The 230686-nt window shown below is 71.5% G+C and carries 191 protein-coding genes, 1 tRNA gene and 3 pseudogenes (1 of these 195 cut by a window edge); 103 read left to right on the top strand and 92 right to left on the bottom strand.

Translation table 11 applies throughout. The annotated features are described in order from the left end of the window. A protein-coding gene (locus BMY97_RS18485) for a serine hydrolase (RefSeq protein WP_091618104.1) crosses the window boundary here: on the top strand, positions 1–2231 show its 3' portion. It extends 1084 nt beyond the left edge of the window; only the last 2231 of its 3315 coding nucleotides appear in the window; the start codon falls outside the window, past its left edge; it ends in the stop codon at positions 2229–2231. Here the strand turns inward: BMY97_RS18485 and BMY97_RS18480 are convergent. The 3 genes from BMY97_RS18480 to BMY97_RS18470 all read right to left on the bottom strand — a co-directional run bounded on the left by BMY97_RS18480 (position 2198) and on the right by BMY97_RS18470 (position 3923). Further along, complete coding sequence (locus tag BMY97_RS18480) at positions 2198–2782, bottom strand: DNA glycosylase AlkZ-like family protein (protein WP_091618103.1); 585 nt, start codon at positions 2780–2782, stop codon at positions 2198–2200. The genes BMY97_RS18485 and BMY97_RS18480 overlap by 34 nt on opposite strands. Then, positions 2773–2988: a hypothetical protein gene (locus tag BMY97_RS18475; RefSeq protein ID WP_091618102.1), complete on the bottom strand. Its 216-nt coding sequence runs from the start codon at positions 2986–2988 to the stop codon at positions 2773–2775. The genes BMY97_RS18480 and BMY97_RS18475 overlap by 10 nt, the downstream gene beginning before the upstream one ends. Positions 2989–3071: 83 nt before the next feature. Further along, the gene (locus BMY97_RS18470) at positions 3072–3923 is read right to left on the bottom strand and encodes an SAM-dependent methyltransferase (RefSeq protein ID WP_425425297.1); all 852 of its coding nucleotides are present in this window, start codon (positions 3921–3923) and stop codon (positions 3072–3074) included. Positions 3924–4017: 94 nt separating this feature from the next. On the opposite strand from BMY97_RS18470, the gene BMY97_RS18465 reads away from it, so the two are divergent. Genes BMY97_RS18465 through BMY97_RS18455 form a run of 3 tightly spaced genes read left to right on the top strand, consistent with a single transcriptional unit; the run spans position 4018 to position 7755 of the window. After that, on the top strand, positions 4018–4773 hold the full coding sequence (locus tag BMY97_RS18465) for a response regulator transcription factor (protein ID WP_091618101.1): 756 nt from the start codon (positions 4018–4020) through the stop codon (positions 4771–4773). After that, a complete protein-coding gene (locus BMY97_RS18460) occupies positions 4763–6274 on the top strand; it encodes a sensor histidine kinase (RefSeq protein ID WP_091618100.1) in 1512 nt (503 codons plus the stop codon). The genes BMY97_RS18465 and BMY97_RS18460 overlap by 11 nt, the downstream gene beginning before the upstream one ends. 23 nt (positions 6275–6297) lie before the next feature. Next, a complete protein-coding gene (locus BMY97_RS18455; RefSeq protein WP_143086226.1) occupies positions 6298–7755 on the top strand; it encodes a glycosyltransferase family 39 protein in 1458 nt (485 codons plus the stop codon). A gap of 6 nt (positions 7756–7761) precedes the next feature. Here BMY97_RS18455 and pqqB read toward each other — a convergent pair whose 3' ends face one another. From pqqB to pqqA, 5 genes are all read right to left on the bottom strand, one after another. Beyond that, positions 7762–8625, bottom strand: a complete 864-nt coding sequence (pqqB, locus tag BMY97_RS18450; protein ID WP_091618098.1) for a pyrroloquinoline quinone biosynthesis protein PqqB — start codon at positions 8623–8625, stop codon at positions 7762–7764. Then, positions 8622–9707 carry a pyrroloquinoline quinone biosynthesis protein PqqE gene (gene pqqE / locus BMY97_RS18445; RefSeq protein WP_091618097.1) on the bottom strand — a complete coding sequence of 362 codons (1086 nt, stop codon included), beginning with the start codon at positions 9705–9707 and terminating at the stop codon, positions 8622–8624. The genes pqqB and pqqE overlap by 4 nt, the downstream gene beginning before the upstream one ends. After that, entirely contained in the window at positions 9698–9970 is a 273-nt protein-coding gene (pqqD, locus tag BMY97_RS18440; protein ID WP_091618096.1) for a pyrroloquinoline quinone biosynthesis peptide chaperone PqqD, read from the bottom strand. Before pqqD ends, pqqE begins: the two co-directional genes overlap by 10 nt. 4 nt (positions 9971–9974) lie before the next feature. Next, positions 9975–10676, bottom strand: a complete 702-nt coding sequence (gene pqqC / locus BMY97_RS18435) for a pyrroloquinoline-quinone synthase PqqC (protein ID WP_091618095.1) — start codon at positions 10674–10676, stop codon at positions 9975–9977. Positions 10677–10754: 78 nt separating this feature from the next. Then, on the bottom strand, positions 10755–10847 hold the full coding sequence (gene pqqA, locus BMY97_RS18430) for a pyrroloquinoline quinone precursor peptide PqqA (RefSeq protein ID WP_091618094.1): 93 nt from the start codon (positions 10845–10847) through the stop codon (positions 10755–10757). 356 nt (positions 10848–11203) lie between these two features. On the opposite strand from pqqA, the gene BMY97_RS18425 reads away from it, so the two are divergent. After that, positions 11204–12430: a glycoside hydrolase family 88/105 protein gene (locus BMY97_RS18425; protein ID WP_091618093.1), complete on the top strand. Its 1227-nt coding sequence runs from the start codon at positions 11204–11206 to the stop codon at positions 12428–12430. Positions 12431–12484: 54 nt separating this feature from the next. Here the strand turns inward: BMY97_RS18425 and BMY97_RS18420 are convergent, their stop codons facing one another. Genes BMY97_RS18420 through BMY97_RS18405 form a run of 4 tightly spaced genes read right to left on the bottom strand, consistent with a single transcriptional unit; the run spans position 12485 to position 17815 of the window. Next, positions 12485–13981 (bottom strand): glycoside hydrolase family 28 protein, encoded by a 1497-nt coding sequence (locus BMY97_RS18420; protein WP_245787375.1) that lies wholly within the window; start codon positions 13979–13981, stop codon positions 12485–12487. 56 nt (positions 13982–14037) lie between these two features. Next, the gene (locus BMY97_RS18415; RefSeq protein ID WP_091618092.1) at positions 14038–16323 is read right to left on the bottom strand and encodes a xanthine dehydrogenase family protein molybdopterin-binding subunit; all 2286 of its coding nucleotides are present in this window, start codon (positions 16321–16323) and stop codon (positions 14038–14040) included. Further along, a complete protein-coding gene (locus tag BMY97_RS18410; RefSeq protein ID WP_091618091.1) occupies positions 16320–17300 on the bottom strand; it encodes an FAD binding domain-containing protein in 981 nt (326 codons plus the stop codon). Before BMY97_RS18410 ends, BMY97_RS18415 begins: the two co-directional genes overlap by 4 nt. Continuing rightward, positions 17297–17815, bottom strand: coding sequence for a 2Fe-2S iron-sulfur cluster-binding protein (locus BMY97_RS18405; RefSeq protein WP_218156807.1), 519 nt, complete (start codon positions 17813–17815; stop codon positions 17297–17299). Before BMY97_RS18405 ends, BMY97_RS18410 begins: the two co-directional genes overlap by 4 nt. A gap of 175 nt (positions 17816–17990) precedes the next feature. On the opposite strand from BMY97_RS18405, the gene BMY97_RS18400 reads away from it, so the two are divergent. The 5 genes from BMY97_RS18400 to BMY97_RS18380 all read left to right on the top strand — a co-directional run bounded on the left by BMY97_RS18400 (position 17991) and on the right by BMY97_RS18380 (position 23706). Beyond that, on the top strand, positions 17991–19142 hold the full coding sequence (locus BMY97_RS18400; RefSeq protein ID WP_091618089.1) for an amidohydrolase family protein: 1152 nt from the start codon (positions 17991–17993) through the stop codon (positions 19140–19142). Further along, positions 19135–20085, top strand: coding sequence for an amidohydrolase family protein (locus BMY97_RS18395; RefSeq protein WP_091618088.1), 951 nt, complete (start codon positions 19135–19137; stop codon positions 20083–20085). Before BMY97_RS18400 ends, BMY97_RS18395 begins: the two co-directional genes overlap by 8 nt. A gap of 68 nt (positions 20086–20153) precedes the next feature. Further along, complete coding sequence (locus tag BMY97_RS18390; protein WP_091618087.1) at positions 20154–20678, top strand: PadR family transcriptional regulator; 525 nt, start codon at positions 20154–20156, stop codon at positions 20676–20678. 26 nt (positions 20679–20704) lie between these two features. After that, the gene (locus BMY97_RS18385) at positions 20705–21418 is read left to right on the top strand and encodes an ABC transporter ATP-binding protein (RefSeq protein WP_091618214.1); all 714 of its coding nucleotides are present in this window, start codon (positions 20705–20707) and stop codon (positions 21416–21418) included. After that, positions 21415–23706: an FtsX-like permease family protein gene (locus BMY97_RS18380; RefSeq protein ID WP_091618086.1), complete on the top strand. Its 2292-nt coding sequence runs from the start codon at positions 21415–21417 to the stop codon at positions 23704–23706. The genes BMY97_RS18385 and BMY97_RS18380 overlap by 4 nt, the downstream gene beginning before the upstream one ends. 12 nt (positions 23707–23718) lie before the next feature. Here BMY97_RS18380 and BMY97_RS18375 read toward each other — a convergent pair whose 3' ends face one another. Next, positions 23719–24849, bottom strand: coding sequence for a DUF3089 domain-containing protein (locus BMY97_RS18375; protein ID WP_177231415.1), 1131 nt, complete (start codon positions 24847–24849; stop codon positions 23719–23721). A gap of 305 nt (positions 24850–25154) precedes the next feature. Here BMY97_RS18375 and BMY97_RS18370 point away from each other — a divergent pair, with 305 nt between their 5' ends. Then, the gene (locus BMY97_RS18370; protein WP_143086225.1) at positions 25155–29555 is read left to right on the top strand and encodes a DUF6531 domain-containing protein; all 4401 of its coding nucleotides are present in this window, start codon (positions 25155–25157) and stop codon (positions 29553–29555) included. Further along, positions 29545–30072, top strand: a complete 528-nt coding sequence (locus BMY97_RS18365; RefSeq protein WP_091618084.1) for a hypothetical protein — start codon at positions 29545–29547, stop codon at positions 30070–30072. The genes BMY97_RS18370 and BMY97_RS18365 overlap by 11 nt, the downstream gene beginning before the upstream one ends. A 529-nt stretch (positions 30073–30601) precedes the next feature. On the opposite strand, the gene BMY97_RS18355 is transcribed toward BMY97_RS18365, so the two are convergent. The 5 genes from BMY97_RS18355 to BMY97_RS18335 form a co-directional block, all read right to left on the bottom strand. Further along, entirely contained in the window at positions 30602–31105 is a 504-nt protein-coding gene (locus BMY97_RS18355) for a hypothetical protein (protein ID WP_143086224.1), read from the bottom strand. Positions 31106–31164: 59 nt separating this feature from the next. Further along, on the bottom strand, positions 31165–34299 hold the full coding sequence (locus tag BMY97_RS18350; protein ID WP_091618082.1) for a GH92 family glycosyl hydrolase: 3135 nt from the start codon (positions 34297–34299) through the stop codon (positions 31165–31167). Continuing rightward, the gene (locus tag BMY97_RS18345; protein WP_091618081.1) at positions 34296–35435 is read right to left on the bottom strand and encodes a Gfo/Idh/MocA family protein; all 1140 of its coding nucleotides are present in this window, start codon (positions 35433–35435) and stop codon (positions 34296–34298) included. Before BMY97_RS18345 ends, BMY97_RS18350 begins: the two co-directional genes overlap by 4 nt. Next, positions 35432–36268: a sugar phosphate isomerase/epimerase family protein gene (locus BMY97_RS18340; protein ID WP_091618080.1), complete on the bottom strand. Its 837-nt coding sequence runs from the start codon at positions 36266–36268 to the stop codon at positions 35432–35434. Before BMY97_RS18340 ends, BMY97_RS18345 begins: the two co-directional genes overlap by 4 nt. Positions 36269–36396: 128 nt before the next feature. Continuing rightward, on the bottom strand, positions 36397–36822 hold the full coding sequence (locus BMY97_RS18335) for an MmcQ/YjbR family DNA-binding protein (protein ID WP_091618079.1): 426 nt from the start codon (positions 36820–36822) through the stop codon (positions 36397–36399). Between the two features lie 291 nt (positions 36823–37113). Between BMY97_RS18335 and BMY97_RS18330 the strand changes: the two genes are divergently transcribed. The 3 genes from BMY97_RS18330 (at position 37114) to BMY97_RS18325 (ending at position 40744) form a co-directional block, all read left to right on the top strand. Next, positions 37114–37605, top strand: coding sequence for a transglycosylase SLT domain-containing protein (locus BMY97_RS18330; protein ID WP_091618078.1), 492 nt, complete (start codon positions 37114–37116; stop codon positions 37603–37605). A 494-nt stretch (positions 37606–38099) separates the two neighbouring features. Then, positions 38100–38222, top strand: coding sequence for a hypothetical protein (locus BMY97_RS49150; protein ID WP_281246907.1), 123 nt, complete (start codon positions 38100–38102; stop codon positions 38220–38222). Between the two features lie 137 nt (positions 38223–38359). Beyond that, complete coding sequence (locus BMY97_RS18325; protein WP_091618077.1) at positions 38360–40744, top strand: hypothetical protein; 2385 nt, start codon at positions 38360–38362, stop codon at positions 40742–40744. A gap of 58 nt (positions 40745–40802) precedes the next feature. Here the strand turns inward: BMY97_RS18325 and BMY97_RS18320 are convergent, their stop codons facing one another. The 3 genes from BMY97_RS18320 to BMY97_RS18310 form a co-directional block, all read right to left on the bottom strand. Then, positions 40803–42563: a choline/carnitine O-acyltransferase gene (locus BMY97_RS18320; protein ID WP_091618076.1), complete on the bottom strand. Its 1761-nt coding sequence runs from the start codon at positions 42561–42563 to the stop codon at positions 40803–40805. A 40-nt stretch (positions 42564–42603) separates the two neighbouring features. Further along, complete coding sequence (locus tag BMY97_RS18315; RefSeq protein WP_091618075.1) at positions 42604–43461, bottom strand: HalD/BesD family halogenase; 858 nt, start codon at positions 43459–43461, stop codon at positions 42604–42606. 134 nt (positions 43462–43595) lie between these two features. Further along, the gene (locus tag BMY97_RS18310; protein ID WP_091618074.1) at positions 43596–44567 is read right to left on the bottom strand and encodes a M64 family metallopeptidase; all 972 of its coding nucleotides are present in this window, start codon (positions 44565–44567) and stop codon (positions 43596–43598) included. A gap of 93 nt (positions 44568–44660) precedes the next feature. Here BMY97_RS18310 and BMY97_RS18305 point away from each other — a divergent pair, with 93 nt between their 5' ends. Then, on the top strand, positions 44661–45602 hold the full coding sequence (locus BMY97_RS18305) for a LysR family transcriptional regulator (protein WP_091618073.1): 942 nt from the start codon (positions 44661–44663) through the stop codon (positions 45600–45602). Between the two features lie 78 nt (positions 45603–45680). After that, positions 45681–46901: a cytochrome P450 gene (locus BMY97_RS18300; RefSeq protein WP_177231414.1), complete on the top strand. Its 1221-nt coding sequence runs from the start codon at positions 45681–45683 to the stop codon at positions 46899–46901. A 93-nt stretch (positions 46902–46994) separates the two neighbouring features. Here BMY97_RS18300 and BMY97_RS18295 read toward each other — a convergent pair whose 3' ends face one another. Continuing rightward, positions 46995–47210 (bottom strand): DUF2255 family protein, encoded by a 216-nt coding sequence (locus tag BMY97_RS18295; RefSeq protein WP_177231413.1) that lies wholly within the window; start codon positions 47208–47210, stop codon positions 46995–46997. Positions 47211–47436: 226 nt separating this feature from the next. Then, the gene (locus BMY97_RS18290) at positions 47437–48027 is read right to left on the bottom strand and encodes a DivIVA domain-containing protein (RefSeq protein ID WP_143086223.1); all 591 of its coding nucleotides are present in this window, start codon (positions 48025–48027) and stop codon (positions 47437–47439) included. A 134-nt stretch (positions 48028–48161) separates the two neighbouring features. Here BMY97_RS18290 and BMY97_RS18285 point away from each other — a divergent pair, with 134 nt between their 5' ends. Beyond that, positions 48162–48629, top strand: coding sequence for a GbsR/MarR family transcriptional regulator (locus BMY97_RS18285; RefSeq protein WP_218156806.1), 468 nt, complete (start codon positions 48162–48164; stop codon positions 48627–48629). After that, complete coding sequence (locus tag BMY97_RS18280; RefSeq protein WP_091618071.1) at positions 48626–49447, top strand: class I SAM-dependent methyltransferase; 822 nt, start codon at positions 48626–48628, stop codon at positions 49445–49447. Before BMY97_RS18285 ends, BMY97_RS18280 begins: the two co-directional genes overlap by 4 nt. Positions 49448–49690: 243 nt before the next feature. Here the strand turns inward: BMY97_RS18280 and BMY97_RS18275 are convergent, their stop codons facing one another. Next, positions 49691–52387 carry an NPCBM/NEW2 domain-containing protein gene (locus BMY97_RS18275; RefSeq protein ID WP_281246906.1) on the bottom strand — a complete coding sequence of 899 codons (2697 nt, stop codon included), beginning with the start codon at positions 52385–52387 and terminating at the stop codon, positions 49691–49693. 138 nt (positions 52388–52525) lie between these two features. Here BMY97_RS18275 and BMY97_RS18270 point away from each other — a divergent pair, with 138 nt between their 5' ends. From BMY97_RS18270 to BMY97_RS18260, 4 genes are all read left to right on the top strand, one after another. After that, positions 52526–53209, top strand: coding sequence for a TetR/AcrR family transcriptional regulator (locus BMY97_RS18270; protein ID WP_091618069.1), 684 nt, complete (start codon positions 52526–52528; stop codon positions 53207–53209). Between the two features lie 189 nt (positions 53210–53398). Next, positions 53399–54592, top strand: a complete 1194-nt coding sequence (locus tag BMY97_RS18265) for a glycoside hydrolase family 64 protein (RefSeq protein WP_091618068.1) — start codon at positions 53399–53401, stop codon at positions 54590–54592. Positions 54593–54663: 71 nt separating this feature from the next. Beyond that, complete coding sequence (locus BMY97_RS47770; protein WP_218156804.1) at positions 54664–54867, top strand: hypothetical protein; 204 nt, start codon at positions 54664–54666, stop codon at positions 54865–54867. Positions 54868–54885: 18 nt separating this feature from the next. Next, entirely contained in the window at positions 54886–55644 is a 759-nt protein-coding gene (locus BMY97_RS18260; RefSeq protein ID WP_218156803.1) for a hypothetical protein, read from the top strand. Between the two features lie 93 nt (positions 55645–55737). Here the strand turns inward: BMY97_RS18260 and BMY97_RS18255 are convergent, their stop codons facing one another. Next, positions 55738–56328, bottom strand: a complete 591-nt coding sequence (locus tag BMY97_RS18255; protein ID WP_091618067.1) for a TetR/AcrR family transcriptional regulator — start codon at positions 56326–56328, stop codon at positions 55738–55740. Positions 56329–56397: 69 nt separating this feature from the next. Here BMY97_RS18255 and BMY97_RS18250 point away from each other — a divergent pair, with 69 nt between their 5' ends. From BMY97_RS18250 to BMY97_RS18195, 12 genes are all read left to right on the top strand, one after another. Continuing rightward, a complete protein-coding gene (locus BMY97_RS18250; protein WP_091618066.1) occupies positions 56398–57624 on the top strand; it encodes an MFS transporter in 1227 nt (408 codons plus the stop codon). 13 nt (positions 57625–57637) lie between these two features. Beyond that, positions 57638–60199 carry a glycoside hydrolase family 2 protein gene (locus tag BMY97_RS18245; protein WP_091618065.1) on the top strand — a complete coding sequence of 854 codons (2562 nt, stop codon included), beginning with the start codon at positions 57638–57640 and terminating at the stop codon, positions 60197–60199. A gap of 19 nt (positions 60200–60218) precedes the next feature. Continuing rightward, entirely contained in the window at positions 60219–60809 is a 591-nt protein-coding gene (locus BMY97_RS18240) for a GDSL-type esterase/lipase family protein (RefSeq protein ID WP_091618064.1), read from the top strand. Between the two features lie 57 nt (positions 60810–60866). Beyond that, on the top strand, positions 60867–62036 hold the full coding sequence (locus BMY97_RS18235) for an FAD-dependent monooxygenase (RefSeq protein ID WP_218156802.1): 1170 nt from the start codon (positions 60867–60869) through the stop codon (positions 62034–62036). Between the two features lie 13 nt (positions 62037–62049). Next, positions 62050–62400: a nuclear transport factor 2 family protein gene (locus BMY97_RS18230; RefSeq protein WP_091618063.1), complete on the top strand. Its 351-nt coding sequence runs from the start codon at positions 62050–62052 to the stop codon at positions 62398–62400. Positions 62401–62570: 170 nt separating this feature from the next. Continuing rightward, positions 62571–63065 (top strand): hypothetical protein, encoded by a 495-nt coding sequence (locus BMY97_RS18225; RefSeq protein WP_091618062.1) that lies wholly within the window; start codon positions 62571–62573, stop codon positions 63063–63065. Continuing rightward, complete coding sequence (locus tag BMY97_RS18220; RefSeq protein WP_091618061.1) at positions 63062–64210, top strand: PPE domain-containing protein; 1149 nt, start codon at positions 63062–63064, stop codon at positions 64208–64210. The genes BMY97_RS18225 and BMY97_RS18220 overlap by 4 nt, the downstream gene beginning before the upstream one ends. A 6-nt stretch (positions 64211–64216) precedes the next feature. Next, positions 64217–65044 (top strand): ESX secretion-associated protein EspG, encoded by an 828-nt coding sequence (locus BMY97_RS18215; protein WP_091618060.1) that lies wholly within the window; start codon positions 64217–64219, stop codon positions 65042–65044. 29 nt (positions 65045–65073) lie between these two features. Beyond that, positions 65074–65844, top strand: coding sequence for a transglycosylase SLT domain-containing protein (locus BMY97_RS18210; RefSeq protein ID WP_091618059.1), 771 nt, complete (start codon positions 65074–65076; stop codon positions 65842–65844). A gap of 15 nt (positions 65845–65859) precedes the next feature. Continuing rightward, entirely contained in the window at positions 65860–66984 is a 1125-nt protein-coding gene (locus BMY97_RS18205; RefSeq protein ID WP_091618058.1) for a CHAP domain-containing protein, read from the top strand. Next, the gene (locus BMY97_RS18200) at positions 66981–67280 is read left to right on the top strand and encodes a YbaB/EbfC family nucleoid-associated protein (protein WP_091618057.1); all 300 of its coding nucleotides are present in this window, start codon (positions 66981–66983) and stop codon (positions 67278–67280) included. The genes BMY97_RS18205 and BMY97_RS18200 overlap by 4 nt, the downstream gene beginning before the upstream one ends. Continuing rightward, positions 67280–67711, top strand: coding sequence for a hypothetical protein (locus tag BMY97_RS18195; protein ID WP_177231412.1), 432 nt, complete (start codon positions 67280–67282; stop codon positions 67709–67711). Before BMY97_RS18200 ends, BMY97_RS18195 begins: the two co-directional genes overlap by 1 nt. A gap of 62 nt (positions 67712–67773) precedes the next feature. On the opposite strand, the gene BMY97_RS18190 is transcribed toward BMY97_RS18195, so the two are convergent. Both BMY97_RS18190 and BMY97_RS18185 read right to left on the bottom strand, forming a co-directional pair. Next, positions 67774–68961 carry an FG-GAP-like repeat-containing protein gene (locus BMY97_RS18190; protein WP_091618056.1) on the bottom strand — a complete coding sequence of 396 codons (1188 nt, stop codon included), beginning with the start codon at positions 68959–68961 and terminating at the stop codon, positions 67774–67776. Between the two features lie 15 nt (positions 68962–68976). Next, positions 68977–70272, bottom strand: coding sequence for a VCBS repeat domain-containing M23 family metallopeptidase (locus BMY97_RS18185; RefSeq protein ID WP_091618055.1), 1296 nt, complete (start codon positions 70270–70272; stop codon positions 68977–68979). Positions 70273–70441: 169 nt separating this feature from the next. On the opposite strand from BMY97_RS18185, the gene BMY97_RS18180 reads away from it, so the two are divergent. Next, positions 70442–73204: an AfsR/SARP family transcriptional regulator gene (locus tag BMY97_RS18180; protein WP_091618054.1), complete on the top strand. Its 2763-nt coding sequence runs from the start codon at positions 70442–70444 to the stop codon at positions 73202–73204. 425 nt (positions 73205–73629) lie between these two features. Next, positions 73630–74451: a DUF72 domain-containing protein gene (locus BMY97_RS18175; RefSeq protein ID WP_091618053.1), complete on the top strand. Its 822-nt coding sequence runs from the start codon at positions 73630–73632 to the stop codon at positions 74449–74451. 6 nt (positions 74452–74457) lie between these two features. On the opposite strand, the gene BMY97_RS18170 is transcribed toward BMY97_RS18175, so the two are convergent. After that, entirely contained in the window at positions 74458–77577 is a 3120-nt protein-coding gene (locus BMY97_RS18170) for an amidohydrolase family protein (RefSeq protein WP_091618052.1), read from the bottom strand. Positions 77578–77676: 99 nt separating this feature from the next. Here BMY97_RS18170 and BMY97_RS47085 point away from each other — a divergent pair, with 99 nt between their 5' ends. After that, positions 77677–78930, top strand: a complete 1254-nt coding sequence (locus BMY97_RS47085; RefSeq protein ID WP_091618051.1) for a coiled-coil domain-containing protein — start codon at positions 77677–77679, stop codon at positions 78928–78930. Between the two features lie 244 nt (positions 78931–79174). Continuing rightward, on the top strand, positions 79175–82441 hold the full coding sequence (locus tag BMY97_RS18160; RefSeq protein WP_245787374.1) for a GH92 family glycosyl hydrolase: 3267 nt from the start codon (positions 79175–79177) through the stop codon (positions 82439–82441). 255 nt (positions 82442–82696) lie between these two features. On the opposite strand, the gene BMY97_RS18155 is transcribed toward BMY97_RS18160, so the two are convergent. Next, entirely contained in the window at positions 82697–83323 is a 627-nt protein-coding gene (locus tag BMY97_RS18155) for a response regulator (RefSeq protein WP_091618049.1), read from the bottom strand. Positions 83324–83369: 46 nt separating this feature from the next. Further along, positions 83370–83567: a hypothetical protein gene (locus BMY97_RS46005; RefSeq protein WP_143086222.1), complete on the bottom strand. Its 198-nt coding sequence runs from the start codon at positions 83565–83567 to the stop codon at positions 83370–83372. 57 nt (positions 83568–83624) lie between these two features. Here BMY97_RS46005 and BMY97_RS18150 point away from each other — a divergent pair, with 57 nt between their 5' ends. Both BMY97_RS18150 and BMY97_RS18145 read left to right on the top strand, forming a co-directional pair. Continuing rightward, on the top strand, positions 83625–83894 hold the full coding sequence (locus tag BMY97_RS18150) for an MDR/zinc-dependent alcohol dehydrogenase-like family protein (RefSeq protein WP_091618048.1): 270 nt from the start codon (positions 83625–83627) through the stop codon (positions 83892–83894). A gap of 200 nt (positions 83895–84094) precedes the next feature. Next, positions 84095–85318, top strand: coding sequence for an MFS transporter (locus BMY97_RS18145; RefSeq protein WP_218156801.1), 1224 nt, complete (start codon positions 84095–84097; stop codon positions 85316–85318). A 33-nt stretch (positions 85319–85351) separates the two neighbouring features. Here the strand turns inward: BMY97_RS18145 and BMY97_RS18140 are convergent, their stop codons facing one another. From BMY97_RS18140 to BMY97_RS18120, 5 genes are all read right to left on the bottom strand, one after another. Continuing rightward, the gene (locus BMY97_RS18140; RefSeq protein ID WP_091618209.1) at positions 85352–86095 is read right to left on the bottom strand and encodes a BPL-N domain-containing protein; all 744 of its coding nucleotides are present in this window, start codon (positions 86093–86095) and stop codon (positions 85352–85354) included. Beyond that, positions 86095–87309, bottom strand: a complete 1215-nt coding sequence (locus tag BMY97_RS18135; RefSeq protein WP_245787373.1) for a heparan-alpha-glucosaminide N-acetyltransferase domain-containing protein — start codon at positions 87307–87309, stop codon at positions 86095–86097. The genes BMY97_RS18140 and BMY97_RS18135 overlap by 1 nt, the downstream gene beginning before the upstream one ends. Next, the gene (locus BMY97_RS18130) at positions 87306–87974 is read right to left on the bottom strand and encodes a BPL-N domain-containing protein (RefSeq protein WP_091618047.1); all 669 of its coding nucleotides are present in this window, start codon (positions 87972–87974) and stop codon (positions 87306–87308) included. The genes BMY97_RS18135 and BMY97_RS18130 overlap by 4 nt, the downstream gene beginning before the upstream one ends. Then, positions 87971–92002, bottom strand: coding sequence for a Pls/PosA family non-ribosomal peptide synthetase (locus BMY97_RS18125; protein WP_245787372.1), 4032 nt, complete (start codon positions 92000–92002; stop codon positions 87971–87973). Before BMY97_RS18125 ends, BMY97_RS18130 begins: the two co-directional genes overlap by 4 nt. Positions 92003–92536: 534 nt before the next feature. After that, a complete protein-coding gene (locus BMY97_RS18120) occupies positions 92537–93208 on the bottom strand; it encodes a VOC family protein (RefSeq protein ID WP_091618046.1) in 672 nt (223 codons plus the stop codon). A 100-nt stretch (positions 93209–93308) separates the two neighbouring features. On the opposite strand from BMY97_RS18120, the gene BMY97_RS18115 reads away from it, so the two are divergent. The 5 genes from BMY97_RS18115 (at position 93309) to BMY97_RS18095 (ending at position 99842) form a co-directional block, all read left to right on the top strand. Further along, positions 93309–96335, top strand: coding sequence for a DEAD/DEAH box helicase (locus BMY97_RS18115; protein ID WP_091618045.1), 3027 nt, complete (start codon positions 93309–93311; stop codon positions 96333–96335). Further along, positions 96328–97059, top strand: coding sequence for an SWIM zinc finger family protein (locus BMY97_RS18110; protein ID WP_091618044.1), 732 nt, complete (start codon positions 96328–96330; stop codon positions 97057–97059). Before BMY97_RS18115 ends, BMY97_RS18110 begins: the two co-directional genes overlap by 8 nt. A 320-nt stretch (positions 97060–97379) precedes the next feature. After that, entirely contained in the window at positions 97380–97919 is a 540-nt protein-coding gene (locus BMY97_RS18105; RefSeq protein WP_091618043.1) for a hypothetical protein, read from the top strand. Between the two features lie 164 nt (positions 97920–98083). After that, positions 98084–98632, top strand: a complete 549-nt coding sequence (locus BMY97_RS18100; RefSeq protein WP_091618042.1) for a Chromate resistance protein ChrB — start codon at positions 98084–98086, stop codon at positions 98630–98632. Positions 98633–98663: 31 nt separating this feature from the next. Next, positions 98664–99842, top strand: a complete 1179-nt coding sequence (locus tag BMY97_RS18095) for an MFS transporter (RefSeq protein WP_091618041.1) — start codon at positions 98664–98666, stop codon at positions 99840–99842. A gap of 268 nt (positions 99843–100110) precedes the next feature. Here BMY97_RS18095 and BMY97_RS18090 read toward each other — a convergent pair. The 3 genes and pseudogenes from BMY97_RS18090 to BMY97_RS18080 all read right to left on the bottom strand — a co-directional run. Then, a pseudogene (locus BMY97_RS18090) lies at positions 100111–100518 on the bottom strand (helix-turn-helix domain-containing protein); the annotation flags it as partial. Between the two features lie 21 nt (positions 100519–100539). Then, a complete protein-coding gene (locus tag BMY97_RS18085; RefSeq protein ID WP_091618040.1) occupies positions 100540–101073 on the bottom strand; it encodes a DUF3558 family protein in 534 nt (177 codons plus the stop codon). A gap of 33 nt (positions 101074–101106) precedes the next feature. Continuing rightward, complete coding sequence (locus BMY97_RS18080; protein ID WP_143086221.1) at positions 101107–102441, bottom strand: outer membrane protein assembly factor BamB family protein; 1335 nt, start codon at positions 102439–102441, stop codon at positions 101107–101109. 102 nt (positions 102442–102543) lie between these two features. Between BMY97_RS18080 and BMY97_RS18075 the strand changes: the two are divergent. Beyond that, positions 102544–105186 (top strand): annotated as a pseudogene (locus tag BMY97_RS18075) (AfsR/SARP family transcriptional regulator); the annotation flags it as partial. A 181-nt stretch (positions 105187–105367) separates the two neighbouring features. On the opposite strand, the gene BMY97_RS48445 reads toward BMY97_RS18075, so the two are convergent. The 18 genes from BMY97_RS48445 to BMY97_RS17985 form a co-directional block, all read right to left on the bottom strand. Further along, entirely contained in the window at positions 105368–106477 is a 1110-nt protein-coding gene (locus BMY97_RS48445) for an amidohydrolase family protein (protein ID WP_091618037.1), read from the bottom strand. An 11-nt stretch (positions 106478–106488) separates the two neighbouring features. Then, a complete protein-coding gene (locus BMY97_RS18065) occupies positions 106489–107271 on the bottom strand; it encodes a PaaX family transcriptional regulator (RefSeq protein ID WP_091618036.1) in 783 nt (260 codons plus the stop codon). A 56-nt stretch (positions 107272–107327) separates the two neighbouring features. Beyond that, complete coding sequence (locus tag BMY97_RS18060) at positions 107328–108689, bottom strand: MmgE/PrpD family protein (RefSeq protein WP_091618035.1); 1362 nt, start codon at positions 108687–108689, stop codon at positions 107328–107330. Next, positions 108673–110415 (bottom strand): hydantoinase B/oxoprolinase family protein, encoded by a 1743-nt coding sequence (locus tag BMY97_RS18055; RefSeq protein ID WP_091618034.1) that lies wholly within the window; start codon positions 110413–110415, stop codon positions 108673–108675. Before BMY97_RS18055 ends, BMY97_RS18060 begins: the two co-directional genes overlap by 17 nt. Next, entirely contained in the window at positions 110412–112475 is a 2064-nt protein-coding gene (locus BMY97_RS18050) for a hydantoinase/oxoprolinase family protein (RefSeq protein ID WP_091618033.1), read from the bottom strand. Before BMY97_RS18050 ends, BMY97_RS18055 begins: the two co-directional genes overlap by 4 nt. Positions 112476–112500: 25 nt before the next feature. Continuing rightward, complete coding sequence (locus tag BMY97_RS18045) at positions 112501–113295, bottom strand: ABC transporter permease (protein WP_091618032.1); 795 nt, start codon at positions 113293–113295, stop codon at positions 112501–112503. A gap of 4 nt (positions 113296–113299) precedes the next feature. Next, positions 113300–114127 (bottom strand): ABC transporter permease, encoded by an 828-nt coding sequence (locus BMY97_RS18040; protein ID WP_091618031.1) that lies wholly within the window; start codon positions 114125–114127, stop codon positions 113300–113302. Continuing rightward, on the bottom strand, positions 114124–114903 hold the full coding sequence (locus BMY97_RS18035) for an ABC transporter ATP-binding protein (RefSeq protein ID WP_091618030.1): 780 nt from the start codon (positions 114901–114903) through the stop codon (positions 114124–114126). Before BMY97_RS18035 ends, BMY97_RS18040 begins: the two co-directional genes overlap by 4 nt. Before the next feature lie 12 nt (positions 114904–114915). Further along, positions 114916–115902, bottom strand: a complete 987-nt coding sequence (locus BMY97_RS18030; protein WP_177231411.1) for an ABC transporter substrate-binding protein — start codon at positions 115900–115902, stop codon at positions 114916–114918. Positions 115903–116173: 271 nt separating this feature from the next. Beyond that, positions 116174–116671, bottom strand: coding sequence for a LeuD/DmdB family oxidoreductase small subunit (locus BMY97_RS18025; protein WP_091618028.1), 498 nt, complete (start codon positions 116669–116671; stop codon positions 116174–116176). Then, entirely contained in the window at positions 116668–117924 is a 1257-nt protein-coding gene (locus tag BMY97_RS18020; protein ID WP_091618027.1) for a 3-isopropylmalate dehydratase large subunit, read from the bottom strand. Before BMY97_RS18020 ends, BMY97_RS18025 begins: the two co-directional genes overlap by 4 nt. After that, positions 117921–119201, bottom strand: coding sequence for an aconitase/3-isopropylmalate dehydratase large subunit family protein (locus BMY97_RS18015; protein ID WP_091618026.1), 1281 nt, complete (start codon positions 119199–119201; stop codon positions 117921–117923). The genes BMY97_RS18020 and BMY97_RS18015 overlap by 4 nt, the downstream gene beginning before the upstream one ends. Then, positions 119198–119707: a LeuD/DmdB family oxidoreductase small subunit gene (locus BMY97_RS18010; RefSeq protein ID WP_091618025.1), complete on the bottom strand. Its 510-nt coding sequence runs from the start codon at positions 119705–119707 to the stop codon at positions 119198–119200. The genes BMY97_RS18015 and BMY97_RS18010 overlap by 4 nt, the downstream gene beginning before the upstream one ends. 45 nt (positions 119708–119752) lie before the next feature. Next, the gene (locus BMY97_RS18005) at positions 119753–120832 is read right to left on the bottom strand and encodes an ornithine cyclodeaminase family protein (protein WP_143086219.1); all 1080 of its coding nucleotides are present in this window, start codon (positions 120830–120832) and stop codon (positions 119753–119755) included. After that, positions 120829–121875: an aminopeptidase P family N-terminal domain-containing protein gene (locus BMY97_RS47080; protein WP_091618023.1), complete on the bottom strand. Its 1047-nt coding sequence runs from the start codon at positions 121873–121875 to the stop codon at positions 120829–120831. The genes BMY97_RS18005 and BMY97_RS47080 overlap by 4 nt, the downstream gene beginning before the upstream one ends. Then, positions 121872–123044, bottom strand: a complete 1173-nt coding sequence (locus tag BMY97_RS17995; protein WP_091618022.1) for a M24 family metallopeptidase — start codon at positions 123042–123044, stop codon at positions 121872–121874. Before BMY97_RS17995 ends, BMY97_RS47080 begins: the two co-directional genes overlap by 4 nt. Positions 123045–123082: 38 nt before the next feature. Continuing rightward, the gene (locus BMY97_RS17990) at positions 123083–124480 is read right to left on the bottom strand and encodes an MFS transporter (protein WP_091618021.1); all 1398 of its coding nucleotides are present in this window, start codon (positions 124478–124480) and stop codon (positions 123083–123085) included. Positions 124481–124617: 137 nt separating this feature from the next. Next, complete coding sequence (locus BMY97_RS17985) at positions 124618–125091, bottom strand: MarR family winged helix-turn-helix transcriptional regulator (RefSeq protein ID WP_091618020.1); 474 nt, start codon at positions 125089–125091, stop codon at positions 124618–124620. 191 nt (positions 125092–125282) lie between these two features. Between BMY97_RS17985 and BMY97_RS17980 the strand changes: the two genes are divergently transcribed. From BMY97_RS17980 to BMY97_RS17955, 7 genes are all read left to right on the top strand, one after another. Then, positions 125283–126332, top strand: a complete 1050-nt coding sequence (locus tag BMY97_RS17980) for an aromatic ring-hydroxylating dioxygenase subunit alpha (RefSeq protein ID WP_091618019.1) — start codon at positions 125283–125285, stop codon at positions 126330–126332. Next, positions 126329–126505 carry a hypothetical protein gene (locus tag BMY97_RS47075; RefSeq protein WP_177231410.1) on the top strand — a complete coding sequence of 59 codons (177 nt, stop codon included), beginning with the start codon at positions 126329–126331 and terminating at the stop codon, positions 126503–126505. Before BMY97_RS17980 ends, BMY97_RS47075 begins: the two co-directional genes overlap by 4 nt. Then, on the top strand, positions 126502–127455 hold the full coding sequence (locus BMY97_RS17975; RefSeq protein ID WP_091618018.1) for a PDR/VanB family oxidoreductase: 954 nt from the start codon (positions 126502–126504) through the stop codon (positions 127453–127455). Before BMY97_RS47075 ends, BMY97_RS17975 begins: the two co-directional genes overlap by 4 nt. A gap of 21 nt (positions 127456–127476) precedes the next feature. Further along, positions 127477–128265, top strand: a complete 789-nt coding sequence (locus BMY97_RS17970) for an IclR family transcriptional regulator (protein ID WP_091618017.1) — start codon at positions 127477–127479, stop codon at positions 128263–128265. Positions 128266–128351: 86 nt separating this feature from the next. Beyond that, a complete protein-coding gene (locus tag BMY97_RS17965; protein WP_091618016.1) occupies positions 128352–128942 on the top strand; it encodes a TetR/AcrR family transcriptional regulator in 591 nt (196 codons plus the stop codon). Next, positions 128939–130366: an amidase gene (locus BMY97_RS17960; protein ID WP_177231409.1), complete on the top strand. Its 1428-nt coding sequence runs from the start codon at positions 128939–128941 to the stop codon at positions 130364–130366. The genes BMY97_RS17965 and BMY97_RS17960 overlap by 4 nt, the downstream gene beginning before the upstream one ends. A gap of 10 nt (positions 130367–130376) precedes the next feature. Beyond that, positions 130377–131270 carry an alpha/beta fold hydrolase gene (locus BMY97_RS17955; RefSeq protein ID WP_177231408.1) on the top strand — a complete coding sequence of 298 codons (894 nt, stop codon included), beginning with the start codon at positions 130377–130379 and terminating at the stop codon, positions 131268–131270. Positions 131271–131450: 180 nt separating this feature from the next. On the opposite strand, the gene BMY97_RS17950 is transcribed toward BMY97_RS17955, so the two are convergent. The 4 genes from BMY97_RS17950 to BMY97_RS17940 all read right to left on the bottom strand — a co-directional run bounded on the left by BMY97_RS17950 (position 131451) and on the right by BMY97_RS17940 (position 135730). Beyond that, positions 131451–133355, bottom strand: a complete 1905-nt coding sequence (locus BMY97_RS17950) for a DNA/RNA helicase domain-containing protein (protein WP_218156800.1) — start codon at positions 133353–133355, stop codon at positions 131451–131453. Between the two features lie 746 nt (positions 133356–134101). Further along, on the bottom strand, positions 134102–134257 hold the full coding sequence (locus BMY97_RS47070) for a hypothetical protein (protein WP_177231407.1): 156 nt from the start codon (positions 134255–134257) through the stop codon (positions 134102–134104). Positions 134258–134335: 78 nt separating this feature from the next. After that, positions 134336–134614 carry a hypothetical protein gene (locus tag BMY97_RS17945; RefSeq protein WP_143086218.1) on the bottom strand — a complete coding sequence of 93 codons (279 nt, stop codon included), beginning with the start codon at positions 134612–134614 and terminating at the stop codon, positions 134336–134338. A gap of 291 nt (positions 134615–134905) precedes the next feature. Next, positions 134906–135730, bottom strand: coding sequence for a hypothetical protein (locus BMY97_RS17940; RefSeq protein WP_091618011.1), 825 nt, complete (start codon positions 135728–135730; stop codon positions 134906–134908). A gap of 20 nt (positions 135731–135750) precedes the next feature. Here BMY97_RS17940 and BMY97_RS17935 point away from each other — a divergent pair, with 20 nt between their 5' ends. Continuing rightward, a complete protein-coding gene (locus tag BMY97_RS17935) occupies positions 135751–136047 on the top strand; it encodes a hypothetical protein (RefSeq protein ID WP_143086217.1) in 297 nt (98 codons plus the stop codon). Between the two features lie 10 nt (positions 136048–136057). Here the strand turns inward: BMY97_RS17935 and BMY97_RS17930 are convergent, their stop codons facing one another. Then, complete coding sequence (locus tag BMY97_RS17930) at positions 136058–137290, bottom strand: DUF3500 domain-containing protein (protein ID WP_091618009.1); 1233 nt, start codon at positions 137288–137290, stop codon at positions 136058–136060. Positions 137291–137438: 148 nt separating this feature from the next. On the opposite strand from BMY97_RS17930, the gene BMY97_RS17925 reads away from it, so the two are divergent. From BMY97_RS17925 to BMY97_RS17905, 5 genes are all read left to right on the top strand, one after another. Next, a complete protein-coding gene (locus BMY97_RS17925; RefSeq protein ID WP_091618008.1) occupies positions 137439–138977 on the top strand; it encodes a PucR family transcriptional regulator in 1539 nt (512 codons plus the stop codon). 109 nt (positions 138978–139086) lie between these two features. Next, positions 139087–140349, top strand: a complete 1263-nt coding sequence (locus BMY97_RS17920; RefSeq protein ID WP_091618007.1) for an NAD(P)/FAD-dependent oxidoreductase — start codon at positions 139087–139089, stop codon at positions 140347–140349. A gap of 16 nt (positions 140350–140365) precedes the next feature. Continuing rightward, positions 140366–140545: a hypothetical protein gene (locus BMY97_RS17915; RefSeq protein ID WP_091618006.1), complete on the top strand. Its 180-nt coding sequence runs from the start codon at positions 140366–140368 to the stop codon at positions 140543–140545. A 166-nt stretch (positions 140546–140711) separates the two neighbouring features. Next, the gene (locus BMY97_RS17910) at positions 140712–141062 is read left to right on the top strand and encodes a GreA/GreB family elongation factor (RefSeq protein WP_091618005.1); all 351 of its coding nucleotides are present in this window, start codon (positions 140712–140714) and stop codon (positions 141060–141062) included. Between the two features lie 155 nt (positions 141063–141217). Then, positions 141218–141604: a helix-turn-helix domain-containing protein gene (locus BMY97_RS17905; protein ID WP_218156799.1), complete on the top strand. Its 387-nt coding sequence runs from the start codon at positions 141218–141220 to the stop codon at positions 141602–141604. A gap of 76 nt (positions 141605–141680) precedes the next feature. Here the strand turns inward: BMY97_RS17905 and BMY97_RS17900 are convergent, their stop codons facing one another. Beyond that, the gene (locus tag BMY97_RS17900) at positions 141681–142601 is read right to left on the bottom strand and encodes a LysR family transcriptional regulator (RefSeq protein WP_091618004.1); all 921 of its coding nucleotides are present in this window, start codon (positions 142599–142601) and stop codon (positions 141681–141683) included. Between the two features lie 249 nt (positions 142602–142850). Between BMY97_RS17900 and BMY97_RS17895 the strand changes: the two genes are divergently transcribed. Genes BMY97_RS17895 through BMY97_RS17860 form a run of 8 tightly spaced genes read left to right on the top strand, consistent with a single transcriptional unit; the run spans position 142851 to position 151464 of the window. Continuing rightward, on the top strand, positions 142851–144032 hold the full coding sequence (locus tag BMY97_RS17895) for an amino acid ABC transporter substrate-binding protein (protein ID WP_218156798.1): 1182 nt from the start codon (positions 142851–142853) through the stop codon (positions 144030–144032). Continuing rightward, complete coding sequence (locus BMY97_RS17890; RefSeq protein WP_177231406.1) at positions 144032–144913, top strand: branched-chain amino acid ABC transporter permease; 882 nt, start codon at positions 144032–144034, stop codon at positions 144911–144913. The genes BMY97_RS17895 and BMY97_RS17890 overlap by 1 nt, the downstream gene beginning before the upstream one ends. Then, the gene (locus tag BMY97_RS17885; RefSeq protein WP_091618001.1) at positions 144910–146712 is read left to right on the top strand and encodes a branched-chain amino acid ABC transporter ATP-binding protein/permease; all 1803 of its coding nucleotides are present in this window, start codon (positions 144910–144912) and stop codon (positions 146710–146712) included. The genes BMY97_RS17890 and BMY97_RS17885 overlap by 4 nt, the downstream gene beginning before the upstream one ends. After that, positions 146709–147446, top strand: a complete 738-nt coding sequence (locus BMY97_RS17880; RefSeq protein ID WP_091618000.1) for an ABC transporter ATP-binding protein — start codon at positions 146709–146711, stop codon at positions 147444–147446. Before BMY97_RS17885 ends, BMY97_RS17880 begins: the two co-directional genes overlap by 4 nt. A 24-nt stretch (positions 147447–147470) precedes the next feature. Continuing rightward, positions 147471–148577 (top strand): hypothetical protein, encoded by a 1107-nt coding sequence (locus BMY97_RS17875; RefSeq protein WP_091617999.1) that lies wholly within the window; start codon positions 147471–147473, stop codon positions 148575–148577. A 9-nt stretch (positions 148578–148586) separates the two neighbouring features. Continuing rightward, complete coding sequence (locus BMY97_RS17870; RefSeq protein ID WP_091617998.1) at positions 148587–149762, top strand: DUF5624 domain-containing protein; 1176 nt, start codon at positions 148587–148589, stop codon at positions 149760–149762. A gap of 11 nt (positions 149763–149773) precedes the next feature. Beyond that, a complete protein-coding gene (locus BMY97_RS17865) occupies positions 149774–150586 on the top strand; it encodes an HpcH/HpaI aldolase family protein (RefSeq protein WP_177231405.1) in 813 nt (270 codons plus the stop codon). Positions 150587–150588: 2 nt separating this feature from the next. Then, positions 150589–151464: an amidohydrolase family protein gene (locus BMY97_RS17860; protein WP_091617996.1), complete on the top strand. Its 876-nt coding sequence runs from the start codon at positions 150589–150591 to the stop codon at positions 151462–151464. Between the two features lie 70 nt (positions 151465–151534). Here the strand turns inward: BMY97_RS17860 and BMY97_RS17855 are convergent, their stop codons facing one another. Then, the gene (locus BMY97_RS17855) at positions 151535–152239 is read right to left on the bottom strand and encodes a TetR/AcrR family transcriptional regulator C-terminal domain-containing protein (protein WP_091617995.1); all 705 of its coding nucleotides are present in this window, start codon (positions 152237–152239) and stop codon (positions 151535–151537) included. A gap of 106 nt (positions 152240–152345) precedes the next feature. Here BMY97_RS17855 and BMY97_RS17850 point away from each other — a divergent pair, with 106 nt between their 5' ends. Beyond that, positions 152346–153134, top strand: coding sequence for an SDR family NAD(P)-dependent oxidoreductase (locus BMY97_RS17850; RefSeq protein ID WP_091617994.1), 789 nt, complete (start codon positions 152346–152348; stop codon positions 153132–153134). A 65-nt stretch (positions 153135–153199) separates the two neighbouring features. On the opposite strand, the gene BMY97_RS17845 is transcribed toward BMY97_RS17850, so the two are convergent. The 6 genes from BMY97_RS17845 to BMY97_RS17820 all read right to left on the bottom strand — a co-directional run bounded on the left by BMY97_RS17845 (position 153200) and on the right by BMY97_RS17820 (position 160016). Then, on the bottom strand, positions 153200–154315 hold the full coding sequence (locus tag BMY97_RS17845) for an ABC transporter substrate-binding protein (RefSeq protein ID WP_091617993.1): 1116 nt from the start codon (positions 154313–154315) through the stop codon (positions 153200–153202). 138 nt (positions 154316–154453) lie between these two features. Further along, positions 154454–154648, bottom strand: coding sequence for a ferredoxin (locus BMY97_RS17840; protein ID WP_091617992.1), 195 nt, complete (start codon positions 154646–154648; stop codon positions 154454–154456). 32 nt (positions 154649–154680) lie between these two features. After that, positions 154681–154902 (bottom strand): biotin/lipoyl-binding carrier protein, encoded by a 222-nt coding sequence (locus BMY97_RS47065; protein WP_091617991.1) that lies wholly within the window; start codon positions 154900–154902, stop codon positions 154681–154683. Between the two features lie 4 nt (positions 154903–154906). Continuing rightward, a complete protein-coding gene (locus tag BMY97_RS17830; RefSeq protein ID WP_091617990.1) occupies positions 154907–156280 on the bottom strand; it encodes an acetyl-CoA carboxylase biotin carboxylase subunit in 1374 nt (457 codons plus the stop codon). 9 nt (positions 156281–156289) lie between these two features. Then, on the bottom strand, positions 156290–157819 hold the full coding sequence (locus BMY97_RS17825) for an acyl-CoA carboxylase subunit beta (RefSeq protein ID WP_091617989.1): 1530 nt from the start codon (positions 157817–157819) through the stop codon (positions 156290–156292). Between the two features lie 19 nt (positions 157820–157838). Next, the gene (locus tag BMY97_RS17820; RefSeq protein ID WP_177231404.1) at positions 157839–160016 is read right to left on the bottom strand and encodes an acetate--CoA ligase family protein; all 2178 of its coding nucleotides are present in this window, start codon (positions 160014–160016) and stop codon (positions 157839–157841) included. Between the two features lie 236 nt (positions 160017–160252). Between BMY97_RS17820 and BMY97_RS17815 the strand changes: the two genes are divergently transcribed. Then, positions 160253–161506, top strand: coding sequence for a cytochrome P450 (locus BMY97_RS17815; protein WP_143086215.1), 1254 nt, complete (start codon positions 160253–160255; stop codon positions 161504–161506). A gap of 54 nt (positions 161507–161560) precedes the next feature. Here the strand turns inward: BMY97_RS17815 and BMY97_RS45985 are convergent, their stop codons facing one another. From BMY97_RS45985 to BMY97_RS17805, 3 genes are read right to left on the bottom strand one after another with little or no spacing between them, the layout of a single operon-like run. Further along, entirely contained in the window at positions 161561–162244 is a 684-nt protein-coding gene (locus BMY97_RS45985) for an SDR family NAD(P)-dependent oxidoreductase (protein ID WP_143086214.1), read from the bottom strand. Further along, complete coding sequence (locus BMY97_RS45980; RefSeq protein WP_143086213.1) at positions 162241–163080, bottom strand: ABC transporter permease; 840 nt, start codon at positions 163078–163080, stop codon at positions 162241–162243. The genes BMY97_RS45985 and BMY97_RS45980 overlap by 4 nt, the downstream gene beginning before the upstream one ends. 31 nt (positions 163081–163111) lie before the next feature. Next, entirely contained in the window at positions 163112–163933 is an 822-nt protein-coding gene (locus BMY97_RS17805) for an SDR family NAD(P)-dependent oxidoreductase (protein ID WP_091617986.1), read from the bottom strand. A gap of 168 nt (positions 163934–164101) precedes the next feature. On the opposite strand from BMY97_RS17805, the gene BMY97_RS17800 reads away from it, so the two are divergent. From BMY97_RS17800 to BMY97_RS17770, 7 genes are all read left to right on the top strand, one after another. Continuing rightward, positions 164102–164965, top strand: a complete 864-nt coding sequence (locus BMY97_RS17800) for an ABC transporter ATP-binding protein (RefSeq protein ID WP_091617985.1) — start codon at positions 164102–164104, stop codon at positions 164963–164965. Then, positions 164962–165750 carry an alpha/beta fold hydrolase gene (locus tag BMY97_RS17795; RefSeq protein WP_091617984.1) on the top strand — a complete coding sequence of 263 codons (789 nt, stop codon included), beginning with the start codon at positions 164962–164964 and terminating at the stop codon, positions 165748–165750. Before BMY97_RS17800 ends, BMY97_RS17795 begins: the two co-directional genes overlap by 4 nt. Further along, entirely contained in the window at positions 165743–167635 is a 1893-nt protein-coding gene (locus BMY97_RS17790) for a flavin-containing monooxygenase (RefSeq protein ID WP_143086212.1), read from the top strand. Before BMY97_RS17795 ends, BMY97_RS17790 begins: the two co-directional genes overlap by 8 nt. A gap of 36 nt (positions 167636–167671) precedes the next feature. After that, positions 167672–168499, top strand: coding sequence for an alpha/beta fold hydrolase (locus BMY97_RS17785; RefSeq protein ID WP_091617982.1), 828 nt, complete (start codon positions 167672–167674; stop codon positions 168497–168499). A 3-nt stretch (positions 168500–168502) separates the two neighbouring features. After that, the gene (locus BMY97_RS17780) at positions 168503–169315 is read left to right on the top strand and encodes an SDR family NAD(P)-dependent oxidoreductase (protein ID WP_091617981.1); all 813 of its coding nucleotides are present in this window, start codon (positions 168503–168505) and stop codon (positions 169313–169315) included. A gap of 82 nt (positions 169316–169397) precedes the next feature. Next, positions 169398–170315, top strand: a complete 918-nt coding sequence (locus tag BMY97_RS17775; RefSeq protein WP_091617980.1) for a LysR family transcriptional regulator — start codon at positions 169398–169400, stop codon at positions 170313–170315. Positions 170316–170363: 48 nt separating this feature from the next. Continuing rightward, positions 170364–171338 (top strand): NADPH:quinone oxidoreductase family protein, encoded by a 975-nt coding sequence (locus BMY97_RS17770; RefSeq protein WP_091617979.1) that lies wholly within the window; start codon positions 170364–170366, stop codon positions 171336–171338. Between the two features lie 35 nt (positions 171339–171373). Here BMY97_RS17770 and BMY97_RS17765 read toward each other — a convergent pair whose 3' ends face one another. After that, positions 171374–172699, bottom strand: a complete 1326-nt coding sequence (locus BMY97_RS17765) for an MFS transporter (protein ID WP_091617978.1) — start codon at positions 172697–172699, stop codon at positions 171374–171376. Beyond that, on the bottom strand, positions 172696–173913 hold the full coding sequence (locus BMY97_RS17760; RefSeq protein ID WP_091617977.1) for a M20 metallopeptidase family protein: 1218 nt from the start codon (positions 173911–173913) through the stop codon (positions 172696–172698). Before BMY97_RS17760 ends, BMY97_RS17765 begins: the two co-directional genes overlap by 4 nt. A 119-nt stretch (positions 173914–174032) precedes the next feature. On the opposite strand from BMY97_RS17760, the gene BMY97_RS17755 reads away from it, so the two are divergent. Beyond that, complete coding sequence (locus tag BMY97_RS17755; protein WP_245787371.1) at positions 174033–175070, top strand: Lrp/AsnC family transcriptional regulator; 1038 nt, start codon at positions 174033–174035, stop codon at positions 175068–175070. An 86-nt stretch (positions 175071–175156) separates the two neighbouring features. On the opposite strand, the gene BMY97_RS17750 is transcribed toward BMY97_RS17755, so the two are convergent. Genes BMY97_RS17750 through BMY97_RS17730 form a run of 5 tightly spaced genes read right to left on the bottom strand, consistent with a single transcriptional unit; the run spans position 175157 to position 183287 of the window. Continuing rightward, positions 175157–175975, bottom strand: a complete 819-nt coding sequence (locus BMY97_RS17750) for an alpha/beta fold hydrolase (protein ID WP_091617975.1) — start codon at positions 175973–175975, stop codon at positions 175157–175159. Next, the gene (locus tag BMY97_RS17745) at positions 175972–177615 is read right to left on the bottom strand and encodes a S8/S53 family peptidase (RefSeq protein ID WP_091617974.1); all 1644 of its coding nucleotides are present in this window, start codon (positions 177613–177615) and stop codon (positions 175972–175974) included. Before BMY97_RS17745 ends, BMY97_RS17750 begins: the two co-directional genes overlap by 4 nt. Before the next feature lie 38 nt (positions 177616–177653). Then, positions 177654–178634, bottom strand: coding sequence for an aldo/keto reductase (locus BMY97_RS17740; protein WP_091617973.1), 981 nt, complete (start codon positions 178632–178634; stop codon positions 177654–177656). Between the two features lie 40 nt (positions 178635–178674). Beyond that, positions 178675–182007, bottom strand: coding sequence for a non-ribosomal peptide synthetase (locus tag BMY97_RS17735; protein ID WP_091617972.1), 3333 nt, complete (start codon positions 182005–182007; stop codon positions 178675–178677). A 41-nt stretch (positions 182008–182048) separates the two neighbouring features. Then, a complete protein-coding gene (locus BMY97_RS17730; RefSeq protein WP_091617971.1) occupies positions 182049–183287 on the bottom strand; it encodes a cytochrome P450 in 1239 nt (412 codons plus the stop codon). A gap of 764 nt (positions 183288–184051) precedes the next feature. Here BMY97_RS17730 and BMY97_RS17725 point away from each other — a divergent pair. The 11 genes from BMY97_RS17725 to BMY97_RS17675 all read left to right on the top strand — a co-directional run bounded on the left by BMY97_RS17725 (position 184052) and on the right by BMY97_RS17675 (position 200161). Continuing rightward, entirely contained in the window at positions 184052–185701 is a 1650-nt protein-coding gene (locus BMY97_RS17725; protein WP_091617970.1) for a condensation domain-containing protein, read from the top strand. A gap of 46 nt (positions 185702–185747) precedes the next feature. Beyond that, positions 185748–189347 carry a type I polyketide synthase gene (locus BMY97_RS49145; protein WP_281246905.1) on the top strand — a complete coding sequence of 1200 codons (3600 nt, stop codon included), beginning with the start codon at positions 185748–185750 and terminating at the stop codon, positions 189345–189347. Positions 189348–189355: 8 nt separating this feature from the next. After that, a complete protein-coding gene (locus BMY97_RS17715; protein WP_091617969.1) occupies positions 189356–190687 on the top strand; it encodes an MFS transporter in 1332 nt (443 codons plus the stop codon). Positions 190688–190712: 25 nt separating this feature from the next. Beyond that, the gene (locus tag BMY97_RS17710) at positions 190713–191960 is read left to right on the top strand and encodes a cytochrome P450 family protein (RefSeq protein WP_091617968.1); all 1248 of its coding nucleotides are present in this window, start codon (positions 190713–190715) and stop codon (positions 191958–191960) included. 32 nt (positions 191961–191992) lie between these two features. Further along, positions 191993–192712, top strand: a complete 720-nt coding sequence (locus BMY97_RS17705; RefSeq protein ID WP_091618204.1) for an SDR family oxidoreductase — start codon at positions 191993–191995, stop codon at positions 192710–192712. A gap of 10 nt (positions 192713–192722) precedes the next feature. Continuing rightward, positions 192723–193415 (top strand): thioesterase II family protein, encoded by a 693-nt coding sequence (locus BMY97_RS17700; protein ID WP_091617967.1) that lies wholly within the window; start codon positions 192723–192725, stop codon positions 193413–193415. A gap of 13 nt (positions 193416–193428) precedes the next feature. Next, positions 193429–194253, top strand: coding sequence for an SDR family oxidoreductase (locus BMY97_RS17695; protein ID WP_091617966.1), 825 nt, complete (start codon positions 193429–193431; stop codon positions 194251–194253). Positions 194254–194265: 12 nt separating this feature from the next. Continuing rightward, positions 194266–196923 carry a non-ribosomal peptide synthetase gene (locus BMY97_RS17690; protein WP_218156797.1) on the top strand — a complete coding sequence of 886 codons (2658 nt, stop codon included), beginning with the start codon at positions 194266–194268 and terminating at the stop codon, positions 196921–196923. Positions 196924–196993: 70 nt separating this feature from the next. After that, positions 196994–198265 (top strand): crotonyl-CoA carboxylase/reductase, encoded by a 1272-nt coding sequence (gene ccrA / locus BMY97_RS17685; protein WP_091617965.1) that lies wholly within the window; start codon positions 196994–196996, stop codon positions 198263–198265. Positions 198266–198276: 11 nt separating this feature from the next. Next, a complete protein-coding gene (locus BMY97_RS17680) occupies positions 198277–199131 on the top strand; it encodes a 3-hydroxybutyryl-CoA dehydrogenase (RefSeq protein ID WP_091617964.1) in 855 nt (284 codons plus the stop codon). Between the two features lie 28 nt (positions 199132–199159). Further along, complete coding sequence (locus BMY97_RS17675; RefSeq protein WP_091617963.1) at positions 199160–200161, top strand: 3-oxoacyl-ACP synthase III family protein; 1002 nt, start codon at positions 199160–199162, stop codon at positions 200159–200161. A gap of 52 nt (positions 200162–200213) precedes the next feature. Here BMY97_RS17675 and BMY97_RS17670 read toward each other — a convergent pair whose 3' ends face one another. Next, on the bottom strand, positions 200214–201203 hold the full coding sequence (locus tag BMY97_RS17670; protein ID WP_091618202.1) for an LLM class F420-dependent oxidoreductase: 990 nt from the start codon (positions 201201–201203) through the stop codon (positions 200214–200216). A 353-nt stretch (positions 201204–201556) separates the two neighbouring features. Between BMY97_RS17670 and BMY97_RS17665 the strand changes: the two genes are divergently transcribed. After that, a complete protein-coding gene (locus BMY97_RS17665) occupies positions 201557–206152 on the top strand; it encodes an RHS repeat-associated core domain-containing protein (protein WP_245787370.1) in 4596 nt (1531 codons plus the stop codon). Between the two features lie 83 nt (positions 206153–206235). On the opposite strand, the gene BMY97_RS17660 is transcribed toward BMY97_RS17665, so the two are convergent. From BMY97_RS17660 to BMY97_RS17645, 4 genes are read right to left on the bottom strand one after another with little or no spacing between them, the layout of a single operon-like run. Next, positions 206236–206928, bottom strand: a complete 693-nt coding sequence (locus BMY97_RS17660) for a glycosyltransferase family 2 protein (protein ID WP_091617962.1) — start codon at positions 206926–206928, stop codon at positions 206236–206238. Beyond that, on the bottom strand, positions 206925–208190 hold the full coding sequence (locus BMY97_RS17655) for a PIG-L family deacetylase (protein WP_091617961.1): 1266 nt from the start codon (positions 208188–208190) through the stop codon (positions 206925–206927). The genes BMY97_RS17660 and BMY97_RS17655 overlap by 4 nt, the downstream gene beginning before the upstream one ends. Next, positions 208187–209146 (bottom strand): acyl-CoA dehydrogenase family protein, encoded by a 960-nt coding sequence (locus BMY97_RS17650; RefSeq protein ID WP_245787369.1) that lies wholly within the window; start codon positions 209144–209146, stop codon positions 208187–208189. The genes BMY97_RS17655 and BMY97_RS17650 overlap by 4 nt, the downstream gene beginning before the upstream one ends. Next, positions 209143–210321: an NAD(P)/FAD-dependent oxidoreductase gene (locus tag BMY97_RS17645; protein ID WP_091617960.1), complete on the bottom strand. Its 1179-nt coding sequence runs from the start codon at positions 210319–210321 to the stop codon at positions 209143–209145. The genes BMY97_RS17650 and BMY97_RS17645 overlap by 4 nt, the downstream gene beginning before the upstream one ends. Positions 210322–210423: 102 nt before the next feature. Here BMY97_RS17645 and BMY97_RS17640 point away from each other — a divergent pair, with 102 nt between their 5' ends. Together BMY97_RS17640 and BMY97_RS17635 are read left to right on the top strand one after the other, a co-directional pair. Then, a complete protein-coding gene (locus tag BMY97_RS17640; protein WP_091617959.1) occupies positions 210424–210984 on the top strand; it encodes a hemerythrin domain-containing protein in 561 nt (186 codons plus the stop codon). 5 nt (positions 210985–210989) lie between these two features. Then, positions 210990–211802, top strand: a complete 813-nt coding sequence (locus BMY97_RS17635; RefSeq protein ID WP_091617958.1) for a family 1 encapsulin nanocompartment shell protein — start codon at positions 210990–210992, stop codon at positions 211800–211802. Positions 211803–211977: 175 nt separating this feature from the next. Here BMY97_RS17635 and selD read toward each other — a convergent pair whose 3' ends face one another. After that, entirely contained in the window at positions 211978–212970 is a 993-nt protein-coding gene (selD, locus tag BMY97_RS17630; RefSeq protein WP_091617957.1) for a selenide, water dikinase SelD, read from the bottom strand. A 63-nt stretch (positions 212971–213033) separates the two neighbouring features. On the opposite strand from selD, the gene BMY97_RS17625 reads away from it, so the two are divergent. The 6 genes from BMY97_RS17625 (at position 213034) to nrfD (ending at position 221203) form a co-directional block, all read left to right on the top strand. Continuing rightward, positions 213034–213128, top strand: a tRNA-Sec gene (locus BMY97_RS17625). A 12-nt stretch (positions 213129–213140) separates the two neighbouring features. Next, complete coding sequence (gene selA, locus BMY97_RS17620) at positions 213141–214430, top strand: L-seryl-tRNA(Sec) selenium transferase (RefSeq protein WP_091617956.1); 1290 nt, start codon at positions 213141–213143, stop codon at positions 214428–214430. Further along, on the top strand, positions 214421–216154 hold the full coding sequence (gene selB / locus BMY97_RS17615; protein ID WP_091617955.1) for a selenocysteine-specific translation elongation factor: 1734 nt from the start codon (positions 214421–214423) through the stop codon (positions 216152–216154). The genes selA and selB overlap by 10 nt, the downstream gene beginning before the upstream one ends. Positions 216155–216202: 48 nt before the next feature. Further along, positions 216203–219436 (top strand): formate dehydrogenase, encoded by a 3234-nt coding sequence (gene fdh, locus BMY97_RS17605; RefSeq protein ID WP_177231403.1) that lies wholly within the window; start codon positions 216203–216205, stop codon positions 219434–219436. Then, positions 219429–220295, top strand: coding sequence for a 4Fe-4S dicluster domain-containing protein (locus BMY97_RS17600; protein ID WP_091617952.1), 867 nt, complete (start codon positions 219429–219431; stop codon positions 220293–220295). The genes fdh and BMY97_RS17600 overlap by 8 nt, the downstream gene beginning before the upstream one ends. Then, complete coding sequence (nrfD, locus tag BMY97_RS17595; protein WP_091618199.1) at positions 220292–221203, top strand: NrfD/PsrC family molybdoenzyme membrane anchor subunit; 912 nt, start codon at positions 220292–220294, stop codon at positions 221201–221203. The genes BMY97_RS17600 and nrfD overlap by 4 nt, the downstream gene beginning before the upstream one ends. A 55-nt stretch (positions 221204–221258) precedes the next feature. On the opposite strand, the gene BMY97_RS17590 is transcribed toward nrfD, so the two are convergent. The 3 genes from BMY97_RS17590 to ku form a co-directional block, all read right to left on the bottom strand. Continuing rightward, entirely contained in the window at positions 221259–222125 is an 867-nt protein-coding gene (locus BMY97_RS17590; RefSeq protein WP_091617951.1) for an alpha/beta fold hydrolase, read from the bottom strand. A gap of 72 nt (positions 222126–222197) precedes the next feature. Then, positions 222198–222470, bottom strand: a complete 273-nt coding sequence (locus tag BMY97_RS17585; protein WP_245787368.1) for a VOC family protein — start codon at positions 222468–222470, stop codon at positions 222198–222200. A gap of 166 nt (positions 222471–222636) precedes the next feature. Then, on the bottom strand, positions 222637–223560 hold the full coding sequence (gene ku / locus BMY97_RS17580; RefSeq protein WP_091618198.1) for a non-homologous end joining protein Ku: 924 nt from the start codon (positions 223558–223560) through the stop codon (positions 222637–222639). A 167-nt stretch (positions 223561–223727) separates the two neighbouring features. On the opposite strand from ku, the gene BMY97_RS17575 reads away from it, so the two are divergent. Together BMY97_RS17575 and BMY97_RS17570 are read left to right on the top strand one after the other, a co-directional pair. Continuing rightward, positions 223728–224165, top strand: coding sequence for an SRPBCC family protein (locus BMY97_RS17575; protein WP_091617950.1), 438 nt, complete (start codon positions 223728–223730; stop codon positions 224163–224165). Positions 224166–224317: 152 nt separating this feature from the next. Beyond that, positions 224318–224740 carry a hypothetical protein gene (locus BMY97_RS17570; protein ID WP_091617949.1) on the top strand — a complete coding sequence of 141 codons (423 nt, stop codon included), beginning with the start codon at positions 224318–224320 and terminating at the stop codon, positions 224738–224740. Positions 224741–224920: 180 nt separating this feature from the next. On the opposite strand, the gene BMY97_RS17565 is transcribed toward BMY97_RS17570, so the two are convergent. Together BMY97_RS17565 and BMY97_RS48420 are read right to left on the bottom strand one after the other, a co-directional pair. Then, the gene (locus tag BMY97_RS17565) at positions 224921–225520 is read right to left on the bottom strand and encodes a flavodoxin family protein (RefSeq protein ID WP_091617948.1); all 600 of its coding nucleotides are present in this window, start codon (positions 225518–225520) and stop codon (positions 224921–224923) included. A 186-nt stretch (positions 225521–225706) separates the two neighbouring features. Further along, entirely contained in the window at positions 225707–225868 is a 162-nt protein-coding gene (locus tag BMY97_RS48420) for a hypothetical protein (RefSeq protein WP_245787367.1), read from the bottom strand. A gap of 526 nt (positions 225869–226394) precedes the next feature. Between BMY97_RS48420 and BMY97_RS17555 the strand changes: the two genes are divergently transcribed. The 3 genes from BMY97_RS17555 (at position 226395) to BMY97_RS45970 (ending at position 228954) form a co-directional block, all read left to right on the top strand. Next, entirely contained in the window at positions 226395–226748 is a 354-nt protein-coding gene (locus BMY97_RS17555; protein ID WP_091617947.1) for an SRPBCC family protein, read from the top strand. 2 nt (positions 226749–226750) lie between these two features. Then, positions 226751–227572, top strand: coding sequence for a DUF1295 domain-containing protein (locus tag BMY97_RS17550; protein ID WP_091617946.1), 822 nt, complete (start codon positions 226751–226753; stop codon positions 227570–227572). A gap of 1139 nt (positions 227573–228711) precedes the next feature. Beyond that, on the top strand, positions 228712–228954 hold the full coding sequence (locus BMY97_RS45970; protein WP_143086210.1) for a hypothetical protein: 243 nt from the start codon (positions 228712–228714) through the stop codon (positions 228952–228954). Positions 228955–229361: 407 nt separating this feature from the next. Here the strand turns inward: BMY97_RS45970 and BMY97_RS17540 are convergent, their stop codons facing one another. Together BMY97_RS17540 and BMY97_RS17535 are read right to left on the bottom strand one after the other, a co-directional pair. After that, positions 229362–229841, bottom strand: coding sequence for an SRPBCC family protein (locus tag BMY97_RS17540; protein WP_091618197.1), 480 nt, complete (start codon positions 229839–229841; stop codon positions 229362–229364). 506 nt (positions 229842–230347) lie between these two features. After that, positions 230348–230686: pseudogene (locus tag BMY97_RS17535) on the bottom strand (cytochrome bc1 complex cytochrome b subunit); the annotation flags it as partial.

The following is a 230686-nucleotide window of genomic DNA, read 5'->3' as shown; positions in this document are numbered from 1 at the left end:
CGGACGGCGGCCCGGCCGGCGTGCGCACCCACCACGGCGCCGCACTGTCCGAAGTGGACCTGTTCGTCCGCGAGGAGCGGGAATTCACCATCGGCGACGGCACGGTCGTCCACGGCTGGCTGGTGCGTGACCCGGAGCGGACCGGCTCGCTGCCGTTGCTGCTCGACATCCACGGCGGCCCGCACAACGCCTGGAACGGCGCGGCCGACTCGGCCCACCTCTACCACCAGGTGCTGGCCGCCCGCGGCTGGGCGGTGCTGACGCTCAACCCGAGGGGCAGCGACGGCTACGGCGAGGCGTTCTACACCGCCGCGGTCGGCGCGTGGGGCGTGGCCGACGCCGCCGACTTCCTCGAACCCCTCGACCAGCTGGTGGCCGAGGGCCTCGCCGACCCGGACCGGCTCGCCGTCACCGGCTACAGCTACGGCGGGTTCATGACCTGTTACCTGACCAGCCGGGACCAGCGGTTCGCCGCCGCCGTCGCCGGTGGGGTGGTCGCCGACCTGACCAGCATGGCGGGCACGTCGGACGCCGGGCACTACCTCGGCGTCAGCGAGGTGGGCACGCATTCGTGGGAGAACGAGTACGCCCCGTTCTCGCCGCTGACCGAGGTCTCGAAGGTGCGCACGCCGACGCTGATCGTGCACGGCGGGGCCGACGAGCGCTGCCCGGTCGGGCAGGCCGAGCAGTGGTTCACCGCCCTGCGCGAGCGCGGCGTGCCGTCCCGACTGGTGCTCTACCCCGGTGGCGCGCACCTGTTCATCCTCGACGGCCCGCCCTCGCACCGCGCCGATTTCAACCGGCGCATCGTCGAATGGGTGGAGCAGTACGCGCCCGCGGCGGACGGTGTTTCGCGGGTGCCGATCGACGCCGCGCACTGGCGCCGCCGCCTGGCGGAGCTTTCGCGCAAGTACCGCGTTCCCGGTGCGGTGCTGGGGATCCTGCGGGCCGGCACCGGCGAGGAGGTGCACGCGAGCCACGGGGTGCTGAACAAGGCGACCGGGGTCGAGGTCACCGAAGACTCGCTGTTCCAGATCGGCTCGATCTCCAAGGTGTGGACCTCGACCGTGGTGCTGCGGCTGGTCGACGAGGGCTTGCTGGACCTGGACGCGCCGATCGCCGAGGTGCTGCCGGAACTGCGGCTGGCCGACGCGGACGTGGCCAAGCAGGTCACCATGCGGCACCTGCTGACCCACACCAGCGGGATCGACGGTGACGTCTTCACCGACACCGGCCGCGGGGACGACTGCGTCGAGCGTTACGTGGAGCAGCTCGGCGAGACCGCGCAGAACCATCCGCTCGGCGCGACTTTCTCCTACTGCAACTCGGGCTTCGTGCTCATGGGCCGCGTGGTCGAGAAGCTCACCGGGCTGAGCTGGGACGCCGCGATGCGGGAGAAGCTGTTCACCCCGCTCGGGCTGACGCACACCGTCACGCTCCCGGAGGAGGCCCTGCTCTTCCGCGCGGCGGTCGGCCACGCCGCGGTGGGCGACACCGAGCCGGAGCCGGTGCCGACCTGGCAGCTGCCCCGGTCGGTCGGCCCGGCCGGGCTGATCTCCGCCCGGGCCGCGGACGTGCTCGCGTTCGCGCGGCTGCACCTGACCGGCGGCCTCACCGCGGACGGCGAGCGGATCCTCACCGCGGAATCCGCCGCCGCCATGACCGAAAAGCAGGTCGAGCTGCCCGACCGGCACACGATCGGCGACTCGTGGGGCCTCGGCTGGATCCGGGACGACTGGCACGGACGGCGGATCATCGGCCACGACGGCAACACCATCGGGCAGTCGGCGTTCCTGCGGCTGCTGCCGGACCAGGGGCTCGCGGTCACGCTGCTCACCAACGGTGGCAACGCGCACGACCTGTACGTGGAGCTGTACCGGGAGATCTTCGCGGAGCTGGCCGGCGTGACCATGCCGCACCCGCTCGAACCGCCCTCGGCCCCCGTCACCGTCGACGGGACGCGTCACCTCGGCGTCTACGAACGGGCCGGCTCGCTGACCGAAGTGCTGGCGGGGGAGAGCGGGCTGCGCCTGCGGAACACGGTCACCGGGCCGCTGGCGGACCTGATGCCGGAGAAGACCCAGGAATTCGACCTCGTGCCGGTCACCGACTCGCTGTTCGTCTTCCGCGCGCCGGGCGCGGAGAACTGGACACCGGTCGTTTTCTACACCTTGCCGACCGGCGAGCCGTACGTGCACTACGGCGTCCGCGCGACGCCGAAGGTGTCCTGACCGGGACTGCTACCGGCCGGTGCGAGTCCAAAATGGACATCCGGACGTCGCCGAGCTGTTCTCGGACAAGGGTTTCGGTGCGGGCGACGGCTTCCTTGAGGGCCGTGTCCGGTTGGCCGAAGGCCAGCCAGGCGATCCCGCCCGCGGCCGGGTCGTACTCCCACAGCCCGGCGATCCGGCGGCGGGTCGAGGAGGCGGCCCAGCTCCCGGTGCAGCAGGTGGATTCCGTCGATCCCGGCGACCAGCGCGTACGCGGCTTCGCGGGGCACGGTGAACTCCTCGAAGGCGTCGGCCAGATCGGGCGGCAGCAGCAGCCCGGTCTCGCCGACCGAGAGCAGGCCGAGGGGCTCGACGGCCTTCTTGGCGGCCGCCGCAGTCAGCCCGGAGAACCAGCGGAAGTGCTTCAGGGACGCCGACGCGGCCCAGCCGAAGTACCGTTTCGCCAGTTCCGTGCGAGCCGCGTCCGGGCCGGGCGCACCCTGGGCGAGCGGCGAAGGCGACCAAGGGAGATAGCCGAAGCGCTGCTGGTCCAGCCGGCCGTTCACGGGCACCCGGCGGATCCGGCCCCGGGTCTGAGGACGGCGTCGTTCAGCCGGTCGATTTCCCCGGTGGTGACGCCGAGGTGCTTGGCCGCCGCCCCGGCTCCCACGGCCAGCCCGAGCGCGAAGTCCGCTTTCGGCAGGATGTAGGTCCAGCCGCGGGCGGAGGGCAGCTCGTGCACCTCCTGGCCCGCGACGGCCCGGGCCAGCACCTCCACCGCGTGGTAATCGAGGCCCCACGTCGGCGCGGGTCCACAGTGGACGGAGCGGCTACATGCCCGGCGGCGAAGGGGTTTGCGGCTCAGGGTTTGCGGCCGACCCCGCCGACCATGATGCGCTGGGCGACGTTCGGCGCGTGCAGGAGCGGGCCGTCCGGCCACCAGTCCATCAGCGGCACGACTTCCGGTGCGCGGCCGGGCCCGGGCGGGATCAGCTCGGTGGTGTGGAACAGCTCGCGGATCTCGTCCTGGGTGCGGGAGATGACGCCGCGCAGCGAGCCCGTGCGCACGATCTCCCGCAGCTCGGCGATGGCCGCGTCGTCGCTGGAGCCGTCGTGGGGGTCGACGAGGTGGGAGATCACCAGGTACGAGCCCGACGGCAGGCGGTCGAGGAACTCGGCCGTGACCTCGGCGGGACGGCCGCGGTCGCCCTTGTGGTGGTGCAGCGTGGCGACGAACAGCACCGCGATCGGCTCGTTCCAGTTCAGGTGCGAGCGTACGGTGTCGTCGTCGAGGATGCTGCCGGTGTCGAAGATGTCGGCCTCGATGTAGCGCGTGCGGCTGGTGTCTTCGAGCAGGGCGCGGCCGTTCGCGGCGACGATGGGGTCGTAGTCGCTGTAGACGACCTTCGCGTCGGCGTTGATCCGCTGGGCCACCTGGTGCACGTTCTCCGCCGTGGGCAGCCCGGACCCGCAGTCGAGGAACTGGGTGATGCCGGCGTTCGTGGCCAGGAACCGGATCGCCCGGATCAGGAAGGCCCGGTTCTCCCGGGTGGCGTCGGCCAGCTCGGGCATCTTCGCGATGATGCGCGCGGCCTCCTCGCGGTCGACCGCGTAATTGTCCTTGCCGCCGAGGAGGTAGTCGTAGATCCGGGCGACACTGGCCCGATAGGGATCGACCCCGGGAGGAGCGTTCAGCTCGTCCGACAACAACACCAGCCTCCTCGACCGCGGTGGTCACAGTGGCACACACTGTAGTCGCCGGTGGCGTTCGGCGACTACCGGAGGCGGGACGAACGAGGAGTGGACGATGGAACCGGTGAGCAGGCGGCCCGCGGACGGGGCCGGGGAGGAGGGCGAGGCCCGGCTGCTGGTCGTCGACGACGAGCCGTTCCTGCGGGACGCGGTCGCCGCCTCGCTGCGGTTCCTCGGTTTCGACGTGACCACCGGGGAGACCGGCGCGCAGGTGCTCGGCCTCGTCCGGGACCGGCCGTTCGACCTGGTGGTGCTGGACGTGATGCTGCCGGACACCGACGGCTTCGAGGTGGTGCGGCGGCTGCGCCGGGACGGGCACCGGGTGCCGGTGATCTTCCTGACCGCCAAGGACACCCAGGCCGACAAGGTCACCGGGCTGACCATCGGCGGTGACGACTACCTGACCAAGCCGTTCGGACTGGAGGAGCTGGCCGCGCGCATCCGGTCGGTGCTGCGCCGCTCGCGCCCGGCCGGGACCGGTCCGGTGCTCACGTTCGCCGACCTGGAACTGGACCAGGACACCTACGAGGTGCGCCGCGCCGGCCACCCGCTGGACCTCTCGCCGACCGAGTTCCGGCTGCTGCGGTACCTGATGCTCAACCCGGGCCGGGTGCTCACCCGCGCCCAGCTGCTGGACCACGTGTGGGACTACGACTTCGGCGGCACCAGCACGGTGGTTTCCACCTATATCGCCTATCTGCGACGGAAGCTGGCGCGGTTCGGCGCGGACCTGATCCACACCCAGCGCGGCGTCGGCTACAGCCTCCGGGCGCCCCGCCCCGGCGACGCGGCGGCCGCTGATGAGCCGTGAGCGCCTGAGGTGGCTGGTGCGCGGCCGGCTGCGGCTGCGGGTGCTCGTCCCGGTGGTGTCGGTGACGCTGGTGGCGCTGGTCGCGTTCGACCTCGCCGCGGTCACCGCGCTGCGCAGTTACCTGATGGGCCAGACCGACACCTCGCTGAGCAACGCCGCGCAGGCCGTCCGGCCCCAGCTGAACGAGCTGCCGCCGGGGCCGGAACTGCCGCCCGGGGCGGACGTGATGCACCACCCGGACGCGATCGGCAAGTGGATCGACACCCATCACTTCCTGGTGGGGATGTACAGCATGCTCTACATCCCGCAGATCGACGGCGCCCCGGACTTCCGCGCCGCGATCGCCGACGAGGACGGCCCGCCGACGCCGGCCGTCGACGACCACGCGCCGAACGTGCCGGTGGACCTGGCCGGCCTGGTCGTGGACGGGCGGACGCAGGACACCGTGTCGGCCCTCGGGGACCCGCTGCGCTCGATCGCGCTGCGCGGGCCGAACGGGACACTGGTGATCAGCACCAGCCTGAGCGACGCCGACCGGATCGTCGACCGGATGCGGCTGATCGTGGCCCTGGGCTCGGCCGCCGCCGTGCTGCTCATCGGGCTGGCCGTGTTCTGGTTGCTGCGCCGGGGGTTCCGCCCGATCGAGACGATGGCCGCGCAGGCCGACCGGATCACCGCCGGCGACCTCACCGATCGCGTCACCCCGCAGGACCCGAGCGGCGAGGTGGGCCGGCTCGGCGCGGCGCTGAACGGGATGCTGGCGCGCATCGAGGCGTCCGTGCAGGAGCGGGAGGCCGGGCAGGAGCTGATGCGCCGGTTCTTCGCCGACGCCAGCCACGAGCTGCGCACCCCGCTGGCCTCGCTGCGCGCCAACGCCGAGCTGTACCAGCAGGGCGCGCTGCCCGAGCGCGCCCAGGTCGACGAGGTGATGCGGCGCATCGGGCTGGAGGCCCGGCGGATGAGCGGGCTGGTGGACGACATGCTCCGGCTGGCCCGCCTGGACCAGCACCCGGACCGGCAGCGCGAGCCGGTGGACCTGAGCGGACTCGTCACCGGCCGCGTCGAGGCGGCGCGGGTGGCCGCGCCCGGGCACCGGTGGCGCGCCGAGATCGCCGGCGGAGTGGTCGTGGTCGGCGACGAGGAACTGGTGCGCCGGGCGGTGGACAACCTGCTGGCCAACGTCCGCGCGCACACCCCGGAGGGCACCGCGGCCACGGTCACGCTGAGCGAGCACGGCGACACGGTCGAAATCGAGGTCGCCGACACCGGCCCCGGCGTGTCGGCCGGGCGCCTGCCGCGCATCTTCGATCGGTTCTACCGCGCGGACACCACCGCGCGCGGCCGGGGCTCCGGTCTCGGCCTGGCCATCGTGACCCAGATCGCCACCGTCCACAATGGATCGGTGACGGCCGGGCCGAACGAGCCGCACGGGCTGCGGGTCAAGCTCACCCTGCCGACGGCACTCACACGGGATTCACACGATTCTCCCGCGGAGTTCTGAAGTCCGGTCGACAGGCTGGCGCTGTGCCCGCGCCAACGCCCACCCTTGCGGCGGAATCCGAAGCGACGGCCGCGAGCACGTCGGAATCGGAGCCCGGGCGGCGGCCGGACCCCGTGCTCCTCGTGCCCGCCCTGGTCACGCTGCTGATCGCGGTCTGGGACCTGGCCACACCCTCGTACTACGGCGACGAGGCGGCCACACTCGACGCGGACGCGCGCTCGATCCCGGCGCTGCTGCGGCTGCTGACCCACGTCGATGTCGTGCACGGCGCCTACTACCTGTTCATGTGGCCGATCGTGCACGCCTTCGGGATCGGCGAGGTCGTGCTGCGGCTGCCCTCGGCGCTGGCCATGGCCGCCGCGGCGGTGGGCGTCGCCGCGCTGGGGCGGCGGCTGCATTCGCCGCGCGCCGGCCTGCTCGCCGGCCTTGTGTTCGCGGTCTTGCCACAGGTCAGCCGCTACGGGCAGGAGGGCCGCTCGTACGCGTTGGTGCTCGCCTGCGCGGTGCTCGCGAGTTATCTGCTCGTGCGCGCGGCCGGCGATGCGCGACGCCGATTCTGGGCCGGCTACGGGGGCGCGGTCGCCGGGCTGGGCCTGCTCAACGTGTTCGGCCTGCTGCTGCTCGCCGGTCACGCGGTTTTCCTGCTGGCCCGCCACCGACCGTCGCTGCGCCGCTGGCTGATCGCGGCCGGGCTCGGCTGCCTGCCCGCATTGCCGGTGGCCGTGCTGGCCTGGCGGGAGCGTGACCAGCTCGGCTGGCTGGGCTCGCCGGGCGCGTCCGCCCCGGGCGACCTGGCCGCGTGGCTGGCCGGGTCGACCGGCTCGCTGGTGCTCGTGAGCCTGCTGATCGGGCTCGGGCTGCGTTCGCGGGCCGGGGCCGCGACGGCCTGGCTCGCGCTGCCCTGGCTCGTCGCGCCGCCGGTGCTGCTGCTGTCCGCGGCCTCGGTCGCCCTGCCGGTGTACGTGCCGCGTTACGTCGCGTACTGCCTGCCCGCGCTCGCGCTGCCGGTCGGGGTCGGGCTGGCCGGGATCACCTTGGCGCCTCGCGTGATCGCGCTCGTGCTCGTCGCCGCCCTCGGCCTGCCGACCCAGTTCGCCCAACGCCGGCCGGACGGGCACGGCGACGACGCCCGCGCCGCGGCGACCGTGCTCGCCCGGCACGAGCAGCCCGGCGACGGCGTCCTCTACCACTGCCTGAACTGTCACTATCCGGACATGCCCAGGGAATTCGCGTTCGCCTACCCGTCCGCTTTCGGCCCGCTCGACGACCTCGCACTGGCCGGCTCGCCCAGCGCGACGGGCACGTTGCGCGGCACGAGCACCGACCGGGCCACGCTGGACCGGCGGATCGCCGGGGTGAGCCGCGTGTGGCTGATCGAGACAGGCGGCAAACAGCTGCCCGGACCCTTGGCGGGCCGGGGCTTGCACCTGGCCGCGCTCTACCCCGCGGACAATGTCACCGTCGCGCTCTACGCGCGCTGACGCCGGTCAGAGGGTGAATTCGGTTCCGTCCCCCGGCAGTTCGGCCCCGGCGTCGAGGATCGCCTGGTGCTCCGGACCGGACGGGTCGACGGCGGGGTTGGTGTTGTTGAGGTGGGTGTAGGCCCAGCGTGGGCCCGGTTCGGTGAGGGTGGGCAGCGTGGTGGTGATCGGGAGGTGCCCCATCGCCTGTTGCGCGCTTCGGTCCGGATGCGCGGTGGCCCGGGTGAACTCGGCGGGGCTGTGGAAGGTGCCGTCGAGCAGCACGAGGGAGGCGTCCCGGGTGAAGGCGTCGAAGCCGAGCGGCCAGGTGCGCAGGCACGGCGCGTAGACGAGGGTGCCGCCGGTCGCCGGGTCGTGGACGCGGTAGGCGATGACCCACGGGCCGGGATGGGGGGAGTCCCGGGCGTACTTGGGCTGTTTGCGGCTGACCGGGAGGAAGCTGACCCGGAGTCCGTCGAGCGTGATTTCGGCTGCGGGCAGCCAGTTCCAGGTGTGGTAGCCGTCGATGACGGTGCGGGCGGGGAAATGGTTCGTCAGCGCGTGCAGCGCCGCTTCGGGCGCGTGCACGGTGAGGCCGTCCGCTTCACGGAGCATGAGCAGGCCGAGGGTGTGGTCGAGTTCGGCGTCGGTGAGCAGGACGCTGCGCAACGGCGTTTCCCGGGGCCCGGGTCCGGCGCGCAGCGCGGGGGTGGCCAGGATCTGCGCGCGGATGTCGGGCGAGGCGTTGAGCAGGTGCCAGGCGCGCCCGTCCGCGCTGAAGGCGACGCTGTCCTGGGTCCGGGCCGGGGCCGTCGAAGTGCAGTGGCGGCAGGCGCAGTTCCACTGGGGGAAGCCACCGCCGGCCGCGGTGCCGAGCAGGATCACCTTCATCGGGCGGGACCCCGCATGACCAGTTCGGGCGTGGCGGGCGCGTCGAGGACGAGGTCGACGAGGCCGCGGTGCGGTGAGCGGGAGCAGACCGGGTCGGTATTGGCGGCGTCGCCGGTCAGCTGGAACGCCTGGCACCGGCAGCCGCCGAAGTCGGTGCCGCGCCGGTCGCAGCTACGGCAGGTCTCGCTCATCCACTCTTCGCCGCGGTAGGCGGTGAACGACGGGGAGTGGTACCAGATGTCGGCCAGCGGGGTGTCGCGGACGTTGTCGAGGGTGAGGGTGGTGATCGCGGTGGCCGCCGGGCACGGCAGCACCGTGCCGTCGGGGGCGATGGTGAGCTGACGCGCGCCCCAGCCGTGCATACAAGGCTTCGGGAACGGCTCGTAGTAGTCGGCGACGACGTAGATGATCTCCATCGTGCCGCGGAGCCGTTCGATCGCCGCGCGCACCACCGGCTCGGCCGCGTCGAGCTGTGCACGGGTCGGCATCAGCGCTTCGCGGTTGCGCAGCGCCCAGCCGTAGTACTGGGTATTGGCCAGTTCGAGCCGGTCCGCGCCGAGGGTTTCGGCCAGTTCGATGATCCCGGCCAGCTCGTCGTGATTCTGCCGGTGCAGCACCACGTTCACGGTCAGCGGCAGCCCGGCCGCCTTGACCAGCGCGGCCGCGGCCAGCTTCCGGTCGAACGCCTTCGCCCCGGCCAGCCGGTTCGCGCGCTCGCGGGTCGCGGCCTGGGCCGAAAGCTGCACGTGCGCCAGCCCCCGCCCGGCCAGGTCGCGCAGGCGCGCCTCGGTCAGGCCGAGCCCGGAGGTGACCAGGTTGACGTAACAGCCGAGATCGCTGGCGTGCCCGACCAGCCGCGGCAGATCCGGGCGGGCGAGCGGTTCGCCGCCGGAGAGGTGGACCTGCAGCACGCCGAGCGCTCGCGCCTGAGAAAGCGCTTCCAGCCACTCGGCCGTGGACATCTCCTCGTCCCGGGCTGCCAGCTCCAGCGGATTCGAGCAGTACGCGCAGTGCAGCGGGCACCGGTGGGTCAGCTCGGCCAGCAGTCCCAAGGGCGCCGCCACGTCGTCGGTCAGGTCCATGCCACTACCCGCCTCTGCCCGAACCGGCCCAGTATGTCCACGACGTCCGCCTCTCGTACGCCGAGGAAGCGCTTTCCCAGCTTGGTCACGATCTCCGCCACTGGGCTCGTGCCGTCACACAGCTGGAGTACCGCGGTCGCGGTCGTGTTCGGCACCAGCACGCCTTCGGGGAACAACAGCACGTGGATCCCGCGCACTTCGTCGAAAGCCAGTCGCACGCCGGCGCGCAGGCGCGGCACGGACGCGGCGGTGATGGTCTCCATCGGCTCACTCCTTCGCCGCGGCGCGCTCGACGGCGTCCAGCATCGACCACAGGACGTCGCATTTGAACGACAGCGCGGAAAGCGCTTTCTCCTGCTGCTCCCGGTCCACGCAGTGGCGCACGACGATGTCCAGGGTGTCCCGGCCCTCGCCGGAGACCTTGTCGATCCGGTTGGTGAAGTAGGCCAGGTCGTCGCGGGCGATCCAGGGGTAACCGGCCAGCACGTCGGTCACCCGCCGCTGCATCAGGTGCCCTGCGAACATCTCGGTGAGCCCGGACGCGATCGCCTCCACCCACGGTCTGGTGCGGGCGAAGGTGACGTACGCGTCGACCGCGAACCGGACGCCGGGGGCGACGTGCCGCTCGTCGACGACCTCCTCGCGGGTCAGGCCGACCGCGGCGCACAAATGCAGCCAGCGTTCGATGCCGCCTTCCCCTTCGGCGGGCCCGTCGTGGTAGACGATCCGGTCGAGCCACTGGCGCCGGATTTCCGGCACCGGGCAGTTGCTGATGATGGCCGCGTCCTTCCGCGGCAGCACACACTGGTAGTACCAGCGGTTGGCCGCCCAGAGTTTCAGCTCGTGCTCGTTCAGCTCACCGGCGTGCATCCGCTGGTGGAACGGGTGCGTCCCCCAATAGCGAGGCGAAAGGCCGCGTAACGCGGCGGTGAACTCCGCCGGGCTCATCATCGGGTGCACAGTGGACATTCGCGGCCTCCGGTTCTCGCTGAGCGGTACGGTTTCCGAGGGGACGGGACCCGGCGAGCCGGGCCCCGCCCCGGCGGGTCACTCCATCCGGGCCGCGTAGGCGGTGACCTCCATCGGGGTCTCGTACTCGACGAAGTCGGGCGCTGTCCACGTCTCGACGGGCTCGTTCATGCGGGAACCTCACTAACCTTGCCGGTGATGCACCATGGGGCGGGACATCCGGTCCCGGGCCGGACCGCGCCACCTTAAAAGCCCGCGGCCGCCCTCCGCCAGCCTTCGGCGGGGAATTCCCGCGGTGTTCGTAAAGATTCCTTCCGATGGCGGAACGAGCGAGCAAAAGTATCTCATATATGAGACAAGACATCCGATGACTCTTGACGGGCTGTTCGGCGGGGGAGTAGACCTCTCGGGGGAGGGCGGCGGCCCGCTCCCGGCGCGGGCGCCCCTGATCCGGCCGGGATGCCGACGGACGGCGGATCGGCATCCCGGCCGCCTTTTCCCGTTCACCCACTGGAAAGGACAACCTCATGCCCGAGTTTCCCGGGGCCGTGTCCCGGAGATCGGTACTGGCCGGTGCGGCGGGAGTGGCAGGCGCCCTCGCGCTGCCCGGCGCCGCGGCCTGGGCGGCCGGCGGGTCAGCGCTCGACAAGCCAGTGTCCGACAGGTCAGTGTCCGACAGGCCAGGGGCCGCCCCGAAGGACTGGTCCCGCGCGGTCATCGATTCCACGATGAAGCGCTACACCCCGGCGTCGATCGGCGGCTGGAGTTATCCGCTCGGCCTGTACTTCTACGGACAGTACCTGTTCTACCAGCGCACCCGCGAGCGCAAGTACCTCGACTACGTCATCGCCTGGTACGACCGCTTCATCACCGAAGGCGGCATCTCGAACAGCTTCACCAGCCTGGACTCGATGCGGGCGTGCCAGATGCTCCCGCTGCTGTACACCGAGACCGGCCAGGCCAAGTACCAGAAGGCGGCCGGCCAGCTGCGCAAGCGCTTCGAAAGCTACCCGCGCACGAGCGACGGCGGCATGTGGCACGCGCTCAGCCGCGAGCACCAGCTGTGGGGCGACGGCGTCTACATGGCACAGCCGTTCCTCGCGCTGTACGGCAAGGTCTTCCAGGATCCGCAGTACAGCTTCGACGAGTCGGCGAAAAACCTGGACGTCTACTTCTCCCACCTGAAGGAACCGGCGAAGGGCCTGCTCTACCACGCCTACGACGAGAGCGGCACCCAGCCGTGGGCCACCGGGCCGGGCAAGCATTCGTCCTACCACTGGGCCCGGGCGATCGGCTGGTTCGGCATGGCCGCGATCGACATCCTCGAGGTGCTGCCGGCGAACCACCCGCGCCGCGCCGACCTGATCGGCATCGTCCGGTTCCTGGCCGACGGCTACCGCCGTTACCAGGACCAGCGCACCGGCCGCTGGTACCAGGTCGTGGACCGCGGGAGCGACAGCAAGAACTGGCTGGAGACCTCCGCGTCTTCGATGTACGCCTTCACCCTTTCCCGCGGGGTCCAGCGCGGCTACCTGCCCGCTTCCTACAGCGCGGTCGCGCAGCGCGGTTACGCCGGGGTGCTGCAGAAGATCTCGGTCGGCTCGGACGGGCTCACCGTGCTGTCCGACATCTGCGAGGGCACCAACGTCGGCGACCTCGACTTCTACTACGGGCGCAAGCGGCTCACCAACGACTTCCACGGCCTCGGCGCGTTCCTGATCATGAACGAGCAGTTCACCACGCAGCACCGCTGAGCCACCGGAACGCATCGGGCCCCTTCCCACCGCGGGAAGGGGCCCGATGCGCGTTCAGCAGGTGGCGGAGGAGCCCGTCGCCTGCACCCGGAGGTCGCCGCCCGAGCTGGTCTTGCCCGAGAGGCAGTAGCCCTTCACCGACTGGAAGCCGATGTCGAACGGGCTCTTCGCGCCTTTTTGGACAGTCAGGTCGCGGAAGGTGATGCCCGAGCTGTGGTTGACGATCGCGGCCGGGCGCCCGTCGTCCTTGCCGAACTCGACGGAGCTGCCGGTGAAGGTGATGCCGTCGGTGTAGTGCAGGTACCAGCCGTACGACGGGCGGGTGCCGATGCTGTTCGGGTTGTAGTCGGTGGCGTTGTTGCCCGGCACGCCGGTGGACATGGTGCCGTTGCCGCCGGGCACGGTGAGGTTGACGTCAGTGAAGGTCACGTCGTGCACCTCGTGCGAGGCGTCGGCACCCCAGAGCGTCGGGGAGAACGAGCCGCTTCCGGTGTAGCTGCCGGTGACGTGGTCGAAGGTGATGCCGCTGATCGAGCCGACCCCGGGATTGCCGCCGCAGCGTTTCCGGGTGCCGATCTTCATCATCACCGGGGAATAGGTGCCGGACATGGTGATGTCGCGGTAATGCACGTCGGAGATCTTCGCCCCGTCCATCGAGACGATGCCGATGCCGGATTTGTGCGCCCCGGTGATGGTGATGCCGGAAAATGAATACCCGGTGAAATCACCGCAGGTCTCCGAGCCGAACATCAGCGCGTTGCAGCAATTCGCCTGGAGCTGCCCGCCGGTCACCTTGACGTTTCCGTTCGGCAGCTTCTTGCCCAGTGCGTAGTCGCTCTTGAAGACGAGCGCGTCGTCGTTCGAGCTGATGTGCGGATTGGTGATCGTGACGCCGGTGGTGCTGATGATGTTCCAGCCGTCGCGGTCGCCCGAGGTCGCGATGGTCAGATTGTCCGAGGTCACGCCCGTGCAGCCGTTGATCAGCGCGGCGAAGTGCCCGCCGCGCTTGAGGGTGATGCCGGAAAGCGTGAGCCCGGAGCAGCGGGTGAGCGAGAGGATCTTGTCGGCCTGCCCGGATTTCGGGTTGCCGGTGATCAGGTGCCCGCCGCCGTCGATGGTGCCGGAGCCGGTGAACCCGATCCCGGTGAGCCCGTCGCCGGTGAACATGGCGTCGTGGAAGTGGCTGTGGCCGTAGTCCTGGTACTGGTCGTACGGGTTGGGTTCGGCCTGGTCGTAGGCGTTCCCGGCGGCGCCGGTGACGGTCGAGCCGGCGTCCAGCTGGATGGTCACGTGGCTCTTGAGGTGCACCGTGTGCGCGGATTCGTAGGTCCCGGAAGGGACTCCCACGATGCCGCCGCCCGCCGCGGACGCAGCGGTGACCGCTTTGTCGAAGGCCGCGGAATCGTCGGCGGAGCCGTTGCCCTTGGCACCGTAGTCGCGCACGTTGAAGGTGGCGCCCGGACTGGCCGAGGCGGTGGCCCCGGTCGACGCGAGCGCGGTCACCGCGAGGACGACCAGCCCTGCCCGTAACAGTTTCTTCGAAACATTCACTCGAGACCGCCTTATCCGTCCATTATCGGGGATTGTCGGACGGCGGTGCAGTCAGATTACGGGAGTCCCCAGACCTTGTCCAGGGTGATCGGCAAATCGCGAATGCGCTTTCCGGTGGCGTTGCAGACGGCGTTGGCCACCGCCGCGCCGACTCCGGTGATGCCGATCTCGCCGACGCCGTGCGCGCCCATCGGCGCGTGCGGGTCGGGCAGCTCGCTCCACATCACTTCGATTTCCGGGACGTCCGCGTGCACTGGCAGGTGGTACTCGGACAGGCTCGGGTTCATGATGCGGCCGGTGCGCTCGTCGAACTGCGTCTGCTCCGTCAGGGCGAGGCCGAGTCCCATGATCATCCCGCCGCGGAACTGGCTCGCCGCGGTCTTGGCGTTCAGGATCCGGCCGCAGTCGAAGGAGCCGAGGAGCCGGCTGACCCGGGGCTCGCCCGTGACGGCGTTGACCCGCGCTTCGCAGAACACCGCGCCGTAGGAGTGCATGGACCAGTGCGCGAGTTCGAGCGACGGCGGCGCGGACGCCTCCACCGAGAGCTGGGGGAGGCCGGCCTTGTCCAAAATGGACGCGTAGCTCTCGAACCGGCTCGGCTCGTCGAGCCGGCCGAGCCCGCCGTCGAAGCCGCCGACCTGCTCGGGTCCCAGCCCGGCGAGCGGGGAATCGTGGCCGGCCAGCTTGAGCAGCCCGGCCACCAGCTCGCGCTGGGCGGCGGCGATCGACGCGCCGATCACGGCCGTCTGCTGGGCGCCGCCGGCCATGATGGACCCCGGCAGCCGCGAGTCGCCGTAGCGGACCCGCACCTGGTCCAGTCCGAGGCCGAGCCGTTCGGCGGCGACCATCGCGGTGGTGGTCTCGGTGCCCATGCCCATCTCGTGCGCCGCCACGTCGACGGTCGCCCGCCCGGCCGCGGTCAGCGTGATCCGCGCCGAGCCGCCCGGCAGCCGGACGTACGGGTGACATGCGGCGGCCACGCCGAGACCGACCAGCCATTCGCCCTCACGCCGGGTTCCGGGCCGCGCGTCGCGCCGGGCCCACCCGAATCGCTCGGCCCCGGCGCGGAAGGCCTCCACCAGGTGCCGGGACGAGAAGGGGAGGCCGGAGGTCGGATCCGTCTCCGGCTCGTTGCGGATCCTGAGCTCGATCGGGTCCAGGCCGAGGCGCCCGGCCAGCTCGTCGACCGCGCACTCGAGCGCGAACGAGCCGACGGCGGCACCAGGCGCCCGCATGAAGGTGGGCGCGAGCATGTCCAGGTGGGCCGCCTCGACCGTAAGCTTGAAGCTCCCGGCGGCGTAGAGGTGGCCCGTCGAGGCGATGAAACCCTCGGAAACGGGACTGTGATGAGTCATGGAGACGACTCCGGTGTGGACGATGGCGTCGAACCCGCCGTCCGGCCGGGCGCCGATCGCCACCCGCTGCTCGGTGTTCGTGCGCCCGCCGACCACGCGGTAGACCCCCTCCCGTGACAGCGAGAGGCGGACCGGCCGTCCGGCCAGCTTCGCCGCCGCGGCCGCGAGGATGTGGTGCGACCACACGCATTTGGCCCCGAACCCGCCGCCGACGTGGGGAGAGCTGACATGCACCTGCTCCGGCCGCAGCCCGAACGCGTGTGCGAGCGACCAGGCGGTGTGGACCACCGCTTGGCTCGCGTCGTGGACGATCAGCTCGTCGCCGTCCCAGGCGAGGGTGACCGCGTGCGGCTCGATCGCGTTGTGGCTCTGGAACGGCGTCCGGTAGGTCTCGTCGACCCGGACCGGCGCGGCCGCGAGCGCCGCTTCCGCGTCCCCGATCTCGGTCCGCAGCGGCTGTCCATAGTGGAGCGCCGGGCTGAGTCCGGCGGCCTTGGCCTGTGCGAAGGAGGTGACCGGCGGCTCGGCCCGGTAGCCGGCGCGGATCAGGGAGGCGGCGTGGTCGGCCTGCTCCGGCGTCTCGGCGAGCACCAGGGCGACGGGCTGGCCGTTCCAGTGGACCCGGTCGTCCTGCATGACCGGCAGGGTGTCACCGGCCACGGCCTTGCCTTCGGTGTACCACTCGGGCAGCGGCGTGATCCTCGGCGCGTTCCGGTGGGTCATCACCAGGGCGACGCCGGGCGCTGCCTCGGCCGCGGCGGTGTCGAGTTCCGCGATACGCCCTTTGGCGATGGTGCTGAAGGCCAAGGCGGCGTACACCATGCCGGGGAACCGGAACTCGGCCGCGAAGGCGGCCTCGCCCCGGACCTTGAGCGGTCCGTCCACCCGGGACACCGCGGTGCCGAGCAACCGGGATTCACGCTGGATCAACGGGTCCGGCCTGCTTCCCGGGCCCCAGCCGTCCGGGGCCAGTCCTGCCGCCGTCATCGGGGGTCGCCCATGAGACCGGTCAGGACGGCCGTCATCGTCCGCCGGGCGAGTTCGATTTTGAAGGCGTTGTCCCGCAGTGCGACGGCGGCCGCCAGCTCCGCCTCGGCGGCCGCACGGAAGTGCCCCGCCGTGGCCGGACCGCCGCGGAGCGCGGCTTCGGCCGTCCAGGCGCGCCAGGGCTTGGGAGCCACTCCGCCGAGGGCGATCCGCACGTCGCCCACCACGCCGTCCTCCACCCTGAGCGCCGCCGCGACCGAGACGAGCGCGAACGCGTAGCTGGACCGGTCGCGGACCTTCCGGTAGGTCGAGCGCGCGGCGAGGGCGGGCACCTCGACGGCGGTGATGAGTTCTCCGGGCTTCAGCACGGTGTCGGCTTCCGGCCGGTCACCCGGGAGGCGGTGCAGTTCGGTGAGCGGCAGCGTCCGCCCGCCGTCCGCGCTCCGGAGGTGCACGGTCGCGTCGAAGGCCGCCAATGCCACGCACAGGTCCGACGGATGGGTGGCGGCACAGGCCGCCGAGGCGCCGAGGATGGCGTGCATCCGGTTGAAGCCGCCGATGGCGTCGCAGCCCTGTCCTGGTCGGCGCTTGTTGCAGCGCGAGCCGCTCTCGTCGTAGAAATAGGCGCAGCGGGTGCGTTGCAGGATGTTGCCTCCGACCGTCGCCATATTGCGGATCTGGGCCGAGGCCCCGGCGACGATCGCCCGGGTCAGCGCCGGGAATCGCGTCCGCACCGCGCGGTGCTCGGCCACGGCGGTGTTGCGCGCCGCGGCGCCGATCAGCAGGCCGCCGTCCGCGGTCACCTCGATGGTGTCGGACAGGCCGGTCACGTCGACCAGCGCCGCCGGTTGCTCGATGGTCTCCCGCATCAGGTCGACGAGATTGGTGCCGCCGCCGAGGTATCGGGCGCAGCCCGCGCCGGCCAGCCGGATCGCCTCGTCGGCGTCCGCGGCCCTGGCGTAAGTGAAGGGCTTCACGACGCCTCCTCGCCGTAGGTCGCCGCGATGGCGTCGATGATGCCGTTGTGCGCGCCGCAGCGGCACAGGTTGCCGCTCATCCGCTCGCGGATCTCGTCGGCGGTGAGCACGACCTCTTCGTCCGCGACGCCGGCGGTGACGTGGGAGGGCACCCCGCGTTCCGCCTCCGCCACCATGCCGATCGCCGAGCAGAGCTGGCCGGGTGTGCAGTAGCCGCACTGGAATCCGTCGTGCTCGATGAACGCCCGCTGGAGCGGGTGGAGCGTGCCCCCGTCGGCCAGGCCTTCGACCGTGGTGATCCGGCGCCCGTCGTACTGCGCCGCGAGTGCCAGGCAGGACAGGATGCGCACGCCGTCCGCCAGCACCGTGCAGGCGCCGCAGCCGCCCTGGTTGCAGCCCTTCTTGGTGCCGGTCAGCGCGAGGCGCTCCCGGAGGAAGTCCAGCAACGAGACGCGCGGATCGGGCGGAAGGCCGGCGGCGACCCCATTGATCGTGACGGACACGGCCGACTCCATTCTCCGCGGGTTGCCGGATAACCTCTCCGTTACCACGGTAGCAAGTGGCGGATAGGCTGTCCACCAATTCTGCCCCGGCGAGCCTGCGGGCTGACGCGGCCGTTGGCGGCGAGCGTCCCGCTCTGCTAGTTTGACTACGAACCGGTATATATGGATCGGTATACGGGAGCGCGTCATGGGCAAGCAGGTGCTGGCCGACGTCCGGGTGTTCGACGGAAGCGGGCGTCCCGAGGATGCCGAGATCGTCGACGGGGCAGGTGCGACGCTGCTGCCCGGGCTGATCGACGCGCACACCCACGCCGACGAAGCGGGCCTGCGGCAGGCGCTGACGTTCGGCGTCACCACCGAGCTCGACCTGGCTTCCACGCCCGGCACCATGATCCCGCTCCGCGCCGAGGTCGCGGCCGCGGCCGATCTCGCCGATGTGCGCAGCTCGTCGTTCGGGCTCACCACTCCCGGCGGGCATCCGCACCAGCTCCGCGACCGGCAGCGCGACCCGGACTGGCCGACGGTCGCCGGCCCCGGCGAGGCCCAGGCGTTCGTCGACGGCCGTATCGCCGAGGGTGCGGACTACCTCAAGGTCCTCATCGAAGACGGCCGCACCCTGGGCACCTCCCTGCCCGCCCTCACCCCGGACCTCGTCGACGCGGTCGTGCGCGCCGGCCACGCGCGCGGGAAACTGGTGCTCGCGCACGCGCTGACCGTCGCCGCCACCGAGATCGCGCTGGACGCCGGGGCCGACGGTCTCACGCACCTGTTCGTGGACCGGCCGCACACCCCCGGGCTGATCACCCGCATCGCCGACTCCGGGATGTTCGTCATCCCGACGCTGAGCACGCTCGCGTCGATCACCGGCCGGCGCGACGGGGCGGACCTGGCCGCCGATGCCCGCGTCCGTCCCCAGCTGTCGCCGGAATGGCTCGACAACCTCTCGCGGAGCTGGGCTTTCCAGCAGCCGCACCATTTCCGCTACGCGCTGGACACGGTGGCCGCGCTGCACGCCGCGGGAGTCGACGTGCTCGCCGGCACCGACGCGTCCCACCTCGGCGCCTTCGGGATGGCACACGGCGCGAGCCTGCACGACGAGCTGCGCCTGCTCGTGCTCGCCGGTTTCAGCCCGGTGGCCGCCCTCAACGCGGCGACCTCGGTGCCCGCGGCCCGGTTCGGGCTGGCCGACCGGGGCGGCATCCGGCCCGGCGCCCGCGCCGACCTCGTCCTGGTCGACGGCGACCCGACGACGGACATCGGCGCCACGCTGTCACTGCGCGCTGTCTGGCGGGGCGGGGTCCGCCTGGAAACTCTGCGAAGGGAGCACCACCATGGTTGACCGGCACGAGCTCGCGGGCGGCCTCGTCGACGTGCACGCGCATTTCACCACCGGCCGCTACATCGAGGCCGCGAGCGCGGCCGGGCACCGCGAACCGGACGGCATGCCCGGGGACTACTGGCCCCGGTGGAACGCGGGGGAGCACCTGGACCTCATGGACCAGGCGGGCATCGCGACCGCGATGCTGTCGATCTCCTCGCCCGGGGTGCACTTCGGCGATGCCGCGGCGGCCCGCGAGCTGGCCCGCGAGGTCAACGACGCGGGCGCGGAGATCGTGCGGGCCCACCCCGGCCGGTTCGGCCTGTTCGCCAGCCTGCCGGCGCCCGACACCGACGCCGCGCTGGCCGAGGCCGCCCGCGCGTTCGACGAACTCGGCGCCGCGGGCGTGATCCTGATGACCAACAGCCGCGGCGCCTACCTCGGCGACGACCGGCTGACCCCGGTGCTGGCCGAGCTGGACCGCCGTCGCGCCGTGCTGTTCCTGCACCCCACCTCGACCGAAGGGCACGAGCACGTCGACGGCGGGCGCCCGCGGCCGATGATCGAGTTCCTGTTCGACACCGCGCGCACCATCGTCGACTTCATCCTTTCCGGCGCCGCCCGGCGCTTTCCCGGCCTCCGGGTGATCGTGCCGCACATGGGCGGCGTCCTCCCGCTGGTCGCCGACCGCGTCGAGCTGCTGCGCTCGGTCACCGGCGGCGCCGATCCGATCGTGTTCGAGAGCCTCCGGCGCCTGTATTACGACCTCGCCGGAGCGCCGAACGCCGCGCAGCTGACCGCGCTGCGTTCCATCGCGGCGCCCGATCGGCTGGTCTACGGCAGCGACCACGCCTGGACTCCCCGGGAGGTCGTCCTCAGCACGCTCGCGCGGCTCGACGCACTGGAGCCGGCGGGCTGGCGGGCGCAGACCACCCGCAACGCAGGAGCACTCCTGCGCCCCTGACCAGGCTCAACCTCGCTATGCACGGGGTGTATAGACCCGAGGTATACACCCCGTGTAGTCTGCTCCGCATGTCCATCGCGAACACGTTGCTCGGCCTGCTGGAGAGCGGGCCGAAGTACGGCTACGACCTCAAGCGGCTCTACGACGAGAGCTTCCGCCAAGATCGCCCGCTGCACTACGGGCAGGTGTACTCGACGCTGTCACGGCTGCTGCGCAACGGGCTCGTCGAGGAGAAGGGGATCGAACCGGGGGACGGCCCGGACCGGAAGCGGTACGCCATCACCGATGCCGGCGTGACCAACGTCGCCGAGTGGCTCGGCACCCCGGAAAACCCGTCGCTGTACTTGCAGAACACCTTGTACACCAAGGTTGTCCTCGCCCTGCTCTCCGGGCGGAGCGCCACCGAGGTGCTGGACGCGCAACGCGCCGAGCACCTGCGCGCGATGCGGCGGCTGACCACCCGCAAGACCGACGGGGACCTCGCCGACCAGCTCATCTGCGACCACGCCCTGTTCCACCTCGAGGCGGACCTGCGCTGGCTCGAGCTCACCGCGGCCCGGCTGGACGAGCTGGCGGGACAGCTGAAGCCGTGACCACCACCACCGATCGAGGGAAGCTCATGGAACCGACCGGGGGCGCGCTGCTCAGCGCCGTCGATCTGCGCAAATCGTTCGGGCCCACCCAGGCGCTCGACGGCGCCGGGATGGACCTGCACGCCGGTGAGGTCGTCGCCGTGATGGGCCCGTCGGGCTCGGGGAAGTCGACCCTGCTCCACTGCCTGGCCGGGATCGTCCAGCCGGACGGCGGCGAGGTCCGCTACGCCGGCCGCGTGCTCTCGGCGATGCCGGACCGCGAGCGCAGTGCGTTGCGGCGCACCGATTTCGGCTTCGTCTTCCAGTTCGGGCAGCTCGTGCCGGAGCTGACCTGCCTGGAGAACGTCGCGCTGCCGATGCGGCTCGACGGGCTCCGGCGCGGGCCGGCCGAGAAGCTCGCCCGGGAATGGCTGGACCGGCTGGAGGTCGGCGACACCGCGGACAAGCGGCCGGGGGAGGTGTCCGGCGGCCAGGGCCAGCGGGCCGCCGTGGCGCGGGCGCTGGTGACCGAGCCGCGGGTGGTGTTCGCGGACGAGCCGACCGGCGCGCTCGACTCGCTCAACGGCGAGCGCGTGATGCGGCTGCTCGTCGCCGCGGCCAAGGAGAGCGGCGCGGCCGTGCTGCTGGTCACCCACGAGCCGCGGGTGGCCGCCTACTCCGACCGCGAAATCGTGGTGCGGGACGGGAAATCGCGTCAGGTCGGGCTCGCGGCCGCCGAGCCGGCCCGGTCGCCGCGATGAGCGCGCCGATCCGGCGCCGCGGGCGCTTCGCCGCCTGGACCGGCGATCTGGCCCTGGGGATCCGGCTGGCCGTCGGGGGCGGCCGGGCCTCGGGGACCGCGATCGCCCGGCTGCTGCTCGGCACGATCGGCGTCGGGGTCGCCGTCACCGTGCTGCTGTTCGCGGCCTCGGCCGACCACGCGATCTCCCAGCGCGACGGCCGCCAGCTCGCCGGCGTCGGGGTCGCCACGCCGGTGGCCGGGGTGACGCCGTTGTCCCTGCGCGACGACCAGACGTCCTTCCGGGGCCAGTACATTTCGGTCCGCTACGTCCATGCGAGCGGCCCCGCGTCGCCGGTGCCGCCGGGACTGGAGCGGATTCCCGCGCCCGGCGAGACGATCCTGTCCCCGGCGCTCGCCGAGCTGCTGCGCTCCGACGCCGGAACAATGCTGCGCCCGCGGTTCACCGGGCCGGTGACCGGGACCATCAGCCAGCCGGGCCTCGCCAACCCGGACGACCTGCGCGCGTACGTCGGCGCGGATGCTTCCTTGCCGGGCAAGCAGGTCTACTCCTTCGGCGCCCCCACCGAGTCGGCCGGGCTCGACCCCGGATTGCTGGCCCTGCTGATCATCGGCATCGTCTCCCTGCTGGCGCCGGTGTTCGTGTTCGTGGCGACGTCCGCGCGCATCGCCGGCGCCGAGCGGGACCGGCGGCTCGCCGCGCTCCGGCTGGTCGGCTCGGACCTGCCGCAGGTACGCCGGATCGCAGCCGCCGAATCGCTGGTCACCGCGGCGGCCGGGCTGGTGCTCGGCGCCGGGGCGTTCCTCGCCCTGCGGCAGCTGGCGCCGTCGGTCCAGGTGCGCCAAGGCGGCCTGTTCGTCGACGACGTGGCGCCGCCGTGGCCGCTGGTGGTCTTGATCGTGCTGGCGGTGCCCGCGCTCTCGGTGCTGAGCACGCTGGCCGCGTTGCGGGGCACGGCGATCGAGCCGCTGGGCGTCGTCCGGCGCACGAAGCCGATCAAGCGTCGGCTGTGGTGGCGGCTGATCCCGATCCTCGCCGGCATCGCCGTGCTGTGCACGCTGACGGTGCGAGACAGCTCCACGCTGACGACGATCGCCGTCGTGGGCGGGGTGGCGTGCCTGCTCGTCGGTGTTCCCGCGCTGCTGCCGTGGCTGCTGGAGCGCGCGGTGGCGCGCCTTTCCGTCGGACGGCCGGCGTTCCAGCTCGCGGTCCGCCGCCTGCAGCTCGACAGCGGCACCCCGGCCCGGGTGGTCGCCGGGCTCGCGGTGGTGCTCGCCGGCGCGATCGCGCTGCAGTCGTTGCTGACCGGGCAGGCCCAGGCATTCGACCCCGGTCCGCGGCCGCAGCGCGACGACACGCAGATGTCGGTGGACGCGGACCCCTCGGCCGGCGGCGCGGTGACGGCCGCGCTGGCGAAACTGCCGGGCGTGAGTCCCCTGCACCTCGCGCAATCGGTCGAGCTGCTGGGCCCGGATCCGGCCCAGTCGTACGGGATCAAGGTCGCCGGCTGCGCGACCTGGCGGGAGCTGGCCGCGCTCCGGGACTGCCGCGACGGCGCCGTCTACGTGGATCGGCGCGCCACGGATTCCGTCCACTCGGGACAGTCCTATGCGGCCACCTACTACGACGAGCAACAGCGCTCGCTGGGCACCTGGACGGTGCCGGACCTCATCCCGGTGACCGTGCCGGAGAGCGCCGGCACTGCCGAGCTGATGGTCACCCCGGGCGCGATGGCCGGGCTCGACCTGAGCCGGGTCTGGGCGACCGGCACCGTGAAGGCCGGCTCGAGCAATCCGGACTTCGCCGAGGCCGCCCGCAACGCGCTCGCGCCCTTCGCCTGGCATGCCTCGCTGTACGTGCCGGACCCGTTCCCGTTGAGCAGCAGCCAGCGGGCGTACCTGGCGATCCGGGCCGGGCTGCTCGCGGCGTCGGTGTTCACGCTGCTGCTGGCCGGGGTCAGCCTGCTGGTGCTCGGCCTGGAACAGCTGCGGGAACGGCGGCGCACCATCGCGATGCTCGCCGCGACCGGGGTCCCGGTGCGGGTGCTGGCCCGGTCGGTGGTGTGGCAGAACGCGATCCCGCTGGTGCTCGGGATCGTGACCGCGGTGGTGGCCGGGATCGGCGTGGCGGCGCTCGGCGCCCGCCTGACCCGCTCGAGCCTCGTCGTCGACTGGCTCGCGGTCGGGGTGCTGAGCGCGGCCGCGGCCGCACTGGTGCTGCTGGTGACCGTGGTGACGCTCCCGTCACTGCGCGGCGCGGCCCGGCTGGCCTCGATGCGCACCGAGTGACGCCGGGAGTCCTCAGTGGTGGGCGGCCGTCCACGTCGATTCGGCGGCCGCCACGTCCGAGACCAGGTTTCCCAGGGCGAGGTTCGCGTCGTTCAGGTGGTACCCGTAATCGGCACCGGGCCAGACGGGGGCGACTCGGCGCTTGTCCTTGGCGCCGGCGGACTTCGTCACTTCGAGCCAGGCCGCGCCTTCCGCGCCGGTCTTGCAGCGCGCGGAGTAGAGCCCCGGATAGGTGACCCACGGGGTGCTGACCGCGTTGGCCCGGGTGGCGAGGAAAAACGGTTCGAGGGCGGCCTTTCCGCCATGGGGCGCCGCCGGGTTGACGCAGGCGACCTGAACGCCGGTTTTGGCGGTCTGCCCCGATTGCAGCGCGACGCCCTGCCCCGGGCGGCCGAACAAGGCCGAAGCCCCCGGCGTGCCGGGGAAGCTGGAATAGGCGATCACGCAGCCGGCCTCCCCGGCACGGGTGCAGACCGGCAGGTGCCGGAAGCTGCCCCCGGTCGTCGACCTCGGCTTGACCTCGACGTCCCCGCCGAGGACGACGGCGAGGGCGACGCGATCGCGCAGCTTCGCGTCGTGGTCGACGACCCCGGACAGCAGCTTGATCAGCATCGCCGCGCCCTGGGAGTGGCCGAGGAACACGATCGGCCGGCCGTGGTTGTGGTGCTCGAGGTAGTCCTCGAAGCCGGCTTTCAGGCTGCTGTACGCGGTGCTGATCGACTCGGCGGGCAGATTCAGGTCCGGGTACGCGGCGATCGTCGCGCGGGTGGTCTGCCGGTACATCGGGGCCCAGACCCGGCAGACCTGGGAGAACCGCGAGGCCTGGAACCGGGCCGCGCCGATCTCGGCCGGCTGGATCCGGAGGTCGGCGTTCATCGCCGGTTCGCCGCTGACGGTCGGGTAGACGTAGAAGCAGTCGAACGGCGAGGCGGCCGCGGGCCTGGCGGGCACCAGGGTCTTCGCGCCGTTCGCGGCCACCGCGGTCGCGTCGAGCCCGATCGAGCAAGGGTCGTGGGGCTGGCCGGGGCGGCACAGCCACACGGTCCCGGGCGCGTCGGAGCCCTGGGCGCGAGGAGCGGCGGCGGCCGTGACGCCGATCGCGGTGACCAGCAGCGCGCCGACCAGCGTCAACGCTTGTGCCACACCGCTGCGGTACCAGCGTCTGGCCGAGTGGTTCATCAAATCCTCTTCGTGCCTCGTGGGGCCGGCGCCAGTGGCCGGCCTGTTGTACACGACGCTTCGCCAGCCGCCGGTGATCCGTCAAGACCGAAGCGACAGCAGTCACCACACCGTGCCCGGAATTCCCCGGCCGGACATTCGGATATTCGGTAAAATTCGGACACTCGATTTAGACCATCCGGGTATTTCGCGCCGCTCCCGGCCAGCCGCCGAGAACCCGGTGGTTTCCTCGTCACGTCCGAAGGAGCAGGTGTGAAGGGCGGTGGGGGATGAGCAATCCGCTGGTCGCGGCGAAGCAGGATTCGACGACGTGGCATTCGGGGATCAACATCATCGACGACGCGGCGTCGGCGTGTGACGGGATCTCGTCGGGCTCTTGGGTCGAGGCGGGGCTGGGGGTCCTGGGGGCGGGGCTGGATGCGCTGACGATGGCGATGAACCCGGTGGGGACGTTGATCTCCTACGGGTTGAACTGGCTGATCGAGCACGTCAAGCCGTTGCAGGACGCGTTGAATCAGCTGGCCGGTGACGGGGATCGGATCGCGTCGTTCGCGCAGACGTGGAAGAACATCGCCACCGCGGTGGACCAGGCTGCGAAGGATCTGTCCACCACGGTCACGCAGGACACGGCGCATTGGCGGGGTCCGGCGGCGGACGCGTATCGGGCGAATCTGAAGGAGAAGATCGATCACCTGGGTGCGGCGTCGATGTGCGCGTCGGCGATCGGCACGGTGGTGGAGGTCGTCGGGGTGATCACCGGCGCGGTGCGGATGCTGGTGCGGGACATGGTCACCCAGGCCGTCGGGGACTTCATCCAGGACGCGTTGGAGGAGGTGTGCTCGCTCGGGCTGGGTACGCCGGTGGTGGTCGCGCAGGTCGTGGAGCAGGTGGCCGCGTGGACGGAGAAGATCGGCGCGGTGGTCAAGAAGCTGATCAATTCGGTGGAGAAGCTGCGGCCGTTGATGAGCAAGCTCGAGGAGATCTTCGCCTCGATCAAGAAGGTCATGGCCGAGCTGCACGGCCATGGGGGCGGGGACGGCACGCATCCGTCCTCCGCCGCGGAGGGCACGCACCCCGGCGCGGCGGAGGGCGGCCACGACGCCGGGCCGGCGGGGCACGGCGACGACACCGGCGGCTCGTTGCGTGACGACGCGGCCAATCCGGGCGACCGCGCGCAAGAGCCGACCGGGCGCTGCGGGCAGAAGGAGCCCGTCGACGCGGCCACCGGCGAGATGTTCATGGTGCAGACGGATCTGGAGCTGCCGGGCGTGCTGCCGTTGGTGCTGCGGCGCACGCACGTGTCGTCCTACCGCTCGGGGCGGCTGTTCGGCCCGTCCTGGTCGTCCACTTTGGACCAGCGGCTGGAGTTCGACGGGCAGGGCGTGTGCTTCGCCGGTCCGGACGGCGTGATCCTGGTCTACCCGGCCCCGCCCGCCGACGGCGCGGGGGTCCTGCCCGCGGTGGGTTCGCGGTGGCCGCTGAGCCGGTCCGCGGACGGGGGTCACGTCCTGCGCCAGCCGGAAACGGGGCGCACGCTGATCTTCCCGCCGGCCGGCGGAGGGCGGGCCGCGCTGGCCGCCATCGTCGACCGCCGGGGCAACCGGATCGACTTCGACCGCGACGCCGACGGCGTGCCCACGGCCGTGCGCCACTCGGGTGGCTACCACGTCGCCGTCGAGAGTGAGCACGGCCGGGTCACCGGGCTCCGCCTCGTGCACGGCCCGGACGAAGACGTCGTGCTGGGCCGGTTCGGTTACGACGGTGTGCGGCTGACCGCCGTGACGAACTCTTCCGGCGAGGCACTGCGCTTCCGTTACGACGCCGCCGGGCGGATCGTCCGCTGGGACGACCGCGTCGGCGAGTGGTACGCCTACGCCTTCGACCACGAAGGCCGGTGCGTGCGGACCGAGGGCGCGGGCGACATGCTGACCGGCACGTTCGAGTACGACACCGCGAACCGGATCACCCGCGAGACCGACTCGCTGGGCAACGTCACCACCTACCACTTCGACGCGTTGCACCAGCTGACCCGCGAGGTGGACCCGCTCGGGCACGAGACCCGGTACGAGTGGGACGGCCTGCGCCGGTTGACCTCCCGCACCGATCCGACCGGCCGGACCACCCGGCACGCCTACGACGACGAGGGCAACCTGGTCACCGTCACCCGCCCGGACGGCAGCCAGAGCTTGGCCGAGTACAACGGCTTCCGGCAGCCGGTGACCGTGGTGCAGCCGGACGGCGGGGTCTGGCGGCGCACCTACGACACGGCCGGCAACCTCACCTCCGCCACAGACCCGGCGGGCGCGACGACCCGGTACGCCTACGACGCGAGGGGCTTCCTCGCCACGGTCACCGATCCCGCCGGCGGCACCAAGGCGATCGAGGCCGACGCCGCGGGCCTGCCGGTGCGGGTCACCGGCCCCGGTGGCGAGGTGAGCACGTGCACCCGGGACCGGTTCGGCCGGATCGCCTCCTTCACCGACGCCGGCGGGGGCACCACCCGGCTCGCCTGGACGGTCGAAGGCAGGCTGCTGTCGCGCACGCTGCCGGGCGGCGCCACCGAGCACTGGCGGTACGACGCGGAAGGCCACCAGGTCGAGCGGGTCGACGCGCTGGGCAGCCGCAGCCGGGTCGAGCACACCCACTTCGGCCTGCCGAAGACCTGCACCGAGGCGGACGGATCACGGCTGGAGTACCAGTACGACACCGAACTGCGCATCGTCGGGGTCCGCAACGCGGCCGGTCTGACCTGGCGCTACGAGTACGACGCGGCCGGGCGGCTGGTCACCGAAACCGACTTCGACGGCCGGGTGCTCCGGTACGAGCGGGACGCCGCGGGCCGGCTCGAACGCCGGACGAACGGCGCCGGCGAGTCCACGGTCTTCCTCCGCGACCGGCTCGCCGCGGTGGTGGAGCGCCGGTCCGCGGACAACGTCACCAGGTTCGCCTACGACGAGATGGGCCGGCTGAGCCGGGCGGTCAACCGCGACGCGGAGGTGGTCTTCGAACGGGACGCGCTCGGCCGGGTGCTGGCCGAGACCGTCAACGGCCACACGGTCCGCTCGGAGTTCGACGCCGCGGGCCGGCGGGTCGCCCGCACCACGGCGACCGGGCTGCGCAGCGTCTGGGAGTACGACGCGAGTCACCGGCCGACGGCCCTGCACACCGGCGCGCGGGTGCTGAGCTTCGGGTACGACCAGGCGGGCCACGAGATCGAGCGGCTGGTCGACACCGGCGCGATCCTGGCGCAGGCCTGGGACACCGACCACCGGCTCGTCTCCCAGACACTGTCCACTGTGGCCGGTGGCTCGCCCCGGCCGCGGGCGGTGCAGCGGCGGGACTACCACTACCGGCCCGACGGCCTGCTGACCGGGATCGAAGACCAGGTGGCGGGGCCGAGCCGGTTCGAGCTCGACCCGGCCGGCCGGGTCACCGGGGTGGCGGCCCCCGGCTGGGCGGAGCAGTACGCGTACGGGCCGACCGGCGGCCTCACCGCGTCGGCCGGGCCCGGCGAGGCACCCGCCCGCCGGGAGTTCGCGGGCACCCTGCTGCGCTCGGCGGGCGGGCTGCGGTACCGCCACGACGCACAGGGCCGGGTCGTCCTGCGCCAGCGCAAGCGGCTGTCCGCCAAGCCCGCCACCTGGCACTACCGCTGGGACTCCGAGGACCATCTGGTCGGCGTCACCACGCCCGACGGGGCCCGGTGGCGCTACCGCTACGACCCGCTCGGGCGGCGGATCGCCAAGCAGCGCCTCGGTTCCGACGGCGTTCGCGTGACCGAGCAGGTCGACTTCGTCTGGGACGGCGCCACGCTCGCCGAGCAGGTGCGCAACGGGACCGCCGCGACCACCTGGGACTGGGCGCCCGGCGGGCAGCGGCCGGTCGGCCAGACCCATCGCGACCGCGAGCAGGAGTGGGTCGACCGGCAGTTCTACTCGATCGTCACCGACCTGGTCGGCGCGGCGGCCGAGCTGGTCGACGAGCACGGGGACCTGGCCTGGCGCCGGCAGGGCACGCTGTGGGGCGAGGAGCTCTTCCGGCCGGCGGACCGCGCGAGCACCCCGTTGCGCTTCCCCGGCCAGTACTTCGACGCGGAAACGGGCCTGCATTACAACTACCACCGCTACTACGATCCGGCGGCCGGGCAGTACCTGTCGCACGATCCGCTCGGCCTCGCGCCGTCACCGAACACCCAGGGGTACGTGCCCAACCCGACCGGCTGGATCGACCCGCTGGGCCTGGAGGGCTGCACCTTCGCCAACCAGAAGCCGGAGGACCTCGACGCGGAGCGGGAAGTGATGCGCCGCAACGGGGTCACGCCGACAACGCCCGGCACCCCCGAGTTCGACGCGATGCTCAGCTCGGGTGACGGGCAGCTGAAGTGGGTGGTCACCGACAGCGGGGAGCTGCGGGTCGCCCCGCACACCGTGAACGGCGACGAGATCAGCCACGCCGCCATCGCGGACGGCAGCCGCGTCCGGGCGGCCGGCCAGGCGAACGTCGCGGGCAGTTCCGGCGGTTACTTCGGCCTGGACATCGACAATCACAGCGGTCACTACTTCCACGGCGTGGCGCACAACGGGGACGCGGTGGTCCAGGAGGGCGTGGACGCGTTCGGCCGCTACGGTGTGCCCGACACGTGGGAAAGGAGCACCGTCGGTGGAGGCTGACGAACTCGACGCGCTCAGGTTCGAGGACCCGGCGGCCCGGCGTACCGGCCTGCTGGCGCTGCGGCCGCCGGCGGCCGACACGAACTGGTGGCTCGGCGTGGTCCAGCACGTGACGTTGCGGGCGACCGGGCCCGGAACGCCCGACGGTGAGCGGCGGGCGTGGGCGGAGCTGGCCGTGGCGGCGCTGGAAACCGCGCTCGAGACCGGTGGGCTGGACGGCCGTGAGGTGGCGACGCGGGAGGCCGGGCTGTCCCTCGCGTTGCCCGCCGGTGTCCGCCCGGAGGGCCTCCGGCCGGACCGCGTGGCCCGGCGTTGCCTCGACCTGGCCGGGATGACGCCGGCCGAAGCCGCCGGGACGCGCTGGTCGCTGCGGGCCGAGGACGTCCCGGTGATGCGCAGGCTGCGCCGCGTCCGCATCATGGTGGCGCCCGCGCTCGCCCTGTCGTCACAGCTCGAGGACGAAGAACTCCGCCGCGAACTCGACGAGTGGGAGACCGTTGTGCCCACCCTGCCGTGACCGGGGCCGCGAAACCCCGGCCGTCTCCTTCGCCTTGGGCTTGGCCGGCCAGATCGCGAAGATCGTGATCACCTTGCCCGGCGACCGCGGAAAGACCACGAACCCGCCCGGCGGCGGCCACTTTGGTGGATCGGACCGCTCCGGAAGTTGCGGCGGGCCACGGCGGCAGGCCGGCGCCGGGCGGGCGCCGAACCTGCTAATCCTTTGTGGACAGGCCGGGCGCCGGAAGGAGATGCGCGGGCAGGGCCGGGGCCCCGGCGGGACGAGGCGCTCGGCGCCGGGTGGGAGACGCATCGGCCGGCGGTGTTCGGGGCCCACCGCCTGCTGGGCAGCGTGGCCGACGCCGAGGACGTGCCCCACGACGTGTGGCTGCGGGCGGACGGCCCGGACGCGGTGTACGTGACCGACGGTGGCGGCAAGATCGCCGCGGCGCGCAAGCCCGTGCTGGTGTGCTACCGAGAGGGCCGCGTTTATTCGGTCGGTACGGTGGAGTTCGCCGGCGGCCTGATCACCGCGTACGGCCGGGTGCTTAACCCCGAGAAGCGTGCCCGGGCACGAGCTGTCGGGCGTCGTGGCCGAGCTGGGGTACGGCACCACCGGGGCTGACCGTCGGGCAGCGGGTGTTCGGCCTGGCCGGCTCGCGGTGCAGCTCGCCCGCGAGCTCGGCGCTCGGGTCGTCGGCACCGGCCGGGCCGCCGGCCGGGACCGCGCGCTCGCCCTCGGCGGGCACACCTTCCTGGGCCTGGACAGCGAAAACCCCGAAGACGCCGGTGAGGCCGACCTCGTGATCGGCGGGCCGATCCTCGACCCTGCTGGGGCGCGCCCGCGGCATACTGGTCACCATCGCGGAGCCGCCCCGGATCCAGCCGCGCGGCGGGCGAGCCGTCTTCTTCGTCGTCGAGGCCGACCGCGCCCAGCTCACCGGCATCGCCGCCCGCGTACGCGACGGCCGGTCGAAGCCCTCCGTCCGCCCGCTCGCCGACGCGCGCGCCGCGTTCAGCCCCGGCAAGCGGACTCCGGGCAACACGATCATCCGCGTCACCGAAGACTGACGGGAAGCCCGCTGCAGCAAGGGGCCGCTGCGGCAGCCGTTCACCGCTGGGCGAGCAATTCCAGCTGCACCAACGGTAACGCGCCAGCGGCCACCAGCCGGTACGCCGCGTAGGAGGCCGTCGAGGGCAGCAGGAACGGCCGGGTCTGCCCGTCCCAGCGGAACTCCTCGGCGGCCCGGCGGTCGAGGGCGCGCCACTCGCCGTCGTCGCCGCGGCCCTCGAGGCGCCACGCGAAGACGCCCGCCTCGGCGACGGTCACGGTGTAGAGCGTCGTGGCCTCGGCTTGATCGAAGGTGTAGCCGATCTCGTCACCGGCGCCGAGCCGGGTGGTCGTCTCACCGACGTCGTCGAACGCCGGGTGGGGGCCGGGGCTAGTCAGGTCCAGCCGGATCCGGGGAGCCTCGCCGGGTGGGGTCAGCGAGGCCGGAATGCTTGCGGCAGCCCAGTTCGTCGGCTCGGGCGAGAGCGTGACGACGAGTTCGGCCCCGTCGCTGAGCCGCCGGCGGGGGACCGAGATCTCGTTCCACTCCGCACCGTCGATCGTCACGCCCGCGATGTAGTCGCCGCCCGGGTCGCCGATCGTGCGGACGGTCAGCGTCTTCCCTCCGGGCAGCGCGACGTCCGCCCGAGGGAACAGCGGCGTGGTGAGGACGAACTCGTCGCTCGCGGGCACCAGCGGGTACAGGCCCAGCGCGGCGAACAGGTACCAGGCCGACATCTCGCCGTTGTCCTCGTCGCCGGGGTAGCCCTGGCCGATCTCCGAGCCGAGGAACAGCCGGCGCAGCGCCTCCCGCACGATCCGCTGGGTTTTGTGGTGGGCGCCGGTGAACGCGTACATGAACGGGATGTGGTGGGCGGGCTGGTTGGACAGGCCGAGCATGCCCATCCGGACGTCGCGGGCCTCCGCCATCTCGTGGATGGTGATGGCGTAGGTGCCCTTGAACTCCGCGCGGCCGGTTTCGGGCGTGGCGAAGAACTCGTCGAGCGCCCGTTCCAGCGCTTCCGGGCCGCCGTACAGGGTGGTCAGGCCGGCACCGTCGTGCGGCGCGGTGAACGCCGTGCCCCACCCGTTGGTCTCGGTGTAGTCGCCGCCCCACACCCGCGGGTCGTAGTCGCCCGGTTCGGGGACCCGCCACCCGCCGTCCGGGTTCCGGCCCTGGAAGAACCCGATCCGCCGGTCGAAGACCGTGGCGTACCGCGCGGCGCGGGCGGTGTAGTACTCGGCGTCGGCGGCCAGCTCCGAGTGCCGGGGGTTCTCGGCGGGCAGCCGCGAAGCCAGCAGCCGGGCCATCTTCGCGATCCCGCTGTCGTTGATGGCCGCGTCGAGCGTCCACGACATGCCTTCGGCGACCGTGGTGTCGGTGAACCCGCGGTACGTCTGCGAGCGCACGCCTTTGCGCCCCACCAGCGGGGTGGGGGCGGCCACGGTGGCGTTGCGCAGCGCGGAATCGTAGGCGGCCAGCGGGTCCAGGCCGGGCAGCCCGGCGGCCAGCGCGCCGGCGAAGATGACGTCGGTGGTGGTACCGGTCATGTTGTCGATCGGCCCGGGCGCGCTCCACCGGCTGGTCCAGCCGGCGTCGCGGTAGTGCTGGAGGAAGCCGTCGAGCAGGCGCCCGGCGTCCTCGGGCCGCAGCAGCGTGAGCGCGGGCCAGACGGTCCGGTAGGTGTCCCAGAAGCCGTGGTTGGCGCTCAGCCGCCCGGGCTCGATCCGGCAGCCGGTTTCCGTTGCGGTGTCGGGCTTTGCCGACGGCGGGAACGGGCTGGCGTAACGCGGCCCGTCCGGCGTCTCCTCCTGGGCTTCGTTGGGATAGAGGAAAAGCCGGTACAGATTGGAGTAGAGGGTGGTCAGCTGGTCCTCGGCCGCGCCTTCGACCCGGACCTGACCGAGCCGCCCGGCCCAGGCCTCGTGCGCCCGCGCGGCCACGGCGTCGAAACCGTCCGGGCCGAGGTCTGCCAGCAGGTTCGCCTCGGCCTGCGCGAGGCCCAGGAACGAGGTGCCCAGCCGGACCGTGACCGTGCGGTCCGGCCCGAGGCCGAGGTGGACGGACCCGCGCGGGCCGTCGGCGTGCGCGGCGAGGACCGGCCGGTCGAGCGTGGCGTGCACGAACATCCGGGGACTGTCGTCGGTGCCGTCCGTGAACGCGCGCACCACCGCGCCGGACGGCCCCGGCTCGGGCAGGGTCAGCCCGCCGGGGCCGTCCGCCTGGTCGAAGATCAGCGAGCCGCGCTCTTGCGGGAAGCGGAAGCGCAGCACGAGGGAGAACCGGGCCGCGGTCAGCTCGGCGTGGATGCCGCCGTCGAGCACCACGGCGTACCGGTGCGGCCGGTCCGACTCGCTCGCGCGGTCGAACCCGAGCGCCCGCACCGCCCGGTCCAGCTCCGGGGCCGCCGCGAGCGCCGGGAACACCTGGAAGACGCCGCGGTCGCGGATCCACGGGCTGGGGATGTGGGAGGTGGCGAAGGCCTGCAACGCGGGACGTCCGTCGTCACGGTTGTGGGCCGCGTAGGTGTAGGTCCACTCGACCGAAGCCGCGTCGGTCATCGGCGCGCCGAACACCGCGCCGTGCGGCACCGCGACCAGTGGCACGGTGTTGCCGCGGGAGTACTCGAACGCCGAGTGGCTGCCCCGGGTCGTGCGGACCCGGTCGACCGGGTCGAGCGGCGGCGCCGGGGCCGGGCGGACGGCGACCGCGTTCACGTACCCGGTCAGGGCCGAGCCCCCGGACTGGACCACGATCCGGACCTCGGCCCGCACGACCCGGCGCCCGGCAGCCGCGGCGAGGCGCACCCGTTTGAAGGTCCATTGGTCTGCCGCAACGGTTTTCGAGGCGTACTGCGCCGCCGGATCATGGCGTGCCCCGTGCTGGTCGGACACCGCCAGATCGCTCAGCCGGGTCCCGTCGCCGAAAACGAGGTCGACGATCACCGCGGTCGCCCCGTAACCGTCGCGGATGTCCTCGCGCGAGCGGTCCAGCACCGGGAAGACCGCGTATTCGAGCACGTCGGCCGCCTCGACGACCGCGCGCTCCAGCGGCAGCTCGGCGACGAAGACGGCGCCGGCCGCAGCCCCGTCGATCCGGTACTCGTGGACGGGGGAGACGTCGAGGCCCTGGCCCGCCCGTCCGGCCGGTGCGTGCGCGGGCCCCGCGGCTGTGGTGAGCGTGAAGCGGTTCATGCCGGGCGCACATCCAGGTGAACGTCGGAGTATTCGCCGGCGAGCACGTCGGCGATGGCGATGGGCCGGCCGAGGGCGGCGGACACGTACACGGCTCGGACGAAAGCCAGTGACCGCAGGGCATCCTGGACGGTGACGGCGGGTTCGGTGCCGGTGGCGACGGCGCGCGCGATGTCGTCGTACTGGCGCCGGTGGCCGAGGACGAAGTCGTCTTCACGGCGGGGTCCGGCGGGTGTGTCGTCGAAGCCGACTTCGGCCTCGGCCTGGTTCCCGGTGAGGGCGCCGCCGGTCACACTCCCGGCACCGGCCGGGCCGCTTCCGGTTGTGTGGCTGTGGAAGTACTCGAGGCGGTCGTTGTCGATGACGGCGGATCCGCGGGTGCCGTGGACCTGGATCCGGGTGGTCAGCCCGGGGTAGGCGGCGGTGGTGGCGAGGAGGACGGCGAGGGCGCCGGATTCGAACCGCACGGTCGCGGCCACCGTGTCCTCGACTTCGATGCGGTCGTGGGCGAGCAGCCCCGCGGTCGCCTGCACCTCGACCGGGCGGCCGAGGAACCACAGCAGCAGGTCGGCGGTGTGGACGCCCTGGTTCATCAGCGCGCCGCCGCCGTCGAGCTGCCAGGTGCCGCGCCAGGCGCCGCCGTCGTAGTACGCCTGGTCCCGCCACCACGCGACCGAGGCGACCGCGGAGGTCACCGTGCCGAACCGGCCGTCCTGGACCGCGCGGGCGACCGCGGCACTGGCCGGGTCGAACCGATGCTGGCTGATCACCGTGACGACCCGGCCCGCGGCTTGTTCGGCCAGTGCCGCGAAGTCCGCCGCCCGCGCGACGCTGACGTCGAGGGGTTTCTCGATCACCACGTGCGTCCCCGCCTCGACGGCTTGCCGGGCCAGCTCGAGATGGGTGCCGCTCGGGGTGCAGATCACCACCAGGTCAGGGTTCTGCTCCCGGAGCGCGTCCGCCAGTCCGGTGTAGGCGACCGTCGACGGGTGGTCGGCGATCAGGCGGGCGGTGTTGCCGGTGACCGGGTCGACGGCCGCCACCAAGGTGAACGCGGGGTGCTCGGCGATCACCCGGGCGTGGTTGCGGCCGATGACGCCGCAGCCGGCGAGGGCGACCCGGATCGTGCCGGTCATGCGAGTTCCACCCCGAGCCGGTCGGTGATGCCGCGCAAGGCCCGGGCGGCCCGGCCGAACGCGGCGGGCCCGGAGAACCCGCCGGTGGCGTGGGCTGCGGAGAGGTGGGGTTCGAGGGAGATGAAGCCCTGATAGCCGTCGTCCCGTAGCGCGGTCAGGGTTTCGACCACCTCGCCGTCGCCTTCGCCCGCGGCGACGACCCGGCCGTCGGCGGCGAGGGCGTCTTTGATCTGCAGGTAGTCCAGGTAGGGCCGCAGGCGGGCGTAGGCGTCGGTGAACGGGCGGGCCCCGACCTGCACGAAGTTCGCGGCGTCCCACGCCACCCGCAGGTGCTCGGAGCCGACCGACTCGACCAGGTCCACGACCCGGTCCGGGGTGTCGCCGTAGATGTCCTTCTCGTTCTCGTGCAGCAACACCACGTCCTCCCGCTCGGCGAGGGCGGCCATGGCCCGTAACCGCACCAGGACCTCGTCGCGCATGCCCGCCGGGTCGCGTCCTTCCTGGTAGAAGGAGAACATCCGGATGAAACGGGTCGAGAACACCCGCGCCAGCTCGATCGCGGTGCCCAGGCGGGTCACCTCGGCCTCGACCGGGAGGTCGAGCGAGACCTTCCCCAGGGGCGAGGCGATGGCGGAGACCCTGAACCCGCGTTCGTCCAGCAGCTTCCGCAAGGCGGTCCGCTGCTGCGCGTCCAAAGCCAGCACGCCGGTGCCCCAAGCGCCACGCAACTCCAGATGCCGGGCGCCCAGCGCCTCCAGCACCGCGAGCTGCACCACCGGATCCGCGTCGATCTCGTCACCGAAACCCGACAACACCCACGTCGGAGCGGCCATCACCCGAAACCTCCTGCACTCAAGCCACCGACCGGGTGGCGCCGGGACTGCGAGGTCCCGCCATCCTCGCAGGAACGAGAAGATCGCCGCGACCTGTCCCGGCCACCGGAACTGTCCACAGTGGCCGGTCACTCCAGCGGGTGCTCCTCGAGCCACGTCGCCGCGCGGCGCGCCGAGGCGCGTGACAACCACGCTTCCTGGACCACCTCCGCCACCTCCTGCCGGCTCAGCTCACCGATCCGGCCGGCGCGCAGCAGCACGGACAGGTGCCCGTCGAAGTGCGGGGTGGTGAAGAACGGCGACCCCTCGTCCTGGACCATCGCCTGCTTGTCGGCCTCGGACCCGACCCAGAAGACGATCACGTCCGGGTAGCGCTCGCCGGTGTCCGGATCGACCGCGTCCGGCCGCGGGTTGCGGAAGAAGATGAACGACTTCCCGCCGACCTGGTAGACCGGATTGTCCCCGGAGCCGCGCTCGACGGTGGTGTGCGGCATGGCCAGCGCGAGCTCGTGGACGTCCTCGACCCGGGCGGGGCGGCTCTTCTTGTCCGGCATCGGCCCAGCGTAGGCAGGGCCGGGCGGAATCGTCGACGGCGGCGGGGCGCACTTCGCCCGAACCACCGATGCGCCGGCGAATCCCGAGCGCTCGACGGTGGTGTGGGGATAACGGACCCGGTGGGTTCGCCGGTGCTTGTGCACCGGTCCGCCACGCGGTAAATTTGTCCAGACCAATCCGCCAGCTGGTCGCTTCTCGACCGTTCGGTTTCCACCGGGCCGGTGGCGGGATGGCGTCTCCTGCCGGGCCGGCACGTCGTATCCCCGCTTCGAATGACTGTGAGGTCGGTAATGACGTACTTCCGCCGTGTTTCCGTGCTGTCCGGGCTCGTCCTGGCCGGCGCGCTGATCACCGCCCCGCTGGCCACAGCCGGCACCGAGCCGTCCCAGGTCGTGCAGCCGCTGGACTGCACCCAGCAGAGCATCCTGGCCGGCGACCACCTGAGCGACGTGCAGATCGCGCAGTACGCGCGCAACGCGAACCTGCACGGAAACGGCCTGGTCATCTCCATCGCGGTCGCGCTGGCCGAAAGCCAGGGCTGGACGCAGGCGGTGCTGATCAACACCGACTGCAGCCACGACCGCGGCGTCTGGCAGATCAGCAACCGCTGGCACCCGGAGGTGTCCGACGGCCAGGCGTTCGACCCCGCCGGCTGCGCGCAGGCCGCGTACAACATCTCCTCGGGCGGCACCAACTGGCAGCCGTGGACGACCTACCTCAACGGCGCCTACCAGCAGTACATGTCCCGCGCCCAGACCGCCGCCAACCAGGTCGGCGGCTGAGCACAAGACGCGCAGCGGAGCCCGGCGTGGTCACGAGCCACGCCGGGACCCGCACCTCGGTCGACGTTGCAGAAACCTTGCACCGGCACACGGCAAGGTTTCTGCAGGCTGCTTTCGGCACTGTCGTCCCCGGAGGCCGGGCAGGCCGCCCGGTCGAGGGAACGGAAGGCAATGATCGACAATGATGCGGAAGACCGTGGTTGCGCTACTCGGCGCGCTGCTCCTGGCCGGGCGGCCGGCACCGCGCAGGCGGCACCGCCGGCGGCGAACCCGGCGGTGCCCAGGTTGTAGAACCCGCAGTAGTACAGGTTGAGCTGGGCGCCGGTGTAGTTGTAACCGTCGTTCAGGCAGACGTCGCCGCTCGGGCAGGGCCGCCGCCGGCGCCGCGGCACGGGAAGCGGACCGGTCCGGGACCGTCCATCCACCTGGGCGCCGGGAACTGGAACGACCACACCTCGTCCTACCGCAACAACCAGACCGGCCACGCGACCGCGGTGTTCTCGAACTGGAACGGCAGCGCGTTCGTCACGGTCCGGACCTCGACCGCCGTCGAGAACCAGCCCAACCTGTCCAGCCTGCACATCGACAACATCATCGACGGGGTGCAGGTCTGCTAGTAACCAACCGGAACCCGGTGTGGTGGGAGGGATTCGTCCTTCCCGTGCCGGTTTGCGGGCAACCGTCCGCCTCCTCCGCGCGTGTCGGTATCGGATCGGCCGCAGCGGCGGCCGCCGGCACACAGGGGGTGAGCCTTTTGGGCTCCGGAAGATCGACGCTGCCCGCGAGAGCGGGCGTCCTCGCCGTCACCGCGGCACTGCTCACGGCCGGGACGGCGCTGCTCGCGTCGCCGGCCGACGCGACCGTCATCACGTCGGTCCAGTCGACGTCTTGGTCCTACACCGACTCGGCCCAGCCGAGGAAGAGCTTCGTCGATCCGGCCGGTGACGCGCCGATCGGCGCGAAAGTCACGGCCGATCACCAGAAGCACGTTTCGAAGTCCTACTTCACCTTCGACCTCTCCGGTCTGCGCGGCGCGAAGGTGATTTCCGCGGAGCTGTCCGGAAAAGAGACCGCGGTCGCCGACTGCTCGGCGCCGCGCGGCACCGAGCTGTGGGTGACGGCCCCGGCGAAAAACCCGCCGACGTGGGACAACCAGCCCCGGGAGCTGAGCAAGGTGCCCGGCCCCGGCAGCCTCGACGCCTGCCCGTCGGACTACCTCGACTGGGACGCCGCGCCGGCCCTGCAGCAGGCGATCGACGCCGGCCGCACCTCGCTGACGATGGTCCTGCGCCTGCCGGACGACCAGCAGCACAACCCGCGTTTCGGCCGCGCCTACCGGCCGATGCTGTACCTCAGCATCCAGAAGAACCAGCCGCCGGTGACGCCCAGCGCGCTGAAGACCGGCACGCACGCCTGCGCGGAAGCCCCGCTCGTCCGCCATGGCGAGTCCACGATGTCGGCGGCCGTCAGCGACCCGGACGACCCGGACTTCTCGGCCGAGTTCGCCTGGTGGCCGGTGGACCACCCCGACCAGCGGGCCACCGGCACACGGGGCGTCTACAGCACCACCACCTCGTACGACCCCGATGCGCAGCTGGCGGACGGCGTCACCTACGCGTGGCAGGTCCGCGCGTATGACTCGCTGGCCACGAGCGCGTGGAGCGAGACCTGCCGGTTCACCACCGACTTCACCGCGCCGGCCACGGCCCCGGTGATCACCTCGGCCGACTACACGTACGAGGGGCCCGGAAAGGGTGGCACCGGCATCCCCGGCGACTTCACCCTCGACGCCCGCGGGGACACCCAGATCGCCGGCTTCCAGTGGAATGTCGGCGACCGGGACAGCGGCTACGTCGCGGCCGACCGGCCCGGCGGCAAGGCCACGGTCCGGTTCGCCCCGCGCACCGACGGGCCGATGAGCATGGTCGCGTCCGGAGTGGACGTCGCGGGCAACCGCGGCCCGTCGGGCGAGTACTGGTTCCTCGTGGCCCACAACGGTCCTTCGATGGCGTGCACGCCGGCCCAGGCCTACCTCGGCGAGACCCGGCAGTGCCAGTTCAGCCCCTACGGCGACAACGGCGCCACCGAGTACCTCTACCAGATCGACAACGGGCCCGAGACCACCGTGCCCGCGGGCCCGGACGGCACCGCCACGATCACGGTCACGCCGACGGACGCCGCGAAGCGCTACGACGTCAGCGTGCGGGCGCGGATGACCAACGGAAACCTGTCCAGCGCCGGCTACAGCCAGATCCCGATCGACCGGGGCCTGCCCGTGGTCGACGTGCCCGGTGGCGTCATGACCGCCCACCCCGCCGTCTTCACGCTGCACGCCACGCTGCCGGGCTCGGTCTCCTTCACCTACGACTGGGACTACGGCGACCCGGTGACGATCCCGGTGGGGCCGGACGGCACCGCCCAGGTCACCATCGTCCCGGCTCAGGTGGGCCAGCACTGGCTGCGTGTCCACACGACGACCGGGGCCGGACTGGTGTCGGCGACGAACGAGGTCAACATCGTGGCCGACACGAACGGTCCGACGATCACCAGCGTCGAGTACCCGAAGTGGTCCGTCGGGGCGTACGTCACGACGCCGGGCACGTTCACCTTCTCGTCACCGATCCCGGGCGCGGTGAGCTACACCTACCGTTACCGCGGTGGGGACCCGGTCACCGTGCCCGCCGGCCCGGACGGGACGGCGAGTGCCGTGCTGACCCCGCTCACCGTCGATTCGCAGTACCTGAACGCCACCACCACGTTCGCCGACGGCACGGTGTCGGAAGCCGGGTACTACTCGTTCTCGCCTCGCTCGGCGGCCCCGCCGCTGACCTGTGACGCGACCGGGGACGTCCGGCCCGGCCAGGTGATCCACTGCACGGTCACCCCGGTCCAGCCGGGCCTCGCCTCTTACGGGTACGTCGTGGAGACAGCCAGCGGACCCGGTCCGGACGTGACCGTCCGGCCCGGGGCCGACGGCGCGGGGGCGTTCGAGGTCACGGTGCCGGCGGACCAGACGCAGTACGTGCTTTCCGTCCGGGCTTGGAGCGCCAACGCGGCCGGGCAGCGCACGGACACCTCGTACGCCGGTTTCTGGGTCCCCGCGGGGACTTCCGTCAGCCGCGGCACCGCAGCGATCTGACCGTGACGGCCACCGCGGCAGCCCGCCGCGGTGGCCGTCCGGCCGGGGGAAGTCCTTGTCAGGCCAGGAGTTCCTGCAGTTCGAGGACCGCGCGGGTCAGCTCGTCGGCGAAGCGGCGCATCTCTGCCGAGACGTGTTGCGGGGTGCTGAGGTAGATGTTCCAGCGGTCCGGCAGCAGCACGTACGCGACGCCGATGCACTGCGGGCTGGTCGAGCCGAACCCGAAGTACTGGATGCTGACCGACGGCGCGGAGCTGGTGCTCAGGTAGTCGTCACGCGACTTCAGCCAGCCGGGCGAGGAGTACAGCGCCGGCGTTTCGGTGTCACCGCGGCGTTTCCCGATCAGCTGTAGCTCCCACAGGTGCTGCTCCGGCGCGTCCCCGGCCTGGCATTCCTTCGCGCGGGCGACGTGTTTCGCGGCGGCTGCGCGGAAGGCTTCGCGCTTCTCGTCCGGGGAAGCCGTTTCGTCGGTCATGAGGTCGGCGAAGCGCACGACTTCGGGCGTCACCACCCGCATCGCCTCGGTGCGGCCGTTCTGGAACTGCCGGGTGGCGATCGATTCGTACGTCGCGCCGGTCAGGCCCTTCGCCCGGCGGTGCGCCAGCTGGTACGCCATCTGCGCGAACGCGTCGGGCGACATCTTGAGTTCCTTCGCCCGGTTCGCGCCGAAGTCGAAGGACAACGTCTGCGTCGCCGTCGCGTCCGCGTACGCCTTGAAGGCGGCCCCGGCCGCTTGCGCGTCTTCGCGGAGCGCGTCGGTCAGCTCGAACTGGACCACCTCGTAGCCGGGAACGCCGGAAGCCGGCTCGCGTGTCGCCGGCGATCCGTTCAGCACGGCGTCGGTGAAGCCGAGGATCGTGGTGCCGTCGAGTTCGCAGTGCTCGACGTTGATCCCCGCGGTGCCGTCCGCGAACACGATGAACGACACGGCCTTGTCGAACCAGCGGTTGCCGCTGTCCCCGTGCAGCAGCCGGTCGCCGGCTTCGAGCGCGGTCGACGGCGTGAAGTCGTCCAGGCACAGGCAGAACAGCGCGGTCTCGATGGTTTCCAGCGCTTCGCCGTTCCCCGCCTCGAGAAGGGCGGCCCGCGAGGCCGCCCACTCCGCGCGGGCCTTCGTCGTGAAGTGCCCGGCGGCGATGTCGGTGACGTGGTCGTCCTTGAGGATCGCGCGCAGCCCGTCGGCGAGCTGCCCGGGGGAGTACGGGCGGCCGTCCTCGTCGAGCACGTCCATCCGGTACGGGGTGTTCTGGTGGAACACGACGATGTGCCGTTCGTGCGAAGGCCCTTCCCAGCCTTCGCGGTACGGCGTGCGCGCGGTGTCCAGCTCCACGCCGGGGATCCGCGTGGCCGAGAACAGGAACTTGTGCTGCACCATGGACTGCGGCGCACCCCGCACGAGCACGGGCGGCACCAGTTCGCCGTCGAGCCGCAGCTTGTAGTCGACGGCGGCCGCGGCCAGCTCGGCCGCGCGCTCCGCCTGGCCCAGCGGGGACTCCCGGAACAGGAAGAAGAAGTTGGCGTTGAGCGCGATCCGGTCCCGGCGGCCGAGGTAGCGGTACGGCCAGAACGTGTCGAGCCAGCTGCGCACGCCGGGCGAGCGGTCGTACTCCTCCAGCGCCGCCTGCAGCCCGTGCGCCGGGCTGTCCGGGGCGAGGAACCCGGCGACCGCGGCTTCGGTCTCGGCCAGCTCTGCCGCGGTCAGCAGCGGCGCGCACCACTCGAGGAAGCGGCGGCCGCTGGCCTCCAGGGTGGGGACGGGGACCCGGGGGAGCCGGTCGTCGTTGCCGAAGGTGCGGGTGGACCATTCCGGACTGCTCACGGTTTTCCTTCTCGGTCGAGGGTGAAAAGGGCCCGGTGACCTAATCCAGCAGCTCGTCGCCCCGGCCGGTGCGCCCGCCGAGGTGAACGGGCAGGACCCGGCCGAACAGCTGCCTGGTCCGTTCCGTGCTGCCGACGACCCCCGGGCGCTCGCTGTAGGCGAAGATAGCGGAGTGGCGCGCGACGGCGCCTTCCACCGTGCTGACCCGGTGCAAGGCGAAGCGTCCCTTGAACAGCTGAAGATCGCCCGGGCGGAGCTTGAGGCGGCGCACCGGATGGGTGCCGTCTTCCCGGAGCACCGCCCGGACCGCCGGGAAGTTCTCGTCGGCCGCGGACCGGATGTTGGGGCAGTACTCGAAGGTCCCGCCCTCGGCGGCGGCCTGGGTGAGCAGGCTGACGGTGTGGGTGTTGGTGTCGAAGTGCCACGGGTGCGCCCGGCCGGGGGCGATGACGTTGAGCGTCAGCCCGGAGAGCGGGTCGGCGAGCTCGTGCAGCCGCGGCCGGCCGAAGCAGTCGGCGACGAACCGCTGGAACAGCGGGCTGGTGTAGAGCCGGCTGATCAGCGACGACGCCGGGACGTGGTCCCGCGCCACGAAGGCGTTGCCGCGCTCCATGATCGTCCGGCCCGGGTGGTCTTCGGGCAGGGGCTCGCCGATGGCGGTGTTGTAGGCGTTGACCTTTTCGATCTTGGTGTAGGCGTGGGGCTCGAGCGCGGCGCACTCGGCGCGCAGCACCTCGTGCAGCTCGGGCCGGATGAAGTGCGCCAGGACGCTGCAGCCGACGTCGGCCAGCTCCGCGCGGGTGCGTTCGACGGTCTCCCGCCAGGCCGGGCTGCCCGGCTCGGTGAGCGGGTAGCGGCCGGTGTCGACCATCTCCAGTGAGGCCACGGAGGTGCTCATCGAAGTCCTCTCGGCAGGTGAAGCCTCGGCGCTTGCCCTGGACGTGAGGAAAAGAGGTAGCACAGAACCCCGCTGCTCAACCGTCGGTTTGTGAGCGGTGACACAAAGTCATCAGGAGCCTTTACTGGCGCGGCTCAGGCAGCCCGGCGGTGCGGGGCCAGGCTCGGGGCCTCGCGGTAGAACCCGGCGATCATCGCGTCGGTGCTGGGCGGGTTGAACGGCTGCCCGAGCGTGCGCATGATCGAGTTCTCGCTGGGCCGGTACATCCCGGTCTGGCAGTAGCGGGAGCCCTCGTAGGCGCCGACGGTGCCGCCGTCCGGTGACGGCCGGCCGAGGTACTGGTACCACTTCGCCTGCTGGTCGCGCATCTGGGCCTCGGTCAGCGAGGTCGCGTTCGGCTCGGACGGCTCGCTCGGGTCGCAGGTGCCGTAGTCGTATTCGTCGGCCAGCCCGCCGATGGAATGGCCCAGCTCGTGCTGGACGATCTGGCTCGAGGCGGCGTTGCCGCCCGAGGACGTCGCGACCTCGCCGCCGGAGCCGCCGTACTTGGTGCTGTTGGCCAGCACCAGGATCTGGTCCACGTCCGGTGCGGCCGCGGCGTACTGCTTCGCCTTGGTCTCGTCGACGCAGAGCAGCCGTTCGGTGTTGCCGCACCAGAAGTACGAGCCCAGCGCGGTGTTGCGCTGGATGCCCTGGTCCGGATCGTTGCTGACGCCCGAATCCTGCGAGACGACGTTGACCTGCCAGATGTTGAACTGCTTGCGGTAGCTCTTGTACGGCTCGATCGAGAACAACTGGTCGATGCTGGATTTGACGTGCTCGGAATAGGTGGACATCTCGTCGGCGGTGTAGCCGTCGCCGACCACGACGAGGTCGAAAGTGGTGTCGCTGGGGCCGTTCTGCTCGATCGGGACCACGTCGGCCGGGCGCGCGATCCGGGCGGCGGCCCGGTCCGACGCGGGCCGGGTCACCGTCACCCGGTGAATGCTGCCGCCGGGCTCGAAGACCTCCATCGAGGTGGTGAAGCCGGAAGCCGCCGGCGCGGCGGGGGCGGTACTGAGTGCGAGCGCGCCGCTCAGCGCGACCGCGAGACAGGCTCGTCGCATGGGGACTCCTTGCGGGGACGGGAGGAGAGCCCTTCCACGATCCCGACTTTCGGCGGCTTCCGGGACATCCCAAGCGGCCATAAGGTCGGTGTAATGGAGGTGGAGCTACGGCACCTGCGGATCCTGTGCGCGGTGGCCGAAGCGGGCAGCATTTCCCGCGCCGCGGCCGGAATCGGCAGCAGCCAGCCGGCCTTGACCGCCTCGGTGCAGCGCATCGAACGCGTCTTCGGGGGAAAGCTGTTCGTCCGCGGCATCCGCGGGGTGGTGCCGACCGAATTCGGCGAATGCGTGCTCTCCCGCGCGCGGACCGTGCTGTCCGCGGCGGACACGATGCACCGGGACGCGTCGCGGTGGCTGGTGGACGGCGCCGAACGGCCGGTCGCGCTCGGCGGCATCGGGTCCTCGCTGGTGGTCGAGCTGGCCGACCGGATCGGGCACCCGGCGGTCTCGGTGACCACGGAGTTCTCGCCGCGGCGGCTGCTCGATCTGCTGGCCGCCGGGGAACTCGACGCCGCGGTGGTGGCCGACTACCCCGGCCACGAGCTGCGCCCGGCGCCGGGGGTGACGCTGCGCCCGCTGGGCGTGCAGCCGGTGTTCGTCGCACTCGCCGCCGGCCATCCGGCGGCCGCCGCCGCGGAGGTCGACCTGGCCGGGCTCGGCGGCGAGCGGTGGGTGCTCGGCCCCTCGGACGGCGCCGGCTGGCCGGAATGCTTCGAGGAGGCTTGCGCGTCAGCCGGATTCCGGCCGTTGGTCGCGCACCGGAGCACCGAACTGCGGGCGCTGCAACGGCTGATCGCGGCCGGCCGGGCGATCTCGCCCTGCCAGGTCACTTTCCCCGCGACCCCGGAGATCGCGATCCGGCCGCTGGCCGGGGATCCACTGTGGATGCGTTACCTCATCGCGTGGCGGGCCGGCGGCGTCTTCGGCGGCGAACCGGGCGCGTTGATCGAAGCGGCCGACGCCGCGTACCGCGTCGACACCGACAGCAGCCCCAGCCACCGGGAGTGGTTGCGCGCCCGTCAGGCCTTTCGGTGATTAAAGCAGTCGATTGACTTAACGTCGGTGCGCGGCCATGCTGGGCGGCAGCAGACATTCACCGACAAGGAGTTCGTGATGGCGCAGAGCAACACCGGCCAGTCGCCCCGGTTCCCGTTCATCTCGGACGCCGCGCTCGAGCCGCCCGCCGAGTGGGCCGAGCTGCGCGCCGAGCGCCCGGTGACGCCGGTGACGCTCGCCAGCGGCGACGAGGCCGCCCTGCTCACCCGTTACGACGACGTCAAGAGCCTGCTGTCCGACCCGCGGTTCACGCGGCCGGGCCCCGGCGACAACGCGGCGCGGGTCGCCGACACCGAGTCGGGCGGGGTGTTCAACAGCGAGATGGCGTCGGTCATGCCCCAGTACGGCGCGCCGCACCTGAAGTGGCGGCGGCGGGTCGGCAAGTGGTTCACCGCCAAGCGGATGAACGCCCTGCGGCCCGGCATGGCGGCGATGGCCGAGCAGCTGATCGACGAGATGGTGGCCAAGGGCGCGCCCGGCGACCTCAAGTCCGGCGTCGCGTTCCCGCTGCCGGTCTGGGTCATCTGCGACATGCTCGGCGTCCCGGACACCGATCGTGACCGGTTCGCCCACTGGTCGGACGTGATGCTCAGCATGACGCGCTACACCCAGGAGGAGTTCGACGCGGCGCAGCGGGAGTTCGGCCGGTACATGGGCGGGCACATCGCGGCGAAGCGGGCGGAACCGGGTGAAGACATCCTCAGCGCGCTGATCGTCGACACCGGCAACGACGGCGAGCGCTGGTCCGACGCGCTGCTGTCCGCCACCGGCATCGGCCTGCTGATCGCCGGGCACGAGACCACCGCCAACATGATCGCCAAGATGGTCGCGATGCTGCTCGCGGACCGGAGCCGCTGGGAGCGGCTGCTGGCCGACCCGTCGCTGGTGCGCACGGCGGTCGAGGAGTCCCTGCGGGCGGACGCCAACGCCGGCGTCGGCATGATGCGTTACCTCAGCGAGGACTTCGAGGTCGCCGGGACCGTTTTGCCGGCCGGGACCAGCGCGATGTGCAGCATGGCCGCGGCCAACCGCGACGAGCGCGCGTTCGCGGACGCGTCCGGAATGGACCTGGGCCGCAGCCCGAACCCGCACCTCGCGTTCGGCGCCGGCGCCCACGCCTGCCTCGGCCAGCCCCTGGCCCGCACCGAGCTGCAGGTGGTCCTGGAAGTGCTGCTGCGCAAGCTGCCCGCCCTGGACCTCGCCGTCGCGCCCGCCGAGCTGCGCCGGATCGAAGGCCTGGCCGTCGGCGGGTTGCGGGAGCTGCCCGTGCGCTGGTGACGGCGGTCCGCCGATGTGTCCGTTGTGGACGGTCAGTACTGAGCCTCTACTGCTCCGGGTCGAGCCGCAGGGTGGTCGCCATGGCTGTGTCGGTCACCATGGAGCCCGCGCCCTGCCCGTACTTGGCGCGGTGACCGGCGCGTCGCCGATGTCCTCGATGGTGACGTCGGCTTCCAGTCCCGGCACACGGATGCGGGCCCGCCGTTCGCGCAGGGCCTGGCCGTACCAGCCGGTGTCCCGCCGGACCGCGATGTCCAGCTCCCCGGCCGCCTCGCCCGAGCCGCCGCTCGACCTCCAGGGCCGCGGCAACCACGGCTTCGCGGTCGGTCACGTCCAGCGGCAGAGCCAACGCGATTCCACCGCTTTCGCCGATCCGCTCCGCCAGCCCGTCAAGACGGCCTTCGCGCCGCCCGGCAACGGCAACGCGCCCGGCGAGCGAAGTGGCGGTGATGACCTTCGACAAGGCCAGCGCCGGACCGGCCGGAATCCACGGCGACCGAACAGTCCAGGCCACCGGCGGTGTTCGCGGTGGAATTCAGCCCGGCTGTGTCGAACCGGCCAGCGAAGGTTCGGGGTTTTCAGCTTCCGCTGTGCGCTCGGCTGTTGTCTCCGTCTCGCCGCCGAATCGTTTGCGCAGTTCGCTGAGGATGGCGGCGATCTGGCCGAGTTCGGTGAGCGCGGCCTGGTGGGTGGTGCGGATGATGGTGGCTTCCTCTTCCGCCCGGGAGACGATGAGCTGGGCCTCCTGTTCGGCGGCGCGTTCGGTCTCCGCGCGGGCGGTGTCCGCGTCGGCGGCTGTTTTCTCTGCTGCCGCAAGGATTTTCCCGCTCTCTTCGCGGGCTTGCTCCTTGATCGCATCGGCCTCGGACTTGGCCACTTCGAGGATTTTCTCGATCCGCCGCCCCAGGCCGCGGGCCGGGTCCGCTTCCCCGGCCCGGGGTGTGGGGACCTGCGCTTTGGCCAGCTTGCGCTCGGCCATCCGGCGGGCCTTCTCGTGCCGATCCAGCCGCTTCTCCGCGACCCGCACGTATTCGTCCACCTGCCGGCGATCGTAGCCACGCAGGACGACGGGGAACCGGACGTCGGACTCCGGCGCTGCCTCGGATTCGGAAACCACGTTCTCCATGGGCTGAGTGTCGGCAACCGCGCGAAGACCGGCAAACCGAAACCCGATGGTGGGGCGACAAGCGCACTTTCGGTGGAACCCTGACCCGATTCATGTGTTACAGTCACGACTGTAATCAGTGACTGGAGGGGCACGTGGTCGACGATCAGCGAGCGCGGGACTGGGTGGAGCAGGTTTCGGCCTTCTTCGCGCGCCAGGAGGGGTTGCCGCCGATCACCGGACGCATCCTGGGCTGGCTGATGATCTGCGAGCCGGCCGGGCAGTCCGCGGCGGACATCGCCGCCGGGATCAAGGCGAGCCGGGCGTCGATGACCACGAACATCCGCTCGCTGACGGCGACCGGGCTGGTGCGCCGCTACACGCGGGCCGGTGACCGTACCGCGTACTACCAGCTCGACGACCAGGCCTGGGAAACGGCGATACGCCGGCGCATCGAAGGGATGAGCGCCTTCGAGGACGTGCTCCAGGACGGCTTGGCCCTGATGGGCCCCGACACCGACCGCGCCTCCCGGCTACGCGCCGCGCAGGAGGTCTACCGCTGGGTCGGATCGCTGCTGCGGGACCCGAAACCCGCCCGGCCCGGAAACGGAGGGCCCCGATGACCGAACAGGTCCGCCTGAGCCAGGAGAAGGAAACCCTTCTGATGGCGCTCTACCTGCGGGCGCTGGACAACCGGCGCGAGACCCCGATCCTCGGCGACCCCTACGCCCAGGAGGTCATCGACCGGATCGACTACGACTTCGCCAAGCTGGGCAGCCTCAAGGGGAACACGCCCCTCATCGCGGCCCGGGCCCGCCAGTTCGACGCCTGGACCGAAGAGTTCCTCGCCGCCCACCCTGGCGGGCTGGTGCTGCACCTGGCCTGCGGACTGGACAGCCGGCCGTTGCGGATCGCGCGACCGGCCTCGGCCCAGTGGATCGACGTGGACTATCCCGACGTCATCGAATTGCGCGAACGCCTGTACGGGCCGATCGACGGCGTGCGCAACCTGGGGTCCTCGGTCACCGGATCCGCGTGGTGGGAGGAGGTTCCGACCGGCCGGCCCGCGCTGATTCTCGCCGAAGGACTGCTGATGTACCTCGCCGCCGAGGACGTCGATCGGCTGGTCGATCGGGCGCTGGAGCACTTCACCGCCGGCTCGCTCGTCTTCGACGGCGTCGCCCCGTGGGTGAAGACGATCGCGAGGCTGCAACCGTCGATTCGCCGCGCCGACACCGGATTCCGCTCGGCGACGCCCGCACCCGCCGCCTTCACCGAGGCTCATCCGCCGTTACGGCTGACTGATCAGCGATCGGCGGTCGAGCTGATCGGCCGGTACCAGGCGAACGCCGTGACCCGGTCGATCACCCGGGCGCTCGCCCGCGTGCCCCCGGCCCGCGACGCCATGCGATTCATGCGCTACAGCTTCACCCGGGGTTGAGCCCGCGAGGCGGGTGGCCCGCGCGCGGCCTGCTGGGGGTCAGGGGCGCGCGGGCCCGGCCGTGCCCGGCGCCGGGGGACAAGCGGCCCGGTCCGGGGTCGGGGCCTCGAGATCCAGGAAACCAGAACGGGCCAAGGAAATCCGTAGTGTGCGCGGGAGAGCGCCGCCGAACGGGTGACCGGTCGCCGGCAGCCCTGGCACACTGGTGACGCCAGGGGCGGCGTTGGACGACGCGCCGCCGGATCACCCCTGACAGGTCAGCTCCGGCATGGCCCAGTCACCGTGGTCGAAGGCGGTGCCGTCGCCGCCGTCGCCCAATACCAGGTCGAGTTCCTGGGCGCCGCTGACGTTCGCGGTGAGCTGCGCCGGACCGCCGGCGGAGGTGAGCACCGGGGTGCTGCTCAGAGTTTTACCGTCCCCGAGGACGCTGAAGGTCACCGAGCCCTGCGTCGAAGCGGCGACCTCGTCGTCGATGCCGACGGTGGCGGTGAACGTCGAGCATCTCCCGCCGAGGAAGAGCTTGACGTCGCTGACCGCGTTCGCGCCGAGTCCCCGCGGGTAGACCGTGCCGTGCACCGTGATCGGCTTGCCGTCGCCGGAGCCGGTTTCGCCGTTGGACTGGTCGCGCTCCACCGGCCCCCAGCCGTTGGTCGCGGACTCGAAGGGCAGCGTGCTCACCGCGACGGTCCCGTGCGGGGGCACCTTGACCGAGACGACCTGCTCGACGTGGATCGGCTCGGCCCCCGGCCGGGCGTAGGTCGCGACGACCGGGACCTCCACCACCGCGCCCTGCTGGCCGGCGGGCACGGTGACCGTCCACTGTCCACTCAGGACAGCCCCGGCCGGCAGGGTGCCCGCCGAGACCGTACGGCCGGCCGATTTCCAGCCCGCGGGCAGCCGGGCGGCATCCAGCCCCAGCCGGACGTCGTGCAGGGGAGCGCCTTGGGGCAGCGTGAAACCGGCGCCGACCGACAGGCTGGAACCGGGGTTCACCACCGCGGTCTGCGGCGTGAGGGTCAGCGACGTCGCCGGGGCGGTGACGACCGGCTTGTCGCAGGAGGTGCGCCCCGGAGCCGCCGGGCAGGCGATCGCCGCGAAGCCGCCGTTGACCGGGGACGTGACCGAGAGCGTGTCCGCGGCCGTGTGCGTGCTGACGGTCCGCGTGAGGGTGCCGTTGCTGTCGCTGGTGGTCTCGACCAGCCACCGGCCGCGGCCGAGGAAGCCCAGCGGAGTGGTCATCGTGGCGCCCGGACCGGCCAGGAGACCGCCGACGAACCAGCGGTCGCCGTTGCGCCGGGCCAGCACAACCTGCCGGTTGCCGTTCGCGTCCTGCTCTGGAGAGCCTGCTGCGAGCCGGGTCTCGTCCCAGGTCGTCGGCAGCTGCTCGAAGTAGCGCTCGGCGGCCGGTTGCGTGGCGAACCCGGCCGGATCGTCGCCGAGGTGGGTCCAGCCGGATTCGAACACGACCGCCTGGGCGAGTTCGTGGCCGGCCGAGTCCTGCCGGTTCGGCCGGGAGAACCAGGTCGGCGTGTAGTCCATCGAGCCGACGATGTTGCGGGTGAAGGCCAGGAAGATGTCGCGGTCGGCGTTCTGCCCGTTCTCCTCGCCGCGCACGCCTTCGACGCTCATCACCTGCGGCCACGTCCGCTGCAGGCCGCGCGGGATGGTCGCGCCGTGGAAGTCGATCATCAGGTGCAGCCGCGCGGTGTCGGCGAGGATGGCGCCGTACCACTGGAATTGCGATTGGGCGTCGGAGTCCATGTAGTCGACCTTGACCCCGGCGACGCCCCAGGACTTGATCTTCGGCAGCCAGCTGTCGCGCTGCTGCTGGGTCGCGAGGTCGGTCCAGGCGAACCACAGCACCACGTCCACCCCGCGGGCGCGGGCGTAACGGACCAGGTCCGGGATTTCGCTTTCCTGCCAGCCGTAGTCGACCAGGGTGTACGACAATCCGTGCGCGGCGGCGTAGTCGATGAAGGAGCGCTGGGTGGCCGCGCTGGCGCTGGCGTCGACCCCGCCGGTCAGCCACGACCAGTCCGCGACACCGGGCTTGATCCACGACGTGTCCGCCACCTTCGAGGGCGGGGCGAGGTCGTCGACCAGAGTGGAGCGCACCACGGTGTCCAGGCTGCCGACGATCGCCGTGCGCCAGGGCGTGGCGAGCGGGCCGGGTGCGGTGACGGGCTTGTTGTCGGCCAGCGCGACGGTGTAGGCGGTGCTGCCGTCGACGTGGTCGAGGTGCGTGCCCGAGTACCGTCCGTCCACATCGGACTCGGTGAGCAGCGCGTAGTCGCCCCCCACCTTGAACAGCGTCGGGTAGCCGAACGAGCAGGTGCTGCCGGTGCACGTCCTGGGCTCGGCGGTGTTCGCCGTGGCCGCGGTGGTCTGCGTCCGCTCCGTCTCGTAGGCGCTCTGGTACGGCTGCACCCAAGCCGTCGCGTCGGCGGGAAGTTCGAAGGTGGAGGCTTCCTTTTGCACGGTCACCGGCCCGGAACCGCCGACGACGTACCGGTACGCCACCCCGTCGCGCGCCGCTCGGACCACGACGTCGAAGGACGCGTGGTCGGCGGTCCGGAAGGTGAACGTCGACTCGTTCATGGTTGCCGACCGGTCGAGCTGCTTGCCGGTGACCATGTCGTAGGACTCGCGCACGACCTTGTCCCGGCGGCCGGCGAAGGAGAGCCCGGAGTCGAATTCGTGGGCACTGGTGGTGATTCCGAGCTTCCCCGGCGCCAATACCGGAGACCCGCCGCTGGCCACCGCGAGGTGCAGCGCGCCGGCGCCGTCCAGGTTCAACGCCGCGGTCACGCCGGTGCCGCCCGGACTTCGAACGGTCCAGGCATGGGCATTCGAGGGTGCGGCTGCGGCGGAGGGCGCGGTGACAACGCCTCCGAGCAGCGCGAACGCGATGGCTGTGGTACCCAGCAGTCTCGGTTTCACGGTATCCAAAGAACGCTATTCCTGTTTAGTTCGTCAAGAGTTTTGTTTATTTGTGTCCGGTTCTGTCAAGTTGTCTCGGGACAAGGGAACGACCCGTCGAACTTGTTCGGAACGAACATGTTCCGGTAAGCTGCGCGGATGAGCCCACGGAACCCTGCCCCGCGCAGCCGTCGCGACCGGCCGGCCAAACCGGCCCTGACCTACGAAGGCATTGTCGCCACGGCGGTCCGCTTGATGAAGGCCGAGGGGCTGCACCGGGTCACGATGCGCCGGCTGGCGCAGGAACTCGACACCGGCGCGGCCTCCCTGTACGTCTACGTCGCCAACACCGCCGAGCTGCACGCCGCGATCCTCGAAGACCTTCTCGGTACCGTCGACCTGCGGCCGGTCCGTGGCAAGGGGGCTTGGCAGGACCGGCTGGTGGCGGTGCTGCACTCGTACACGCGGGTCCTGTTCGAGCATCCGGCGCTGGCCGCCTCGGCCATGGTCGCGCGTCCCTCCGGGCCGAACTACCTCGCGCTGGTCGAGGCGATCCTGGCGCTGCTGAACGAGGGCGGCGCACCGGACGCCCAGGCGGCGTGGGGATTGGACGTGCTGCTGCAGGTGGCCACCGCGACCGCCGCGGAACAGTCGGCCCGCCACGAAAACGCCTCGGCCACCGACGAGCACCGGGCTCTGGTCGCCGAGTTGCGCGAGGCCCCGGCGAAGAAATACCCGCGCATCGCCGCGCTGAGCGGCGAGCTGGTGGCCGGACCGCCGCAGGCCCGGCTGGAGTGGGTTTTCCGCGCGGTCGTCAACGGAACTCTCGGCACTCCGCGCTGACCACCGGGCGTGGATGCGGCCGGTGTGCCGCGGAATCGGCGCGGCCCAGCTTGTCTGGACCAATTTCCGGGGAACCGTTGACAACCCGTTGTCCCGGGCTCAACCTGATTACCGCGGTACCGCACCGCCAATACGATCTTCGCCCGGGACTTCCGCCGGTATGAACCAGACGGCCCCAAGGAGACAGCCATGCCCAGAAGACGCATTCGGACCGGCGCGGTGATGCTGGCCGCGCTCGCTTCGGCCCTTTCGGGGCTCATCTTCGTGCCCGCGGCCGACGCCGCCGTGCCCGCGACGATTCCGCTCACGGTGACGAACAATTCCGGCCGCTCCGATCCGGTCTACCTTTACGACCTGGGCACCCTGCTCAGCACCGGGCAGCAGGGCTGGGCGGATTCCGGCGGGAACTTCCACGCGTGGCCGGGCGGCAGTGTGCCGCCGGTCCCGGCCCCCGACGCCTCGATCCCCGGCCCGGCCAACGGCCAGTCGGTGACCATCCGGATCCCGAAGTTCTCCGGCCGGCTCTATTTCTCCTACGGGCAGAAGCTCGACTTCTTCCTGGCCACCGGCGGACTGGTCCAGCCCGCCGTGCAGAACCCGTCCGACCCGAACCACAACATCCTGTTCAACTGGTCCGAGTACACCCTCAACGATTCGGGCCTGTGGCTCAACAGCACCCAGGTCGACATGTTCTCCGCGCCTGATTCGGTCGCCATCACGCCGTCCGGCGGCGGGGTGAAAAGCACCGGCGCGCTGAAGCCCAACGGATTCAGCAACTTCATGAACGCGTTGCGCGGCCAGCCCGGCGGCTGGGCGAACCTGATCCAGACCGACGGCAGCGGAAACGTGCTGCGCGCCCTTTCGGCCGGGCACGGGATCGAATCCGGCGCGCTGCCGGCCTCGGTCATGGACGATTACGTCAACCGGGTGTGGAGCAAGTACAGTTCCGCCACGCTGACCGTGACGCCGTTCGCGGACCAGCCGTCCACTCGGTACTTCGGCCGGGTTTCGGGCAACGCCATGAACTTCACCGATTCCTCCGGCGCCACGGTCACTTCGTTCCAGAAGCCGGACGCGGACAGCATCTTCGGCTGCTACAAGCTGCTCGACGCGCCGAACGACCTGGTGCGCGGCCCGATCTCGCGCACCCTGTGCGCCGGGTTCAACCGCTCCACCCTGCTCACCTCGGCCAGCCAGCCGGACACCAACGCCGCGGACTTCTACCAGGACACCGTCACCAACCAGTACGCGCGCAAGGTGCACGCGCAGATGGCCGACGGCAAGGCCTACGCCTTCGCCTTCGACGACGTGGGCAACTTCGAGTCGCTGGTGAACGACGGCAACCCGCAGAGCGCGTCGATGACGCTGGGGTCGCTTTCCTGATCCGGCCCCGCCGGGGGCGTCCACAGTAGACGCCCCCGGTCCGCGTTTTCCCCTGATCGAGGAGCTGTTCGATGCCGAATAGCGCACGGGCGGTCCTCGCTGCCGTGATCGCCGCGGTGCTCGCGCCGGCGGGGCTGAGCGTGGGGGCCGCACCGGCCCGGGCCGCCGGCGCCCCGTTGCAGATCTACCCGGTGCCCTCGATCTACGCGACGTCCTCGGAATTCGCGCTCACCGTCAACGGCCAGAACGTGCCCGTCACGCACACGCGCGGCTAAGAGACCGCGCAGCTGGCCATGGGCAGCGGCACGGCGTCGGTCAGGGTGCGCAAGCTCGACAACACCACCATCGGCGCGGCCTCTGCGACGGCCCCATTCCAGAACGCCCTGAACGCCGCCGCCTGGGGCAGCGCGAACGGCGGCCAGGGCACCGTGTACGTCCCGTCCGGGGTGTGGACGGTCGGCACGCCGTACCTGCGCAGCAACCTCGCGCCGGACCTCGCGCCCGGCGCGGTCCTGCGCTACACCGGCGAGGACGGGCACTACGACCACCACGACGGGATCGACGTGATGGAGTCGACCGGGGTCTCGGTCGGCAACGCCGTCGGGATCGGCCTGGACGACCCGTTCAGCACCAAGACCTGGGACGCCGCCACGGACCTGTTCCGCACCGTCCCCGGGGATCCTCGGCCGCTGGACGACGTGACGTTCGACGGCCTGCTGTCCTGGACCTACTGCTACGGGCTCAAGGCCGGGCAGGGCTTCCTGCAGCCGCAGAGCAACGTCACCTTCACCAACGCGACGGTCTACCAGGCGGCCGTCGGCATCGGCGATCCGGCGGGCAGCCTGCCGATCAACGGGGTCACCGTGAAGAACGTCCGCGTCCGGGACGCCGGCACCACCCCGGCGCGGATCAACGGCTCACCGACCGGCCCCATCAACGGCGTCTCGCTCGGCCACATCGTGATGCCGGGGACCACGACGGGCGCCACCTCGCTCGCGGCCATGAAGATCACCGGCGACACCCACCACGGCCCGGTGACGATCACGCCCTGAACCAGCCGGATTTCGGCGTGGCGGTGGCGCTGCCATCGATGCGACCGTCCGTCTACTTCGGACGATGTGCGATCCGCGCCGACGCCGGGTTCGTCAGTCCCGGACCGGTAGTGGTGCTCCGGTGCCGTGCAGCGTGGCGAGGATCCGGTCGGCGTAGTCGGCGGGGGTGGTCTCGTCGAGACTCTCGCGATCGTGGTCGAACGTCATCGTGATGACCATGATCGTCAGCTGCGCGGCGGCCGCGTTCCACAGGTCGTCCCGGCCGCTGCGCTCCGCGATCGCGTCCTCCAGCGACACGCGCTGCCGGTGGAGGACATCCCAGAGCCGCGCCCTGGGGCCTGGCGCGAGATCCAGCTGCGCACGCAGCCGGCGTTGCCGGGCCAGGGCGTCCTGGTCGACGTCGGCGACCGAGTGCACGACCTCGCCGAGAGAGGCCACCACGCGCTCGCCCTCGGGACGGGCGCGGAGCAGGTCGGCGAGGCCGCCGATGTTGCGCTCGAACGGGTCGAGCAGGATCGCGTCCTTGTTCGCGTAGTAGCGGTAGAGGGTGGAGATCCCCACTTCCGCCCGCTCGGCCACCTGTTCCAGCGTCGCCGCTTCGTAGCCGCCCTGCTCGACGAGCGTGATCATCGCGTCGTAGATCGCCTCGCGGACCTTCTGCGCCTTCTTCTCCCGAAGTCCCATGAGGGAACCATACCAGATCGGCAATGAACTTCATTTGGCAATCGTGCCCATTTGGTATACGTTGCCAACATGGTGATCGAAGGAGTGCGCATGGCCGCGCCGACGCGCCGATTCGGCCCGGCGATCATGCTCAGCCAGCTCGGCGTCAACATGGCGGTGCTGACCCAGCTCCAGCTGCTGCTCGCCCTGCGCCTGAACACGATCGCGGGCTCGGGCGCGACGTCGGCGTTCGGCGTGGTCACCGGCTTCGGCGCGCTCTGCGCGACGGTGTCCGGCCCGATCGTCGGGCGCATCTCCGACCGCACCCGCACTAGGCTCGGCCGGCGGCGCACCTGGATGCTCACCGGCTCGGTGGCCCTCGCCCTCGCCATGGCCGCGATGACCGTGACCACCGCGGTCTGGCAGGTCGTGCTGCTGTGGTGCCTGGCCCAGGCGGCGGCCAACTTCCAGTACGCCGCGAACAACGCGATCGTGGCCGACCAGATCCCGCCGCAGCGCCGTGGCGGCGTGTCCGGGCTGGTCGGGCTCGCCACCGCGATCGGCCCGATCGCCGGCGTCGTGCTCGCCAACGCCTTCCCGGCCGGCGGCTCAGGGCAGTGGCTGATCGTCGCGGTCACCTCGCTCGTCGCGACCCTCGCCGCCGTGCTGTTGTTCCGCGACCCCCGCGACACGAGCCCCAAGCCACCGCTGGACCTGCGCACGGTGCTCACGACCTTCTGGTTCAACCCGCGGCGGCATCCCGCGCTCGGCTGGGCCTGGCTGGTCCGCTTCCTGATCATGTGCGCCTACTCCGCCACCAGCTACAACGCGTTCTTCCTGATGCAGCGCCTCGGTTTCGGGGCCGCCGAGGTCGGCCCGGTCCTGCTGAAGGCCGGCCTGGTCAGCGTCGGCAGCATCGCCGTGGCCAGCGTCGTGGCCGGCTACCTTTCCGACGCCGTCAAACGGCAGCGGCCGTTCGTGATCTTCGCCGGCGTGCTCGGCGCGCTCTCGCTCGTGCTGATGGCCGGGGCCGGCAGCGTCGCCACCCTGTTCGCCGCGGTGAGCCTGGGCGGGATCGGCACCGGCACCTTCCTGGCCGTCGACCTCGCGCTCTGCGTGCGGGTGCTGCCGGACACCGAGAACGCCGGCCGGAACCTGGCGATCATCACCATCGCCGGCACGCTGCCGCAGTCGCTGGTGCCGTTCGTCGCACCCGTGCTGCTGAGCGCCGGCGGCTTTCCGGCGTTGTACCTGACCTTGGGTGTGCTCGCCCTGCTCGGCGCGGTCGCGATCCTGCGCGTGCCGGAGATGCGGTAAGAAGGAGAAAGCCTTGGAGATCAACGATTTCGAACTGCTCGACACCGAAGTCGGGCTCGACGCCGCCGCACTGCCGGCCGCGGGCTGGCTGCCCGCGGTGGTGCCCGGAGGTGTCCACGAGTCGCTGCTGGCCGCGGGCCGGATCGAGCACCCGTACGCCGACCGCAACGAACACGGCATCCGCTGGATCGAGGAACGCGACTGGTGGTTCCGGGCCTCGTTCGGCGGGCCGGCCGGGGAGGGGCGGGCGCGGCTGGTGTTCCACGGCCTGGACACCGTGGTGGATATCTGGCTGAACGGCGAGCCGCTCGGCCATCACGAGAACATGTTCCGGCCGGCCGAATTCGACCTCACCGGCAAGCTCGGCGAGCGCAACGAGGTGCTGCTGCGGTTTTCCCCGCCGCTGCACGGCCTGGGGATGTCCGTGGCCGGGGCCGCGCTGCAGGAGCGGCTGGACGCGGTGTTCGCCCGCTTCGCCGAGGACCCGGCCTTCGCCTCGCTCAGCGCAGCGGAGGAGACGCCGTCCGAGGGCACCATGCTGTCGGTCATGCCGGTCGCGTCCCAGCGTCGCAAAGCCGCGTTCTCCTGGGGCTGGGATTTCGGCCCGCGAGTGCCGTCGATCGGCATCTGGCGACCGGTCGAGCTGCGCGTCGACCGGACCGCCGTGCTCACCGGGCACCACATCCGCACGCATGCGATCGCCGCGGACGGATCGGCGACGGTGGGCGTGCTGGTCGAGGCCGGACCGTCCGATGTGGACGCCGGTCTCCTCGCGAGGGTGGTGCTCACCGCGCCGTCCGGCCGGAGCACGACCGCGGAGCTGCCGGTGTCGGACGGCCGCGCGCACCGCATGATCACCGTGCCGGACGCGGAGCTGTGGTGGACCCACGACCTCGGCGAACCGGCTCGGTACGAGGTGGCGATCACGTTGCTGGCGGACGGCGAGGCCGTGGACAGCGTGACCGATCGCGTCGGGCTGCGCACCATCGTCTTGGATCGCGGGGCCGATCCCGAGGGCGGGAACCGGTTCCGCTTCATTCTGAACGACGTGCCGATCTTCGCCCGCGGGGCGAACTGGCTGCCCTCGGACATGCTGGTCGGCTCGGTCGCGCCGGAGCGGGTGCGCGCCCTGGTCGGGCTGGCCCGCGACGGCGGCATGACCATGCTGCGGGTCTGGGGCGGCGGCATCTACGAGCAGGACGCCTTCTACGACGCGTGTGACGAGCAGGGCGTGCTGGTGTGGCAGGATTTCCTGTTCGCCTGCACCGACTACCCGGAAAGCGACCGCACGCTCGCGGACGAGGTGGCCCGGGAGGCCGAGTACCAGGTCAAGCGGCTGCGCAACCACCCGAGCCTGGCGTTGTGGTGCGGCAACAACGAAGTGCAGATGCTGCACGGGGTGGCCTACGGGAACCACGAGCCGGGCGACTGGGGGTACGAGTTCTTCCACCGCGTCCTGCCCGATGCCGTGGCCGAGTTCGACGGCCGGACCCCGTACTGGCCGGGCAGCCCGTGGGGGGTGGACGCCGGCGAGGGCGTCGCGGCCGTCAACGGGGCCGGTGACGGCGACCGGCATGCCTGGGAGGTGTGGCACGGCGTCAACTTCGGCGCGGACGCCCGCACGTACGACGACCCGGGCGACGCGCGGCACTACCGCCGTTACGCCGACGACCGGGGCAAGTTCATCAGCGAGTTCGGCATCCACGCCTCGCCCGAGCTCGCCACCCTGCGCCGGTGCCTGCCGGCCGGCCAGCTGTACGTCCACAGTGGATCGTTCGACCACCACAACAAGGACAGCCTGAAGAACAAGCACGACGCGGTGCTGCGGATCGTGACGGGCCTGCCCGAGACGATCGAGCAGTACGTGGACTTCACCATGGTCTCGCAGGCGGAAGGGCTGAAGTTCGGCGTCGAGCACTACCGCCGCCGGCAGCCGCACTGCAACGGCACGCTGGTCTGGCAGTTCAACGACGTCTGGCCCGGCTTCAGCTGGTCGGTGGTCGACCACGACCTGGTGCCGAAGGCGGCCTACCACTACCTGTCCCGGGCGTTCGCGCCGGTGCTGGCGAGTTTCCGCCGGGACGGCGACCGCCTCGAGTTGTGGCTGAGCAACAGCGGCCGCGCCGAGGTCACCACCACCGCGACCGTCACCATCGGCGGCTTCGACGGCACGGAGCACCTCCGCGAGGACGTCACCGTGACCGTCGCACCCGGGGACTCCCGCGTGGTGTGGACCGGCGAAAGCCTGGAGCTGACCGCGGACCGGTACGCCTGGGCCGAGGGCGGGTTCCCGTCGAACCGGCTGTTCTTCGCCGAGATCAAGGACATTCCGTTCGGCGAGCCCGGACTCGACGTCGCCGTCACCCGAACCGGGCCGGGCGCGGCCTCGCTGAAGATCACCGCCGCGGGGTTCGCCTACTTCGTGCACGCGCTCACGCCCGCGCCCGGGACCCGGTTCCACACCAATTACCTCGACCTGCGCGACGGCGAGACCGCCACGATCGAGGTAACCGGCCTGACGGACGAGTTCGATCCGGCGGGCATCGAGGTGCGGGCCTGGCAGGCTCGCGGCTGAACGGAAGGGAAATCCCATCATGCTCGGTCGGTTGTCCGGTCCTCTGCTGCGCCGTCGCGCCAAGACGCCCCCGGACCGGTTCGGGGGGTCGCCCCTGCCCGCGGAACACGTGGTGTTCCTCGGCGACAGCATCACCGAGGCCGGGAGCTGGAACGAATGGTTCCCGCGGTACCCCGTCCTCAACCGCGGCATCAGCGGGGACACCCTCGAGGGCGTCCGCGCCCGGCTGGCGACCGCGATCAACCGCCCGGCGGCCATTTCGCTGCTGATCGGCACCAACGACCTCAACGGGCAGGGCCGGACGCCCGAGGTGGCCGGCATCGCGGCCCAGTTCGCGGACCTGGTGGCCGAGCTCCGCGCGCTGGCGCCGGACGCCCCGCTGATCGTCAACAGCGTGATGCCGCGGACCCGCCGCTGGGCGAGCCGGATCCACGAGCTCAACCGCAGGTACGCGGAGATCGCCGGTGACTCGTACCTCGATCTCTGGCCGGCGCTGGCCGACGGGAAGGCCTTGCGGAAGTCCTGCACCGGCGACGGCCTGCACCTCAACGGGAACGGCTACCGGGCCTGGCTCGAGGTGCTGCGCCCCCGGCTCGAAGCAGTGCTTTAGCGGAACGGTTTTTCATCACTGGCGGCCCTGTGCCGCGAAAAGAATGAGGTGAGCAGCTTGAACACCACGAAACGGGCGCTGATCGTCGGGTCCGGCATCGCCGGCATGGCGGCGGCGCTGAGCCTCCACCGGGCGGGCTGGGCCGCGACGATCGTGGAGAAGTCGCCGCGGCGCCGGACCGGTGGCTACTTCATCGCCCTGTACACGGAGGGGATGGACGCGGCCCGGACCCTCGGCGTCTTCGACCAGCTCCACACCCGCACCCCTCGCGGCACGCGCACCTGGGACGTGGACGCCTTCGGCAACCGCACGCGTTCCGTCGGGCTGGTCGAGGCGCGCCCGAATGCCGCCGCGGTGCTGCGGGGCGACGTGGAGGAGGCGCTGTGGGCGAACCTGGGCGATATCCCCGTGCGTTTCGGCCTGAGCCCGGAATCCGTCGACGAGCGGCCGGACGGCGTGGAGGTCAGGCTGCGCGACGGGCATTCCGGTGCGGAGTCCACGGAGCGGTTCGACCTCGTGGTCGGTGCGGACGGCGTGCGTTCGCGAGTGCGTTCGCTGGTCTTCGGCGGGCACGAGAAGTTCCTGCGGCCGTTGAACGCCATCGCCTGCGCGTTCCAGTTCGACGAGCAGACGCCGTACGTCGCGCCGGCCGACGGCTCGATCTTCGCCGAACCCGGCCGGGCGCTGTGGGTGTTCCCCCTGGACGACCGGCCGCCGACGGCGCTGTTCACCTACCGGACCAAGGACGAAGACGGGCAGTTCACCCGGCCGCCGAAGCAGGTGATCCGGGACGTCTTCCGGGACGTGGCCCACGCGGACCTGGTCCGGCACGCATTGGACCAGCTGGATCGCGCACCGGAGATGTCGTTCGACTCGGTGCACCAGGTGGAGCTGCCGTCGTGGCATACCGATCGGGTCGTGCTGGTCGGCGACGCGGCGTGGTGCATGACCGTCTACGCCGGACTGGGCGCGTCGTCCGCGCTGATGGGCGGGCAGCAGCTCGGCGAGACGATCGAGCGGCACCCCGGTGACGTCGCCGCCGCGCTGGTGGCCTGGGAGGCCTCGATGCGCCCGTTCGTTCGCGAGGGCCAGCGGGCCGGTCGCGTCAAACAGCAGATCTTCGTACCGGCCAACGGCTTTCGCGCGCGGCTCCGCAGGCGCATGATGCAGCGCTCCGGCCGGAAGTTCGCGCTCAGGGACGCGCAGGCCGCGCTTGCGACGGCCTAGGGAGGAACACCGGATGGACGCGAAACACAACCTGGCTCTCGTCCGCGAATGGGAGCGCCTCTACAACACCGACCGGAACCTGCTGTTCGACACCCTCTACGCCGCGGAATGCCGGGTCGTCTACAACGGGGTCTCGGAATTCGACGGGCGCGAGGCGCTGCGTGAGTACCAAGCGCAGGTGGACGAACACGCTCCTCGCCGCAAGCTGGCGGTGGAACGTGTCCACGCGGCCGGTGACATCGTTGTCGTCGAGACCGTTGTGCGCCTCGACCCGGCCGCGGCCGCCCTGGGCGCCTGCGTGGTGCTCACGATCCGCGACGGCAAGATCGTCGAGGACCGTACGTACGCTCCCGCCGGCGCGTAGCTCGAACGGACCGGGTCTTCGGCCTGGCTCCGGCCGGGACGACCGGGGAACCGCGGGCAGACCGGGCGCGTCCCAGTGCCGGACTTACCCGATCCGGGTGCAGCGGGCCCGGGCGGCTGACATACTGGTGCGCGCGCCCGGGGAGGGTGCACACGAGGAGGTGGACTGGGGTGAGTTCACACCGGGTCTCGGACTGGGATGATGCCCGTTCATTGCACAAGCAGTTCGCGAAGTCGGAGCACAAGCCGGCCCGTCGCGTGCAGGACGCGGCGTCGGTGCACGACCCGTCCGGGGCGGGCAACGCCGAGCTGGTCGCCGACGACTCCGGCACGATCGAGCTGGACCCGGCGGAGATCGCGGCGGCCGACGCCGAGCTGGCGCAGCGGCAGGACGAGCTGGCCGGGTACCTGCGGCAGGCCGGTCAGCTGGCCAGCCCGCTGAAGGACGGCAGCAGCCCGGTGGCCGAGCACCTGCGGAAGGCGTTCGAGGTCCGGGGCTCCGCGGACGGCGGCGTGCAGGCGACCCTGCAGCAGTACCTCGACGAGCTGTCGGCGCTGCGGGACGCGATCCACGCGGCGAGCACCGGCCTGGTCCAGCAGGAGGACAGCGCCCACGAAGCGCTGGGCGCCCTGCACAACCGCATGGGCGACGGGGGGACGGCATGAGCAGGGAACCGGCCTACGAACGGCTGCCGTACGAGAAGCACCGCAAGCACAAGTACTACAGCCAGGATCACCCGCTGACGGCGGCGCAGCAGCGCCGGGTCCGCCGGGCCCGCCAGATCCAGGTGGTGAACCGGCAGGACAAGTCGTTCGGCAAGATCAACTGGGCGGCCTACGAGCACACCCAGCTCTACGACATGATCATGACCGCGGACCCGGCCGGCATGGGTTCGGCGGCGCACAGCTGGGCGCAGCTGGCGTACAACGTCGACTCGGCCACCTCCGCGGTGCACAAAACGGTGCAGAAGCTGCTGCTGTCCTGGCGTGGCGGCGCGGCCGGGGGCGCCGCGCAGTCGGCTTCGAAGCTGACCTCGTGGGGCGCCGGCGCGAGCGAGACCATGCGTCAGGTCGGGGACAAGCTCGACCACTACACGACCGCGGTCACCACCGCCCGCAACAAGATGCCCGAGCCGGTGTTCTACTCCGCGGAGAACCAGTTCCGCGACGGGTACGACGTCAGCGCGGCGAGCGGGCCCAGCGGCGCGGCCATGATCGACCAGCTGCTCGACGACCACCTGCCGGCCCGGCAGAACGCCAACCGCGCCAAGACCGAGGCGGTGCGGGTGATGGAGACCTATGAGTCGGCCAGCAAGGGCGTGCACGACCAGCTGCCGCACTTCAGCGAGGCGCCGCTGAGCACCCGGTCGGGGGTCGACGGCCCGGTCCAGGGCCCCGGCACCACCCGGATCGATCCGGGCGGGGACAGCACGACCGCGGCGTCGGCCGTCGATCCCGGCGCGCTGGCGGGTGCCGGTGCCGGTGGTCTGACGGGCGGGACGGCCGGGTCGTTCGGCGCGGGTGCCGGGCTCGGCGGCTCGGCGGGCAGCGGGCTCGCCGGTGGCGCGGGCAGCGGTGGCGCCCTGCCCGGCGGCGCTTTCGGTGGCGCGGGCAGCGCGGGACCGGCCGGCGCGGCGCAGAGCGCGGCCGCCGGTGGCCGCGGTGGCATGGGCGGCGGCTTCATGTCGCCGATGGGCGGGGGCCAGCGCGGGGAAGGCGACGGCGAGCACGAGAACCGTTATGCCAAGGACGGGGCCTTCGACTTCCTGGAGGACCTGCCCGACGCCTATCCGCCTGTGCTGGGTGAGTGACGGCACGTGGCCAGACAGCTGACCGGCGGAGACGGCGTCGTGCTCTCCCACCTGGAATTCGACCTGTTGTGGGAAGACCTCGACCTCGGGCCGAGCCCGTATCCGCTCGAGGTGCGTTCGCACGGCGCCACCATGGACGAGCGCGACGCGCTGGGTGTGCAGGTCGCGGACAGCCTCGCCGAAGCGGGCCTGCTCGACGATCGCGACGAGCCGCACCCGCGGCTGGCCGAGTTGTTCGGCGTGCTGGCCGAGCCGGTGGTTTCGGTGGACCTGCTGGTGTTCCGCGATCCGCCGATGCGGGCGCTGGTCGCGGCCGACCGGCGGCTCGGGGCGCTCGCCATCGTCGACGCCGGCGAGCTGGCCCTGCGGCCCTGCCTGCCGGACGAGCTGCCGGAGCTGGCCGCCGGGATCGTCGGCGAGGCGGACCCGGGGCCGGGTCGGTCGGTCCGGCTGCCGCGCGAGACGTTTTCCGAGGCGATGACCGCGTTCGCCGAGCGCGGGCACGACGCGTTCGAACGGGTGCTGTCCGGGGCGCGGCTCACCGGCCGCGACCTGCGGGCGCTGTCCACCCTCGTCACGACCCCGCGGATCGCGTACGGCCAGCTCGCTGCGAACGGCCCGGGCGGCCGTTCCCCGGCGGTGGCCTGGTACGACACCGAAGCCGGCCGGTACGGCGCGCTGGTGGAGGAGAGCGCGGGCACCCGCTGGGTCACCGTCACGCCCGCGGACGGCGCATGGCTGCGCGACCGGATCGGCCAGGCGCTCGGAAGCGTGGTTTCAGGTCGGGGGAATCGGGAACCGCGGACCCGTGGTGGTGCGTCCGACCTGAGGTAGCAGTGGAGCGCCTTGAAGGGGGCAGGCCCATGAGCAGCAGGTTGTCGGCGGAGGAGATAGCGCAGCACGCGTACCGCGCGGGGTTCCGCGGGAACGCGTTGACCACCGCGGTGGCGGTGGCGCTCGCCGAATCGGGCGGCAACGCCCATGCGCACAATGCGACCCCGCCGGACAACTCCTACGGGCTGTGGCAGGTCAACATGCTCGGCTCGCTCGGCCCGGCCCGGCGGCAGGAATTCCACCTGCACGCCAACGACCAGCTGTTCAACCCGGACGAGAACGCCAAGGCCGCGTGGGACATCTCCGGCCACGGCAAGAGCTTCCAGCCGTGGTCGACCTACACCAACGGCGCGTACAAGAGCCACCTCGCCGCCGCTCGCAAGGCTGCCGAGGACGTCACCCGCCACCACGGCAAGCCCGCGCATGAGCCCGTGCCGCACAAGAAGCCCGAGCCGCCGAAGAAACCGGTGCACAGCAAGGGAAACGGCGGGTTCCGCGCGGAGCTGGAGCAGTTCGTCGCCTACGAGAAGAAGACCCAGCACATCGCCGACGAGCTGGTGTCGACCGGGAAGAAGACGGTGCACCGGGTCACCGGGATCGCGAAGGACAGCTTCGGCCAGGTCGGCGAGGAGACCGGGTTCGCCGACGCGCTGGGGGACTTCAGCCGTTCGCTGGAGAAGCAGGTGGGGGTCACCGGTGCGCACGCGCGCACGCTGGGCGCCTCGGTGTTCCGGGCGCGCCAGGACTACGCCGGCATGGACACCGACGCCGCGGCCGCGCTGTCCGAGAAGCTGAGCTGACGAGGGGGATTCGAAGTGGACACCGCAGGAGTCGCGACGCTGTTCGCGGACGAGATGAAGGCGCACCACGGCAAGCTCCAGGGCAAGGCCGCCGACTCGCAGGCCGCGCAGCAGGCGCTGCAGCAGGCGGCGAACACGATCACCGAGCAGCACGACGTGCAGCGCAAGGCCGCGCACTCGTTGCTGGACGCCTGGCAGGGCAAGGCCGCGCCGACCTTCGAGAAGGACTCGGCGAAGTTCGGCACCGACCTGACCGTCACGGCCCAGGCGAGCCGGCGTGGCGCGCAGGTCGTCGGTGAGGTCACCGACGCGCTGGCCGGCCGGCACCAGGCGACCGGGAAGCTCATCGACGAGTTCGTCGCGAAGGCCCGGAAGCTGATCGACGCCGGGTACCTGCTGGCGCGCAACGGAAGCCCGGCGGCGCTGCTGCTCGCGATCGGCGACGTCGCCGATCTCGCGGGCCAGTACCTCAAGGAGTCCTCCACGCACCTCAAGGACGCGCGGGCGGAAATGACCGAAGCGGCCCGCAAGCTGCGCGCGCTGCAGACGGAGCTGGCCCACGACGGCGTCGGGGACTCCGGCGTCGCGCACCCCAAGCCGGTCAAGCCCGGCGGGCACCAGCAGCACGTCAAGCACGTGCAGCACCAGAAGCACGTCCAGCACACCACCCAGCACCACCCGGCCGAGCATCACAACACGAAGCCCAGCAACAGCAAGAAGGTCAACGAGATCCTCGACCACGCGCGGTCGAACCTCGGGTATCACGAAGGCCCGAACAACCGGAACAAATGGGGTCCGACCGGTCAGCCGTGGTGCTCCTACTTCGCCACCTCGATGTGGCGCTCGGCCGGGGTGAACATCCCGAAGTACGGGTTCACCGGCGACGTCTACAAATGGGGCGAGCGCAACCACTTGGCCTACGACCGCGGCGCGATCGCCCACCAGGCCAAGCCGGGGGACACCATCCTGTTCGGCACCGGGCCGTCCTGGGCGGGCAGCGAGCACATCGGGATCATCGAAAAGGTCGAGGGCAACAAGATCACCACGATCGAGGGCAACGCCAACGACCAGGTCGAGCGCAACACCTACATCCTGCCGCGCGACCTGCACAAGTTCTACGGCGGGGTGCACCCGAAATGAGCATCACCGGCACCGCCCGCCACGGCGGGGTCACGGTCGAGGTCGCGCCCGGCGGAGCGCTGCGCGGACTCGAACTCACCGCGGAGGCGTTGCGCGGCGGCGGTTCCGCGCTGGCCGGCACGATCCTGCGCGCGGTCCGGGAGGCCGCCGCGCAGGCCAACGAACGCGCCCGGAACGCGGTGACCGCCGAACTCGGCCCGCTGGACGACGCCGAGCTGACCGGCCTCGGCCTCGGCCGCGAGCAGGACCTGGCGGAACGGGCCGAGGAGACCACTCCGGAGACGTGGAGGGCGTGATGACGGACGACGACCGCGGGGTCGACGAGCTGATCGAACTCGCCGACGAGATCCCGGACCGGCTGGGCCTGTCCGAAGGCCTGGCCGAGATCCGGGCCACCGCCGAGCGCGAAGGCCTGTCGGTGACGGTCGACGTGCACGGCATGCTGGTGGCGCTGGACATCGGCGAGGCCGCGCTGGAACTCGGCCCGGCCGTGCTGGCCGCGGAGATCTCCCGTCTCAGCACGGAAGCCGGAACCCGCGCGCTGCACGAGGGTTTGCGCGCTGTCAAGGCCGGCTGCACGCCCGCGGTGACCGCCGCGGTCGGGGAAGTGCTTGCGCTGGAGGAAGAACCGGCCGCCGAGACGGCGGAGACCCTGCCGCCGCCTCGCCGCCGTGCGCCGGTGGAGGACGACGAGGAGGGCTTTGTCCTCAGCCCGGTGAAGGACTGACCACTGCGCCGGACCGTCGACAAAGGACGGTCCGGCGCAGTGGTGATCAGGCTCCCGAGGACTCAGTTGACGGCGAGGGTGTGGCCGGCCCAGCCGTTGCCGATTTGGGTGGGTTGGCCGAAGGTTCCGGTTCCGGTGCCGAGCCATTGCCAGAGGGTGTTGTCGGTGGTTTTGATGGCGATGAGGTCGGCTTTGCCGTCGCCGTTGATGTCCATGGAGACCAGTTGGCGGTAGGCGTTCCAGCCGGTGCCGACCTGGATGGCGGTGGCGTAACCGGTGGGGCTTCGTTTCCAGAAGTAGAGTTCGCCGGCGCTGTTGGTGGCCCAGATGTCGGCGTCCCCGTCGCCGTCCGCGTCCGCGGCGGTGTGCCGCGTCAAGGACGCCCAGCCCGCGCCGACGAGGCTCCGTTCGGCGAAGGAGCCGTTGCCCTTGCCGATGTAGAGGTACATGTTGCCGCCGTCGCGGGCGAGGATGTCGGCCTTGCCGTCGCCGTTGACGTCGGCGAACGACACCCATTCCATCCCGGCCCAGCCGGGGCCCACGGCCACCGCGGCACTGAACGAAGCGTTGCCGCGGTTGTTCCAGTAGTAGAGCGTTCCGGCCTTGATGGCGAACAGGTCGGCCCAGCCGTCGGCGTTCGAGTCGGCGACGGAGATCGCGGTGTAGCCGCTCCAGCCCGCCCCGAGCCGGACGGCGGTCCCGAAACCGCCGCCGGACGTGCCCGGGTAATACGAGGCGACGCCGGCGCTGTCGACGCCGAACGCGTCGTCGTACTTGTCGCCGTTGATGCTCTTCGCCGCCCGGACGCCCGGGGGCGGCACCCCGATCGCCGCACTGGCCGCCTTCAGGTACTGGCGGTAGGAACCCGAGTTGTAGGTCGACCACGGTGTCCAGTCTTTGCCGTGGTCGGAGATGCCGTAGGCGGCATTGGCGTTGCACTGGGCGTCGTAGGCGCAGGCGTCGGTGACTTCGCTGTGGTAGACGTTGTTGATCTGCCAGAGGCCGCGGTCGATCGAACCCGAGTTGACGCCGCGGGCGAGCGGGTCGCAGCGTGACTCGGCCATCGCCACCGCGACGGCGGTGACGAAGTCGTCGCCGGTGAACCCGGCGGCCCGGCCCACGGAAACGCAGAGGTCGATGTCACCGGCCGCGTGTGCGGGCGCCGCGAACGCGACACCGGCGGTGAGGACGACGCCGGTCATGGCGGCCGGCAGGAGGCGGCGGAGCAGAACGCTGAATCTTCGTTTCATCGAGGTCTGCCTTTCTCAGCTGTCCGCGAGGGTGTGGCCGGCCCAGCCGTTGCCGATGGGGGTGGGTTGGCCGAAGGTGCCGGTTCCGGTGCCGAGCCATTGCCAGAGGGTGTTGTCGGTGGTTTTGATGGCGATGAGGTCGGCTTTGCCGTCGCCGTTGATGTCCATGGAGACGAGTTGGCGGTAGGCGTTCCAGCCGGTGCCGACTTGGATGGCGGTGGCGTAGCCGGTGGGGCTGCGTTTCCAGAAGTAGAGTTCGCCGGCGCTGCTGGTGGCCCAGATGTCGGCGTCTCCGTCGCCGTCCGCGTCTGCCGCGGTCTGCCGTGGCAGCGACGCCCAGCCCGAGCCCACGAGACTGCGCGCTGCGAACGAGCCCCCGCCGAGGCCGGGGTAGAGGTACATGTTGCCGCCGTCACGGGCGAGGATGTCCGCTTTGCCGTCACCGGTGACATCCGCGTACGAGATCCACTCGAAGCCGGACCAGCCGGGGCCCACCGCGACGGCCGAGGTGAACGTCCCGTCACCGTGGTTGTTCCAGTAGTAGAGCGTTCCGGCCTTGACGGCGAACAGGTCGGCCCAGCCGTCGGCGTTGGAATCGGCGACGCCGATCCGGGTGAAGCCGCTCCAGCCCGCCCCGAGCCGGATGCCGGTCCCGAAGCCGCCACCGGCCTTGCCCGGGTACATCGTGGCGACGCCGTCCGCGTCCACGCCGACAGCGTCGTCGTAGGCGTCCCCGTTGATGCTCTTCGCCGAGCCGTGCTGGCCGCCGCCGCAGTTCTTCGAGGTCACATCGCCGGCGGGATAAGGGAATCGGACGCCGGCGAACACCGCGGGCTGGATGTTGTCCGGGTACGGGCTCCCGTGCCGCACCTCGTAGTGCAGGTGCGGCTGGATGGCGTTGCCCGGCTTGCTCGTGTTCCCGACGTGGCCGATCAGCTGCCCCTGCGCGACGGTGTCCCCGGCGCTGACGGTCATGTCCCGCAAGTGCGCGTAGTAGGTGAAGTAGCCACTGCTGCCGTGGCTGATCTTCACCAGATTCCCGTACCCGTTGGCACTTCCCTGGTTCGCGGCGGTGGCGACCGTGCCGGCGGCTGCCGCGAGGACCGGGCTGCCGAGGTCGTCGCCGCGGTTGAAGTCGATCTCCCAGGGCGTCCGGTGCGCGCTGCTGTCCGGGTTGTTGCCGTGCCAGGTCTGCCCGCAGGGGAACGGCAGCTGGAACGCCGGTTCGGCGGCCTCCGCGGGTACCGCGACTCCGAGGGCCGCGGCGGCCGCCGCCAGGCCCGCGATGGCGTGTCTCTTCCAAGATCTCATCAGGACGCTTTCCTCCCGTGGCTGGATCCAGGGCACGGAGCCTGGCCCGGCGCGCTAAGGATTCGCTAACCCGGCCAGGGCGGAAGACGGGGCGTTTCCCCCAAATGGGCGCGGGCAACCCGGGGTTGAATGTGACACTCTATGGCTAAGTGTCAACTTAGGGGGCGGCATGAGTGCTGGGGAGCTGTTCTACCGGGTGCTGGGCGAGCCGGTGGCCGAGCGCGGGGGCCGAGAGCTGCCGCTCGGGCCGCCCCAGGCCCGCCGGGTCTTCGCGCTGCTCCTGCTCGAGGCGCCTCGTCCGGTCTCGCGCGATCGGATCGTCGACGAGCTGTGGGGTGACAACCCGCCGCCGTCGGCCAGGGTGCAGGTCCAGGGCCTGATCTCGGGGTTGCGCCGCGCGCTGCGGCCGGCGGCCGGGGACCAGCCGATCGTGACCAGGGGAGCGTCGTACCTCCTGGAAGCGCGGCCGGAGCAGACGGACACCGGGCGGTTCACCGAGCTGAGTGCGGAGGGCCGGGAGCTGCTGGCCGCGCATCGGTTCCCGGAGGCGGCCGAACGGTTCCGGGAGGCGCTCGCGCTGTGGCGCGGCCCGGTGCTGGCCGGTGTCCCGGCGGCCCCGGAGGTCGCTGCCTACTGGGGTGATCTGCGGCTCGCGGCGGTCGAGGACCGCATCGATGCCGACCTCGGCCGCGGCGAGCACGATCGGCTGGTGCCGGAGCTGCGCGACCTGCTCGGCGCGGCCCCGTATCGCGAACGCGCGTGCGGGCAGCTCATGACGGCGCTCGCCCGGGCCGGCCGGATCGCCGAGGCGCTGGAGGTCTACCGGAGGTGGCGCGACCGCCTGGTCGACGAGCTGGGCATCGACCCGTCGCCCGCGATCCGCGCGCTCCACGAGGAGATCCTCCGTGACGGCGCGGGGCTGGCGGCCCGGGATTACGCGGTCCGCTCGGGGAATCCGGTGCCGAGCCAGCTGCCGCCCGGCATCCCCGATTTCGTCGGCCGCGGGGACCTGGTCGCCGAGCTGCTGGCCGAGCTGGCGCCGGACCCCGCGCGGGGCGCGCCACCCGTCCTCCTGCTGACCGGCGCCGGCGGCATCGGCAAGACCTCGCTGGCCGTCCGGCTCGCCCACCGGGTCGCGGACGGCTATCCGGACGGCGCGCTGTTCGCGTTCCTGCGCGGAACCACGAATGAACCGCGCTCGCCCCACGCCGTCCTGGGCGGGTTCCTGCGCGCGTTCGGCGTGGCGTCGGACGCGGTCCCGGCCGACCTCGACGAGAGCGCGGGCCTGTTCCGCAGCCTGGTGCACGGGCGCCGGGTGCTGATCGTCCTCGACGACGCCGCCGGCGAGGCCCAGCTGCGGCCCCTGCTGCCCGCGGGCGCGGGGTGCGCGGTGATCGTGACGAGCCGGTTCGCCCTCACCGGCCTGGAACAGGGCCGCTGCGTGCCGGTCGATGTGCTGTCCGACGCCGACGCGGCAGCGCTGCTCGCTCCGCACGGCGACGTCACTTCCCTTGCCGCGCATCAGGTCCTGGACTACTGCGGCGGTCTCCCGCTGGCGTTGCGGATCGTCGGCAGCCGGATCGGCGACCGTTCCGGCTGGCGGCTCGCCGACGTCGCCGCCGAGCTGTCCGTCGAACGGAAACGGCTGGACTGGCTGCGGGCCGGGGACCTCGCGGTCCGCAGCAGCGTGGCGCTGGGCTACCGCCAGCTCGCACCGGAGAGCCGCCGGCTGTTCCGGCGGCTCGGCCTGCTGCCCGCCGCGGACTTCCCCGCCTGGGCGGCCGCGGCCGTCACCGGCGGCGAACCCGGCCCGGCCGAGGCGGCGCTGGAAGACCTGCGCGCCCGGCACATGGTCCAGCCCGCCGGGCGCGCCGGCCGGATGCCCCGCTACCGGGTGCACGACCTCCTGCGGTCCTTCGCGATCGAAGAAGTCGCGGCGGAGCCGGAGCACGAACGCGCCGCCGCGACGGAAAGCGCTCTCAGCGGCTGGCTGTGGCTGGCCGAGGAAGCCGCGAACCGGATGCCCCACAGTGTTTTGCGGCCCCCGCCCGGCAACGCGAGCCGTCGAAGACCGTTCGGCGAGGTGGCCGAGCCGATGTCCTGGTTCCACACCGAGCTGCCCGCACTGGAAGCCGCCGTCTCACGCGCGGCGGACGCGGGAATGGGGGAGACGGCCTGGGAGCTCGCCGTCGTCACCTCGTCCTACTTCGACCACAGCGGCTTGTATTCCGAATGGTGGCGATGCCACCAGCGGGCCCTCGGCGCGGCCAGGGCGTCCGGCTGCGAACGCGGTGAAGCGGCGCTGCTGCGCGGAATCGGCCAGATCCACCTCTACTGGGACGACTTTCCCGAGGCGACGCGGACGCTCGAGGAGTCGTACCGGATCAGCGAGCGGATCGGCGACCCCGGCGGGATGGCCCGGGCCCTGACCGGCCTCTGCGTCGTGTCCCGCTCGACGGGGCGCCCGGGGGAGTCGCGGACGCGGGCCGCGCGGGCGCTGGAGATCTTCACCGGCATCGGCGACATCCTCGGCATGGCCCACCTCCAGACCTCCCACGCCGTCGCGAGTATCCACTTGGGACGGCTCGACGAGGCGGAAATGGCGCTGGACAAGGCCTGGCGGCTCTGCGTCGAACTCGATGACCCGCATCGGATGGCGCTGGTCCTGCGCCGGCAGGGCCAGCTCCAGCTGCGGCGCCGCGACCCCGAGGGCGCGATGTCCTGCCTGCGGCGCGCGCTGGAACTGCTGGAATCGATGGCGGACGAGCTCTGCGCCGCCCAGGTCCGCCTCGACCTCGGCCGCACCTACACGACCCTGGGCGAGCGGCAGGCCGCGGCCCGGGCCCTGATCGACGCGTCTTCGCACTTTACGACCGCGGGGAACCGCAGCAGCGCCGCGGCCTGCGCGCAACTGCTCGACTCCTTGGCCTGACCCCGCGCACTCGGCGGCAGGGTCCGGCGACCGCGGCCGTTCGCACTGGTGGATCGTGCGGCCGGAAAGGCGGCGGACTCGGCGGCAAGGTTTCTTCAAGGCGCCGTCGACACCGTGGTTCACGGAACCCGTCCGATCTCCGGACGCGTCCGTCATCACCACGGGAGGCACCGTGAAGAAGCTCCGTCAGCGGGCCCTCGGTGTCGGCGCCACGACGCTGGCGCCGGTATCGCTGGCCACCACTGCGGCCGAGCAGCTGAGTTTCCGGACGGCAGCCGGCTATACACCGGCGACAACCGGTACTTCCCCCAGCACAGCGGTCGTCAGGCGGTAGCGCCGACCGGTCCCGGTGTGCCCCGGGTAGTATTTCCGACTCGCGATCGAGGGGAGCCGGCGGAGTGGCACGTCTTCAGGTCGGCTGCGCGATGTGGACCCACAAAGCGTGGTCCGGGAGGTTCGTGCCGCAGTCGCTGCCGGCCGGGGAGCGGCTGCGGGCGTACGCCGGGTGGTGCAACGCGGTCGAGGGCAATACGACGTTCTACGCGACTCCCGCCCGGGCCACCGTCGAGAGCTGGGCGCAGCAGACCGATCCCGGTTTCCGGTTCGTGGTCAAGCTGCCGAAGGCCGTCACGCATGAGCGCCGGTTCGTCGGGGTCGAGGCCGAGATGCGGGCGTTCCTGGACGCGATCGAGCCCCTCGGCGAACGGGCGGTCCTGTGGACCCAGTTGCCCGGCTCGTTCGGCCCGTCGGAGGTCGACGCACTCGGCCGCTTCCTGCGCCGGCTCCCGGCCGGCCGTCGGCGTGCCGTCGAGGTGCGGCACCCCGGGTTCTTCACCGAGGCCGGCTCGACGCCGCTGGAGGGGGCGCTCGCCGGGGTGGGGGCCGAGTGGGTTCCGTTCGACACCACCGTGTTCTTCCGGAGCCCGCCGATCAGCGAGGCCGAGCAGGAGGCCTGGGGCAAGAAGCCGCGCCTGCCGCGGCGGACGCGGGCGTTGACCGACCGGCCGGTCGTCCGTTACCTGGGCCGGGATTCGGTCGAGGAGACGGTCGAGGGGTGGCGGCCGTGGGCCGAGGTGGTCGCGGGCTGGCTGCGCGAGGGCCGGTCGCCGACGGTTTTCCTGCACACTCCCGACAATGCCGACGCGCCGGCGCTCGCCCGCCGGTTCCACGACGACGTGCGAGCGCTGGTGCCCGGCCTCGACGCACTGCCCGAGCCCGCGCCGGTCGAGCCCGCGACCCTGTTCTGAGCGAGGTCAGTGGGTCGCGCAGCAGGAGTTGCGGCTCTCCTCGACGTAATGCGGTTCGTGCCACCAGAAGCGGTCGTTGGCCGCGGGGGCGACGACCGGGGCGAGTGCCCGGCTGGTCGCGATGGCGGGCGTGGCCGGGGTTTCGAACGGCTCGAGCAGATCGCCCACCGTGTGATGCCGCCCGGCCGCGACGACGGACCGGACGTTCGCGGCCTGGCTGATGTCGGCGAGCGGGTTGCCGCCGAGGACGGTCAGGTCCGCGTACATGCCCGGCGTGATCCGGCCGAGCGGCTCGCCCAGGAACCGGCCCGCGGCGCTGGTCGCGGTGACCAGCGCTTCGTACGGGGTCAGCCCGTAGGCCACCATCGCGCGCAGGTTCAGGTGCGTGCTGACCGCGGTGTGGTCGATCGGCGAGTCCGTGCCGGTGACGACCAGCCCGCCGCGCCGGATCATGGCGGCGATCTGCTGGACCTGGTGGGCGAGGTTGCGCCGGTTCGCGGTCTGGTCGGTGGTCTTCGCCGTGGCCGCCGCGGCTTGCAGCGACGCGTATTCCCACGACGGGTACAGCGTGCGGACGCGGTGGTCCTCGACGAGGCTGGTGTCGTCGGCGAGCAGGGTCGCCGAGACGAACAGGGTCGGCGTGCGGGCGGCGCCGGAGGCCGTGAACAGGTCGATCACGTCCTGGTATCCGGTGCCCAGCGCGGTCACCGTGCGCGAGTAGCCGAGCCGGCTGGTGGCGCCGATGTGCTCCATCCCGTCGCTGCCGAAGCCGAATGACGGGTAGCAGTAGTGCGAGGTCGCCGGGATGTTCCGCTGATGCGCCCAAGCGACGACCTGCTGCTGCCACACCGGGGGCAGCCGGACGTAGCACTTCATCAGGTCGTAGTCGAGCGCTTCGGCGCGCTGCAGCTCGAGCGCGAGCTGGTGGTCGTCGTAGGTCGGGCGCATGAAGTTGTAGAAGATGCGGGAACCGTCGATCGCCTCACCGGTGGCGAAGTACCGCGGCGCGAGACGGGCGCCGGACTGGACCGATTCGCGGTCCTCGACCATGTGATACGCCGGGCTGCCGGGCGACCGGGTGGTGGTGAAGCCGAGCGAAAGCCACAGCCGGCCCTGCCGGTCCCCGTAGGAGTAGCCCTGCATCTCGCGGTGGTTGTGCAGGTCGATCAGGCCGGGCACGACGACCCCGTCGCGGGCGTCGACGACCTCGGCGTCCCAGCTGTCGCGATCCGGTCCGACGGCGGTGATCCGATGCCCGTCGACGACGACGTCCACATCGGACCGCAGCGTGTGTTCGACGCCGTCCCAGAGCCGGCCCGCGCGCACGACCGTCCGCCCGCGGGTGCGGAAGTTGGTCCAGGTGAGTCCGGTTCGGACAGTGCGCGGCGGACCGCCCTCGACGCCGACCAGCCGCAGGACGCCGTTGCTGAGGTAGAGCAGCTCGCGGGAGTTCCCGTGCCAGCTGGGGGCGTCGGTGACCTCGGTGGTGAGCTGCCGGGGCGAGCCGGCCGGGGTGCCGTCCGGGTGCACGTCGAGGACCCACAGCACGCTGCCGGCGGCGAACGCCATCCGCTTGCCGTCAGGGGAGAACAGCGGCCCGTCGTCGCCACGGGTCTGGATCGACCGGCCCGGCAGCGCCGGGACGTAGGTGCCCGCCCCGGTCGCGCGGTCGACCAGCAGGATTTCGCTCAGCCCCTCGCGGAACCGGGCCGAGTACGGTCTGATCGCCGCCAGCGCGAGGGTCCGGCCGTCGGCGGACCAGCTCGGCCGGCCCGGTTCGAAGGTCGCCGTGAACACCTTCCGCACGGCCCCGGTGGCGACCTCGACGGTGTACAGCGCGCCGGTCTGGTCGAGGAACGCCAGGTGCGTCCCGTCGGCCGACCACGAGCCGGAGACCGCGGCCGCGCCGGGCAGGTTGGTCAGCTGCCGGTCGGTGCCCGCGGCGAGGTCGCGCAGCCAGATGTCGAGCTTGCCGGCGCGGTCGGTGGAGTAGGACAGGTACCGGCCGTCCGGGGACCACGCGGGATCGCTCTTCCACCACTGGTCCCGGGTGAGCGGCCGCGGCGCCGAGCCGATCTTCATCAGGTAGATGTCGTTGAGCGCGCGGAAGGCGACCTGGCCGCCGTCCGGCGAGAGCACCGGGCTGCCGATGCCGACGACCGGTTTGGCGGTGCTGGAGTCGAAGTCCCGCCGGCGCTTGCGGTAGCGGGGGCGGACGACGTCGACCGTCGCGGCGAACGGGATGCCGGTGACCGCCGGGCCGTCGAGCGAACGCCGCCGGATCGTGCCGTCCGCGACGTAGACGTACTCGCGCGCGCCGTGCCAGGACACCGGGAACGGGGCGATCTCCTCGCCGGTGAACAGCGGCTTCCCGGCGCGCACCAGGTGGGTGTCGCCGTTGGGGGACAGGCGGTAGTAGACGAGGTCGGCACCGTCCGGCGTCCACTCCGGACTGTGCACGACCTGCCCGGCCGGCACGGTGACGGCGGTGGTGCGGGTGCCGTCGGCCACGGTGACGACGTCGATGCGCGAGCCGGCGACGACGAAGGCTGCTTTCGTGCCGTCCGGTGACCAGGTGGCTTCGTATTCCTCGGCCGCCGTGTCGGTCAGTGGCGAGATGACGCCACTGCCGACGTCGAGGGTGAAGATCCCGTAGCTGCCGCCCGCGGCGTCGGAAGAGAAGACGATTCGCTTGCCGTCCGGGGAGTAGCGCGGCTCGCGGTGGTCGAACGGCCCGCTGGTCAGCCGCCGCGGGTCGGCGCCGCCGGCCGCCGGGACCGTCCAGAGGTGGAAGTTGCCGTCGCGGTAGGACTGGAACACCAGCGCCGAACCGTCCGGGGACCAGTCCGGCAGCGCGATGTCGAACAGGTCCCCGGTGAGCCGGCGGGCCGGCCCGCCGGTGGCCGGCAGCAGCCAGAGCACCCCGGCGACGTCGATCGCGATCTTCGTGCCGTCCGGGGAAAGGCGCGCGGTCATTCCGGTGCCCTGTCTGAGGGTCACCGCCGTTCCCGCGGATTCCACCGGAACGGCGGTTGCGCCTTCGGCCGCTTCGGCGGTTTCCGTGAGCGCCACACCCGAAACGGCCATCGCGCCGGCCAGGAATCCCCGCCGATTCAATCCAGCCATGCGAACCTCTCCCCAGAGTGCCGACCATCCGGTCACTTCTTTACACCGCGGGCGATCATCACGTCCAGCACGGAGCGGCAGCTGGCTAGGCTGTGCCGGGTGGAACCGCTGACCGCCGTCGCGATGATCGCGACGAAGTACGGAGTCTCCGCCCTGATCGGCGCGCTCTCCGGGAACCAGGACCTGTCCGGCCTGGCCTCGGAGCTGGTGGGCACGCTGGTGGCGTCCGAGGACCGGCTGGGCGAGCGGCTCGGCACGATCGGCCGGCAGCTGGAGGAGGTGCTGGAGCAACGGTATTCGACCGCGATCGCCGCCGGCCAGCGCACGCTGCTCGACGCCGCCGCGACACCGGACCCGCTCGTGCGAAGCGCCGAGCTGACCCGTGCGAGGGACCTGTTCCGCGACGCCGCCGCCTCGGCCAGGACACCGTTGCAGGTCGCGGTGGCCGAGCGGTACGTGGTGCTGTGCGCCATCGCCCTCGGCCGTGAAGACGCGGCGCGCACCGCACTGGGCCTGCTGGACAAGTCCGCCCTCGAAGCCCTGCTCGGCGCGCTGCCGCTGGCCGGCCCCGAAGCGCTCGACCTGGCCCGGACCCAGCTCGCGAGGTCGGGCCGGGCGGGTTCCCGGTTCCGGCGCGAAGAGCGGGCCGACGAGCTGGCCGCCACCATCGTCGACACGGCAGCCGGCGCGGTGCAGCTCGCCCTCAGCCTGTTCAAGGAGTCCCGCGCCCTCGCCGAGGCGCTCGGCTACCGGCCGGCGCCGGAGCCGGACGTGGACTTGGTGTGGTTCGAACAGGCCCGGCAGTACGCGCGGCCGATCAGAACCGCGCAGGTACTGGTCCAGCCGGTGTCGCCGGGACTGCTGCGGTTCGGGCCGCTGTCGGTGATCTGGGACGACGGCCCACCCCCGATCACCCCGGCCGCCCCGATCGCCCCGATCGCCCCACTGCCCCCGCTCCCCCCGATGGAGGACCCGAACGATCCGGCCGAACTCGCGCGGCGCATCGAGGCGAACAATGCTCGGATCCTGGAGCTGAGCGCTCGGATACAGGAGACGCAGGCCGGCATTGATCGGATACAGGAGACGCAGGCCGGCATTGAACGGCTGATGCGCGAGTTTTTCCAGCCGTTTCCCACACCGGGTGTGACCGTGCGGGCCGAACCGGCGCTGTCGCTGCCCCTTCGCCTGGCCCTGCCGGCCGAACACATCGTCCTCGACGCCGGAGCGCGGGAGGCCCGGCTCGGGCCGGCGGCCCACGGCGCGTCCACTCCCGGCCAGTTCGCTGAGTATGCGTTGAGGGTGAACGAAACCCTGGTTTTCAAAACCTGTCTCGCCGGGACAACGCCCCGGTGACGGCCCTCGTCGGCCGCGTGGGCGGCCGGCGGGCGCTTGTGTGAGCCCGAAGAGGCGGTCTAACGTCCTGCGCGGCTCATGACAACGGTGTCAGGCATGCGAAACACGGCGAGGTGACATGCGGTCAGCGCGGTACTCAGCAGCCCGGCACAGCATCAGAAGCCGATGGGGGACAGTCGCGCTCTGCGTCGCGCTCAGCGTGGGGGGAGCCGGGGCCGCGAGCGCGGAAACCCCGCAGGCAGCGGTGCCGGGGCCGGGAACCGATCTGACGAAGCTGGTCAACCCGTTCATCGGGACCGAGAACGAGGGGCTGGACTTCCCCGCCGCGGGCGCGCCGTTCGGGCTGGTGCAGGAGAGCCCGCTGATGAAGACCGCCGGCGGCACGGGGTGCGACAGGGAGTCCGCCGGCACGGTCACCGGGTTCAGCCAGACGACGATCAACGGGTGCCGGTTCAACTACCTGCCGATGATGCCGACCACCGGGGCGGTGACTTCGACCGATCCGGCGCAGTACGCGTCCACCTTCAGCCATGCCAACGAAACGACCGGCCCGGACTACTACCGGACGCAGCTCGACAAGTACGGCGTGACCGTCGGGCTGACGGCGACCGCGCGGACCGGGTGGCAGCAGTACCGCTTCCCGCGCACGAGCCAGGCGAACGTGCTGTTCAACGCCGGCGCGGGCGTCACCGATTCCGAGATCCACGTGGTCGGCGACCGGACGGTGGAGGGCTGGGTCGAGGATTCCAAGAAGACCTACTTCGTCGCGCAGCTGAGCCGGCCGTTCACGTCGTATGGCACCTGGAAGGGAACCGATCGGACCCCGGGTTCCCGGGACTCGGCGGCGAAGGGCGCCAACGGGGCCTGGCTCACGTTCGACACGACGCAGGACGACGCCCCCGTGGTCGCGAAGGTCGGGCTCTCCTTCACCGGGCTCGACGGCGCGCGGAATAACCTCGCCACGGAAACGGGCAAGCTCGGGTTCGACTTCGACGCCGCGCACCGGGCTCTGAACGACCAGTGGAACACGATGCTGCACAAGGCCGCGATCGGCGGCGGGTCGCACGACCAGCAGGTCGCGTACTACACGGCGCTGTACCACTCGATGCTCGATCCGAACCTCATCGGCGACGTCGACGGCCGCTACGTCGGGGCCGACCAGAAGATCCACACGGCCGCCGGCTACGCGCCGTACAGCAACTTCTCGCTGTGGGACACCTTCCGGACGCAGAACCAGCTGCTCGAGATGCTCGTCCCGAAGGTCGCGCACGACATCGACATGTCGCTCCTCGCGATCGCCCGCGAGGGCGGCGCGCTGCCGCGCTGGTACCTGGAAGACCAAGAAGGCAACATCATGACCGGCGACCCGGTCACCCCGTTCCTGGTCGAGGGCTGGTCCAAGGGACTGCTCACCGGGGCGGACGCTCAGGAGGCCTACCGATACCTGCGGGCAAACGCCACTGAGGTGCCGCCCGCGAGTGTCCGCGAGAACGGGCGCGCCGGCGTCGCGTACTACGCCGAGCGCGGGTACATCCCGTACGGCCTCAACATCAAGCCGAACTCCGGCTGCTCGGGCGGAACCGGCGGCAACTGCTGCCCGACCAAGAGCAACGACAACGACTGCTACTACGGCACATCGTCCACATTGGAGTATGCCGCGGCCGACGCGTCGCTGGCGTTGATGGCGAAGGGGCTGGGCCACGCGTCCGACGCCGCGATGTTCGCGAAGCGCGGGCAGTCGTACAAGAACATCTTCGACACCCAGACGCAGCAGTTCCGTCCGCGCACCGCCGCCGACGGCACCTGGCTGACGCCGTACGACCCGGTCACCAGCGACCACGCGTTCCACGAGCAGAACGCGAGCCAGTACCAGTGGCTGGTGCCGCAGGACCCGGCCGGGCTGGTCGGCCTGCTGGGCGGCAGCGACCGGACGACCGCGCGGCTCAACGACTTCTTCGCCTACAACGATCTCCTCGCCGACCCGGCGGGCACCGCTCGCAAGACCTGGGTCAGCGGCCCGTACGACTACTACGATTCCACCAAGTACAACCCGAACAACGAACCGAACCTCGTGGCGCCGTACCTCTACGCGTGGACCGGGCAGCCCGGCAACACCGCGACCGTGGTCAAGGCGCAGGAAACCCTGTACACGAACACCCCCGGCGGGATTCCCGGCAACGACGACATGGGGGAGATGTCCTCCTGGTACGTGATGTCCTCGCTGGGCCTGTACCCGACGACGAGCGGGGCGAACTTCGACGTCCTGACCACCCCGCAGTTCCCGGCCGCCCAGGTGCGGATCGGCGATTACGGGCGGACGCAGGGCGGGACCCTGACGATCTCCGCGCCGGGCACCAGCATGAGCAACCGTTACATCGCGTCGGCGGCGGTGAACGGCCGGGCTTGGGGCAAGGCCTGGGTCGGCCAGGCCGACATCGCCCACGGCGGTCGCATCGATTACGGGCTGAGTGCCAAGCCCACCGCGTGGGCGACGAACACGAAGGACGCGCCGCCGTCGATCGACACGACGCCGAACCCGCAGCACCAGCTGAGCGCCGACGTCGGTCCTGACCAGGTAGTGATGGACTCGACGGCTGCGCTGCCGTCGCAACGGCAGGTCGACGTGACGCTGCTGGCCACGGCTCCGCGCACCGCACGCATCTCGGTGACCGCTGCGGCGCCGAAGGGCTGGTCGGCGTCCCTGTCCACCGCGGCGAGCACCGTTGATTCGAACGGCCTTCCGGCTCAGGCGAACGTGAAGTTGCGGATCACCGCGCCGGCCGGGACGGCAGCGGGCACCTACCCGGTGTCGGTCACCGCTTCGCTGCCCGGAGCCGCTTCGGTCAAGAAGACCGTCACCGTTGTGGTCCAGCCGGCCGGGAGCTGCGCGATCCGGACAGACGCTTCGTGCGCGGTCGATCTGAGCGCTGCCTACAACAACGACGGCGTCGCCAGCCTCGCCGCCCCCGGCGAAGGCGACTTCGACGGCACGGGCGTGAGTTACGCCGCAGACCAGCTGCCCGCGCCGGGCCCGGTGACCTTCGGCGGCGTCACCTACGAAGCCCCGCCGACCGACGGCGCCAGCCGGAACTTCGTCAAGTCCACCGGGCAGGCGCTCGCCCTGCCGTCCGGGCGTTACGGCAGCCTCCACCTCGTCGGCGCGTCCGACAACGGCAGCACCGGCGCCGCGTCGGCCACCGCCGTCGTCACCTACACCGACGGCACCACCGCGACGGTCCCGCTCGAACTCACCGGCTGGGCGAACAAGGCCCCGGACTTCGGCAACACCGTCGCGCTGACGACCGCGTACCAGCTGAAGGCCGGCACCGGGAAGACGACCACCAAGGCCTCGCTCTACGAGACGACCGTCCCGCTGGACTCCGGGAAGCAGGTCAGCTCCCTGTCCCTGACGGCCCCGTCCGTGCCGGCCTGGGTCGCACCCGGATCCGGCGGCCTCGACTGGCAACGCAACAGCGATCTCGAGATCTACGCGATGACTTTGCAGCACTGACCCGATCACCCGGCTTGCCAGCCGACGCAAGCAGCCGAGGACGTTCCGACGCGGAACGCGCAGGACACCTTCCTCACCAGGCCCCACGCCGCGGCAGGCACCGTTCACCCATGCTCAGCCGGACCACATCAAAGGCGCGGAGGAGATGCGGGCCCGCACCGGAGCGGAGATCCTCATCCACAAGGCGGACGCGGACTGGCTGCTCAAGGCCGGCAAGGAGCTTTCCGCCCTGTTCGCCGAGCCGGCCTCCGGGCGCTAGGGCGGGCCGTTTCCCTTGCGTGGCTCGAGGTCTGGCGGCGATTCGATCGTCAGCGGCGCGGGGCCGGTGACCTGGTTCAGCCGGGTCAGGGTGCGGTCCAATTGCCCGGCCAGCTGGGGGATGGTGCCGGCGGGGAGGTAGGTGTCGGCGCCGGCGTCGAGGAGGCGGCGGAGCGGGCCCTCGTAGCTGATTCCGAGTTCCTGGTCCTCGATCTCCGCGATGACCACCCTGGCCTTCGGGAACTTCGCCCGGAGGCTCGCGATCAGCTGGGGGCTGACGGGCGGGATCAGCAGCACGTCCACGCTTTCGGGGGCCGAGTGCAGGTCCAGCACCAGGTAGTCGGGCCCGAGCTGGGCGGACAGCGACACCCGGGCCGACGCCGACAGCTTCATCGCGGTGGCCACGAGCGTCACGTTCTCTTCGGGGAATGACCCGCGCCCGCTGGCTCCCGGGTCGCTGATTCCGGCGTGGAACGCGACGGCTGCACCGGAAATCGTGGCGATCGTGGTGCCATCGCTGACGATGCGCAGGTCCTCGCCCGGGCGGAGCGCGCGGATGAGCGACCGGACGTCCTCGGGAAGGCGGTCGGCGTCGATCCACCGCGCGGCTTGATCTCCCGTCATCTGGCCCGGACCGGCCCCGGCGGATTCCCCATGGGAACCGATGCTCTCACACCGGCCGGTCCGTCGTGGCAGCCGCGATGAAGCGGGTCCAGCCGGCGCGGCGGACTCCGCCCGGCGTGAGGTCCCGCAGGCGGGTGACGAGGTGGTCGGCGACGGCGGCCTCGGTCGTGCGGGTCAGCGCCATGGACCGGGGCGAGCGGATGCGAGGAAACCGGACGCCGTCAGGGCGAGCAGCCGTGGTCACTCGGCCGACTGTATCGAGCGGGGGCCTGCTCGAGCGGCCGAGATCGCGGCGGTCGACGTGCACGACAAGCCGCTCGAGATCGCGGCCGCCTTCGGAGCCACGAGGGTTCTCAAAGCCACCGACGCCGAGGCCATCGCCGGCGCCACCCGCGGTGGCACGGTCGGCCTGCCACCGAGGGGCGACCAGCCGGTCCCGGTGGCGTCGGCGATCACGAGGGAAAGGCTGGCCGGCTCGTTGCGCTTCAACAATGCGATCGACGAGGAGATCACGGCCTTCGCGACCGCCGCCGATGCTTCGGTGTCCGGCAAGGTGCTCCTCGCGTTCTGAACCGCCGCTGTCCCGCGCAATGCGCTCTTTCCGGACAGACCCACCGAAGTCCTCCGATGTTGTCGTGTGGCACCGGACACGAGCGGGCCGGTGAGGGGGCGGGGCTTGCGAAGATCGAGTAGTGAGCACGGAACCTTCCAGCGGCGAGAAGCCAGGCGCGCAGGTTCGCCGGGCGAGCGGCGGCGGGGTGGTGGCCGCGCGTGGCTGAGGAGTTCCGGCTGCGCTCGGTGGCCGTCGCGGTGTATGGGCCGGCCGCGTTGTTCGGGCTTGCCGAGGGTGCGATGCTGCCGGTCGTGGCACTGAGCGCGATCGACCGCGGGGCCACGACGCCGGTCGCGGCGCTGATCGGGGCGCTGCTCGGGATCGGGGCGCTGGCGACGAACATCCCGGCGGGCATCCTCGCGACGCGGGTCGGCGAGCGGAAGTCGATGCTGCTCGCCGCGGCGGTGTCGGCCGTGGGACTGGTGCTGTGCTTGGTGAACATCGGCACGGGGCCGGGCGCGCTGGTGCTCTACGGCGCCGGAGTACTGCTGATCGGCGCCGCGAGCGCGGTCTACAGCCTCGCGCGGCAGTCGTACCTGACGGAGTCCGTGCCGCTGCACATGCGGGCGCGCGCGTTGTCGACGCTCGGCGGGACGATGCGCGTCGGGCTGTTCCTCGGGCCGTTCGCCGGGGCGGCGGTCATGCAGTTCTGGGGCCAGTCCGGCGCGTACTACCTGAGCCTCGCCGCGGTGCTCGCCGCCGGCGTCGTCGTGTACCGGGTGCCGGACCTGGAGACGACCGCGGAACACCGCGCGGCCGCGGCGGCGATCACGACGTGGGGGATGATCAAGCGGAAGTGGCGCGTGTACGCCACCTTGGGCGTCGGGATCCTGCTGCTGTCCGGGATCCGGCAGACGCGCCAGACCGTGGTCCCGCTGTGGGCGGCCCACCTCGGCCTTTCGCCCACGGCCAGTTCGCTGATCTACGGCTTCGCCGGCGCGATCGACGCGCTCGTGTTCTACCCGGCGGGCAAGGTGATGGACCGGCACGGCCGCCGGTGGGTCGCGGTGCCGTCCGCCTTCGTGCTCGGCGCTTCCTTCGTCCTGATGCCGCTCACGCACGGCGCGGTGCTGCTGGCCGTCGTGGCCATGGTGATGGGGTTCGGCAACGGCGTCGGCTCGGGCATCGTGATGACCCTCGGCGCCGACGTCTCCCCGGCCGTGGGCCGCCCGACGCACATCGGCGTCTGGAACGAGCTGGCCGACGTCGGCTCCGGCCTGGGCCCGCTGCTGCTCGCCGGCGTGACCGCGCTCGCCGGGCTGGGGTTCGGGATCGTCGTCAGCGGACTGGTCGGCTTCGCCGCGGCCGGGGCATTGTGGACGTGGATTCCGCGGCCCTCGCGCGGACTCCGCCCGGCCGCCGTGCGAGGCCCGCCGCCGTGAGAGCGGCCGGCTCCGGCGTGATGGCGCGTCGGCTCAGCGGGCGACGGTGGTGGCGATTAGGTCGTGGCCCAGTTCCGGGTGCAGGGCGCCGGTGCTGTCGAGGTGGGCGTCGCGGAACCACGTCTGGTCGGCTTCCGGGTGGGGGCCGACCACGCCGACCTTGCCCTTGCCGTACGGGGTGACCGCGGCGGCGACGGCGCCGGTCGGGTAGGTCGCGAGGATGGCCGCCGGGGCGCCGGCGTTCAGCTTGAACACCGGGCCGTCCTGGAAGTACAGCTCCTGGCGGACGCCGCGCCAGGTCACCGTCAGGACGGTGTCACCGGTCGAGCGCAGGTGCGCGCCTTGCGAGCCGACGTACTGGTCGGTGTCGCCGGGAAGGAGGCCGAAGCCGGGCGTCGCGCCGGCGAGGTAGCCGCCCAGGCAGAACCCGAGGTAGTTCCCGCCGCCGCGGACGTACGCGCGGATGTCGTCGGCGTGGTCGCGCATCTTCCGCCACGCCGGGTCGAGGCTGCCGCCGCCCGGTTGCGCGTAGAGGGCGGCCTTGGCCAAGGATTCCGCGGTGAGCGGGTATTCCTCGTCGGGGCCGGTGTAGGCGACGCGGTACTGCGAACCGAGCAGGGCGGCGACCGCTTCGGGACAGCCTTCGGTCGACGCCGGCCCCCGGTAGACCAGCGCGAGCGGCCGCGAATCGGGCTCGAACACCGTGATCCCGACCGCGGTCAGGCCGGCCGCGCCGGTCAGGATCCCGGCGCCGAGGAGGAACCGCCTCCGGTCCATCAGACTCCCTCCCCGGCCGGCGCACGCCGCAGCCGCGGCGGCCGCCACCCGGTTTCGGCCCACCGCCGCGCCCGCGACGACAGGGTGGCGACCAGCGCTTCGAGCGGCCCGCGGCCGGCGGTGGCCCGCCAGCCCAGGCCGATCAGCAGCACCGCGACGACCTGCAGCACGTACCCGGTGCCCGCGCTGTAGATGTCGTAGTCGGAATTGAGGAACATGATGTGCGCGGTGTAGAGCGTGAGCGTCATTCCGCCCGCCGCGGCCAGGGGCTTCTGGACGGCGGCGATGATCCGCCGGGGCCGCTTCACGGTGACGTGCCCGGCCAGCAGCATCAGCCCGAGCAGCGCGACGGCGGCGCCGATGGTGCCCAGCAGGTCCGGGGTGGTGCTGGTGTGCGGCGCGTCGACGGCCAGCCACCACCAGGTGACCGTGGGGACGGTGCCGTCGCCGCCGAGGTTCAGCATCTCCTGGGTCTCCGGCCCGGTCAGGGTGCTCTGCGGGATGGTCGCCAGAATCTGCGTGAGCCCGCCGTAATGGTTGAGCAGCAACCAGGACACGGTCGCCGAGACGACCGCGAGCGCGGTCCCGCCGGCCAGCAGCCAGACCGCGACCTTGACCCGGGACAGGGTCAGCCGGCCGAGGCAGATGCCGGCGCACAGGTAGGCCATCCAGGGCAGCGCGGGGTATTCGCCGGTGATCGACAGCTCCGAGAGCAGGTCCACCGGATGGTGCAGCAGATAGCCCAGCGTCGGGTTCAGCAGCGTGGCCTCCGGCAGCCGCGCGAGCGCGAAGTGGCTGAGCACCGGCACCCCGACGGCGACGGCGGCGCCGGTCACCGCGACCGCCCAGGTCGGCAGGAACACCACCGGGATCGACAGCAGGAACATCACCGCGTAGTACGGCAGGATCACCGCCCCGAGCGAGGCGTCGGTGTAGCCCAGCGCGAGCCCGATCGCGAGGACCGCCAGCGCGCGGGCGGCCAGCGCGGCGACGGTCGGCATCCCGTCGGCGGCGCGCACCCGCCGGCGGCCGGTCATGAACGCGATGCCGACCCCGGCCAGCACCGCGAACGTCGCCGCCGCGCGGCCGCCGAAGACGGCGAACGACCAGGTCGGGTGGCCCTGGGCGTCGGACTCGTACAGCGAATGCACCGCCATCATGCCGAGCAGCGCGACCCCGCGGGTGGCGTCGACCCCGGCGAGCCGGGCCTTCACCGCCCGCCCGCCATCACGGCGTCGACCAGCTCGTGCGCGGCGGCCTGCCCGGGCGCGGGCACGGCCAGGCCGGCGTCGGTGAACCAGTCCTCGGTGGCCTCCGGATGCGGGCCCGCGACGCCGACGCGGCCGGCGCCGAACGGCACGGCCAGCGCGGCGATGAGGCCGTTGCGGTAGGTCGCGACGACATCCGCCTCGGCGCCCTCGCGCAGCCAGAAGTACGGGCCGTCCTGGAAGAACAGCGTCCGGCGCCGGCCGCGCCAGCGGACGTCGACCAGCGCGTTGCCGTCGGTGTCCAGCTCGGCGCCCGCGGAGCCGATGTACTGGTCGGTGTCCCCGGGCAGCAGGTCGAATCCGGGCGTCGCGCCGGCGAGGTAGCCGCCCAGGCAGAACCCGAGGTACCGCCCGCCGTCCCGGACGAAGGAGCGCACCTCGTCGGCGTGCTTGCGCAGGTGCTTGAACGCCTTCCTCAACGTCCCGCCGCCCGGTTGCGCGTACAGCGTCGCGGAGTCCAAAGCAGACTGTCCTAACGGGATCCGTTCACGCGGCCCGACGTAGCGGACGTCGAAGTCCCACGGGCTTTCCCCGAGGAATTCGGCGACGGCCTCCGGGCAGCCTTCGATCGTGGCCGGGCCGCGGTAGACGAGCGCGAGCGGCCGGTTCACGAGACGGCTCCCGCCGTGCTCAGGCCCTGCGCGGGAATGCCGTGCCAGCGGGTGCCGGGCGGGAGGTGCTCGCCCTTCATCAGCAGCGACAGCGAACCCAGCGACACCTCCTCGCCGACCACAGCGTCGTACAGCACGATCGCGCGCGTGCCGACCGTCGCGCCGGGCTCCACCCGCACGTGGGACATCTTCATCACGCGGTCCTCGAAGAGGTGGGTCTGCAGGGAGGACTCGGTGCCGACACAGGCGTCGTCGCCGATCCGGACCAGGTCGAACTCGGTCAGGTAGGTGGTGCCGATCCAGGTCCGGCGCCCCACCGACACCCCGAACCAGCGCAGCAGCGGCGGCAGGAACGGCGTGCCGACGAGCATCTCCATCCCGGCGGGCACCGCGGCGGCCTCGTAGAGCCCGGTGACGAGCTCGGCGCGGCGCACGAACCTGCTCCACAACGGCTCCACCCGCGGTCGGTAGCTGCCGATGAGATTCCGTTTCGTGGCCGCGCAGAACCCGATCACCGCGAGGCTCGCGGCGATCGCGACGACCGGCGAGACGAACGCCGGGATGGGCAGGTCGTTGCCCCCCGCGAGCCCGGACAGCGTGAGCAGGTAGAGGTAGAAGCTCACGCCGAGCAGCGCGGCCGGCAGGGTGGCGCGGCAGAATTCGATCGCCAGCCGGTGCGCCACGACCCGGCGCGGCGGCCGGAACGTCTGCTCCTCCGGGAACGAACCGCTGTCCTGGCGCTGCGGCAGGTGCATGGCCGGGGAGCCGAGCCACGACGTGCCGTCCGGCACCCCGTCGTGCGGCGGGACCGTGCTGACGCCGACGAGGGAGCCGTCACCGAGCCGGGAACCGGCCGGGACGAACGCGGCGTTGCCGATGAACGCCCGGCTGCCCACCACGGTCGGCAGGAACGCCATCCGCCCGTTGGCGAACGTCGCGCAGCCGACGCTGGCCATGTCCGCGACGAAGCTCTCCTCGCCCAGCGTCAGCAGGTCCGGGTCGAGGTGCGCGGCCGTCGAGACCTCGGCGCGACGGCCGATGCGGGCGCCGAGCAGGCGCAGCCAGGGCGTCGTGTAAAGCGTGGCGTACAAAGAGTTCGTGAATTGCAGGCTGAACTCCAGCAACTTGTCGGAGACCCACTTGCGCACGCCCAGCCAGCTCCGCGCCGGATGGATCCCGACCGGGACGCGGGGGAGCACCAGCCGCTTCCCGGCCGCGACGACCACGCACACGGTGACCACGAAGACCGGCCCCGCGGCGAGCGTGGCGACGATCCCGGCGAGGACGCCGTAGCTCAGCAACGCCCACCAGACCAGCGCGACGCCGGGGATGATCATCGCGATCGCGCCGACCTCCAGGCCGAGCAGCCCGGTGAACGCGGCGAAGTAGTGGTCGACACGCCAGCCGCGCAGCCGGCTTTCGGCGGCCAGCATGGTTTCCGCGGCCTGTTCGAGCTCCGCCGCCGGCGCGGCGGGACAACCGCTCCAGCGTTGCCCGGCGTGGATGGTGCCGCCCTCGCCGAGCACGGACTGCTCGCCGAGCGCGGATCCCGCCGCCAGCGTCGTCCCGGGTTCGAGGACCGCGTTCGCCCCGATGAAAGCGTTGTCCCCCACGGTGATCGGCGCGACGGTCACCCAGCCGTCGGCGACCCGCCACGGCCGCAGGACCACGCCGTAGCCGATCGAGGCGTTCCGGCCGATGCGCACCAGCGGCGGCAGGGTGATCGAGCTGGTCGCGATCGTGCTGCGGCCGCCGACGCGGGCGCCGAGCAGCCGCAGGTACGCCGGCATCAGCGGGGAGCCGCTGACCACCGGCATCGGCCCGATCGCGAGGATCAGGTCCAGCAGCCACAGCCGCAGGTAGGTCGGCCCCCACAGCCGGTACCGGCCCGGCCGGATCCCGGCGGCCAGCGGCCGGGCCAGCAGCAGCGGCACCAGCCAGCGCACGCCCAGGTAGCTGACCAGGATCGCGATCAGGAGCTGCACCAGCACCGACACCGACACGTCGCCGTCGTTCTGGGTGTACACATAGGACACCGGCAGGGTGATCACCAGCAGCAGCAGGTAGATCGCGACGAGCTGGAGCGCCCCGGCGCCGGCGATCCGGCGGCTGCGGTGGCGGATCGCGGCCGGGCGATCGGGCACTTCGGCGCCGGCGCGCCCGGTGTCCGCGAGCAGCGCGGCCATCCCGCGGACCGTCGGGTTCGAGTAGAGGTCTCGCACGGCGGTGTTCGCCCCGGCGGGCTGCTGCCGCAGTGCCGAGACGACCCGGGCCGCCAGCAGGGAGTGCCCGTTGAGTTCGGCGAAGAAGTCCGCCTCCACCGACAGGCTGTCCTCTTCGATGCCGAACACCTGGGCCCAGACCGCGCGCACCTGCGTTTCGAGTTCGTTCGCGGGCGGCACGACCGGGCCGCTGGTGAGCGCCAGGCGCTGCCCGGTCGGCGCCGGGAGCCGCGTGCGGTCCACCTTGCCGCTGGGCATGGTCGGAAGCGAGCCGAGGAAGTCGAGGTACCCGGGGACCATGTAACCGGGCAGCCGGTCACGCGCCGCCGCGTGCAGCCGCCGGACCAGGTCCTCGCCCCGGTTTCCGTTGCCGCACACGACATACGCGACCAGCTCCGGTTCACCGCCCTCGGCCACCGGCTTCATCGCGGCGACCGCCTCGGTGATCTCCGGGTCCTCCATCAGGACGCTCTCGATCTCGCCGAGATCGACGCGGTGGCCGCGGATCTTCACCTCCGCGTCGGCGCGGCCGAGGTACTCGATCTCCCCGCCGGCCGTCCAGCGGCCCAGGTCGCCGGTCCGGTACAGCCGCCCGCCGGCGGGGGCGAGCGGGTGCTTGACGAACCGGTCCGCGGTCAGCTCCGGCCGGCCGGCGTAGCCGCGTGCGACGCCGGGGCCGCCGAGGCAGATCTCGCCGACTTCCCCGTCGGGCACCGGGTGGCGGTCCTCGTCCAGCAGCACGACCGTGTAAGTCGGCAGCGGCTTCCCGATCGTCACCGGCCGGCCGGGCAGCAGCTCGCACCAAGTCGCGGTGACGGTGGCCTCGGTGGGGCCGTAGGTGTTGAGGATCCGCCGGCCGGGGCGGCTCCAGCGGTCGACCAGCTGGCCCGGGCACGCCTCGCCGCCGACCAGTATCCCGCGCAGGAGCGGGAGTTCGCGCGGGATCGTGGCGAGCAGCGTCGGCACGCAGTAGAGCATCGTGACCCGGGCCTGCTCGAGGAAGTCGGCCAGCTCGCCGCCCAGCCGGCGGGAGTCGTTCGGGCCGGCCACCAGGGTGGCGCCGACCGACCAGGTCGGCCAGATCTCCTCGATGGAGAAGTCGAAGGAGATCGTCATGCCCTGGTAGACGCGGTCGGTCTCGCGCACGTCGTAGATCCCCGGGACGACGTCGAGGAAATTGGTGATGCTGGACTGCCCGACCTCGACGCCCTTGGGCCGGCCGCTGGAACCGGAGGTGTAGATGACGTAGGCGACCGGGTCTTCGGCTTCGTCGCCGGCCGGCCGCTGGGGCGGCGCCGAGGCGATGGCGGCGGCCGCGGTGTCCAGTTCCAGCACCGCGCAGCCGACTTCGGCCGCCCGCACCGCATCGGCGGCCAGATCGGCGGTGGTCAGCAGCAGGTCGGCGCCGGCGTCCTCGGTGATGTAGGCGATCCGGTCCGGCGGCGAGGCCGGGTCGATCGGCACGAAGGTGCCGCCGGCCTTCCCGGCGGCGAGCAGCGAAACGTACGTGTCGAGCGAGCGCTGCACGAGGATCGCGATCCGGGCGCCGGTGCCGAGCCGCCCGCGGAGGTGCTGCGCGAGCCGGTTCGCGCGGGCGTCCAGTTCGGCGTAGGTCAGGGTGGCGCCTTCGCACTCCACCGCGATCGATTCCGGAACCCGGTCCGCGGTGGCCTCGAAGACGTGATGGAGTCTTCTTCGGGGCGAGCCCCCGGAGAAATCGGGAATACCGGAAATATCGGGGACCAGCGCCGGTGGTTCGAGTTCCGAATTCGGGTCCAGCCCGATCCCGGCGATTCCCTGATACACGAAACGATGCCCCTCGTCGGTGAAGTTCGGTCGACGACAGTCCCCATCGAGAATTCATTCGTCGGTGTTACACGCCGGGAAAAATCTCGGAAAGTCGTCGGCGTGAGCATAGGGACCACCCGGATCACCGCCAACGGCGCTCGAACGGGTGAGATCATCCGTTACGCGTGGTTGTCACCGATTCGACGCCCCGGTCGCCTCCGCGAATCCGATCGCGTTAGGTGACGATTTCGCCGGTGGTTAGCCTGAGGGTCGGCTTCTGTTTCCCGGAAAACGGGCGTGGGAGGGTTCGGAAAACCGCGTTAAAGCAGGTATGCGCGATTTGCTGTGGTCGTGCCGAGGAAGTCTGTGTGCCGGCTGTGGGTGCGGGGAGTGATCGGCCGGTCGAGCCGCTGGTGCAGGCCGGCTCGAGAGGGCGGTGGGGAAGATCACTGCGGCCCGCTGAATGCGGGCGGCGCGCTCCCGCGCCCGGCGGCCGTCCACTGTGGATGGATCGGGCGGGCGCGGGAAGGACCGGCCTGGGCTGCGCGCCCGCTACAGGTCGGCCGGGTCCCGGCGCAGCGTGACCTCGCGCCCGGACGCGGTGCGCACCGTGACCGCGTGCACGCCCGGCCGGCCGGCCACGAGCTCCAGCGGCAGCCGGTCGACGGTCTCGGCACCGATGTGCGCCCGCAGTTCCGCGGCGTCGGCGGCGATCTCCAGCCGGGTCACGGCCACTCCGCGGTCACCGTGCCCGGTCGCGCCGCGGTCCGGGTTGGTGGCCGGGTCCGCCCGGTGGAACCAGTTCGGCAGCCCGCGGCGCCAGCAGGTGTCGAGCCCGCGGTCGGGGCCGGGCGCGGTGGTGATGACGCGCTGGGTGCCGTCGGGCTGGACGCGCCCCGGGCGCCGTGCCACCTCGCCGCCGAGCCGCTGCGCGACCGCGGCCATCTCCTCGAGCGTGTCGGCGCGCAGGCTCCAGAACATCCACCGATCGCCGCCCGCGACGACGCCGTCGAACCACTGGGCCGCCGGGGCCCGCTCCGCGATGGGACCCGTCGCGGCCTCGACCTCCAGGTAGACGTCCTCGCCGAGCGGGAAGATCGTGTTCGCGATGCCCCCGGCGAAGACGCCGCCGTCGTAGTAGGCGAGCCCGGTCTCCTCGTGGACCCTGCGGACCCCCTCGGCCAAGTCCCGGACGCCGAGGCAGAGATGATCCAGATGGAACATGCGCGGAGCCTATCGTGATCCAGTTCGGCGGCGGCCGGACCGGGCACCGCGGTGCCGTACGCTCGGGCGGATACCGCCTCGGACGAAGGAGCTCCAGACCTTGCCCTTGGTGCACGCGGTGTGGTCTCCGGGCCGGGGCCTGCTGCTCTGGGCGGAGCACGACCGGGGCCCGGCCGGCACGTCGAGCCGTTCGGCGCAGATCGCGCTGCCGCATCCGTTCGCGGTCTCCAGCGCGAACCTGACCGCTCTGCATCCCGGCAAGCCCACGTCGGTGACCCTGCTGCTGCCGTCGCGGGCCAGCCGGCCGCTCGCCTCTTCCGAGGCGGCGGCGAGCGGCAAGCGGCGTGGCTCGGCGCCCTCGCTGCGGCCGTGGTCGGTGCCGGCGTTGATCGTGGACGCGACCGAGCTGGACGATCCCGACGATTCCGCTTCGTACGGAGCTTCCGTCACCTACCTGAGGGCGGTGGCCCGCCTGGCCGCGGATCTGGTGCGGCGCGGGCGGGTGCTGCCCACGCTCGTCCGCCGGGGCGACGCGGCGGAGGCCCGGTGGCGCCCGGTGCTGCAGGGCGTGGATTTCGTCGCGTTCGACGCGCTGGTCGCGGCCATGCCGCCGGTCGGGCGGGCCGAGCAGATCGCGCCGCTCACCGGGGCTTCACCGCGCGCGCTCGTCACCGATGCGCTCCACGCGCTGGTCGACGCGGCGGTCCGGGACCGCCTGGCGCGGGCGGATCCTCCCGTCGACCTGCGCCGGGGCCGGGGCGCGGCCGGGGTGTGGCTGGCCGCGTTGCAGGGCGGCGCGGCCCGCGTCGAGCTGCCGCTGGGGGAGCTCGGTGTGGTGGCCGACGCCGTCGCGAAGTGGGACGAGGTCGCCGATACCGACATCGTCGACGGCCGGGCCTGTTTCCGCCTGGCCGAAGTCGGCACGCTGCGCCCAGCGGACACCGACGATCCCGACGACCAGACCGGCGACGGCACCAAGTGGCAGCTGCAATTCCTCCTGCGGGCGGCGGCGGACCCGAGCTTGCTGCTGCCGGCGGAGCAGATCTGGTCGGGCCGCGCGGACGGGCTGCTCCGGGCGCCGAAGGGGCTGCTCGTCGCCGAACTGGGCCGGGCCGCGCTGCTGGAGCCGATGCTGGCGCCGGCCTTGCGCCGGACTCAGCCGTCCGAGCACGACCTGACCGTCGAGGAAGCCGAACAGTTCCTCACCACGGGCGCGAACCGGCTGATCGAGGCCGGGTTCGAGGTGCAGCTTCCGGCCACCTGGGACGGCCGGCGCCGGCTCGGGCTGCGGCTGTCGGTCCGCAGCACGCCGTCGGAGCAGGTCGTCGCCCGCAGCCGGGTGGGCCGCGACGAGCTGGCCGGGTTCCGCTGGTCGATCGCCGTGGGCGACGACGAAATCGGCGAGGAGGAGCTGGCCCGGCTGGTCGCGGCGAAGACGCCGCTGGTGCGGCTGCGGGGCAGGTGGATCAGCGTCGACGCCGAGCGGCTCCGCGCGGGTCTCGAGTTCCTGCGCCGCGACCCGGACCGGCACCCCCGCCGTCCCACCGCGGCCGACCTGCTCGAGCTCGTCCGGCACGCGCCGGAGCAGGCGCCGCTCCCGGTCACCGACGTCAGCGCCGACGGCTGGGTCGGGGACGTCCTGGCCGAGCGGGTCCACCAGGCGGTGCCGCCGGTCGCGCTGCCGCCTTCGTTCCGGGCCACGCTGCGCCCTTACCAGCAGAAGGGTGTCGCCTGGCTGGCTTTCATGTCGGCGCTGGGACTCGGTGCGTGCCTGGCCGACGACATGGGACTCGGCAAGACGGTCCAGACGCTGGCGCTCGAGGCCGTCGAGCGGGCCGGCGCCGATCAGCGGCCGACGCTGGTGCTGTGCCCGATGTCGCTGGTCGGCATGTGGCAGCGGGAGGCGGCGAACTTCGCCCCCGGCCTCCGGGTCCACGCCCACCACGGCAGCGCCCGCGCGCACGGGGACGCGCTCGCCGGGCTGGTCGCCGCGGCCGACCTCGTCGTCACGACCTACGCCACCGCCGCCCGTGACGCCGGCGAGCTCGAGGCGTTCGCCTGGCGACGCCTGGTGCTCGACGAGGCGCACGCCATCAAGAACGCCGACACCGCGACGGCCAAGGCGGTGCGGCGGTTCACCGCCGGGCACCGGCTCGCGCTGACCGGCACTCCGGTGGAAAACCGGCTGGGCGACCTGTGGTCGGTGCTGGACCTGCTCAACCCCGGGCTGCTCGGCAGCCGGTTCGAGTTCCGGCAGCGGTTCGCGGCCCCGATCGAGCGCAGCGGCGACACCGCCACGGCCGCCGCCCTGCGCCGGCTCACGCAGCCGTACCTGCTGCGCCGGGTGAAAACGGACCCCGCGATCGTTCCCGAGCTGCCGGAGAAGATCGAAATCCGGCAGGAATACCGGCTCACGCGCGAACAGGGCACCCTGTACTGCGCGATCGTCGACGAGATGATGAAGAAGATCGAGAGCAGCCACGGCATCAAGCGCCGCGGCAACATCCTGGCCGCGATCACGAAACTCAAGCAGGTCTGCAACCACCCCGCGCACCTGCTGCACGACGGCTCCCCGATCGGGCGCCGCTCCGGCAAAGTCAGCCGCCTCGAAGAGATCCTGGCGGAAATCCTGGCGTCGGGCGATCGGGTGCTGTGTTTCACGCAGTACACCGAATTCGGCCATCTGCTCGTGCCCCATCTGTCGGACCGGCTCGGCGCCGAAGTCGCGTTTCTGCACGGGGGCTTGGCAAAAGGGGCGCGGGACGCGATCGTGGCACGCTTCCAGTCCGGCGACGGGCCGCGGATTCTCTTGCTCTCGCTCAAAGCGGGCGGCTCCGGGCTGACGCTGACCGCCGCCAGCCAGGTCCTGCACCTGGACCGCTGGTGGAACCCGGCGGTGGAGAACCAGGCCACCGACCGGGCGTTCCGGATCGGGCAGGGGCGCAATGTCCAGGTCCGGAAGTTCGTCTGCCCGGGCACGATCGAGGAACGCATCGACACCCTGATCACCAGGAAACGCGCGCTCGCGGGAATGGTCGTCGGCGAGGGCGAAAGCCCGCTCACCGAATTGTCCGCGGAAGCGCTGCGCGGGGTGCTCACCCTGGGGGAGGAGGCCGTCGATGACTGAGCCGCTCCCGTGGTGGCCGAGCCGGTTCCTCCGCGCGCTGACGGCGATCGGCATCCTCCTGCCCGCGCCCGGCCAGGGGCGCGTCGTGTCCTTGGCGGCCGGCGCCGGGCGCGTCGACGCCGAGGTGCACGACGGGCGCCCCTACCAGGTGCGGATCGGGCTGACGGCGTTCGGGAAAGCGGACTGGGCGGCGATCACCCATGCCCTCGCGGCGAAAGCGTCGGCCACGGTCCTGCTGCTGAGCGGCGAGCTGCCCCGCGACGTCGAACAGATCTTCAAAGCGGTCCGGCTGCCCTTGTTCCCGTCCTCGGCTCGGGAAGTGTCACTGGACTGCACCTGCCCGGCCGCCGAGGTGCCGTGCGGGCACCTGAACGCCGTGTTCTCCGCGCTGGCGGCGCGGGTCGGCGACGATCCGTTCACCATCCTCGCCCTGCGCGGCCGTGACCGCGAAACACTGCTCGAGGAACTGAAGAACCGGCTGATTTCCGCCGGACCGCTCGATCCCGACGACCGGTCCCCGGCCCTGACCGAGGTCATGGACGCCTACTTCGACTCCGGTCCGGCCCCGGGCCTGAACGGCGCGGCACCGTTGCACGGCCCTCGGACTCCGTCGGACGCGCTCTTGAACCAGGCCCCGCCCTTCGCGATCACGGCGGGCGGCGACGAGGTCGTCGAACTGCTCCGGCCGGTGTATCGGGCCCTCGCCGGGGACCTCGACCTTTAGCGTCGGCGAATTGCGGCGATCAGGCTGAGATGGCGGCCTGTGTCCTTTTTCTGATTGTTTCGGCATCGAGCAATTAATGGGTGCTTTCCCGCTTTTGCCCACGGAATGACCGATTCAGCGGGTTCGTCACCATAAAAGATTAACCATCGGTTAATTCTTAACGGAAACCTACGCTGGTAGGTGGTGATCTTTCGTGGTGGGGGCTGATCCTTTGCGCGCCCCGGATGCGGACGTGGTCCGCATTCGCTCGCCCGTCCCCGCTGTCGAGCCCGGCGCCGGTCCGTCGTGTCCGGAATCGCCCGGCTCGGAAGGAGTTTCCGATGTCGATCGCCCTGCTGCGCGCCACCGTGCCCGCCGCGGTTCTCGTCGCCGCCGCAGTCCTGACCGGTCCCGTTGCGCACGCCACTCCCGCGGCGGCCGCCCCGGCGGCGTCCTGCTCGCAGTCCTATCTGCCGCTGCCCGATCCCGCCTGCACGCCGGGCGTGACCAACCCGGACGTCACCCAGTCCACGATCGGCTCGACGATCTGCGTGTCCGGCTGGACCTCCACGATCCGGCCGCCGACGTCGTACACCAACCCCCTGAAGGTGCAGGGGATCGCCGACTACGGCTACAGCGACACCAGCCTCGCCGACTACGAGGAGGACCACTTCCTGCCGCTCGAGCTGGGCGGCTCGCCCCGCGACCCGAAGAACCTGTGGCCGGAGCCGCACAGCGGGACCAAGAACTCCTACAGCAAGGACTCGGTCGAGAACGCGGTGAAGAAGGCGGTCTGCGCCGGCCAGGCGAACCTGACCGCGGCCCAGCACGCGATGCTGACCGACTGGACCACCGCCGAGTCCGTGCTCGGCATCGGCTGACCCCAGGCGCGGCCCGCTGCCGCCGGCGTCCGATGTGGACGATCGCGGCGGCGGGTCGCGGCCGCGCCGGGTGAAGCGTCGGACGCGACGACGGCGCACCCGTTCGCCCCCGAGATGGCACGCTGGGCACTCCGCCCTTTGTAACTGATGCTACATTGCCGGGTGTGACTAGCGACAAGACGGCGCGATGGCTGGTGCTGGTGGTGCGGGTGCCGGCCGAGCCGTCGCGGCATCGGGTGGCGGTGTGGCGGGAGCTGCGCCGGATCGGGGCGCTGTCGCTGGGGCAGGGCACCTGGGCGGTGCCCGACGTGCCCGGATTCGCCGCCGGGATCGCGCGGGCGATCGAGCTGGCGCAGCGCGGTGCCGGCGAGGTGATCGTGATGGACGCGGCCGGGCGCGCCGAGTCCGACGGCGCGCGGCTGGAGGGGTTGTTCACGGCGGACCGGGAAGAGGAATGGACGGAGTTCCTGGCCGACTGCGGCAAGTTCGACGCCGAGATCGCGAAGGAGATCCGCAACCGCAAGTTCACCATGGCCGAACTCGAAGAGGAGGAGCAGAGTCTGGAACGGCTGCGGCGCTGGCATCGTGATCTCAAGGCGCGGGACGTTTTCGGCGCGCCGTCGGCGGCCGAGGCCGAGCAGCGGCTCAAGCACTGCACCGATCGGCTCGCCGACTACACCGAGCAGGTTTTTCAAGCCCTGCACCAAATGTGACCCTGCCCGGTCGTCGACCCGAGGACAACGAGTGAACATCGGCACGCACCGATTCCGGGCCTCGCCGCTGCGGCCGTTGTACGCGGCCGGGTTCGTGACGGCGTTCGGCGCGCACAGCATCGCCGCTAGCCTGGGCGCCTATACCCGCGGCGACCACGCCTCCCTGCTCACTCTGGGACTGCTGCTGGCCGTCTACGACGGCGCCGAAGTGATCCTCAAGCCGGTCTTCGGATCGCTGGCCGACCGCGTCGGCCCCCGCCCCGTCCTGCTCGGCGGGCTGCTGGCGTTCGCGCTCGCCTCGGCGGCCTTCGTCGTCGCCGGCGACCCGGCGACGGTCGGGGTGGCCCGGTTCGCCCAAGGCGCCGCCGCGGCGGCCTTCTCCCCGGCGGCCGGGGCACTCGTGGCCCGGTTCTCGCCGGCGAAAGGGCAGGGCCGGGCGTTCGGCGGCTACGGGGCGTGGAAGAGCGTCGGCTATACCCTCGGCCCGCTGCTGGGTGGCGTCCTGATCACCCTCGGCGGGTTCTCGCTGTTGTTCGGCGTGCTCGCGGTGCTGGCGCTGGCCGTCGCCGGGTGGGTGCTGCTGGTCGTGCCCGCGGCACCGCCGCTGCCGCGCGCCCGTCAGACCGTGCTCGATCTGGCCCGCCGCCTGAGCCGCCCCGGTTTCCTGCGCCCCACCGCCGCCCTGGCCGGGGCGACCGCGGCGCTGGCGGTCGGCGTCGGCTTCCTGCCCGTGCTGGGCGCGGCGGCCGGGCTCGGTCCGCTGGCCACCGGCGCGGCCGTGTCGCTGCTGGCCGTCTGTTCCGCGCTGGCGCAACCGTGGGCCGGGCGGGCCCGCGATGCCGGGCGTCTCGCCGACGGTCCCGGCATGGCCGGTGGGCTGGTCCTGGCCGCCGCCGGGATGGCACTGGCCGCGCTGGTCCCCGGCGCGGCCGGGCTGCTGGCCGCGGCCGTGGTGGGAGGAGCCGGGGTGGGACTGGTGACCCCGCTCGGTTTCGCCCACCTCGCGGCCGGCACCCCGCCGGAACGGCTGGGCCAGACCATGGGGGCGGCGGAGGTCGGCCGTGAGCTGGGCGATTCCGGCGGCCCCCTGCTGGTCGGCGCGATCGCCGTGGGAGCGACGCTCAGCGCGGGATTCCTCGGCCTGGCCGCGCTGCTGCTGGCGGCCGGGCTGGCCACCGCCGGAGCCCGCACGCCGCGACCGGACGGCTAGGCGCTGTCCGGTAAGTCATCGGAGCAGGAGGATGATCGCGGTGACGGTGCGGTCGGTTTGGTGGTAGGCAGCCTGGCTGGCGTAGCGGGTGGCCAGGCGTGAGCTTCGACGTCGTCTGCGCATCCCCGTTCAGGCAGGTCACGCCATTCGGCCGACCACCACACACGACTACCAGACACAGCCCTGGACGTATTTGGCCATCAGGTTGGTGGCAGTCGGTGGGTGGGTGGGTGGGTGGCCGCCGAGTGCGCTGGCGGATGCGGTGGCGGGGGCAGACCTCGCGCAGGGACCAGCGGTCGTCGACCAGGGAATGGACGTAGTCGAACCCGGCCCTGACGCTGCGGTCGCGAGTGGCTTCGCGCCGGGCCCGGCCGTGAGCGCGCCAGCCACCGCCATCGGGAATCCGGCCGATCTTCTTGACATCCATGCGGACCAGCTCGCCTGGCCGGTCCCGCTCATAGCGCACCGCTGTGGTCTTGCTGGCGCGGGTGCACAATCCGGCGTTCGAGCTCACCGCGGTCCGTCGAGGTGAGGAATGCGGGCGCGAGGATCGATCTCGCAGTCCGGGCTCGCCCTCCGCGGCATACCGGTCCAGCCAGGTCTTCACACACTTGCGGGAGATCCCCATCGCGGACGCGATATGCGCCCGCGGCCACCCCGCCCGGTGACGTTGGACACGGACGGCCGCCGCTGCGTTTCAGGCCGGTATGCGGCTCGCGACGACCGTGGCCGCGCGCACGGCGAGGGCGCACATCCTGGCGGAGTCGTTGTCGTGCGTGGTGATCCCGACTCGCACGTACTCGTCGGCGGTCACCTCCATCGACACCGAGCAGTTCGTCGAGCTGCCGACGTGCATGATGGTGGTCACCGCGTGGTGCCCGGCGATGTCGGGCACCGGTTTGGCCAGGGAGCCCTCGAAGTCCATCACGCGGCCTTCTGGGTTGTCGTCGATGACCGCGATGCTGTAGTCGCTGCCCGCGCACACCGGGTACAGGTCCGTACGGCGCTCCGGCGTGGCCTCGGGGTCCTGGTCGAGTTCCTGCAGGTCGGCCGGCTTGAACAGGGCGCACGGGTCGGTGCCCGCGAACGGCGTGCCGGTCCTGCCGGACCCACCCGCGGGTGCCGTGCTGCCACCGGTCGCCGGGCGAGCGGAGCCCGGCGGATCGCCGCCGCAGGCGGAGAGTCCCAGCACGCAGGCCAGGACCACAGCCGTCACCATCACACGTCGCATGGAATTTTCCCTCGAATCTTCGGCACGAAAGCGCTACTTCTTGACCGGATAGGCTATCGGGGTCCGGTTGTCGTCCTCGGAGACGCCGATGGCCGCGTACTTGCTCACCCAGTACGGCTCCACGCCGACCCCGGTGGACAGGTCCTTCCCGGTCTTGGCGTCGAGCGCGATCGGCTGCCCGCCCTGGGTGGTGCCGTACAGGACGCCGTGCCAGGCGACGAGAACGCCGGGCGCGACCCGGTTGGCGGCCTGGTCGGGCAGGCTCCAGAGTTTCCGCGCGGTGGCGGCGTCGTAGCCGGTCAGCACGCCGGACGAGGAGCAGGCCAGCACGGACTGCTGGTCGTAGAAGCAGTCACCGTAGCTGGAGACCGCGGAGCCGTAGTCGCCGACGAGCCTGGCCTTCTCGGCGCCGGTGGCGGGGTCGAGGAACACCAGGAAGGTGCCGCCGTGGACGTTCTGCTCGACCTCGGCCTTCTGGTCGACCACCACCAGCGCGGGATCGGCCGAAACGACATCGAGTGAGTAGGAACCCTTGGCGGCGACCCATTTCTGCTGCCCGGTCCCGGCGTCGAGCGCGGTGATCTGGCTCGACGAGCTGCTCTCGAGCCCGTTGTCGTAATCGACGCCCGCCAGGATGTCGCCGTGGACGCTGCCGCCGGTGTACTTCGCGCGAGTCCACAATGTCTTGCCGGTCACCGGATCCAGGCCGACCGTGATGTGGTCCTGGTCCTTGTCGTAGCCGGCGATGACGGCTTTGTCGGTGACACCGACGACCTTGGTGACCGCGTTGCTGGCGTCGGCGTACTCGTCGGTGGACACCTTGACGTCGGTTTGCCAAGCCTTCTTGCCGGTGGCGGCGTCGGCGGCCAGCACGGTGAGCGCGATGTAGCCCGGCGTCGTCCCCTGTTCGGGGATCGCGACCGGGAGCGCCGCGACAGCGAGCTTGTCGGTGACCACCGGCGGCCGCGGCCCGGTGGTGTTGACGAACGGGCCGCTCTGGTTGTCCGGGTCGCCGGGCGCACCCTCGATCGGCGTGGCCCACTGCTGCTTGCCGGTGAGGACGTCCACGGCGGTCAGCCCGGTCGGCGCGACGATGTAGGCCGTGCGGTCACGCAGGGTGACAAAGCTCGCGGTGACGCTGCCCCCGACGTTGGTGCTGAAGGCCGTCCTGGGCAGGGCGACACCCGCGGCGGCGTCGAACGCGGTGGGCGGGTCGGCTGTCGTGGCCGCCGGGGCGGCGGGTTCCCCGGACGGGGCGGCCACACCGGATCGGGGTGACTGGGCTGACTGCGGGGCCGGTCCGCTGCCGCAGCCCCCGGCCGTGAGCACCGCTGTCAGGCAGGCCATGGTGGCCAGTACTCGCCGCATCTGTGTGTTCTCTCCCCAAAAGTGCTGCTCCGGGCGATCGGCACGACACTAGGCAAAGGGCTCAAACAGCTTTCTAACACTCGCGTAAAGTACGGCTCGGTTATGGACTTCTCAGTGCTCGGACCGGTGCGGGCGTTCCTGGACGGGCGTCCCGTCCCCCTCGGCGTGCGCAAGCAGCGGTTCGTCCTCGCGGTGCTGCTGCTGGAGGCCAACAAGCACGTGCCGGCGGACCGGCTGATCGAGCTGGCCTGGCCGGAAGGCGAGGCGCCGAACACCGCCCGGGCCGTCATCCACACCCAGATCAGCCGCCTGCGCGCGACCTTCGCCGGGAGCGAGGACGTCGCGCTCGTGCGCGAAGGGTCCGGCTATGCGCTGCACGTCGACCCCCTGCGGGTGGACGTGTTCCGGTTCCGCGACCTGTGCACGCGTGCCCGGGCCGAAACCGGTGAACGCCGGATCGAGCTGCTGGAGGCGGCGCTGGCGCTGTGGGAGGGACCGGCGCTGAGCTCGGTGGCCACCGAGGACGTCCGGCTCCGGGTGGCCGCGCCGCTGGAAGAGGCGCGGCTGGGCGCGCTGGAGGACCGGTTCGAGGCGTACCTGGGGCTCGGCCGCGAGACCGAGATCATCCACGAGCTCGCCGAAGCGGCCGCCGAGCACCCCCTGCGCCAGCAGCTGGTGGCCAAGGTGATGCTCGCCCTGCACCGCCTGGGCCGCACGCCCGAAGCGCTGGCCGCCTACCAGCGGCTCCACCGGCACCTCGACGAGGAACTGGGCATCGAGCCGGCGCCCTCGGTGCGCCGGCTCCAGGTGCGGATCCTGCGCGACGACCCGTCGCTCATGCCGTTCAGCGGACCCCGCCAGCTGCCGCCGGACGTCGACCACTACATCGGCCGCCACGACCACCTGGACACCCTCGCCGGCCTGTTCGATCCCGCCGGCCGGGCCCCGGCCGTGGTCGCGATCACCGGCAAGCCCGGGCTGGGGAAGACCGCGCTCGCGGTCCGGGCGGCCCACCGGCTGGCCGCGCGGTTCCCGGACGGGCAGCTGTTCGTCGACCTGCACGGGGCCGGCCCGCGGCCGCGCGACCCCGCGGAGGTCCTGGCGCGGTTCCTGCGCGACCTCGGGGTCGCCGGCGCGGACCTCCCGGTGTCCCTGGAGGAACGGATCGGGCTGTTCCGGGACCGCACCGCGACCCGCCGCGTGCTGGTGGTCCTGGACAACGCGGCCGGCGAGGAGCAGCTGCGCCCGCTGGTCCCGGGGAGCCCGGCGTGCGGTGTGCTGATCACCAGCCGCCGCCGCCTCACCGGGCTGGACCTGCGTGGCCTGATCGACCTCGACGGCCTGGCCGAGGCGGACGCCCTCGCGCTGCTGACCGAGCTGGACCCCCGGGTCCCGGCCGGGGACGAGTCCGCCCGCGAGATCGTCCGGCTCTGCGGCGGCCTGCCACTGGCCCTGCGGATCGTGGGCGCGAAGCTGCGGTCCCGCCCGCACCGGACGGTCGCCGGCCTGGCCGCGCGGCTGGCGGACGAACGCGATCGCCTGGACGAGCTCGTCGGCGGCGACCGGGAGGTCCGGGCCGGCTTCCTGCTCAGCTACACCGGGCTGGAACCCGCCCAGCAGCGCGCTTTCCGGCTGCTGGCGGCCATGCCGGACACCGGTTTCGCGGCCTGGGCGGCGTCCGCGGCGCTGGGGGAGGACTTCCGCACCACGGAACGCCTGCTGGAAGGCCTGGTGGACGTCAACCTCCTGGAGTGCGGACGCGGCGAGTTCACGCCGACCAGGTACCACTTCCACGACCTGATCCGGCTCTACGCCAAGGAAAAGCTCGCGGCCGCGGAGCACGCGGCGGCCTGGTCGAGGCTCACCGACGCCTACCTGTACCTGGGGAAACGCGCGGACGCCCGGCTGGAGTTCGGCGGCCTGCACCAGTTCACCCCGCCGCCGCTGATGCTGGACGCGCCCCGGCTGGTGGCCGAGGTGGAGCGGAACGCGCCGGCCTGGCTGGCCGACGAGTACCCGTCGATCATCCACGCCGTGGAACTGTCGGCGGCCGCCGGCGAGGACGCGACGACCTGCCGGCTCTCGGCGACCGTGGCGGCCTTCCTGGAGCTGCGCGCCCAGTGGAGCGACCTCAAGCGGGTGGCGGAGCTCAGCCACGCCGCGGCGACCGCAATGGACAGTCCTTATTGGACCGCCTATGCCCTGTTCGCGCTCGGGCTGGCGGCCAGGGAGACGCGGGACTTCGCGACCGCGGAGCGCTCCTTCCGGAGCGGCCTGGCGATCCTGCCGAGCGTGGGCGACCCGTTGCTGGAGGTCGTCACGCTGTTGTCGGTGGGGGTGTCGCACCGGTTGCTGGGGCGGTGGGACGAGGCGGCGGCGTCGTTCGCCGGTTGTCTGTCCAGACTGGACTCCCTGGCCGCGCCGCGGTGGCGGGCTTATACCCTGCGGGAGTACGGCGTGGTGCACCGTTACCGGGGCGAGTGGGCGAAGGCGAAGGAGTTCCTGACCGAAGCCATCACGGCGCACCGTGCCCTCGGCGACGTGCGGTGGGAGGCGGCCAGCGGGCGCGAGCTCGGGATCGTCCATCAGGACGAGGGGAATCACGCGGCGGCGCTCGAGCAGCTGACGGCCAGCCGCGAAGCCCTCAGGAGCGTGGGCGACCACCGAAGGGAAGGCGCCACGCTCCGCTGCCTCGGCTGGGTGGCGCTGGAAGCGGGCGAGCTTCCCGAAGCGCTCGCGTATGCCCGGCAAGCCAAGGAAACTCTCGGGCAGACGCTGGACGCCCACGGCCTGGCCTGTGCGGAGGTGCTGCTGGGCGACATCCACCTGGCGATGGGCGACCCGGCGGCCGGGCGCGCCCACCTGGACCGGGGAGTGGCCTACCTCGCCGGCTCCGGCGATCCCCGGTGGCGCGGAAAGTCCCGGCTCAGCCTGGGCCGCCACCTGGCCGCGGCGGGCGATCCGGCGGGCGCCCGGGCGGCGTGGGAAAAGGCGTGGGAGGACCTGTCCCGGATCGGCGCCCACGAAGCCGCGACGGTGCGTGCCCTGCTGGACCGGTGAGCCGGAAGGCCGACTCCGCGTTCGTCGAGTAGATCTTCGTGCGCACCTCCTCGGACAGGCCCGACTCGGCCAGGACGGAAACGGCCGCGTGGGGGCTCCAGCACGGGTGGTCGGTGCCGTAGAGGATGTTGTCGGGGCCGTAGTACTCCAGGGCCGTGCGGATGGTCAGCGACTGGGGCGCGACGGTGTCGACGAAGACGCGCTTGAGATAGTGCGAAGGCGGCCGGGCGAGGCCTTCGATGCGGGCGTTCTTGTCGATGCGGCCGGCCTGGTAGGGGAGCAGGCCGCCGGCGTGGGTCTGGACGACGCGCAGCGTGGGGTGGCGTTCCATGATGCCGCTGAAGACGAGGCGCAGCACGGTGACGCTGGAGTCGAGGAGGCGGCCGATCGAGCGCTGGATGCCGTCGGCGTAACCGGTGAGGACCTCGTTGAAGGCGAGGTCCGTCGGGTGGACGATGAGCGGGACGTCGAGCTCCGCGACCCGCGCGTAGAACGGCTCCAGCCGCTCCGCGTCGACGGTTTCCGCGCCGATCATCGAAGGCAGGTTCACCCCGCGCAAGCCGAGCGAGCCCACCGCGTGGTCGAGCACTTTCACCGCGGTAGCCGTGTCCTGCAACGGGATCGCGGCCGTGCCGAAGAACCGGCCCGGGTGGAGGCGTTGCGCACGGGCGATTTCCTCGTTGTACGCGTACGCCTCGTCCAGCGCTTCGTCCGCCGGCATCTGGTCGAGCATGCCCGCCAGCACGCCGGTGGTGCAGACCACCACGGTGTCGGGGCCGGTGGCGTCGGCTGCCGCCGCGAGGCCCGCGTCGAGATCGAACCAGACGGGCGGCAGGGGGATGAAGCCGCGGCCTTCGTTGTACAGGTACCGGTAGCCCTCGCCCACGCGTTCGGTGCGCGGGAACGAGCCGCGGCCCGCCATGGTTTCGAAGTGGGACCGGGGGAACCAGTGGAAGTGGGTGTCCACCACGCGCATCGGAATTCTCCTCAGCTCATCCGGTGTTCGGCGAGGATGCCGGCGAAACGGCGGTCGGCATCGGGTCGGTAGCTCTCGTGCAGGGTGCGGAACAGTTCGTGGCAGCGCGCGGCGGGCCAGCCGTCCGGGAGGTGCCCGGCGGGCAGGCGCGGGGTCTCGCGCAGCAGCTGGCGCCAGGCCGACGCCAGGATCAGGTCGCGGCCCAGGTCGTCGAGCGCCTCGGGCACCGGGTCGGGCACGTCCCAGGACCGCAGGAACCGGTGGTAGCGCTCGGCCAGCTCGTCGAGGTGCCAGGTGCGCGAGATCATCCCCGGCACGTCCTCGAACTTCGGGTACGCCGTGAACACCTCCACGTGCTGGTCGACGCCCGCTCCGGGCAGTTGCGCGAGGATCGCCGACACATCGCGCTCGCCCGGCGCGAGCCAGACGCCGTCGCGAAGCAGGCCGAAGCTCTCCCACGCCAGGCTGCGCCGTAGCAGGTGGCGTTCCTTGCGGTGCGTCTCCGGCAGCGAGAAGCACAGGACCGTCCAGGCCCCGGGCGGTTGCGGCTCCTCGCCGGTGTCGTGGAACGTCCGCTGCTGCTGCACGCGCACCACCCGCAGCCCGACCTCCGACGCGCGGAAGTACGCCGCGCGACCCTGCCGGGAACGCTCCAGCAGGCCGCGCTCGGTCATCCGCGACACGGTGAGCCGCGTGGCGTGCGCGGACACGCCGATCCGCGCGAGCACGTCGATGTACCCGGCGGTCGCGATCTCGGGGTTCTCCTCGAGGCAGTAGCGGCCGAGCATCGTCATCAGCACCGTCTGCGGCGTCGGCGCGCGGCTCAGGTCGGGTGCGGGTCGGTCGGTGGTCAGGACGAGCCCCCTGTTCTCACGCCCGCCGCGGCGTTCTCCGGTGATCTGCCGAAACTACCCCCGAGCAACGGCAGCACGTGCTCGCGCAGCACCGGCACCGTCGAGGGATCCGGGCCCAGCAACGACTCCGCGACCTCTCGCGCCCGCACCGGACCCAGCTCCCGCGCGGCCAGCGTGGTGAACTTGCCGACGATCTCGTGGTCCGGCAACGGGTTCCCCGGGTCGCCCCGCGCGTCGAGCCGATCCGCCGAGACTGCCCCCGACGCAGTGGCGACCTCCACCCTCGCGCCCCATTTGGCGGGATACGCGGCCGTGAGGTCGTCGGCCGACCGGACCTCGACGACCCGCGCCAGCTCCAGCACGGCCTCGTCGCTCAGGGCGCCGTCGTCGAAGTCCCAGGGCGTGCAGTGCCCCCGCAGCGCCGAGACGGCCAGCACGAACTGGGCGCTGCCCAGCGCGCTCAACGCCGAGCCGAACGGTGGCGGCCGGTCGACGATCCCGGCCAGCTGCGCCGGCAGCAGGCACCTCAGCCGCCGCACCGACGAGCGGGGCCAGCCCTCCGGAGGACGCAGCGACAGCACCGCGTCGATGGCCCCCTGCAGGTGTTTCGCCCCGGCGTGTGGTTTCAGGCTCGTCTCCGGCAGCAGGAACGCCTCCGGCAGCGCGCCTTCCGAGCGGCCTTCCGAACGACGCAGGGGCGAGCGCGGGTCGTCGAGGATGTCGAGCGGGCCCGTCCAGCCGGAGTCGGCCGCGAGGAACGCGGTGACCGCGCGTTCGGCCGCGAACCCGGCCAGCAGGTACTTGCCGTCCGCCTGGTCCGTCGCGCCCGCGATCGACCCGCCCGCGTGCTGCGCGGCCAGCGCGATCGCCGACGCGGTCACGGCGGGCGGGCGGCCGAGCAGCACGGAGGCCGCGGCCGCGCCGCCGAGCGGGGCCAGCAGAGCCGTCGGCCACCAGCCCCGCCGGATCAGCCGCTCACCCCCGATCGCGGCCGCCGCGGCCAGCGCCACCTCGTAACCGGCCAGGAACGCCCGCTCGTAACCGTCCGAGGAAGCGTTCGCGGGCAGCACCGCCAGGGTCGCCGGCAGCACCACACATCCCGGGCACAGCACCGAACCGCGGTGGATGTCGCCCGTTTCCCAGCCGTGGGCGTACACCCCGCCGAGGAACGCGGTCCGCCGAGTGTCGCCGTAGCCCGCCGAGACGGTCCGCGCGACCCCGGCCAGCGTGGTGTGGCCGGCGATCAGGGCACCGACGGCGTCGGTCAGGTGGGCGCGGGCGGCCGCCCGGATCGCGGGCGGCACCGGCCGGGAGCCGACCGAGTGCGCCCGCGCGGCGAGTTCAGCGACGAGCGACATCTGCCTGCGTGGCCCTGATCCGGCCGGTCGCCGGCGCGTCCACCTGCCCGTCGGCCGTGAGCACGACGCAGTACAGCTCACGCGCGGCCTCGGCTGTCACGAAGCCGTCGCGCACGTCCTCGGCCACGTCCGCGGCCGGCCGCTCCGACGGCGAACCCCAGCCCCCGCCGCCCGCCGTGCGGAAGGTGACCTTCGACCCCGCCCGCAACGCCAGCCCGGTGTGCTTCTTCACGTGCTCCGGCTGCCCGCCCGGCTGCGTGACGATCGTGTCGTTCACCGCGCCGGCGTGGCCGCCGCGCAGGCCCCACGGCGGGCAGGTCGTGCGCTCGTTGGCGATGTTGGTGAACATCGCCTGCTGCGGCTCCACGTCGATCTCCAGGCCCAGCCCGCCGCGGTGCCGGCCCGCGCCGCCGCTGTCGGCGCGCAGCTCGTGACGCGTGAACACCAAGGGGTAGCGCGCTTCCTGGATCTCGATGGGGATGTTGCGCACGTCGCCCTGGCACACCGAGACGCACGCGCTGGGCCCGTCGCCGACCGGACGCCCGCCCCAGCCACCGCCGTTGATGTTCAGGCACACGAAGCGCGAGCCGGTCTTCTCGTCGATGCCGTGGAAGGTGAACCCGGACATGTCGCCCTTGTGCGCGGCCGGCACCTGGTCGGGCAACGCGTCGGCCAGCGCCCGGATGATCGTGTCGACCACCGTCGGCAGCGAAATGCTCCACTGGCCCAGCGCGGCCGGCGACTTCGCGTTGAGCAGCTTGCCTTCCGGCAGCACCACGTGCAGGTTGCGGAAGGACCCCTCGTCGACCGGGTGCGTCGGCAGCGTCAGCATCTTGAACGCCACCCGCGCCGCCGCGACCCCACCCGACTTGCCGGAGTTGAGCGGGCCCTTGACCTGCTCGTTGATCTCGGAGAAGTCGATCGTGAGCTCTTCGCCCCGCACGATCACCTTGAGGTCGAGCGTGATGCGCTGGTCGAGGTCCTGCCCGTCGTTGTCCATCCACGCCGACGCCGTGTACTCGCCGTCGGCCATCTGCGCGACCGCGTGGCGCGACAGGCGTTCGGACTGGTCGCGCATCTCGGTGATGCAGGCCGTCACCGTGTCGAGGCCGTAGCGCTCGCACAGCTCGGCGATGCGCCGCTCCCCGAGGCGGCAGGCCGCGATGGCCGCGCGCAGGTCGCCCAGCGACGATTCGGGGATGCGGATGTTGTCCTTGAGGATCTGCATCACGTCGGCGTCCCACTCGCCGGCTTTCATCACCTTGATCGAGCGCAGCTGCAGGCCCTCGGAGTAGATGTCGGTGGTGGCGGTGGACCCGAAGCCGATGCGCGAGCCGCCGATGTCGACCCAGTGGGCGCGCACCGCGGGGAACGCCACCACCTTGCCGTCGACGAAGATCGGCGTGTAGACCACCACGTTGTTGAGGTGCTGGCCCGCGACGTACGGGTAGTTCATCACCAGCGCGTCGCCGGGTTCGAAGCCCTCGATGCCATGGCGCTCGATGCCGTCGGCCACCGAGACGCCGAGGTCGGCCAGGAAGATCGGCAGGCCGCCGAGGTTCTGGGCGATCAGCTCGCCCTCGGTGTCCACCAGGCCCACGCAGTAGTCCTGGACCTCGAAGATCATCGGGTTGTAGGCGGCGCGGCGCAACGCGGTGGCCATCTCGTCGGAGTACGCCACGAGCGCGCAGCGGACCACTTCGAGCGTGACGGGGTCGATGGTCATGCGGGGCTCCCCACGGAGACGACGAGTGACAGGTCGGCGGCGACGGTCAGCACGTCGCCGGCATAGAACACGACCGAGGAGGTGGCTTCCTGCACCACGGCGGGACCGGTGATCCGGTGGCCGGGCCGCAGCGCCTCGCGGTCGTAAACGGGACAGGACACGGGTTCCGGGCCGCCGCCGTGCAGCACCACGGGCCGGCGCTCGACGGGTTCCGGGTCTCCGGCCGCGGTCTCGACCTCGGCCGCGGTGCCCGCGGCCGTTTCGAGCGGCAGCGAGATCACCGTGCGGACGCCGACGGCCTCCACTGTCTCGTCCGCCGCGTGGTGCCCGTACAGGCGGTCGTGCATTTCGTCGTAGAGCGCGCGCACGGCCGCGTGGTTCGAAGTGGACAGTCCCTCTTCTGGCACCGGCACCGGGATCGTGAACTCCTGGCCCTGGTAACGCAGTTCGAGGAAGTGCTGAAGCACGGGCGCGGTCGCCGGCTCGCCGACGTCGGCCCGCAGCCGGGCCCACGCCTCGGCGCCGAGCGCCTTGAGCGTGATCGCGTACTGCTCCACTGTGGACGGTTCGAACCTCGCCAGGTGCGTGCGCGTGAGGTCGTGGCGCACCTCGGAGTAGAGCATGCCCTTGGCCGAGAACTGCCCGGGCAGCACGGGGACCACCACCGTGCCGATCCTGAGCTCACGGGCGATCGACACGGCGTGCAGCGGCCCGGCGCCACCCGTCGCGACGAGTGCGAACGTGCGCGGGTCCTCGCCCTTCTCCACCGAAACCGCGCGCACGGCCAGCGACATCTGCGCGTCGGCGATCGTCACGATCCCGCGCGCGGCGGCCAGCAGGTCGAGGCCCAGCGGCTCGGCGACGTGCGTCGTGATCGCGGCTTCGGCGGCCGCGCGGTCCAGCGGCATCTCGCCGCCGAGGAACCGGCTCGCGCCGAGCCGGCCGAGCACGAGGTTCGCGTCGGTCACCGTCGGGCGGTCGCCGCCGCGGCCGTAACACGCGGGGCCGGGCGCCGCGCCGGCGCTGACGGGGCCGACCTTGAGCGCGCCCGCCGGGTCGACCCACGCGATGCTGCCGCCGCCCGAGCCGACCTCGACGATGTTGACCACCGGCAGCGCCATCGGGTGCCCGGTCGCGTACCCGCCGATGAAGTAACCCGGGCTGATGTCGACCTGGCCGTCCTTGACCAGGCTGGTCTTGGCCGTGGTGCCGCCCATGTCGAACGAGATCAGCCGCGGCAGGTCGAGCCCGGCCGCCAGCGCCGACGCGCCGATGACCCCCGCGACCGGACCGGACTCCATCATGCGCACCGGGCTCTGCCGCGCGGTCTCCACGGACATGATGCCGCCGTTGGACTGCATGATCAGCAGCCGGCCGCGGAAGCCCCGGGCCTCCAGGCGCGTGGTCAGCGAGTCGAGGTAGCGCGACACGACGGGGCCGACGTAGGAGTTGAGCACCGCGGTCGACGTGCGTTCGTACTCGCGGTATTCGCGCATGATCTGGTGCGACAGCGTCACGTACGCCTCGGGCCACAGCTCGGTGAACAGCCGGCCCAGCTCGAGCTCGTGCTCGGGGTTGGCGTACGCGTGCAGCAGGCAGACGGCCACCGACTGGACACCCGACGACTTCAGCTCGGTGATCAGCTCCCGCGCGGCCGTGACGTCCAGAGGCGTGCGCACGCTGCCGTCCACGAGCACGCGCTCGCGCACCTCGCGCCGCAGCCGTCGCGGCACCAGCGGGTCGGGCTTGCCGAAGAACAGGTTGTACGGCTCGGACCGGTTGCCGCGCCCGATCTCGTAGACGTCGCGGAAGCCCTCGGTGGTGATCAGCGCGGTGGCGGCGCCGGCGCGCTGCAGCACGGTGTTGATCGCGATGGTGGACCCGTGCAGGAACAGCTCGGTGCCGGGCAGGTCGGCGCCGAGCTTGTCGAGCCCGTCGAGCACACCCTCGGCGTGGTCGTGCGGGGTGGTCAGGGTCTTGGCGGTGCTGAAGACGCCGCGGGAGTCCACGGCGGTCAAGTCGGTGAACGTCCCGCCGATGTCGGCGGCGATCTGCTTCACGGGGTGCCTCCTTCTGCGAAAGCGGTCAGGGGAGTTCGGTGCGCCAGGAGTCGGCGAGGGATTCGAGCTTGCGGGCGCCCGCGTTGAGCAGGAGGCCGGCCACGATCACGACGAACACCGACGCGAGCACCTCCGTGGTGCCGAGGTGGCCGGCGAAGAAGCTGATGTCGTAACCGATCCCGCCGTCGCCCGCGAAGAACTCGCCCACGACCACGCCGACGAGCCCGCGGCCCACGCCCAGGCGCAGCCCGGCCATCACCGTCGGCACCGACGCGGGCAGGATCACCTTGCGCAGCAACGCGGTCTCGTCCGCGCCGAACGACACGGCGGTGCGGATCAGCTTCTCGTCGACGTTGCGCACGCCCTGGGCGGAGTTGACGATCACCGGGATCACCGACATCAGGAACGCGATGGCCACGACGGCCGGGCTGCCGAGGCCGAACATCAGCACCAGCAAGGGGAACAGGGCCACGATCGGGGCGGAGTAGAGCAGCCACACGTACGGCTCGACGACATAGTCGACGTAGCGGTAACGGCCCATCAGCAGTCCGACCGCGACGCCGGCGGCAGCCGCCATCCCGAAGCCGATCACCAGCTCCAGCGCGCTCGTGCCGAGGCTGCGCAGCAGCAGGCCCGAGCCGATCTGGTCGCCGAGCGAGCCCGCGATGAGCACGGGCGAGGACGTGAGGAACGGGTTCACGAGGCCGGCCCACGCGGCGATCTGCCACAGGATCGCGGCCAGCACGAGGAAACCGCCGCCGAGCACGATCGGCATGGCCCTCTCCGGCACCCGCTTCCGGGGACTGACAGTGGTGGTCATCGGGTCACCTCTCCCAAGACGTGGCGGCAGTGCCGAGCACCCGCAGCAGCGCGGTCACGGCGTACCCGAAGATCCCGACCACCAGGGTCAGGAACAGCAGCGGGGCGACGTCGAAGTTCTGGCCGTAGGTGGAGATCAGCTGGCCCACGCCGTCGGTGCCGCCGTACAGCTCGGCCACGATCACCGCGATCACGCCGCGCCCGGCGCCCAGGCGCAGCCCGGCCATGATCGTCGGCAGCGCGCTGGGAAAGAGGATCTTGCCGAACATCGCACCCTCGCTCGCGCAGAACGCGCGGGCCGCCTGCACGAGCTTCGGGTCCGTCTCGCGGATGCCGGCCATGGCGTTCACCGCGATCGTGATCACGGCCTCGAGGAACACCATCGCGATCTTCGACGCCTCACCGATGCCCAGCGCGAGCACCACGAGCGGCAGCAGCGCCAGCGACGGCGTCACGTAGAGCGCGACGAGCGCCGGCTCCAGCGTCTGCCGGATCCGCAGCTTCCAGCCCATCAGCATGCCCACCGGCACGCCGGCCACGACGGCGAGCAGGAACCCGGCGAAGAACTCGACGAGCGTCGTCTGCGCGTTCGCCCACAGCTCACCCGAGCCCAGGAGGTCGCCGCCCGCACTCGCGATCGCCGCCGGGGTGCTGGTGAACTGCACGTCGACCAGGCCCGTCTGCCCGGCCAGCTGCCACAGCGCGAGCACCACGAGCACACTGCCGGCCGCGAACCGGGCGCGCACCGCGGGAAGCGAGCGCAGCCCGACCGCGCGGTGCGGTGGCGATTTGACGTCCACATGGGACGGTCGCATCCGGAGCCCCTGGGTCATGGCGTCACCGGTGCCGCGGCGTCCGCTCCGAAGAGCAGACCGGCCAGGTGCGCGCGGTACTTGCCGAACGCCTCGCTCGCCCGCACCGCGGCGTCACGCGGGCGCGGCAGGTCGATCTCCATCACCTCGGCCACCCGGCTCGGGCTGCCGCCCATCACGAGCACGCGGTCGGCGAGGAACACCGCCTCGTCGATGCCGTGGGTCACGAACAGCACCGTTTTCCGGTCCAGGTCCCAGATCCGCAGCAGCTCGGTGGCCATCAGCTCGCGCGTCTGCGCGTCGAGCGCGCCGAACGGCTCGTCCATCAGCAGCACCTCGGGGTCGGTGGCCAGTGCGCGGGCAATGCCGACGCGCTGGCGCATGCCGCCCGAGAGCTGGTGCGGATGGGCCTGCTCCCGCCCGGCCAGGCCGACCAGCTCGATGAAGTGCCGGGCCCGCTCCAGCCGCGCGGCCTTCCCGACGCCTTGCATCTCGAGTCCGAACGCGACGTTCGCGAGGATCGTGCGCCACGGCAGGAGCGACGCGTCCTGGAACACGACTCCCCGGTCGGGGCCGGGTTTGGCCACGACCTGGCCGCCGATGCGGATCTGCCCGGCCGACGGCCGCAGCAGCCCGTCGGCCGCCAGCAGCACGCTGCTCTTGCCGCAGCCGCTGGCGCCCACGATCGTCACGAACTCGCCGTCGCGCACGTGCGCCTCGAACCCGTCCACCGCGACGAACGGCTCGTCCTTGCCGGCGTAGGAGATCCGCACCCGGTCGAAGGTGATGTCTGCCATCTCGTGCTCCGCTCAGCTGGTCTTGGGCAGGAAGCGGGTGTCGAGCCACTGGGAGTCGGGCAGGCGTTTCGCGAACACCTTGCCCTGCAGGCCCATCTGCCAGAAGTCGTCCATCGCCTTCGCCGAGGGCATGCGGCCGTCGGGGTAGAGCTGGTCGATCCACTCCGCCAGGCTGGCCTGCGCGTCGCCGGTGCTGATCTTGAGGTTCTTCGCGATCGACTTCACCGCGTCGCCGGGCTGGTCCTTGGTCATCTTCATGGCCTGCGACAGCGTGTCGACGAACTTCTTGGCACGGTCAGGGTTGTCGTTGACGAAGCCCGGCTTGCCCCACGTGACGTGCATCGGGTAGCTGTCGACGAGGTCGGCGAGGTCGAGGATCTTGTTGTAGCCCTCTTTCTGCGCGTAGACGGTCTGCGGCTCGGTGAAGATGTTGGCCTGCAGCTGGCCCGCCTTCATGGCCGCCAGGCGCGCCGCCGAGGCACCGCCCTGCACGACCTTGATGTCCTTCTCGGGGTCCAGGCCGGCCTTCGCCGCGGCGAAGCGGGTGAGCAGGTCGGTGGACGAGCCGATCGTCGTCACGCCCCAGTTCTTTCCCTTGCCCTGCGCCACGGTGTGGATCTCGGGCACGGCGTACCAGGCGAACGCCGTCATGTCGAAGCCGCCGTAGATGACCTTCACATCCTGGCCGGCTTCCTCGGCGGTGAGGGGCCCGGTGAGCGAGCCGACCGCGACGTCGACGTCGCCGGACAGCACGGCCTTGGCGAGTTCGGCGTCACCCTTGAACGTAACGGGTTTGACGGTGAGGCCGTGCTGCTTCCAGAGGTTCAGGTCGTCGGCCAGGTAGACCGGCGCGAGCGTGGTGGCCTGGACCGGCAGGCCGAGGGTGATCGTGTCGCCGCCCGAGGCGCCACCACCACCCGGGCCGCAGGCGGTGGCGACGAGGGCGAGAGCGAGCGCCGGTAACACGAGCCGGGTCCGGCGGAGGGTTTTCCATGGCACGGGGGAGACCTCGATTGTGTCCAGGGGGAGACCGGGACGCGGGGGAGACTTGCCGCCTCGGTCGGGCATCGGGCGAGGTGTCGACCATGAGAAGCATCGGGAGGGGCACCTCTTTGTGCTCCGGTCAGTGTGACTCTCGATCTCGACGCGCGTCAAGAAGTTGAGAAACATCGTTTGGCGGGGGATTTCCGGCCCGGACCGTGGGCGCGACGAAACCCCCGGCGGACGCGAAGTCCTTGCCCGCCAGGGGGTTTCACCGTTCACGCCCGTGCTAGCGGAACACCTCCGGCCGGTTCTTCGCGAAGCTGATCAGCCCGCCGGCTTCGAGCATGTCGACGAGGAACGGGTCGGCGGCCGCACCGCGGATCGTCGTCTGCGTGGTCAGGTTGGTGAACTCACCGGTGGCCAGGTCCACGCGCACGCGGTCGCCGTCGGCCGCGAAGCCGGGGTTCAGCCCGGCTTCGAGCGCCGGCAGGCCGACCTCGAAGCAGTTGCGGTAGAACGTCCGGGCGAACGTCTCCGCGACCACGCACCCGATTCCCGTGGCCTGCAACGCCTTCGTCGCGATCGCGCGGCCCGAGGACTGCCCGAAGTGCTTGCCGGCGAACACGATGTCACCGGGCCGCACCTGTTTCGGAAACTCCGGGTTGAGGTCTTCGAGCACGTGCTGCGCGAGCACTTCCATCGGCTCGAACACGTACTGGGTCTTCACGAGCCGGTCGGTCGGGATGTTGTCCCCGAACCGCCAGCAGCGGCCCTCGAACTTCACGCGTTCCCTCCTTCAGGACTCGCGATGACCCCCGCGACGGCCGAGGCGGCGACGGTTTCCGAGGACGCCAGGTACATCGACGCGTCCGGGCTGCCGTTGCGGCCGGGGAAGTTCCGGGCGTGGGTGGAGATCATCGCCTCGTCCGACGCCATCGCGCCCATGTTGTACGCCTGGTTCGAGCCCGTGCTGGGCGGGAACCAGGTGGCCCCGGCCTCGTGCAGCGCGAGCACCAGCCCCTCGCGCGCCGCCTCCGCGAACACTTCCCGGCTCGAGGGCACGAGGTGGAACCGCGTGTCCGGGTGCACCCGTTGCCCGGCCAGCACCCGGGCGGCCGCCCGGAAGTCCTCCAGCCGGCCGCCGCCGTGGCCGCCCAGCTCCGCGTACTGCACCGGCGTGCCGGCGACTTCCGCGACCGGCTTGACGTTGCCGACGGTCGGCGGGCAGGCGACCTGCGGTTCTGCCTCGCCGACGTCGAAGCGCAGCACCTGCGCGGCTTCCTTGCCGTCGCCGTGCACCAGGAGACCGGGGTCTCCGCCGGGCAGCGTGCGCACGAACGCCTCGGTCACCTCGTCCGGCTCGACGAAGCTGCACTTGGCGCCGAGGTCCACGCACAGCAGCGGGAACAGCCAACGGTCCCAGAAGGACAGTCCGCGCACGTACGGGCCGCCGAACTCCACGGCCCGGTAGTTCAGCTCGCCCTCGCCGATGCGCCCGACCAGCCACAGCGCGATGTCACGCGGCGTGACGCCGGGCTTCGGCGTGCCTTCGAGGTGGACCCGGGTCGTCTCCGGCACCTTGAACCACGCTTTGCCATACGGCAGCACGGTTCCGGCGTGGGAGTCGTTGCCGAGCGCCACCGCGAGCGCGCCCATCGTGCCGTGCACCGGCGTGTGGCTGTCCGAGCCGACCACGATCATGCCCGGCTTGATGTGCCCGTTGCGGACCACGGCGTGGTGCAGGTTGCCGTTGCCGCAGTCGTAGAGCTTCAGTCCGTGCTTGCGGGCCCACCGGCGATTGTGCTGCAGCACTTCCGCCTGCTGCTCGGTCGGTGGCGCGAAGTGGTGGTCGAACACCAGCACGGCCCGCTCGGGGTCCGGGATGGGCACGTTCACGCGCTTCTCGTACACCTGCGAGGTCAGGTACCCGGACAGGTCGTGCATGATCAGCCGGTCCACTTTGGCCACGACGATCTCGCCGGGCGCCACGGACTCGCGGCCGCTGGCGCGGGCGAGGATCTTCTCGACGAGGTTCACGCGACCACCGCCTCCGCCAGGATCTCCCGCGGATCCGTGATCACGCCGCGGATGGCCGACGCCGCCGCGGTGGCCGGGCTCGACAGGAAGATCTTCGAGTCGTAGCTGCCCATGCGGCCCTGGAAGTTGCGGTTCGCGGTCGAGAGCGTGGTCTCGCCGTCGGCCATCGCCCCGCCGCTGCCCGCGCACGCGCCGCAGCCGGGGTTGGTGATCATCGCGCCGGCCTGGATGAGCTTCGTGAGCACACCGCTGTCCGAAGCCTGCGCCATGATCTTCGCCGACGCGGGCGTGACGATCAGCCGCAGGCCCGGCGCCACGCGGTGGCCGGCGAGCACGTCGGCCGCGATCACGAGGTCGTCGTACTTGGCGTTGGCGCAGGAGCCGATGAACACCTGGTCGAGCTTCGTGCCGGCGACGTCGCCGACGCCCACGACGTTGTCGACCGTGTGCGGCACCGAGATCTGCGGGGCGAGCGTGCGCCCGTCGAGCCGCACGGTGGCGCGGTAGGCCGCACCCTCGTCGGGCAGCAGGATGTCCAGCTCGTCGCGCGGCACCCCGGCCTCGTCGAGGTAGGCGAGCGTGGTGTCGTCCGGGGCGACGAAGGCGTTCTTCGCGCCCATCTCCATCGCCAGGTTGCAGAACGTCATGCGTTCGGACACGGACATGCCCTCGACGTAGGAGCCGGAGAACTCGGCCGACTCGTAGGTCAGGCCGTCGGCACCGAGGTCGCCGATGAGCTTGAGCATGACGTCCTTGGCGTAGACGCCCGGGGCGAGGTCGCCGTCGATCACGATCCGCACCGACTCGGGCACCTTGACCCACAGCTTGCCGGTGACCCACGCGGCGGTGATCTCGCTGAACCCGACGCCGGTGCCGAACGCGCCCAGCGCGCCGTAGATCGTGGAGTGCGAGTCGGTGCCGATGATGAACCGGCCGGGCCGCACGAGTCCGTGCTCCATGAGCACGATGTGCGCGATGCCGCTGTTGACGTCGAAGAAGTTCTTCACGCCCATCTTCTGCGCGAACTCGCGGCACAGCGCGTGGTCCGCGGCCGTCTTCGCGTTCATGGCGGGGGAGAGGTGGTCCATCACCATGGCCACGCGGCCGACGTCGTAGAGCTGCTCGACGCCCATCTTCTCCAGCGTGCGGATGCACCGCCAGCTCGCGGTGTGGCTCATGTACAGGTCGGGGAACGCGTCGACGATCTGGCCCGGCACGAGGCCGGCGACCCCGGACGCGCGTTCGATCGCCTTCTGCGCGAAGGTCTTGGCGGTCACTGTTTTCCTCCCGCGAAGCTCGCCATCAGGTGCGGGATCAGGCCGCCGTCGGCCATGATCTCCCGCAGCACCCGCGGGTACGGGCTGAACGGGAAGGTCTGCCCGCCCGCCTCGACCGTGCCCGCGTCGTAGTCGACCCACATCTCGCCGCCGTCGGTGGCGGCCTCGGCCGCGGCGGGCGATTCGACCGCGACGAGCCCGGTGTTGATGGCGTTGCGGAAGAAGACGCGGGAGAAGGAGGCCGCGACGACCGCCTTGATCCCGGCGCCGATCAGGCAGGTGGCGGCCTGCTCCCGCGCGCTGCCGCAGCCGAAGTTGCGGCCGGCGACGACGACGTCGCTCGCCCGCAGCCGTTGTTGCGTCTGGAGCCCCAGCGGCTCGAAGGCGTGCTCGGCCAGCTCGGCCGGGTCGATGCTCACGAGGTAGCGGCCGGGGATGATGACGTCGGTGTTCACGTTCTCGCCGAAGGTGATGACCTTGCCCCCGACCCGGTGTTCATTGCCCATGAGGGATCTCCGCTCGTGGTTCCGTTGGTGTGCGGCGGTTTCCGGTCACGGGCTGGTCTCTTCCAGGAACCAGTCGGTCGGCACGGTGTGCCCGAGCCCGCGCTCTTCGGCGAGGGCCAGCGCCCGCGCGCAGACCGCCGCGAACTGCACGCCCATGCCGGTGTTGTTGGCGAACACGGTGATGTCGCCGGGGCTCGTGCGCCCCGGCGCCTCGCCCAGCAGCAGGTCGCCGAGCTCGCGGATGTCGTCCCACGACTTCAGGCCGCGGGTGACCGGGCCGAGGATGTCGTCCTGCTTGTCGTGGTGCACCTGCTCGCGCGAGAGCACGGTGATGCGCGCCGCGCGGTCGAACGTGGTGTCGTCCAGCTCGCGCCGGGTGGCGGTGCCGTCGGGTGAGGTGATCGCCGTGACGTGCGTGCCCGGTTCGAGCCAGGCGCCGTCGAAGCAGGCTTCCATGGCCGCGGTGGCGCAGGTGACGATCTGGCAGCCGGCCACCGCGTCGCGCCGCTCGTCGACGGCCACGATCCTGCGCCCGGTCTTCTCGCTCCACACCTTCGCGAACTGCTCGCGGTGCTCGGGCGTGGGGCTGTACACGCGGACCTCTTCGATGTTCGGCCGAACCATCAGCAGGCACTCCAGGTGCGCCTCGGCCTGCCAGCCGGAGCCGAACATGCCCGCGACGGTCGCGTCCGGGTTGGACAGTTCGCGGATGCCGAGCGCCGAGGTCGCGCCGACGCGCATCTTCTGGATGAAGCTGTCGTGCATGATGGCGAGCGGTTCGAGCGTGGTCAGGCTGTAGAGCGTGACGAGCCCGACGTAGCGGCCGCCCGGCGCGACCGGGATGAGCCGGCGCCGCTGCACTCCCGAGGGCAGCGTTTCGACGCCCGCGATGTCGGACGTGATCCGCAGCGCCCAGACGCCGCTCGAGACGTTGCCGCCCTCCTGCGACTTGAACCGGAAGCGGAAGCCGGGGTGCCGGCTGTCCTCGACCGGGAAGTACGTGTGGTTGCGCGGCCGGTTGGCGCCCTGGCCGGAGTTGAGCTCCCGGTACGCCGTCTCCAGCGCGTCGAGCGTCTCGCCGGCGGTGAGCACCTGCTCGATGTCGCCGTTGGAAAGGATCCTCACCGCAGTGCTCCTGTCAGGTGTTCCGGTTCGCCTTCGGTGACGCGGACGGTCTCGGCCACGGCCGCGTTGCCGCCGTCGGCGAAGGCGACTTCCACGGACACCGCGCCCGCCTCGCCGTCGGCCAGGACGGCGGCCGGGTCCTGGGCGCGGAACTCGCCGCCGGTGGACAGATCGGCCTGGTTGACCCAGCGGACCTCGGCCCGCGTGCCATCCGGCAGCTTCGCCAGCGCGGGCGCGGCTGCCTCGGTGAGCGAGCCGATCCTCGCGCCGGCCTTGGCCGCGGAGATGGCCGCGTTCAGCGCGTCCCTGAGCGCACCCGGCCAGCCGGCGGCGTCACCGAGGACGCGGCTCGAATGCACCCAGTTCATGCGGTACTGCCCGGTGACACCGAAGGAGGTGACACCGTCCGAAGTGGACAGGGAGCTCGGGTACAGGTCGAGGAAACCGCCGCCGCGCAGGGCGCGTTCCACGGTCTCGACGCGGCTGCCGGCGGTGCTGCCCGCCACCGTGGCCTTGGCCGCGGCGTCGTCGAGGATCCGGCCGGCCGCGCGCAGCAGTTCGGTCTCGGCCGCCGACGGGACGAGCCGCTGCTCGCGGACCAGCCCGCCGAGGCGCTCGACCCGCCAGCCGGGCACCGCGGCGACGATCTCGCCGGCCACGTCGGCGGGCCACAGCGCGGCGTCGACCAGGCCGAGCGTGCCGTTCTTCTTGCCCAGCAGGTACTTCGCGACGAGGTCGGCGAAGTTCTTGCCACCGCTGAACTCCGTGACCTTCGACGAGGCCTTCATCCAGTTCTGCACCCGCAGCGAGAGCTTCGTGAGGAACGTGACGGTTCCCTCGGCGGGGATCGCCAGCACCCCCTCGTTCCAGTAGAGGCACAGGTTGGTCAGGTAGGCGAGGTCGTCGGAGCGCGACACGTCGGCGTAGACGAGCGCGACGTCGACGCCTCGCGCCGCCATGGCCTTCTGCAGCGCGGCGACGCGATCGCCCCACTCCTGGTCGGGGGTTTCCGCGGGGTCGAGTACGTGCAGACCTCGTTTCACGCCACGCCTCCTGTCTCGAACAGCTTCCGTTCGGTCGTGATCAGCACTTCGCAGCCGTCGGCGGTCACGCGCACGGGGTCGCCGAGCACGTGGTAGCCGGCCAGCGGCGTGTAGGTGTTGGGGTGGATGATGAACACGGAGTTCTCGGGCAGCACGGTGTGGTTGCCCTCGATGATCGGCGTCTCGTCGAGGTGCAGGCCGTGGCCGTGGCCGCGCACGCGGGTGTAGTCGCTGGTGCAGTACTCGCCGTAGCCGTGCTTGCGGAACACGTCGTTCTCGGCCACCGCCACCTCGTGCGCGGTGACGCCCGGGCGCACCACGGAGATGCCGGCCTCGACGGCCTCGTTGAACAGGTCGAACGACTTGCGCTGCCCGTCGTCGGCCTTGCCCACCACGGCGGAGCGGCAGATCTGCAGCCAGTAACCGTCCATTTTGGGTGTGAGCTCGGTCCGCACCAGGTCGCCGGCTTCGAGCCGCCGGTCGCCGGGCGGGGTCATGCCGCGCACCTCGTCGCGGCCGGACGCGATGAGCATGAAGTTGTCCTCGGCGCCGAGGTTCTTCAGCCGCGCTTCGACCTCCGCGACGATCCGGTACTCCGGCAGCCCCGGTTTGAGCACGTCCACGAACGCTTCCCAGCCGGCGGCGCAGACCACGGCGCTGCGGCGCATCCGGGCCAGCTCCCACTCGCTCTTCACCAGCCGGGCGGTGTCGAGCAGCTTCGTGGCCGACCCGACTTCGGCGTCCGACGCCGCGGCGCGGATCGTCTCCATGAGCACGAGCGGCACGAGCTCGTGGTGGGCGATGCCGAGGCGCCGCGGCGCCAGCTCCTTGAGGACCACGCCCAGCTCCGCCGGGTTCGCCGGGTCCAGCCGCCGGGCCTCGCCGACCCAGCCCTGCGCGGTGAAGGCCGCGAGGTCGGACGGCCGGGTCGAGAACGCCACCGCGTCACCTTCGGCGGGGAAGACCACGAGCGCGGCGCTGCCGGCCGGGGTCACGTCGGTGAAGTAGCGGATGTTCTCGCGCCGCCAGGCCGGGCCGTAGGCCAGCACGACGTCGAGGCCCTGCTCGGCCATCGCGTCGCGGATCTTGCGGTGCCGCAACCGCAGCTCCGCCTGGTCCTCGGGGGACAGGCCCGCTCCGGCGGGCGCCGGGGCGTGGTCGATCGTCATGGGTTTCCCTCCACGGGGTGGTGGTGGTTTCGGACGGGTCAGGAGCGCGCCGGGGCCAGGGCGGCGGGCGCCCCTTCGCCGGTGATCTCACTGGTGATCTGCTCGACGGTCCGGCCGCGGGTCTCGAAGGTCGCCACGAGCGCGGCGATCCCGGCGAGGATCGAGATGATCCCGAAGACCAGGAAGAACAGGAACTGCGAAGCATGCGCCGCCAGGATGAACCCGACGAGCACGGGCATGATGAGGCCGCCGACCTTCTGCCACGCCGCGGCCCAGCCGAGCCCGGTCGCGCGGCTCGCCGTGGGGTAGAGCTCGCTGGCGTAGGCGAAGAGCGTGCTGCCGGCCAGGCCGCTGCCGAAGAACGTGGCGAGCGAGCCGAGCACGATCACCGCGCCGGTCGCCGACGTGGTGCCCCAGGCCAGGCAGAAGACTCCACTGAGGACAAACGCCCCGCCGAGCACCACGCGGCGGCCGATCCGGTTGATCAGCTGCCCGGCGAGGATCGCGCCGACCACGCCGGCGGCGGTGATGATCGCCGTGTAGCCGAAGCTCTTGAGCAGGTCCACGCCCTGGCCTTCCAGGACCGAGGGCAGCCAGCTCGAGAGCCCGTAGAGGAACGCGCCGGCGCAGACCTCCATGAACCAGATGGCGATCGTGTAGCGCAGGTAGTGCCGGGCGACGAGCGTGCGCACGGTGCCGCCGCTTTCGGGCACCGCGGGCCGGCCGGCGGGGGCTTCGGTGGGGTTGCCGCCCCGGCACAGGCCGGCGACGATGGCCGCCGCGTCGGCGAGGCGGCCGCGGCGCAGCAGGTAGCGGACCGACTCCGGCAGCGTCGCCAGCATGAACACGCCGACGACCACGGGCACGGTGGCGATCACGAACATCGCCCGCCAGCCGAACGCCGGCACCACCGCGGTGCCGACCGCGGCCGCCGTCGGCAGTCCGATCAGCCAGGCCGCGGTGGCCGCGGTGACGAGCGGGCCGCGGTGGCGCGAGGGCACGAATTCGGCGATGTAGGGCAGGACCACGGCGATCTCGGCGCCGAGGCCGATCCCCTGCAGCGCGCGGAAGGTGACCAGGGCACCGAAACTGGGCGCGAACACCGCGGCGAGCGAGAACACCGCGTAGACGATCACCGTGATGGAAAGCGGCACTCTCCGGCCGAACCGGTCGGAGATCGTGCCCGCGGCGGCCGCGCCGACGAGCATGCCCGCGAACAGCGCCGAGGAGAACCCGCCGGCCGCTTCACTGGTGAGGTGGAAGGTCTTGATGACACCCGGCAGGATCACGCCGGTCAGGTTGATCACGAACCCGCACAGGAAATGTCCGATGAGGACGGTCACGTAGATCCTCAGGTGCCGTGCGGTGAACGCCGACTCGTCGAGGCGGGAGAGCAGGGAGTGGGGTGAAATCGCGGGGGATGGGGACGTGGGCATGTGGGCCACCTCCTTGTGGCTTGGAAAAACCCAGTGGCTTGGAAAAACCCAGTGGCTCGGAAAAACCCAGCGGCTCGGCTCACTGGTCGCGCGGGGGCGGAACCCGTTGGCCGTAAACCATCGGCGAGCCGGTGCGCCTACCGGTCGTCGAGGTTGCCCTGGACGGCGAAGTAGAGCTGCGAGAGCGCGGGCAGCAACTGGTCGCGCATCCCGGGGGCGAGGCCCGCGGTCAGCTCGGCCGCGAACTTGTCGAGGGCGCGCCGGGCGCTGTCCCGCGCGGTGACGCCCTTGGCGGTGAGCTCGAGCTGCATCGTGCGCCGGCTCGTGGCCGAGGGGCGGCGCGAGAGCAGGTCCTGGTTCACCATCTTGTCGACGCTTTCGGACATCGTCGACGGGTTGCGGTGCGCGAGCTTGCACAGCGCCGTGAGCGACGTGTGGCCGCTCCCGACCCTCGACAGGATCCGGTACTGCCGGATGGTCAGCGGCAGTTCGAGCCCGGCGAGCAGCTCCGTCTGGAGCCGGGTCAAGCGCCCGCCCAGAGCCAGCAGGACCTCGCCGAGCCCCGCTTCCGGGCCCAGTTCGTCGAAGGTCTCGGTGTCGTTGGTGGTCATTTTGGTCCCCGTACGTTCTGGTACCCGAAATAACGATGCCGCCGACTGTACGTCCGCCCCCCGCGCCGTGGGAAGAGGCGATTTCGTGACGAGGAGAGTCTTTCAGTGGGTGAAAACCCGGATGGTCCCCGGCGCGCCGCGGGTGAGAGCTTGCAGAAGCCGACCCCGACCGAAGGAGCTCTGAGGCGTCGATGGCAGCGTTCGCCCGAAACCAGTGGTACGTCGCCGCATACGGCCGCGAGATAGGCCGGGAGCTGTTCTCCCGTACCGTGCTCGGCGAGCCGATCGTCTTCTACCGCACCGAATCCGGCGACGTCGTCGCGCTGGCCGACCGCTGCGTGCACCGCCGCTACCCGCTCTCGGAGAGCCGGCTCGACGGTGACAAGATCGTCTGCGGCTACCACGGCTTCACCTACGACAGCGGGGGTTCGTGCGTGTTCGTCCCCGGCCAGGCCCGGATCCCGCGCACCGCAAGGGTTCCCTCGTACCCGGTGGTGGAGCAGGACTCCTTCGTGTGGGTCTGGATCGGCGAGCGCGAGCCGGCCGACGCGGCCACGATCCCGCGCGCGCCGTGGCTCGCGGACCCGGCCTGCACCACCGTGAGCGGCATGGAACCGCTCGCCGCGCGCTACGAGCTGCTCGTGGACAACCTGCTCGACCTCTCGCACGAGACCTACCTGCACGGCGGCTACATCGGCACGCCGGAGGTCGCGAACACGCCGATCACCACGGAGGTCGACGAGGACCGCGGCATCATCTACGTCAGCCGCCACATGGCCGACGCGGAGTGCCCGTCGTTCTACGCGAAGTCCACCGGCATCGAAGGCCGGATCACGCGCTGGCAGGACATCGAGTACCACCCGCCGTGCCTGTACCTGCTGCACAGCCGCATCGCGCCGGTCGGCGTGGTGCCGAATGCCGACGGCACGGACCCGGACGGCTTCCACGTCGAGGTCGTCTACGCGATCACGCCGGAGACCGAGCACAGCACCCACGACTTCTGGGCCGTGGCAAGGGATTTCGCGCTCGACGACACCGGTGTGTCCGATTTCCTCGCCGAGAACAACCGCACGGTCGTGCTCCAGGACGTGCGGGCGCTCGACGTCCTCGAACGCGTCATCGAGGCGGAACCCGAGGGGTACCAGGAGCTTTCGGTCAACATCGACACCGGCGGGCTGGCCGCGCGCCGCATCCTCAAGAGGCTGGCGGCCGGTGAGGGCGCGCAGGTCGTGCCGTCATGAGCGAGCGCGTGGCGATGCTGCGGGGCGAGAACGTGGTGCGCATCCACTGGAAGCTCGGCACCGACGTGCTCGTCGGCGTGTGCCCCTGCGGGGCCGAGCACGAGTCGCAGGACCCGGTCGAGCTGTGGGACTGGCTGCTGGCCCACCCCGCCGGGCACGGGGGGAGGCGATGAGCGCCCTGGCCACCGAGCTGGAGTTCGACCGGGGGTTCGACGTCGTGCCGGCGGCCCCGGAACGGCTGGCCGAGGGCGTCGTCCGGCTGACCCTGCGTCACCCGGACGGCGCGGCCCTGCCGGCGTGGGAGCCGGGCGCGCACGTGGACCTGGTGCTGGGCCCGGATCTCGTGCGGCAGTACTCGCTGTGCGGTGATCCGGCCGACCGGTCGGTGCTGCAGGTGGCCGTGCTGCGCGAGCCGGCCGGGCGAGGGGGCTCGGCGCACGTCCACGGCCTGGCCGGCGGTGAGCGGCTGCGCGTGCGCGGACCGCGCAACCACTTCGAACTGGTGCCTTCGCCGCGCTACCTGTTCGTGGCGGGCGGCATCGGCATCACGCCGCTGGTGCCGATGCTCGCCGCGGCGGAGGCGGCGGGGGCCGGGTGGCGGCTGCTCTACGGCGGGCGCACCCGGGCGTCGATGGCCTTCGCCGCGGAACTGCGCGAACGCTACGGCGACCGCGTCGAGCTCGTGCCGCAGGACGAACGCGGGCCGCTCGACCTCGACGCGGCGCTGGCGGCCACACCGGGCGCGGCCGTCTACTGCTGCGGCCCGGAACCACTGCTGGCGGCCGTCGAGCAGCGGTGTGCGCCCGATTTGCTGCACGTTGAGCGGTTCACCGCGCAACCCGACACCGGCCCGCGCGACGCGTTCGAGGTCGAGCTCGCCCAGTCGGGCCGGACGCTGGGGGTACCGGCGGACCGCTCGATCCTGTCGGTGCTCGAGGAGTCCGGCGTGCCCGTGTTGTCCTCCTGCCGGGAAGGGACGTGCGGCACGTGCGAGACCGGCGTGCTCGAAGGCGTGCCGGACCATCGCGACTCCGTGCTCACCACCGCGGAACGCGAGGCGGGGGACGTGATGATGATCTGCGTGTCGCGCTGCGCCGGCGCGCGACTGATTCTGGATCTGTGAAGCCGCGGGTAGCGTGAGGCCATGACCCGGCAAGGCGAGGCGGCGGGCAGCTCCGTGACCAGCAAGGTGCTGGCGCTGCTCGAGGCGTTCACGCCGGACGCCGCGGACCTCAGCCTCAGCGAGCTGGCCCGGCGCTCGGGGGTTTCGCTGGCCACCGCGCACCGGCGGGCGGCCGAGCTGGTCGAATGGGGCGCCCTGGAACGCGACGCGGCCGGCCGTTACCGCATCGGGTTGCGGCTGTGGGAGGTCGCGTCGCTCGCCCCGCGCGGGCTCGGCCTGCGCGACGCGGCGATGCCGTTCCTCGAGGACCTGTACGAGGTCACGCACGAAAACGTGCAGCTCGCCGTGCGCGAGGGCCTGGAGGTGGTGTTCCTCGAACGCCTCGCCGGGCGCGGCGCCGTCCCGGTCTGGACCCGCGTCGGCGGCCGGTTCGCCCTGCACGCCACCGGGGTCGGGCTCGTGCTGCTGGCCCACGCCCCCGCGGCCGTGCAGGAGGAGGTGCTCGGCGCGCCCCTGCACGGCTACACCCCGAAAACCGTCTGCGACCCCGCCCGCCTCCGCCGCATCCTCGCCGACGTCCGCAAGCACGGCTACTCGGTCAGCGACGGCCAGGTCACCGTCGACGCCCTTTCGGTCGGCGCCCCGGTCTTCGCCGCCGACGGCACGGTCACGGCAGCAGTGTCCCTTGTGGTCCGCGCCGACAGCGCACAACCGGGAGCCCTGGCCCCCTTGGTGATGGCCGCGGCGCGCGGCATCTGCCGCTCCCTGGCCGGCGGCCCGTCGCGGGTGTTCCCGGCCGGTCCGCGTTGACGCGTGGTCCGGCCGGAGCCCCTTGCCCGGCGCCGCCGGGCGGCCTACTGTTTGGCGACAGCCTGTAGCGAAATGCGGGAGGAGCCATGGCGGGACGCCCACGCGATCCGGATCTGGAGGCGCGGCTGCTCGCCGCCGCGTGGTCGCTGCTGCTGGCGAACGGATACGACGAGCTGACCATCGCGAAGATCGCCGTCGAAGCGAACGCGCATCGCAGCGACATCTACCGGCGATGGGCGAGTAAGGCGGAGCTGGTCACGGCCGCGGTCGCCGCGTATCAGGCCCCGCTGGCCGAGGCGGACACCGGCTCGCTGCTCAGCGATCTGCGCGCGGCGCTCGACACGCTCGAAGCCCGGTGGTCCTCGGCGCCGGCGTCCGCGATCGTCGCCTGGCTCGCGGACGTCCGCCGTGATCCGGCGGCCGGCGACCTCCACCACACCGAATCCAAGCGCGCCACCCAGGCTTTGGCACAGGCGTTGCGGCGGGCGGTGGAACGCGGCGAGATCAGCGCGGGCGCCGACTTCGACCGAACCCTCGGCCTGGTGTGCGACCTCCTGGAAGGGCCCGTGATGCACAATCACATTTTCCTGCGAGAGCCGTTGCTGCCCGGCGAGCTGGACCTCATCGCCGGCTCGGTGCACCGCGTGCTGGTCGAGGGACGGGGGACCGGCGAGTGACCGAACTGCATGAACTGCCGGCCGCCGCGCAGCTGGCGGCCCTGCGCCGCCGCGAGTTCAGCTCCCGTGAGCTGACCGCGCACTACCTGGACCGGATCGGCCGTCTCGACGGTGAGCTCGGCGCGTTCGTCACGCTCACCGCGGAGTCCGCGCTGGAGGACGCCGATCGCGCGGACGCCGAGCTGGCGGCCGGGCAGACCCGGCCGTTGCTCGGCCTTCCCTTCGGCATCAAGGATTTGTCCGCGACCGCGGGTGTGCGGACCACGCTTGGCTCGGCCGCCATGGCCGGCTACGTGCCGGAAGCCGATTGCTGGACCGTGCGGTTGCTGCGCGAGTCCGGAATCGTCTTGCTGGGCAAGACCAACACGCCCGAACTCGGCAGCGCCTGTTATACCGAGAACAAGGTGACTGCCCGGCCCTCGGCGACGCCGTACGCGGCGGGCCACTATTCGAGCGGCTCCAGCGGCGGCGCGGCGACCGCAGTGGCCGCGGGCCTGCTCCCGCTCGCGCACGGCAGTGACGGCGCCGGCTCGATCCGCACTCCCGCCGCGGCCTGCCACCTCGTCGGCGTGAAACCGAGCCGGGGCCTGGTGAGCATGGCGCCCGCGACCACCTACTTCTCCGCCGGGGTCGACGGGCCGATCGCGCGGACGGTCGAAGACGCCGCGCTGATGCTCGATGTCATCGGCCACGCGCATCCCGGCGACCTGTACGGCTGGGACAGCGGGGGAAGCTTCACCGACGCCGTGGCCCAGCCACCCGGCCGCCCGCTGCGGATCGCGATGTGGACCGAGACCGGGGTCGACGGTGTCGAGGCCCATCCCGAAGCGGTGCGTGCCGCCCGGCACGCGGCCGGACTCCTGCGCGCGCAGGGACACCAGGTCGAAGAAATCGGTATCCCGGCGCGCTTCGACGCCGCGACCCGGCAAGCGGTCCTGCACATGTTCGGCGCCTCGATCGCGACCGCCGTCCGGACGATGCTGCCGCCGGGGAGCCGGGATCTGCTGACTCCGCACAACACTCATCTGCTGTCGGTCGGCGAACGGCTGAGCGGCACCGACACCGTCGTGTTCCAGAACACCCTGGCCCGCTACTCGAGCACCCTGCTGGCGGCGCTGGCGGAGTTCGACTTCGCCCTCACCCCCACCACGAACGGCCCGCCGGTCCCGTTCGGGCACTACGACGCGCAAGGCCCGGACCACGTGGTGGACCGGATGCTGGCCTGGTCCTGCCACACCCCATGGGCCAACTTCACCGGGGTGCCGGCCGTCGCGATGCCTTCGCACCTCGACGAAAACGGGATGCCACACGGGTTCCAGCTCGTGGGACACCAGCGGCAGGACGCGCGGTTGCTCGCGCTGGCCGCCGCGCTCGAATCCGCCGGACCCCACACCGATGTCCATCCGCCGTGCTGGCGCGACTAGAGGACGGCCCATGCCCGACCATCAGGTACCGACCACCCTCGATCCCGGCGCGGGGCTGAGCGAGAGCTTCGTGCGGCTGCCCGACGGCCGCCGCCTGCGCACCGTCACCGGCGGCGCCGGCGACGGCCCCCTCGTCCTGTTCGAGGCCGGGATGAGCGGGCCGGCGGCCGAATGGACGCACACCCAGCGCGAGATCGGCACCCGCGCCCGGACCCTGTCCTACGACCGCGCCGGCTACGGCGGCAGCGACGACGACCCCGCCGACCGCACGCTGGCGCGCATCGTCGACGACCTGACCGCGTTGCTGGACCAGCTCGGGGAAACCGCGCCCGTGGTGCTGGCCGGGCACAGCTGGGGCGGGCCGATCATCCGCCTCTTCGCCGACCGCCACCCGGATCGGGTCGCGGCGATGGCCTTTGTGGACGGAACCATCGCCGAGTACTTCACCGAGAAGCTCGTCAAGGTCACCGCGCTTTCGTTTCGGGTACTGGCTTTCGCGTTCCGGTTCACCGGCAAGAACCTCAAACGGCGCATTGCGGTCCCGAAGGGCCTCTCGCCCGACATCAGCAACGACGACATCGACATTCTGCTGCGGGACTACGCCTGCCATCGGGCGATGCACACCGGTTCCCGCGAATGCGCCCACCTCATGGCCGCGCTGCCCGTCATGAAGCGAATCCAGGCCAACGGCACCCCGCCGGTACCCACGGTCTACCTCCAGGCCGGCCGGGTCGACCGGGGCATGGCCAAGACCCGGCCACTGTGGAACCGGGTCGCCGGCGAACTGGCTGACGCCGCGCCGACCGCGGAATACGTCCTGGTCCCCGAAACCGGGCACCTCATTCCCCAGGAACGCCCCGAGGCCGTGCGGGAAGCCATTTTCGGCCTGCTCGATCGCTTGTAGTCGCGACCTGCGCTCGGTGCTCCGCGAAGGCCGGGCGTGGGCTGTGCCGAGCGTGATCCCGGCCCGGTGTCTCCGATTCGCGACGGCCCGCGGCACGGTCGTCATGCTGAATGTGGTGGTCTTCGCTGTTGTCGCAGCCGAGTGTGTTCGCCGGGGCTCGTCGCGGGCGGTCCGCGACGTTCACAGCTTTTCCACTCCCAGTTCGGCGAAGAGCCTCCGGGTACCCGGGTCGACCGAGTAGAGCACCGTGCCCCGGATCGACCGGGTCATCAGCACCCCGTATGCGTTCCGGATCGCCAGCGCGAGGTCGTGGTCCTCACGGATCCGGCTGGCCTTGCTGAGCACGTGCTCGCGGTGGACTTGCCAGCCGGCTCCGTTCCAGACGAGGTCAGGACCCATGATCACACCGCCCCACTCGTACTCGAGGCCCTGCGCGGTGTGGACGCAGCCGATCTGGCCGAAACCGCCCGTTTCCGTCGCCCAGTAACGCCGTTTCGGCACACCGGGGGTGTCGTGCTGGTCGCCGGCGTTCCATGGGCGCGCCCATCCCGGTTCGGGGGCGACTTCCGGGTCCGTGCCGCTCCGGTCCTCCCACTTCCAGCAGATCCCGGCGGCCATGCGGGCGCTCTCCTTCTTGCGCTCCTTGTCCAGGAGAAAGCGCTCCATGGTCGCGGCGCTGTCGGTGTAGCAGAGCTGGAACGGCTCGGGCTCAGCCCCGTCGTCCGGCATCCAGGGAAGCGGGTCTTCGGCGAGCAGCCGCTGGATCCAGGTGTCATAGGTCGAACTTCCGACAGCCCGCAGAACCCGGTCCAAGCTGATCGGCACGACCTCGGCGCCGAGGTCCTGCACCTCGCGGACGAGCGCTTCCGGAGACCAGACCTCGTCGGAGAACAACCGCTGGTCACCGTCGATGAAGAACACCGGCACCTTCGCTCGCGTCACCACCACCGAGACCGAGGATTCGCCGGGACGCATGGAGTACGAGCCCTTCATCGGGCGCTCGGTCAGCCGGTGCGCCTCGTCGCACAGGATGAGGTCCAGCTCGTCCGTCGTCCGGTTGTCCGCGATGCTGTTCAGGGTGGCGAAGGCGGAGCGCCGTCCCAGTGCCGCGCGTTTGAACGTCTCGCGGGACGCCACCCCGCCGGAGGCGTAGCAGGCTTTGCGCCCGGTACTGAGTGCCCAGCCCAGTAGCGTCAGTCCGACCAGGGACTTCCCGCTCCCCGCACGGCCGCTGACGACGAACACCTTCTTCGCGCCCGCGCTCGGCGGGCCGGCCGCCACCTCGGCCACCTTCTCGACCACGGTCAGCTGGTTCTCCACCAGGCTGAACCGCGTGTGCCCGGCCACCACCGCTCCGACGTCCGAGTCGATCAGCGAACTCGTCCTACGACGCTTGAGCAAGGCTTCGGCGGCACCGGCGCCCGAATCCGCACTGAAGGTCGCGTTGAGGAACTCCTCGAGCTCACCAGGGACGCGCGCCGTGAAGGTCGGTATCCCGGGCCGGGGCGAGACGTTCCTGATCCACTGGGACTCCGGATCCTTGAGGTTGTGCAGGTACGACGCACCAGCGAGGCGCACGTAGCGGTCATCGAACATCGCGTGATGCACCTTGAGCGACTGCATGTTCTCGTACACCTGAACAGCCGGGTGCTTCGTGTGTTTCTCGTACGGGGCCATGTAGATCCGGTCGAGCGCACACTGTTCGCACAGGGTCCCCGGCCCCGCTCGGCGGCACTGCGCGCACAGCCCGTTCGCGATGTCCGGCCGCGGGCGTTCCGCTTGGCTCCACTGTTTCAGCTCTATCGCCGCGTAGCTCAGGCCGCCATCCGGGTGACAGCCCGCCAGCACGACGTCGACCGGATTCATTTCCGGGGCGACCCGGTACTCCACGAACATCCAGACCTGGTCCAGCCGGAGGCGGTCCAGCAGGGACGCCAGCGAGTAGACGCTTTCCCGCCACGACCGCACGTCGCCGCGGCCGGCCTCCTTGTTGCTCGGGTGCGCCTCCCGGTAGCGGTTCTCGATTTCCGGAATCAGCCGGTGACTGTCCCGAAGGAGCTCCCGAGCCGGCCAGAACGCTTCCAACGGCTTCCACGCGTTCGTCGTCGTTCTCCTTTGAACCATTCCGTCGCAATTCGGCAGCCGAGCAAGGTCGGGAAAACGGAATATTCGATGTGGGACTCGTCAACCAGACACGGGCCGGCAAGGCGGTTCGATCCGCGCCCGGATCGTGGAATCGTCTGCGATCGGAGCACGTTCCCGAGCTTCACCCCCTGCTCTCGGAGCCGGATCTGTCTTGGTCTGCAAATACGTTTTACACGATTAGGTGAAAGGGCGCACTACCGGCCCTACCAGCGCATGAGTCATCTCCCGCACGGCGGCCAGTGACCCGAGCGGAACGGACGGTCCTACCTATGGTTGTGACGGGTTTGCGGGGGCCGACGTCGGCCACGGGCAATTCGCAGGGTTGGGCGGGTCGGCGCTGTGGCCGCGGTCTGACGTCTGCCTCGGGCGCTTCGGGAGGGACGGCCATTCCATGGTTGATGCCGGTGCCCGGCGCTGACCGCGGCCGGGCAGATCCAGCCAACCCGCACCACCACGGGTCTCTTGTCCGCTTGAGGAATCCACCCCGCCCGACATCTCCAAACACCCCCAGCCGCTGCAGCTCCGGTCGCCACACGGACGCGTCGAAATTGCCAGGTCGGGGCCTCGGTCCGACCTGGCATCGGAGCCGGTAGGGCGCATTCGGCGCACGCCAGCCGCCGGACCTGCCGGCGCGGATCGAGTGTGTCCGGTCGAGTGAGCGGCGGCCGCTGCTGTGGTGAGGGGACTCAGCCGATCGCCACGTCCGGGAATGCCGAGGTGTCGCCGAGCGCCATCGGCGACTTGGTCAGCCGGTCCCGGAACACGACCGGCGGCCGGTAGCGCAGCACTTCCTCGACGAGGTCGGGAATGCTGCTATGGTCGGCGCGGACAGCCGCCACCATCGCGTGGCAGCAAGAGGGTCGTGGTGAGGTGCCCGGCCAGCAGCAGGAACGCGACGAAGCTGATGATCTCCGAGTCGGTCAGCCGCTGACCGTCCACCTTGGACGCCACCAGCTCGCCGATGAGGTCGTCTGCCTGCCATCCAGCAGCGGCGATTCGGCCCAGCGGCGGGACATGGCCCGGTCGTCGCCGGGGATGCCAAGCTGTTCGGCGATGACGATGACCGGCCGCGGATACGTCAGTTCGGCGACGAGGTCGAGTTCCTCGCGTCCGGTGACGGCGTCGAGCAGGCTTTCGGTCACCGCTTCGACCCGCGGTTCCAACGCGGCCGTCATCCGCGGGGTGAACGCACCGGGCACGAGGCCACGCAACTGCCGGTGCCGCAGTGGGTCCAGCATGGTCAGCGCGGCTTCGGTGAAGCTGGGCAAGTCCGGGTCGCCCGATGGGGCCAGCGCGGCGAAGTCCGACGAGAACTGGCCCGGTCATAGACATCCGCTCCAAGTGTCGTGGTCATGCCGCCCTGGTGCTCGGCAAGGACACGGATCGCGTTGCCAGTGACAGGAAGTTGACCGCGCGGCGGACCGGGAGAACGGCCACCTGTCAGGCCTGGTCACCGGCCGCGGGGGCGAATCGGCGGCGCACTGTGGCTCTTACGCGTCGCCGTTCGCCTCGGTGAACACGATCAGGGCGACGTCCGGGCGGTAGGCGGCCACGATCCGGGTGGCCGGCTGCCCGAGCGCGTCGATGGCGTGCGCGCGGCAGACCGGCACCGCCTGGCGATCGACGTTCGCGCGCCACACCTCGACGATCGGCTCGTCGGGGCAGTCGTCCGCCGCGCAGGTGCGGCTGTCATGGCTCACCAGTGCTGAATGGCTGGTGGTGGCGGCGTACGCGTCGGCGATCAGCGCGGCCAGCAGTCCGCCGGCGTGCCCCGAGGCGGTGTTCATCGCTATCGCGTGGGCGTCGATCAGGACCATGTCGCACGCGTCGATTCGCGCCGCCGGTGACGCCCGCTCGATCTCGTCGAGACGTTCGCGCAGCACGGTCAGCCGGGATGGTTCCCGCTGTCCGCCGGCGTCGGCGAGCACCGCTCGGACGGAGTCAGCGAACTCGCGTCCGTGCTGGTTCCACCAGGTGAGTTTGCGCCGGCGTTCGTCGCTCAGTCCGGCCAGCCCCGGCCATTTACGCCGGGCACCCTGGCGGGTCATCCCGGCCGCGTGGCCGATCTCCGGGTAGTCGGCGCCCCGCTGAGCCGCGGACAGCGCCGTGGACGCGGCCAGCTGTTCGGCGCTGTCGCGGATAGCCAGCAACGAGGTCAACGCCGTCAGCCACATCTGACGGAGGTCCGCGTCCGGCAGGTCGGAGCGCGGCCCTTCCCCTGGCTCGAGCTCCAGCACTTCCCGCACTGCGGTCCACGCCAGCTGCTCCACGGCGGTGGCCAAAGCAGCGCGTTGGACGTCGGACATGGCCTGCACGGGCACCTCCTTGACAACACTTGTTTACGGCACCACTGCTGTCCCAAGGCGTGCTGCCGTGGGCCGACCTCCCGCTGTGGCTCCCGGACGTACCGGACACCGCCGGTTTCTGGGCCGTGTCCGGTGCCGCCGCGAAGGCGGCAGGCCTGCGCACCCGTGCATTCGGCGACTCCGTCCGCGACACCTGGCTGCGGTCAGGCGGGTCGGTCCGGGCCGCGCCGGGCACGCCACCGTTCGGTCTGGCGCCGGAGAAGGAGGAGCAGGTGCTGGGCGCATGGGATGCGCAGGCTTGGCCGAACCTGCCTGCCGAGCGTTGACGGGGGCCGCTCAGCGTCCGGTGTGGTGCTGGGCGAGGTGCCGGCGCAGCAGGTCGCGCCCGTAGTCGCCGCCGTTGGGGGTGCGGACGATGGTGTGGACGTGGAACGGTTCGGGCTCGTGGTTGTCGAGGAAGACGCCGGACTGGCAGTCGTATTCGATGAGGACGACGGGGCTGTGGACGCGGTAGTAGAAGGCGTCGTCGTCGCCGCTTCCGCCGATCCAGGCGAGGTGGGTGTCGTCGAGGTGCTGTTCGATGTTTTCCATGAACGCGGCGGCGGGACCGTCCGGGAGCCGCCGGGCGTAGGTGCCCACCAGGCGGAGCAGTGAGTTTCGTTGCGGGAGGGAGAGTCCGCCGGCCGGCAGGCCCGCGTAGGGGATGACGCGGTTGTCCTGCGCGGCGCCGCCCCGCTGCCTGCCGTTGAGGGGGTCGGCGAGCTCGGCGGGCAGGTCCTGCACCCGGACCGAATGGTGGAGCACGGCCTGGCTTGCCTGTGCGGGGCGCAAGCTGCGCAGCAGGTCGAGTCCGGCTGTCCGCTGGTCGTCGAGCAGGCGCAGTCCCTTGTGGACGCCGCGGTCGGCTTCGGTGGGTTCGGCGCCGATGAACGTCGGGGTGAGGACGAGCTGCCGGCCGAGTATGAAGCAGTGCACGTCGAGGTGGTGGCCCCACAGCTGCCATCCCCACGGCCGGGTCGTCGAGGGGGTGCCGAACACCGCGATGGAGTAGGAGTATTCGGTGAGGGTGTCACGGTATCCGCCGACCAGTTCGCCGAGGGCGGCGTTGAGTTTCATGGCTGTCCGGGCGTCGGAGAAACCCGTGGCGGACAAGGATTCCTCGAGGATCGCGAGTGCGCGTTCGCGTTGCGCGGGCTCGAGGTCCGCCAGGCGCAGGCCGTGGGGGTCCCAGCTCGGAAAGGCGTTGATCCACATCTGCCACTCGTCGGCGTCGATGGCGAACAGGACGTTTTCGCGCTGGGCGGGCGCGAGGCTCTCGAGGAACGCCGTCGCCGCTTTGCTCGCGGGGCCGGGATCCCACCCGGTGTCCTGGATGGCGAACAAGTCTGGTACGACGCGCCCGTCCGTGGTGATGCCGACCAGCGGCTCCTTCGCCTTCTCGAGCACGGGCGGGAACAACTTCCGGAAATCCGGGGACAATGCCGAGAGATCCACCCGCGCGTCGTGGATCGGCAGCCCGAGGACGGGCCCGAATCCCCGGTAGTGCGTGCCTTCGTCTTCATTGTCCATAGTGGAGCATGCCTTCCTCACCGGCGCCGCTGCCGACAGGACGCCCTGCGATCACCGTATGAGAGCAACTCTCCGTGGGGAAGAAGGCACTTTGCGGTAACCACTCCGGCCGAGGCGACCGCCGGCGATGTGGGGTAGGAACGGGGGCATGGTGACGCTGGACCGGCTGGTGAACGTCCTCGGTGGGTACGGAGTGCGGCTGTGCTGCTGCCCGGTCTCGCGGGAAGTGCCGTTGCGCGATGTGGTGGTGTACGACCCGGGCGAATCTCGTGAGCTGCGCGGTGACGTGTTCCTCGCGGTCGGAGCGGAGTCCGTCGTCGCGGCGGTGGGGCTGGCGGCTGCCGCTCGGGCGTCGGCGGTCTTGGTGCGTGGTGCCGTGCCGTTGGAGCCGGCGGCGATCACGGCCGCGGAGGCCGGCGGCGTCGCGGTGCTCGTCGTCGAGCCGGCGGTGTCGTGGGGCGAGATCGCCGCGGTCATCTACGGGCTGGTGCTCGAAGGGCGTGAGACCGAGTCGGGCCGCGGGCCGACCGATCTGTTCGCGCTGGCCGACAGCTTGGCGGACGCGCTCGGCAGCACCGTGACCATCGAAGATCAGCTCTCCCGGGTCCTGGCCTATTCCAGCCTGCAGCAGGGAGCCGATCAGGTCCGGCTGGAAACGATCCTGGGCCGGCGGGTGCCGGACCGCGCTCGCGAGCTGTTCGAAGGACGGGGCGTGTTCGCCCACCTCGCCGAGTCCGATGAGCCGCTGTTCGTCGAGGCCGCGCCGGAGCACGGGCTGGCCGGCCGGATGGTGGTCGCGATCCGTGCCGGCCGCGAGTCGCTGGGCTCGATCTGGGTCGAGTGCGAGCGTCCCCTGGACGACGCCCGCAAAGCCGTGCTGCGGGACAGCTCGCGCACAGTCGGGCTGCACCTGCTGCGCTCGCGGGCGAGCGCGGACCTCGAGCGCCAGGTCGAGTCGGACCTGGTGATCCGGCTGCTGGAGGGCACTCCGGACGCGGCGTCGGTGCTCAGCCGGCTGGGGTTGCCGCCCGGGCGGTTCCGGGTGATCGCGCTGCAAGCCCACATCGCCGAGGAGCGCCACGCCGCGCTCTTGCTGGCTTTCGAGCGCGCCACCACGGGGTTCGGCTGGTCGCGCCCGGGCCGCAGCACGTTGTTCAGCAACACGGTCTACACAGTCCTGCCCGGTGAGGACGTCACCGCGGCCCGGAAGTGGGTCGGCGCCATGCGGGACGCTCTGCCTTCCCCCGTGACAATGCTGGCCGGGATCGGCGCGGCCGCGACCGTCGCGGAGCTGCCGGCCAGCCGGCAGGAAGCCGACGAGTGCGTCGCGCTCCACGACGCGCGACCGGGCGGCGACCGGGCGATCTCCTACGACGAATCCTGGGACGACATCCTGGTGCTGCGCTTGCGGGCGGCCGCGGCGGCCGGCCGGGCCCCGGCCCGGGGGCCGATCTCCGACCTGGCCCGCCACGACGCCGCGCACGGCACCAGCTACCTCGGGACCCTGCGCGCGTGGCTGGAGACCCAGGGCGACCTCGCGCAGGCCGCCGAGCGGCTCGGCGTGCACCCGAACACGATCCGTTACCGGCTGCGGAAGATGGCCGAGGTCACCACGCTGCAGCTCGACGTGCCCGCGAAGCGCCTCGCGATGATCATCGAGCTCGTCGTCGCCGACCCGCCGGGTTGACCGGAACGGACAAGCGGCCCGTCCCGGATTGTCGGGTTCGGACAACCATGGCCGGACTGATCCGGGTCATCCTGGCGGGGCAAGCACCACTCTCGGCACGGAGGACGCCATGCCCGAACTCGACCGGATGGACGGCGGCCCGCGCTCGGTCATCGTGATCGGCGCCGGCGTGGTCGGCCTGTCGACCGCGTGGTTCCTGCAGGAACGCGGCGTTCGCGTGACTGTGGTCGATCGCGACGGCATCGCCGCGGGCGCGTCCTGGGGCAACGCCGGCTGGCTTTCCCCCGGGCTCGCCATCCCGCTCAACGAACCGGGCGTGCTGCGCTACGGGGTCCGGACGCTGCTCGATCGGCAGGCACCACTGCACGTCCCCGCGACTCCGGACCCTCGTCTGTGGGCGTTCCTGGCCCGGTTCGCCGCGCACTGCACCGGCAAGTCCTGGCGCCGCGCGGTACAGGCGAACTTGCCGCTGAACGCCGAATGCCTCGAAGCCTTCGACGTCCTGACCGCGAACGGGATCGACGCACCGACCATCGACGCACCCATCACGGCGGTCTTCGAAACCGCCCAGCACGCGGCCGGGCTGCTGGCGGAACTGCGGCGCATGGGTGAAGCCGGGCAGGAGATCAGCTACACCGGGCTCACCGGCGCTGATCTGGCGAAGCGCTTCCCGCAGGTGGATGCCCGCAACGGCGCCGGCGTCCGGATCGACGGCCAGCGGTACGTGGACCCGGGGCGCTTCGTCGAGTCTCTCGCGCGTTCGGTCGTTAGCCGTGGGGCCACGATCCGCCACCGCTTCGCCGTCACATCGGTGCGCCGGCACCCGCATGCTGTCACCGTGCAGTCGGCGGCCGGGCGGACGCTGTCCGCCCACGCCGTGGTCCTGGCCACCGGGGCCTGGCTGGGGGAGCTCGGCAAAGGGTTCGGGGTCACCGTCCCGGTGCGGGCCGGGCGTGGTTACTCCTTCACCGTGCCGACGGACCGCCCCGTGCCGGGACCGATCTACCTGCCGGACATCCGGGTCGCGTGCACGCCCTATCGGAGCGGACTGCGGGTGGCCGGGACCATGGAGTTCCGGAAACCGGACGAGCCTCTCGACGCGGCCCGGGTCGAGGCGATCGTCGCCTCGACCCGGCCGTTGCTCAAGGGCATCCGGTGGGACGAGCGCACCGACGTCTGGGTCGGCTCCCGCCCGGTCACCACCGACGGCCGCCCGGTGATCGGGGCGGCGGGCGCACCCGGCTTGTTCGTCGCCGGCGGGCACGGCATGTGGGGGCTGACTCACGGCCCCGTCACCGGGCGCCTGCTCGCCGAGCACATCACCACCGGCAAGCAGCCCGAGGCCCTCCGCCCGTTCGATCCGTTGCGCTGAGCCGTCCGGAGACCACATGCGAGCCCCTTGCGATGCAGAGCTGACTTCCGGCGAGCGGCGCGAACTGATGCGGCTCCGCGCGGAGAACACGTTGCTGCGCACGGAGAAGGACATCCTCCTGAAGGCGGCCATGGGGTTCGCCATCGACGCGGGTGCCCTCCTGCCCGGCGCGGCCGACCAGCCAGAGCCCCGCTGACCGACGCGGGCTCTCCGAAGCCCGTGGGGCTGGGACACCCCCGTCCCGGCCCCACGGGCGCCCAGTTCGGACACTGTCCGGAAGGAGAACATCACCATGACCACCTCGGCTCGCCCGTGGCTGACTCCCCACGCCCACCGCGGTTTGGTCCGAGAGCACACCGGCCTTGTTCGCGCGGAGACTCCACCGCCAGGCCCGGATCCGGCAGATCGAGGACATCCTGCGCGAGGCCGTGGTCGGCGAGGATCCGCCGGACGACGGCATCGCCGAACCGGGCATGGTGCTCACCGTCCGGTACGACGGCAGCGCCACCGCCGAGACCTTCCTGCTGGGCTCGCGCGACGAGACCGAACAGGACGACCTCGAGGTCTGCTCGCCGGACTCCCCGCTGGGTCGTGCCTTGGCGGGCGCGAAACCAGGAGAGCGACGAACCTGCCGAGTCTCCAACGGCGCCGCCGTCCGCGTCACCCTGATCGACGCGGAGCCCTACGGACGCTTCCGGCGGCTCGGGCCGTAGACGATTCGGTCCTTGGTATACGAATGGGGACGAGCCGCTCGGCGTGCGGCACGTCGAGGACAGCACCCGGCCCGGGAGACCGCGGATGGTCTTTCAAGCGGCTGCACATGACTCCTCCGCCGGTGAACGCAGCTACGGGCTGTTCGCGAACGATGTTGACCACCCTCGTCGTCGGCGAACTCCCGCGGCCGAGGCGGGCTGCCATCGCGGCCGGCCGGGAATGGGGCCGCTCCCTGGCCGAGCGGCCGATGCCTTCCGAGCGCGTCGACGCCGAGGACGGGATCCGGCGCCTGTCGACCGTGCTCGCCGGCGCCGGCTTCGCACCCGGCGCCGTGGATGACGCCGAGAAGCCGGTCATTCCGCTGCGGCATTGCCCGTTCCGTGAGATCGCTCAGCAGCACCGTGACGTCGTCTGCTCGCTACACCTGGGCCTGATGCAGGGAGTCCTGGCCGAGGTACGCGCCCCGCTCACCGCGCGGCGGCTCGACCCCTTCGTCGAACCGTCGCTGTGCCTGGCTCACCTGACCGTCTCGAAAGGCTGAGGATCTGGTTGCCCAGCCAGTGCTGGACCAGGAAGGCGGGGAACGTACTCGACGGGACAGACGCGCGGCGCAGCGGTCATGAGCCTTGGCCGCTCTCGGAGGGAAGCTCGCTGACGGCCCGGACGGCGGCGATCACCGCGGCGATGCGGGGCGAGAGCTGGTCGCCGTCTCGAACGATCACTACGTTGTGGCGCAAGGTGTCCAGGCCGTCGATCGGTAGGCGGGCGAGTTTGGCCTCGGTGCCGGCGGGGGTGAGTTCCGGCGCGATGGTGATGCCCCAGCCGACTCCGACCAGGCCGATGGCGGTGCCGATGTCGTTCACGGTCGCGGTGACCCTCGGCTCGAAACCCGCCGTGACGCACAGGCTCACTGTGAGCCGGCCGAGTGTGCTGTCGGGGCACACGACCCACGGCTCGTCGCGCAGCTGCGCCATGGTGCAGCCGCGGCTGTTCGCCAGCGGATGGTCCGCCGGGACGCAGAGGCGCAGGGGATCGTGGCCGAGAACCCATTCACGCAACCCCGGCGTGGTCCGGGAACGCGCCGCGCCGTACCGGGACACGATCACCATGTCGAGCTGATCGCGGCGCACCGCGTCGGCGCCGGCCTCGTCGGTGGTGGCGGCGAGCCTGATCTCCATTTCGGAGAACCGGCGGCGGACCTCGGTCAGCGCGCGGCTCATGATCCGCGGTCCCTCGTGGAACGGCACGCCGACGCGCAGCAGGCCGGTGAACCCTTCGGCCTCTGTGGACAGTGACGCTTCGGCGGAACGCAGCTCGACGAGGATGCGCTCGGCGTGCTCGACGAGGTTGCGCCCGGCGGGCGTCAGCGTGATGTGGTTCCCGGTCCGATCGACGAGCGCGGTGCCCGCCTCGCTTTCCAGCGCCGTGAGTTGCTGCGAGACCGCCGAACGCGTGTATTGCAGGACGCGACCGGCCGCGGCGATGGATCCCTCCGCCGCTATGGCACGCAAGGTGATCAGCTTGCGGACATCGAGCATGTGTCAATTCCTCTAACGCTCAAGGTAATCGATCGTAACGTCAGTTTACTTGCTCCGGCTCCTCCGAGTGCCTGTACTTGTCCGCAGCGCGTGACCCGGTTTCGCCGGCCACGTGGCGCGAAACCGACAACGAGGTCGCCGAGGAGTTGCGCGATGAGTGACCACAGCTTCCCCCCACGAACGTCGCTTCGAACCAGGCCGGCCGCCCACAGCCGGCGAGGACGCGGCCTGGTCCCCGCGATCGCCATCGTGACCGCGGCGGCGACAACGCTCACCGGCTGCTCCGGGGCGGGGACCTCGGGCGGGTCCGGGTCCGGGCCGCTCACCATCGGGATGTCGTTGCCGCTCACCGGTCCCGCCGCCGACGTGGCGAAATCGGGGTATCAGGGCTACCAGCTGTGGGCGTCGCAGGTCAACGCCGGCGGCGGGCTGCTCGGCCGCAAGGTCACCCTCGACGTCCTCGACAACGGGTTCGATCCCAACCAGACCGGCACCGATTACACGCGCTTGATCAGCCAGAACAAGGACGATCTCCTCCTCGGCACGTTTTCCTCCCTGCTGAACGCGCCGGCGTCGGCGATCGCCGCGCGCCAGCAGATGCTCTACGTCGAACCGTCCGGCGGCGCGGCGTCCCTGTTCACCCGGGGTTTCACGAACCTGTTCTTCGCGCAGCCGGGGACGACGGCGAGCCTGCCCGACCTGTTCGTCCAGTGGTTCGCCTCGCTGCCGGCGGACCAGCGCCCGAAGACGGCCGCCTACGTCACGCAAGACGACCCGAGCGCGAGTCCCGCGATCGCGATCTTCAAGACCAAGCTGCAGGCACTCGGGGTCACGCCGGTCTACGACCAGACCTACGACCCGAGCACGTCGAACTTCGACTCCATCGGGGCCGGGGTCGCGCACGCCCGGCCGGACATGGTCATCCAGGGCGCGGTGAGCAACGACGGCGCGCCGTTCGTCCGGTCACTGGAAAAGCTGAACTTCAGCCCGAAGATCCTCTTCCAGACCCGCGCGCCCGCCGACGACACCTACCCGGGCGCGGTCGGGGCGAAGAACACCGAAGGCGTGTTCACCGCGGCGGCGTGGAGCCCGAAAGCGAACTACCCGGGCAACGCGGCCTTTGTCTCGGCGTACACGAAGATGTTCGGCAGCCCGCCCGACGAGGACGCGGCCAACTCCTACACCGCGGCCCAGGTCCTCGCCGCGGCCGTCAAGGCGGTGGGCCGGATCGACCAGAAGGCCCTCGCCGACTGGCTGCACGCCCACACCGTCGACACCATCGTCGGACCCTTGAAGTGGGACTCCACCGGGGATCCGCTGGGCACCGGGCTGCTCGCGCAATGGCAGCAGGGCACCCTGCAGGTCATCGCGCCGAAGTCGGCCGCCACCAGCACCACGGTCGTCTACCCGAAGCCGGGCTGGGCCGGCTGATGACCGAACTCGTCCAGACGCTCGTCTTCGGGATCCTCATCGGCGGCGTCTACGCGCTGATGGCGACCGGGCTGACGCTCACCTTCGGCGTCATGAAAATCGTGAACATGGCCCAGGGCGCCTTCCTGATGGTGTCCACCTACCTGTGCTACGCCCTGTGGCAGCACTTCGGGCTCGACCCGATCCTCGCCGCGTTCCTGGTGATGTTCCCGATGGCCGCGCTCGGGCTCGTGGTCTACAAGCTCGTCATCGAGCGGCTGGAGCGCATCGACCCCGGCCTGACCATCGTGGCCACGTTCGCGCTGGCGCTGATCACCGAGGCGTTCCTGGCGCTGCTGTGGGGACCCAACCAGAAGACGACCACCCCGGCGTACTTCAACCAGGCGATCCACCTCGGCTCGCTGGTGGTCCCGCGTGCGCAGTTCTACGCGTGCCTGCTCGCGATCGTGATCACGGTGGTGCTGCAGGTGGCGATCAAGCGGACCTGGCTGGGCCACTCGATCACCGCCGCGTCGGAGAACCCCGAAGGCGCCCGGCTGGTGGGGGTCGAACCCGCGCGGGTCGGGGCGTGGATCTTCGCCATCGCGACCGGGTCGACCGCGTTCGGCGGCGCCGCGCTGAGCTTCCTCTACCAGTTCACCCCGGACACGCAGGACTTCTGGCTCGGGCTGACGTTGAGCGTGGTGATCGTCGGCGGGCTGGGCAGTGTGCCCGGGGCGTTCGCCGCCGGGCTGCTGCTCGGCCTCGCCGAGTCACTGACCACGACGTACGTCTCGGTGCGCTGGGCGACCGCGGTGCCCACGGTGCTGATCCTGGTCGTGCTGACCATCCGACCACAGGGCCTGTTCACCAGGACGACACGACAGGACGCCGGCTCATGACCGCCAAACCTGCCTGGATCCGCCACGCGTGGATCCCGGTCGCGCTCGCCGCCTTGCTCTGCTTCCCTTTGGTATCAGGCGATATCTACTATCAGAACCTGCTGATCATGACGTTCCTGCTGGCCATCGGCGCGAGCGGCTGGAACATCATGGGCGGGTACGCCGGCTACCTTTCGCTGGGCAACAGCGCCTTCATCGGACTGGGCGCGTACACCACCGGCATCCTGGCCGCCAAAGCCGATATCTCGCCGTTTGCGGGCTGCCTCGTCGGGGGTCTGGTGTGCGCGGTCGGCGCCGCGCTGCTGTCCCTGGTCACGCGGCGCACCAGGGGCATGTACTTCGTGATCGTGACCTTCGCGACGATGCAGCTGCTCGGCGTGGTCGCCACGACCTGGTCCGGGCTGACCGGCGGCAGCCAGGGCCTGGCGCTGCCGCTGCCGGCGTGGAGTCTGTCCTTTCAGGACTGGCCGTTCTACTACCCGATGCTCGGCCTGCTCGTGGTGACCGTCGCGGTGTCGGCGTGGGTGCGGCGCAGCAAGCTGGGCCTCGGCCTGTTCGCGATCCGTGACGACGAGGACAAGGCCGCGGGGCTCGGGCTGCGGACCGCGGTGTACAAGGCCATCGCGTTCGTGCTCGGCGGGACCTTTCTCGGTATCGCGGGCGGTATCTACGCCTACTACGTGACGTTCCTGAACACGGCGGCCGTTTTCGACATCATCACGAGCGTGCTGATCGTCCTCGCGGTGCTGCTCGGCGGCCGGGGCACGCTGTGGGGGCCGGTGCTCGGCGCGTTCATCGTCGCGCCGATCAGCAACTTCACGAGCACCGGCCTCGGCGGAGCCGACGCGGGCGCGATCCGGCTGCTGCTGTTCGGCGGCCTGCTCGGCGCGGTCGCGATCTTCCTGCCCCGTGGTGTCCTGCCGGTCATCGAGTCCTGGTTCCGCCGCCTGTTCGGGCGCGGCGCGGGACACGCCCCGCCGATCGTGTCCCGTTCGCCCGTGGGCGGCCGGGCCGCGGACCGCGGCGCCGAGACGTCGGAAGTCCTCGTGGTACGGGGTCTGCGCAAGTCGTTCGGCGGCCTCCGCGCGGTCGACGGGGTCGACCTGGACCTGGCGGGCGCCCGGATCACCGGGCTCATCGGCCCCAACGGCTCAGGCAAGACGACGCTGTTCAACGTCATCGACGGCACCGTCCCCAGCCGGGACGGCACCATCACCGTGGGCGGCCGCCGGCTCGAACGGACGGGGCGCCCCGGGCGGGCTCACGCCGGGCTCGCCCGTACCTACCAGCTCCCGCGGTTGTTCGCCGGGCTCACCGTGGTCGAGAACCTCGTCGTTCCCGAACGGCGTTTCGCCTTCGGCAGGCTGTGGACCAAGCGGGTCACCGCGGCCGAACGAGAACGCGCGCTGGCCGTCCTCGACGACCTCGGGCTCGCCGCCCACGCGGACGACAGCCCGGCCGGGCTGAGCTACGGGCAGCGGAAACTGGTCGAGCTGGCCCAGGTCCTCTGGCTCGACCCGGTCCTGGTCATGCTGGACGAGCCCGCCGCGGGCATCAGCCCGGCCCTGTCCGCGCGGCTCGCGGACCTGGTCCGGTCCCTGCGGCGGCGCGGGGTCGGCGTCCTGCTGGTCGAACACGACCTGGCGTTCCTCTCCGGCCTCTGCGAACAGGTCTACGTCATGTCGCGCGGCGCCATCATCGCGCACGGCTCAGTAGCCGAGGTCAGCGCGGAGCAAGCCGTCGTCGACGCCTACCTCGGCGACTCACCGGTGCCGGCAGCGGCGGAGGGGCACGCATGATCCACATCGAAGGACTGTGGGCCGGCTACGGCGGCCTGGACATCCTCCGGGGCGTCGACCTGCTGGTGGAGCAAGGATCGATCACCTGCATCGTCGGGCCCAACGGGGCGGGCAAGTCGACCGTGCTGAAGACGATCAGCGGGCTGCTCCGGCCTCGGCGCGGATCGATCGCCGTCGACGGCGCCGAGCTCGCGGGCACCTCGCCGGCGACGGTCCTGCGCGCCGGCGTCGTCCAGGTCCCGCAGAAGAACGCGTTGTTCGCGAAGCTGACGGTGCGGGACAACGTGCTGATGGGCGGCTACATCCACCGCAAGCGGCGCAAGGACCTCGAGCGGCGGTACGACCAGCTGGCCGGGCAGTTCCCGATCCTGGGCGAACGCCCGGACGCCCCGGCCGGCTCCCTGTCCGGCGGCCAGCGGCGCACGGTGGAATTCGCCCGCGCGATGATGCTCGAGCCGAAGGTGGTGCTGCTGGACGAGCCCACCCTCGGCCTCGACCCGCTGAGCCTCGCGACCATCCGCGACAGCGTGCGCGCCCTGCACAGCGGCGGTGCCACCGTGCTGATGGTCGAGCAGAACGTGCGGTTCGGGCTGGCACTGGCCGACCGGGCCACCGTGCTGAGCGCCGGGCGGGTCGTGCTCACCGGCACCGCCGCGCAGATCCGGGACGAGCCGGACCTGATGGACGTGTTCTTCGGCGCCGCGCGCCGCGGCGAGCCCGCCATTCCCGAGTGAACCCCTGACCGGCAAAGGAATCGCATGTGTGCAGCGCGCCTCACCGAGGTGAGCCGGATCCCCGCCTCCGGGGCCCGGGCCGTCGAGCCCTTCGACCTCGACGGGATGTCGTTTCTCGCCATACCGCAGCTCGCCTACGACATCGCGGGGCAGCCGCCCGACATGAACGGCGGCGATAGTGACACCGACCTGCTGCTCCTGCGCCGGGCAGCCGCAGGCTATGAGCCCTTTCAGGCGTTGCCCGCTCCGGGCGGCGAGGACGCGGAGTTCTTCCACATCGGCGACCGGGCCTTCCTCGCCACGGCGAGCATCCGCCGTGGCCACGGTCCCTACGAGTTCGCCACGGAGTCCACTGTGTACAGCTGGACGGGGTCGCGGTTCGAGCCGTTCCAGTCCTTCACCGGCTTCGCGGCCAAGCAGTGGCGGCACTTCACCGTGGCCGATCGGCATTTCCTCGCGCTGGCCCAGGGGGTCGCGGTGCCGGCCACCGCATCGTCGAACCAGCCGTCGCGGATCTTCCACTGGGACGGCGAGCTCTTCCGGCCCTTCCAGGACATTCCGTCGCAGTGGGCGTACAACTGGCATGCCTTCGGCCTCGACGGTCACGAGTTCCTGGCCCACGCCGACCACGTGACGCCGTCGCGGCTCTATCGCTGGGACGGCTCGGGTTTCGTCTTCCATCAGGACCTGCTCGAACGGCACGGGCGGGCCTTCGCCTCCTTCCGCGCCGACGGGACCGGCTACCTGCTGGTGGCCTGCCTGCTCGGCGAGTCGAAGCTCCTGCGCTGGGACGGCGAGCGGTTCGTCGAGCACGCAGTCCTGGACGGCCTGGGCGCCCGCGAGTTCGCGGTGCTGCACGGAAAGCACGGGCTCTACGTGCTGCGGGTCAACTTCATCCTCGGCACCCCCGCCGCGCCGAAGCCCACCTTGACTTCCCAGCTCTACCAGTGGCGGGAAGGACACCTCGCCGTCGTCGGCGAGTTCCCCACCTCCGGTGGCACCGACGTCGCGGTGTTCTCCGACGACCAGGGGCCGCTCGTCGCGGTGTCGAACTCGCTGAGCGCCGACGTCCGCTTCGCGACGGACACCGTGCTCTACCGGTTCACCGAAGAGCCATCCCACCAGGACTGAGGAGACCCCGTGACCGCTCGCGAAAGCCCGGAACTCGTCCGGCTGTTCACCACCTACACCGCCGATCCCGACAGCATCGGCCGGCACCTGGCCCGGGCCGTCACCGCCCGCGGCCGCGACGACCCGCTGATCGTCGCCACCGCGGCCGACATCGCGCTCTACCCGGGCGGCGGCAAGCCGCCCACGGTCGAGGGGTTCCGGGTCTCGACGAGGGGGTTCAAAGAGCTGACCGGGATCTCCCACCTGGGGCCCGCGGTGGCGAGCCTGGTCAACCTCCGCGCGCTGCTCGGCGACGGCTCCTGGCGAGCGCACGCCGAGCGCCTGCTGGCCGAGGTCAAGAACACCCGCGCCGTGAACAGCGTCGAGCTGTGGCGGGACACGATCGCGGTCGACGCCTACCGTGGACGGGAGCAGGGGATCGCCGACCTGGTCGACTACTCCTGCGCGGTGACCGCCCGCTACCTCACCGCGGCGCTCGCCGACGAGGACTACCTCACCCCCGAGACCCTCCGGTCCGACTACCTCGCGGGCGGGGGCGGCGTCGAGCTTCCCGTGCCCATGAACGACATGATGGTCGCGACGTTCTTCCTCGCGGGCCTCGACATCGGCTTCCGCATCACCCGCTGGCTGGCCGAGCAGGACATCGACTGGGCGCGGGCCATGGTCGTCATCGCCGGCCAGCAGGGGCGCCCGACGGCCGGGGTCACCTGGAACACCAGCAGTGTGGCCACGACGATCCTGGGCGCCTCGGGCGGCCGCCTTCCGCTGGAGCGGATGTACCTGGCCCCGCACGCGCCGACCTTCCCGACCCCGGTCGACGGCGACCTGACCCGGGTGATCGCGCTGGAGGACCGGCTGCGCGGCATCTGGTGCGGCACCAGGGCCACCGTCGAGCTGGGCGCGGTGATGTTCGACGGCTACCCGAGGTACACCCCGGCGGGGGTGCGCTTCCCCGATGTCAGCGATACCAGCGTCACCGAGGTCAGCGAGATGCCCGTCGTCCACTCGGCCGAGGACATGCGCGCCATGGTCACCAGGCTGCGGGTCGTCCTCGAGGACCCGAGGCAGCTGCTGTCCGGCTGCGTCACCGACTTCGCCGTCGCGTCGCTCGCGGCGGCCGGCAACGACCCGGCCCGGGTGGTGGTGCCCGGCTTGACCGGCGTCCACTACCCGACCGGCCTGTGATGGGGGAGACGATGGGGAATCCGTTCCTGGACCGCCTGCGCGCGGGCGAACTGACGCTGATGCTCGGCATCCGCGGCAGCCGCACCACCGAGATCGTGCACATCGCGCGCTCGACGGGGCACCACGCCATCATGGTCGACCTGGAGCACAGCACCATGCCGACCGACGTGGCCGCCATGCTGTGCGCCGCCGCGGACGGCTTCGGCCTGACGCCGTTCGTGCGGGTCCCCGAGCGCGAGTACGGCATGATCGGCCGGCTGCTCGACGGCGGCGCCCACGGGATCATCGCCCCGCGGATCGAGACCGTCGACGAGGCCCGGCAGGTCGCCAGGGCCTGCCGGTTCGCCCCGCGCGGCCAGCGTTCCCAGACCGCGATGGCCCCCCAGCTGGGCATGCGGCCCACGCCTGCCGCGACGCTGAACCCGGCGGTCGACGACGCGATCGTCGTGCAGATCCTGCTGGAGACACCGGCCGGAATCGCCAACGCGGACGCGATCGCCGAAGTGGACGGCGTCGACATGCTGGTGTTCGGCGCCAACGACTTCACCGCCGAACTGGGTGTGCCGGGGCAGTACGGGGATCCGCGAGTCCGTGATGCCGTCGCCAGTGCGGCGGAGGCGTGCCGGCGCCACGGCAAGCTGCTGATGGTCGGCGGCATCGCCGACCCTCAGCTCTACGACGCCCTCGTCCCGCTCGGCGTCTGCCCACTCGTGCTGACCGGGGCCGACACCGCCCTGCTCTACCAAGCCGCGAACGCCGCCGCGGCGCAAGCAACCGCCCGGGACCGCAAATCACCGCACCGCACCACCGACAACCAGGACTGATCATGGCCACTGACATCGCCGAGACCCTGCCGATGCGACCCGCGCAGAGCAATACGAAACCGCGGTTCCCGGTGCCGCCCGACAGCTGTGACACGCATTTCCACGTGTTCGAGCCGGGGTTCGCCCACGTGCCCGCGCCGCTGTACACCTTCCCGGACGGCACGATCGAGAAATACCTCCGCATGACCGAATGGCTCGGCCTCGGCCGCATGGTGCTGGTTCAGCCGACCTACTACGGCACGGACAACAGCCTGCTGGTCGAGACCCTGCGCAGGATCGGGCCGCGCTGCCGCGCCGTGGCCCGCATCGAGACCGACACCACCGAGCAGGAACTCGACCGCTATCACGAAGCGGGGGTGCGCGGGATCCGGCTCGACCTGTTCGCCCGCTCCTCCTGGCCGACCGCCGACCTCATCGCCTACATCCGGCAAATGGCGGCCAGGGCCCGGCCGCGCGGCTGGCACCTGCAGTTCTACACACCGGGGACCGTGGTGCGGGACCTGCTCCCGTTCCTCGGCGACTTCGAGGACACCTTCGTCATCGACCACATGGGGTACATGAAGGAGTCCGAAGGCCTGACCCCGGCCGATTTCGACCGCCTGGTGGGAATTCTGGCCGGCGGGCACTGTTACCTCAAGCTGTCCGGCCCGTACCGGATCGCGCCGGGCAAGCCGCTGTCTTCGGTGGAGCCGATCGGCCGGGCTCTGGTCGCGGCCCGTCCCGATCGCCTCATCTGGGGCTCGGACTGGCCGCACCTGCCCAACGGCCAACGCGACACCGGCGAACTGCTGAACCTGCTCGCGGACTGGGCCCCGGACGAGGCCGACCGCCACCGGATCCTGGTCGAGTCGCCGACGAGGCTGTTCTACGCGGACTGACCGGTGTGCGGGCCGAGTTCGGGCGATGCTTCGGCCCGGCCCGCATGCGGCAGCAGCGGACGTTCGACGGTCACGTGGCCGAGGTGATGGCGGCGTCGATTCCGTCGAGGATGCAGCGTAGGCCGAACTCGAAGCCCTCGGTGTCCTGCGGGCTGAACGCCCCGTCGGCGGCCGCGGCGGCCAGGGCCGGGTAGTCCGCGGCATGCTCGCGAAGGAGGCTGGCTATCGTCGCGGCCGGCTCGGCTCGCGCGTTCGCCGATGACAGGCTCGCCCCGTTGCGCACCAAGGCGTGCACGTGTCCGAGCAGGACGACCGCGGCGTCCACGCGCTCGGGGCCGGTGAGTGACGTCCCGGCGAGGGCGCCGACGGCACGCTCCAGCCAGCTCAGCTCGTTGGGACCGACGCAACGGGGCCGTGTGAAGGCTTCGATGAGCCAGGGGTGGCCCCACAGCACGGCGTAAACCCGGCGGGTCCAGGTGTCGAGTGCCGCACGCCAGCCGGTCGCTTCGGCGGGCTGTGGTGCGGGGCCCAGGGTCAGGTCGGTCATGAGGTCGAGCAGTTCATTGCGGCCCGGCACGTAGCGGTACAACGACATGGCGGTGGCTCCGAACTCGTCGGCGACCCGTTGCATGGAGACCGCGGCGAGCCCGTCGGCGTCGGCGATGCCGGCCGCGGCCGCGGCGATCCGCTCCAGGCTCAGTCCCGGCTTCGGCCCCCGGGCCGGCTGCGGCCACGCTCCCCACAGCAGGTCCTTGCCCGTGCTTCTCACAGCCATCCGTGCTTCCTCCCACTTCGCCGCGATGCGCCTTGACCGCACCGCCGGCAACTGTATATAACATAAACACAAGTGTTTAGCACATAAACAGGCTGGGGATCGTGACATGGGACGGCTGAACGACAGAACGGCGCTCGTCACCGGCGGCTCGACCGGTATCGGCCGGGGCATCGTGGAACGGCTGGCCGCCGAAGGCGCGCTGGTCGCCGTGCACTACGGCACCGACGCCGACGCTGCCGCACGGACGGTGGAAGCCGTGGAAGCCGGCGGCGGGAAGGCGTTCACCATCAGGGCGGCACTCGGCGTCGAGGGTGACGCCGCTGCTGTCGTCTCCGCGCTTCAGGCCGGACTGCGCGAGCGCACCGGCGCCGCGAGGCTCGACATCCTGGTGAACAACGCCGCGACGGGAGAATCATCCGGCGGCATCGAAGCGGAGACGCCCGAGGCCTTCGACCGGTTGTTCGCGATCAACGTGCGAGCCCCGTTCTTCCTGATCCAGCAAGCACTGCCCTTGATGGGCGACGGCGGGCGCATCGTCAACATCGGCTCCGGAGCCACCAGGGTGGCCCTGCCCGGCGAACTCGCCTACGCCATGACGAAGGCCGCGCTGACCACGATGAGCCGGAACCTGGCGAACCAGCTCGGCCCGCGCGGGATCACCGTCAACACGGTGGCACCCGGTCCCACCCGCACCGCGCGGACGGCGCCCGTGTACGACCAGCCCGGCATCGCCGCGATGGTGACCGGCGCGCAGGCCATCGAGCGCGTCGGCACCCCAGCCGACATCGCCGCCGTCGTCGCCTTCCTGGCCTCCGAAGACGCCGGCTGGGTCACCGCCAATCTCATCGACGCCAGCGGCGGCACTTACCTCGGCCCCAAGCGCGTCGCGCTCTGAGCAGCGACCGCATTCCACTGCCACGCCGAGAAGTTCCCGGTCCCGGGGCACGGCTGCGCGACGCCCTACGCGCGCGCGAAGTCCGCCACCAGCGCTTCGTAGGTGACCTGTCCCGCGGACACGGTGCCGGTCTGCTCCGCGACCTTGATCATGAGGTCGATCGCCTCCTTGGTCACCTTCCACTGCGGCTGCAGCTTCGGCACCACCGCGTCGGCGAAGTGCTGGATGTACTGCTTCGACACGTCCAGCCCCTTGCCGTCGAAGCTGCCGGTGTCGAGCAGGTCCGCGGCCTGGTCCCGGTTCGCCAGGATCCAGTCCTTGGCCGCCCACTGTGCTGCCAGCCAGGCCTGGCACGCGTCCGGGTCGGACTTCGCGTAGTCCTCGCGCGTGATGAGCACGTCGACCTGCTGTTTGCTCAGCAGGTCCGGCAAGCCCGGTTCGGTGAAGTCGATCAGCACCCGGCCGCCGGTCTGCGCGGCCATCAGGCGCGCGGTCGCGTAGGTGATGCCGACGTAGGCGTCGATCTTGCCGGCGTTCATCTGCGCGATCGCGGGTGTCGTCTGGCCGACGGCGAGCGGGACGACGTCGCTGTCGGTCAGGCCGGCCTGGTGGAGTGCGAGCCGCAGCTGCTTGTCCGCGCCGGCGCCGATCGCGGTGACGCCGATCGTTTTTCCCTTGAGCGCGGCCATTTTCTCCTTGAAGCTCGCCGACGCGGCCGGCCACGCGCCCTTGTCCACGACGATCGAGTACGTCGTTTCCGGGATGCGCATCCCGATGACGATCGGCCGCTCGCCCGGCCGCGAGTGGGCGAAGGTGGCCATCGTGAGCAGCGTGTCCTGCATCTGCCCGTCGATCTGGCCCGCGGTCTGCAGCTGCATTCCCTGCACGCCGCTGGACGGGTACAGGAACTTGGGCACCTGCAGGTTGTACTTGCCGTACTGCTTCTGGTCGAGGTTGACGGCGTCGATGAAGTAGTTGTCGCCGGGCGCGGTGGCGACGTGGAACGGGGTCGGCTTCGCGGCCGCGCCTTTCGCGTCGCCGGTGGTGGCCGACCCAGGACTGTCGCCGCAGGCGGCGAGGACGCTGCCGGCGCCGGCCGCGAGCAGCGAAGCCCCGGCCATGCGGAGGACGGTGCGCCGGCTGGCCCGGGTGTCGGCGAAGGCCGAATCGAAGACGCGCATGGCGGTCCTTCCTTTCGTTTGCCCGCAGGGGAAGCGGACGCGGCGCGGTGGGATCAGAAGACGGGGACCGCGACCGGCTCGCGGCGAGGTGTTCGCGAGCCAGGCCGAAGGCGACTCCGGAACTGGCTGGCCACGAGGTCAGCGCCCGACGATCTCGATGGCGGCGGTGGGGCAGGAGAACACCGCCTCCTCGACGTCGCCGGCCGCGTCGTCCCCGGCTTCTTCGGCGAGCAAGACGACGATGCCGGTGTCGTCCTGGTCGAAGAACTCCGGCGCGGCCAGGACACACTGCCCGGAGCCGCAGCACTTGCGCGCGTCCACAGTGAGCTTCATTGCCCGTCCTTCCCTTCGCTGACTGCTTCTCGCTACTGCTCTTCGATGTCGACGAGCGGGTCCCCGGCCTGCACGGTCGCCCCCTCCGCGACGTGCACCGCGATCACCGCGCCGGCGTACTCGGCGAGCACCGGGATCTCCATCTTCATCGATTCCAGCACCACGACGGTGGTGTCCGGTCCGACCTCGTCGCCCGCGGTGACCAGGACCTTCCAGACGCTCGCGCCCAGGTCGGCGTTGATCGTTTCGAGCACCGTGCTACCTCCGTGTCGACGCCGCGGCGCGGCTGGTGACGGCTGCGACGATGCCGGTGTCGTAGCCGCCGCCGGTGAACTCCGTCCGGTCCAGCAGGCCGCGCAGGAACGGCAGATTGGTGCGCAGCGGGCCGACCGAGAACGCATCGAGCGCTTCCCTCGCGCGCTCGATGGCGGCTTCGCGGTCCACGCCGTGGACGCAGATCTTGGCCATCAGCGAGTCGAAATGCGGCGTGACCGCCAGCCCGGCCCGGTATCCGGCGTCGACGCGGATGCCGTCGCCGTGCGGTTCTTCCCAGCGCTCGATCGGGCCGGGACTCGGGAAGAACCGCACCGGATCCTCGGCGCACAGCCGGAATTCGAGGGCATGCCCGTGCTGCCGCGGCGCGAAGCCGCGCGTGACCGAGCCGGTGACCGCGATGCTCAGCTGCTGCTCGACCAGATCGACGCCGTGGACCAGCTCGGTCACCGGGTGCTCGACCTGGATCCGGGTGTTCATCTCCAGGAAGACGAACTCCTGCGTCCGGGCGTCGACCAGGAACTCGACGGTGCCCGCGTTCCGGTAGCCGACCGCGCGGGCCGCGCCGGCCGCCGCGTCGAGAAGCCGTTGCCGCACCGCGGGATCGAGACCGGGCGCCGGTGCTTCTTCGACGAGTTTCTGATTGCGGCGCTGCACCGAGCAGTCGCGTTCGCCGAGGGTGAGGACGGTGCCGTCGGCGAGGCCGAGCACCTGGACCTCGATGTGCCGTGCCGATTCCACGAACCGCTCGAGAAAGACCCGGTCGGACCCGAAGCTGCGCGCCGCGATGGCTTGCGTGCGCTCGAACTCCTTCCGCACCGACTCGGCGTCGCGGGCGATCGTCATGCCGATGCCGCCCCCGCCGCCGGATGCCTTGACCATGACCGGGTAGCCGAGCTGTTCCGCCTGGCGGACCGCCTCGTCCGCGTCCGCTGGCACGGAACCGGCCCCGCCGCTGACCGGGACCCCGGCCGCCGCGACGCGGTTGCGGGCTTCGACCTTGTCGCCCATCGCGGTGATGGCTTCCGGAGACGGGCCGACCCAGGTCAGCCCGGCAGCTTCGACCGCGCGCGCGAAGCCGGCGTTCTCGGCCAGGAAGCCGTAGCCGGGGTGCACCGCGTCGGCACTCGTTTCCTTGGCGACAGCGATGATCTGCCCGATGTCGAGGTAGGCGGCGACCGGCGGCTCGCCGGTGATCTCGCGCGCCTCGCCGGCTTCGGTGACGTAGGGGAGCCCGGCGTCGACGGAATGGTGGACGGCAACGGTTTCCACGCCGAGCCGCCGCGCGGTGCGGATGACGCGGCGTGCGATCTCGCCGCGGTTGGCGACGAGGAGCCGCCGGGGGAAGGGCTGGTTCATCGGGGCCGCCTAGTAGCTCGTGGGCCAGGTGCTGAGGTGGTGTTCGCCGACGCCGCCGGTGCGGGTCAGCGCGTTGTCTTCGAGTGCGCCGAGGATGAACTCGCGGGTGTCGGCCGGGTCGATGACGTCCTGTACGCCGTACACGCGGGCGACGTCGTAGCCGGTCGAGTCCTTCGCCATTTCGGCCAGCTTCCGCTCGTACAGCCGCGGGTCGGCCGCCGGGTCGATGCCGTGCACCACGCCGACCGCCGAACGCGGGTCCATGAAGCTGACCTCGGCCGACCACCAGGCCGCCGCCGCGTCGGTGGTCCAGGCCCCGCCCATGTTGACGTAGCCCTGGCCGTAGTTCTTGCGCAGCATCACGGTCACTTTCGGCACGGTGGCGAGCGACAGCGCGTTCATCCAGTTGATGACCTTGCCGACGATGCCGCCGCGCTCGCCGTCCAGCCCGATCAGGAAGCCGGGCTGGTCGACCAGGAAGACCAGCGGGATGTTGTAGGAGTCGCACAGCACGATGAAGCTGGTCGCCTTGGCGCAGGCCGCCGCGTCGATCGCGCCGCCTTTGAACATCGGGTTGCTGGCGATGATCCCGGCCGACTGGCCGCCGATCCGGCACAGGGACGTGACCAGCGATTTCCCGTAACGCTCCTTGATCGGGAACACGCTGCCGAGGTCGGCGACCACCTCGATCACCTTGCGCATGTCGTAGACGTTCGTGCGCTCGGGCGGGACGATGTCGTGGAGCCGGCTGCCGCGCGCGGCGGACCCTTCGGGGATCGGCGCGACCGGTGGCGCTTCGCCGTTGTGCGCGGGCAGATAGCTCAGGAACCGCCGCACCAGGGCGATCGCCTCCTCGTCGGTGGCGGCGACCGCGTCCGCGAACCCGGTGACCTCCGAGTGCAGCTTCCAGCCGCCGAGTTCCTGGCCGTCGACCTGCTGGCCGGTCGCGCGGCCGACCAGCTGCGGGCTGGACACCGCCATCACCGCGCCCTTGCGCAGCACCGCGAAATCGGAGCTGACGGTGTGCCAGGCGGCGGAGCCGAAGGAGTAGCCGAACACGGCCGACGCCCAGGGATTGGTGCGGCGGCGCAGGAACCGGGCGCGGTCGTCGGCGTTGCCGAGCCCGGTGCCGCCCATGACATCCGGCATCCGCACGCCGGTGGACTCGGCCAGGTAGACCAGCGGCATGCCGGTGCGCGCGGTGAGGTCCTTGAGGTGACCCATCTTCTTGTTGCTGACCGCGCCGGAGGACGCGCCCTTGACGGTGAAGTCGTAGGCGATCGCCCCGGCCCGGCGGCCGTCCACCAGCCCGGTCCCGGTGACCTTGCCGTCGGCCGGGGTGGCGTGCTGGTCGGCGTCGACGTTCGACGTCGCGAAGAGGCCGGTCTCCCGGAACGAATCGTCGTCGAACAGCCGCGCGACGCGTTCGCGGGCGTTGAGTTCACCGCGTTCGGCCCGGGCGGTGAGCTTGCGCTCCCCGCCCATGCCGAGGGCGTGCGCGCGCCGTTCTTCGTGGCGGAGCTCGTAGTCGATGGTCATGGCTGGCCTCTCGGGTCGTTCAGGCGGCGACGGGCGTGCTGCGGCGGTCCTGGAAGTCGAGCAGTGAACGCGCGACCCGGCCGGCTTCCTCGACGGTGCCGAACACCGGCAGGCCGAGCCGGTGCGCCAGCCGGGTGTAGCCGGCGATCGCGTCGGCCAGGTCGGCCCGGCCGTCACCCTTGAGCACGAGGAACGTCTGCGTGCCGGCGCCGGCTTTCCGGTGGGCCGCGGCGACGCCGCGGATGATCGTCCCGGTGACGTCGCCGTGCGTGTCGGCGAGATTCCGCTGGATGATCCCGACGTTGAGGTGCGTGATGAGCACCGCCGGGGCGACCGAGTCCAGTACGAGCGAAAGCAGCTCGCCGGCGATCGCGCCGCCGCGGACCGCGAGCGTGCCGGCCGGGGTGTCGATCGGGTTGGCCAGCCCGTTGCCGGGCGGCAGCTCCAGTGCTTCGATCCGGGCGATCGTGTCGTCGGGCAACGGCGGGACGGAGAACCCGTGACGGGCCAGCGCATCCGTCGCCAGGACGCTCGCCCCGCCGCCGTTGCCGAACAGCACCGCGTCGCGGCTGGTCGCCGGCGGTCCGGCCAGGTCGACGGTGTCGAACGCCAGCAGGATGTCGAGGAATTCTTCGAGGGAGTCGGCCAGCGCGATCCCGGCTTGGCGGCACAGCGCGGGCCACAGCCGGTGGTTGCCGGTCAGCGCGCCGGTGTGGCTGGTCGCCGCGCGCGAGCCCGCCGCGGTGCGTCCGCCGGCGAGCAGCACGACCGGCTTGCCGGCCCCCCGCCGGGCCAGCAGGTCCAGGACCGCGCGGCCGGCCGCCAGCGATTCCAGGTAGAGGCCGACCACCTCGACCTCGGGTTCGGCCAGCAGGTGCCCGGCCAGTTCCGCGGCGTCCACATCGGCCGAGTTGCCGATGCTGGTCACGCTGTGGAACGCGAGTTCGCGGGCCTCGCCGAGGCGCAGGACGTCGACGCTGAGCCCACCGCTCTGCGAAACCACCGCGATCCGGCCGGGGGACAGCGGCGGGTCCGGGACGAAGCTGACCCGGGCGGCGGAGCTGTGCATCCCGAGGCAGTTCGGGCCGAGCAGGCGGGTGCCCTGCGCGGCCATCCGGGCGATCAGCTCGCGTTCGAGTCCGGCGCCTTCCTCGACCTCGCCGAAGCCGCTGCTGATGACCTGGGCGAACGCGACGGTTCCGGGCGCCGCGGCGAGCGCGTCCGGGACGATTTTCGCCGGCAGCGCCACAAAGGCGTAGTCGATCGGCAGACCGGCCGCGTCCAGCGACGGACGGGCGGGCAGCCCTTCGATCTCGCCGGCGGTCGGGTGGATCGGGATCACGACGCCGTCGAAGCCGGAGCTCCGCAGGCCGGCGAGGTAGCGGTTGGCCAGGTTCATCCCGGTCGCGCTGGCGCCGAGCACGGCGATCGTGCGCGGCCGGAAGAGCCGGCCGAAATCGGTGTGCGCCGTTCGGGCGGGAGCGGCGGGCTCTTGGTCCACCGCGGACAGAACCAGCCGGGCATCGACGGCGATCGCGCCGCTGCCGGTCACGATGACCGGGTTCAGGTCGACCTCGACCACCTCCGGCGGCAGCGAGCCGAGCAGGCCGTTCTCGCCGCCGACGCGCAGCACCAGCGAGATCAGCGCGTCCACATCGGCCATCGCGCCGCCCCTGGCGCCGCGCAGCAGCGCCGCGCCCTTCAGCTCGGCCAACATGGCGCGGACGTCCGCGGCGGCCAGCGGTGCGATGCCGAAGGAGACGTCGGCGAACACCTCGACGAAGACGCCGCCGAGGCCGAGCATCACGGCCCAGCCGACCCCGGGCGTCCGCACCGCGCCGACGATCACCTCGTGGCCGGCCCCGGCCTGCTCCTCGACCAGGAACCGGTCGACCCGGTGCCCGCGCGCGGCCAGCGCGGCGGTCATCGCGGCCGCCTCCGCGGCCAGCTCCCGCCTCGCGACCCCGACGCGGACGCCGCCCGCGTCGGACTTGTGCACCAGAGTCGGGCAGACCGCTTTGAGCACCAGCGCGCCGTCCAGCCCTTCGGCAGCCGCCAGCGGGTCGGCGTGCGCCCCTCCGCGGGGCACGGCGATCCCGGCGCGGCGCAGCAGGTCCTTGGCCTCGGGCTCCGGGACGACCGGGGCGCCGGCGGCGAGGAACCCGGCCATCGCGGTCCGGGTGGGATTCTCGGTCAAGCGTCTTCCTTTCAACGGTGCCCGGCAGCCGGGTCGGAAGCACGGCTCGTGGTGCGGCGAGTGTGGCCGCTCGCCGCCGGTCCGGGGAATGCCGCGAACCGTGGACCGGTGATGGCCGATCGCTATCGCCCGGAGCGATAGCCGGTCCCGATCGGCGTGCCAGCACGCGAGGCCTTCCCGCGCGGGCGGGCCGGGGCGAGGATGGCCGGAACCGGCCCCGACCGCTTGGAGACCCCGTGGAAGAGCCCACCGCCGTCGCATCCGAGGCCCCGGAGCAGGGCGGCCCGCACCTGCGGGAGCTGTCGCTGGACCCGGCCCCGGAACGGCCGCTGGACGATCCGGCGTACTTCGGCGACCTGCGGGCCGGCTGCCCGATCAGCGAGGTCGGCCTCGGCGGCGGGAAGACGTCCTGGCTGGCCACGAAGTTCGACGACGTGAAGGCGATCCTGTCCGACACCCGGTTCAGCGCGAACCCGCGCACACCGGGCTTCCCCGTGCGCGGCCTGCCCGGCTCGGACCATCCGCTGACGGCTGACAGCATGATCCGCCAGGACCCGCCGGTGCACACGACGCTGCGCAGGTGCGTGGTCAAGTACTTCACGCCGCGCGCGGTCGAGGCGTACCGACCGCAGGTCGAGGAGATCGTGGACACGCACCTGGACGCGCTGGCCGCCCACGCCGGCCCGGCCGACCTGGTATCGCAGTTCGCGCTGGCCATCCCGACCACGGTCATCACGAGGATGCTCGGCATCCCGATCGAGGACGCGCCGCGGTTCTTCGACCTGACCGAGCGGCAGACGACCCTGTCGCTTCCGCAGGAGGAGATGTACCGGACGGTCGAGGAGTTCCGGGCGCTCGGGCTCGAGTACGCCGCCCTGAAGGAGGCGAATCCGGCCGACGACCTGCTCAGCCACATCATCCGCGAGCAGTACGAGGCCGGCGGGATCACCCGCGACCAGCTGGCGGCGCTGATCACCATCCTGATCATCGGCGGCCACGACACGACCGCGGGGATGATCGGGCTGTCCGTCTACACGCTCCTGCGCCGCCCGGACCAGCTGGCGCTGCTGGTGTCCGGGGAACGCAGCTGGGACGTCGCGATCGAGGAGCTGCTGCGCGTGCACTCGGTGGCCCGGATGGGCCCGCGCCGCGCGGCGACCGAGGACATCACGATCGGCGATCACACGTTCCGCAAGGGCGAGGGCGTGGTCGCGTCGATCTGGTCGGCGAACCACGACGAGAGCAAGTATTCGCGTACGACGTGGGCGGACTTCGAGATCCCGGTCGAGCGGCCGCAGCACCTGGCGTTCAGCTTCGGGCAGCACCAGTGCGTGGGGCAGAACCTGGCGCGCATGGAGTTGCGCGTGACGCTGCCGCGGATCTTCGCGCGGTTCCCGGGGATGAAGCTGGTCGACCCGGAGGTCACGCATCTGTCCTATCGGGACGATCGGGCGTTCTTCAGCCTGAAGGAGCTGAACGTGACGCTGTGAAAGCGGAAGAGCCCGCTCCCGCGGTGCCGGGGAGCGGGCTCTTCCGGTGCGGGGTCAGTGCCTGGTCGCGCCGCCGTCGACGACGATCGTCTGCCCCGTGACGAAGGAAGCGCCGCCGGACAGGAGGAATCGCACCGGGGCCACGAAGTCGTCCACAGTGGACGCGCGCGGGATCGCCCTGGCGGCGATCGCGGCCGGTTCGGCCGGCATCAGCTCCGCCGAGAGGGCAGTGGCGACCAGCCCGGGCGCGATGACGTTCACGGTGATCCCGCGCCCGCCCAGCTCGGCCGCCATCGACCGGGCGAACCCGATCACCCCGGCCTTCGCCGCCGCGTAGGCCGCCAGCCCGGCCGGGCCCTTGAACGCGGTGCCGGACGAGAACAGCACGATCCGCCCGCCGTCCACGATCGATCCGGCGCAGGCCTGCACCGCCGCCAGCGTTCCGTGCAGGTTCACCTCCAGCACCCGGGTCCAGTCCGCGACCGGCATCTCCAGGAACGGCCCCACCCGGCAGATCCCGGCGCAGTGCACCAGTCCGGCGAGCGGCTCGACCTTCGCGACCGCCGCCGCCAAACCGGCCTGATCGGTCACGTCCGCGGCGAGGTACCGCACGCCCGGCGCCGGTTCCGCGGGCGCGGCCGGGTCGAGCACGACGACCGGCCGCTCCGCCGCCAGCGCCTCGGCCAGCCGGGCCCCGATCCCGGACGCCCCGCCGGTGACCAGCAGCGGCGCGCTCACCGCGACCGGCTCGCGACGAGGTGTTCCAGCCCCTTGATCGCGTAGTCGAGCACCATCGACATGACCCCCATGAACAGCAGCACCGCGAACGACTCGGCGACCTTGAAGTTGCCGGTCAGCTGCACCAGCCGCTGGCCGAGCCCGTAGTACGCGCCGACCATCTCCGACAGCACCGCGCCGAGCACCGCGTACACCGCGCCGAGCCGGAGCGCGCCGACGATGCTCGGCAGCGCCGACGGCAGCTCGATCTTCAGGAACCGTTGCACCGGCGACAGGGAGAGGGACCGGGCCAGCTGCAGCACGTCGTGGTCGATGCCGCGCAGCGCGGTGAGCGTCGACGTGAGCAGCACGAAGTACACGACGCTCCCGGCGACCAGGGCTTTGGGCGCGAAGCCGAGGCCGAACCACAGGATGAAGATCGGTGCCAGCGCCGGCCGGGGCAGGCTGTTCGCGAGCGTGAGGAACGGCGACGCCGCGCGTTCGAGGACTTCCGAGCGCGAGAACACCACCCCGGTCACGATGCCGAGCAGCCCGCCCGCGACGAGCCCGGCGAGTGCGCCACTGAACGTCGCGGACACGTCGGCCCAGAACGCCGGTTCGCCGAGCTGGCTCACCAGCCCCTTCGCGACCGCGTCGGGCGAGGACACGAACAGCGGGTCGACGAGTCCTCGGCGCGAGGCGAAATACCAGCCGCCGACGACCACCACCGCGAGGGCGATCCGGATCGCCCAGACCTGCGATCGGACCCGCGACCGCCGCTTGCGCCGCTCGGCGAACACGGCGTGTTCCATCGCCGGGAGGTCCACGGGTTCGTCCGCGACGATCGATCGGCTCATTGTTCCTCCCGGATTCGGGCGCGTGCCGGAGTCACGGCGCACGCACCAGGTCGATGTCGGCGGGGGTGGCGGTGTGCGGGCCGCCGTTGACGATCACCGTCTGGCCGGTCAGGTAGGACGCGCCGGTCGAGCACAGGAACAGGCATACCGACGCGATGTCGTCGGGCGTGCCGAGCCGGTTCAGCGCGACGAACCGGGCCACCCGCGCCTCGACCTCGCCGGCCGCGAAACGGGACGCGGCGGTGGCCACCGCGCCGGGTTCGAGGCAGTTGACGCGCACGTTCGCGTCGGCCCATTCCCACGCCATCGTGCGGGTCAGCGACGCGAGACCGGCCTTCGCCGCCGCGTACGCGCCGCGCAGCGGATGCGCGTGCCCGGCCGAGGCCGAACCGATGTTGACCACCGAGCCGCCGCCGCGGCGGCGGAACGTCGGCAGCGCGGCCTTGGCGAGGTGGAACGCGCCGCTGAGGTTCGCTTCGAGCATCGCGTTCCAGGCGTTGACGGACAATTCGTCGAGCCGGGCGCCGAAATTGCCGCCCGCGTTGTTGACGAGGACGTCCACCCGGCCGAACCGCTGCTCGGCCGCGGCGACGATCTCGGCCGCGGTCTCCGGGTCGCGGATGTTGCCGGCGACGGCGACCGCGTCGCGGCCCTGTGCCCGGACGCGTTCGACGACGTCGTCCAAGGCGTCCTCGCGACGGCCGTGGACCACCAGGCTCGCCCCCGCCGCGGCGAACCGGCCGGCGATCGCCCCGCCGATCCCGCCGGTCGCGCCGGTGACGATCGCGACCCGGTCCCGGAAGTCGAACCGCACGTCGCCGAACGGCGAAGCCGGCTGTGTCATCGCGGTCATCGCGCCCCTTTCGCAAGTCCGATACCGGACCCAGGCTCGCCACCGGCCGCCATCGTGACAACGGCTCGCGGGCTATCGGCGCGATAGCCCGCGGCGGCCCCGTTTTGTATTGACAGTCACAGTCCGGGTCACGGAGCATCACGGTTCTCTCGACCAAGCGGAGTTGCAATGAGGCAGACCAGCACGGTGCGTCCGGGGCCGGAATCCGCGCAGCGCATTGAAGAACCCGGCGCTCCGATCGCTTTCCGGAACGTCAGCCACAACTTCATCCACGGCAAGCGCGCGGTGCTCGTCCTGGAGGAGTTCGACCTGGAGATCGGGGCGTCGGAGTTCGTCAGCATCGTCGGCCCGTCCGGGTGCGGGAAGACCACCGCGCTGTCCATGGCGGGCGGGCTGGAGCGCCCGCGGCACGGCCGCGTGCTGCTCGACGGGAGACCGTGCGACGGCACGTCGGACGACGTCGCGTTCATGTTCGCCCGCGACGCGCTGCTGCCGTGGCGACGGGTGCGCCGGAATGTCGAGCTGGGGATGGAAGTCCGGCGCGTCCCGGCCGCCGAGCGCCGCCGCCGTGCCGACGAATGGCTGCGCCGGGTCCGGCTGGAGGAGTTCGCCGATTCCGACGTGCTGCACCTGTCGCAGGGCATGCGGCAGCGGGTCGCGATCGCGCGGACCCTCGTGCAGAGCCCGCGCGTGGTGCTGATGGACGAGCCGTTCGCCGCCCTCGACGCGCAGACGCGGGCGAACCAGCAGCAGGAGTTCGCCCGGCTCTGGGAAGCGGAACGGCCCACCGTGGTGTTCGTGACGCACGATCTGGAGGAGGCGATCCTGCTGAGCGACCGCGTCGTGCTGATGGCCGCCCGGCCCGGGCGGATCGTCGCCGACCTCCGGATCGACCTGCCGCGGCCGCGCACCCAGGAGATGCGCACGCAGTCGCCGGACTTCGCGGGGTACCTGGAAACCCTGTCCGGACGGCTGCGCGAGGAGGTCGCGGCGGCCGAGGAACGCCGCCAGGCGGAGGGGGAACGCGCATGACCGAACGGATCGAGACCGCGGACGGGACCCTCGCGTACCGCGTCGTGGGAGACGGCCCGCGCCCGGTGCTGCTGGTGCACTCGCTCGCACTCGACGGTTCGTGGTTCGAGCCGCTCGCCGCCGAACTCGGCGACGGCTTCCGGTGCGTGCTCCCGGATCTTCGCGGGCACGGCGCCAGTGACGGCGGCGCGATTTCCTTGGCCGCGCTGGCCGACGACCTCGCGCTGCTGGCCGGGCACTTGCGCATCGAGCGTTGCGCGGCCGCCGGGATCTCGCTCGGCGGGATGGTCGTTCAGGCGCTGGCGCACCGGCACCCGGAGCTCCTCGGCGCCGCTGTCCTCATCGCGACCGCCGGCGCCTACGACGACGTGGCCCGTGCGGCCGCGCGGGCCCGGGCCGCTGCCGCCCGGGCACCGGGCGGGCTGGCGGAGCTCGCCGATGCGACGATGACGCGCTGGTTCGGCGACCGGCCCGGCCCGCTGCTCGCCCGCGCCCGCGAGCAGTTCCTGCGCGGTGACCCGGAAATCCACGCCGCCTGCCTCGAAGCGATGACCGCGGTCGGCGATTTCACCGTTCCCTCGTCGGTACCGGCCCTGGTGCTCGGCGGCGAGGACGACGTCAGCACCCCGCCTCCGGTGCTGGAAGAGCTGCACGCGTCGGTGCCGCACTCGAAGCTGCGGTTCGCGCCGGGCGGGCACCTGACCGCGTTCACCCATCCCGCACCCGTGGCCGCGCTGCTGGCGGAATTCCTCGCCTCGGCGCCGAAGGAGGCCAGACTTGCCTGAATCAGTCCAGTTGTCCGCGGCGGAGCTGCGCGAACGGTTCCAGGCGGCGGAAACGCCCGCGCTGCTGATGCTCGTCGCGCACCTGACCGACGACCCGGCCGTGCTGCGGCCGCAGTGGCGGCCCGACCCGGACCTGCTGCCCGCCACCGGCCTCGACGCGGAAACCGACGCGGCGGCCAGGGAGTTCTGCCTGGCGATGCTGGAGCCGTACCTGGCCGGCGTCGACGCCTGGCCGGCCGAACCGTCCGCCGCGGTGCTCGAGGCGATCGCCGCCTGGGCGCTGGGCCGGTCCGCGGGTGAGGACGCCGATCTGCTGCGCGTCGCGTTCGTGCCGCCGGGCACCGATCCGCGCGCTCCGAAGTGGACGAAGGACGACCTGGACCCGGCGCGGCCCATGCGGGTGGCGATCATCGGGGCGGGGCTGTCCGGGCTGATGGCGGGGCTGCGGATGAAGCAGGCCGGCGTGGACTTCACGATCTTCGAGAAGAACGCCGACGTCGGCGGGACCTGGTACGAGAACAGCTATCCGGACTGCCGGATCGACGTGCACAGCCACATCTACACGTACTCGTTCTTCCCGCACGACTGGCCGTCGTACTTCTGCCGCCAGGACGTCATCCGGTCCTACCTGCGCGGCTTCGCGGAGGAGAACGGGCTGCTGGCGCACATCCGCTTCGGCACCGAGGTCGCCTCGGCGGCCTGGGACGACGAACGCCTGCACTGGGCGGTCACCACCGGCGGGCCGGACCGGCCGGAGGAATTCTCCGTGCTGGTCTCCGCGGTCGGCCAGCTGAACCGGCCGATGATCCCGCGCATCGACGGCCTGGACGCCTTCGCCGGGCCGGTCTTCCACACCGCGCAGTGGGACCACGACGTCGACCTCGCCGGCAAGCGGGTGGCGATGATCGGGACCGGCGCGACCGGCGTCCAGGTCGCCCCCGCGATCGCGAGGGCCGCCGAGTCGCTGACCGTCTTCCAGCGCAGCGCGCCCTACCTGCAGCCGACCCCGGAGCTCCGCGAGGAGATCCCCGAAGCCGGACGGGCCCTGTTGCGCGACATTCCGTTGTACCGCGCGTATTACCGGTTCTCGATCTTCTTGCCGCGCGCGATCGGCCGGCTCGCCGCGGCGACCGTCGACCCGGCCTATCCGCCCACGGAGCGGGCGGTGTCCGCGGCCAACGAACAGCTGCGCCGGCTGCTCACCGACTACCTGCTCGAGCAGGTGGAGGACCGCCCGGACCTCGCCGCGAAGATCGTCCCGGACTACCCGCCGGGCGCGAAGCGGATCATCCGCGACGACGGGACCTGGATCGCCACGCTCAAACAGGACCACGTCGAACTCGTCACCGAACGCATCGCCCGGGTGGACGGCAGCGGCATCCACACCGAGGACGGCCACTACGTGCCGGTGGACGTCATCGTCTTCGGCACCGGCTTCCACGGCTCGGATTTCCTCATGCCGATGCGCGTCACCGGCAGCGGCGGGGCCGACCTCCACGAGTCGTGGGGGGTCGACGCGTGCGCGTACCTGGGACTGACCGTGCCGGACTTCCCGAACCTGTTCTGCATGTACGGTCCCAACACGAACCTGTTGCTGCACGGCAATCTCGTGCTGTTCATCGAATGCCAGTCGGTGTACCTGCTCAGCGCGGTCGAGCAGTTGCTGTCCACCGGCAAGTCGTCGCTGTCGCTGCGCCGCGACGTATTCGACGAATACCGTGACGAAGTCACCGAAGCGAGCGCGCTGCGGGTATGGGGCTGGTCCACAACGCACAGCTGGTACCAGAACGCCGAAGGCCGCTCGACGATCATGTGGCCGCTGTCCGCGCACCGGTACATCAGCGCCACCCAGGCCGTCGATCCCGAGCAGTACGAGTTCCGGTGACCGGCCCCGCCCGTCCCGAGGAGAGAAGCCCACACTGTGATCGCTGAACACACTACGGTCGTCAACGACCTCGAAACCCGTTACCTCGCCGGGGGAGAAGGCCATGAGTCCACTGTGGTCTTCCTCCACGACGGCGCATGGGGCGCGTCCGCCGACGTCACCTGGGGCACGCTGCTGCCGCTCGCGGCCCGCACCCACCGCGTCGTCGCGCCGGACCTGCTCGGCTTCGGCGGGTCGGCCAAGGCCGTCCGGCTGGACCAGCCGCCGTTCGGGTTCCGGCTTCGCCACGTTTACGCGCTGCTGGACCAGCTCGGCATCGACGGCCCGGTCCACCTGGTCGGCAACTCGTTCGGCGGTTCGATCGCCCTGCGCGCCCTGCTCGACCCGCGGCTGAGCGGCCGGATCGCTTCGGCCGCTTCGATCAGCGGCACCGGCGGCCCGTGGCGCAGCGCCGCGAGCGCCGAACTCGCCGGTTACGACGGCACTCGCGCGGACATGGCCCGGCTGGTGCGCCTGCTGTGCGACGACTACCCGGGCATCGAGGACCAGATCGACGCGCGGACGCGGTGGGCGGCGGCGCCAGGGCACTACGCCGGGATGCTCGCGCCGCACGCGACGCCGCCGGAGCCGCTGCGCGTCACCCGGCCCGCCGATCCGTACCCGGCCCCGTTCGCCGGCGTCACGACTCCGGTCCTGCTGTTCGACTGCGCAGGCGATCCGCTGGTCGAACGCGGCTGGGTGAAGCACCTGGCGGACCTCACCCCGGCCGTGACCGTGGCCACGGTGCCGTACCGGCACGCCCCGAACATCAGCCACCCCGAGGCGACGTGGCGTCTTCTCGCCGATTTCGTGAACGGAGCCTGACCCGTGTTCGACGATCCCCACGACGCCGTCGCGGCCCCGGACGTCGCGCACGACCGGCTGTTCCGCCTCGACGGCAAGCGGTTCGCCGTGCTGGGCGGTGCGGCCGGCATCGGCGAGCACGTGGCCCGCACCCTCGGTTCGCTCGGCGCGGAACTGCTCCTGGCCGACGTGGACCGGGAGGCGCTGGCGAAACTCGCCGCGGAACTGGGCGCCGACGGCTTCGCCGCCGATGTGTCCACCGAGGACGGTGCGCGGGCGCTCGCCGAGCACGCCGCGAGCGCGCCGTTGCACGGCTTCGTGGACGTCATCGGCCAGATGACGCGAAAACCGCTGCCCGACTTCACCCTCGCCGAGTGGGAAAAGGACTTCCGGGTCAACCTGACGCACGCGTTCCTCGCCGCCCGGCACCTCGTTCCGCTGCTGGCCAGGCCGGATTCCGCGATCGTGTACGTCTCCAGCATCAACGGCAGCCGTGCCGGGAGCTACGCGGCGGGATACGGCCCGGCGAAGGCGGCGCTCGAAGGCTGGGTGCGGCAGCTGGCCGACGAGTACGGGCCGGAGGGGATCCGCGTCAACGCTGTCGCGCCCGGATTGTTCCTGTCACCCCGGTTCCTCGCCGGTGCGCACGCCCGCACGATGATCGAGCAGTTCAGCGGCAAGACGATGCTGCGGCGGCTCGGCCAGCCCTACGAGGTCGCCGCGGCCATCGCGTTCCTCCTGACCCCGGCTGCGGGCTATGTCACCGGCGCCACGCTCGCGATCGACGGCGGGGCGCGCGCCGTCGACGCGACCGGGCTCGACGCGCTCTCGAGCTGAGCGTCGCCCGGCGCCCGACCTTACGATGGCCCCGAGGTCGGCGGCAGCGGCGCCGCGGACCCGGCGCGAGTAGGGGCCCAGCGTGAGATTCGAGCAGTTGCGCTACCTCGAGGCGGCACTGCGCACCGGATCGTTCCGGCAGGCGGCGCACGAGCTGGGGGTGTCCCAGCCGACGATCACCAACCAGGTGCAGCGGCTCGAGGAAGATCTCGGCGTCGTCCTCGTCCTGCGCGGCGCGCACGGCGTCCGGCCGACGGACGCCGCGGAGCGGATCCTGCCGCACGTGAAGGCCGCGATCCGGGCCGAAGACCTGCTCCGGCAGGAGGCCAGCGCGATCGACGGGCTCAAGATCGGCACGGTGAGCATGGGCACCGTCGCGATCGGGAGCATGCGCGTGCTGCCGCAGCTGGTGCGTGAAATGCACGAAGGCCACCCGAACATCCGGTTCGAGGTGACCGAGGGCGGCACCTACATCGTGTGCGAAGGCGTGCTGGACGGGACATTCGACCTCGGCCTGATCACCCGGATCCCGCTGCCCGGAGAACCGCCGGACGACGAGCGGCTGCACTACGTCGACCTGATGACCGGACGGCTGGTGCTGTGCGTGCCCGACACCCACCCGCTGGCCCGCGCGGAGACCTTCGACCTCGACGACCTGTCCGGCGAGCCGCTGATCTTCTTCCGCGAAGGCAGCATCCTGCGCCGTGCCTTCGAGCAGCTGACCAGCGGAATCGACGCGCGGATCGTGTACACGACCGACGGTGCGGAGACCGCTCAGCGGATGGTGCGGGCCGGGGTGGGGATCGCCATCGCGAACACCCTCGCCCCGTCCACGACCAGCGGGAACGGGGTCACGCTGATCCCGATCAACAAGCCCTGGGCCCAGACGACGCTGTCCGCCATCGTCCGGACCGGCGAACTGCGCGGCCGGATCGTGGAGACGCTGCTGCGGCAGATCCGCTCGGCCAAGGGCGCGACTGATCGCCTGCCGGGGCGATAGCCGCCTCCTTCTTCTCCGCACCGTCGTTCGGTGCATACAGTCCGGTGCATGAAAGCAGTGCACATCAAGGATTTCGGCGGCCCGTCGAGCGTCGCCCTCGTTGACGTCGAGCCGCCGGCCCGCGAAGCCGGCGAGGTGCTCATCGATGTCCACGCCGCCGGCGTGGCCTTTCCCGAGGTCCTGCAGACGCGCGGGAAGTACCAGGTGAGGCCGGAGCTTCCGTTCGTCCCGGGCGCGGAGGTGGCCGGGGTCGTCGCGGAGGCGCCCGCGGGGTCCGCGGTCCGGGCCGGAGACCGGGTCGCCGCGCTCCCGTTCCTCGGCGGGTTCGCCGAGCAGGCGGTGTGCCCGCTGGACGCGACGTTCCCGATCCCGGACTCGGTGACCTTCGAGCAGGCGGCGGCGATCCCGTTCAACTACCTGACGGCCCACTTCGCGCTGTGCCGGCGCGGCCGCCTGGCTGCGGGGGAGACGGTGCTGGTGCACGGTGCCGCGGGCGGCGTCGGCACGGCGGTGATCCAGGTGGCGAAGGCGTTCGGCGCGGGCACGGTGCTCGGCGTGGTGTCGACGCCGGCGAAGGGCGAGATCGCGGTCGCCGCCGGGGCGGACGCGTATGTCCTGGCGGACGGCTTCAAGGAGTCGGTGCGGGAAGCGACCGCCGGGCGTGGCGTCGACCTGGTCGCGGACGTGGTCGGCGGCGACCGGTTCACCGACTCGCTGCGATCCCTCGCCGCGGACGGCCGGCTGCTGGTCATCGGTTTCACCGCCGGCGCGATCCCCGAGGTGAAGGTCAATCGGCTGCTGCTGAACAACCTGGACGTGATCGGCGTCGGCTGGGGTGCCTACGCCAACGCGCGGCCGGGCTACCTGCGGGCCCAATGGGCGGAACTCCTGCCGAAGCTGGAAACCGGCGCCCTCCGGCCCCACCTCGGCGGCACGTACACCTTGGGCGACGTCCAAACGGCACTGGCTGCGATCGACAACAGGAGCGCTGTGGGCAAACTGGTCCTGCGGCTGCGGGACTGATCACCCCCTGAGCGACGTCCCAGCCTCGGCCAGGGCTACCGGGTGGGTTCGGGGTCACGGAGATCCCGGCCCTTGGTCTCGGGCATGAACACGACCGTGATGATCGAGATCGCCATGAGGCCGATCGCGTACCAGTTGAACGAGTTCGGGAGGTGCCGATCGGCGAAGAAGGTCTGCAGGTACGGCGCCGTGCCGCCGAACACCGCGACCGCGACCGAATAGGGGACGCCGAGACCGGCGGCCCGGATTCCGGTCGGAAACATCTCGGCGTACACCGCGGGGCCGATCGACGCGAACGAGCCGATCAGGACCAGTGCGACGGCCATCGCGACGAACAGCTGCCACGGCTGTCCCTTGATGATCGCGTTGAGCGGAAACAGCAGGATGATCAGCATCAGCGAACCGAAGATCAGCACAGGTTTGCGCCCGATCCTGTCGGAGACGATGCCCCAGACCGGCAGCGCGATCAGGAACACCAGATTGGCGAAGACACCGGCCCACAACGCTCCCGTTGCCGGTACGCCCCGCACGCTGATGGCGTAGGCGGGGGCGGAAACGGCCCAGACGTAGTACACGACGGTGGCGCCGACAGTGATGCCGATGACGCGGAACAGCAGCGCCGGGCGTTCCCACATCTTCTTCACCAGCGAATCCCGCGGCCGACCGTCCTTTGTGGCCACGGCGGCCGCGGTGAACGTCTCCGTTTCCTGCATCTTCGCACGCATGTACAGCGTGAACAGTCCGAAGACGCCGCCCACGAGGAAGGGGATTCGCCAGCCGTAGCTGTCCATCTGGGGCGTCGTCAGGATCGAGGAGAGGACCGCGCCCAGCAGGGTGCCCGCGACGATGCCGAGCGTGCCGGAGAAGTAGATCAGGCTGGACCACAGGCCGCGGCGGTGGGGCGGCGCGACCTCGGAGATGTAGGTCTGCGCCGACGGCAGTTCGCCGCCGTGCGCGAGGCCCTGCGCCAGGCGGCACAGCACCAGCACCACGGCCCCCCAGCTCCCGATGGTGCCGTACGTCGGGGTCAGGCCGATCACCAGACTGCCCACCGCGGCGAGACCGACCGACAGCGCCATGGCCGGCCGGCGGCCCCTGCGGTCGGCCAGCCGGCCGAAGAGGAACCCGCCGAACGGCCTGGCCACAAAGCCGACCGCGAACACCGCGAGCGTCTTGAGCAGATCCGAGACCGAACTGCCACTGTGGAAGAACTGCGGCGCGAAGAACGCCGCGAAGGTCGCGTAGATGTTCCAGTCGAACCATTCCATCGCGTTGCCGCCGCCGATTCCGACGAACATCCGGAACCGGCTCGACGAGGGCGTGACGGGCGAGGTCGCGGTTTCGGTCCGTGGTGTGGTCATGACGAGGCTCCTGTGGCGACAGCCAGTCGTTCGATCGCGAGTGCGGCATACACCGCCGCCGCGTCGGTGAGTACGTGCTCGGAGAACTGGGCTCGCGGCGAATGGTTCATCGGCGCCGTGGCCGGTTCGGCGCCGGGCATGCAGGCGCCGAGCCCGATGAAGGCGCCGGGGACGGCCCCCAACACCCGTGAGAAGTCCTCGGATCCGCTGTGCGGCCGGTCGAGTTCGTGGTACCGCTGCTCGCCGAGGACCTCCTGGATCACCTGCCGGCTGAACGCGACCTCGTCCGGGTTGTTGACCGTCAACGGGTATTCGGCGTGGAAGTCGATGTCGACCTCGACGCCGTGCGCCAGGGCCACGCCGTGCAGCACGCGCCTGATGGCCGCGTCGAGCCGGTCCTCGCTCTCGGCCGAGAAACGGCGGACGGTCGCCTCGAAGGTCGCGGTGTCGGGGATGACGTTGCGCCTGCTGCCGGCCCGCAGCACGCCGACGGTGATCACGACCGGATCGAAGATGTCGAAGTGCCGGGTCACCATGGTCTGCAGGGACGTGATCATCTCGGCCGCCGCGACCACCGGGTCCTTCGCGGAGTGCGGTGCCGAACCGTGCCCGCCCGCGCCGCGCACCGTGACGTCGAGGCCGTGCGAGGCGGACAGCATCGGGCCGGGCTTGCTGACGAACAGCCCGGACGGGACCTGGTTGGAGAACACGTGCATGCCATAGGCGTGGTCGGCCCGCCTGCCCGCGGCGTCCAGGACGCCCTCGTCGATCATCTTCCCGGCGCCGTTCCAGCCTTCCTCGCCGGGCTGGAACATCAGCACCACATCACCGCCGAGGCGGTCGCGGTGCTGGGAGAGCAGGCGGGCGGCGCCGATCAACGCGGTCGTGTGCAGATCGTGTCCACAGGCGTGCATGGCTCCGTTGCGTGCGGCGAAATCCGCCCCGGTCTGCTCCTCGACCGGCAGGGCGTCCATGTCGGCGCGGAGCAACACGGTGGTCGGCTCGGGCGCGGAGCGCGCCTGCCCGCGCAGCACCGCGGTGACGGAGGTCGTCGACGAGCCGGTGGTGATCTCCAGCGGTAGTCCGCGCAGGGCGTCGAGCACCTGTTCCTGGGTGCGGGGCAGATCGACGCCGACCTCGGGGTTGCGGTGCAGCCGGCGGCGTAGCCCGACCAGGTCGTCCCGCATACCTCTCGCGTCGTCGGTGAGGTGCATGTCATGTCCGTTCGGGTCGAAACGATTTCGGTAGAGTTTCCGGCACCGACCGCTTCGGACCGCGAGAGTTGCCAGTTCCGCTCGACGATCACCTGGTTTTGGACACAACCGTGCATGAGATGCTGGACGACGCCGACTTCATGCTCATTCATGCCCTGCAGCTGCGGCCCCGGGCGAGCTGGTCGGCACTCGCGCCGATCCTGAACAGCACCCCGGTCACCCTGGCGCGCCGGTGGGAACGGCTCTCCGCTGCGGGCCTGGCCTGGATCACCGCGTATCCGCACCTCGAAATGTCGGAATCGGTCACGGCACTCGTCGAGGTCGACTGCGCCCAGAGCCGGCTGAACGACCTGTGGCGGCGGCTCGCCGCCGACCCGAGGATCGTGACCATCGAACACGCGGCGCGGGGGCGGGACCTGATCCTCACGGTTCGCGTGCCGTCCCTTGAGGACCTGTCGGTCCTGCTGCTCGACGACCTGCCCGGTCTGCCCGGTCTGCAATCGACCCGCGCGCACATCGCCGCCCAGTTCCACGCCGAGGCCAGTAGCTGGCGGCTGGACGTGCTGGAGCCCAGCCAGATCGCCGCTCTCCAGGCGATCGAGCGGCCTCGGGGGACCGGCACCGCGCACCAGCCTGCCGCCATACCGTCCTCGTGGTGGCCGATCGCGGAGGCGCTGGCCCGCGACGGCCGGGCGAGCGCGGCCGAGATCGGTGCGTCGATCGGGCGACCGGCCTCGACCGTGCGCAGGCAGCTCGGCGGGCTGTTGCGGTCCGGAACGCTGGTCTTCCGGTGCGAGATCGCCCAGCTGTGGAGCCGGTGGCCGATCACGGCGACGTGGTGGTGCCGGGTTCCGGCCGTCGAGCGGGACGGCCTGGTCGCCGAGCTTCGGCGAGATCCCCGCCTGCGGTTGTGCCTTTCGCTGACCGGGCCGACGAACTTCCTGGTGACGATGTGGAACGCGTCGCTGAAGGACCTGATGCGAACCCAGGAACGGATCGAGCGGCTGTTGCCGGCCGGAGAGATCGTGGACACCGCGGTGCTGTTGCGGACGCGCAAACGGCTTGGCTGGCTGCTGCACGGTGATGGCCGTGCCACCGGCGAAGTCGTGCCGTTCGTCGCGGACAACGAATGGCGGAGCGAGCAGGGAGGTAGCTGAAGGGGCCCGACGAGCTTGACGTCGATCTGGACGTGCTGGCCGGGTCGCTGCTTCTCGTAACGCTGGGAGGCGGTCTCCCTGGTGAATCAAGAGGTCCGGGCGTCAACCACCTCCGTCTGTTCCACAACGGCCGGCGATGCAGTCTCGGTGAGGAATGCTTCGACCAGCGACAGCCACTGTTGCGGCGCTTCGAGGGCGACGGCGTGCCCGCTGTCCAGCTCGGTCCAGCGCGCGCCGGGGATCCCGTCGGCGTAGGCGCGCATCGAGGACGGCGCGATGAGCCGGTCGTGTTTTGTGCCGATGACGAGGGTTGGGGCCGTGATGTTCGGCAGGTCCCGTTCGACGTCGATGCGCCGGACCAGGTCGATCTGCTCGGTGGTGCCCGCCGGCGTGGTGAACACGATCAGGTCCAGGAAGCTCTCCAGCTGGTGGTCGGTCAGGGTGCCGAGGAAGGTCTCGCTGAACATCACCGACATGATGAAGCGGGCCAGGGCGGTGTGGTCGCGTTCGGCCAGGCGCTGCCACTCGTCCATCCGGGCGCGCGTGTCCGCGTCGACGCGTGGGGCGCCGGCGGTCAGGATCAGGCCCGCCACCCGACGGGGGTGCCGGATCGCGGCGCGGACCGCGACGGCGCATCCCATCGAGTAGCCGAGGATCGCGAAGGTCTCCACGTCACCGGCGGCGGCCACGAGCTGGTCGGCGAGGTCGTCCAGCTCCAACGGGCCGCTCGCGCGCGGGGTCCCGCCCGACCCGGGGAAGTCCGGGCCGAAGGCCGGCACCGTGCGGGAAAGGGCCGGGATCAACGGCCCGAAGTTCGCGCGCACGGTGCCCGCCGCTCCGTGGGCGAGCAGGAGCGCGGCCGTCGCCGGCCGGGCTGCGGGCACCGTGGCGCCGTGGGCGGTCATCGACTGCGGAACCCGGCGGTCTCGGTCAGCAGCATGCTGCCCAGCGTGAGCGTGTGCCGGCCGGCCGGCAGGGTGAGCCGGGCCGGGTCGATCAGGTAGGTGACCGAGCCCAGGGTGTTCGCGGTGAGGGTGGCCACCGCCCGGCCGTCGATGGCGAGCTTGACCGGGTGCTGGGGCAGGAAGCCGGTCGCGGCGGCGTAGGTCAGGCCGCCCTTCCCGACGTCGGTGGCGGTGAGGCGGACACCGTGGCGCAGCCGGGCCAGGGCCTCGGCGGCCTTGCGCTGCGGCGAGGTGTCCTCGTCCTGCGCGCGGACGGCCGAGACCAGCGCCGGGACGAATTTGCTCGCGTCGATCGTGCCCCAGCCGCTGGCGACGTCGAACCCGGCGCCGGCGGCGAAGCCGGGCACGAGGACGCCGTCCCCGGAGGCGGTGGGCACGGAGTTGTCGCCGGAAACGACGTCGGAGACGCCCGCCTGCGGACCACGCGGGCCGAGCACCCGGTAGAGCACGTCGTTGACCGGGCCGACGCTGCCGTGGTTCAGCTGGGCGGCCAGCGCGAGCACTGCGGCGAACATCGGTCCCGCCTCGGAGGTGCCCTTCTGGGCGTCCATGGTGATGTCCGGGACCGAACGCATGCCGCTGCCGGTGATCGCGCCGACCCCGTCCTGGTAGTCCGGCCGCGGGTACACCGACGAGTAGCCCGCGCCCTCCGAGAACTTGCCCTTGTGCCACAACGGGTCCGGGCCGGTTCGCGCGCCGGACGCGTCGAGGTTGGGCACGCTGCCGCCGATCGCGGTGACCCAGGGCGAGTCGTCCCAGACCGCGGTGTCCGGCGTCGCGGTGGTCGACCCGCACTGCGCGTTGGCGACCGCGAGGTTCTGCACCACGCCGCAGTCGCCGGTCCCCACCATCACCGGGATGCCGGCCGCCGCCGCGGTCAGCGGTCCCGGATCCTGCGCGGTGATCTGTGCCGCGCCGGCGCTGTACGTGCTCTCACCGGTGTTGTCGCTGATCGAGATCGCGTCGGCGAGATGATGCTCGCTGATGTGTTCGACGGCCTGCATCAGCTCCGGCGGGGCCACCTCGCTCGCCGCGTCGCCGGTGATCTCGCTTTCCGCCGGCGTCGCGGAGATCAGGATCTTCGCGTACGGCGCGATGAGATGCGCGGCCTCCACGTCGAGCCGGAGCTCGCCCACCCAGGCGTCACACGAGCCGTAGCTGCCCAGGGCGACCATGCCCGGCGGGCACTGCGCGGGCAGGTGGCCGTCACCCGACGGGTAGATCGTCTGGATCTCCGGATCGGGCAGCCCGTAGGTCCGATCGAAGTCCTGGATGACCTGGTTGATCCCGGGGTCGTCCCAGCCCTCGATCAGCGCGATCGTCGTGCCGGTCCCGTCGATGCCCTTGCGCCACAGGTCGCCGACGCGGTAGTCGAGGACGTCCGACGCGCCGGGAGTCAGCTTCGCGAACTTCGGGTAGTTCTCCGTCATGTTCTGCAGGACGGCCGTCAAGGTCTTGACATGCTCCGGATTCGGCTGCACAGCAGCCGCGCTGTCCGTGGCCCCGGCGGCGGCCGCCGCCGGTAACGAGCACACACCGACAGCCAGGGCCACCAGAGTCAGGGATATCTTCTTCTTCATGGGGGGAACCTCACCAGTCTCGTCGGGCGGAAGCTTGATCAGTGCGCCGCGTCCAGCAACGCGCGCTGGCCGGCGGTCAGCTCCAGGTCGACCGCGTCCAGGCTCTCGTTCAGCTGCGCCACCGATGACGCGCCGACGAGCGGGATGACCGGCAGGTCGCCGCCGATCATCCAGGACAGCACGACCTGGTTGGCCGTGGCACCGGTTTCCCGTACCACCTCCTGCAACGCCTTGAGCCGGGCCTGCGTGCCGGCGTGGTCGTGCAGCTCGTCCAGCGGCCGGTCCTCGCGCACGTAGCCGCCGGACAGCAGCGGGGTGTACGCCAGCAAGGTCAGCTCGGGGCGATCCTTCAGGTAGGTCATCAGCTCCGTGCTGAACAACCCTTCGTCGCCCTCCTTCGAGCGGCGGCTCGGCACGTCGGTGCGCGCCCGCAGGTAGGTGTGGTGGTACTGGACGACCTCGTAGCCGGGCAGGCCGGCGCCGTCGGCGAGTGAGCGCCACTTCTCCAGCCGCCACGACCAGTGGTTGCTGGCGCCGATCATGGCCACCGACCCGTCCGCCACCAGGGAGGCGAAGGCTTCGACGATGTCCTTCTGCGGAGTGTCCATGAAGTCCGCGTGCGCATAGAGCAGGTCCAGCTGTTCCACGCCCAGGTACTCGCGGCTGCGCGCCGCGGACGCGCGGATCACTTGCGGCGCAAGGCCTTCCGGGTTGAAGGCGAAGCCCGGCGTCTTCGGCCGGCCGCCGAGCTTGGTGGCGATCACCACCTCGTCGGTGATGCCCCGGCTGCGCCGCCACCGGCCGAGCAGCCGCTCGCTCTCGCCACCCTGGGTGCCCTTGACCCAGAACGCGTAGTTGTTGGCCGTGTCGAGGAAGGTGCCGCCGGCCTCGACGAACCGGTCGAGGATGGCGAACGCCCGCTCCTGCTCGACGGTAGTGCCGAAAGTCATCGCGCCCAGCGCGAGCACGCTCACCTCGCGGCGGTGCTGGGGGTCGGTGCCGATCTTCCGATACTTCATCCGAGTGTGGTCTCCCCTGTGGTGGATGCGGCCGCCTCGTTCACGACCGCGCCGCGCGGTCGATGAGCTTGTTCAGGCCCGCGGGAGTCGGCGTGATCAGGAAGTCCCGCAGCTTCACCGACACCCCGAGCTCGGCGCGGATCAGCCGCAGCAGCCGCACCGCGCCCATGGAGTTGCCGCCGACGGTGAAGAAGTCGGTGTCCGCGGTCAGCTCGACAGGCTTGTCCAGGATGCGGGCGATCAGCTCGGGCGCGGTGCCGAGCGGTTCCGGCTCGGCCGCCGCGGCCGGCCGGCCGGCCGGGGCCGCCACGGCTTCGAGCGCCCGGCGGTCCACCTTTCCGTTGCCGGTCACCGGCATCCGGTCCACCACCGCCCACAGGCTCGGCACCATGTACACCGGCAGCCGCTCGGCCACCAGGTCCCGCAGTTCGCCGGTGCCCACCGGCCCCGCCGGGACGATCGCGGCGAGCAGCCGCTTTTCCGAGCTGTCCCCGTCGGTGACCACGACGGCCGCATCGCGCACCCGCGGGTCCGCGGCCAGCACATCGGCGATGGCGGACAGCTCGATGCGGAACCCGCGCAGCTTCACCTGGTCGTCACGGCGGCCGAGGAAGCGCAGCCGCCCGGCGCGGTCCACGCGCACCAGGTCGCCGGTGCGGTAGAGCCGGTCCGGGACGTCGGGGGAGAAGGTGCCGAAGGCCCTGGCCGATTCGCCTTCGTCGTCGACGTAACCGTGCGCGAGGCCCTCGCCCGCCGCGTACAGCTCGCCGACCGCGCCCGGCGGCACGATCCGGTGCCGCCGGTCCAGGACGTGCACGCGCGTGCCCGGCAACGGGGTGCCGATGGGCAGCGGCCCGTTCGCCTCCGCGGGGGAGGTGACCGAGTGCGTGGTGGTGAAGGTGGTGTTCTCGGTGGGGCCGTAGCCGTTGGTGACGACGATCCCGGGGTGGCGTTCCAGCACGCGCGCCACCTGGGCGTGCGGCACGACGTCGCCGCCGGTGATCAGCTGCCGCAGACCGCCGAGCCCGGCCGGGGCGAACTCCTCGACCAGCCGGAACAGGCCCGCGGTCAGCCACGCGACGGTCACCTGCCGGTCGAGCAGGAACCGGCCGAGTTCGCTGGGCGAGGGCAGGCCCGGCGGGTACACCTCCAGCGCGGCGCCGCTCGCGAGCGGGCTCCACAGCTCCAAAGTGGACGCGTCGAACGCCAGCGGAGACAGCCGCAGCATCCGGTCTTCCGGTCCCCAGTGGACGAAGCCGGGCTCGTGCACGAGCCGCACGATCGCCCGGTGCGGCACCGCGACGCCCTTGGGCAGACCCGTTGAGCCGGAGGTGAACGCGATGTAGGCCAGATCGTCGGGGCCGGTGGCCGCCGGCTCGGCGTCCGAGGACTCCCAGGCCGGTTCCCACGTCGCGCACGCGGGCACGCCGAGGTGGGCGACGGCGTCCGGGGAGCCGGCCAGCACGGCCTTCGGCGCGGCCTTGGCCAGGATGTGCCGGACCTGCGTCTCGGGCTGGCCCAGGTCGACACCCACGTACGCGGCACCCGCCCACGCGATGCCGAGCACCGCGACGGCTTCGGCGATCGAGCGGTCCAGCGTCACCAGCACCCGGTCGCCGCGGCCGACGCCGAGTTCGCGGAGCCGGCGTGCCTGCTCGGCCGCCGCGCCCGCGAGCTGCGCATAGGTCAGCTCCAGGTCGCCCTCGCGCACCGCGACCGCGTCCGGCGTGCGCTGCGCCGCCCGCCGGAACAGCTCGTCCGCGGTGACCGCGGGGAAGTCGCGGCGCGTGGCGTTGACGGCGTCGAGCACTTGCCGCCGCTCGTCGGACAGGCAGCGCAGATCCGCCACCCGGCCCTCGGCCGTGGTGAGTTCCCGGGTGGCCGTGGTGAAGTCGTCGAGGAACGCCCGCGCGTCGGCCTCGTCCCACAGCGCCGTCGCGTACTCGAGCTGTGCCCCCAGCGTCGGGTGGGAGCGGCCGAACAGCAGCGACAGGTCGAACTGGGCGCCGCCGCCGTGGCCCTCCTCGACGCGGAGCCGGACGTCGCCGGCCTCGATGTGTTGCGGCACAAGCTGATCGTGCATGCCGAAGCAGACCTGCACCAGCGGGTGGGCGCTCAGCCCGCGCTCGATGCCCAGGCGGGTGACCAGCTCGTCGAACGGCAGTGCGCCCGCTTCGATGCCGCGGGCCAGGGAGTCCTGCACCGAGAGCAGGTAGTCCACGACCCGCGCGTCGTCGTCGACCTCCACCAGGATCGGCGCCAGGTTGCCGCCGACGGCGACCAGCTCGGCCAGCTCGGCGGTGTCGCGACCGTAGAGGGCGACGCCGACCAGCAGCCGGCCGACGCCGGTCCAGCGGCTCAGTGCCAGGCCGTAGGCGCCCAGGAGCAGGGCGAACGGGGTGATTCCCAGCTCTCGCGCGCGGTCGTCGACCAGGGTCGTCAAGCTCGCGTCGAGGTCGAGCGGGATGCGGTGGCCCGCCGGGTCCTGGACCGGCGGGCGGGGCTCGTCGGTGGGCAGTTCGAGCACGGTGGGCACGCCGTCGAGGTGCTTCAGCCAGAACTCTGCGAGGCGGTCCCACTCGCCGCCGGCGCGGTCCTGCTCTTGGCGGCGCAGCAACGCTTCCGTGGTGGGCGCGGGTTCGGTGCGCGGCAACGGCAGGCCCGCCCTGAGCGCCCGGTAGGAGCTGAACAGCTCGTCGAGCAGCAGGCCGACCGCCCACCCGTCGAGCAGCACGTGGTGCGCGATCAGCACGACCGCCTGCCGCCCCGCGCCGGCGACGAACAGGTAGCGCAGCGGGGGCGCGGTGGTGAGGTCGAAGGGGACGCGGCTGCGCTCGGCGGCCGCGGCGCGAACGAACTCCTCGAAGTCCCCGCCGTCGCAGGCGATGTCCGCGATCTCGGGTTCGACCTCGTCCAGCACCACGGGTACGACTTCGTCGTCCTCTTCGCGGAACACGGTCCGCAGCGAGGCGTGCCGCGCCGTGGTGGCCGCGGCGGCGCGTCCGAAGACCTCGCGGTCCAGCGCCCCACTGTCTACATAGGACGTGAAGACCAGGTTGTAGGAGGATCCGCCGAGGGTGCTCTCGAGCAGCCACATGCCCCGTTGCATCGGGGTCAGCGACGGCGCGGCCGGCGCGGGTGCCGCGATGGCGGCGGGCGCCGTGCCGACGGCGTTCGAGAGCACCGTGCCCAGCGGGGTGGACGACAGCAGCTCCGCCACCGACAGCTTCAGGCCGAGCTGCTCCTGCGCCATGGCGGTGAGCCGCATCGCCCGCAGCGAGTCACCGCCGAGTGCGATGAAGCTGTGGCTGGCGAACACCGTGCTGTCCGTCGCCGGCCCGAGGACCGACACTGCGTACTCGTCCAATGACATGCCGACCTCCAGGTCAGTGAATGGGACTGCGGACCACGACGTCAGCGGCGCTTCGCGGTGATCGGCACGTGCTTGTAGCCGGACACGAAGTTGGAAATCAGCCGTTCGGGGGTGCCGGCGGATTCGAAGTCCTTGTACCGCGCCAAAAGCTCCTCGAAGAGGGTGCGAAGGGTGATCCGCGCGACGCTGTGCCCGACGCAGTAGTGCGGGCCGATGCCGAACGCGAGGTGCTTGTTCGGCTTGCGGCGGATGTCGAAGGTCCGGGCGTCGGGGAACTCGGTCTCGTCCCGGTTGGCCGCGCCGATCCACACCACCACGGCGTCGCCGGCCGCGATCGTGGTGCCCCGCACGACCACGTCCTCGGTGGCGTAGCGCAGCATGTGGTTCACCGGGGACGCCCAGCGCAGCGCCTCTTCCACCGCGGTGGTGCCCACCTCCGGGTCGGCCGCCCACTGGGGCAGCACGTCGGAGTCGATGAACTCGGCCATCACGAAGGTCGGCGCGTGCGGCGTGGTCACGTTCGCGCCGAGCAGCAGGCTGTAGCAGTTCGACACGATCTCGCCGGGCGACATGTGCCTGCCGTCGAACCGGGTCTTGATCAGCGTGCTGATCAGGTCGTCGCCGACGTTGTCGCGGCGGAACCGCACGAGGTCCTGGAAGTAGGCGAACAGCTCGCGGTGCGCCATCTCCAGCGTCGCGGACCGGCTGCCCTCGTCCTGGTACTCGGGGTCGTCGGCGGCGATGCAGATCGTGGTGAGCCTGCTCAGCCACGGCCAGTCCTCCGGCGGCAGCCCCATCATCGTCCCGGTGACCGACATCGGCATCACCAGCATCGCCTGGCCCCAGTCGAACACGCCGCCGTCACCGATCGGCTCGATCAGCTCCGAGACCAGCTCGCGGATCATCTCGCGCTGCCGGTCGACCGCCTTGACCGCGAGGGCCTTCTTCAGCCGCGCCTGCATGATCGTGTGCCGCGGCGGGTCGGTGACCGCGAGCTGCTGCCCGCCGGCCGGGTCGTCCATGCCGAGCAGCTCCAGCATGGTGCCGCGCTCCGAGGTGAACAGCGTGGTGTTGCGCAGCACGTAGTCGGTTTCCGCGAAGTGCACCACCGACCAGAAGCCGCGTTGATCGTCGACCTGGTGCCAGCTCAGCCCGTCTTGCGCTTGCAGCTCCCGCCACACTTCGTGCGCGTTGCCGTCGCTGTACAGGCGCGGGTCCACCAGATCGGTGTCGACCGCGTGCACCGGGCAGCCGGAAAGGGTTGCGTCGTGGAGGGGCATGGCCGGTGTCCTCATCGTTTCGGGGAGCGAGCCATCCGGCAGACTCCTGATCGGCGGGCGGACGGGTATTGATCCGGAATATGGGCGGCCGGGTAAGTCGCGCACACGAGTAGATCATTCCGTATGAGGTCAGTTCACGAGTCGCCCATATGGACCAGCCGCATTCCGGTACAAACAAACGACCGACCACATCGTGGAATGTGCGGCGTCATTGCCGCGGCCGAAGAAGAAAGAGCGGTATCACCGCTGGTCAGGACAATCGATCGGCTGCCGACCGTAGTGACCTGCCCACTGGCGCATTCGGCCCAACGACGGTTGGTCCAAACGGAAATCCGTCGCTCTCGCGGCCAGGCACCAGCAGTTCACCCCCCAAGCATCCCCCGGTCTTGCGTGTGCTCGCTGCCAGTTAAACACCAGGTTCGCGAAAGCGTCAACCTACCTGTCCGGTAGCCGGCCGCAATGGACCAATGTAGACGAAAATTGGACATTATGGACGGGAATAATCCAGGAATAATCGCGGAACGGGTTCCTGTTGGATGGGGAAATTCGCGCAGTGTTTTTCGCTTGACGGGCCTCAGTGCCCTGCTATAGCTTGATTGAACAGTTGGTGTGAACCACTGCGGGGGCTACGGAGTAACGCTGGGGTCTACTTCCGTTCAGGCAAAATTCTCTTGGGGGCCTTTGTTCATGCGATCGTTTCCTAATGCGCACGCCCTGGCGTCGCTGCGGTGCTCTCTCGGCGGTATGAGCGGGGTCCGGCATCGATGACTGATTCCCCTGCCGCACAAGGCATCTGGTACCCGGCGACACCCACCCAGCAAGGTCTCTGGATCCTCGATCGCATCGAACGGCTGCGTCCCAGCTACCTGCTCCCGAGCGTCCTGGAATTGACCGGGCGGCTCGATCATGAATTGCTGACTTCAGCCGTCGAACGCGCAATGGGCCGCCATCCCGCCCTGCGCTCGCGGTTCCGGCTGGACCCCGCGGCGCTCCGCGTCGAGTACTGCACCGACACCTCCGCGCCCGAGGTCGGCTTCACCGACGCGGTCGCCGACGGCTGGGCCGCCGACGAGGTCGAGCGCTTCGTGGAAGCACTGTGCTACACGCCGTTCGAGCTGGGCGAAGAGGCCCCGGCGCGGGCCGAGGTGATCCGCGTCGCCCCCGACCGCACGCTCCTGGTGCTCACCGTGCACCACATCGTCTTCGACGGGGTGTCCCGGCAGCTCCTGGTGGACGAGATCGGCACGACCTACCGGGCGCTCGCCCGCGGTGCGGAGCCGGAGCTGTCCACCCCGCCGCACCCGTCGCAAGTGCAGGGCGGGCCCGACGACGGGCACCCCGGGCGGGTCGCGGACGTGGTGGAACGGCTGCGCGGCGCGCCGACCACGGTGGCGCTGCCCTACGACGGCGACCCGGACGACCCCGAGCTGTCGCTGATCGGTGCCACCGCGGGCATCCTGCTCGACGCCGACGTCTCGGAGGCCGTGCTGGCAGTGGCCGGGCAGGAGGGCTGCACCGTCTTCATGACCGGCGTGGCGCTGCTGGCCGGCACCTTCGCGCGGACCACCGGGCAGACCGACTTCCTGTTCTCGGTCGTCTGGCCCGGCCGGGACGACCCGGCGGCCGCGGACGTGATCGGGATGTTCATGACCACGCTGGTGCTGCGCGTCCAGCTCGACGCCGGCACCTCGTGGCGGGAGCTGCTGCGGACCGCGCGCGTCGCGGGCATGGAGACGTTCATCGACTCGGACGTGCCGCTGGACGCGATCGCCGCCGCGCTGGACCCGGGGCGCGACATGGCCCGTCCTCCGATGACCCCCGTGCTGGTCAACCTGGCCGAGACGGCGGATCCGCTGGTGCTCGCCCCCGATGTGGCCGGCCACTACCAGCCGCTGCGTCCGGAGTACAGCAAATGGGATCTGGCGCTGTTCGTGGGCGTGGACCAGACCACTGGGCGGGACCGGCTCCGGCTTTCCCTGAACCACCCCGCGGACCTGTTCACCCCGGCCACCACCACCGAGTTCCTGGCGGCGCTGCACCGCAGCGCCGCCGCCATCGCACACAATTCGGAGGAAAACGTGCTGAACCAGGCCGAGCTGGACAACCCCGCCGCGCGGCTGGGCCTCGTCCGGTCCATCTGGCAGGAAGTCCTCAAGACCGATCAGATCGGCGACGACGTCAGCTTCTTCGACGCGGGCGGCGACTCGCTGCGGCTGGTCGTCCTCGTGGAGCGGCTGAGCCAGGCGTCCGGGCGGATGCTGCGCACCGTCGACCTCTTCCGCGCCGGGACCGTACGCGGGCAGGCGGAGCTGCTGGCCGCCCCCGTGGAGGCCGCGACCGCGGGCCGCGGCAGCAGTCGCGACCGCATGCTGGGCGCGGTGCGCGAACGACGCACCGGCGACCAGCGCAGTTGACCGGCCTCGCCGGGTTCACCAGCACACCGGAGCGGGAAGGAACGCGTTGACCACCACGGAGAACGCGGTCGCTGTCGTCGGGATGGCGTGCCGCTTGCCCGGCGCCGGAAATATCGGGGAGTACTGGGAACTGCTCCGCGACGGCGTCGAGGGCATCACCCGGTTCGACGTCGAAGACCTCGTGCGCACGAAGGGCGCCGACCCGGACGACGTGCGGCAGCCGAACTTCGTGCCCGCCAAGGGCGTCATGAAGGACTCGGCGAACTTCGACTGGTCGTTCTTCGGCTACGGCCGTGCCGAGGCCGCGCGAATCGATCCGCAGCAACGGGTCTTCCTGGAGGCGGCCGCGTCCGCGCTGGACGACGCCGGCCTGGATCCCGCCCGCTTCGACGGCTGGATCGGGGTGTACGCGGGCGCCGACCGGACCCAGACCGGCGCCGGGCTGGACCTGAACCCGCTGGACCACATGCTCGGCATGGAGAAGGACCACGTCGCCACCCGCGTCGCCTACAAGCTCGGGCTGCGCGGCCCGGCGCTGACCGTGCAGACGTCGTGCTCCACGTCGCTGGTCGCGGTCCACATGGCGGTGCAGAGCCTGCTGAACCGGGAGTGCGACGCGGCGCTGGCGGGCGGGGTCGCGGTGGCCCCGAAGGGCGAGTGGGGCTACTGGCACGAGCCGGGCGGCCCGCTGTCCGCGGACGGGTACTGCCGCCCGTTCGACGCGTCCGCCACCGGCACCGTGCCGAGCGAGGGCGTCGGCGTGGTGGTCCTCAAGCGGCTCGAGGACGCGCTGGCCGACGGCGACCGGATCGCGGCGGTGGTGCTCGGCTCGGCGCTGAACAACGACGGCGCGGAGAAGATGGGCTACACCACGCCGTCCATTCCCGGTCAGCGGGACGTCATCCGCTACGCGCAGAAGCTCGCGGGCGTCGAAGCGGCCGACATCGACTACGTCGAGGCGCACGGCACCGCGACCCCGATCGGTGATCCCGTCGAGGTGCACGCGCTGACCGAGGCGTTCCGCATGTCCACCGCCGACGCCGGCTTCTGCCTGCTGGGCGGGGTGAAGGGCAACCTCGGCCACACCAGCGCGGCGGCGGGCGTGGCCGCGTTCATCAAGACCGTGCTGATGCTCGAACACGGCGAAGTGGTGCCCAGCCTGCACTTCGACCAGCCGAACCCGCTGCTGGACCTGGCGGACTCGCCGTTCCGGGTCGCCACCGCGCACGCGCCCTGGCCGGACCGTGGCACCCGGCTGGCGGCGGTGAGCTCGTTCGGCGTCGGCGGCACGAACGCCCACGCCGTCCTGCAGGGGCCGCCGGCGCGTGAGCACGCCGCGCCGCGACCGGGCGGGACACTGCTGCCGCTGTCGGCCGCGACCCCGGCCGCGCTCAGCCGGCTGCGCGCGGACCTTTCCGTTGCGGTGCAAGCGGAAACGGACTTGCATGCGGTGGCTCGCAGCTTGGCCGGCCGCCGCGTCCACCCGCACAAGCAGGCGATCGCGGTGTCCGATCCGGCGCACGCCCGCGCCCAGCTGGCCGCCGCGGGCGACCCGGTGTCACCGCGCCCGCTGGGCAAGGTGGCGTTCCTGTTCCCGGGGCACGGCACCCTGCGGTACAACGCGGGCGCGCCCGCCTATCGGCTGCTGCCCGGTTTCCGCCGCCGGTTCGACGAGGTCCGGGACGTCGTGCGCGAGCGGCACGGCGTCGACCTGACGCCGGTGGTGGCCGAGGCCGACGGCGGGCCCGAGTGGTTCGACGACGGCATCAACCAGCAGCTCGGCCTGTGGGCGCTGGGCTACGCGCTGGGCCGTCAGCTCATGGACTGGGGCATCACCCCCGTCGGCATGTTCGGCAACAGCATCGGCGAGTTCGCACCGGCCACCCTGGCCGGGGTGTGGTCGCTCGCCGATGCCGCTGCCGTGGTGCACGAGCGGGCGCGCGTCGCGTGGGCCGAGGCGCCTCCCGGCCGCATGCTCGCGGTGAACGGCACCGCCGACGAGATCCGGCGCCGGATCGGCGCGGACCACCCGGTCAAGGTGTCGGTGATCAGCCGCGGCGGTGTGGTGCTGTCCGGCCTCGAGTCCGATGTGGACGAACTGCTGGCCGGGGACGCGCTGTCCGGATTGGACGTGCGGATGCTGGCCGTGGACCGGCCGGGACACTGCGCGTTGCTGGAGCCGGCGGCGCGGTTCCTGCACAAGGCCATCGCGGAAACTGAGGTCTCGCCGCCGGCGCTGCCGCTGGTGTCCGACAGCACGGGCACGTGGGCCGACCCGGCGGCGGTCGCCGGCTCGGACTACTGGGCCGCGCAGTTCACCCGGCCGGTGCTGCTGGACGCCGGGGTGGCGACCTTGCTGGACGCCGGCGCCGTCACCTTCCTCGAGCTCGGCCCCGGCGGTTCGATGCTGGGCACGGTGCGCTGGAACGAGCGCTGGGACGACACGCACACCGGGCTCCCGCTGCTGGGCCGGGCCGAGGACGGCGACCTGGGCCTGCTGCGGGCACTGGGCGCGCTGTGGGAACGCGGCGTGGACGTGCTGGGCGAGACCGTGCTGGCGGGCACCGAATCCCTGGTGCGCCGATCCCTGCCGCCGCATCCGTTCCTCGGCCAGGACCCGAACGGCGACCAGCCGGTGCGGACCACCACCCGGGCGAAGACGCACCCGGCGCCCGTCGAGGGCTCGGTGCGGCCGGCGCTGGAGCGGGTGTGGTCCACTGCGCTGGGACAGCCACCGGCCTCCGACGCGGACCACTTCTACGCCTTGGGCGGCGAGTCGGTGATGGCGTTGAGCATGATGAGCAGGCTGCGGAACCAGTCCGGGCTCGCGGTGTCACTGGCCGAGTTCTCCCGCGAGCCCACGTTCGGGCGCCTGGTCGAGCTGGCCGAGCGGGACCGGCCGGCGGTGGCGGCCCAGCGCGCGCCGGTGAACGCCGTGCGGCTGCGGGAGGGCCCGGGCCGCCCGCTGTTCCTGGCCGCCGACGCCGCCGGCACCGCGCTCAGCTATCAACCGCTGGCCGACCGGCTCGCCGCGGACCGCCCGGTGTACGGGCTGGAGCCCGACCCGGCGGGCCAGGCGCACAAGTCGGTGGCGCAGGTGGCGGCGCACCACGTGGACGCGGTGCTCGGCATCCAGCCGGAAGGCCCGTACACGCTGGGCGGCTGGTCGTTCGGAGCGGTGGTGGCGCACGAGATGGCCCGGCTGCTCGTCGAGCGCGGCGAAGTCGTCGACGTGCTGCTGTGCATCGACGCGTTCATGCCGGGCCGGCGCGGCCTGCCGATCGGGTTCGACCCCGAATTCCTGTACAGCCACGCCTACTTCCAGGTGGCCGGCGTGCTGAGCCTCGGCGAGGTCGGCCGGCAGATGCGGCGCAACCCCGCGCTGCACAAGCTGTTCCTGAACAAGGCGCGCACGATGCTGCCGTACCGGCCGCGAGCGGTGGACTGCCCGGCGGTGGTGTTCAAGACGGACCTGGACGAGCGCGGGGCGGCGAAGCTCGCCACCCGGCTGGCCCCGCTGTACGGCGGCGTCCGCGTGATCCCGGTGCCGGGGAACCACTGGTCGGTGCTGGCCGAACCGCACGTGCACCGACTCGCCGAAGACCTGCTGACCACGTTGGCCGGCCCCGTGCCGGAGAAGGATTGAGGTCGTGGATGTCCACTGAACCGCGTGAGCGCGGCACGAGCACGCAAGAGCTCGACGCGGGCCCGCCCGAGGCTCTGTCCGAACCGGACGCGGCGGCGCCGGAGACAGCGGTGCCGGAGACCCCGGAGACGCCGCTGATCAAGAACTGGAGCTTCCAGGCGCTCTGGACCAGTGAGGCGTTCGCCGCGATCGCCAAGGAGACCGCGGAGATCGCGTACCCGCTGCTGATCCTGGCCACCACCGGGTCGACGGTGTACGCGGGGGCGGTCGGCTCGATGCAGCTGATCGTGGCGAGCCTGATGTCCATCCCCGGCGGCACCCTCGCCGACCGGCTGGACCGCAAGCTGTTCCTGATGGCCTGCAACCTGATCCGGGTCGTGCTGCTGGGGTTGTTCAGCGTGCTGATCTTCACCCAGAACGCGAGCATGCCGGTGATCTTCGGGATCGCGCTGTGCTCGTCGATCTGCTTCGGCATCGGGCAGCCCGCCGGGGTGGCCGCGATCAAGGCGCTGGTACCGCCGTCCCAGCTGACCGACGCCACCGCGCAGAACCAGGTCCGGTACTTCGGCGCCACCCTGGTCGGCCCGCCGATCGGCGGTGCGCTCTTCGGGGTGGCGCGGGCGTTCCCGTACCTGGCGGCCGCGGTGTCGTTCCTCATCTCCTCGGTGCTCCTGCTGTTCGTGCGCAAGCCGATGCAGAACGAGGAAAGCCGCGCGGCCAAGGAAAAGGGCGGCACCGCCGAGGGCTTCCGGTTCCTGTTCAAGCACCCGATCCTGCGCCCGCTGATCATCTGGATCATGGGCTCGAACATGGCGTTCACCCACTCCGGCGTGTTCCTCGCGCTGATCGCCACCGCGGAGGGCCGGGGCGCCTCGTCCTCGTTCATCGGCGTCACCCTCGCCGTCGCGGGGGTCGGCGGACTGGTCGGCTCGATGGCCGCCGGGTGGGTCTTCAAGAAGTTCAAGCCGTCGACGATCGTGCTGTGGGGCGCGTGGATCGGCCCGGTGGTCGCGATCCTGCTCGCGGTCACGCCGGGCGTGATCCCGCTGGGCTTCATCGTGACGCTGGTGTTCATCCGCGGCCCGATCATCAGCACCGTGTTCCTGTCGTACCTCGCCGCCGTTGCCCCGGACAAGCTCCAGGGCCGCGTGCTCGGCGCGGTGTTCTTCATGTCCATGAGCGCGGCGCCGATCGGCGTCTTCCTGGTCGGCCTGATCTTCAACCTGGCCGGCTCGACCTGGGTGTTCATCACGATGTGCGCGATCTCGGGGGTGGCCGCGCTGCCGACCCTGACCAAGCGCATCCGCACTCTGCCGGCTCCCGAAGCCGTCGCCGTATGACCGTCGTCGGAGGAGATGGAAACCAATGAGCACCGAAGCGCAGCCGGGTGTCGACTACGAAAAGCTCCCTCCGGAGTACTTCACCGAGTCGGCGTACCCCAACAAGCACGCCGACAACGCCGAACTTCGCTCGAAGGGACCGGTGCACCAGGTCAACCACCCGGTCGGCGCCGAGGCGTACGTCGTCATGGACTACGAGACGGTCAGCGGGCTGTTCGACGACCCGCGGATCTCGAAGAGCGTGGACAACGCGCCGGAGTGGTGGCAGGACCTGCTGAAGGACTCCAGCCCGACGCTGATCCGCAACATGCTCACCGCGGACGCCCCGCGGCACACCCGGCTGCGCAAGCTGGTGGCGCAGGCGTTCACCCCGCGCAAGATGCAGCGGCTGCGGCCGGACATCCAGAAGACCACCGACGACCTGATCGACGGCTTCGGGCCCGAGGTCGACCTGTTCGACGAGTTCGCGTTGTCCTTGCCGCTCAAGGTGATCTGCGAGTTCCTCGGGGTGCCGTACGAGGACCGGGCGAAGCTGCACGAGTGGGGCCTGCTGCTCAGCGGCGCGCCGTACGCGACCGAGGAGGAGAACGCCCGCCTCAAGTGGGCCAGCGACAGCATCGAGCAGTATCTGAAGGAGCTGCTGGAAGCGCGCCGCGCCGAGCTGGGCGAAGACCTGGTCAGCACCCTGATCCGCGCCGCGGACGAGGACGGCCGGTTCACCAACGACGAAATCGTGTCCACGATGGTCCTGCTGATCAACGCGGGGCACAAGACCACGGCGTTCACCATCAGCAACGGCATGGAGGCGCTGTTCGCCCACCCGGACCAGCTGGAGCTGCTGCGCAACGACCCGGGCCTCGCGCCGAGCGCGGTCGAGGAGATCCTGCGCTACCAGCCGCCGGTCTACCGCGGCACGCTGCGCCTGGCGGCCGAGGACACGGAACTGGCCGGGGTGCGCATCGGCAAGGAAGCGTTCGTGCACCTGATGATCAGCTCCGCGAACCGCGACCCGAAGGTGTTCGAGGACCCGGATCGCCTGGACATCACCCGCACCGGCAACCGGCACTTCTCCTTCGGCCACGGCGCGCACTTCTGCCCGGGTTCGCCGCTTTCCCGGATCGAGGCCGAGATCGCGTTCAACACCCTGTTGCGCCGGCTCCCGGACCTGAAGCTCGCGGTGCCGCCCGACCAGCTCGAGTGGCTCTACGACAACTCGGTCGGCCGCGGCGTCACCCGCCTGCCGGTCACCTACACCACGAAGCTGCCCCGCTAGTTCCCGGCTGAACGACCTTCTTGGAGCGCTACATGACCGACACTCCCGTCACGCTGATCACCGGCGGTGGCAGCGGCATCGGAGCCGCCACTGCCCGGCAGCTGCTCGAAAAGGGGCAGCGGGTGGCCATCGTCGGACGCGGTCAGGAGCGCCTCGACCGCTTCGCGAAAGAGGTCGGGGAGCCGGACGGGCTGCTGACGCTCCAGGGCGACGCCGGGGACTGGGACTTCGTCCAGTCCGCGGTGTCCGCCACCCTGGAGCGCTTCGGCCGGCTGGACGCCGCGGTCGCGAACGCCGGCTACGCCACGCACGACGGCATTTCGGACGGCGACCCGGCCGGCTGGAAGGACATGGTCCTGTCCAACGTGCTCGGACCGGCCCTGCTGATCCGGGCCGCCCTGTCCGCGCTGAAGGAAACCAAGGGGCGCATCGTGTTCGTCGGCAGCGTCGCCGGGCACGCCTTCGGCGCGGACAACATCTACGGCATCACCAAGTGGGCGATCACCGGCCTCGCCGAGAACACCCGCCGCCACGTCACCACGGAAGGCGTCGGCGTGACGCTGGTTTCGCCGGGGCGCACCGACACGCCGTTCTGGGAGGACTGGGTGGAGCACTTCGGCGGCGAGAAGAGCGAGCTCGGCCTGCTGCTGACGCCCGATCAGGTCGCCGACTCGATCGTGTACGCGCTGAGCCAGCCCTACGGCGTGGACGTCAACACCATCATCATCCGGCCGCTCGGCCAGCCCGCCTGAGGGAGGCGACATGAAGATCGGACTGGTGTGCCTGCCGTTCGCCGGCGCGGGAGCGTCGTTTTTCCACCCATGGCAGGAAATCGCGGGTGACCGGCTGGTCGTCGTGCCGCTGCAGCTGCCCGGCCGGGAGCGGCGGATCGACGCCGAGCCGTACCGGGACGCCGTGGTCGCGGCCGACGGGCTGCTGCCGGATCTGGTGAGCCAGCTCGACGGCCTGACCGACGTCGTGCTGTTCGGGCACAGCCTGGGCGCGGTGCTGGCCTACGAGCTGGCCCACCGGGTCGCCGCGCACCCGGACCTGGTGCTGCGCCGGCTGTTCGTCAGCGGTGCGCTGGAACCGCACACCCAGCGCGCGGAGCGGGCCACCGGCCTGCCCGACGACGAGTTCGTCGCCAGGGTGTCGCAGTTCGCCGGGGTGCACCACGAGGCGATGGAGGACCCGGAGATGCGCGAGCTGATCCTCCCGACGCTGCGCGCCGACGTGGAGATGCACGAGAACTACCGGCCGGGCACCGGCGAGCGGCTGCCCGCGCCCATCACGTCGCTGCGCGGTTCGGAGGACACGCTGGTGACCGCGGCCGAGGGCGCCCGCTGGTCCGAAGTGGCCGGTGCCGGCTTCGAGTACGTGGAGCTGCCCGGCGGCCACATGTACCTGACGGAGTCGGCATCCGACCTGCTGAAGCTGATCGACACCACGGTTTGAGAAGGGGATTCGCGTGCGGTTGACCGGAAAGGTCGTCGTCGTCACCGGGGCGGCCCGCGGGATAGGGCGTGCCACCGCGGTCGCCTGCGCCGAGGAAGGCGCGGACCTGGTACTGCTGGACGCGTGCTCGGACCTGCCGGGCGTGCCGTACCCGCTGGGGTCGGCCAGCCAGCTGGAACACACCGGCGCGCTGTGCCGGGACCGGGGCGTTTCGGTGCTCACCGCGAAGGCGGACGTGCGCGACACCGGGTCCGTCCGGGACGCGGTGGAGCTGACCGTCGAGCGCTACGGCCGGATCGACACGGTGGTGAACAACGCCGGCATCGCCGCGCCCGCGGGCAAGCGGGTCCACGAGATCACCGAAGACGAGTGGTCGCTGATGATCGACGTCGACCTGACCGGCCCGTGGCGGCTGATCCGCGAGGTCGCCACGATCATGAGCGAGCAACGCTCCGGCAGCATCGTGAACATCGCGGCCACCGCCGGATTGGTCGGCTACCCGCACTTCGCCGCGTACGTGGCCGCCAAGCACGGGCTGATCGGGCTGACCAAGGCCGCGGCGCTGGACTACGCGCCGATGCAGGTGCGGGTGAACGCGGTGTGCCCGGGCAACGTCCGGGACACCGCCGATGGCGAGGGCGTGATGCTGCGGGAGATCGCTCGCGCGCTGGACGTCCCCGCGGAGGAGCAGGTGGCCGCGTTCACCCAGGCGCAGCCGATGAACCGGCTTACCGAGCCCGGCGACGTGGCCGGGGCCGTGGTGTTTCTCGCGTCGGACGACTCGGCGCGGGTGACCGGCTCGGTAGTGACCGTCGACGGTGGCTTCACCGCGCACTGACCAGGAGGACATGTGTTTTCAGGTGCCCGATGCCACGCGCTGCGGGTCCGGCTCGCCGAGGCGGTCCGCCCGGAGGCGCCGAGCGCGCCCGGCCGGTCCCGGCTGTGGGTGGAGGACGTACCCGCCGGCTCGGCGGAGCCGGTCGCACAACGGTTGCGTGAAGCCGAAATGAGCCGGGCGACGACCGGTCTGCGGTGCACGCTGGTGCGTTACCGGGACCGGGTCGCGGACCTGGTCCTGGTGGCGGACCGGGGAGTCCTGGACGCCGCCGGGCTGCGCGCGGTGGCGGCCGCGCTGACCGGCGCCGAACCGGGGGAACCCGCCGGTACCGAGGTTTCGGCGGTCGCGGCGGCCGCGGTGCCCGACTGGGCTTCGGCGGCCGACCCCGTGGACGCGGGTTCGGCCGAGCTGGTCCTGCCGCTGTCCGAAGGCGGAACCGAGGACAGCTGGCGCACCGCGCTCGCGATCACCCTGGTGCGCTACGCCTCGGTCGACTCGCCCGGCTGGGCGGTCATCGGCACCGACCGGGGCGCGGTGCGGGTGACGCCGGGCGCCCCCGCGGAACCGACGGACGATCCGGCCGCCGCCGGGCTGCTGGTGTCCGATGTGGACTTCGGGGCCGACGAGTACCGGCCCTGCCTGGCGCCGCCGTTGCCGTTGACGTTCTCGTTGTGGCGCCAGGGCGACACGGTCCGGTTGCGCTGCGACCACCAGGCCGGGCGGATCTCGCCCGCGCAGGTCGGGCAGTTCACCCGGCACCTCGCGCACGTGCACCGCCAGGTTCTGGCGAACCCGGACGTGGCCGTCGACGCGATTGAGCTGCTGGACGCGGCGGAACGCGAGCGGGTGGCCGCGCTGGGCCGCCCGGACCAGGAGGTGCCGAGCACGCCGGTCCGGATCGACGCGGCGTTCCGCGCGGTCGCGGCCCGCACCCCCGAGCTGGTCGCGCTGACCGACGGCGAGGTTTCCCTGACCTACCAAGAACTCGACGAGCGTTCGGACGCGGTGGCGAGCGGGCTGCGCGCGCTGGGCGTGTCGGACGGTGACCGCGTCGGGGTGTGCCTGGAGCGCACCGCCGAACTCGTCGTCACCCTGCTGGGCGTGCTCAAGGCGGGTGCCGCCTACGTGCCGACCGACCCGGCCTATCCGGCCGAACGGCTGGCCTACACCGCGCAGAACGCGGACCTGGAGCTGGTGCTCACGCGGCTGCCCGAACTCCCCGGCGCTGCGTCCCCGGTGACCCCGGACGAGGTGATCGCGGCCGGGACCGAACCGGTCACCAGCTCGGTGTCCGCGGACGACCCCGCGTACGTGATCTACACGTCCGGCTCGACGGGCCGGCCCAAGGGCGTCGTAGTGCCACACCGCAACGTCATCGCGTTGGTGGACGCGACCCGCGACGAGTACGCACTCGGCTCGTCGGACGTCTGGTCCCTGTTCCACTCCAGCGCGTTCGACGTTTCGGTGTGGGAGATCTTCGGCTGCCTGCTCACCGGCGGCCGGCTGGTCGTGGTGCCCTACTTCGTCTCCCGCGAACCGGAGAAGTTCCGCGACCTGCTGGCGGCGGAGCGGGTCACGGTGCTCAGCCAGACCCCGTCGGCGTTCGCGCAGCTGCTCGAAGTGCCCCACCAGGACCTGGTGGTGCGGCTCGTGGTGTTCGCCGGTGAACCGCTGGACCAGCGGGCGCTGCTGCCGTGGTTCGACGCGCATCCCGAGCTCGAGGCACGCTTTCCCGCCGAGAGCGCATCAACACGGTCGGCCTGCCGCGTGGTGAACATGTTCGGCATCACCGAAACCACCGTGCACAGCACGCACCAGACGGTCACCCGGCGGCACGCGCTGGCCGGGTCGCGGTCGGTGGGACCGGCTCTGCCCGGGTGGTACCTGTACGTCGTGGACCCGTCGGGACGGCTGCAGCCGCCGGGCGTGGCGGGCGAGATCTGGGTCGGCGGTGCCGGGGTGACCTCCGGCTACCTGGGCCAGGACGACCTGACCGCCCAGCGCTTCACCGAGGACCCGGTGCGGCCTGGCGGCCGGGTCTACCACTCGGGCGACCTCGGCCGGCTGCGGCCGGACGGCGCGCTGGAACACCTGGGACGCATCGACAGCCAGGTGAAGGTGCGCGGGTTCCGCATCGAGCTGGACGAGATCCGCGCGGTGCTCCTGGAGAACCCGGACGTGCGCACGGCGGCCGTCGTGGTGCGGCGGAACGACCCGGACGACGCGGCCACCGTCCGGCTCGACGCGTACGTGGTGCTGGCCGCCGGCAGTGCGGGGGTTCCCGGTGCGACGTCGAGCGTGCGAAAGCGGGCCGCCGAGATCCTGCCCGACTACATGGTGCCGACCTCGGTGACCGCGCTGGATTCGCTGCCGCTCACCACGAACGGCAAGCTGGACGCGGCGAAGCTGCCGGCGCCGGCGACCCCGGCGGCCCCGGTCGAAGCGCCCGCGGACGGCGACGGCCTGGCGTCCCGGCTGCGCGAGGTGTGGGGCTCGGTGCTCGGCGTGCCGGTCGGGCTGGACGACGACTTCTTCGAGCTGGGCGGCAATTCCCTGTTCGCGGTCCGCATCGGGGCGCGCATGCGGGAGGGCGGTCTGCCGTCGCTGCACCTGCGTGAGCTGTACCGCAACCCGACGATCCGCTCGGTGCTTTCGGCTCTCTCCGCCTGACCTGAACGCTCCACAATGGACAGCTACCCGGCGGCGGGTGAGCCCCGACTTACTGGAAAGGAAGCCGGCGATGACGAAGTCGATCTACGAGGTGGGCGAGATCCCGCCCATGGGCAGCGTGCCGGAACAGATGTACGCCTCGGTGATCCGCCCCGAGCGGTACGGGCCGCCCAGCGGCGCCTTCGAGATCGAGCGAGTGCCGGTGCCCGAGCTGGGCCGCGGCCAGGTCCTGGTGCTCGTGATGGCCGCCGGGATCAACTACAACAACGTCTGGGCGGCGCTGGGCTATCCGTTCGACGTGATCGCGGCCCGCACGAAGGCCGGTGACGAGACCGGTTTCCACATCGGCGGCTCGGAGGGCGCCGGCGTGGTGTGGGCGGTCGGCGAGGGCGTCCGCGACGTCCAGGTCGGCTCCGAGGTCTGCCTGTCCGGGCTCCAGTGGGACGAGCTGGCCAACGACATCAGGCTGGGCGCGGACCCGATTCTGTCGACCACGCAGGCCGTTTGGGGCTACGAGAACAACTTCGGCTCCTTCGCGCAGTTCACCGTCGTCGACGAGTACCAGTGCCACCCCAAGCCCGCGAACCTCACGTGGGAGGAGGCGGCCTGCTTCATGCTGACCGGTGTCACGGCGTACCGGCAGCTGCGCGGCTGGGACCCGCACGTCGTGCGGCCCGGCGACCCGGTGCTCATCTGGGGCGGGGCGGGCGGGCTCGGCTCGATGGCCATCCAGATCGTCCGCCTCTTCGGTGGTGTCCCGATCGCGGTCGTCTCCGACGACGCCCGCGCCGAGTACTGCCTGCGGCTGGGCGCCGAAGGCGTCATCAACCGCAAGGAGTTCGACCACTGGGGCCGGCTGCCCGACGTGACCGACGACGAGGCGATGGCGCGGTGGACGCACGGCGCGCGCAACTTCGGCCGCCGGATCTGGGACATCCTCGGCGAGCGCCGCTCGCCGCGCATCGTGCTGGAGCACGTCGGCCAGGACAGCATCCCCACCTCGCTCTACGTGGCCGACGCGGGCGGCATGGTGGTGATCTGCGGCGGCACCAGCGGCTACAACGCCGACACCGACCTGCGGCACTTCTGGATGCGCCAGAAGCGGCTGCAAGGCTCGCACTACGCCAACACGCGCGAGTGCCGCGAGGTGACCCTGCTGGTCGGGGCGGGCAAGCTCGACCCGTGCCTGTCCTGGTGCGGTGACCTGAGCGAGGTGGGCAAGGCGCACCAGCTGATGCGCGACAACGCCCACCCGCCGGGCAACATGGCCGTCCTCGTCAACGCGCCCCGCCCCGGGCTGCGCGACCTGGCGTCCACCCGCGACGCACTCGCCACGGTCTGAGGGGGCTGAAGATGATCGACAAGGTGGGCATCGTCGGCTGCGGCGTGATGGGAGCGGGGCTGGCCGAGTCGTGCGCGCGGGCCGGCCTGGAGGTCAAGGTGGCCGTGTCCCGTCCGGCGTCGGCGGACGCGGGCTCGAAACGGATCCACCGCTCGCTGGAGCGGGCGGTCTCCCGAGGGAAGCTCTCCGAGACCGACCGCGACGCCGTGCTCGGCCGGATTTCCTTCACCGCGGACCTGCTCGAGTTCCAGGATCGCCGGCTGGTCATCGAGACCGTGCCGGAGGACGAGGCGACGAAGCTGGACGTCTTCGCCCAGCTCGACAAGGTCGTGCAGGATCCCGGCGCGATTCTCGCTTCGAACACGTCCTCGATCCCGATCGCGAGGCTGGCCGCCGTGACGCAGGCGCCGGAGCGGGTGATCGGCCTGCACTTCTTCAACCCGGTCCAGGTCCTGGCCCTGGTCGAGGTGATCAGTTCACTGGTGACCGCGGAGAGCGTGCGGGAGCGGGCGGTGGAGTTCGTCACCGGCGTGCTCGGCAAGCAGGTGGTCAGCTCCCCGGACCGGGCCGGCTTCGTCGTGAACGGGCTGCTGGTCCCGTACCTGCTGGGTGCGGTGCGGGTGGTCGAGTCGGGATTCTCCACCGCGTCCGAAGTGGACCGTGGCATGACGCTCGGCTGCGCCCACCCGATGGGGCCGCTGGCCCTGATCGACCTGATCGGCGCCGATGTCGTGGTGCACGTGGCGCGTGCCCTGTACGCCGAATACGGCGAGCCGTTGTACGCGCCGCCGCCACTGCTGGTCCGGATGGCCGAATCCGGCCTGCTCGGCAAGAAGTCCGGTCACGGTTTCTATTCCTACGCGTAGCCGGGCGGACCTAGGAGAGGATCGGAACATGACCCAGCGGACCATCGGGCTGCTCGGCACGGGTTCGTATGTGCCGGACCGTGTGGTGACCAACGAGGAAATCGTCGCGATGGTACCGAACATCACGACCGAATGGATCATGCGCAAAACGGGGATCGCGACCCGGCGCTACGCCGCCGCCGACGAGGCGACTTCGGATCTGGCGGCCAAGGCCGCGCTCAGGGCCCTGGACAGTGCGAACCTCACGCCCAACCGGATCGACTACCTGATCGTTTCGACCTCCACCGGCGACTTCCCGCAGCCGCCGACGGCTTGTGTGGTACAGAATCTGATCGGCTCGCACGACGCGGCGTGCTTCGACATCAACGTGGTGTGCGCCGGTTTCCCCTACGGGCTCGAGATCGCGCGCCGCCTGGTGGCGGCTCAGCCCGACGCGCACGCCATGGTGATCGGCGCCGACCTGTATTCGCGCTTCCTGAACTACGACGACCGCAGCACGTCGGTCCTGCTCGGCGACGGCGCGGGAGCGGCCATCGTCGGCGAGGTGCCGGAGGGACGCGGATTCCTCAACGTCCACCTGAGCAGCCACGGCGACGCCCAGGACCTGATCAAGGTGCCCGCGGGCGGCAGCCGGACGCCGACCACGGAGGAGACCCTGGCGGCCGGCGGCCACCTGTTCACCATGCAGGGCCGGGCCGTCCGGGACTTCGTGCTCGACAACGTCCCGCAGATCCTGGACAAACTGGTCACGGACGCCGGTGCCAGCCTGGCCGACGTCCGGTGTTTCGTGCCGCACCAGGCGAACGGGGTGCTGCTGGACCACCTGGTCGAGGCTTGCGGCCTGACCGACACGCACACCCACCGCGTGGTCGAGCGCTACGGCAACCTCGGCAGCGCATCGGTCCCGGTGACCCTCGACGACGCGGCCCGTTCGGGCATGATCCACGACGAGGATCTGGTCCTGCTGGCGGCCTTCGGCGGCGGGATGTCCGTGGGAGCGACCTTGCTCAGGTGGTCCGCTTCCGCCTGAGGCCACCGCCGGGAATCGAGTGACACCAGACTCGATTCCCGGCAGCGAGGACTCAGTCGATCAATTCCGGCATCACGGTCTTGACGAACAAGTCGATGCCGGACCGGTCGTAGGCCGACTCGATGAAGTGCAGGATCGTGTACTTCATGCCGAGGCTCTTCATGCGGGTCAGCCGTTCCACCAGCTGCTCCGGCGTGCCGACCAGCAGCCCGGAGGAGTACAGATTGTCGAAGGCGGCCAGCTTGTCGGCCGGGACCAGCGGCTCGTACTGGGCGTGGACCCAGGCCAGCCGGTCCTGGACGTCCTTCTCCGTCTCGCCGATCATGATGTTGTAGTTGCCCGACCGGACGATCGCGTCGAAATCGGTGCCCACCTCACGGCAGTGCCCGGCCAGAATCTCCGACTTGTGCTGGAAACCCTCCGGGTCGCTGTCGAAGTTGGTGTAGTCGGCGTACTTCGCCGCGATGCGCAGCGTCTTCCGCTCACCCCCGCCGGCGATCCAGATCGGGATCCCGCCCTCCTGCAACGGCAGCGGGCGGTTGATCGCGCCATCGACCTGGAAGTGCTTGCCCTCCAGCGTCGCGGTGCCGGTGGTCCACAACTGGCGCATGATCTGCACGCCCTCGTCCAGCCGGCCGAGCCGCTCGCCGGCGCCCGGGAAGCCGTAGCCGTAGGCCCGCCACTCGTGCTCGTACCAGCCGGCGCCGATGCCCATCTCGACCCGGCCACCGGAGATGATGTCGACCGTGGACGCGACCTTGGCCAGGTACGCCGGGTTGCGGTACCCCATGGACGTGCACATCTGGCCCAGCCGCACCCGGCTGGTCGCCGCGGCGAAGGCGGCCATCAGCGACCATGCCTCGTGCGTCGCCTCCTCGGTGGGCACCGGCACGGTGTGGAAGTGGTCGTAGACCCAGATCGACTCGAAGGGCCCGTCCTCGGCGTACCTGGCCAGATCCAGCATCGTCCGCCAGTGCTCGCCCGGCTCGATCCCGACCAGGTCGAGCTTCCAGCCCTGCGGCATGAAGAGTCCAAATCGCATGGGGCCGAGCATAGCGTCCCCGGTGGGCCCCCGGTGGGGATTGGCGCAACCAGCCGCCCCGGGGATCCGGCGCGCGGAGAGCAGCACGGTGGGATGGCCTCCAGCTCGTCGGACGACCGGCGCGACGCGTACCCACCCGGCCGTCGCGGCTCTTCCTCTGTCTACTGTGGACTGATCAGCCAAGTGCCGCGGTCACGGCCGTGCAGAGCCTTTCGTTCCACGCTGATGGCCTTTCGGGTAGGGTTTCCCTCTCTGGGCCGAAGTCGGCGGATGTCCTCCGTATACAGGAAATGGCCCGGTCAGGGGCGACTCCGCCGCAGACGATACCGACTTGGAAGTGAGCAGGATCTCTCGTGAGCAATCCGTTGGTCGCGCCGGTGCAGGATTCGACGACGGCGGTGTCCGGTGTTCCGCTGCTGGAGGACGCGACCGGGCTGAAGACGGCGATCGAGAGCAAGGACTGGGCCGCGGTCGCGGTCGGTGCGGTCGGGACCGCGCTGGACACGCTGACCGCGGTGATGGATCCGTTCGGCGCGATCTTCGCGGCCGGGGTCGGCTGGCTGATGGAGCATGTCGGGCCGCTGAAGCAGGCCCTCGACGCGTTGGCCGGGAACGCGGACGAGGTCAACGCCCAGGCCTCGACGTGGACCAACATCGCGAAGGAGCTGGAGAGCGTCGCGGCGGAGCTGACCCAGCTGGTCAAGAAGGACCTGGAGAGCTGGCAGGGCGAGGCGGCCGACAGCTACCGCAAGGCGGCCGAGGACACGTCCGCGCTGATCGCCAGCGCGCAGAAGGGCAGCGAGGGCGCGGCGAGCGGCGTCAAGACCGCGGGCGAGGTCGTGGCGGCGGTGCGGTCGCTGGTGCGGGACACGATCGCCGACCTGGTCGGGCATCTGATCTCGTGGGCTTTGCAGGTCGTGTTCACGCTCGGGATCGGGATGACCTGGGTCGTGCCGCAGGTGATCACCGCGGTGGCCAAGACGGCGTCGAAGATCACCCAGGTCACCACGAAGCTGGTGAAGGCGCTCAAGGCGCTGGTGCCGCTGCTGAAGAAGGCCGGGACGCTCTTCGAGGACGCCGGGAAGGCGTTGAAGGGCATCAAAGGCGGCAAGCCCAAGCCCGCCCCCAAACCGAAGGACATCGAATCCCCGAAGGGATCGCCGGGCAAGGACGGCAGCTCGTCCGGGGACTCGACCACGACCTCCAGCGCGGATCCGGGATCGACGAACCCCGCCGGGGCCGGGGGGAACAGCGGCGGTTCGCGGCCGCACGGCGAGACGGGGCCGGACGGCACGCACGGCGGCAACGACGGGGGAGGCGAGGCGCCGCCCCCGGGTCGTGACTCCTCCGGCGGGAACGACTCGACGTCGACTTCGGGTGCGGGGCCGGGTGTCCGGGGCAACAGCCGCGGCCCGCGGGAGGACGGGGTACCGGACAAGAACAAGAACACCTGCGGTGACCCGATCGACGTGGCCAGCGGTGACGTGGTGCTCGCGCAGACCGACGTCGAGCTGGCCGGGGCACTGGCGCTGGTGCTGCGCCGGGTGCACCTGTCCTCCTACCGGGCGGGCTGGTCGTTCGGCCCGAACTGGGCGTCCACTGTGGACCAACGGCTGGAGGTCGACGACGAAGGGGTGTCGTTCGCCGGCGATGACGGCACGCTGCTGTTCTATTCGCATCCGATGCCGCAGTCCTTGCCGCAGGCCGGGCCACGGCGGCCGCTCGCGTTCACCGGCGGGAGCTACACGGTCACCCTGCCGGAGCAGGGCCGGACGCTGCATTTCGGCGGCGGCACCGGGGTGCTGCCCCTGCGGGCCATCACCGACCGCAACGGGCACCGCATCGAGTTCGTCCGCGACGATGCCGGGGTGCCGACCGAGATCCGGCACAGCGGGGGCTACCGCGTCCGGGTGGAGTCCGCGGGCGGGATGATCCGCGCGCTGCATTTGTGTGGTGCCGACGATGGCGCCGACCTGCTGTTGCTGCGGTACGGCTACGAGCACGGCCGGCTCACCGAGGTCACCAACGCCTCCGGGACCCCGCTGCGGTTCAGCTACGACGGCGCCGGCCGGATGACCGGCTGGACCGACCGCAACGGCGCCTGGTACCGCTACGGCTACGACCCCGAGGGCCGGGTGGTGCGGGCCGAGGGCTCCGGCGGGTTCCTCAGCGGCACCATGGCGTACGAGGACGGGGCGCGGCGGTGGACCGACTCGCTGGGGCAGCAGACCGTCTACCACCTCAACGAACTGGGCCAGACCGTGCGTGAGGTCGACCCGGCCGGGCACGAGGTCCGGTCGGAATGGGACGCCTTCGACCGGCTGCTCAGCCGCACCGATCCGCTGGGCCGGACGGTGCGGTACGAGCACGACGAGTTCGGGAACGTGGTGGCGGTGACCCGGCCGGACGGCGCGCAGACCCGGTTGCAGCACAACGGTCTCGGGCTGCCGGTGGCGATGGTCGCGGTGGACGGGACGGTCTCCCGGCAGGAATACGACGAGCGCGGCAACCTCACCCGCGCGATCGACGCGGCGGGCCGCGCGAGCAGCTACGGCTACGACGAGCACGGGAACCTCTCGACGATCACGGACCCGCTCGGCGGGGTGCGCACCATCCTGAGCAACGCCGCCGGCCTGCCGGTGTCGGTCACCGATCCCTCGGGCGTGGTCACCCGGTACGAGCGGGACGGTTTCGGGCGGGTCTGCGCCGTGGTGGATCCGGCCGGGGCCACCACGCGGTTCGGCTGGACCGTGGACGGCCTGCCTGCCTGGGAGACTTCGCCGGACGGAACCACGCAGCGGTGGATCTACGACGGCGAAGGGAACCTGCGCACCCACGTCGACGCCCTCGGCCAGACCCATCGCACCGAGGTCACCCATGCCGACCTGCCCTCGGCCGAGACCCGTCCCGACGGCACCCGCATGGAGTACGGCTACGACACCGAACTCCGGTTGACCAGCGTCACCAACCAGCAAGGCCTGGTGTGGCGCTACGAGTACGACGCGGTGGGCGATCTGGTGCGGGAGACCGACTTCAACGGCCGGGTGCTGACCTACCGGCACGACGCGGCCGGGCAGCTGGTCGAACGCGTCAACGGCGTGGGGGAGGCCGTGCAGTTCCGCTACGACGTCCTCGGGCGCGTCGTGGAACGCCGCAACGGCGCGGCGGTCACCACGTTCGCCTACGACGCGGCGGGCCGCGTGGTCGAAGCGACGAACCCGGACGCGCGCGTCACCTTCAGCCGGGACCCGGACGGGCGCGTGCTCACCGAGACCATCAACGGCCGCACCGTCGCCTCGGCCTACGATCCGCTCGGCCGGCTGGTCCGCCGCCGCACGCCGTCCGGAGCCGAGAGCGTGTGGGACTACGACGCGGGCCACCGGCCCGTCGCGCTGCACACCGCCGGGCGCACGCTGCGCTTCGGCTACGACAGCGCAGGCAACGAAACCCGGCGGGAATGGGGCAGCCAGGCGGTGCTCGCCCAGTCCTGGGACGCCGACCACCGGCTGCGCTCGCAGTCGCTCACCGATGCCACGGGAACCGAGACCCAGCACCGTTCCTACCGGTACCGCGAGGACGGTTTCCTGGCCGCCATGGACGATCGGCTCACCGGTCCGCGCCGGTTCGACCTCGATCGCGTGGGCCGGGTCGTGGCCGTCACCGGCTCGGGCTGGACCGAACGGTATGCCTACGACGCCGCGGGAAACGTCGCGCACGCGTCGTGGCCCACCTCGCCCGAGCCGGCCGTCGGGGAGTTCGGCGAGCGGGAATACCGCGGCACGCTGATCCGCAGGGCCGGCAACGTCCGCTACGAGCACGACGCGCAGGGTCGGGTGGTGCTGCGGCAACGGAAGCGGTTGTCCAGCCGCCCCGACACCTGGCGCTACTTCTGGAATTCCGAAGACTGCCTTTCCGAGGTGCTCACCCCGGACGGCACCCGCTGGCGATACCGCTACGACGCGCTCGGCCGCCGGATCGCCAAGCAGCGGCTCACTCCCGACGGTTCCGGGGTGCTGGAGCAGATCGACTTCGCGTGGGACGGGCTCGTGCTGGCCGAACAGGCGCACACGGACGGCCCCGACCCGGGGGACGCCCGCGTCACGGTGTGGAACTACGAACCGGGCACCGGCCGCCCGCTGACCCAGACCGAACGGTCACCGCTGCGCCGCGCGCCGCAGCAGTGGATCGACGAACGGTTCTATTCGATCATCACCGATCTGGTGGGCACTCCGACCGAGCTGGTGGACGACCGCGGGGACGTCGCCTGGTTCCACCGCACGACCCTGTGGGGTGCCACGGCGCTGAGCCGGGGCGGAGCGGGGACCGGCACCCCGTTGCGTTTCCCCGGCCAGTACCACGACCCGGAAACCGGCTTCAACTACAACGTCCTGCGCCACTACGATCCCGATTCCGCCCGGTACAGCAGCGCCGACCCGATCGGCCTGCGCGGGGGAGCCAACCCCCACCAGTACGTGCCCAACCCGCACACCTGGCTGGACCCGCTCGGGCTCACCCCGTGCCAGGAACAGCTCGCGGCGGATCTCGGCGACCGGGCGTCCTATTACCATGGCATGCTCAACCCGCGAACCGGGGAATACAATACGGTCTCCGTGATCAGGGTGCGGGACAGCCAGGGAAATGAATTCAACGTCGTCACGCAGAATGGTGGAGACGACTTCACCGGAGCCCAGCGAGGAGCCGCCCAGCCCGGGGACTTGCTGGTTCGCGTACCCGGCGGAGTCGACCGGCATGCCGAGATGAACGGAATGGCCGTCATCCGAAACCAGGGCTGGACCCCGATAGCCGGCGGTGCGAGCCGTCCCGTGTGCACCCCCTGCGGCACGACATTCTGGAACCAGCATGGTGCAGAGGTGGTCGGTCCCGAATACCGGGGCGAGGGAACCGGACAGACCGGATTCATCTTCCCCCTCCCCGCGAATCCCACGTGACGAAGGGCTTTTCCGACAGTTCTGCCGGGTCGGGCGGCGCCGGCCGGACGGGGTCGCCGGCCGCGCGCAGGCTCGCCACGCGCCTACCGTCCAGAGGCGAGCTTGCGCAGCAGCGATGACAGCCCGCCGGGCGCGCGGCCGTCCAGTCGCGCACTGGTGCGGACCGAGGCTCCGGGTTCCTGTCCGAGCCGGTATCCGGCGTTTTCGAGACGGTTCCACAGCGAGTGGTCCTCGCCGCTGGCGACCCGGCCGAACCCGCCGACCGCGTCGTAGGTGTCGGCGCGGACCGCGAGGTTGGCTCCGTAGACATTGCCGGCCTCTCGGTCCGCCGTTTCGACCAGCCTCCGATAGCGCGCAGCGGCTCCGGGGCCGCCCGGTGCCGGGCCGATGAGGTGTGCGGGGCCGGTGGTGGCGTGGCCGCCTTGGCGGGCGCGGGCCAGGTGCCGGGCTGCCCAGTGCTGGTCCACTTCGCTGTCCGCGTCGGTGTTGAGCAGCAGGACCTCCGACGTCCGATGTCCGGCCAGGCGTGAGAGCGTGGTGCGGCAGCCCAGGTCGCGGACCTCGCCGATGGTGAGCGGGGCGCGGCTGACGATCACCTCGGCCAAGGACCGGGCCCGTGAAGCGGTGTCGTCGGCGCACCGGTCGGCGACCACGATGACGGCACGCTCGACCGACACCGGCAGCCGCAGCAGCGACCGCCGGATCGCGTGCAGGCAACCGGAGATGGCCGGGGCTTCGTCGCGCGCGGGCACGACGACAGCGATCGCGGTGATCACCGGCGCCTCAATACGTCCAGGCGAAACTGCTCGTCGACGTGGGTCACGATGGTCTCGAGGGCCGGATGCGCGGCGAGCCGCTCGTGCACGGCGGCGCCGTCGTGCGGAGCCTCCGGCGCCCACGGCAACCAGTGCACGGCGGCCAGGTCGCCGCCGGGCCTCAGCGCGGCCACCGAGGCCTCGATCGTCTTCTCGAGGTCCGTCTCGTCCAGGTAGTACAGCAGTTCGCTGTAGACGAAGAGGTCGACCGGGCCGGACGGGATCGCGTGGGGCACCAGCCCGTGCCGGACGTCCGCGCTGGGCGCCGCTTCACGGGCGAGGGCCACGGCGTCGGGTACCGGGTCGAACGCGACCAGCCGGTCGCATCGCCCGGCCAGCTCCCTCGTCAGCGTTCCCGTCCCACAGCCGGGCTCGACGACCGTGCCGTAGCGCTCGCGTGGCAGCGAAGCCAGTAGCAGCGCGCGTTTTCTCTTTTCGTACCAACGGGATTCGACCTGCCACGGGTCGTGCGCGCCGGCGTACAGCTCAGCGAACCGGCCGATCGGCGCGGAGCGGTCCGGCGGTTGCCGGAAGAACGTCTCCACCGGGCGGTCGAAGTGGGCCAGCGCTTCCTGCGGCAGGATCGGCGCTTCACCGCGGGGGCCGGGGTGAAGCTGCGAGGTGAATTCGCGGATCGCGGCGGCCTTCGCCGACCGTTCGCCGGTGGTGAGCCGGTAGGAGTGCCCACGGCGCCAGGGGATGTCGGTGGCGCCGGGGCTGCGCCAGTGCCACATCCAGATCGGGTACGACCAGCAGTGGGCCGAGTCCGGGGCGGCGGCCAGCGCTGCCCGCCCGGCGGCCTGGTGGTCCGGGTGGGGGTCCTCGGGCCAGGGCATGAGGCACAGGTCAGTACCCCTCGCGTGGTTCCGGAGCGCCTCCACGAGTTCGTGGCTGTGGGCGGTGAGGTCCGAATCGGGCAGGCCCAGCCAGACCGGGTCCACCGGTAGCCCCTGCGCGGCCAGTGACCGCGCCAGCTCGTCGCGCCGGGCGCGGCCCAGATCGCGGCGCTCGGCGGCGTTCGAATCGGGGAACGCGGCTTCGCCGTCCGTTGCCACCACCAGCGTCATCGTGGTGCCCGCCGCCCGCAGGTGCTGGAGCAGCCCGCTCGCGCCCAGCGTCTCGTCGTCGGGATGGGCGGCGACGATCAGCGCGTGGCGGAACTCCTGCCCCGGCCAGTCGGGAAACGTGCGTGTCCATTCGTGCTCCGGGACGAACGGCCTCATGCCCCGGCCTCTTCGAGCAGGGCCCGGCCCAGTGCGGCGAGGTCCCGTTCGCCGTGGTGCTGGCGGATGAACACCTGGAGGTCGGCCACCTGCTGCGCGAACCGCCGGTCGCGGCACAGCGGTCCGGCGCCGGTGATGCGCGGCGCGAGGTCGACCACGTCACGCGCGGTCCGTTCGACGCTCGCGCGGCAGGTGTCGTTCAGCAAGCCCGGGCTGGGGGACTGTTCGATCGTCGCGGCGGCGGAAGCCAGCAGCGCTTCGGATCCGCGCAGTGCCGCGTGGAGGGCGCCGAGGTGCGCGAGCTGATGGTCGTCCGCCTTGGCCCGGAGGGTTTCGCGCACCGAGTCGAGCACTCCGGCGGCGCCGCCGAGCCAGACCGCGGCCACCCCGGTGCCGCCGAGGACGAACCCGCGCCGCGCGACGTACCAGCCGGGTGGCCCGACGAGCCGGTCGACGGGGACGTCGTCGAAGACCACGTCCCCGCTGTCGGAGGCGTCCATGCCGACGGACTGCCACGCGTCCGGATGGCGTTCGACCCCGGCCGTGGACAGATCCAGCTCGACCAGCTGGTCGCCGGCCGCGACGAGGGCGCGGTCGAGGCCCGTGAGTCCGGAACAGAACCGGACGGTCCCGCTCAGCCGTCCATTGTGGAGTTCCGCGCCGGTCCCGCTCGATTTCGAAGCCCAGACGCCATAGAGGGACAGGGGCGCGGGTGCCTGTGCCGCCTCGGCCAGGATCGCGACCGCGTCGGCGTGGCCTTCGGCGAGCCGGGCGAGAGCCAGGTCGCGGCGGCCGAAGCCGGCCAGTTCACGCCACCGTCGCAGCACCGTGCCGCCGCCGGGCAGCGGCAGGTCCAGCGCGCCGGCCACGAGCATCCGCCGCAGCTCCGCGCCGAGCGTCTCCGCGGTGCGGGGAAGCGGCAGCGGCTTGGGCGGGAGGTCTTTCAGCAGGTTCACCGGGCGTCCTCGAGATTCTGCGGAAGCGGACGGTGCGCGTGGATCAGCTCGGTGCCTCGTTCGTAGTCGTCGTCGGCTTCGTGGGTGAGCACGCCGACCGCGGTGCCGTCTCGCTCGTACCAGACCGTGAACTTGCCGTCGTCGCCGGAAACGGGCCGGGCGTGGTCGAACCCGTCGCCCCACGCGGCGTACTTGAGCGTGTGGTCGCCGATCTCCGACCAGAACCCGGGCACCGCGTCCCACACCGCGTCGGCCCCGGCGGCCGTCCTTCCGGCGACCTCGCCCATCGCGAGGCCCTCGCCCCAGTGCTCCACCGGCAGGGCTCGCCCGGCGACGGCGTTGTAAGCGAGAGCGACGTCTCCGGCGGCGAAGATCCCCGGCCGGCTCGTCCGCATGCGCTCATCGGTCCGCACCCGGCCGTCCTCGATCGCCAGCCCGGCCTGCTCGGCGAGGTCGGCGCGTGGCCTTGCCCCGGTGGCGAGCAGGATCAGCCCGGCGTCGAGGTCCTGGCCCGAGCCGGTGCGAACGATGTGCCCGTCGGTGATGGACTTCAGCTCGGTTTCGGGCAGCAGCAGGACGCCCTCCTCGGCGAGCCAGCTCGCGATCAGCTCGCCCGCCTCGCGTCCGAGCCGCGCCAGCTGCGGGACCGGGCCGGGGCACAGCACGGTGACCCGCAAGCCGAGGCGGGCCAGGGAAACCGCGGCTTCGCAGCCGATGAACCCGGCCCCGGCCACGATCGCCTCGCCGGCGCGCATGGCCGCCTCGCGCAGGTGGCCGGAATCGCGGAGCGAGCGGAGCACCCGCACCCGCGGGTGGTCGGCGCCGGGCAGATCGGGGCGCACCGGCTCGGCGCCGGTCGCGAGCACGCAATGCGTGAACGGGTAGTCCCGGCCCGCCGCCGTCCGGGCACGGTCGGGACCCAGCTCGACCACGGGGTCGCCGAGCGCGAGCCCGATATCCTGTTCCTTGCGGGTCTTCTCGTCCACCAGGGAGATCTGGTCCGAGGCCGTTTCCCCGCGCAGCAGGTCCTTCGACAGCGGGGGCCGTTCGTACGGCGGATCCTGGTCGGCGCTGAGGAGGTGGATTTCGCCGGAGCCTCCGGCTTCGCGATAGGCGCACGCGGCCGACACTCCGGCCGCTCCGCTTCCGATCACCACGAGCTTTTCTGCACCCATGATCGGGCGGGTACCCACTCCGGCGCTGAAAACACCGGGTTACGAGTACCCGGCGGTGGCTCACCAAGCGAAGCACCGACGACCGGCTTAACGTCGAAGGCCATGACCGACATCACCAGCCTGATCCTCGACGACCACGATCGGTTCCGCCGGGCCTTCGCCGAGCTGGACGACCTGGCCTCCCCGGATGAGCTGGCCCGGGCGTGGGAGCCCCTCGCGACGCTGCTGGACCTGCACGCCGCAGCCGAGGAGGCGGTCTTCTACCCCGAGCTGATCCAGCGCGGCACCGACGCCGAGGACGAGACGCTCGACGCCGTCGGCGATCACAACGAGATCCGTGACGCGGTCGCCGAATCCCGGCGGCACCCGGCCGGCAGCGCGGCCTGGCGTGCCGCGGTGCGCCAGGCCCGCACGGCCAACAGCGAGCACATGGCCGAGGAGGAGGACGACGCGCTCGCCGACTTCCGCAGGCACGCCGGCGCGGGGCTGCGCGAAGAGCTCGGCCGCAGGTTCCTCGCGTTCAAGGCCGAACACGAGGGCGGCAAGGGCGTCGACACCGGCGACGTCGACCCTGAGCGCTACGTCGCCGAGCAGGAGAAGAAGGCCGGCAAGGACATCCCGGAAGACGTTTCGCTGGGCATCGGCGGACTGAAGGAGCAGTGAACGCAATGGACCATCTCATGCGAGAACTCGCGCCGATCCCGGCCGAAGGCTGGCGCCAGATCGACGACGAAGCGCGGGAACGGCTGGTCACGCACCTCGCGGCCCGCAAGGTGGTCGACGTCGAGGGACCGCGGGGCTGGACGCACTCGGCCACCTCGCTCGGCCGCACCCGCCGCATCGACGCTCCGGAGAACGCCCGGGAGCGCGAGACCGCCGTCCGGCAGCGCCGCGTCCTGCCGCTGGTCGAGGTGCGCGTGCCGTTCACCGTCGACCGCTCCGAGCTGGAAGACGCCGAGCGTGGCGCCGACGACCTGGAGCTCGACGACCTGGACCAGGCGGCCGCCCAGGTGGGGCTCATCGAGAACCGGGCAGTGTTCCACGGCTGGCCAGAGGCCGGGATCGGCGGGATCATCGACGCCAGCCCGTACGAGCACGGGACGCTGGGCACCGATCCGGAGCGCTACCCGCACCTCGTGGCGAACGCGGTGAACACCTTGCGCTGCAACGGGATCGACGGACCGTACGCGCTGGCGATCAACCCTGAGGGCCACACCGCCATCGTGGAGAGCACCGAGCACGGCGGCCTGCTCGTGCTGGACCACCTGCGCCGCGCACTCGGTGGCGGCCGGGTCAAACGCACCCCGGGCATCACCGGCGCGGTCGTGCTCAGCCTGGCCGGCGGGGACTTCGTCCTGGAACTGGGCCAAGATCTCTCGATCGGCTACAGCCATCACGACGCCGAGAAGCTTTCGCTCTACCTGGAAGAGAGCTTCAGCTTCCGGGTGACCGAGCCGGACTCGGCGCTGGTCCTCGACTGACGTCCGTCGAAGATGCCGTCGCTCTGATCGACGTCAGTGCGGCGTTCGTACGTGACGCGCGCCGGCGAACTGGAGGCCGACTAGCTGCGCGATTGCACCACCCCGGCTCGGCAGCCCCATCACCGACCTCCTGCCGCCGGGACCACCTCGCGGGCCGCGGCACCAACCGAGGCACTCACCTGACGACAATCGTGTGCGCGGAACGGGGCAGCAGCTCCCCGACCACGGGGTGGCCGGGCAATTCGCCGGCCACGAGCAGCCCACCGGAGGTCTGGGCGTCGGCGAGGAGCAGGGCTTCGTCCTCGTCGACGCGGGTGAGGTCGGCGTGCGGGCGGACCCAGTCGAGATTGCGTCGGGTCCCGCCGCTGACGTAGCCGTCTCGCACGGCTTCGCGCGCACCGTCGAGGTAAGGCACCGCGGCGGCGTCGAGGCGGGCGGTGACCCCGCTGGCCCGCGCGAGTTTGTGCAGGTGGCCCAGCAGGCCGAAGCCGGTCACGTCGGTGGCGCAGGTGAACCCGGCGTCGACGGCGGCACGGCCGGCGTCGGCGTTCAGCGCGGTCATCGAGTCGATGGCCTGGGGGAAGCGGTCCCCCGTGGCCTTGTGCCGCGCGTTGAGCACGCCGACGCCGAGGGGCTTGGTCAGCGTGAGCGGCAGCCCGGCGCGGCCGGAGTCGTTGCGCAGCAGGCGTTCCGGGTCCGCGACGCCGGTCACGGCCAGTCCGTACTTGGGCTCCGGATCGTCGATGCTGTGCCCGCCGGCGAGGTGGCAGCCGGCCTGCGCGCACACGTCCAGGCCGCCGCGCAGCACCTCGGCGGCCAGCTCGAACGGCAGCACTTCGCGCGGCCAGCCGAGCAGGTTGACCGCGACCACGGGGGTGCCGCCCATGGCGTAGACGTCCGACAGCGCGTTCGCCGCGGCGATGCGCCCCCAGTCGTAGGCGTCGTCGACGACGGGGGTGAAGAAGTCCGTGGTCGCGATGAGCGCGGTGCCGCCGGCGATCCGGACGGCCGCCGCGTCGTCCCCGTCGTCCAGGCCGACGAGCAGCTCGCCCGCCGGGTTGACGGGCGCGGCGCCGGTCAGGCCGCGGACCACCGCTTCCAGCTCGCCGGGCGGGATCTTGCACGCGCAGCCGCCGCCGTGCGCGTACTGGGTCAGTCGGTACCTCACCCGGCGAATCCTGCCCGCGATGCGCGCGGCGCGCGAGCTTGGCAGGATGACGCCATGGTGCAGGGAGGCGTATCCGGCCTGGTGACCGGCGCGGTCTTCAAAACCGTTGAACGGCAGGTACTGCCGCTGGCGGGTTCGATTCCCGTCCGCCTCCGCCACCGGGCCCGGCCGTGACGGATCCTCGCCGGACGATCCCGCGCACCGACACCCTGCTCGCCGAGCCCCGCATCGCCGCGGCTGTCCGGACTCTCGGGCGTGGCCTGGTGAAGGCGGCGGTGGTCGCGGCGCAGGAGCGTGCCCGCGGGGGTGAGATCCCGCCGGACGCCGTGGCCGAGGCCGTGCTCGCCGCCTTGCCGGTGGCCGTTTCCTCGCTGCGGCCGGTGGTGAACGCGACCGGAGTCGTGGTCCACACGAATCTCGGCCGGGCACCGCTCTCGCCGGCCGCGCTGGAGGCGGTCGTGGCGGCCGGGGGAGCCACCGACGTCGAGTTCGACCTGGCCACCGGGACCCGGGCCGAACGCGGCCGCGGGGCGCTCACGGCACTGGCGGCCGCGGTGCCGGGGGCGGCTGGTGTCCACGTCGTCAACAACAACGCGGCGGCGCTGCTGCTGTGCGCGCTCGCACTGGCTCCTGGACAGGAGATCGTGGTCAGCCGCGGCGAGCTGGTCGAGATCGGCGACGGTTTCCGGATCCCCGACCTGCTCGCCTCGACCGGCGCGCGGCTGCGTGAGGTCGGCACCACCAATCGCACGCACGTCGCCGATTACACGGCCGCGATCGGCCCGGACACCGGATTCGTGCTGAAGGTGCACCCGTCGAACTACCGGGTCACCGGGTTCACCGCCGAGGCCGGGGTCGCCGAGCTGACCGGGCTGGGCGTGCCGCTGGTCGTCGACATCGGCTCCGGCCTGCTGACGCCGCACCCGGCATTGCCCGGCGAGCCGGACGCGGCCGGGACGCTGGCCGCCGGGGCCGATCTGGTCACGGCCAGCGGCGACAAACTGCTCGGCGGGCCGCAGGCCGGTCTGCTGCTCGGCGACGCGACCCTGGTCGCGCGGCTGCGGCGGCACCCGGCGGCCCGCGCCCTGCGCGTCGACAAGCTGACCTTGGCCGCGCTCGAGGCGACCCTGCTCGGGCCCGAGCCCCCGGTGCGGGCGGCGCTCGCCGCACGCGAGGACACCCTGTTCCTCCGCGCGGAAGCCCTGAGCACGGCGCTGGCCGCTGAAGGGATCGATGCCCGCGCGGTGCGGTCGACGGCCGCGGCCGGTGGCGGCGGCGCACCGGGGGTCGAGCTGCCGAGCGCCGCGGTCAGCCTGCCCGCGTGGTACGCCGAGCCGCTGCGTCGCGGGGATCCCGCCGTCGTCGGCCGGGTCGAACGGGACCGGTGCCTGCTGGACCTGCGGACTGTCCGCCCGGCGGACGACCCGGTGATCGACGGGGCCGTCCGCCGATGCGGGTGATCGCCACGGCCGGGCACGTCGACCACGGGAAGTCCACCCTGGTGCGCCGGCTGACCGGCATGGAACCCGACCGCTGGGCCGAGGAGCGCCGTCGCGGCCTGACCCTCGACCTCGGTTTCGCCTGGACCGGGATCGGCGGTGAGGAGGTCGCGTTCGTCGACGTGCCCGGCCACGAGCGCTTCGTGCCCACCATGCTCGCGGGCGCCGGCCCGGCACCCGCGGTGCTGTTCGTGGTGGCCGCGGACGAGGGCTGGAAACCGCAGTCGGCGGAGCATCTGGCCGCGCTCGACGCGTTCGGCGCGGGCCACTGCCTGCTGGTGGTGACCAAGGCCGACCGCGCCGACCCCGCGGCCGCGGCCGCCGCGGCGGTGGCCGAGATCTCCCGGACATCGCTGGGAAGACCACCCGTGGTGGCCGTCAGCGCGGTCACCGGCGCGGGCATCGAGGAGCTGCGCACGGCCATCGGCGAGCTGACCGCGGCGCTGCCACCCCCGGACCCCGGGGCGGACGTCCGGTTGTGGCTCGACCGGGCGTTCACCGTGAAGGGCGCGGGCACGGTCGTCACCGGCACCCTCACGGCCGGCACGATCGCCATCGGGGACGAGCTGCTGCTGGGGTCGTCCCGGGTCAAGGTCCGTGGCCTGCAGGCACTCGGCCGGGCCAGCGAGCGGGTCCCGGCGGCGGCCCGCGTCGCGGTGAATCTCCGGGGCACCGCCCGCGCCGAGGTCCGCCGCGGCAAGGTCCTGCTGGCACCGGGGGCGTGGCTGACCACCGCCGAGCTGGACGTCCGGTTGCGCGGCGCGGCCTCCGCCGACCTGCACCGCGAACACGTGTTGCACCTGGGCACCGCGGCGGTCCCGGTCCGTGTCCGTCCGCTCGGGAGCGACACGGTGCGGCTCACCCTGGCGACGGCGCTGCCCCTGCGCGTGGGCGACCGCGGGTTGCTCCGCGATCCGGGCGAGCACCGGATCGCGGCGGGGTTCGACGTGCTGGACGTCCGCCCGCCGCGGCTGGCCCGCCGGGGCGCCGCTCGAGCGCGGGCCGAGGACCTGGCCGCGAAGGACCTCGGGCGAGGTTACCTGCGCCGCAACGGGTTCGTGCCCGCAGCCGACCTGAGGGCGATGGGTTTGCCGGAGACCGGCGACCGCCTGGGCGACTGGTGCGTCGACCCCGCGCGCATGACGCGGCTGCGCGCGGAAGTAGCCGAAGTCGTCGAAGGCTGGCACCGCGGTCACGTGGTCGCCGCGGGCATGCCGGTCGAGACGCTGCGGCAACAGCTGGGCCTTCCCGCACCCGGTCTCGTCGGGCCGGTGCTGGCCGGAACCGGGCTGATCGTCGACGGCGGCCTTGTCCGCCGCCCGGACCTGGGCCTGGCCCCGGAGGTCGACCGCGCGGTGCGGGCGCTGGAGGAGCGGTTCACCGAGTCCCCGTTCCGGGCCCCGGAAGCCGACGAACTGCGCGAACTGGGCCTCGGCCGGAGGGAGCTGGCCGCGGCGGTCCGGCTGGGCCGGCTGTCCTTGGTCGCCGAGGGCGTTGTGCTCGGCCCGGACGCGCAGGAGCGAGCGGTCACCGCGCTGGCCGGGCTGGGACAGCCGTTCACGGTCTCCGCGGCCCGGCGCGCGCTCGGCAGCACCCGCCGGGTGATGATCCCGCTGCTGGAGCGGCTCGACGCGGCCGGCCGCACCGAACCGCTGGGGGACGGCACCCGGCGCGTGGCCGGCTGAGGCGGCGGGCATCCTGCGCACGGGCCGTCAAGGGATTATTTTGGACCCATGGGCGTGCGACAGTGGATCGAAGACTGGCCGGTCTACCGGCAGCTGACCGGTCCCGATCACCTCGCGCGGGCCTCGGCGGCGAAGTCCGAAGGCTCCGAGCGCTGGCGCGCGCGTACCGAGGACGCCGACGAGGTCGTCCGCTCGATCTGCCCGTACTGCGCGGTGGGCTGCGGGCAGAAGGTGTACGTCAAGGACGGCCGCGTCACGCAGATCGAGGGTGATCCGGACTCGCCGATCTCCCGCGGCCGCCTGTGCCCGAAGGGCTCGGCCAGCAAGCAGCTCGTGACCAGCCCGAGCCGGGTCACCGAGGTCCTCTACCGCCGCCCGTACGGCACCGACTGGGAGCGGCTGCCGCTGGAGCGGGCGATGGACATGATCGCCGACCGGGTGCTGAAGACCCGCGCGCAGACCTGGCAGGACGTCGACGAGCACGGGCGGCGGCTCAACCGCACGCTCGGCTTCGCCAGTCTCGGCGGCGCGACGCTGGACAACGAAGAGAACTACCTGATGAAGAAGCTGTACACCGCGCTGGGCGCGATACAGATCGAGAACCAGGCCCGTATTTGACACTCCGCCACGGTTCCCGGTCTGGGGACCTCCTTCGGCCGTGGTGGCGCCACGACGTTCCAGCAGGATCTGGTCAACGCCGACTGCATCGTGATCCAGGGCTCGAACATGGCCGAGTGCCACCCGGTCGGCTTCCAGTGGGTGATGGAAGCGAAGGCACGTGGAGCGAAGATCATCCACGTCGACCCGCGATTCACGCGCACGAGCGCGGTTTCGCACGTGCACGCCGCCCTGCGCGCGGGCACGGACATCGCGTTCCTCGGCGGCCTGATCAACCACGTGCTGCGCAACGGCTTGGATTTCCGTGAGTACGTGCTGGCCTACACGAACGCCGCGGCGATCCTGACCGAGGAATTCGCCGACACCGAAGACCTCGACGGGTTGTTCTCCGGTTACGACCCGGAAAAGCGGCAGTACGACATCTCGACCTGGGCGTACGAGGACGCCGACGCGACGCCGGCCGCCGGCAGCGGCGAGCCGGAACAGTCCGGCGAGCACCACCACGGCGGCGAGCGCCACCAGCGCGCCGCCCGTGGCGAGTCCTACGGCAGCGGCGGCGCGTCGGTGCACGCCAAGCCGAAGACCGACGAGACCCTGCAGCACCCCCGTTGCGTCTACCAGGTACTCAAGCGCCACTTCGCGCGGTACACCCCCGAAGCCGTCGCCGACATCTGCGGACTGCCGGTGGAGCAGTTCGCCGAGATCGCCGAGGCGGTCACGGCGAACTCGGGCCGGGAGCGGACGACGGCGTGGGTTTACTCGGTCGGCTGGACCCACCACACGGTCGGCGCGCAGTACATCCGCACGGCGTCGATCCTGCAGACACTGCTGGGCAACATCGGCCGCCCCGGCGGCGGCATCCTCGCCTTGCGCGGCCACGCCAGCATCCAGGGCTCCACGGACATCCCGACGTTGTTCAACCTGCTGCCCGGCTACATCCCGATGCCCCACGCGCACGAGCACTTCGACCTCGACGGCTTCGTCGCCGCCGACGCCGGCAAGACCGGGTTCTGGGGCAACATGCGCGCCTACACAGTCAGCCTGCTCAAGGCGTACTGGGGTGAGAGCGCCCAGCCGGGCAACGACTTCCGGTTCGACTACCTGCCTCGCCTGACCGGCGACCACGGCACCTACGCGACGGTCCAGCAGCAGATCGAGGGGGAGTGCAAGGGGTACTTCCTGGTCGGGGAGAACCCGGCCGTGGGCTCCGCCAACGGCAAGTTCCAGCGCCTGGGGCTGGCCAACCTGGACTGGCTGGTCGTGCGCGACCTGCAGCTGATCGAGAGCGCGACGTTCTGGAAGAACGGGCAGGAGATCGAGACCGGGGAGCTGGCCACCACCGAGATCGGCACCGAGGTGTTCTTCCTGCCCGCCGCCGCGCACACCGAGAAGGACGGCAGCTTCACCAACACCCAGCGACTGCTGCAGTGGCACCACAAGGCCGTCGAACCGCCCGGCGAGGCCCGCAGCGACCTGTGGTTCTACTACCACCTGGGCCGGCTCATCCGGGAGCGGATCGGCGACGATCCGCGCGACGCGCCGCTGCGCGACCTGACCTGGAGCTATCCCACCGCGGGCCCGACGGCCGACCCGAGCGCGGAGTCCGTCCTCGCCGAGATCAACGGGCACGGCCCGGACGGCCCGCTCGCGGCGTACACCGAACTCAAGGACGACGGTTCGACCACCTGCGGCTGCTGGATCTACTGCGGCGTCCGCGCGGACGGGCACAACCACGCGGCCGACCGCAAGCCCGGTTCCGAGCAGGATTGGGTGGCCGGCGGCTGGGCGTGGGCGTGGCCGGCCAACCGGCGGATCCTGTACAACCGCGCGTCCGCGGATCCGGACGGGAAAGCGTGGAGCGAGCGGAAGAAACTGATCACCTGGGACGCCGGGCAGGGCAGGTGGGTCGGCCCGGACGTGCCCGACTTCGAGGTCACGAAACCTCCGGACTACGTCCCGCCCGAGGGGGCGAAGGCCCAGGCCGCGCTCGGCGGCGCCGACGCGTTCATCATGCAGACCGACGGCAAGGCCTGGCTGTTCGCGCCCGCCGGGCTCGCCGACGGCCCGCTGCCGGCGCACTACGAACCGTTCGAGAGCCCGGTCGGCAACGCGCTGTACAGCCAGCAGGAGTCCCCGACGCGGCAGACCCTGGACAGCCCGCACAACCGGTACAACCCGGCGCGCAGCAAGGCTTACCCGTACGTTTTCACCACCTACCGCCTGACCGAGCACCACACGGCCGGCGGGATGAGCCGGACCCTGCCGTATCTGGCCGAGCTGCAGCCGGAGTTCTTCTGCGAGGTGTCGCCGGCGCTCGCCGCCGAGCGGGGCCTGGAGCATCTCGGCTGGGCCACCATCGTCTCGGCGCGCACGGCGATCGAGGCGCGGGTGCTGGTGACCGACCGGATCAAGCCGCTGAAGGTGCGCGGCCGGACCATCCACCAGGTCGGGTTGCCCTACCACTGGGGCCCGAACGGGCTTTCGCGCGGTGACGCGGCGAACGACCTGCTGTCGGTCGTGATGGACCCCAACGTGCACATCCAGGAGGCGAAAGCGGCGACGTGCGACATCCGCCCCGGCCGCCGGCCGCGCGGGCCTGCACTGCCGGTCCACGTGGAGGAGTATCGGTCACGGGCCGAGGAAGGGGAGCCGACCGATGGGTGAGTCCGGGTATCTCGGCGACCAGCCGCGCATGGGGTTCTTCACCGACACCTCCGTGTGCATCGGCTGCAAGGCGTGCGAGGTCGCGTGCAAGGAGTGGAACGGCGTGCCCGAGGCGGGCGGTCTCGACCTGCTGGGCATGTCCTACGACAACACCGGTGCCCTCGGCTCGAACACCTGGCGGCACGTCGCGTTCATCGAACAGCCGGTTCCGTCCACAAAGGACGTTCCGGCCCGGGACGTCGTCGCGCTGGGGATGCCGGCCGTCGGCGCGCCGGCGCCGGATGAGGAACCCGGCGTCCGCTGGCTGATGTCCAGCGACGTCTGCAAGCACTGCACCCACGCTGCCTGCCTCGATGTCTGCCCCACCGGGGCGCTGTTCCGCACCGAGTTCGACACCGTCGTGGTGCAGCAGGACATCTGCAACGGCTGCGGCTACTGCGTGCCGGCCTGTCCCTACGGGGTGATCGAGAAACGGAAGAGCGACGGCCGCGCGTTCAAGTGCACCCTGTGTTACGACCGGCTCGGCGCCGGCCTCGAACCGGCGTGCGCGAAGGCTTGTCCCACCGACTCGATCCAGTTCGGCGAGCTCGACGAGTTGCGTGAGCGGGCGGCCGAGCGGGTCACCACGCTGCACGACTCCGGCGTCGCGGAGGCCCGGCTCTACGGCCACGACCCGAACGACGGTGTCGGCGGTGACGGCGCGTTTTTCCTGCTCCTGGACGAGCCTGAGGTCTACGGGCTGCCGCCGGACCCGGTGGTCACCACGCGCGACCTGCCCGCGATGTGGAAGCGGGCCGCGGCGACCGCGGCCGGTGTCGCCGCGGCGGTGGCGGTCTCGTTCCTGGGGCGGCGGCGGTGAGCCCGCGCCGCGAGCGGGCGATGGTCGAGCCCGCCGAATTCCGCTCGTACTACGGCAGGCCGATCCTCAAGGAGCCGGCCTGGAAGCAGCCGGACGTGCCGCTGTACCTGTTCCTCGGCGGCGCGGCGGGCGCGTCGGCGTCGATCGCCGCGCTGGCCGACGTCACCGGGCGTCCGGAGCTGGCCCGGGCCGGGCGGCTGGTGGCGTCGGGTGGTTCGATCGCCAGCGTCGCCGCGCTCATCCACGATCTCGGGAAACCGACGCGGTTCCTGCACATGCTGCGGGTACTCAAGCCGACGTCCCCGCTGTCGGTCGGTTCGTGGATCCTGTCGCCGTTTTCGGGGCTGGCCGCGGTGGCGGCGGCGTCGGAGCTGAGCGGGATCCTGCCCGGGGCCGGCCGCCTGGCCGGTGCGGCCGCGGGTCTGCTCGGCCCGGCCATGTGCACCTACACCGCGGTGCTGCTGTCGGACACCGCGACGCCTTCGTGGCACGAGGCGTACGGCACACTGCCGATCCTGTTCGCGGGCAGCGCCTTGACCAGCGGCGCGGGAGCGGCGTTGCTGCTCGTCCCGTCGGTGGAGACCGGGCCGGTGGTCCGCGCCGGGCTGATCGGCGCGGCCGCGGAACTCGCCGCGGCGCGGCACGCGGAGACCGGGCTGGGCCTCGCCTCGGAGCCCTACCGCACCGGCCGGGCGGGCAAGCTCCTCAAGGCGGCCCGCGCGCTGACCGCGGCGGGCGCGGGCTTGTCGCTGGTCGCCCGCCGCAACCGGGCCGCCGGGGCGGCCGCGGGCGTCGCGTACCTGGCGGCCGGGTTGTGCACTCGCTTCGGCGTCTACGCCGCAGGCGTCGAGTCGGCCAGGGACCCGAAGTACGTGGTCGTGCCCCAGCGCGAACGCCTCCGCCGCTGACGGGCGAACGGCCCCGGTGACATCCGAGGCACGGCACCGACCGACGAGTTCCGGGTCAGGTCGCGCGCAGGAATTCGCCGATGGCCCGGGCTACTTCGCCGGGAGCCTGCTCGGCCTGGTGGTGTCCGGAATGGACGTCTACGCCACGCAGTTCCCCGGCGACCCAGGGCCGCCAGATCGTCAGGGGGTCGCCGTGGATGTCGATGTCGTCTTCGGTCGCGGCGAGCAGCAGTGTCGGGCACCGCACCTGCCGGCCGGCCGCGCGGTCGGCTTCCTCGTGGACGCGGTCGATCCGCAGGCCGGCGCGGTAGTCCTCGCACATCCCGTGGACGACCGCGGGGTCGCGCAGCGCCGCCCAGATGTCGGCGTGGTTGGCTTCCCCCACTTCGTGCGGCCCAGGTGTGCGATACCAGGCTTCGGGGGCGGAGTTGATGACGCGCTCGGCGGGTTTGTCGGTCTGGGCGAGAAACCACCAGTGCCACCACGTGCGGACGAAGTCCTCGTTGAGGCGTTCGAGGTGTTCGGTGATGGGGAGCCCGTCCATCACCACGAGCCGGTCGACGACGTCCGGATGGTCCATCGCGGTGCGGAAGGCGACGAGCGCGCCACGATCGTGGCCCACAACTGAGAACCGTTCGTGTCCGAGGTGCCGCATGAGCGACACGATGTCGCCGGCCATCGCCCGCTTGGCCGACTGCGCGTGTCCGGGTTCGTCCGCCGGCAGCGTGGAACGTCCGTAACCCCGCAGATCGGGGCAAACGACGAAGTGGTCGTCCGCCAGCCGCGGCGCGACGCGGTGCCAGGTGGTGTGCGTCCGGGGGTGGCCGTGGACCAGGACGACCGGGGTGCCCGATCCGCCGTGCCGGACCCGCAACCGCACCGGGCCGACATCGACGGTCTCCAGCGTGAAACCTTCGAACACGGCTCACTCCTTCCGGGGAGGCCGGCACGCGCGACCGGCCTCGACGCCTCGGATACCCCTTCTCCCGGTGGATTACCGTGCACGCCGGCGCGAAGGTCGTCGAGTCCTGCTGAGTGTCGGCCGGTCAACCGCCGGAGGGCGCATTGCTGAGATCGACCACGCAAAAGCGGTTGCCGTCCGGATCCCCAGCGCCAGCGCGCGACCGGAGCCATCGGCGTGGTGCAGGGTCCGCCAGTTGTCGCCGGCCCATTCGTCAGCTTCGACGAGATGCAAGGCCGAGGTCCAGAACGCCACCGCGCGCGGCAGATCGGACACGCCGATGACGGGGAAACCGAGCCTCAGCATGCGTCCAGCCTAGCGCGCCGATGACCGGCGAGTGTCCACTTGGGAATCTGTTTCGGCCGCACGTCGCACGGCTTCGTTCCCGGCCTGCTGAGGCAACAACTCATTCCGGCGGTCGGATGGCCCGCACGGACCTGCGGGAAACGTACCCCGGCCCGGTCAGGCCGATTCAGGACGCCTTCAACGCTGCTTCCAGGTCGTCGCGCGTCATCTTCGAGCGGCCCTTGACGTCGCGTTCCTTGGCCAGCTTTTGCAGCTGTGCCTTGGACAGCCCGGCGAGGTCCGGCTTCTCGCGCTTCGCGGACCGACCTCGCTGCCCGTCCCGTTTGCGCACGCTCTTGGACAACGCTTCGAACAGGTCGACGACCTTCGTGTCCTCGTCCGGTTCCGCTGCCGGGGTCACCGTCCCGCCGGCCTTCTTGGCGTCGATGAGGTCGCGGACGCGCTCGTTGTAGGTGTCGTGGTATTCCTCCGGCTGCCACTGCCCGGTCATCGCGTCGATGAGCCGGACGGCCATCTCGAGTTCCTTCCCGTTCGTCTTGGCGTCCGCCGGGAGCAGGGGGATGTCCTTCGCCGGGTCACGCACGTCCGTGGCGAAGTGCAGGGTGTTGAGTACCAGGACACCCTTCCCGGCCCGGACGAGCGCGAGGTGTTCCCGCCCGTGCAGGGCGAATTTCGCGACTGCCGCCTTGTCCCGCTTGCCCAGGGCTTCGACGAGCAGCACGTACGGCCGCTCGGCGTCCTCTTTCGCCGGTGCGAGCCAATAAGTGCGGTCGAAGTAGATCGGGTCGACCTCGTCCAGATCGACGAAGCGTTCCACCTCGAGAGAACGCGACCGACCGGGTGCCACCTCGTCGAGCTCCTGCTGCTCGACCAGGACGTACTCGCTGTCGTCGAGCTCGTAGCCTTTGGCGATCTCCGCGTAGGGGACCTCGTCGCCGGTCCGCTCGTTGACCCGGCGGGAGCGGATGCGGTCGCGCGTGCCCTGCTGGAACTGGGTGAAGTGCACGGCGTGGTCGTCGACGGCCTTGTACAGCCGCACTGGCACGCTGACCAGGCCGAACGCCAGAGACCCCTGCCAAACCGGACGCATCCCGCTACTCCCTTCACCCACCGATGAGTACCCGGCGTCGGGCATGGTCACACGGCGTTCGGCCAGCTCGTCGGCGCTGGTGCAGAACAGCGGAGGAATTCCCACCGCTCATTCATCGCGGGTAATCCCGTCCGCGGTGGGTACCCGGCCGCCAAGGAGGCACCGAGATGACTGACTACCGGCACACCGCCACGATCGACCTGCCCGCCGACGAGCTCTTCGCCTATTTGCGCGAACCGAGAAACTTGCCGCATTACTTCCCCCAGATGCGGGAAGCCGAGCCCCAGGGCGGCGACGCGGTGCACGTCGAGGCAGACGTGGGTGGCGAGCGCGTCGAGGGCGAAGCATGGCTCACCGTGGACGAGGGTGCCCGGAAGCTCTCGTGGGGTGCGCAGGGCCCGCACGATTACCACGGGGAGCTGACCATCGACGAGCAGGCGCCTGGCGGCTCTCGGCTGACCATCACCCTCCACAGTGTTCGCGAGAGCGAGGGGGAGCAAGTGCAGCGCGGACTGGAAGAGACCGTCGCGGCGCTGGCGCACACGGCGGTGGCGGACTCCGATGTGGAGAACGCCGAGGCTGAAGGCGGCTGGACCGGCCGCTGACCGGTCGAAGCCAGCAGGAGGAGGTCGGCCATGCACCCCGAGAGCGACCAGCACTCGCCACCGGAAGAAGTCACATCGCCGGGCAACGGTCATTGCTTCGCCGGACAGCGGCGGGAATCCGGAAGCCCGGGCACGCCGTTCGGCGGTCCCGGATGACGGCGGCGGAATCCACGCCGGATACCACCGTGATCGTCCGGCACCGCTTGCGGGCGGAGCTGGTGTTCGCCCAGCCGTGGCTCCGCCGGCTGCTCGGCGCCCACAGCGGCCTCGAACTGGACGCCGACGGCCTGCGCGTGCGGCTCGGGCCGTGGGTGGTGTCGACGCCGGTCGGCAACCTCGCCGGCGCGGAGGTCGTCGGCCCGTTCAACCCGGTGAAGGCGCTCGGCGTGCGGCTGTCACTGGCCGACCACGGGCTGACCTTCGCTGCCTCGGCCGGACGAGCGGTGTGCATCCGGTTTCACCGGCCGGTGCCGGGGATCGAGCCGACCGGTCTGCTGCGGCACCCGGGGCTGACGGTCGCGGTTGCCGGCCCGGAGCTCGTGGCCGAGGCGGTCAACCGGATCGCCCGGCCCTGATGTCCGGCGGCCGGAGGGTGGGCCGGCCGCGGGTTTCCCCGGCGCGGCAAAGGAATCGCCTGGGGCTGGGCGGATTCTGTCCGGGTGGCGGTGGTGGGGCAGGCCTCTGTCACGCCTGGCCGGCGGCAGGACGCAGACCCGGGTTGAGCGCCGTTGGCCGGGCCGCCCGGAAAGCAGCCCTCAGGCGGGCGGGTATTGAGCCGCCGTGAGCAGCCGGGCGAGGTGGACGGCGTTGCGGACCAGGGTGGCGTTGGCGGAGGCGACGGCTTCGGGGGTCTCGTCGAGGTCGTTGTAGTCGCCGCCCTGCATCGCTTCGCCGTTCCAGTAGGTCCCGCCCTGGGCGGGGATGGTGAAGCCGATGTCGTTGAGGGCCTGGAAGAGGTCGGCGATGATCTTGTGGGCGCCGTCCTCGTTGCCGACGGCCGCGGCGACGGCGACCTTGCCGAACATGGCGGGGCGGCCCTGGTCGTCGGTTTCGGACAGTTCGGCGTCGAGGCGTTCGAGGACTCGCTGGGCGACGCTGGACATGTGCCCGACCCAGGTGGGCGTGGCCACGAGCAGGATGTCGGCGCCGGCGATCTTGCGGCGGAGGCCGGGCCATTCGTCGCCGTGGCCCATGTCGGCTTCCACGCCCGGGCGCACGTCGTGGTCGACGACGCGCACGCTCTCGCCGTCGACACCAGCCCGGGCGAACAGGTCGAGCAATTGTGCGGCGATCAGGTCGCTGCTCGATTTCGCCGGAGCGGGTTTGAGGGTGCAGATCAGGGCCAGAACGCGCATGAATGCCTCCATGGAAGTGCCGGGATTTCGAGCCGCGGATTCCCCGTGGGAGTCCGGTCGAAGCGAACTCGCCGAGCGTGCCGCTCATCAGTCGGCGACGCCCTTGCCCTGGTCGACGAAGGTCTGCCGCTCCGGGGTCACGCTCGTCGACCTGGAGACGGGCTCGTTCACCCGTTTCCACTCCGGTCACCTTGCCGCGGACTCCGCCCGGTGGGTCTCGGTGTTGAGCACGATCTCGCCGTTTTCGACGTGCACCCAGATCATCTGGGTCTGCAGCCGTCCGCCGGACAGCACCGTGGTGACCGCGGCGAAGTTCTTGCCGGTGGCCAGTTCCTCCGTCTCCGGCATCAGTTTCGGACCGTCTGCGGTACGAGCGGGCACGATGTCCTCCTGCGGGTCAGGACTCGGCCGAGCCGGTCGCGAGTCCCTTCCGGCTACCCCCTGAGCCCCACCACAAACCGGCGCCGCTCGACGCGGGCGTCCGGCGGGCTTCAGCCGCGGCGAGGAAATGACGGAGCTGCCGGCGGCGGTCGGGACCATCCTCACTCTGCTGACCTGAAACCCCGTGCCCATAGCCACACAAGCACCGGTTACCGCTCTTTCCCGAGGATCGGCCGGCACCTCCATCCCCCGTCGGATAGCCGTGCTTCGCCCGCCGAAACCTCGAGCCGAATGCCGCGATCGGGCGAATCCGGTTCGTCACGCGGACGCTCGCTCGGCGGGGTCTCCAGGTCGCGGAAAACCATGAGGGGTCGTTTGCCCGGCCCCGGTTGCCGGGTAACCGGAGAATCCGGCCGGACCGCTCAGGTGCCGGGCCGCTGAGCCCACCTGCGCCTTCGCCCACCGAGATCCACCTCCCTGAAAGGGTGATTTCATGCCTACCGTCTCACGGACGTTCACCGTCGAGCCCGGACCCGGAGTCGTCATTCCCTACCTGGCCGACTTCGGCCACGCCGAGCAGTGGGACCCCGGCACCGAGCGGACCTACACGCTCGAACAGCTCGCCGGAGACCGCGTGGTCCTGGTCGGGCGCAACGACACCGCCACTTCCACCGAGACCATCGAGGTCAGGTCCAGCGGTGCGGGGTCGAGCGTCACCTACACCAACGAACTGCAGTTCAACGGCGTCGCCAAGTTGGCGGCGCCACTGAGCAAGCTGGTCTTCGAGAAGCTCGGCAACGACACCGAGCGGCGGCTGACCGAAGCGCTCAACGGCCTGGCCCGCTAGCCATGCCGGCGACGAGACGGCGGCGGAGCACGGTCGACACCGCGAACCTGTGCCGGGTGGCCGCGCTGTCGGCCGCGGTGGTGACCGCGGCGCAGACCGCGACCGCCGTCGTCGCGCTGCGTTCGGGGCGGCGCGACTACGCCGATGCCGTCTGGGGCCCCGGCTTGGCCGCCGTGGCCGTGACCAGCGCGCTGGCCGGTCGCGGTGACGCCCGGCGGCGCTGGGCCCTGGCGGCGGCCACCTCCGCGTGGGCGGCCCGGCTCGAACGCCAGATGCTCGGCCGCCTGCGCGGGAGCGACGAGGAAGACCCGCGTTACACCGAGTTCCTCGAAGGCGACTCGGCGAAAACGGTGCTCGGCAAGGTCTTCCTGACCCAGGGGCTGAGCCAGCTGCTGGTCTCCGCGCCGGTGCAGCTCGCGGCCGCCAGCGCGGTGCCGCGCGGCCGGCGCCGGTGGCTCGCCCCCGCCGGGCTGGCGGTGATGATCGCCGGTGGCGTCGTGGAGGCGTTGGCCGATCACCAGAAGTCGGAGTACTCCCAACGGGACAAGGAAAACCGGCCGGACGTGCTCGACACCGGCTTGTGGGGCTGGTCGCGGCACCCGAACTACTTCGGCGACTCCCTGGTGTGGGACGGAGCGTGGATCGCCGCGGCCGCGTCCGCCCCGGGCGCGTGGACGCTGCCCGCGCCGGCGGTCATGAGCTACCTGCTGATGTTCGCCACCGGCGCCAAGCGCACCGAAAAGCGGATGCAAGACCGCCCCGGCTACCGCGCTTACCAGAAGCGAACGGCGTTCTTCTTCCCGCGGCCCCCGAAGCGGACCTGAACGTACCGAACGCCGTCCAGGGTCTCGCGGACTGTCCTAAGTGGGCCGGCCGCCCCCGCGCTTCTCGTAGGCCGGGGGCGTTCTACCTGACTGACGTTCCGGACGAAGAAGAGGCGGGGCACGGCGGCCTCCCGTTGCACCGTGCCCCGCGAGGGCCGGCGCCGTACTGGTCCAAAGCAGGCGACAGCCCTATCTGCGCCACAAGCGCACCGGTGCGTCAGCCCATCGCCGGGCGGCACTCGGTGGCTGGGGCGGGTCTGGATCAACCAGTCAGGAAACGGACGACCGGCCTCGATGCGGCCGGCGGACATCGGCCGGAGCCGGAGTGGCCGGAGGTCTGATGGCGTGGCGCGCCATAGCCAAGTTCACCCTTCGCCGCGGGGTTGGTGAATGCCACCCGGGGACCAGGGGGAGCGCACTGTCCGGGTGCCCACTCCGGATGAGGCCAAACGTCCGGGAACGAGCCAGGGGCGGTGGGGGAGCCGGATCGAGGGGAACATCCGGACGTCGAACACGGCGCCGACGAGAGCCGAAGCGGTGAGGACCGGATGGCGAGGGAGAAGATCGTCGTCCCCCCGGTGGCGCGGACCGCGACCAGGCCGAGGCCGCCGTTGAGCCCCGCGCCGACGGCCGCCGCCCCCGGATGTGGAGTTTCCCCCGGAACGAGGTACGGTGGTGCTGCCCCTCGCCGAGAGTGCCCAGATCTCGCCCTCGCGACGATCGTCCACTTCGGGAACCGGGCCCGTTCGAAGACTCCCCGTTGACGCCAGGACTCCCGCGTCGGCGACGTCGACCGGGCCGTTCAGGAGCACTCCGTGGAATCACCGGGATACCTCGCTCGCTTACGAGAGCGTCTCGGACCTGTTGGCCGTGTGGCAGGGCGGGGAATCACTCGTCATCGAGGTGGCCGGGGAAGTGGACCACCAGAACGTCGCGGACCTCGGACCGCGCCGGGCTGCGGGTGGTCGCGACCGGCCGGGCCATCCTGCGCCCGTTGCGGCTGACCGGCCTGGACCGCTCGCTCGCGGTGTACGACTCCGTCGCCGCCGCGCTCGCCGCGGCCCGCCGTCGACCCTGACGGGGCGGACGGCTTGCCCACCCCGACCCTGACTGTCCACTTCGGAGAGGCGTGATCCGTTGTGAGTACCCGAGTCCTGCTGGACCCGCACGATCCCCTGGTCGCGTGTGACCGGTGTGGCTACACCACCGTGCACGTGGCGCGGGTGATCACCGACAGCGGTGTGGTCATCGGGAAGACGCTGGTGTGCACGTCCTGCCGTCATCACCGCCGGCTCGAGGCCGAGCAGCGCGCGGAGGAGATGGCGACGGCCGAAGCGTCGAGGCTGTCGGCCGACGGAGAGCCGAGTCCGGGGACAGAGTGAGGGGATGACCTCAGCCCCCGGACAATCGGAGAGAGGGGGCGACGGCCAGGTGGAGGCCTGAACCGTGGAATGGTCGCTCACCCCTTGACGAGATGGTCGAACCTCCGGCGCCTACTCGGGCGAACGCGCTCACGCCGGTCACCGCGCCCCCGCCGTCATCCGCATCGAGTGGATCCGCGCGTAAGAGGGTCGCGCGATGGGCGGCGTTGCGCGCAGCCACCGCGTTGGTCGTTTTGCAGTGGCTGCTGGACTTCGCCGGACTGGGTTCAGGGCGAGCGCACGCAGGGAGCGGCCGGCTCACCCGAAGGATGGCCATCACGATGGGGAGCCGGCCGCTGTCACCCGCGATGAACTCTCCAGACGGAAGCTCAGCGCAGCTCTTATTTCACCCGGTACTTCGGAATACGCTACTTCTCGGTGTGCTGGGCTGCCCGATCGACGTCGCCGCGCCATTCGCCGGTCTCGGCGCCGTCCCGCTGCTCGATGAACGTCTTGAACCGGTCGAGGTCACCCTGGACGCGGCGATCGAGGATGCCCAGCTTGTCGGCGACGTTTTCGACGAATCCGTCGGGGTCGATGTCCATTTGCACCGTCACCCGGGTGTGACGGTCGTCGATTCGGTGCACCGTCGCGACCCCGGCATGATTCGGGCCGTCACCGTTCGAGGCCCATGCGACTCGTTCGTCGGGGTGCTGTTCGGTGATCGTCGCGTCGAACTCCCGGGTCACACCGGCGACGTTGATCCGCCAGTGCGTGTGGGTGTCGTCGAGCTGGTCGATCCGTTCGACGCCATCCATGAACCGGGGAAACTGGGTGAACTGGGTCCATTGGTTGTAGACGGTGGTGACGTCGGCTTCGACGTCGACGGACTTGGTTACGGTACTCATGAAGCTGCCCCGCTCCTTCGCGATCGGCGTGTGCCGCATGGGATGTGCGCGGCCACCCTCTGGCTACCCGCCCCGGGCGGTGGCAAACCGATCCAGAGCCGATCCAGACTGGGCATCGCTGACCGCTTCGGCCTGGGGATCGGCCAGCACCCTCGCCGACACCTTGCCGACGGATCCTGCTGCGCGCGCAACGAGCCGAACAAGCTGCCGATGAGCCCGGCGGTCCGGCGGAGGCCGGGGGTGCGGCTGTCGATCAGGGTGAGCAGGACGATGGCGTGCAGGATCGGCGGTACCAGGTAGGCAAGTCCGAAGTGGATCGTCGGATCATCCGGTGGGGCAAGGCTTTCCATGGTGACAGAGGTCGAGGCGGTGGACAGCGCGACCGTCGCGATCGCGCAGGAGGCGAGCATGGTGCCGCCGAGCCGGGGCGAAGTGTGGCAGAGGGGCCGCGCCCGGCCCGGCGACAGTCGGTGGAGGCGAAACGCAGTGGTCGCCCGCATAGGTGGTCAGCTCGACTCGATCGGGTGCGACTCCGGCTGGGTCTCCTGCGAGGCCCCGTCGGCATGCCCGTTGCTGCTGCCGTTGCCGTTGCTGCTGCCGTTGTGGCCGTTGTGCGCGGCCCGCTCCAGCGCGGCCGACTCCTCCGGCGGGTCCGGCCGCAGGAGGGAGCCCGGAACGGCGTGCCCGGCGGTGCCGAGCTTGTTCATCTTCTTCGGCACGGTCGCGCCCTGGTATTCCAGCGGAATGGCGTGGCCGTGGCTGTCCACGCCGCCGAGCGGCTGGTGGAGCTCGATGAACTCGCCGTGCGGCAGGCGCTTGATGATGCCCGTCTCGACGCCGTGCTC

It is taken from the genome of Amycolatopsis saalfeldensis, assembly GCF_900110575.1.
Taxonomy (GTDB): Bacteria; Actinomycetota; Actinomycetes; order Mycobacteriales; family Pseudonocardiaceae; genus Amycolatopsis; species Amycolatopsis saalfeldensis.
Note: the sequence above shows the minus strand (reverse complement) of the source record. Positions and strands in the feature narration are given on the sequence as shown.

What these genes read in the sequence shown, in the direction of transcription:
- BMY97_RS18415 (WP_091618092.1), bottom strand. Translation starts at nt 16,323, where the DNA reads ATGACGGCGGCAGGACTGGCCCCGGACGGCTGGGGCCCGGGAAGCAGG.
- BMY97_RS18405 (WP_218156807.1), bottom strand. Translation starts at nt 17,815, where the DNA reads ATGGAGTCGGCCGTGTCCGTCACGATCAATGGGGTCGCCGCCGGCCTT.
- BMY97_RS17735 (WP_091617972.1), bottom strand. Translation starts at nt 182,007, where the DNA reads ATGTCATTGGACGAGTACGCAGTGTCGGTCCTCGGGCCGGCGACGGAC.
- BMY97_RS18120 (WP_091618046.1), bottom strand. Translation starts at nt 93,208, where the DNA reads ATGTTCCATCTGGATCATCTCTGCCTCGGCGTCCGGGACTTGGCCGAG.
- BMY97_RS17570 (WP_091617949.1), top strand. Translation starts at nt 224,318, where the DNA reads ATGACGGCGGCGGAATCCACGCCGGATACCACCGTGATCGTCCGGCAC.
- BMY97_RS18250 (WP_091618066.1), top strand. Translation starts at nt 56,398, where the DNA reads ATGGTGATCGAAGGAGTGCGCATGGCCGCGCCGACGCGCCGATTCGGC.
- BMY97_RS18270 (WP_091618069.1), top strand. Translation starts at nt 52,526, where the DNA reads ATGAGCCCACGGAACCCTGCCCCGCGCAGCCGTCGCGACCGGCCGGCC.
- BMY97_RS17965 (WP_091618016.1), top strand. Translation starts at nt 128,352, where the DNA reads ATGGCGGGACGCCCACGCGATCCGGATCTGGAGGCGCGGCTGCTCGCC.
- BMY97_RS17990 (WP_091618021.1), bottom strand. Translation starts at nt 124,480, where the DNA reads ATGCCCACGTCCCCATCCCCCGCGATTTCACCCCACTCCCTGCTCTCC.
- BMY97_RS17740 (WP_091617973.1), bottom strand. Translation starts at nt 178,634, where the DNA reads ATGAAGTATCGGAAGATCGGCACCGACCCCCAGCACCGCCGCGAGGTG.
- BMY97_RS18085 (WP_091618040.1), bottom strand. Translation starts at nt 101,073, where the DNA reads ATGCGACGTGTGATGGTGACGGCTGTGGTCCTGGCCTGCGTGCTGGGA.
- BMY97_RS17900 (WP_091618004.1), bottom strand. Translation starts at nt 142,601, where the DNA reads ATGCTCGATGTCCGCAAGCTGATCACCTTGCGTGCCATAGCGGCGGAG.
- pqqD (WP_091618096.1), bottom strand. Translation starts at nt 9,970, where the DNA reads ATGGAGACCATCACCGCCGCGTCCGTGCCGCGCCTGCGCGCCGGCGTG.
- BMY97_RS18350 (WP_091618082.1), bottom strand. Translation starts at nt 34,299, where the DNA reads ATGAACCGCTTCACGCTCACCACAGCCGCGGGGCCCGCGCACGCACCG.
- BMY97_RS18200 (WP_091618057.1), top strand. Translation starts at nt 66,981, where the DNA reads ATGAGCATCACCGGCACCGCCCGCCACGGCGGGGTCACGGTCGAGGTC.
- BMY97_RS18170 (WP_091618052.1), bottom strand. Translation starts at nt 77,577, where the DNA reads ATGGCTGGATTGAATCGGCGGGGATTCCTGGCCGGCGCGATGGCCGTT.
- BMY97_RS17800 (WP_091617985.1), top strand. Translation starts at nt 164,102, where the DNA reads ATGAGGCAGACCAGCACGGTGCGTCCGGGGCCGGAATCCGCGCAGCGC.
- BMY97_RS17955 (WP_177231408.1), top strand. Translation starts at nt 130,377, where the DNA reads ATGCCCGACCATCAGGTACCGACCACCCTCGATCCCGGCGCGGGGCTG.
- BMY97_RS18040 (WP_091618031.1), bottom strand. Translation starts at nt 114,127, where the DNA reads ATGACCCAGGGGCTCCGGATGCGACCGTCCCATGTGGACGTCAAATCG.
- BMY97_RS18185 (WP_091618055.1), bottom strand. Translation starts at nt 70,272, where the DNA reads ATGAGATCTTGGAAGAGACACGCCATCGCGGGCCTGGCGGCGGCCGCC.
- BMY97_RS17550 (WP_091617946.1), top strand. Translation starts at nt 226,751, where the DNA reads ATGCCGGCGACGAGACGGCGGCGGAGCACGGTCGACACCGCGAACCTG.
- BMY97_RS17675 (WP_091617963.1), top strand. Translation starts at nt 199,160, where the DNA reads ATGACCCAGCGGACCATCGGGCTGCTCGGCACGGGTTCGTATGTGCCG.
- BMY97_RS17755 (WP_245787371.1), top strand. Translation starts at nt 174,033, where the DNA reads ATGCTGGACGACGCCGACTTCATGCTCATTCATGCCCTGCAGCTGCGG.
- BMY97_RS18335 (WP_091618079.1), bottom strand. Translation starts at nt 36,822, where the DNA reads ATGCCGGACAAGAAGAGCCGCCCCGCCCGGGTCGAGGACGTCCACGAG.
- BMY97_RS18065 (WP_091618036.1), bottom strand. Translation starts at nt 107,271, where the DNA reads ATGACGATGCTCGGCCGCTACTGCCTCGAGGAGAACCCCGAGATCGCG.
- BMY97_RS17805 (WP_091617986.1), bottom strand. Translation starts at nt 163,933, where the DNA reads ATGACCGCGATGACACAGCCGGCTTCGCCGTTCGGCGACGTGCGGTTC.
- BMY97_RS18425 (WP_091618093.1), top strand. Translation starts at nt 11,204, where the DNA reads ATGCCCGAGTTTCCCGGGGCCGTGTCCCGGAGATCGGTACTGGCCGGT.
- BMY97_RS17865 (WP_177231405.1), top strand. Translation starts at nt 149,774, where the DNA reads ATGGGGAATCCGTTCCTGGACCGCCTGCGCGCGGGCGAACTGACGCTG.
- BMY97_RS18260 (WP_218156803.1), top strand. Translation starts at nt 54,886, where the DNA reads ATGGGCAGCGGCACGGCGTCGGTCAGGGTGCGCAAGCTCGACAACACC.
- BMY97_RS17875 (WP_091617999.1), top strand. Translation starts at nt 147,471, where the DNA reads ATGTGTGCAGCGCGCCTCACCGAGGTGAGCCGGATCCCCGCCTCCGGG.
- BMY97_RS17760 (WP_091617977.1), bottom strand. Translation starts at nt 173,913, where the DNA reads ATGCACCTCACCGACGACGCGAGAGGTATGCGGGACGACCTGGTCGGG.
- BMY97_RS17995 (WP_091618022.1), bottom strand. Translation starts at nt 123,044, where the DNA reads ATGACGATCGACCACGCCCCGGCGCCCGCCGGAGCGGGCCTGTCCCCC.
- BMY97_RS17825 (WP_091617989.1), bottom strand. Translation starts at nt 157,819, where the DNA reads ATGACCATCGACTACGAGCTCCGCCACGAAGAACGGCGCGCGCACGCC.
- BMY97_RS18395 (WP_091618088.1), top strand. Translation starts at nt 19,135, where the DNA reads ATGGTTGACCGGCACGAGCTCGCGGGCGGCCTCGTCGACGTGCACGCG.
- BMY97_RS18315 (WP_091618075.1), bottom strand. Translation starts at nt 43,461, where the DNA reads ATGAGCACCTCCGTGGCCTCACTGGAGATGGTCGACACCGGCCGCTAC.
- BMY97_RS18060 (WP_091618035.1), bottom strand. Translation starts at nt 108,689, where the DNA reads ATGTCGCTCGTCGCTGAACTCGCCGCGCGGGCGCACTCGGTCGGCTCC.
- selB (WP_091617955.1), top strand. Translation starts at nt 214,421, where the DNA reads ATGCGGGTGATCGCCACGGCCGGGCACGTCGACCACGGGAAGTCCACC.
- BMY97_RS17855 (WP_091617995.1), bottom strand. Translation starts at nt 152,239, where the DNA reads ATGGCTGTGAGAAGCACGGGCAAGGACCTGCTGTGGGGAGCGTGGCCG.
- BMY97_RS17795 (WP_091617984.1), top strand. Translation starts at nt 164,962, where the DNA reads ATGACCGAACGGATCGAGACCGCGGACGGGACCCTCGCGTACCGCGTC.
- BMY97_RS17850 (WP_091617994.1), top strand. Translation starts at nt 152,346, where the DNA reads ATGGGACGGCTGAACGACAGAACGGCGCTCGTCACCGGCGGCTCGACC.
- BMY97_RS17765 (WP_091617978.1), bottom strand. Translation starts at nt 172,699, where the DNA reads ATGACCACACCACGGACCGAAACCGCGACCTCGCCCGTCACGCCCTCG.
- BMY97_RS18390 (WP_091618087.1), top strand. Translation starts at nt 20,154, where the DNA reads ATGTCCATCGCGAACACGTTGCTCGGCCTGCTGGAGAGCGGGCCGAAG.
- BMY97_RS17890 (WP_177231406.1), top strand. Translation starts at nt 144,032, where the DNA reads ATGACCGAACTCGTCCAGACGCTCGTCTTCGGGATCCTCATCGGCGGC.
- BMY97_RS17880 (WP_091618000.1), top strand. Translation starts at nt 146,709, where the DNA reads ATGATCCACATCGAAGGACTGTGGGCCGGCTACGGCGGCCTGGACATC.
- BMY97_RS17860 (WP_091617996.1), top strand. Translation starts at nt 150,589, where the DNA reads ATGGCCACTGACATCGCCGAGACCCTGCCGATGCGACCCGCGCAGAGC.
- BMY97_RS17840 (WP_091617992.1), bottom strand. Translation starts at nt 154,648, where the DNA reads ATGAAGCTCACTGTGGACGCGCGCAAGTGCTGCGGCTCCGGGCAGTGT.
- BMY97_RS18255 (WP_091618067.1), bottom strand. Translation starts at nt 56,328, where the DNA reads ATGGGACTTCGGGAGAAGAAGGCGCAGAAGGTCCGCGAGGCGATCTAC.
- BMY97_RS17645 (WP_091617960.1), bottom strand. Translation starts at nt 210,321, where the DNA reads ATGGGTGCAGAAAAGCTCGTGGTGATCGGAAGCGGAGCGGCCGGAGTG.
- pqqA (WP_091618094.1), bottom strand. Translation starts at nt 10,847, where the DNA reads ATGAACGAGCCCGTCGAGACGTGGACAGCGCCCGACTTCGTCGAGTAC.
- BMY97_RS18310 (WP_091618074.1), bottom strand. Translation starts at nt 44,567, where the DNA reads ATGCGACGAGCCTGTCTCGCGGTCGCGCTGAGCGGCGCGCTCGCACTC.
- BMY97_RS18460 (WP_091618100.1), top strand. Translation starts at nt 4,763, where the DNA reads ATGAGCCGTGAGCGCCTGAGGTGGCTGGTGCGCGGCCGGCTGCGGCTG.
- BMY97_RS47770 (WP_218156804.1), top strand. Translation starts at nt 54,664, where the DNA reads ATGCCGAATAGCGCACGGGCGGTCCTCGCTGCCGTGATCGCCGCGGTG.
- pqqE (WP_091618097.1), bottom strand. Translation starts at nt 9,707, where the DNA reads ATGGACCTGACCGACGACGTGGCGGCGCCCTTGGGACTGCTGGCCGAG.
- BMY97_RS18175 (WP_091618053.1), top strand. Translation starts at nt 73,630, where the DNA reads ATGTGGACCCACAAAGCGTGGTCCGGGAGGTTCGTGCCGCAGTCGCTG.
- BMY97_RS17745 (WP_091617974.1), bottom strand. Translation starts at nt 177,615, where the DNA reads ATGAAGAAGAAGATATCCCTGACTCTGGTGGCCCTGGCTGTCGGTGTG.
- BMY97_RS18110 (WP_091618044.1), top strand. Translation starts at nt 96,328, where the DNA reads ATGACTGAGCCGCTCCCGTGGTGGCCGAGCCGGTTCCTCCGCGCGCTG.
- BMY97_RS18380 (WP_091618086.1), top strand. Translation starts at nt 21,415, where the DNA reads ATGAGCGCGCCGATCCGGCGCCGCGGGCGCTTCGCCGCCTGGACCGGC.
- BMY97_RS17585 (WP_245787368.1), bottom strand. Translation starts at nt 222,470, where the DNA reads ATGCTGAGGCTCGGTTTCCCCGTCATCGGCGTGTCCGATCTGCCGCGC.
- BMY97_RS18465 (WP_091618101.1), top strand. Translation starts at nt 4,018, where the DNA reads ATGGAACCGGTGAGCAGGCGGCCCGCGGACGGGGCCGGGGAGGAGGGC.
- BMY97_RS18240 (WP_091618064.1), top strand. Translation starts at nt 60,219, where the DNA reads ATGCTCGGTCGGTTGTCCGGTCCTCTGCTGCGCCGTCGCGCCAAGACG.
- BMY97_RS17830 (WP_091617990.1), bottom strand. Translation starts at nt 156,280, where the DNA reads ATGAACCAGCCCTTCCCCCGGCGGCTCCTCGTCGCCAACCGCGGCGAG.
- BMY97_RS17885 (WP_091618001.1), top strand. Translation starts at nt 144,910, where the DNA reads ATGACCGCCAAACCTGCCTGGATCCGCCACGCGTGGATCCCGGTCGCG.
- BMY97_RS17985 (WP_091618020.1), bottom strand. Translation starts at nt 125,091, where the DNA reads ATGACCACCAACGACACCGAGACCTTCGACGAACTGGGCCCGGAAGCG.
- BMY97_RS17540 (WP_091618197.1), bottom strand. Translation starts at nt 229,841, where the DNA reads ATGAGTACCGTAACCAAGTCCGTCGACGTCGAAGCCGACGTCACCACC.
- BMY97_RS18055 (WP_091618034.1), bottom strand. Translation starts at nt 110,415, where the DNA reads ATGACCATCGACCCCGTCACGCTCGAAGTGGTCCGCTGCGCGCTCGTG.
- BMY97_RS17680 (WP_091617964.1), top strand. Translation starts at nt 198,277, where the DNA reads ATGATCGACAAGGTGGGCATCGTCGGCTGCGGCGTGATGGGAGCGGGG.
- ccrA (WP_091617965.1), top strand. Translation starts at nt 196,994, where the DNA reads ATGACGAAGTCGATCTACGAGGTGGGCGAGATCCCGCCCATGGGCAGC.
- pqqC (WP_091618095.1), bottom strand. Translation starts at nt 10,676, where the DNA reads ATGTCCACTGTGCACCCGATGATGAGCCCGGCGGAGTTCACCGCCGCG.
- BMY97_RS47075 (WP_177231410.1), top strand. Translation starts at nt 126,329, where the DNA reads ATGAGCGAGCGCGTGGCGATGCTGCGGGGCGAGAACGTGGTGCGCATC.
- ku (WP_091618198.1), bottom strand. Translation starts at nt 223,560, where the DNA reads ATGCGTCCGGTTTGGCAGGGGTCTCTGGCGTTCGGCCTGGTCAGCGTG.
- BMY97_RS17640 (WP_091617959.1), top strand. Translation starts at nt 210,424, where the DNA reads ATGACCGACATCACCAGCCTGATCCTCGACGACCACGATCGGTTCCGC.
- BMY97_RS17700 (WP_091617967.1), top strand. Translation starts at nt 192,723, where the DNA reads ATGAAGATCGGACTGGTGTGCCTGCCGTTCGCCGGCGCGGGAGCGTCG.
- BMY97_RS18370 (WP_143086225.1), top strand. Translation starts at nt 25,155, where the DNA reads ATGAGCAATCCGCTGGTCGCGGCGAAGCAGGATTCGACGACGTGGCAT.
- BMY97_RS18305 (WP_091618073.1), top strand. Translation starts at nt 44,661, where the DNA reads ATGGAGGTGGAGCTACGGCACCTGCGGATCCTGTGCGCGGTGGCCGAA.
- BMY97_RS18180 (WP_091618054.1), top strand. Translation starts at nt 70,442, where the DNA reads ATGAGTGCTGGGGAGCTGTTCTACCGGGTGCTGGGCGAGCCGGTGGCC.
- BMY97_RS17750 (WP_091617975.1), bottom strand. Translation starts at nt 175,975, where the DNA reads ATGACCGCCCACGGCGCCACGGTGCCCGCAGCCCGGCCGGCGACGGCC.
- BMY97_RS18210 (WP_091618059.1), top strand. Translation starts at nt 65,074, where the DNA reads ATGAGCAGCAGGTTGTCGGCGGAGGAGATAGCGCAGCACGCGTACCGC.
- BMY97_RS17600 (WP_091617952.1), top strand. Translation starts at nt 219,429, where the DNA reads ATGGGTGAGTCCGGGTATCTCGGCGACCAGCCGCGCATGGGGTTCTTC.
- BMY97_RS18010 (WP_091618025.1), bottom strand. Translation starts at nt 119,707, where the DNA reads ATGGGCAATGAACACCGGGTCGGGGGCAAGGTCATCACCTTCGGCGAG.
- BMY97_RS18290 (WP_143086223.1), bottom strand. Translation starts at nt 48,027, where the DNA reads ATGGAGAACGTGGTTTCCGAATCCGAGGCAGCGCCGGAGTCCGACGTC.
- BMY97_RS18140 (WP_091618209.1), bottom strand. Translation starts at nt 86,095, where the DNA reads ATGGACCGGAGGCGGTTCCTCCTCGGCGCCGGGATCCTGACCGGCGCG.
- BMY97_RS17925 (WP_091618008.1), top strand. Translation starts at nt 137,439, where the DNA reads ATGGTGACGCTGGACCGGCTGGTGAACGTCCTCGGTGGGTACGGAGTG.
- BMY97_RS18035 (WP_091618030.1), bottom strand. Translation starts at nt 114,903, where the DNA reads ATGGCAGACATCACCTTCGACCGGGTGCGGATCTCCTACGCCGGCAAG.
- BMY97_RS17565 (WP_091617948.1), bottom strand. Translation starts at nt 225,520, where the DNA reads ATGCGCGTTCTGGCCCTGATCTGCACCCTCAAACCCGCTCCGGCGAAA.
- BMY97_RS18190 (WP_091618056.1), bottom strand. Translation starts at nt 68,961, where the DNA reads ATGAAACGAAGATTCAGCGTTCTGCTCCGCCGCCTCCTGCCGGCCGCC.
- BMY97_RS17730 (WP_091617971.1), bottom strand. Translation starts at nt 183,287, where the DNA reads ATGCCCCTCCACGACGCAACCCTTTCCGGCTGCCCGGTGCACGCGGTC.
- BMY97_RS17705 (WP_091618204.1), top strand. Translation starts at nt 191,993, where the DNA reads ATGACCGACACTCCCGTCACGCTGATCACCGGCGGTGGCAGCGGCATC.
- BMY97_RS17555 (WP_091617947.1), top strand. Translation starts at nt 226,395, where the DNA reads ATGCCTACCGTCTCACGGACGTTCACCGTCGAGCCCGGACCCGGAGTC.
- BMY97_RS18265 (WP_091618068.1), top strand. Translation starts at nt 53,399, where the DNA reads ATGCCCAGAAGACGCATTCGGACCGGCGCGGTGATGCTGGCCGCGCTC.
- BMY97_RS17670 (WP_091618202.1), bottom strand. Translation starts at nt 201,203, where the DNA reads ATGCGATTTGGACTCTTCATGCCGCAGGGCTGGAAGCTCGACCTGGTC.
- BMY97_RS18280 (WP_091618071.1), top strand. Translation starts at nt 48,626, where the DNA reads ATGACCGAACAGGTCCGCCTGAGCCAGGAGAAGGAAACCCTTCTGATG.
- BMY97_RS18220 (WP_091618061.1), top strand. Translation starts at nt 63,062, where the DNA reads ATGAGCAGGGAACCGGCCTACGAACGGCTGCCGTACGAGAAGCACCGC.
- BMY97_RS18355 (WP_143086224.1), bottom strand. Translation starts at nt 31,105, where the DNA reads ATGATCGTGTTGCCCGGAGTCCGCTTGCCGGGGCTGAACGCGGCGCGC.
- BMY97_RS17975 (WP_091618018.1), top strand. Translation starts at nt 126,502, where the DNA reads ATGAGCGCCCTGGCCACCGAGCTGGAGTTCGACCGGGGGTTCGACGTC.
- BMY97_RS18385 (WP_091618214.1), top strand. Translation starts at nt 20,705, where the DNA reads ATGGAACCGACCGGGGGCGCGCTGCTCAGCGCCGTCGATCTGCGCAAA.
- BMY97_RS18105 (WP_091618043.1), top strand. Translation starts at nt 97,380, where the DNA reads ATGTCGATCGCCCTGCTGCGCGCCACCGTGCCCGCCGCGGTTCTCGTC.
- BMY97_RS48420 (WP_245787367.1), bottom strand. Translation starts at nt 225,868, where the DNA reads ATGCCGGAGACGGAGGAACTGGCCACCGGCAAGAACTTCGCCGCGGTC.
- BMY97_RS18230 (WP_091618063.1), top strand. Translation starts at nt 62,050, where the DNA reads ATGGACGCGAAACACAACCTGGCTCTCGTCCGCGAATGGGAGCGCCTC.
- BMY97_RS17715 (WP_091617969.1), top strand. Translation starts at nt 189,356, where the DNA reads ATGTCCACTGAACCGCGTGAGCGCGGCACGAGCACGCAAGAGCTCGAC.
- BMY97_RS45980 (WP_143086213.1), bottom strand. Translation starts at nt 163,080, where the DNA reads ATGAGCCGATCGATCGTCGCGGACGAACCCGTGGACCTCCCGGCGATG.
- BMY97_RS18300 (WP_177231414.1), top strand. Translation starts at nt 45,681, where the DNA reads ATGGCGCAGAGCAACACCGGCCAGTCGCCCCGGTTCCCGTTCATCTCG.
- BMY97_RS17575 (WP_091617950.1), top strand. Translation starts at nt 223,728, where the DNA reads ATGACTGACTACCGGCACACCGCCACGATCGACCTGCCCGCCGACGAG.
- BMY97_RS17710 (WP_091617968.1), top strand. Translation starts at nt 190,713, where the DNA reads ATGAGCACCGAAGCGCAGCCGGGTGTCGACTACGAAAAGCTCCCTCCG.
- BMY97_RS48445 (WP_091618037.1), bottom strand. Translation starts at nt 106,477, where the DNA reads ATGCGCGTGGTGGACACCCACTTCCACTGGTTCCCCCGGTCCCACTTC.
- BMY97_RS17970 (WP_091618017.1), top strand. Translation starts at nt 127,477, where the DNA reads ATGACCCGGCAAGGCGAGGCGGCGGGCAGCTCCGTGACCAGCAAGGTG.
- BMY97_RS18080 (WP_143086221.1), bottom strand. Translation starts at nt 102,441, where the DNA reads ATGCGGCGAGTACTGGCCACCATGGCCTGCCTGACAGCGGTGCTCACG.
- BMY97_RS17920 (WP_091618007.1), top strand. Translation starts at nt 139,087, where the DNA reads ATGCCCGAACTCGACCGGATGGACGGCGGCCCGCGCTCGGTCATCGTG.
- BMY97_RS18345 (WP_091618081.1), bottom strand. Translation starts at nt 35,435, where the DNA reads ATGACCGGCACGATCCGGGTCGCCCTCGCCGGCTGCGGCGTCATCGGC.
- BMY97_RS17980 (WP_091618019.1), top strand. Translation starts at nt 125,283, where the DNA reads ATGGCAGCGTTCGCCCGAAACCAGTGGTACGTCGCCGCATACGGCCGC.
- BMY97_RS18340 (WP_091618080.1), bottom strand. Translation starts at nt 36,268, where the DNA reads ATGGCCGCTCCGACGTGGGTGTTGTCGGGTTTCGGTGACGAGATCGAC.
- BMY97_RS17915 (WP_091618006.1), top strand. Translation starts at nt 140,366, where the DNA reads ATGCGAGCCCCTTGCGATGCAGAGCTGACTTCCGGCGAGCGGCGCGAA.
- BMY97_RS18330 (WP_091618078.1), top strand. Translation starts at nt 37,114, where the DNA reads ATGACGTACTTCCGCCGTGTTTCCGTGCTGTCCGGGCTCGTCCTGGCC.
- BMY97_RS17725 (WP_091617970.1), top strand. Translation starts at nt 184,052, where the DNA reads ATGACTGATTCCCCTGCCGCACAAGGCATCTGGTACCCGGCGACACCC.
- BMY97_RS47070 (WP_177231407.1), bottom strand. Translation starts at nt 134,257, where the DNA reads ATGGTGGCGGCTGTCCGCGCCGACCATAGCAGCATTCCCGACCTCGTC.
- BMY97_RS17770 (WP_091617979.1), top strand. Translation starts at nt 170,364, where the DNA reads ATGAAAGCAGTGCACATCAAGGATTTCGGCGGCCCGTCGAGCGTCGCC.
- BMY97_RS18195 (WP_177231412.1), top strand. Translation starts at nt 67,280, where the DNA reads ATGACGGACGACGACCGCGGGGTCGACGAGCTGATCGAACTCGCCGAC.
- BMY97_RS18155 (WP_091618049.1), bottom strand. Translation starts at nt 83,323, where the DNA reads ATGACGGGAGATCAAGCCGCGCGGTGGATCGACGCCGACCGCCTTCCC.
- BMY97_RS17930 (WP_091618009.1), bottom strand. Translation starts at nt 137,290, where the DNA reads ATGGACAATGAAGACGAAGGCACGCACTACCGGGGATTCGGGCCCGTC.
- pqqB (WP_091618098.1), bottom strand. Translation starts at nt 8,625, where the DNA reads ATGAAGGTGATCCTGCTCGGCACCGCGGCCGGCGGTGGCTTCCCCCAG.
- BMY97_RS17845 (WP_091617993.1), bottom strand. Translation starts at nt 154,315, where the DNA reads ATGCGCGTCTTCGATTCGGCCTTCGCCGACACCCGGGCCAGCCGGCGC.
- BMY97_RS18400 (WP_091618089.1), top strand. Translation starts at nt 17,991, where the DNA reads ATGGGCAAGCAGGTGCTGGCCGACGTCCGGGTGTTCGACGGAAGCGGG.
- BMY97_RS17635 (WP_091617958.1), top strand. Translation starts at nt 210,990, where the DNA reads ATGGACCATCTCATGCGAGAACTCGCGCCGATCCCGGCCGAAGGCTGG.
- BMY97_RS18045 (WP_091618032.1), bottom strand. Translation starts at nt 113,295, where the DNA reads ATGACCACCACTGTCAGTCCCCGGAAGCGGGTGCCGGAGAGGGCCATG.
- BMY97_RS17655 (WP_091617961.1), bottom strand. Translation starts at nt 208,190, where the DNA reads ATGAGGCCGTTCGTCCCGGAGCACGAATGGACACGCACGTTTCCCGAC.